Below are 230686 nucleotides of genomic sequence, written 5' to 3' on the forward strand. Positions count from 1 at the left end.
CATAGCTACTCCCCCTGTGGAGCGTCATGCCCTCAATCATCCTCCCCGCCGGCCTTGATGGCCGTTTTTATTCTCTATTTTGCTGATCCATGCCGGCAGCCCCTACCGGTCACAGAAAGCTTCGTGCCTGGCGATAATACATACAAACCAGCGTCGCTTCTCATCAAAATGCGAAGTAAAATCGCTGGAGCCTCATGGAATCCACCAGAGAAACCGCGTTTCGCACCGGATTTCGCGCACGCGGAATTGCATCGGCACGCCTGTGCCGTGCGTCTCGCGAATCCGGTCAGGCCGGAAAGGATCGGCAGATTCGCCCCGAGCGGACGCCAGGTTCAGGCCGGTTTGGCGGCGGGTGCGTGCTTGCGCGGGATCAGGTGCAGCACCGCGACGATCACTCCGCCAACGATCATCCCGACCACCGCCGAGCCGAGCGCACCGACCAGCCATTCTACCAGCCCCTGCGCCACCGGCGACGCATGGCCCACCGCCGCCGCAGCGTCGTGCAGGCCATGGGAGATGACCCCCAGCCCGAATTCCTCCATCCCGTGTACGATAAACCCCCCGCCGACCCAGGCCATGGCGGCGACGCCAAGCGTCGACAGCCCCTCGAGCAGCAGCGGCATCGCCTTGACCAGCCCGCGCCCGATCGCGCGAACGCTCGCATTCCCGCGCTGCGCGAGATGCAGGCCTATATCGTCCATCTTAACGATCAGCCCGACCACGCCGTACACGCCGACGGTGATTGCGATCCCCACTGCCGCCAGCACCACGCCCTGCATCACCACCGAGCTTTCGGGGATGTCGGAGAGCGCGATGACCATGATCTCCGCCGACAGAATGAAATCGGTACGGATCGCGCCGCCGACCTGGCGCCGCTCCAGTTCCTGCGGATCGGTGATCTCGGTCACTTCATCGGCATGGGAGGTGCCGGTGATCGCCTCGAAGATCTTCTCGGTCGCCTCGAAGCACAGATAGGCGCCGCCGATCATCAGCAAAGGGGTAATCGCCCAGGGCGCGAAGCTGCTCAGCAACAGCGCGGCCGGCAGCAGGAACAGCAGCTTGTTGCGCAGCGATCCGACCGCGATCTTCGCGATGATCGGCAATTCGCGATCAGGCGTCAGGCCAGTCACGTAGCGCGGTGTGACCGCGGTATCGTCGATCACCACCCCGGCAGCCTTCACGCCAGCCCGGCCCGCCGCGGCGGCGACATCGTCGACCGATGCCGCGGCCAGCTTCGCGATCATCGCGATATCGTCGAGTAGCGCTACCAGGCCTCCGGGCATTCGATCACTTCCTTGTCGCTTTCAGGCGACCGCTGGTATCGAATTTTCGGCTGAGCGCCAGACTTACCGCGCAGGGTTAACCGGTTCAGCGCCGATAGGCGAGATCCCGGGCGTCGATCGCCGCCTGCCACACGCGCAGCACATTGCCGCCCCACAGCTTGTCGATCTGCTCGGGCGTGTAGCCGCGGCGCTTCAGTTCGGCGGTCAGATTGGCCGTCTCCCCGACATCGGACCAGCCGGTGACCCCGCCGCCATGGTTGAAATCGGAGGACAGCGCGACATGATCGATCCCGATCCGCCTCACTGCATAATCCACCGCATCGGCCAGATCGGACAGGCCCGCTTTCGGCTCGGTGCCCACGATGTCGTGGTAACGCCGGTCATACTCTACCTGGCGCTCCGGCGAGAGCACCGTGCCGCCAGACGGTGACAGGCCGAACGCCGCCTGGAGTTCGGCCACGGCCTGCAGCGTCTTCGGGCTGCGGGCGCGCAGATAGGCGCTGAACGCGTTGATCCCGATCACGCCGCCGCGCGCCTTGAGCTGGTCGAGTTGCGCGTCGGTCAGGTTGCGCGGGCTGTCGACGAGCGTGCGGAGGTCGGAATGGCTGGCGACTACCGGCGCGCGGCTCAGCGCCAGCACCTGATCGAATGCCGCGTCCGACAGTTGCGAGACGTCGATCAGCACGCCGAGATCGTTCAGGCGCTTGACTGCCTGCCGGCCGAGCGGTGAGAGACCCCCACTCTCGGCAGGGCGATCGCCGCGTTGGAGCGACGGCCGGGACGAATCGGCGAACTGGTTGTGCCCGGCATGGACGAACCCGACGATGCTGACGCCGCGCGCCTGCCACTGGTCGAACGCGGCCAGATCAGTGCCGAGCGGCCACGCGTTGAGCAGGCTCTCGACGACCGCGAACCGTCCGCTTGCGACGATCCGGCGGACATCGGCGGGCGATCGGGCGAAGGCAGCCCGATCAGGATTCCGATCCGCAATGGCATGAATCGCCAGATCGCGCGTCGTGAGCTCACGCTGCGCGGCGGCAAGCGATGCCGCATCGCGCTGGCCCTGCGGCACGAACAGCGCGATCGCGGCCGTCGTCAGCCCGCCCGCCCGCGCGCGCTCGAGGTCAAACTGGGAGGCCGGGTCGGCGAGACCCGTCCAGCCCGGCACCGTGGCCGTCGCCGGCAGATCGAGATGGGGATCGAAGGTGATTGTCTGCGCGGCGAGCGGCGTAGCGCTCAGCATCAGGCTTAGGACGAAGATCATGGGTCGCACGGCAAATTCCTTTCAGCGCAGTTCGAACCCAAGCCCGGACAATACCGAGCGCAGGATGTGCCGGCCGGCCATCGAGTCCGGTCCGCGGGTGCGGTCGCCGGCCTGTTCGGTCCAGTCGCGCTCGGTCATGCCCTGCTCGCGCTGGAAACTGCGCAGCCGCTCGTCGTAACGTCGCGCTGCCTCGCGCTGCGCGCTGGTCCAGGCATAGGTCTCGTGGAACAGGATCGATGCCTGGGGCAGGCGCGGCTTGATCGAGGCCGGGCGCGCCGGATCAGGCTTGCCGACGACCAGCCCGAACAGCGGAAACATCCGCGGCGGCAGATCGAGCTCGGCGGCTACCTCGGCGGGCCGGTTGCGAATGCCGCCGACATAGACCGCGCCGAGGCCAAGCGATTCGAGCGCAGTCACCGCGTTCTGCGCGGCGAGCGAGGTATCAACGGCACCGAGCAGGAAGGTCTCCAGATAATCAAGCGCTTCGTCCGGCACGCCGCGGTCATTCGCGAGCTGCGACAGCCGATCGAAATCGATCAGCCACACCAGCAGGAGCGGTGCCTCGACGATATGCCTTTGCGCTCCGGCCAGCGCCGCGAGCCGCGCCTTGCGCTCCGGGTCCTGCACGGCGACCACGCTCCAGACCTGCAGGTTGGAGGATGACGATGCGGATTGCGCCGCGGCGACGAGCGTCTCGATCGTCCCGGCCGGCAAGGCATCTGGCAGATAGGCGCGCACCGAGCGATGGTTGAGCAGCAGCGCGAGCGTCTCGTTCGCTTCGGTCAGGTCGGGACCGTCCGGCGCACGATAACGCGCCCACGCCAGTCCCTGAAGCGAGGCGCCCCAGTCGGTCGGGTCGATCGCGCGCTCCCCGGCCACCGTCACGACAATTCCGCTACGGCGAGCGCTGCGTCGCGGTGGACAAGGCTATTGTCGGGCCGCCTGAGCCCCAAATTCTCCCGCAATGTCCGGCCTTCATAGTCTTCGCGGAACAGGCCGCGGCGCTGCAGCAGCGGCACGACCTGATCGACAAAGTCGTCCAGCCCGGTCGGCAGGACCGGGGGCATGATGTTGAATCCGTCTGCCGCGCCTTGTTCGAACCAGCGCTGGATCAGGTCGGCGATCTGCTCGGGCGTGCCGACCGTGGTCAGATGTCCGCGCGCGGTGGAAACCTGACGGTAGAGCTGGCGCAGGGTGGGCCGCTCGCGCTCGACCAGGTCGGAGACGAGCTTCAGCCGGCTCTTGCTGCCATTGGTATCGCTTGGCAGCGGCGGCGCGATATCGTCGAGCGAATAGCCCGACAGGTCCATGCCCTGATAATGCCGCTTGAGGATGCCCCAGGCGATGGCGGGATGGACCAGCGCCTGTAGTTCCTCGTAGCGCGCCTGCGCCTCGGCTTCGGTCCCGCCGAGCACCGGGAAGATGCCGGGCATTACCAGCAGATCTTCGCGCCGGCGGCCGTACTTGGCGAGCCGTCGCTTCACATCGGCATAGAATTCCTGAGCGTCCTCGATCACGAGATTGGCGGTGAAGATCACCTCGGCCGTGCGCGCGGCGAGTTCCCGGCCGGGCTCCGACGCGCCGGCCTGGACGATGACCGGATAGCCCTGGGGCGGCCGCGCGATGTTGAGCGGGCCGCGCACCTGGAAATGCGGGCCCTCATGCGCCAGCAGGTGGAATTTGTCGGTGTCGAGATACACGCCGGCGGCACGGTCGCGGACGAAGGCGTCGTCTTCGTAGCTGTCCCACAGCCCCTTCACGACATCGATATATTCCTCGGCCCGCTCGTAGCGGCGGGAATGTTCGAGATGCTCGGTCCGGCTGAAATTGGCAGAGACGTCGGCGCCCGTGGTGACGACGTTCCAGCCCGCGCGGCCACCCGAAATCCAGTCGAGCGAGGCGAACTTGCGCGCGGTGGTATAGGGATCCTCATAAGTCGTAGTCGAGGTCGCTACGAAGCCAATCCGCTCGGTGACCTGCGACAAGGCTGCCCAGAGCGTGACCGGCTCGAAATGCGCTGCCTTGGCGTTCTGACGGAACGTTGCCTCGTCAGTGAAATCGGCATAGCCGCCGGGGCTGTCGGCGACGAATACCAGATCGAACTTACCACGTTCGGCGGTGCGGACGACGTGCTGGTAATGTTGCAGGTTATGGCCGGCATCGGCCTGGGCGCCGGGATGCAGCCACGCCGCGACGTGGTGGCCCGTTGCCTGAAGGAATGCGCCGAGGCGCAGTTTGCGGTCGGTCTCGCTCATGCGGGAATCCTTTCGGTCTGGGCGTAGCGGGAGGCGCCGAGATCGGCCTCGACCCCCAGCAGCGCGAGCAGGTCGTGCTGGAGCGCGGCTGCGCGCTCGCGTCGGGCGATGCCATCGGGCGGCAGCGCGACCGCGATATCGGCGACGATGCGGCCCTGTTCGAGCACCACGACACGGTCCGCCAACTCGATCGCTTCGTCGACATCGTGGGTGACGAGCAATACCGCCGGATTGTGCGCCGCAGAGAGCCGGCGTAGCAGCACGTGCATGCGGATCCGGGTCAGCGCGTCGAGCGCGCCGAATGGTTCGTCGGCGAGCAGCAGGGCAGGCCGGCGGACCAGCGATCGCGCCAGTGCGACACGCTGCTGCTCCCCGCCGGAAAGCTCGAAGGGCCAGCTCTGCTCGCGGCCCGCCAGCTCGACCTCGGCCAGCGCTTCCAGCCCGCGCCGGCGCGCGTCCGGGCCGTCCAGGCCGAGCACGACATTATCGAGCACGCGCTTCCACGGCAGAAGCCGCGCATCCTGGAAGACCACTGACAGGCGCTCCGGCACGATCAGCGTGCCTGACCCCTCTGCTTCATGGTCGAGGTCGGCGAGCGCGCGCAGCAGGGTGCTCTTGCCCGAACCGCTACGGCCGAGCAGCGCGACGAACTCGCCCGAGGCGATGTCGAGATCGACGCCGTCAAGCACACCCTTGCGAGTGAAGCGGCGTACCAGACCGCGGACATGGACGACCGCGCTCATGCCGCCAGCGTCCGGCGCCAGACCAGCGCCCGGCTCTGGATCAGCCGCACGACGGCGTCAGATACGAGGCCGAGCACGGCGTAGATCACCAGCCCGACCAGCATCACGTCCGTCTGCGCGTAGTTGCGGGCGAGCGTGATCATGTAGCCGATCCCGCTCGTCGCGTTGAGTTGCTCCACCACCACCAGCGCCAGCCAGGCGGCGGTGACGCCGAAGCGCAGGCCAAGCAGCAGGCCGGGCAGGGCGCCGGGCAGCACGACGTGGCGGATGAAGGCCCAGCGGCCAAGCCCCAGCGTCTCGGCCAGTTCGACCTGCTTGAGATCGATCGCCCGCAGGGCGCTGTGCGTGTGGATGTAGATGGGAGCAAACACCGTGACCGCGATCACCGTCACCTTCATCGCCTCGCCGACCCCGAACCAGAGGATCATGAACGGGATAAGCGCCAGCACCGGAATGCCGCGTTTGAGCTGGACCAGGCCGTCGATGACATAGCCGCCAAGCAGGCTGAGCCCGGAGAGCAGCGCCAGCGAGACCCCGGCCAGCACGCCGAAGCTGAGACCTTGCGCCGCCCGCCAGGCTGAGACCGCGAGATTTTGCTGAAGCCGGCCGTCGCGCACCAGATCGATGCCAGTGGTCAGCGCCGTCCAGGGCGCCGGCAGGATGCGGTTGTCGAGGAAGCCGGTCAGGGACAGCACCGACCAGTAGATCAGCAGGAGGACGGGCCCGATCACCCAGCCCCAGGTGAGCGGGGCCTCAAGTCCCAGACGCCGGCTGCGCCGCTGCGGCGTGGGCGCGGGATCGACCCGGTCGACCAGATGGCCGTTTGCGCCGGTCAGGAAGCCGGCCTCTACCAATTGGGGAAACAGGGCGTTCATCACACCTCCTATCGGCTCACTGCGGGGGCGCTGGTCGTGGCCGCGGCAAAGGCCTGGGCGGCGATCGCCTCGAACCGGCGGTCGAACAGGTCGGCCGCGTCGAAGCGCGGCTTCTTCATCTCGGGAGCCATCAGGTCGATCGCGCCCTGCTGATAGGCAACCGCCTCATCCCACCGGCCCGGCACATCGGTCTGGCCGGCGGCGGCGATGATGAGCCGCGCATCCGCCAGCGACAGACCCTGATGCTCGACATAATAGCCGCGCGCGAGAATCTCGGGATTGGCCGTCTGCCATGCCTGGGCGCGGGCCCATAGCCGGACATAGTGCTTCAGCGCGGCGGCCTTGGCCGGGTCCTGCAGCACCTCGACCGGCACATAGGCGAGCGTGGCGTCGTCGCGGAACGGCGGATGGTTGAGCAGGGTGGCGCCGTCATGGCCGAACTTGCGGACATAGCGCTCGGCGACGATGCCGCTGCCGACCGGGGCGACGTCGACGATGTTGCTGGCGAGCGCGCTGGTATAGACGTCGCCACCGATGCTCGACGGCAGCTCGACCAGCTTCACGTCGCTGATCGACAGGCCGGCCGCCTTCAGTGTCTGCAGCACGATCTGCCCCTGGACCTGGCTCGGGCTGAAGGCGATGCGCTTCCCGCGCAGGTCGGCGATTGTCCTGATGCCGGCCTTGGGCGCGATCGCCAGCACGAGGGCGGGATGGCGCAGCGGATCCTCGCGCTGGCGAAAGGCGATGATCTTGACCGGCAGGCCGACCCACACGGCGTGGATCGGCGGGACGTTCGCCCCGAGCCCGACATCGAGCGCCTTGGCATGAAACGCCTCGGTCACGTCCGGCCCGCCAGTGATCTGGGCCCATTTGATCGTGAAGGGCAGCTGCTTGTCCCAGCCCTGATTCTCGACGACCCATTGAGTCACCGGATCGCCGACCACCAGCACGGTCCCCTCGGGAACCGTATCGGGCAGCGGTGCCGACAGGGCGAGGCCGCCGTCCGCTGCCGCTGCCCGGCGATTGGGCGCGAAGGCGAACAGCAGGGCGATCGAGACCACGACGAACGCGGCGAGCCCGATAAAGCCCCAGGGCCTGGTCCTGGCGGCGCGCGGCATCAGCCGAGCACGTTGAACAGCTCGCCTTCCAGCGGCTGCGAGACGAAGCCGTCGGGACCGCGCGTCAGATCGCCGGCGACGGTGATGCGCCGCACGGCGCGGGGCAGGTCGAACAGCGCATAGTCGATCGGCCCGGCATGGGCGACGGCCTGGTTGTCCCACACCACCAGCGATTTGGGCCGCCAGTGGAAGCGCACCTGATATTCCGGCCGGGTGACCTCGTAGAAGAGCAGATCGAGCAGCGCTTTGCTCTCGGGTTCCTTCAGGCCGACGATATGGCTGATCGTGCCGGGATTGAGGAACAGCAGCTTCTCGCCCGTCTCGGGATGGACCCGCACCAGCGGATGCAGCGAGACGAAGGGGCCGGTCGAGCGCCCGTCGCGGCGCGGTTTGCTGCCGGCACTGTCATAGGCGCTGGTGCGATGCACTGCCTGCAACCCGTCGAGCAACTGGCGGATCGGCGCCGACAGTCCCTGATAGGCAGCGACCAGATTGGCGAAGAGCGTGTCGCCACCATAGGGCGGAATGACCGTGCCGTGCAGGATCGAATAGCGATTGGGATTGGCGACGAAGGTGATGTCGATATGCCACCCCTTATAGTCGCGCAGCGGCTCCCGGCCGGGCGGGGCGGCTTCGTTCCGGCTGCGGCGCGCGCGATATTCCTCGACGCTGCGCTCCCAGATCTCGGGATGGTCATCGAGACCCTCGGCGATCGGATGCGCCGGCGTGAGCGGGCCGAAGGCGCGGCCGAACGCCTTGAGCTCGTCGTTGCTGATGTCCTGGTCGCGGAAGAAGACGACACGCCAGTCGTGCAGCGCCTTCTGGATGTCGGCGGCGGTCTCGGCGTCGATCGGCTGGCGCAGGTCGACGCCGGAGATTTCGGCGCCGATCACCGGGGTGACTGGTTCGACGGTGATGCGGCTATAGGTGAACCGGTCGGCGGGATCGGGGCGAAGCGCGGCTACATTGCTCATGGAAAATCCTTTCGGACGATGACGATCAGGCGGCGACGGGCTCGGGCGGCACCAGCCTGAGGCTCTCGGCGGGATAGCGCGCACCAGTGGTGGCACCGCGCGGGAAGGCGGCTTCCAGCGCGGCGATCGACGCGGCGTCGAGCACCAGCTCATTTGCGGCCCAGTTCGATTCGAGATGCTCGATGTGGCGGGTGCCGGGGATGGGCACGACGTTCTTCGACAGCACCCAGGCGAGGCTGACCTGCGCGACGCTGGCGCCGAGCGTCCCGGCGACTTGCTCGATCGCCGCGCGGCGGCGGCTGTTCGCGGCGATGGCGTCGGGCTGGAAGCGCGGGTGGATGTGCCGACGATCGTCCGGATCGGTGATCTCGGCGCCGGCCAGGAAGCCGCGGCCGAGCGGGCTATAGGCGACGAAGCCGATGCCGAGCTCCCGCACGGTGGGCAGGATCTCGACCTCCACATCGCGGGTCCACAGCGAATATTCGCTTTGCAGGGCGGTGAGGGGGAAGGTCGCATTGGCGCGGCGGATGCCGTCGGCGCTTGCCTCGGACACGCCGACGCCGCCGATCTTGCCCTCGTCGACCAGCCGGCCGAGTTCGCCCACCGACTCCTCGATCGGAATGTCGGGATCGACCCGGTGGAGATAATAGAGATCGATGAAGTTGACGTTGAGCCGTTTCAGGCTGGCCTCGACCGCATCGCGTGGGCTGACCGGCACGACCTCGGCGCCGCCGCCGTTCGGGCGGTGCACGAACTTGCTGGCCAGTACGAGCGGGGCGCGCTTGCGGGCGATGGCCTGGCCGAGCAGCGTCTCGTTGTGGCCGTTGCCATAGCCGGTCGCCGTATCGAAGAAGGTGATGCCCAGATCGATCGCGCGGTGGAGCGTGCGGATCGAGCTCGCGTCGTCGGCCTGTCCATAGGTGTGCGACAGCCCCATCGAGCCGAAGCCCTGGCGGCTGACATGGAGATTTCCGAGTTCGGGCATTCTGTAGCTCCTGACGATCTGGCGATGGCCGGAGACTGCGCCAGTTTCCGTACACGGGAGAACGTAGAAAAACTATCCGGGCAGGTAGAATCCATACTTATCTAGTAGGAATTAGATTGATGGGTCGGTGGAGCCTCGCGCGCGTAGGATCATCAGCTCGGGTGTGCGAAAGGTTCGGTTATTCAGATGGTTGGAGAGCAGATCGCCAGGCGGTTTCGGACGGCCTGTAGAAAATCTATCCGTCCGGCTAGACTTAATTCCCATTGACTCAGTGGGAATTTGGCTGGACCTTTTCCGTGCAGATCAGGGGGTCCGCGCCGCACCGGAAAAAACCGCGCATTTGCTGGTGTTTCGAGAAGGCGGCCGCCCCGTTGGCGGGCGGGCTGGAGAGGGCCGTCCGGCGATCGCACGAGATCATTCGACACAAGGACAGGCCCATGAAGAATCCCCATCGCCGCACGCTGCTCCTGACGACCGTCGCGGGCGCGCTGCTGGCCGCTCAGCCGGCCCTGGCGCACCCGTCCGAGGGAAAGGGGAGCGCGGCCGCGACCGCCGCAGATCCAGCCGACACGGACGATGTCGGGCCGGATGTCACGGTGACCGCGCGGCGCCAGGCCGAGCGCGCGCAGGACGTGCCGATCGCGCTGTCGGTGCTGACCGGCGCCTCGCTCGAGCGCAATGGCGGCTATACGCTGAGCGACGTCCAGTTCCAGACGCCGAGCCTCACCGCCTATAATTCGAACCCGCGCAACTCCTCGATCGGCATTCGCGGGATCGGCGTCTCGTCGGCCTCGGACGGGCTCGATACCTCGGTCGGCGTCTATATCGACAATGTCTATCTCGGGCGCCCGGGCATGGCCTTGTCCGACCTGATCGATGTCGACCGGGTCGAAGTGCTGCGCGGGCCGCAGGGCACCTTGTTCGGGCGCAACAATTCGGCCGGCGTGCTCAACATCACCACGCGCAAGCCCGAATTCACCTTCGGCGCCACCGCCGAGCTCTCGGCCGGCACCTACAGCTACAATCAGGAACGGATCAGCGTGACCGGGCCGCTGATCGACGGCCTGCTGGCCTTCCGCGTCACCGGCTTCAACACCCACCGCGACGGCGTGCTCGACAATATCAAGACCGGGGTGGACGCCAACAGCATCGGCCGCACCGGCGCGCGGCTCCAGTTGCTGGCGACTCCGGCGAGCAACCTGACGCTGCGGCTGTCCGCCGACTATTCGATCGAGGACGATACCTGCTGCGTCAGCGCGACCAAGCTGGTGCTGCCGGCCAATCTGAGCGCGGCGACCGGGCGCACGCTGCAGGCGCTGGCGACGCTCGGCTATGTGCCGGCGCGCAGCCTCGATTATACCCAGAACAACGCGATCCAGAACATGAAGACCGACCAGAAGGGCGTCTCGCTCCAGGCCGACTGGGATCTCGGGTTCGCCACGGTCACGTCGATCTCGGCCTGGCGCTACTGGCATTTCAACCCGCTGCAGGACAGCGACGGCACCCCGCTCGACATCATCCAGGTCAATGTCGCGCAGACCAAGGACGACCAGTTCTCGCAGGAAGTCCGCATCGCCTCGCAGCCCGGGCGCTTCAACTGGCAGGTTGGCGGCTATCTGTTCCACCAGCTGCTCAAGGATCACTTCATCCTCAACCAGTTCGGCTATGACGCGAGCGCCTTCTACACCACTTATGCCCGGCTCGCGAACCCGGCGGCGGCCGCGATCACCATCGCACCGGGATCGCAATATCTCGATGACGTGCGCACCACCGTCGACAGCATCGCGGTGTTCGGCCAGGCGAATTTCTCGGTCACCGACCGGCTGACCGTGACGGGCGGCATCCGCTACACGCACGACAAGCGCTGGGGCCGATCGGATACCTCGACCGTCGGCACGCCCTATGGCCCGACCTCGATCCCGTTCCACTACGATGTCTCGGTGAAGGACAACAACGTCTCGTGGCTGGCCAGCGCTTCGTACAAGCTGGCCGACGATATCCTGGCCTATGCGTCCTACTCGACCGGCTACAAGGGATCGGGCCTGAACCTCAACTCGGCCGTTACGGCGGGCACGCCGCTGGTTTTGTCGCCCGAGAAGGTGAAGAACTGGGAATTGGGCCTGAAGAGCCAGCTGTTCGAGCGGCGCCTGACGCTCAACCTGAGCGCTTTCTCGACCGACCTGTCGGGCCTGCAGGCCAATATCGTGCCGACCAACGGCAACCGCTCCTATCTCGCCAATGTCGGCGACGTCCGTTCGCGCGGCGTGGAGATCGACGCCTCGCTCCGCGCCACCGACACCCTGACGCTCAGCGCGAACGGTTCGTACAATGACGCGACCTATAAGCGGTATAACAATGCCCCGTGCCCGGTCGGGGTGACCGGGGTGTGCGACCTGACCGGAAAGCGGCTGTTCCAGGCGCCGGAATGGGTCGCCAACGGCACGATCGATTATCATATCGAGCTGTCCGGCGGCGTGCGGCCCTATGCGCTGGCGCAGGTCAGCTACCGATCCAGCGTGTTCGGCACGGCCGATGCCGGGCCCTATAGCCGCATCCCGGGCTATGCCCTGGCGAATTTCCGGATCGGCGCGGCGTTCGGGAGCGGCCGGTACGATCTGTCGGCCTGGATCAACAACGCGTTCGACAAGAAATACTTCCAGAACCTGTCGACCAGCGCGATCGTCGGTGCGTCGACCTTCGCTTATGCGGGCCAACTCGGCGCGCCGCGCACGGCCGGGGCGACGCTGCGGGTGACGTTCTGATCGGCGTGGCGAGCGTTACGGGCCGCTACAGGATCTGTTCTACGAACCGCTGGAAGGCCGCCGCCGTCGTGCTGACGCTGTCCGCCGAGACGCAGCGTTCGTCATCATCTGCAACGTGATGATAGCGGTGGGACCCGAAGACGCCCGCCACATTCTGATATCCTGCCGCGATGATCTCGACGAGTTCGCCGGCCGCCAGAGCGTCGCTCGCATAGGGCGCTTCGTAGCCGGGGTGGCCGGCGAACACCCGGCGCGCGAGCGGGAGCAGCGGCCGGCTGAGCGAGAGAAAGCGCTGGGGATCCACGCTGGGCAACGGATTCCAATTGCCCGGCAATTCATGCCAGTCCCGCGCCGCGATGCCGGCGCCCAGATGCAGCCAGAAATGCGTGTCGGCCGGCTTCGGCGCAATCTCCTTGAGGGCCTCCGCCGCGCCGAGATATTCATATTCGTGACCGCTGTTGCAGACGAAGGCGAGGTTGTGATCCCGTACCGCCGCGCTTGCCCAGCGGGCGAGCCACAGCCAGATCGCGACTCCCGGCCCGCGCTCGCCGGCGCAGCCGTACCAACCGGACCGCGGGGTCGAAACGACCAGCCAGCGTGGTTTGCCGCGGTCGATCCGGCCGACCAGATTATAGGCCGGTCGGCGGCCATCGGACCCCTGGAGGACGAAGGTTGCGAGATCATGCCGCAACGCGGCGGCGAGGAATGGCTTTGCGTCGTCCGGCGCCAGCACCGCGACCGGGCCGTCGAACATCGGCTTGCGGCCATCCGCGTTGAGCGCGATGATCTTCCCGGTGGGGCCGTTCGTGATGACGACGACACCCCGGGCGCCGGCCTTGAAGGCAGCGGCGATCGGTTCGCGGATTGGCTTGGCGGTGGCGCTCGACCAGCGCCCATGGGGAAGATCGAGCAGCGCGATCGCGCCGGCCAGCGACGCGTCGGCCTGGCCGAACCGGTCGATCCGCACCAGCGGCCCGGTGACGCCGGAGGGACCGGTCTGCACGACGATCGGCTGCGGCCAGAGCGTGGCCTTGGCGTCGCCGCACGACAGGGTGCACTGCGAGGGTTCGAAAAACGGGGCCGAGAAGCTCTGCCGCTCGACCTTGAACCCCAGCTTTTCGAGTTCGCTGCCCAGCCAGGCGCCGCATTGCATATCGCCGGCACCGCCCGCCTGCTTGTGCCCGAACCCGATATAGGCTTGCAGGTCGGCGGCTACCCTGTCCTCCGGTCGCGTCGGACCGACCGCTGCCGAGACACTTCCGGGCAGGACGGCACTGGCTGCCAGAAAGCCGCGCCGGGTGGTCTTGAGCATCTCTGTTCCTCTCGTCGAATGTGCCGCGGTTTCAGTAAGCCTCGCTATCATAGGCGCCGCGAGGTCTCCCAAGCAGAATGATGCTCAGCAGAGAAACGGCGCAGGCCGCTGCCAGATAGAGGGCGATCGGCGTGCTCGATGCATATCGCGCATACAGCCCCGTCGCGATGATGGGCGCGAAGCCGCCGCCGAACACCGATCCGATCTGATACCCCAGGGAGGCGCCCGAATAGCGCAGATGCCTGGGAAAAAGCTCGGCGAACAACGCCGCCTGTGGGCCGTACATCATGCTGATGAACAGCATCATGACGCAGATCGCGATCAAGATATTGGCCGGCGCTCCGGTTTCGATCAGCGGAAACAGGGCAAAGGCCCATAATCCCGACAAGATCGCGCCGATCATGAAGATGCCCCGTCGGCCAAAGCGATCCGAAAGCGCGCCGCATCCGATCAGCCACGGGATCATCAGGACACTGCTGGCCATGACGGCGAACAGCAGGACCTCTCGTGCGACGCCCACCGTCGCGGTGCCATATGCGATGACGTAGGTGATCGCGATATAGAAACAGACATTGTTGGCAACGAAGGCGCCGCCGGCGAGCAGGATGGTGCGCCAATGGTCACGGATGACGATGAGCAGCGGCGAGAGCGTTCGCGGCGGTGCATCGACGGCCTCGGCGACGATTGGATCCGGCATGTCCGGCTCCTCCACGTGCCAATGCATATAGAGGCCGATGACGATCAGCACGGCGCTCAGCAGGAAGCCGATGCGCCAGCCCCAGATCATGAACTGATCCGCCGTCGTCGCCGCGCTGACCAGCAGGAACACGGCATTGGCGAGGACCACCCCGATCGGCACGCCAACCTGCACAAAGCTGCTGTAGAATCCGCGGCGATGAGCGGGGGCGCTCTCCAGCGCGAGCAGCGCCGCGCCGCCCCATTGCCCGCCCACCGCCATGCCCTGCACGAAGCGCAGGATGACCAGCAGGAGCGGCGCAAAGCTCCCCATCGTCGCATAGGTCGGCAGGAAGCCGATCAGCGTCGTCGAAATGCCCATCATCATGATGGCCAGCACCAGCGCGCGCTTGCGCCCATGCAGATCGCCGAAATGGCCGAATAGGGAGGCGCCGACCGGGCGCGCGATGAAACCGACGCTGAAGGTGCTGAATGCCGCGATCTGCGCCACGAAGGGGGGCAGATCGGCGGGAAAGAACAGTTTCGGAAAGACGAGCGCGGCGGCCGTCCCGTACAGGAAGAAGTCGTACCATTCCACCGCCGCGCTGGCCGAGGCCAGCATGGCGACCCGCATGGTCGGCGGGGACGGTGCTTGCTCGCTCGTCGCCACGTTCAGTCCTTTCCTCGCGTCAGCGGACCGCGTGCTACCACCGATAGGACGCCGTGATGCCGTAGGTCCGCGGCGCATTCCACCGTGCCGAAAGCGGGAAGCCGGATTGCTGGAATTGCAGCACCCGGATGCCCTGATTGGTGAGGTTCTTGACGAAGCCGGCCAGCTGGACGCCGCCGAACTCGACCCCGGCGCGCGCGCCGAGCAGATCGAAATCCTCGAGATCGATCCGCGGGGTGGCAAGGGTGGTCGTGTCCTGCGCCCCACCGCGCTGGCCGGAATAGTTCAAATTGGCAAAGCCCGTCACCCTGACCGTGATGGGCTGACGGAAATCCACCGTCGCCGACATGGTCCAGTCCGGGATCTGCGCGACGTCCGAACGCGGCACGGGGAGGCCGCCGACGCCGGCCGGCACTTTCGCGAAAATGGCCTTTTGAGTCGCGGCGTTCAGATTTAGCGACAGCGTGCCCTCGCCAATCCGGAACCGGCCATCTGCCCCTGCCTCCAGGCCCTTGGCGTGGATCGTTCCGCCGTTGACGTTGAAGGCCTGGGCGGCCGTGCCGCACGCGTTCGTCACAGCGCAGCCGTCACTGATGCTCGTGATCGCGTTGTCCGTTCGCGACTTGTAGGCCGACATGCGCACGAAGATGTTCGACGTGATGTTCGATTTGACGCCGAGTTCGTAACCGATCGTGTCTTCGATGCCATATACCGGCGCGAACGGGTTGGGCGCCGCCGCGTTGAACGTGCCGAGGTTGACGCCGCCGGCGCGATAGCCCGTGCCGACCTTGGCATAGAGCAACGTGCCCGACGCATCCGGCGATTTCCAGGCGGCGGTAAGCGTCCAGGCCGGCTGCGATGCCTTGAACCGGTTCGTCGTCACCGGCCGCGACAACGTCGTGGTGTAGAGGCGATAGGCGGTTTCAGTGGCCGACTTGCGATCGCGGGTGATGCGGCCTTCGCCGGTGAAGGCGAAGTTGCCGAGATCGACCTGCAAGGACGCATAGCCTGCCAGCGAGTTGATCCGCTGCCTGGTCTGGCTCTCGACACCGAACGCAGAGGGGAATGGCGTGGGACAATCCGTCGATGTCGGCAACGGCTTCAGGCAGACCGGCTGAGTGGGAGTGCCGGCGCATACCGCGGCGTTCAGCGTGAACGCGCAGGGTGAGGTGGCGACCGTCCGAACGTAGAAATCCCGCTGCCGCAACGCCTCGCCGCCGACCGTCCAGGTAAACGCGCCCGTTTTTCCCGTCAGGTGCAGATCTTGATACAAGGTGCGATCCGTCACGTCGGTGGTCGTCTGGTTGAAGGGGTAGGCGCCGATCTGCCCGGCCTGCCGCAAGGCAACCAGAGTCGCAAAGTCATTGGTAGCGGCGAATTGCTGCTGCGACCGCCACCGCGTCGCCATGCTGGTCGATTCAAGGCTCGCCCAGCCCAGATCATAGGTGGCGAGGAGCATTGCGCGCACCACATTCTGCTGGAGCCCGTCGCGGCCATCGTGCGGCACGATGAAGCGATCCTGCACCAGGCCGAGCGGGATCTGCGGATTGGTGCCCGGCTGGACCTCGATGCTGTTCACAAAGCTCGGCAGGCGGAGATCCTGCGCATCCAGCAGCAATGTTACGTCAAGGTCGCCGGCACGATGCCGACCCTGGATTCGCCCGAGCCAGCCGCTGGTGTTGTCGTAATAGCGATTGTTGTTGGGATCGTAATAGAAGCCCTTGCTCTGGCCATAGACTTCGCCACCGATCCGGATCGCGTCGTTCTCGCCCAGCGCCTCGTTCACGACCGCCGCAAGACGGCCCTGGCGCAGGCCGAAAGTGTAGGTGCCCCGCGCATAGCCCGAACTTTCGAACCGGGGCTTTGCGAGCACCAGATTGATCGTGCCGAATTCCGAATTTCGCCCGTAAAGCGCGCCTTGCGGGCCCTCCAGCACTTCGACACGATCGATGTCGAAATAGTCGAGCGTCTTGAAATTGCGGCCGCCCAGCGTCTGGCTGCCGACATAGGCGCCGTTGACGAACAGACCGATGCCGGAGTCAGCGCCGGTGGCGCGCTGCGTGCCCGATCCACGGATCGACACTTCGGAAAGATTCTCCGCGCCGACCCCGTTGAAGCGAACGCCAGGCACGCTTTTCAGAAGATCGCCGACGCCCTGGACCGGGCCCTTCGCCTGAAGCTGTTCGTTCGACAGCGCGTTGATCGTCCCCGGAATGTCGCGGATGCTTTCTTCCCGCCGACGCGCAGTCACCACCACTTCGCCGTCGCCCGGTGACGCCTGCGATTCCGCGCCTGCGGTTGGCGCGGACTGGTCAGCCTGAGTCGCCGGCGATCGCGCGAAGCTCGGCGTCGCGACGACGCAGGATAATATGGCGGTAGGGACAAGAAGGTCTCGCATACATCCTCCCATGGCACGCATTTTTGCGGCTCTCAGGGTGGACATCTGAAAATTGACGATCAATGTCAACGTGATTGTACGACAATAATTGCGCATTGGCCGACAATGCTTGTCGTCCCGCGATGGCCTGCTTAAGGTGACAACGCGAGCCACCTTGCGAACAGGGCGGCCGTGGAGGGGCGAGGAATGGAATTTTGAGCGCAACAGCGAACATCGAAGCCTCCGCCGCCACAGCGGTCGATGCGGAGATGGTGGCAAATGACGTACGGACGCGGATTCAACGAAGCGATCTTGCCCCGGGCGAGTGGCTGCGAGAGGCGCGATTGTGCAGCGAGTTCGGCGTTGGCCGATCCATCGTCCGGCGCGCCCTGCGTATTCTCGCTGACGACGGTCTTGTCGAAATCGAGGAAAACCGCGGTGCTCGTGTGATGGGAACGTCGGTGGAAGAAGTGTTCGACCTCTACGAGGTGCGCGCGGCGCTGTACGGGCTGGCGGCACGCTTTGCCTGTCTGCGCGGATCGGACGCCGCCATTCAACAGATCCTGCGCGATATCGATGGCCTGTTCGACGATACGGCTGCCAAAAAGCCGGCGGAACAATTGATTGCCACCAGCGAAGCGATCTTCAGCCAGATGGCTGGATTCGCCAGCGTGGACGCGCAGCGCATGATCGAGGCCATCCGCCGCAAGACCCGGTTCCATTTTTCCTATGCTGCGCTGGCGCTCGACAGTGGGCCGGGGCCTTTTGACCATTGGCGCCGGGTCCGTGAGGCACTCGTCAGGCGAGACGCGAACGAAGCCAGTCAGGCGGCGCGCGACATCCTGTATTACATGCAGGGGGAGGTCGCGCGGATCATGCTGGCGCACGGATCGCGCGTGCGCGAAGACGCATCCCCGCCGGCGGCAAGGCCTGCCCCCGGCAGAACCGCAAATCGCGGGAGGGCATGATGTCCAGATACCGAAGCCTTGTAGCGGCCCTGTGTCTCCTCGCTGGCTACGGCGCGCTCGATGGCGCGCCGGCCGCCGCCGCCGAGACTGCGACGGTTTCCAACGACGCGAAAGGCGCGCTGCTGGAGTATCTGGGCGGCCAGAAAAGCACCGGACTGCTGGTCATCCAGAAGGGCAAGACGCTTGTCGAAAAGTCCTGGCCGGCGCCACAGGACGATCGCCAGTTTCAGCTGTTCGTCTATGGCCCGGCGCCGGATGGGGCGCTGCTGGAAGACGTCGCCTCTCAACAGAAGAGCTTCGTTGCCGTGCTGGTGGCGATCGCGCTCGACAAGGGGCTGATCGATCTGAACAAGCCGGTTTCCGCGTATCTCGGCGCCGGCTGGTCGAAAGCCACGCCGGACCAGGAGGCGAAAATCCGGGTCGACGACGTGCTGCGGATGAGCAGCGGCCTCGACGAAGCGTTCCGTTATACGGCACCGGCCGGATCGGTGTTCTTCTACAACACGCCCGTCTACGCCATTACCAAGCGGGTTCTGGAGGCGGCCGCGGGGATGCCCCTCGATACGCTCACGCGCGACTGGCTGACGGTGCCAGCGGGCATGACCGACACGGCGTGGCGCAAAAGACCCGGCGCTCTGGCGTCGGTCGGCAATCAGACCGGCCTGGTGACGACGCCGCGCGACGTCGCCCGGTTCGGCAGGATCGTGCTTGGTCGCGGCGTCGGGGCCACCGGCAAGCGCGTGGTGTCCGAGAAGAATCTCGACCTTTTGTTCGAACCCGCCCCGACCAATCCCTCCTATGGCCGGCTGTGGTGGCTGAACAACGGCGGTTTTTCGATACGCGCAGGCGGTGCGCGCGCCGAAGGCCCGCTGATCGCTGCCGCGCCGCGCGATACCGTGGCGGCTCTCGGTGCGTTCGACCGGCGGCTATATGTCGTGCCGAGCCGCGGGTTGATCGTCGTTCGGACTGGCGCGGCGGCGCCGGACAAGGACTTCGATCAGCATTTCTGGCTGTTGTTGCTGAAGGTCATTAGCTGAGGGCGGTACGGCCGCTTGCTATCGTTCCCCGGCGAAGGCCCGGGCTCAGTTGGAAAGGTTGCAATAACTACGCGTAACGCCTCTTCATGATCGTCCCCCGACTGGGCCCCGGCCTTCGCCGGGGAGCAGAGAGATGAAGAAGATCAGGATGGTTCAGCCATGCGGGGTCGCGAGATAGTCGCGCTCGCGATAGTCGAACCAGTCGAAATCCGCCGGCAGGCGCCGACCGGAAGTGTCCTGGCAGGCCATGCCAACGAACGCCCCGGTGAAGTTGGGCAGTCCGGGGGCGCTGGCTTCGTCGGAGAGGATGCTGGCGTCGAATTGCTCGCGCAGCAACGTCCAGCCGGCGTCGCCTTCGAGGCGGAAGGCGAAGCGCAGGCGTTCGTAATCGACCTCGGCGCGTAATTCGATCCGGCCCTCGGCCGGGATCGAATGGATCTGTGAAAAGGCGTCGCCCTGCGGGGAATCGGGCAGCGCCGACATGACCTGGATCTGGCGTCCGCCATCCTCGCCCGCGGTGACGAAGAGATAATGATATTTCGAGCCGTTATAATAGCAGATCAGCCCGGCTGCCTGCTGGAAGCTGTCCGGCGCAAATTCCAGTAGAGTCGTCGCCGAATAGCAGAAGGCTTGTTGCCGCCGCGCGACCAGCGCCTGCTCGAACAGGCTGCCCAGCGTCTCGCGGCCATAGAGGCGCAGATGGCCGGGCCGCTCGCTCAGGCTGAACAGACTTTCGGGTTCGGGCGAGCGGAGCCACTGGAAGTCGATCGGTAGCGCGCTATCGTCGAAATCCGCGCGTCCCGGCGTAGTTGGCACCCCCGTTACGGGTTCCAGTCCGGGCATCTCAAGCACCGGGATGCTGTCGCCGCTGGCGGTGTAGAGCCAGCCGTCGTCCGCCCAGCGCATCGGCTGGATCGCGGTTTCGCGGCCCATCACGCAGCGGCCGCGATTGGGCAAAGGCCGGCCGCAGAGATAGACCATCCAGGGCTCGCCCTCCGGCGTCTCGACCAGATCGGCATGGCCGGCGCGCTGCAACGGCGCATCGGGGCGGTCGCGCGCGCTGAGAATGTAGATGTCGGGATGCAGCTCGTAGGGTCCGGTCAGGGTCCGCGAGCGCGCCATCGTCACGGCATGGTTCCAGGCGGTGCCACCCTCCGCCGTGATGAGGTAATAATAGTCGCCGCGCCGGTAGAGATGCGGCGCTTCGGTCAGGCCGAGCGGCGTGCCCGCGAAGATCATGTGCGGCGCGCCGATCAGCGCCCCGGCCTCGGGCGCATATTCCTGCAGCACGATCCCGCCGAAGCGGTTGCGGCCCGGGCGGTGATCCCACAGCATGTTAAGCAGATATTTGCGGCCATCGTCGTCATGGAACAGCGACGGATCGAAGCCGCTGCTGTTGAGATAGACGGGGTCCGACCAGTCCCCATCGATCGTGTCGCTGGTCACAAGATAATTGTGGAAATCGCGCAGCGATGCGCCCGATGCGCCGCCGGTGGTGGTGCGGCCGTAGCGCTTCACATCGGTGTAGATCAGGTGGAAGCGATCACCGTCATGGGTGAGGCAGGGGGCCCAGACGCCGCAGCTGTCCGGATCGCCGCGCATGTCGAGCTGGCTCGCCCGGACCAGTGGGCGGGCGACGAGCGTCCAGTTCGCGAGATCGCGCGAATGGTGGATCTGAACGCCGGGAAACCATTCGAAGGTAGAGGTCGCGATATAATAATCGGCGCCGACGCGGACGATCGACGGATCGGGATTGAAACCGCGCAGGATGGGATTGCGGATCATGCGGGCTCAGGCTCCTTTTCGGGTGCGGGCGCGCGCACCAATATCCACATCACGGCGGCCGCAAACAGATCGAGCACGCCGAGCGCGATGAAGAACGGGCCATAGCCGATCTGCTCGACGAACCGGCCCATCGCCAGCGTGAACAGCAGCACGCCGAGATTGGCCATCGTCCCGGCGATGCCGGCCGCAGTGCCGACTTCGTTGCGCGGGAACAGATCGGACGCCATGGTGATGCAGGTGACCGACAAGGTCTGGTGGGCGAAGCCGCCGAGGCAGAGCAAAGCGACCGCCGCCGCCGCGCTTTCGACCTCGCCGACGAACATCATGCCGGTCATCAGCACGGCGCCAAGCGTATAGGCGCCGCGCCGCGCGTTGATCAGCGTCACGCCGCGTCGTTGCAGCCATAGCACCACCGCCGGCCCGAACAGGCAGCCGAGATCGGCGGCGATGAAGGGCAGGCCGGCGAACATCGCGATCTGCGCCAGATCGAAATGCCGCACCGTCGTCAGATAGAGCGGCATCCACAGGGTGAGCGTGCCCCAGGTCGGATCGGCGAGGAAGCGGGGCAGGGCGATGCCCCACAGGTTGCGGTTGCGCAGCAGCTGGCCGAGCGGCGGCTTGTCCGCCTGAGCGCGGAGATAGGATTCCTGGCCGGACAGGATCTCGGCGCGCTCTTCGGGCGAGACCGTCGGGTGGGTTTCGGGCGAATGATAGAGGCGGCGCCAGCAGGCGGCCCAGATCAGCGCGAAGATTCCGGCCACGATGAACGCGCCGCGCCAGTCCCACACCAGCACTGCCCCGGCGACCAGCAGCGGCGCCAGCACCGAGCCCAGCGACGCCCCGATATTGTAGACGCCGCCGGCAAAGCCGCGCTCGCGCGCCGGAAACCATTCCGAGATGACCTTGAGCGCGCCGGGATGCGCCGTCCCCTCGGCGAAGCCGAGCAGGGCGCGTAGCCCGGCCAGGCTGACCCAGCCGGTCGCCAGCGCATGGCCCATGGTGATGATGCCCCAGGCCGCCGCGAACAGCGCGAGGCCGGTCTTCAGCCCGATCAGATCGAGGATATATCCGGCGACCGGTTGCAGCATGATGCCGAGCTGAAAGCCGCCGGTGATCCAGCTATATTGCTCAGTGCTGATGTGCAGTTCGGTCATCGCGGTCGGTGCCGCGACGCCCATGATGCTGCGGGTGAGATAGTTGAGGATCGTGCCGACCATCACCAGCCCGATGATCCACCAGCGAATCTTCATGCCCCGTCTCAGCCGCATCACTCGTCCTCCCAGCGTCGTGCACCGTTCCCCCCGGCGCGATCGCGTATCATGGTAGCGATAACGATTTGGCCTGCGCTGGCAAGCTCGGCCGGGTCGGCGCGGTTCGCCGTCAGGGTGATAGCGCTAGCACCGTCTCGGCCGACCGGAGCGGTCTTGCCATGGACGGGAAAATCCTGTCGATCGTGGCTCGGGGATCGCTGGAGGGCGGGAACATGATCGACGTTGGCGTAATCGGCTTCGGCCTGGCGGGCGCGAGCTTCCATGCGCCGCTGGTCGCCGCGGTCGACCGGCTGCGGCTCGCGGCCATCGTAACCTCGCGCACCGCGGCCGTCGGGCAGGCGTTTCCGGGCGTCGCGGTGCTGCCCGACGCCGCGGCACTGCTGGCCGATCCGGCGATCGGGCTGGTCGTGATCGCCACCCCGAACGATCTGCACGCGCCGCTCGCCCGGGCGGCGCTCGAAGCGGGCAAGCATGTCGTGGTCGACAAGCCGTTCGCGATCGATCCGGCGGATGGCGCGGCGCTGATCGCCCTGGCCGAGCAGCGCGGGCTGGTCCTGTCGGTGTTCCACAACCGGCGCTGGGATGCCGATTTCACGACGGTGGCGGATGTGCTGGCCGGGGGTGCCCTGGGCGACGTGATGCTCGCCGAATTGCGCTGGGACCGGTTTCGCCCCGCGATCAAGCCCGGCTGGCGCGAGGCGACCGTCGAGCTGGGCGGGGGCATGCTGGCGGATCTCGGGCCGCATCTGATCGACCAGGCGCTCGAACTGTTCGGGCCGCCCGAGGCGATCGCGGCCGATCTGGCGGCGCAGCGCGAGGGCGTGGTGGTCGACGATTATTTCGAGCTGACGCTGTTCTATGGCGCGCGGCGGGTGATCCTGTCGGCCTCCACCCTGATCGTGGCGGCGCGGCCGCGCTTCGCGCTGCACGGCACGGCGGGGAGCTTCGTGAAATATGGCCTCGATCCGCAGGAAGCGATGCTGCGCGCCGGGGCTTCAGCCAACGATCCCGGCTATGGCGAGGAAGCGCCGGGAGCGTTCGGCACCCTCACCGTTGCCGAGCAGCCGCCGGTGCTGGTGCCGTCGCTGCGCGGCGACTGGCGGCGATTCTATGAGGGTATGGCCGATGCGATCCTCACCGGCGCGCTGCCGCCGGTCGATCCGGCCGATGCGCTGCTTGGGCTGCGCCTGATCGCGCTGGCGCGGCAGAGCGCGGCGGAGGGGCGGCGGTTGCCGGTTGGCTGAGCGCGTTTCAGGGCGTGGGTATGTCCGCGCAGGGAGAGTCCGCGCACATCGACCAGCCGCCGCCCATCGCCTGGTAGAGCTGGATCCGGGCCGACAGTGCGTCGGCGCGCAGTTGCACCAGCGCGAGCTCCGCGCCGAGCAGGCCGCGCTGCGCGTCGAGCTGTTCGAGATAGGGCGAATAGCCCTCGCGATAGCGGTTGGTCGCCAGCCTGAGGCCCTCGGCCAGCGCGTCGCGCTGGGCCTGGGCGAAGGCGACCTGCTCGTCGAGGCGCTTCACGGCGGCCAGCGCATCGTCGACTTCGCGAAAGGCGATCAGCGCCGCGCGGCGATAGGCGAAGGCGGCCTGATCGCGCTGCGCGCCGGCCACCTCCGCCTGGCCGGTCAGCCGGCCGCCCTCGAACAGCGGCGCGAGGATGCTGCCGCCGACCGACCAGATCGCGATCGGATCCGCGAGGAGGGTAGAAAAGGCGCTGCCGGCCGCGGCGGTCAGGCGCACCTGCGGCAGGAAGCGCTTGCGCGCCGCCGCCAGATTCTTGTCCGACGCGGCGAGCTGATATTCCGCCTGGGCGACATCTGGCCGGCGCCGCAGCAGATCGGCCGGAAGGCCGGCGGGGATGGCGGGCCGTGCCAGTTGGGCGAGCGCCACGCCGCGCGCGATCGCCCGCGGCGTGGTGCCGGTCAGCTGGCTCAGCGCGTCTTCGGTGCGCGTGATGGCGAGCTCGATCTGCGGGATGATCTGCGCGGTCGCATTATATTCGGCCAGGGATTGTTCGAGCTCGAGCTTGGGCGAATAGCCCTGGCCGAAGCGCGAGCGGGCGATGCGCAGCGACTCCGTGCGCGCCGCCAGCGTCGACCGCGCGACGCCGAGCCGGGCATCGAGGCTGCGCAGCGTGACGTAACCGCTGGCCGTCGCGGCGGCGACCGCGAGACGGGTCGCGTCGCGGGCGGCTTCGCTGGCGAGATAGGCATTGCGGGCGGCCGATTGCTGATCGGCGAGGCGACCGAACAGATCGATCTCATAGCTGGCCTGAAGTTGCGGCTGCGCGAAATTCTGTTCGAGCGGCGTGCCGAAGGCGCTGACCGAGCGCGAGCGGCCGCCGGCGATCCCGGCGTCGAGGGTCGGGAGCAGCTGCGCGCGGGCAAGCGTGAGATTGGCCTGGACCTCGCGCACCCGGCCGGCGGCGATGGCGATGTCGGGATTATGATCGAGCGCCTGCTCGACCAGCTGCGCCATCACCGGATCGCCGAAGGATCGCCACCAGGCGCGGTCGAGCGGGGCGGTCGGCCCGGCATCGGTGCGCCAGGCCGCCGGCGCGGGGAGCGGCGCCACGGTCGCGGTGCGGATCGCGGGGCCGGCGCACCCGGCGAGGAGCAGGCATGCGATCGGGCCGAGACGCTTCATCGCGCCGTCCCGCCATGCGTGTCGATCTTTACCTCGACCGACATGCCCGGCCGCAGCCGCGCGGCGAGCGGCTGGCCCGGCTCGATCGCGATGCGGACCGCGATGCGCTGCGCGACCTTGACGAAATTGCCGGTGGCATTGTCCGATTTCAGCACAGCGAATTCGGAGCCGGCCGCCGGGGACAGGTTCTCGACCCGGCCGTAGAGCGTCGCGCCGCCCAGCGCATCGACGCGGTACTCGGCGCGCTGGCCGATGCGGATGTCGCGCGTCTGCGCTTCCTTGTAATTGGCGATGATCCACACATGATGCGGCACGATCGACAGCAATTGCGTGCCCGCCGTGACATAGGCGCCGTCGCGCACCCCGATCTCCGACAATTGCCCGTCGGTCGGCGCGCGGATGATGGTGTTGTCGAGATCGATCTGCGCGAGGCGAAGCTGCGCCCGGGCCGCCTCGACCGCTGCCTCGAGGCCTTCGCGCCCGACCACCACGGTGCGCACGTCCTGCGTACCGATCGAGCGGCCTGCCCGGGCCTGGCTCACCGCCGCTTCGGCCGCGAGCAGGGTGGCGCGGGTCTGGTCGAACTCGCGGGTCGAGATCGAGCCGTCGGCGACCAGCGCCTTGGCGCGACGCATATCGGCCTGGGCGCGGACCAGCTGCGCCTGGGCATTGGCGATGCCCGCGTCCTGGCTTTCAGTCGCGACTTCGCGCGATCGCTGCGCCTGGCGCGAATTGGCCAGCGCAGCCTGTTGCGCGGCGACGTTGGCGGTCGCCTGCGCCACGCGTGCGCGATAGATGCGGTCGTCGATCGTCGCCAGCACCTGCCCGGCCTTGACCTCGGCAAAGTCCTGCACCGCCACTTTCGTCACATAACCGCTGACCTGCGGGCTGATGATCGTCACCCGCCCGCGCACATAGGCATTGTCGGTCTGCTCGCTCCAGCCGCTGAACGGGGGCAGGCGCCATGCGTAGAGGATGGCGAGGATGGCGACGACGGCCAGCGCCACGATCGCGATCACGGTAAGGCGCGATTTTACCGGCGGCCGCCATCCGCGCGGTGCTTCCTCGACTTCGGGTGCCGCCGGTGGCGCCGGCGTTGCGCTCTCGCTCATCTCATTGCCCCTGCATTTTCTGAAGCCGCTTTTGCAGCTCGATAACCGGCGACACCTCGCCCCGCCGCCAGATCGACCAGCGGATCAGATACCCCCAGATGGCGACCAGCACCGCCAGCACGCCGATCAGCATGAAGACGTCGTTGAACGCCAGGATGTTCGCCTCGCGCGCTACCTGCTGCGCGAGGATGGCCGCCCCTTCGGCGCTGCGCAGCGCCGGATCGCCGAGCACGCCGGATACCGCGCCCGCGCCGGCGCGGAGGCGCGCCGCGACCAGCGGATCGGCCGTCACGATATGTTCGACCAGCTCATGCGAGTGGAATTTCTCGCGCACCACCTGGAAGGTGCCGAGCATCGTCGTCCCGAACAATCCCCCGACGCTCTGGCTGATACTGAACAGCACGACGAAGCTGATGAAGTTGCGCCCGCCGGTCAGCAGCGTGCGCGCGATGCCGATCACCATCGCCTGGGCGAGGAACAGCAGCGACGCGAAGCCGATCAGCGCCTGGCTGATATAGAAATTGCCCGGACGGGTGAGGTTCGTCGCGCTCGAATCCATGAAGGCAGCGATTGCGATCAGGATCACCGCGATCGTGATCGGCCGGGCGAGATTGTCCGGCTTGAAGGTCAGCACCGCGGTGGCGAGGCCGGCGATCGATGCGGCGATGACGATGAGGTTCAGCACCACCAGCTGATCGTTGATCATGCCGACCACGGTCAGCAGCCCGACCGACCCGAAGGCCTGTTCGGACAGCAGGACGCGGACCGAGGCAGCGATGGCCATCAGCCTGATGATCTCGCGCGTGCCGAGCCAGCGCGTGTTGATCAGCGGGTTGGCGCGGTAATGCTCCAGCACCAGCGCGGCCGCGATCAGTCCGATGCTGGCGGCGAGCGCCCAGCCGATCCAGGCCCGCTCCGTCCACCATTCGATCCGGCCCTCCGACAGGACGGCGATCAGCAGCCACAGGCCCGGCGCGAGCAGGATGAAGGTGAAGAAATCGAGCGGCTCGAACACTTTCTCCTTCTCGCTTGGGGGCAAGGGCTGGCTCATCACCGCCGCCAGCGACGCGACCGCCAGCCCCAGCTCGAACCAGTAGAGATTGTGCCAGTCACCCCATTCGAGCAGCGTCGGCGACAGCGCGCGCGCGAGCGGAGTCGCCAGCTGCGGGATGCTGATGCCGATCATCACCCCGGCCAGGCGCTTCTCGGCCGGCAGGGACTGCATGAAATAGAGGATGGTAAGCGTTGTCAGGCCGCTCGCCGCGACGCCGCTGACGGCGCGCACGGCGACCGAGCTCCAGAAATCATGCACGAACAAATGCATCAGCGCGCTGACCGCATAGACCAGCAGCACGTATCGGATGAACGGCTGCAGCCCGAATTGCTGGCGATATTTCACCAGCAACAGGTTCGCCGTGACATTGGTCATGAAGAAGGCGCCGGTCAGCCAGGCGCTTTCATTGGTGTTGAGCCCGAGGGTGCCCTGCGCGAAATTGAGATTGACCGCGACGAGCGCATTGCCGAGCCCGGCGGTGAGCCCGATCAGGCTGCCAATCGCGAAATAGGCGGCGCGGCGCCCGCCGGGGTGCACGGGATTGGCCGGCGATCCCGGTAGCGTCGGGCGTTCATTGGGCTTGAAGACATATTCCGCCATGCGGCTACGCCTCCCGGCATCCGGAAGGCTGATCCGGCTCCGTTCCGATCGGCCGATCGGGGGCTGTCGCACCGTTGTCTGGCATGGCCCAGCTTTCGACCCCGGCCGCCCACCCGTCAAGCCGCCGTGGCGGCCGGCGGGCCTATACCTAAGGGTTAGCGGCCGGCCGGCTGAACCTATTGCCGCGCGGGGGACCAGCCCACCGGCAAGGTCCGGCCGGGGACGGTGATCGACACGGTCTGCGCGATGTCGCGGGACGATGCGCCCAGCAGCACCGCATAGCGGCCGCCGGCGATGCGCCACTGGTGTCCGGCCGCATCCCAGGTGGCGAGCAGGCGCGGATCGACCTGCACCGTCACCTGCCGCGCCGCGCCGGGCGCCAGCGCCACCTTGGTGAAGGCGCCGAGCCGCTTCGGCGCTTCCCAGCCAGTGCCGGCGACATAGATTTGCGGCACGGCCTTGCCCGCTACCCTGCCGGTGTTGCGCACGGTGAAGCGTACGCTCACGCCGGCCGCGGTCGGCGCGGCGCTCAGGCCGCCATAGGAGAAGCTGGTGTAGGAAAGCCCGTGGCCGAACGCGAATTGCGGATCCAGACCCTTGGCATCATACCATTTATAGCCGACCGCCGCGCCTTCGGTGTAGCGCACGTCGCCATCCTTCGGCTCGGCCGGATGCGGGAGCTGAGCGAGGCTGCGCGGGAAGGTCGCAGGCAGGCGGCCCGACGGATTGACCTTGCCGAACAGCAGGTTGGCGATCGCCGCGCCGCCCTGAGTGCCGGGATACCAGGCCGCCAGCGCGCCCGCGACAGTGTCGATCCAAGGCGTGAGGATCGGCCCGCCCGTTTCCATCACCACCACCGTCCTGGGATTGGCCCCGGCGACGGCGGCGACCAGCGCATCCTGATTGTCCGTCAGGGTCAGCGGCACGTCGAACGCTTCGCCGGCCCATTGCGTGACGAAGACGATCACGACGTCGCTGTCGCGGGCCAGCGCCGCCGCGGCGCGCAGATCCTTGCCGTCAGCGAAGCGGACGCGCGCGCCGGGCGCCTGTTTCGCGATCTCGGCCATCGGCGAGGAGGGATAATACATCACCGGGCCGGGCCAGGTCGTCGGCTTGAGACCGGGCACCGCATTGCCGCCTTTGGCATAGACCAGGGACGATCCGCCGCCCGCCAGCACGCCCTTGTCGGCATAGCCGCCGATCACCGCGATCCGCCGGGTAGCGGGCGACAGCGGGAGGATGCTGTCGGCGTTCTTGAGCAGCACCGCGCCTTCCTCGGCATCATGCCGCGTCACCACGGCATGCGCGGCGAAATCGATCGGCGCCGCGCGCACCGGATGATCGAGCAGGCCGTGCGCGATCATCGAGCGAAGGATCCGCGTCACCATCGTATCGAGCGTCGCTTCGCTGACCGCGCCACTCGCCAGCGCCTGTTTCAGCGGTTCGCCGAAATAGGGCTGGTCGTCGAACGGCCAGCCCGATTCCTGATCGAGCCCGGCGTTCGCGGCCTTCACCGTGCTGTGCGTCGCGCCCCAGTCCGACATCACGAAGCCCGGCCATTTCCAGTCCTTGCGCAGCACCTGGTTGAGCAGGAAATCATGCTCGCAGGCGTAGGTCCCGTTGATCTTGTTGTAGGCGCACATCACCGAGCCGGGGTTGGAGCGCTCGATCGCGAACTGGAAGGCGAGCAGATCCGACGTGCGCATCGCGCCTTCGTCGAGGATCGAATTGCCCTTGAAGCGATCGGTCTCCTGATCGTTGACGGCATAATGCTTCACCGTCGAGATGATGTTGTTGGACTGGATACCGGCGATCTGCGCGCCGACCATCGTGCCGGCGAGCAGCGGATCCTCCCCGCCATATTCAAAATTCCGGCCGTTGCGCGGCTCGCGCATCAGATCGACCCCGCCGGCGAGCATCACGTTGAAGCCGGTGTTGCGCGCTTCCTTGCCGATCATCGCGCCGCCGGTGAAGGCGAGGGCGGTGTTCCACGTCGCGGCGGTGGCGAGGCCGGAGGGCAGGGCAGTGCGCTCGCGCTTCACCAGCGCGCCGCCCTGAGTCGCCACGCCGACGCCGGCATCGGTCTGCCATTGCGGCGGGATGCCGAGGCGCGGGATGCCGGGCACATAGCCGGCCGATCCCTGCAGGCTCTCCTTGGGCGCAATGAATTTCTTCTCGACATTGTCAGTGCCGAAATAGCCGAACACGAGGATCAGCTTCTCGTCGCGCGTCATCCGCCTGACCAGCGCGGCGGCGCGGCTGTCGGGCGAGGCGGGCACTGCCCTGGTCGGCTTCGCCTTTTTGGGCGCGGCGGCGATCGGGGCGCCCGCGCCGGCCAGCAGGGCAGCCGTCACGGCCACTGCGAAACTGCGCTTGATCATCGTCTTTCTCCCGTGAAGGCAGCTGGCTCAATTCTTGGGCAGCTTTGCCGGATCGTAATTCTGGCCGAAATCGAGCACGAAGACCGGCCCGAGATCGATGATTTGCTGGTTCGCCGTGCCGTTCGCCCCGATATCACCGCCGCACCGCCGTTGCCGCGAAGGCCTCGGCAAAGGCAGTGCGTAGCGGCTTGGCGTTGAAATCGACGTCATAGGGGCAGGGGCGGCGACGCGCTCCGTCGCCGCGCGGCTCGAACCCTTCGAGCCAGCTGTAGCGATCGCACATGCCCCAGACGAGCACGTCCGACAGCTGGGGATAGGCGAACATCGTGTCGAGATAGGCGCGGCCATAATCCGCCACAGCCCGGTCGCGGATCGCCACATCGGCGGGCAGGCCATTGTCGCGCACATCGAACTCGGTGATCAGCAGGCCATAGCCCATCGCCACCACCTGATCGAGGAAACGGCGCCATTCCGGCTGCTGCGCCGCGACGCTGGCGGCGGTGTCGGTACCCTGGGTGACGAGATGCGATTGCACGCCGAGCGCATCGACCGGGATGCCGCGCGCCTTGAAGCCCTCCAGCAAACGCAGCACGCCGGCGCGGTGAGTCGCGTGGCCCGGCTCCCAGCTCATATAGTCGTTATAGACGAGTTGCGCGTGCGGCGCGGCGGCGCGGGCGGTGTGGAACGCCAGGTCGAGCGTCGCCTGCGCCCCGCCCAGCGCGCGCGACAGGGCCGTTTCGTACAGGCTGCCGTCCGCCGGGTTGACCGCTTCGTTGACCACATCGTGGCTGACGATCTTCGCGCCGTAGCGCAGACAGACGGTCCGGATATGCTCGGTCAGCAGCCGTTCTGCCTCGATCGCCGGATTGGGGCCATAATCATGGCTTTCGGCCCAGGCGGGCATCCATTTCGGCTGATGCCACAGCAGATTGTGGCCGCGCATCGCCAGCCCCTTGCTCTCGGCATAGGCCAGCATTGCATCGAAATGGGCGAAATCGAATTCCATCGCGCTGGGGCGGATGCTTTGCCATTTCAGCTCGTTCTCCGGCACCAGAATGCCGCATTCGCCCTCGAGCAGCGCGGCATAGGACGGATTGGCGAAGGATGCCCGGTCGGCGCCGGGCGGGCCCCATGCGCAGGCCGATCCGAACCGCATCCCCTTCGCGCGGGCGGCTGCATTGAGCGACACGGTCGGTGGGGGTGGAGGAGGAGGGGGCGGAGGGGGCGGGGGTGCGGCCGGTGGCGTTGGTGGTGCGGCTGAGGAAGCGCCGCTGCCGCCACAAGCCGACAGCACCAGTACCGCGGCCAGCGCCAGGCTCTCGCGGCGCGATATACCTCTCATCGACGATCCTCTGCCGCTACCCGGAGTCAGGCTTTTGCATCCTGATACCGTTATCATGATGGCGTTTTGACCTACCTTGTCAATAGCGTGGCGGCGACTTCCCGAACAGCACCGGCACGCCCGTCCGCTCCCTCGTGCAACCTTTTGCGCAGAGATGGTGCGAAACCGTAATAATGCGCTATGAGCTTGGCTCCGAGGAGACCGACGGTACCGTGAACGACAAGAATTCCCGCCGCCGTCGAACGGCGCCGACGATCAAGGATGTGGCCAACATGGCCGGCGTTTCATCGATGACCGTATCGCGCGTCATCAATGGCGAGGCCAATGTCCGCCCCACCACGCGCGATGCGGTCAATACCGCCATCGCCGCGCTCAGCTATTCGCCCAACCCGGCGGCGCGCAGCCTGGCCGGCGCGGCGCAGGTACGGATCGGGCTGCTCTACAGCAATCCCAGCGCGGCCTATCTGAGCGAGTTCCTGGTCGGCAGCCTGGATCAGGCGAGCCGCAGCGACGTGCAACTGATCATCGAGAAATGCGAGCTCGGCGATCACGAGATCGAGGTGGCGAAGCACCTGATCGCTAGCGGCATCGACGGCCTGATCCTGCCCTCGCCGCTGTGCGATTCCCACAAGCTGATCAAGATGATCGCGGACGAAGGCGTGCCCGCGGTGCTGGTGGGCAGCGGCCGTCCGGCCGAGGAATTGCACGCGGTCAGCATCGACGAATATGCCGCGGCCTATGCGATGACGCGCCACATCGTCTCGCTCGGCCATCACCGCATCGGCTTCGTCGTCGGCAATCCCGAGCAGACGGCGAGCGAGGAGCGGCTGCGCGGCTATCGCAACGCGCTGGCCAAGGCGGATATCCCGGCCGACAACGCGCTGATCGCGCGCGGCCTGTTCACCTATCGCTCAGGCCTCGACGCTGCCGAGAAGCTGCTCGACGTGGCCGATCCGCCCACCGCGATCTTCGCCAGCAATGACGACATGGCGGCGGCCTGCGTCGCGGTGGCGCACCGCCGCGGGCTCGACGTGCCGGGCGATCTGACCGTCTGCGGCTTCGACGATACCACGCTGGCAACCGCGATCTGGCCCGAGCTGACCACCATTCACCAGCCGATCGCGGACATGTCGCGCGCGGCGGTCGAGATGCTGGTTTCGGCGATCCGGCGCCCCCGCGCGCGGGACGAGAAGCTGCAGCAGATCGTGCTCGATTTCACCCTGGTGCGCCGCCAGTCCGACGCGGCGCCGCGGCGCCGGCCGCCATCGCGATCGGCCCGTCCGGCCTGACGATCGATAGCGTTAACATCCGCGCCTATCTCCTCGGATCGCTGTCCTCGCGCGGTTGAGGCCGCGGTTGAGGAATGTTGCGCTCGTATTGGCTAACTGCGTGGGTCCGCGCTAACCGAGCGACAATGAACGCGCCGCCAATAAGAATCCTGATCGTGCTTCACGATTTTTCGCTGGGTGGCACGGAACGCGTTGCCGTTCGCCTGGCAAATGCCTGGGCCGATCGCGGATGTACGGTGACGATCTTTGCCGGATCGAGCGCCGGGCCGCTTCGTACTCTTCCAGGCCCGGCAGTTGAGGTGGTTGTGGCGGACCCGCCAATCCAACGGTCGCGCGGCTCGCGGCGGCGCCTCGCACGGGCCGGGGGGGAATTTGCCGGTCGGCGCCGGTTCGACACCGCCTTCATCCCGGGCAATTTCCATTGGTCGGTCGCGGCGGCACTCGCCGGGGCGGGCATCAGCGTGGTGGCGCAGATCAGCGCGGCGCTCGACAAGCCCCAGCGCGGCCGGCTGCGGCAATGGGCGTTCGAGATGCGGATGCGGCACCTGCTCCGTGATGTGGATGCAGTGGTAACCCTGTCCGATATCGCGCGCGATCAGGCGAACAGGATCTTGGGGCGGGCGATCGCCACGACGATCGCATTGCCGGCGCTCGCCGACGACGTGCCGCCGCCGGAACCCATCCCCGACTCGCCGGCCCCGATAGTGCTGGCGGCGGGACGACTGGTTCCCGAGAAGGGCTTTGCGCGCCTCATCGAAGCATTCGCGGCGTTGCCGGGCGACGCGACACTGTTGACGATCGTCGGGGATGGGCCGGAGGCCGGAGCTCTGATGGCCCTAGCCGACAGCCTGAAGGTTTCCGGACGCGTCACTTTCGCAGGATATGTTCCCGAGATCCGGCCATGGCTCGATCGGGCGCGGCTGTTCGTGCTGCCTTCCGATTTCGAGGGCTATCCGGCCGTGATGGTGGAGGCGCTGGCGGCGGGGCGTCCGATCGTCGCGACCGATTGTACGCCGGCGACCCGGCTGCTGGACGCGCCCGGCGCGGGCCGGGTGGTGCCGATCGACGATATCGCCGCCCTGTCGCGCGCCATTGCGGCGATGCTCGCGACGCCGCCGCCTGACCCGGTGGCGCTGGCCGCGTTGGTGGCGCATCACCGGATCGGACCAGTGGCGGCAGCGTATCTCGATCAGTTCGCCGCGGTGCGACCATGATGCGGATCGCCTATGTGATCAATTCGGTCGAGGGCGGCGGCGCAGCATCGCCGGTGCCCGCGATACTCGGCGTGCTGCGCGATGGTGGGGCGGAGGTTGCCGTGTTCGCGCTGACCGCGCGCGACCGGCGCGGCGAAACGGCGATGCGGGCGGCGGGGCTGGACGTGTTTGTCCGGGATGGCGGGGAAACCGATCACGTCGCCGCATTCCGCTGGCTCGACACGGCGCTGCGCGACTGGGCTCCAACCCATCTGTGGACGTCGCTGACGCGCGCCACACTGATTGGACAGATCGTGGGCGCGCGTCGCGGATGGCCCGTCGTCAGCTGGCAGCATGCCGCTTTCCTGAAACCCGCCAATCGCCTGCTGCTGCGCGCCATGCAGCGGCGCTCGCGGCTATGGGTAGGGGATTCCGCCGCGGTCACGCAGATGACGGCCGAGCGACTGCACGTGCCGCCGGAGCGGCTGGTGCAATGGTCGATCTTCCGGGCCGATCCCGCCGCGCCTCAGGCCACGCCGTGGCGATCGGGAGAGCCAGTGCGGATCGGCAGCCTCGGCCGGCTCCACCGCGTCAAGGGCTATGACGTGCTGATCGCGGCGCTCGCGCTGGTCGACACGACGACAGCCTTTGAGGTCGTCATCGCCGGAGACGGTGCGGAGCGGGGCGCGCTGGAAGTGCAGGCGCTGGCGCTGGGAGTGCCGATCCGGTTCGACGGTTATGCAACTGACCCGGCGCTGTTTCTTGCCGGTTGCCATCTTTACGTGCAACCGTCGCGATCGGAGGGGCTGTGCGTCGCTGCGCATGAGGCGATGCAGGCAGGGTTGCCGGTCGTCGCCTCCTCGGTCGGGGAGTTGCCGGGCAGCATCGTCGAGGGCGAGACCGGCGCGCTGGCACCGCCAGACGATCCAGTCGCCCTTGCGGCAGCCTTGTCGCGGCTGCTTGCCCGGCCCGAAGCGCTGGCGGCGATCGGTCAGGCAGCGCGCGCCCGCGTGATCGAGCGGTTCGGGCCCGAGCAGTTCGCTGCGACGGGGCGGGCTATCCTCGACCGGATGCGCGGGTTCTGAACCGGCGACCGAGTTTCTTCATTTCACGCACTGCCTCGATCGACAGACCATGGGCCGACAATTCAGTGCGCTTCATGTCGACGAGCGTGACCGGCCCCGCAGCCGCCAGCGTGTGGAATCCTTCGACGAACGGGGCGGCCGACGCCGGCGCGACGAGCGCCTCGCCGGCGATCGCAGTTAAGCGATCGGGCGTCAGCGTCGTGATCGTCAGCGGGCGGATCGCACCGCCATAGGTGTTGCTGCAATCCTGCACCGGCAGCACGATGCGGCCGTCGAGCAGGATCGGCAGGCCGCCCGGACGTGCGCTCGAGATATCGACGCGCACCGGGTTCATCGGGTGCGGGGTCCATGGCCCCGCCAATCGGTCGGCAAAGGCGATGTGGAGCGCGCTCATCTTGTCCGGTTCGCGATCGGCGGAGGTGTAGAACAGCCACCAGCGCCCCTCATGGAACAAAGGCGTCGCGTCCACCGCGACGTGATCCAGTTCGATGCTGTGTGCCGGCTCCCAACGGGTCGGAAAATCGACCGCGCGGTACAGGGTGAGGCGGTTCGAGCGGTGCGCCTCGGGCAGCATCCAGGTCTCGCCCTGCGCCTCGAACACCAGCGGGTAGGACAGGTGCCACGGTTCGTTCAGGACCGGCTGGCGATCGATCAGGCGGAAGGCGCTGTCATAGACGAGCACCTCGATCGCGCCGATGCGGACGCGGTAGTCGTAGGTTTCGACGAAAACGTACAGCCGATCGCCGCGCCACAGGCCGAACGGATCGGCCAGGAACCGGAAGCTCCCCACCGCCGGCAGCCACTGGATCGGCAGACCATCGATCGAGCCCCGGGCTACGATCTGTTGGGCGGTCGCCATGACGATGGCAGGGCGCCAGATATCCTTGCGGAGAGCCACGATAGTCGATCGATCCCAAAAAAACATGGCGCCGCGCGCGAGGCCTTGTCGCCTCCGATCAGGCGACGCGCAACCCTTCGGCATCGGCCGTGCCGTCGTGTTCGCGGATGAGGGCCGGCATCGGCGTCATATCGCCGAGTATGCTCATCACGGCGCGGGCGGCGCGCACCGCGGAGCGCTCGGCGGTCAGCTCGAAGCTGCGCTGGAACAGCGCGCGCTGGACCGGCCGATAGAGATCGTGCTGCGCCACGGCGCGATCCAGCGCGGCGCCGAGTCCATCGGTGTCGGTGACGACCTCCCCGGCCTGCCAATGCGCATAGTTCGCATCGCCCGCCCAGCGCGTCGCATGCGCATCGAGGAACAGGCATGGCCGGGGACGGTAGAGGAACTCGTATACCTGGCTGCTGACGTCGCCGAGGTAGATGTCGGCGGCGGCGGTGTAGGTCATGTCGGTCGAGGCCGCGCTGCCCAGATCGACGAGGATGTTGGGCGCGTCGCGGAAGCGCTGATCGATGACGCCGGCACGATCGATGCGGAACTTGTCGATCGTCACGACGAAACGGCGGTGGAACAGCATGACGTGCGGCGCGAAGATGAGATTGTAGCGATCGTCGCGCAGGAAATGCTCGAGGACCGCGCGGCCTTGCGCATACCAGGAGGACAGATGCGGCGAGGGGTGCGGATTGTAGAGCACCGTCGGCTTGCCGTTATCCTGAAACGGCAGGCGGGGCGCCGGATCGGGCATCAGATCGAACTTCGGATAGCCGATCAGGCTCATCCGTTCGGGCGCGACGCCGGCCTCGCGGATCAGGCGCTGACGGATCTTGGTGCCCGACACCAGGACATGGTCGAATTGCGCGCTGTGCCTGTTGAAGCCGATCGCACGGTCGCCTGCGCCATGACGGGTGTGGATGATCTTCAGATCGTCCAGCCCGTAGCGGGTTTTCAGGAGCAACGAGGTCTTCTCGGCGACGACGAGCGCGTCGAGCGAGCGGAAGAAATCGAGATTGTCGCGGTAGATGCCGATCTTCGTGACCGGCACGCCCCATTCCAGCGTCGCCGCGAGCGCCTTCGTCAGGGGGCGGCGCAGCCCGAGCTGGACGAGCGGCACGGCGACGTTCAGCCGGTCGCACAGCCGCTTCACCTCGGCGGTCAGAACGTCGTTGGTGGTCGCCACCACGATCTCCGCCTGGGGATAGGCCTGGGTCATCGCCAGCGCGGTGGGGAGGGCGTGCGCGACCTGATGGACCTGGTCGTGATTGAACAGAAAGCCGATCTTCATGTGCGAAAGACGCCGACGAGGGCGTTTTTCCCCACTGAAATTTTCGTCATCTGCCGGGATGCTTAACTTTCCGGTCGTCGCCGCATCGCCGCTGTCCTAATGGCGCTCGGATGCCGCCCTTCTTTCGTCGATCGTCCCTGTCGCAAGATGGAACCGCGCCGGCGCGATCGGGCGTTCGGCTGGTGCTTGCCAATCTCGGCCATCTGCTGGGCGGCAAAGCCGCGGCGGGGATCATCAGCCTCGTCTATCTGGTCCTCGTCACGCATCGCCTGGGCGCGACGGACTATGGCGTGCTGGTGCTGGTCAATGCCTATGCGGTGCTGATCGGCAGCCTGCTGGCCTTTTCGGGTTTTCACGGCGTCGTGCGCTTTGGCGGGATCGCGCTGGAATCGGGCGACCGGGCCGGGTTCGCGCGGATCGTGCGCTTCATGGCGGTGATCGAACTCGGGTGCGGCGCGGTGGCGATCCTCGTCGCGGCGGTGCTCGCCCCGCTCATCGGCCCGCGGCTTGGGTGGTCGGCGGATACGATCAGTATCGCCGTGCCCTACAGCCTGGCCGTGATCGGGACGGTTCGCGCCACGCCGCAGGGCCTGTTGCAGATCGCCGGGCGGTTCGATCTGATTGGCCTGCATCAGGCGGTGTCGCCGCTGATCCGTCTCGTCGGTGCGCTCGGCGTATGGTTTGCGGGTGGCGGCCTGATCGGATTCATCGCCGTCTGGCTCGTCGCCGCGGTGGCGGAGGGGCTGGCGATGTGGGGTTTTGGCCTGGTTGCCTGGCGGCGGCTGGCGGGGAGCGAGCCCTTGCGCGGCCCGTGGCGCGGCGCGGCGCGCGATACCGAAGGGCTGAAGCGCTTCATCCTGATCACCAATCTCGACATCACGGTGCGCGAACTGGCGCCCAATCTCGCCCCGCTGACGGTCGGATGGTTGCTCGGCCCGGCGGCAGCGGGCCTGCTGGCGCTGACTCAGCGCGCAACCTCGCTGCTGGCCCAGCCTACCGTATTGCTCAGCCAGGCGAGCTACGCCGTCCTCGCCGGACAGGTGGCGCGTGGCGAGCTTTCGGCGCTGCGCCATACCGTGTGGCGCAGCGCGGGAATTGCGCTGGCGGTCGCGATTCCGATCATGGGGCTGCTTGCCCTGCTGGGTGACCGGTTGCTGGTGGCGCTCGGCGGCAGCAGTTTCGGTGGAGGGACCTGGCTGCTGATCCTGGTGGCCGGCGCGCGCACGGCCGGACTGGTCAGCGCACCGCTGGCCGCCGGGCTGACTGCATTCGGGCTCCCGCAGCGCTCGATGACCGTTGGGCTCGTAACCGGGCTGGCGCTCTATCCGCTTCTCCCCGCGATGTTGTGGTTGTGGGGCATCGATGGCGCCGGATGGCATGCGCTGCTGCAGAACGGCGTGGCGATCGTGGCGCTGGCGGCGATGTTCCACGGCGATGTGCGGTCGCCCACCCGGATCGCCACATGAGCGAAGGCGGACTCCGCGCCGTCTTCCTGGCCGACCGGGCAATGTTCCTGCGCCTGCTGGTGGCCCGCCTGGGCAATGTCGATGAGGCCGAGGATGCGCTGCAGGATCTCTGGCTGAAGCTGGAGGGCGTGACCGGCGGCCCGATCGCCGACCCAACCGCCTATCTCTATCGCATGGCCAACAATATCGCCGTCGACCGGCGGCGGCGCGCGGTGCGCCGCTCGGATCGCGATACCGGGTGGATGGAGACCCGCCCGACCGCAGAGGAGCACCCAGACGCCGAACGCGCGATGATCGCGCGCGAACGGCTGGCGCGGGTCGAAGCGACCCTTGCCAAGCTGCCCGAGCGGGTTGCGACGGCTTTCCGGCTGTATCGGTTCGAGGAATTGTCGCAAAAGGCGATTGCCGAGCGGATGGGCATCTCGGTGAGTGGTGTCGAGAAGCTGCTGCACCGCGCGTATTTGCGCGTTCATGCGCATCGTGCGTCTTTTGGTGAGGATGGCGATCGGGCGTGGCGTCTTGTCCGTGAGGAGGATCACCGCGATGGTCGATGAGGTGGGCGATGGCTATGCGATGACGGCGGCGACCGCTGCCGTTGCGTGGCATCTGCGCCTGCCGACGGCGGATGCCAGCCAATGGCAGGCGTTCACCGCATGGCTGGAGGCGAATCCGGCGCATGCGGCGGCCTATGACGCTCTGGCGCTGTCCGACGCCGAACTGGACGGCGCGCTCGCGCCGGCAGACTGGTCAGAGGCTGGTGAGCCGGATGAAATTGCAGCGAACGATCGGCAGCCGGTGATGAGTCGGTGGTGGAGCGTCGCTGGGATCAGCGGACTGGCGGCGGCGGGCATCGCGGCGGTGATGCTGCAGGGAGCGCCGAACCCGTCGCTGCGCTTCGTCGAGACGCCGGCCGGCGTGCGCAGCGCGGTGGTGCTGGCGGATGGCACGCAGATCGAGATGAACGGCGGCACCAGGCTTGGCATCGACGATGTTTCGAACCGGCTGGTCACGCTGGAAAAGGGCGAGGCGGTGTTTCGCGTGACGCACGATGTGGCGCACCCGTTCGTGGTCCAGTCGGGTGGGATGCGGTTGGAGGACGTCGGCACCGTCTTCAACGTGTCGCGTGTCGGCCCGCATCTGGGCGTGCAGGTGGCCGAAGGCGCCGTTCTGTTCCAGCCCGAGCGCGAGCGGATCATGCTGACGGCGGGGGCTGCCCTGTCGCATATGGACGGCGAATCGCCGCGCATGTCGGGTGTGGCGGTGGACGATGTGGGAAGCTGGCGGCAGGGGCGGCTGGTGTTTCGCCAGACCCCGGTGCGTCTGGTCGCTGCCGCGCTGGAGCGCAGTACGGGCACCGCCGTCAATGTCGCCGAGGGTCTTCAGGATACGCCTTTTACGGGATCGATCGGGGTGATCGGCGGCGCCGACCGCATGGTCCCGCGCGCCGCCGCAATGATCGGTGCACGCGCGGTGCGCAACGGCAGGGGGTGGACGCTCGTGCGCGGTGTAGATGCCGGTCCGTAACCTTCGCTGCGTCGTCTCGCTGCTCGGTCCCTCGTTGCTTGCCCTCACGCTGCCTTGCCCCGCTCATGCGGCGGACCGCTACGTCGTCAGCATCGGGGTGGTGCCGCTCGACCGGGCGGTCGCTATTCTCGCGCAGCAGACTGGCGTCGACATCGGCACCGCCGAACCGGGCCTCGACCGCATTGTGACCCGCGGCGTAAGGGGGCGGCTGACCGCGGCGGCCGCGCTCGACCAGCTTCTGGCCGGGACGCCACTCGTCGCCCGGCGGCTGGGCCCCGACTGGTTCCGGATCGTGCGCCGGCCGATCGCGCGCAGGGCAGTGCCGCGCCCGTCCGTGCCGGCCCGTGCAGCCGGTGATCAGTCTCCGGTGCCGGACATCGTCGTCATCGCGTCGAAGCGCGATACGTCGCGCCTGCGCTTTCCCGGAGGGCTTACGGTCCTGCGGACCGGCCGCACCCTGAATCTTGGCGATACCGCCGCGAACAGCCTCGACCAGGCGATCGCGGCGACGCCGATCCTCCAGGGCACGGCGCTTGGCGCGGGGCGCAACAAGCTGTTCGTGCGCGGCGTTGCCGACAGCAGCTTCACCGGACCGACCCAGTCGACCGCGAATGTCTATTTCGGCGAAGTGCCGGTGGCGTATAATGGCCCTGACCCGGGGCTGAACCTGTACGACATGGACCGGATCGAGGTGCTGGAGGGACCGCAGGGTACGCTCTACGGCGCGGGTGCGATCGGCGGTATCGTCCGGCTGGTGCCCAATCCGGTCGACCTGTCCCGCATGGCCGGCAACCTGGCCGCGGGAGTCAGCGCCACGCGTTCCGGAGCGTCCGGCGGCAACCTTGCCGGGATGATCAACATGCCGATCGTGCGCGATACGCTTGGCCTGCGCGCGGTCGGCTATCTCGTGCGCGACGGCGGCTATATCGACGACGATTATCGTGGATTGCGCGATATCAATTCCGTCAGGACGATCGGTGGTCGATTCGATCTTCGCGCGGCGCCCGGCAATGGCTGGACCATCGACGCGGGGATCGTCACGCAATCGGTGTCGGCGCCGGACCTGCAATATGCCGAACACGGCCTGCCGGCGTTGTCCCGCGCGTCGGTGCTCGCGCAGCCGTTCGAGCAGCATTATCTGCTCGCGCGGATCGTGCTCGAAAAGAAATGGGATGACGGCCTGCACCTGGTATCGGCGACCGGTATGGTATGGCGCGACGCCGACAGCCGGTTCGATGCCACGCGCGCCAATCGGCCGAATCTCCCGATTGCGTACGATACGGAAGAACGCAGTCGACTGGTGTCGCACGAGACACGTCTGTCGCGTACCGGAGGCGACGGCGCCGGGTGGCTGGTGGGGCTCGCGCTGATCCATGCGCGCGATTCCTATGCGCGGATGTATGGGCCGCCCGATCGGCTGCGGGACATCGTCGGCGTCAGCAACCGGACCCTGGATGCGGCCATATTCGGCGAAGTGAGCGTCGCAGTGCTACCGCGGCTGACGGTGACGGCCGGCGGGCGGGTGACTCATCAGCGTACTGACGGCGAGCCCATCGCCAGTCTGCGCGGCAATACCTTCATCCATGGTCGTAGCGTGACCCGGCTCGATCCGACGCTCGGCGCCTCCTGGCTGCTGGCACCCGATATCGCGGCCTATGCGCGCTACCAATCCGGTTTCCGCAGCGGCGGCATCACCGTGGCGCCGGGAATAGGCCGGGTCGCCGATCTGCGGCGCGATACGATCCGCGTGGCGGAAATCGGGATCCGCAAGGATCGCTCCGGTCCTCTCGGCATTGGCGGTTCGGCCGCGCTGTCGCTGGCGAGCTGGCGTGACATTCAGGCCGATCTGGTCGATTTTCGCGGTTTCCCCTTCACTGCCAACCTGGGCAACAGTCATATCCGCGGCGTGGAGGCCAATCTGAACTGGGTGCCGGCAATCGGATGGCGGATCGATGCTGCGGCCTTCCTCAACGACACACGGATCACCGATCCGGATTCGGCGGTGCCTGGTACGATTGGCAAGCGACTGCCGAACACGCCGCCGTTCGCGCTTTCGGCCAGCATGAGCTATGACTGGAGCATCGGGTCGAAGCACAGCGCAGGCGTCAATGGCGGGTGGCGCTATGTCGGCCGATCGATGGTCGGCAGCCAGGCGCCGCTCGACATATCGCAGGGCGATTATGGCAGTGCGCATCTCGGGGGCACGTGGAGCGACGGCCGGATCCGCCTGACGGCGACGCTCGAAAACCTGTTCGACGTGAAGGGCGATCGCTTCGCGGGCGGGAACCCCTTCGCGCTGGCCGCCCGCAACGAATATACGCCGCTGCGGCCGCGCACCCTCAGGATCGGCGGCTCGCTGTCCTGGTAGGCGGCCGCGTCACCTGACCGGCCTGAACGATCCGCCCTCCAGGTACATCAGCGTGACGGGCACCACGGTCGTCCCGGTTCCGACCCTGACCTGGACCGTCGCGGGATCTGGCTTGCGGGAAAACAGCATGTCGAGCAGCGAGAGACGCGGATTGCCCGACGCGCCGCCGCCGTCGCCCCGGTCGGTCTTGCCGTTTGAATTGATATCGTGGCGGACATCGACGGCGTAGATACCGGGCTGCCGGACGGGCATGCAGATCGCAACCTTTCCCGCACGGGGCGTCGCGATCTCGGTGCGAAGCAATGCCTGTCTCTTGTCGAAATAACTCGACGTGGCGCCGCCGAAGACCCGGACCCGAACATTGCCGGCGCGGTTCTTGAAGCCGGTGATTTCGACCAGAATCGCCGGGCCCGTCGCGCCGGCCATGCACTGGCCGGCATCGGGGCCAAGCGGCACCGAAGCCGGATCCAACGCGGCTGCCAGCGCCGCAACATGTAACCAGATCATCGGCACCCTTCTCGTTCGTCTTCGTAAGCGCAAGTTCGGGCGACCGTTGCCGGATGGCGTGCGGATCCCATGACCGGGTTCGAGATACAGAGTGGAGATCGGCGTTTGAACCCACTTTCATCGTGGCCGCTATGCTGGCGAGATCGCGGCGATCTCAGGCGATCCGCTTGGCAGTCTAATATTGGCCAGCGGTCGGCGGCCAGGGTGACATCGGCGAGGTGATGGTGTTGGGAATCAGGCTCGTCACCGGCGGATCGGGATAATATTGGGTGGTCTGTTGCACGGCCTGGGCAGCGCTGGTCCCGCTCAGCAGCTCGATCAGCTGCAGCGCCTCGTCGATGCCCGATGAGATGCCGCCGCCGGTCAGGCGGTTGCGGTCGAGGGTGAAGCGGGGATGGCCGTCCACTACGGTCACCGCGGGATAATTTTCGAGGACATAGGGGATGAACGCCCAATGCGTGGTCGCGGCATAGCCATCGAGCAATCCGGCGGCGGCGGCGAGCAGCGCGCCTTCGCAGACCGAGCAGACCCAGGTGCTGACCGTCGCCTGTGCCGCCGCGAAATCGAGATAGGTGCGCGCCGGATCGTGGATCAGCCGGCTCAGCTGATTGGGGTTGCCGCCCGGAATCCACAGCGCGTCGCAGGGCAGGGGTGGGCCCAGCGGATCAGGCACGCTGATCGAGAAGCCGTTGTCGAAGGTCACCATGCCCGACACCTCGGCCATGAGATCGACCTGGTAGCCGGCCCAGTGAAACATCTCGGCCGGGCCGCACACGTCGAGCAGGTCGACGCCCTGATAGACGGGGATGACGATTCTCATATCGATCCTTTCCGGTCAGCGCAGTTCGACGGTGAAGGCCGGCGCCACGGCCTTCAGGGCCGTCACCCCCGCCTTGTTCAGGGGCTGGGGCGCCCCGCCGAGCGGGCCATCATGAGTTCGCACCTCGATCCGCAGGGCGCCGTTCGCGGCGTGCTTGCCCGGCACGCGGAAATCCGCGCTGACCTGCAAATGGCCCTGGCAATTGGCGCAGCCCGCGATGTGCCGGTGGCTCAACACTGCCTCATGGCCGATCAGCCGCTTCTCGCCATCGATCTCGGCATAGACCGCGATCAGGAAGGAGCTGCGGATTTTGGCGCGGTCGACCCCGGCGACGTGCAGGGTCTTCGCATCGCCGGCCGCTGCCGCCACCGTCCTGGGCGCCGGCCGGGCGAACTGGTCGAGCGAGCCAGGCCCATAGCCATAACCCAGCTGGGTCTCGATGTTGACGCAGTCGCTGGTGGTGAAGGGGGTGCCGTCCGCCTTCATGAAGGGGTCGAGCGGGGTCTCCATGGTCATAGGCTCGGCGGCGTCGGCGCCGGGATCGTCCGGATCGATGGCGAAGCCCTCGGTCGCGCCGGTCCGTTTCTGCCAGGTCCAGAAAGTGTAGTCGACGAAGCAATGGTGGAAGAAGAAGATCGGATCGAGCCCGGCCGTGTCATTCTCCCCCATGTCGCCATTGGCGCCGTGTATCGAGGCGCGCACATGGCCGTTCAGATCGAACCCGCCGATCGCCAGGTGGATGCTGTTGTGCGGGCTTTCCACCGCCGTCACCAGGGTGGTCGGGTGGGCCGCGTTATAGGCCGTCATCGACGTCGTGTTGGAGAACAGGGTGTAGCTGGGTGCATCCAGGCAGGCGATGAACTTGTCGTAGACATGCCCCTGCGGCGAGCTTTTGGGAAAGGTCAGGGTCGCGTTGAGCCAGTCGACGACATTGCCGTTGAGGAGGGCGACATTGTCCGCATGGTTCGGGAACAGGGCGTTATGGGCCGCGGTCGCTGCCTGGTCGGCCGGGGTGCCGACCAGCCCCGACAGGGGATAACGCACCGTCTCATAGCCGGCGGGCTTGCCGTAGAACTGCTCATCGCCCCCGACCGCATCGACGATCGCCATGGGAAAGACGAAGGACCGCAACGGGTTGGCGATCGTCTTGCCGTCGAGCAGGAAGGTTTCGTCGGTCAGTGCGCTCGGGATGCCCGTCGTGCGCGATGTGGTGCTGCATTCGTCCCAGAAGGGCAGCGTTACGCGCTCGCACCCCGGAATGCTCTGCAGCGCCTTTTCCAGCGTGTAGAGGTAGGCGCGGTGCCAGCTCGGAAAAAGCACCGTACCATGCGGGCAAAAGCCGCCCCACAAGGCCGGATCGATCGCGCCGCCACGGCGAAGCGGCGCGCCGTGGATGCTGCCGAGCATGAAGAAGGAACACGGGTCGGTAGGCGGGAGATCCTTGATGCCCTTCCATGCCCGCATCAGCGTCTCGAGCTCGGCCTTGTTGCCGATATCGTAATCGGCCTGGACATCGGCCAGCGAGCGGCGAACCCGCAGTGCTGCCCTGCTCATGGCGATCGGCGCTCCCCTGGTATGGAGTGGAAGCCGGGCATTTTTGTCCTGCCGGATCATCGAATCAACCGATGATGGAGCCATTTTCGCGCGAATTGACAGATTTTTGGAAAGTATAACCGGATTCGTATCAATTCATCGACTGATCGCTCCGCAGGATTGTGGTTGTTTCACTAGACGTTGATCTGTCTGCGATGCCGATAAAGCCGCAGCGGTAGCTTATTCAACTCTAGGAAAAGGGCATAGCAAACATGCTCTACGGGAAATGGGCCTATCGCATCTATCGCGACGAGGCGGCACCGAGCGCGAGCGATGTGCCGTCGCCCTGGCGCTGATCTTTGTCGCGGTCCGCCAGCCACACGGTCAGCCGCGCCGCCTGGCGCGCGGCTCCATGTTGCCGGCCCGATAGGTGGCGACCGGCGCGACATCGGCCAGGAAGCGATCGAGGATCGGATTGAACATTTCCGGCGCTTCCCAAAACGGCGCGTGGCCCAGCCCCGTCAGCCGCAGGCAGCTGCGCGTCCACAGGTTCGCATAAGCCGGCGTATCGATATAATCGAGTTTGACGAGCCGGTCCGCCGCGCCGTTGACCACTGCCAGTGGAATGCGGCTGGTTTCCACTGCCTGGCGCTGGTCCACCCCGTCGCCGGCGCGTGCAGCCTCGAAGAGCCTCTTGCGGAAGCGCCGGTCGGTCCGCAGCGCCGCCTCGATCAGGAAGGGCTCTGCGCTGGCGCCGAAGATCGTCTCGACGAAAGCGGCCGCTTCCGGGGCAGAGAGCTGCTCCTGGCCTGCGGGCGTCCGATGCGGTGCGGTGACGAACCCCTGGGCCATGCCGCCGCGCGGCACCGGTGGTGTGCCGACGATCATCAGCCCGCGCAGCCCGGGAAAGCGAGTCAGCAACTCGATCCCGATATGCCCGCCGAGCGACCAGCCGAGCACGACTGCCTCGGTCACGCCCAGCCGCTCGAGCACCGCCAATGTCGCGTCCGCCAGCCCCGATCGGTTATAGCTGCGATCCGGATCGGGCGCGTCGCCGGAGCGGCCATGGCCTGGCAGGTCAAAGGCGATAATGCGGCGATCCCGCACGGCATCGCCCTCGATCTGGCGGCGAAAGACGCCGAGGCAGGATGAATTGCCGTGGATCAGCACGAGCGGAATGCCCGCCCCGGCGCGATCCTCCACCACGATCGGTCCATGCGCCGTTGCCATGATATGCTGGTTGATAGTGTTCATGCCGTCTCCCGTTGTGCTGGCCAGCATCGTCGGGACGAGTGTCAGGCCCATGTCGCGGGGACGGTGAGCGGCTACAGCCGTAACGCCGCGGCGGGAAAATCGACCGGCGTGGCCGGCTGGACGGATACAAATCGATCGCGCATCGCTCAACGTCCGTGCCCACACTCGCCCGGGCGTTCTTTCGTGAAAAGGTCAAGCGACGATGCAAGCGACGAAGAAGGCCGCCGACATATTCACCAAGCTCGACCTCAAGCTCATGCCCGATCCGTCGCGAACGGTGATCCGTCCCTTCGGCTTCGCCTATCCGCCCGCCTTCCAGGCCGATCGCCCCCCACGCGCGCAGGCCGTAGCCGACCGCATCCGCGCGCTCGATCCGGCTCTGAGGGCGCGCATGCGGGCGTTGCTGGAAAAGCCGATGCGCGAGCGGCACCGCAATGCCGACCAGGTGTTCTTGCGCCGCTTCACTGAAATGCGCAGCGAGTTCGGCGATCCGGCCCTGGACGAGGACGAGCGCCTGCTCGTCGGCGCCTATTTCAGCCAGGAATATGCCTTCGAATCCGCCGCGCTGTTCAACCCCAGCATCGTGCGGCTGCCCGGCACACCACTCACCGCTGACGGAGGGGTGCGTTTCGCGCTGTCGCTGCGCGGCATCGGCGAGGGGCATATCTCCTCGGTCACGCTGCGCACCGGCGAATGGGGGCCGGGCGACCGGGTGGTGATCGATCCGCCCAGCCCGCACGGCGTGCCGCCCCGGATCGAACGCCACCATGACGACTGGGTCCGCCTGCTGTGCGAGGATAGCCGGGATTTGTCGGAGACGGTGATCTTCCCGGTCCTGCCCAGCCAGCGCCAGGGCGTCGAGGATCTGCGGCTCGTGACCTTCACCGATGATGACGGCGTCGAAAGCGTGATCGGCACCTACACCGCGTTCGATGGCCAGACGGTACGCCAGGAACTGCTGCGCGCGGTCGATCTGCGCACGTTCGAGATGCGCCCGCTGGCCGGCGCAATGGCCGGCTACAAGGGCATGGCGTTGTTTCCGCGGCGGATCGACGGGCAGTTCGTCATGCTCGGCCGACAGGACAGCGAGAATATCTGGCTGCTCCGCTCGGACGATCTGTTCACCTGGGAAAGCGGCACGCCGATCATGGCGCCCAAATATCCCTGGGAATTCGTGCAGCTGGGCAATTGCGGCTCGCCGATCGAGCTCGACGAGGGCTGGCTGGTGTTCACCCACGGCGTCGGCATGGTGCGAAGCTACTGCATCGGCGCCTGCCTGCTCGACAAGGCCGATCCCTCCCGCGTGCTCGCCCGAACTCAGTCCCCCTTGCTTTTCCCCAGCGCCGAACAGCGCGGGGGCTATGTGCCCAACGTGACGTACACCTGCGGCGCCCTGCTGCACGAACGGCGCATCCTGCTGCCTTATGCGATCGGCGACGAATATACCGCCTTCGCGGTCGCCGATGTCGACGATATCCTGGCGGTGATGACTCCGGCCTGAGGCGGTCGATTCAAATCGCGCTGGCGCCGTCCTAGAGGCGCTCCATGGGACGACCGAGCCGCCGCACGCCGGAGATCGAACGCGCCTTGCTCGACGCGATTGCGGGGGGCATTTCGCTGCTGGAGCATTGCCGCCGCGCCGGCATCGGGCGCCAGACCGTCTATGACTGGATGAAGCAGCCCGATTTCGCCGCCCGCATGGCGGACGCCCGGGCGATGGGCTTCGATGCGCTGGCCGACCAGATGCTCGAGATCGCCGACGACGGCCGCAACGACTGGATGGCGCGTGCGGCGGCCGATGGCGGCCCGGGTCAGGTCGTGTGTCACCCCGAATCCGTCGCACGATCCCGCCTGCGCATCTTCACGCGCATTCGCCTGCTCGATCGCTGGTATCCGCGGCGGGCGGGGGCGGGGCTGGGCCGCTTCCGCGGCGCTCCCGATACGGTCGAGGTGCCAGCGTTTGTATCGGACACCGCTCTGGCCGTCCGCCTTGCCGCGATCCTTGCTGCGGCCGATCGCGAGCGCGAGGCCGCGGCCAACGAAGATCTCGATCCGGCGGACTGGTGAAAGAGGCGCCCGCTGCCTAGCCCCGCCCCAGCACCGGATGCGGATAATGCTGCGGGATCGGGCTGCGGTGCGGCCAGGTCCGGCGCTGCTCGGGCAGCAGCTCGTCCGGTCCGAGCGGGTTCTCGGGAAAGGCCGTCACCTGCGGCTGAAGATGCGCGACCGTATTGTGCCAGCCCTTTTCGTAATCCGCCTGCCACTGAACCATGTAATCGAGCCGCGCGATCTTCCACACGCCGTCCTCGCGGACATAATCATTCTCGTACACGCCGGCTTCGTAGAATTGGGCGGGCAGGCCCTCCGGCTGATAGTCCCGGCTCTCGTGCGTGCCCCCGGCGAGCAGCGCGCGGAACCGCCCCCTGGCGCTCTGGCGATCGGGCGCGACGGTTATGATGTCCTGCATCTGGAAATGATCGAGCAGGAAGCCATATTCCGGCCCCGGCTTGCCCTTGGTGAAATATTGCTGGAACCACGTCTTGTAGAGCCGCGCGATGCCGGCATGGCCGCGATAGACGCCGGACAGGAAGACCACTTCGCCGTCGCGTGCGAACAGCTGGACAACCTCATCATACTGGCACAGGTCGATATAATAGCCATAGGCGTAGTGCAGCCGGCGGATCGCGTTGACGTCTTCCAGCTCACCCATGCGCTGTTCGAGCCGGTCGACCCGCTTCAGCAGGGCGGCGACATCCGGTCCTTCGGCCATTCCACTCTCCCATTTGCGCCGTCTTGTCCGATCGGCTTTATTGTATGCTAGACTAACAATAATGCCGGCACTGGCGAGAGGAAAAATGATGGGCTGGAACGGGAAGGTGGCGTTCGTCACTGGCGGCGTATCGGGAATCGGCTTTGGCATCGCGCGGGCCTTCGCTGCCGCCGGCATGCGGCTCGCGCTGAGCTACCGCAACGCCGATCACCGCGATGCGGCCGCCCGCTGGTTCGCCGATGCGGGGCTCGAAGCGCCGTTGTTCGTTGCGCTCGACGTCACCGATCGCGCCCGCTTCGCCGACGTCGCGGCCGAGATCGAGGCGCGGTTCGGGCGGCTCGATATCCTCGTCAACAATGCCGGCGTCAGCGTGTTCGGGCCGACCGACACCGCCAGCCATGCCGATTACGACTGGATCATGGGGGTGAATTTCGGCGGCGTCGTCAACGGCCTGGTCGCGCTGCTGCCGCTGATCAAGCGGGGCGGGGCGGGCGGGCATGTCGTCAACGTCGCCTCCATGGCGGCCTATCTGCCGGGCCCGCAGGCCGGCATCTACACCGCGAGCAAGTTCGCGGTGCGCGGCCTGACGGAATCGCTGCGCTACAATCTCGCGCCGCACGGCATCGGCTGCTCGCTGATGTGCCCGGGGCTGACGCGCACCAATGCGTGGGACAGCGCGCTGCGCCGGCCCGGCGACTTTGCCGACAGCGGCTTCGCCCCGGTGGATCGTGCCGAGCTCGAAAGCTTCGGCACTGCCTTCGATGCCGGGATGGACCCGCTGGAGGTCGGCGAGAAGACCCTGGCCGGCATGGCGGAGAACCGCGCGGTGATCTTCACCCACCCCGAATTCGCCGACGATTTCCGCGAGATCTATGACGCCAGCATCGCCGCATTGCCCAATGAGCCGGTGCCCGAAGGTCGCCAGGCCATCGAACGCCTGCGCCGCGCCGCGCAAAAGGCCGCCGAAGCCGGCCAGACGATCGGGCTTGCCGATCTGGTGTGAGCCTGATGGGTAGCCTTAGCCGGTGCCGAGAATCTTGGCGCGGGCGTTCTGATATTCCTGGTCCGTAACCACGCCTTCGTCGCGCAGCCGGCTCCATTTCGCCAGTTCGTCCGCCGCGGAATAGCCAGCCAGCGCCTCCCGCGCCATGATGTTGGGCGATTTGACGCGGGGTCTCGGCCGGTACGCGAAAAGTGCGCGAAACACATGGAGTTGCCGTTCGACGGGCCTGTACCAGAGCCAGGGGAGCAGGGCGGTGCCCAGCAGGGACAACAGGACACCCGCGATGTACATGGCGCGCCCCAGCTCCAACTGATTGAGCTCCCGGACCCGGTCGCCATAGCTGCGGACTTCGTCCAGATACCGGTAATATAGGGATGTACGTTCGCCCGCATAATCCGTGATCGAATCCACCGGTGTGTACTCCAGCACGTCCTTGTAGGCAGGATTGGCGGACGGCGGCGGGCCCAGGCTTTCCGCCATCGCGACTGCCTTGAAATGCTGGTCCGCAGCGCCGATCGCGAGGCCGATCGCCAGCAGGATTCCGGCCAGCTGAACGATGCGGGTGGTCACCCTGACGGCGCGGCTGCCGCCGACCTTGATCGAAATCGCCAGCCCGATCGCGAGAATGGCGACGGGGATGAGCCCGACCCCGCTCAGGCAGATGAGCAGGAGCCCAAGCGCGGCAATAATCAGCTTGATCGTATCGCCGCGGTTCGACGCGCCGCTTCCCTTCGTGTCAGTCACGCGATCTCGCTCTTCTATGACGCAGCATCGATTTACTTGGCGCGGTCGGTATAGAGCGGGGAAATCATCCGCAATTGCAAACATTGCCGCTGCCGCGGGCAATCGGGCATTTGCCCGTCAGGCGACCAGAATGATCCCGTCGTCCAGCGTATATCGACTGTCGTCCCGCGGCGGCGCGAACGGCGTGCCGATGATCGCGTGCGGCACGGTGACGCCCGGAGCTACACCGCCGCCGGCGATCACGGCGAGGCAGGCCTCTCGCTCTGCCTCGAAATCGCGGTCGAGCCCGATATTGTCCCCGCCGAACCCGTTGAGCTCGCTCCGCGCGCACAATGCGGCGAACAGCGCGACCATCGCTTCGTCGGCGCGATGATCGAGCGGAAAACGCGTCTCGCCGCGCAGATAGCGCGATCCTACCGCCCACAGGAAGATCCAGCCGGCGGTCGCGCGGTCGAGCTCGGGCTGCTCGACCAGCCAGGGCAGGAAGCCGTGCGGATCGCCGCGATGGGCCAGCGCCGCCATCGCTGCCTCATGCCATAGCGCCGGATCGCGCGCCGCCTTCACGCGGGCGACGTCGGCTGCCTCGGCCATGTCGATCTCGTCCATATAATCGGGTTCCCAGAACATGCTGGCGTCTTCCCTGTCGGTTTGGATGATGGCGTGCTGGTGGATGAGGCTGTCCGGCGCGCCGACCGCGGGCACCGCCGGCTCGTGCGGGATCGAACCACGTTCGATCGCCGCCCGCTCGCGAAGCTGTGCCAGCCGGTCGGCCACGGCGCCGGGCGGCGGTTCGCGATAGACGGGAGGGGGTGCTGGCGCGGTCGTCTCGGCCCGCGTGGGCCGGTAGGCGCGCCGCCATGCGAACCAGGCGCATAAAAGGCCGATCCCGTCCAGCAGTATCCCGCCGCCCGCCGGGCCGAACGGGGCAGTGAAGAGGGAGGCTATGATGGCGTCGATGGCCCGCATCGCCCGCTTGGGCTGGCCGAACGCCGTGTCGACGAACCCGGTCGCGGCGTGCAGCGCCAGTGCGGCGAAGAACAGGAATATCAGCAGCGTGCGGGGCAGGGCGCTCAGCACCCTCTGGCCTCCCGCGCGACGTCCTGCACTGGCAGGATTGCCGCGCGTGCGATCCGTTCGTCGTGCAGTCCGATTGAAACTTCGGCCATTTCGCGTCCCCGCTCGTCAGACGGGATGCTAAGGCCAGTTCGTTAATATCGCCTGTCGCACCATGGAGTTACGCGGTCCGCCGTGAGCGGCCCGGACGCGCGCGCCACGGGGCTACCAGCCTTGCGACGCTCCGAAGCAACCGACGTCAGGCGGTTTTCGCTTTGGCCCGCAGCGAGAGGCAATAGGCGAGCGTCACCGCGATCCCTGCCATGACCGCGCCGCACCCGCCGATAGTGGCCACATCGACCGGCGCGAACGTCCATAGTCCGGTATAGACGAGGCCGCTGAGCACCATCGACCAGCCTCCGATCGGCGCGGCCTGGCGCTTGGCACAAAAGCCTTGGGCATTCGGTTGCCGTACCGGCGATCATAAGCCCGTGCTGGAGAACTGCCCTATTGCGCACCGTTCATCATGGCGACGATCCGGGCGAGACTGGGTGTCGGCGCGGCCGTCAGCAGCAATTCTCCGCCGGCGGCCGCCGCTGCGGGGCCGGAATCGCGCAGCAAATGCGTTCGCATCGGTTCGGAGATGAGCGCGTCGTCCTCAATGAATTGCGGCCGCTCCATCAATTCGACCGTATAGGCATCGTCCTGCGCACGATCGCCCGACAGATCGCCGATCCGTTCGAAGACGATCGGATAGGCGGACGGGTTGCGCATCGCATTGCCAGCGGTCAGCAACAATCCGTCCATGACGACCAGCTTGGGCAGGGTGACGATGTTGAGGATGAGAAAGGCGGGAACGTTCCGGACCGAATCGGTGGCGATCGCGAATACCTGGCCGTCGATCGGCAGGATCGTGCCGACATAATGGACATGCGGCCCGCCGAGCATGAACTTCAGCAGTCCGCCCGGCTCGATCCGGATGATGCCATGTTCCTGGAAGAATTTGCCCGGGGCAATCACCGCCGGATGCGTGGCGCGCCAGAACCCCTCATAGGCTTCGCCGCGCATCGTGGTCGTCGCCTGCGCTGCCTCGATCAGCTGAGGCGGCAGGCTGAAACCGGACGGTTCGGCCGCACTCAGGGCATCGGCGGCAAGGCCGAACAGCCCGGCAAAATCGCGCGGCTCGATCTCCCAGTCGAGCATGGTCAATCCCGGCCGCTTCGTTGCCAGGAGATGAGTCAGCCGTTCGAGATTATGGGCTGACGGCCGGACGCTTCCGGAGGCCCAGCGCCCGACCAGCGACTTGTCCACGCCCAGTTCGGAGGCGAGCCGGCCGCGGCTCATCGACAGCGCCTTCAGCGCCAGCGTGAGGCGTTCTCCAAAACCGTCCGCCATCCACGCCCTCCCGTTTCGCCAGCTTCCGCAATCCCCGCGCGAAATGCAACCCGTTGTATTTCAATGCGCTGTTCGACGGCGCGCGCTGCATCTGAGCACCGCGCCGTCCGCGGCCTAGGGGGTTGGCCGCTTCGGCCAGAGCGTCCTTGCGGCGGGATTTCCGTCGGCATTTTCCGGTCGGGGCACCAATCAGGAGGAGTCCATCATGACCATATTCGAAAACGGCGCTGCTGCGCCGCGCGATCGCTATTGCGGCCTGCGCCGCTCCACCTCGCGCCTCGCCTTGCTCGCCGGCACCGTCGGCCTTGCCGCGCTGTCGTCGACGGCACAGGCACAGTGTGTCGAAGGGCCGCCCAACAGCTTCACCTGCTCGGGTCCGACCGACGATCCACAGGTCCTGACCGGGCTCGATCCTGTCGTGGTGACCACGCCCGGCTTCGCGGTCGACACCACGGGCAACGGCAACGGCCTGGCGCTGACGGTTACCGGCGACGGCGCGGTGAGCTACACCGATCTCCAGGCATCGGAACTGCAGGGCGCCGGCGTCGCCTTTCATTCGACCGGGGATAACGGCCTCAGTGAAGGCGGCATCACGGTCTTTTCCGATGGCGCCATCGTGGCCTCGGGCACTCAGGCGCTGCAGCTGGAAAATGCCGGGTCGGGGGACATCAACGTCGTGTGGAACGGCGCGATCACCAACAATGCCGGCGACGGCGTATTCGCCTTTGGAGAGAGCGGCTCGAGCGACATCGCGCTGACGCTGGGCGACGTGCTCGCGCGGGGCGATGCGATCGCCGTGAAGTACCAGGGGTCGGGAACCGCAAGCCTGACCGCCACCGGGACGGTCGCCAGCCTGACCGGTACTGCCGTCGATATCCAGGTTAATACCGGCACGACCGACCTCATGGTGAACCTCGGCCGGGTGATCGGCGGCACGGACGGCATCGTCATCGAAAATCTGGGCACCGGCGCCACCAGCCTGACCGTTACCGGACCGATCTCGTTTGCGCTGGGCGCCGACACTGGTCGGGGTATCGATGTGCTAAACTGGACCAACGCCACTGATCTGACCATTAGCGCCGCCGACGTCCAGGGGGTGGGGACCGCGGTTTATGCCCGCAATGTCGGGACGGGCCATACCCAAATCACCGTCTCCGGGCTTGTCGAGAGCGAGACGGACGACGGCGTCTTCGCTTACAATGATGAAAGCACTGGCACGCTCATCATAACAACGGCCGAGGTTCACGGGGGCGACTCGGGAATCGTTGCGGAACAAGGCGGCACGGGCGACGTCGTCGTCACCGCTAATGGGCTGGTCACCGGAGAAACCGGACACGGCGTTTTCACTTCCTCCGGCCTCACGGCACAGAATCTGATCGTGACCACGCAGGAGGCACGCGGCGGATCCTACGGCATCGAGGTCAATAACGCGGGTCTGGGCGAAACCCTGGTCAACGCGACCGGTGCCGTGTTCGGCGGCGCTCACGACGCTATTAGGGCGACGAACATCAATCAGTCGACCAACCTGACCGTGCTGGCCACCGACACGCAGGGCCGGGAGAACGGCATCAACGTCGAAAACAGCGGCACCGGCTTTACCCGCGTGGTCTCAAGCGGAATGGCGAACGGTGCTGCAGGCGCTGGCATCTTCATCATCAGCGGCGTGCAGAGCAGTTCGATCAGCGTCGATGCCGCAACCGTTGCGGGCGGGACGCAGGGCATTGGCGTGGCCAATCAAGGCAATGGCGCCACGAGCATATCGGCGTCCGGCCCGGTATCCGGCGGCACCAGTTCCGGAATCTCGGTGTTCAACGACGTCAATGCCACCGATCTCACGATCAACGCCGCCGCCGTCAGCGGCGCGTCGGGAATATCCGTTACCAACGTCGGAACCGGGGTGACCCAGCTCACTGCGACGGGGGCCGTGACTGGTGCGGACACTGATGGCATCCGCGCCGGCACCGGAGCCGGCAGCACTGATCTGCTGATCGACGCGGCCAGTGTTTCAGGCGGAACGGACGGTATCGATGTCGATCACAGCGGCAGCGGTTTTCTGCGCATCCGCGCCACCGGCAGCGTCAGCGGCCAGACCTCCAACGGCATCGACATCAATACGGAAACCGGCACGCAAAGCGTCCGGATCGAGGCTGCTGCCGTCACTGGCGGCAATCGCGGCATCCTCGTCGCTCATCGCGGGGCAGGCACGGTCGGCGTGATCGTCGGCGCGGTAACCAGCGGCACAAACGGGATCGACGTTCAGACGGACGTGCTGGGCAGCGATATCCTGATCGACTCGGCCGCCGTCACGGCGGGGGCGACCGGCATCCGTGTCGTCAACGCCGGAACCGGCGCGACCGTCATCAACGCCGCCGGTCCGGTGGTGGGCGACTCGGCCGTCGGCATCAACGCGGTGAACGGCATCGCGGCCAGCGACCTGCGAATCGCAGTATCCGACGTGCGGGGCGCGGATGCCGGCATCGTGGCGTCCAATACCGGCACCGGTGTGGTCAGAGTCACCTCGACCGGCAGCATTATCGCGACCGATGCTGCGGGTGTCGGCATCGCGGCGTTCGCCGGGGCGAATACGAGTGAGGTGACGATCGACGTTACCAATGTGCGCGGCGGTTCGGGGGGCATTTCCACGTTCAACACCGGGCCGGGGGCGACCGTGATCGTCACGCGGGGTGTCGTTCAGGGCGGGACGAACGCGATCAGGGCCGAAACCACTGGCGGCGAATTTATCCAGATCACCAATTCCGGCACGATCCGCAACAGTTCCGGACAATCCCTAGATCGGGCGATCACCGCGATCGGCAGCATGATCGGCATCGGCAATGCCGGCACGCTGACCGGCACGCTCGATGTGTCCGGCACGGAAAGCTTCATCGTCAATGGCGGCACCTGGAACAGCATCGGCGGCAGCAACGTCTTCGCCGGGGCCAGCGACGAACTGACCAACCTGTCCACGGGTGTGATCGTCGGCGGATCGGGTGCCGGTTCCATCGACACGACCAGCTGGCTCGGGCTTGAGCGCTTCACCAATATCGGGCGGATCAATCTGCGCGACGGCGGCGTGGGCGATCGCGTGCAGACATCGGCCAACACCGTGTTCGCGACTGGATCGGTGCTGGCGGTCGATATCGGCGGGGCGAGCGGTGCCGACGTGTTCCGCACCACCGGCAACGTCGCCATCCAGCCGGGCAGCGTGCTCAGCGTCAACATGGTCCAGCCGCTGACGCTCAACGGCAAGCATGTCGTCGTGGATGCCGCGGGCGGCCTCACCGGCCAGTTCGTTTTCGCGGATCAGTTCCTCACGGCCTTTGCCGGCCTGCGCGATGGCTATACGCCGACCACCGCGTTCGTCGAGTTCGCCCAGTTGCGCGATCTCGCCGATGCCGGCCTGACCCCGAACCAGAAGGAGACCGCCGCCGGTGCGGACAGCCTGCCCGACGGCAATGCGGTGAAGGATGCGTTGCTGTTGCTGCCCAGCGACGCAGTGGCGCAGGATGCATTCGATCAATTGTCGGGCGAGATCCACCCGTCGGTGCGGACCGTCCTGGTCGAGGACAGCCGGTTGCCGCGTAACGCCGTGCTTGCCCGGTTGAGCGACGGACAAGCCGGCGGCGCGCTCTGGGGTCAGGCGTTCAGCAACTGGGGCACCAGCGACGGAGATCGCAATGCTGCCAAGGTCCGGCGGGATACCCATGGCTTCCTGATCGGTGCTGACGTCGGGCTCGGCGAGAATGTCATCCTCGGCCTGGCCGGAGGTTATCTCGATACGGATCTCACGGTGCGCGCGCGGAACAGCAGCGGCTCGGCCAAGACCGTTCATGGGCTCGCTTATGTCGGCGGACGTTTTGGCGGTTTCGGGATCAAGGCCGGCGCCGGCTATGCCAGGGCCGATATCGACACCCGCCGCGCCGTCGCCTTTCCCGGTTTCGGCAACACGCTGACCGCGGACTATAAGGGCACGCTGCTGCAGGGCTTTGCCGAGATGGGCTATCAGCTGCCCTTGGGCGGGGGCCATGTCGAACCCTTCGCCAATGTCACGGTGCTGCGCGCCAAAACCGACGCGTTCGTCGAGAGCGGCGGTGCGGCCGCGCTCGCCGGCGCGAGGGCGACGGAGGACAGCACCGTCGTGACGCTGGGTGCCCGCTTCGAAACCGCAAGCGCCGGCGCGTTCTCGATGGGCGGCGTGATCGGCTGGCAGCATGGCTTCGGCCGCCTCGACCCGGTCGGCGTCCACCGCTTTGCGGGCGGCGATCCCTTCACGATCCTTGGCGCGGCGCAGTCGCGCAACGCCGGTATCGCCAATGTCGAGGCCCGCTTCCGCCTGTCGCCGAATGTATCGATCGGCGTCAGCTATGACGGCGTTCTCGGCACCGCCGGGCAGGACCATGCCGTCAAGGGCGCGCTCAGGATAGTTTTCTGAGCGCCCCGCACCGGATGGCTGGGTCTCACTCCTGAACCTGGCCAGCCTTCGGGCGATCCCGTTGGATCGCCCGAAGGCACATTGCCGCTAAAAGCGATACTGCGCGGCACGATATGAAATTGCGCAGGACAGGTTGCGTGCCGGGAACGATCGGGCATGATCGCGCGGAACAGCCAAGGAGCTCCGCGTGCGCCTGCCATTCGCCATTCTCATCCCCGCTCTCCTTGCCGCCGGCGCTGCGCCCGCGCAGCAGCAGCCGAACGCGGCGCCGGTCGATGGGCCAAGCCGCAGGTTCACCGGCGCCGACCTGTTCGGCCTGTCGATCGCCGCCGATCCGCAAATCAGCCCGGACGGCCGGACCATCGTCTATGTCCGGCGCACCGCCGATGTGATGACGGATCGCATGCAATCGTCCCTGTGGCTGATCGACGTCGCCAGCGGCCGCCAGTCGCCGTTCGCCACGCAGGGGGGCAGCCCGCGCTGGTCGCCCGATGGCACCCGCATCGCCTATGTCGCCGGCGATGGCAGCGGCTCCCAACTGTTCGTTCGCTGGCTGGCGACCGGTGCCAGCACGCGCGTGACGAGCTTCCCGGGTGATCCGCAGGCGCTGGCCTGGTCGCCCGACGGCACGCGACTCGCCTATATAGCGACGGTGGCGGGCGAGCCGGCGTCGCTCGGCAAGGCACCGGCCAAGCCTGAGGGCGCGAGCTGGGCCGAGCCGCTTCAGGTGATCGACCGGGTCAATTATCGCAGCGATGGCCCCGGCTACATCAAGCCCGGCCATGATCATTTGTTCGTCGTCGCGGCCGATGGCGGCGCGGCCCGGCAGCTGACCTTTGGCGCGTTCGACGATGGCGGTCCCTTGTCCTGGACGCCCGACGGCCGAGAGATCGTGTTCGCGGCGATCCGCGGACCCGATGCCGACCGGCAGGTGATGAACTCTGATGTGATCGCCGTCGACGTGACGACCGCTACGCTGCGCCAGCTGACGACGCGCGACGGCCCCGACGATCGGGCGCGCGTGTCGCCGGATGGCAGCCGCATCGCCTGGCAAGGCTTCGACGACAAGCGGCGCAGCTACGAGAATGCCGAGCTCTATGTCGGCGACCGCAATGCCGGCGCTCCGCGCTCGCTGACCGCATCGCTGGATCGCGGGATGGAGGATGCGGTGTGGGCGGCGGACGGGCGCAGCCTGTATGCGAGCTATGACGATCGCGGCGCGCGCCGGATCGCGCGCATCGGGCTCGATGGCCGCGTGACCCCGCTGGTGGACAATGTGCAGGGTGGGGGGCTCGACCGGCCCTATACCGGCGGCGACTTTTCCGTCTCGAAGGCCGGGGCGATCGCCTATACCGGCGGCGATGCCGGCGCGCCCGCCGATGTGTGGATATGGACGGGCGGCAAGGCCCGGCGGCTGACTCAGCTGAACGCGGTGATGACCGGTGCGAAGGCGCTCGCCCCGGTGCGCAAGGTCGCCGTCGTCGCGCCCGATGGCCGGCCGATCGACGCATGGCTGGCGACGCCGCCGAACCGCGTCGCGGGCAAGCGCTTGCCGCTGATCCTCGAAATCCATGGCGGCCCCAACAGCGCCTATGGCCCGAGCTTCGCGACCGACGTGCAACTCTACGTCGCTGCCGGCTATGCGGTGTTGTGGACCAACCCGCGTGGATCGACCTCCTACGGCGCCGAATTCGCGAACCTGATCGACAAGAACTATCCCTCCGCCGATTATGACGACCTGATCGCCGCGGTCGATGCAGCGATTGCGGACGGCACGGCCGATCCGGACAATCTGTTCGTCACCGGCGGCTCGGGTGGCGGGGTGCTGACGGCATGGATCGTCGGCAAGACCAACCGGTTCAAGGCAGCGGCGACTCAGAAGCCAGTCATCAACTGGGTGAGCGAGGCGCTGACGATGGACAACACGTTGTTCACGTCGCGCTACTGGTTCACGAAGCTGCCTTGGGAAGATCCGATGAGCTACTGGAACCGCTCGCCGCTCAGCCTCGTCGGCAATGTCCGCACGCCTACTCTGGTGGTGGTCGGCAGTGACGATTATCGCACGCCGGTCAGCGAATCCGAGCAATATTACGCCGCGCTGCAGATCCGCGGCGTGCCGACCGCGCTGGTGAAGGTGCCGGGCGCCAGCCATGGCGGCTTCACCGCGCGCCCGTCGCAGTCGGCGGGCAAGGCCGCCGCTATCCTCGCCTGGTTCGATCGCTATCGTACCCCCGCACCCGCGCCTGCGCCCGCCGGCCAATAAGAAGAAAGTGATGTCGTTGCCCGCCACCCGCCTGTTCGCCGCCGCGCTGCTCCTGCTGGGCGGCACCGCCCATGCTCAGGCACCAGCCGACAAGACCACCACCACTGTCGAGAAGAAGGCGGAGGAGGGGCCCAAGCTGCTGCCGCTGCCCGCCGACAAGTCGATCACTCAGTCGGCGCGGATCGGCGCGCGAACCGTCAGCTACCGCGCGACGGTGGGGACGATCCCGGTGCGCGACGACAAGGGCAAGGAGATCGGGCAGGTTACTTACACCGCCTATACGGTGCCGGGCAGCGATCCCGCCCGCCCGGTCACCTTCGCGTTCAATGGCGGCCCGGGTGCGGCGTCGGTATATCTCAATCTCGGCGCGGTAGGGCCGAAGCGCATCCAGTTCGGGGCGCAGGGCGATGCGCCGTCGGACGCGCCGATCGCCCGCGACAACCCCAACAGCTGGCTCGATTTCACCGATCTCGTCTTCATCGATCCGGTCGGCACCGGCTTCAGCCGCAGCCTCGTAGACGAGGCGGAGACCAAGAAGGCCTTCTACGCCAACGATCCCGATATCAAATATCTCTCGAAGGTCGTGTACGACTGGCTGGTCAAGGAAGGGCGGTTGCGCTCGCCCAAATATCTGATGGGCGAAAGCTATGGCGGATACCGCGCGCCGCGCATCGCCTATGAGCTTCAGTCGCAGATCGGCGTCGGCATCACCGGGCTGATCATGGTGTCGCCCTATCTCGATCCCGCCTCGGGCGATGGCGCGACGGCCCTGTCGCCGCTGCCCTGGATGATCGACCTGCCGTCGATGGCGGCGGCGAACCTCGAGCGGCAGCATCGGCTCACCCCGGCTGCCATGGCCGAAGTGGAAGCCTATACGCGCGGCGATTTCGCGCGGGATCTGCTGCGCGGCCGCTCCGATCCGGAGGCGACGAACCGCGTCGTGGCCCGGGTGACCGATCTCACCGGACTCGATCCGGCGCTCGTCAAGCGGCTCGGCGGCCGCGTCGACAGCCGCACCTATCTGCGCGAGATCCACCGCGCCGACGGCACGATCGGCAGCGTCTATGATTCGAACGTCACTGCGTTCGATCCCTTTCCCTGGTCGGCGCAGCAACAATCGAACGACCCGATCCTCGACGCCCTGATCGCCCCGACGACGAGCGCGATGGTCGATTTCGTCACGCGGGAGGTCGGGTGGAAGACCGACGCGCGCTACAATGCGCTGTCCTATGCGGTGAACAGCGCCTGGGATCGCGGCAAGCCGAATGATTCGCCCGTCACCGATCTGCGCAAGGCGATCGCCAATGATCCGAAGATGCGCGTCCTGATCGTCCATGGCTGGGACGATCTGTCCTGTCCCTTTTTCGCGTCGCGCCTGATCGTCGACCAGATGCCCGCCTTCGGCCAGGCGGAGCGGGTGCAGCTGCGCGTCTATGCCGGCGGTCACATGTTCTACAGCCGAAGCGACAGTGGCGCTGCTTTCAAGGCGGATGCGGAACGCCTCTACAGGCCCTGAGGCGCTAGCGGGGTCGCCTGATCTGGGCGGCGTTGGCACTCTCTTCGGACGTCAGCTTGCGCCAGCGATCGAACCGCTCGGCGGTCAGCGTGCCGTCGGCGATCGCTGCCCGCACGGCGCAGCCCGGCTCAGCCCCATGGGCGCAGTCGGAGAAACGGCAGTCCTGTGCCACGAGGATGAAATCGTCGAACACCTCGGATATGCCGGCGGCCGCGTCGGACAATTGCAGTTCGCGCAGGCCGGGCGTGTCGAGCAACCAGCCGCCGCGATCCAGCCGGTGCATTTCGCGCACCGTGGTCGTGTGGCGGCCTGTGGCGTCGCCAGCGCGGATCGCCTGGGTGGCGATACTGTCCGACCCCCGCAGACTGTTGACCAGCGTCGATTTGCCGACTCCCGAGGAGCCGAGCAGCGCGACGGTCTGGCCCTTGCCGCACCAGTCCGCGAGGCGTGCGACGCTGGCCGGATCGCGGCCGTTGACGGTTTCGACCCGCAGTCCCGGTTCGATCGCGCGGGCATCCGCCGCGAACACCTCCGGGGTGTCGGTCAGGTCGGTCTTGGTGAGCACCACGACCGGGTCCACCCCCACCTCGCGCGCCAGCACCAGATAGCGCTCCAGCCGCGCGACGCTGAAATCCTGATTGCACGAGGCGACGATGAACAAAGTGTCGACATTGGCGGCGATCATCTGTTCCTTGCGCGGATCGCCCGGCGCGCGCCGCTTGAACAGGTTCATCCGCTGGAGGACGCGGACCGGCTCCAGCGTGGCGCGGTGGATCAGCAGCCAGTCGCCGACCGTGGGGTGATCGTCAGAGGGCAGGGCGCCGGGAATATAGGGCGAGATCTCGCGCTGCAGCCCCGCGCCTCTGACCGCGATCTTGCCGCGATGGACGGCCATCACCCGGACGGGCCGGCATTGCTCGGCTTCCTCGCCCGAAACCTGCTCGCTGAAAAAGGGCCTCCAGCCAAGCTCTTCCAAAGTCTCGTTAGGCGATGTCATACGGCTTCAGCAGCGTCTTTCTGTCGGCTCGGGCGGCTTTCCCGCGTCGGCACCATGCCGGGCTCAGCCAAATTGTCGCGCGGCCGCAGGCGAACCTGACGGAAGCGCGTGGCCCGTGGAAATGCCTTTAATTGCCTGAGCGCAAGCCTTTTCGCTCCTTCGGGCTGTCCGGCACGCGCTGTCGCCGACATTAGCGGCATGCTGCCGACACATTCGCGCCCGCGCCGGATGGCAACGTCACGGGCCAGCTCACCCGGTAGGTAACCCGGAAGCCGTCGTGATCGGACAGGCGCGGGCTGTCGGCCGAGCCGTCGAACATAGCCTCCACGCGGATCGGCGAGACTTCAACCGCCGAGCCGCTTTCGAAGAGCTGGAGATCCTGCGTATCCATCCACGGCTCGTCGCCATCCCAGGATATGCGCGTATCGCACTGCAACGGATTGCTGGTGCACCATTCGTGCACGATCCCGAACGGCTCTGTCACATTGCGGAAATGCTCGAACCTGATCGCCGACCCCTTCATGTTGAAGTCGCCGCCGAGGATGGTCGGGATGTCCTGATTGCCGACCGCCGAGATGAAGCTGCCCAGTTCCTCCACCTGAAGACGATGCGCATGGGCGTGGCGCGGGGGTGGCACGCGCGATGAATCCTGTGAATTCAGGTGCGTGTTGAACAGGTTGATCGTGCCCGGGACGCCGGGAATGGCAAGGCTGGCATAGAGCATGCCCTTGTTGCTGAAACAGTCCAGGCCGGCGCACCGGCGGCTTCCGAACGGCTCCGAACGTGTCTCGACGATCGGATAGCGGCTGAGGATCGCCAGCCCCGAGCCGACCAGGTGAAGGCCGATCTCGCCCTTCTTCCATTTGAACGGGCCTGGCATCCGCTCGGCGCCCGTTAGGCGCTTTGCCTGAGTCCGCGATGGTCCGAACACCATGTTGGGATAATCCAGATCCGTCATCGCGCGGACCGCGGTTTTGCTGAACATCTCCTGCACCATGATGACGTCCGGCGCTTCGCCCTTTGCCTCCATCTGCCGAAGCACGGCGTTGATCTGTTTGAGCGCCGGCCCGCGCTTGCCACGTGCGGGCCAGGCGAGCCCTTCGATGTTGAAGGTCAGGACGTCGAAACTGGTGCTGGCCCGCGCGCCATCGGTGGAGACGGTGATGGAGGCCGGGCTCGCCGCACATCGCTGCAGGAGCGGCGCCGGCAGCGAGGCGCACCCGGCCAGGGAACCGAGCAGACCGATTGTAAGCCAGAGGCGCGTGCCGAAGCGACGGGAAGGATATGCCGGGCGATGATGGAGGAAAGACATTCGGCGCCAGTCTCTGCGAACAACCCGGTCGAAACGCAAGTGCGGCAAGTCGGGGGCATGTTGCTCTCGGAGACCGGAACGTCCACCGCCATGGCAATAGGCCGCGTTCGTTTTCGGCCGTCAAAATCACTAGATATCCATATATATCGATGCGATGGCGTCACTGGTTCTTCGCCAGAAACCGTTTATCGGGAGAAACGCGATGTCGCCACGCCGCAAGTCACCAACCAGTCCGCAGCAATCGGCGGCATCGCGTCGAGTTGCGCAGCTCGCGATAGCGGCTTTCCTCATGTCGACATCGCTGCCCACCGCCGCCCAGCCGCAAGCGACCGCCCCCGAAAAGGCCATCAGTTCGATCACTTTCGCGCCCGGCAAGTCCTCAAGCGGGTGGCTGCCGTTCGAGCTTTATGCCGGCACGCGAATCCTGATCCCGGTCGAGGTCAATGACCGTGCCGTGGTGGCAATGCTCGACAGCGGCGCATCCTCGACCGTCGTCGACCGCAGCTTCGCCACGAAGCTCGACCTGAAGCTGACTGGCGATCATGTCGGGGGGGCGGTCGGCGGGAGCGTGGCTTACAGCACGGCCCACGGCATCACGCTGAAAGCCGGGGACCTGGTGTGGCGCGGGGGCGAGGCGGTGGCGATCGACCTCACCGCGGTCGGGCGCCAACTCGGCCGCGAGATCCCGCTATTTCTGGGCGGCGAGATGTTCGCCGATACGGTGGTCGAGATCGACTTCAAGGGCCGCAGGATCGCGTTTCACGATCCGGCGACCTATGTCGCGCCGTCCGATGCCGCCACGGCCCGCCTGACGAACACGGAGGGCGTATTGTCGATCGCGATGACAGTCGAGGGCCGGCCTGCCGAACTGCTGTTCGACATCGGCAATGCCGGTGCGATCAGTCTTACCCCCCGCTTCTGGGGCCAGCCCGGTTTCATGAAGGACCGGGCGACATCGACGACCTTCGTCGGTGGTGCCGGTGGCATGAAAGTCCGCAAAGTCGCCATGCTCGACCGCATCACCGTCGGCTCGACTGAATTGAACGACGTGCCGGTCAGCCTGAGCGAGCGCCAGACAGGGCCGGTCGAGCAGGAGGAGCCGCTGGACGGCAACCTGGGCATCGGCGTGCTCGGGCGGTTCCGGCTCATCGTCGATGTTCGGCGGAACCGCGTGCTGTTCGCCCCGCCGATCGATCGGGCCACGCCGTTTCCCGTCAATCGCGCCGGCCTGACGCTACGGCCCGACCCGAAGGGTGCGGCGATCCTGCATGTCGCGAGCGGATCCCCCGCGGCGTCGGCCGGCCTGATTGCGGGCGACGTCATCGTCGACGTGGACGGCGCGCCCACCGCCGGTCAACCGACCAGCAACTGGCAATTCGGCGCCATCGGCACGATCGTGCGGCTGCGTCTTGTCGATGGCCGGGTGGTTGCGCTGACCCTGCAACGCTATTTCTAGGTCGGCCGTCCTTCACCGGCGCCTTGCGCCGGCTGCCGCCGCGCCTTGGCGAGGTTGGCGATGAGCTCGGGCCGGGTCTGGCGCTCCTGTTTCCAGGCCGGCTGGCCGGGGCGGGTGCGCCAGGATTCGCTGAGCGGGCTGTTGTCGACGGTATCGAAACCGAACTGATCGTAGAGCCGAGTCACGATCGCCACGGCTTCGGGAAAGTCGCTCGACGCGGACAGCGCCAGCCGATCGGCTGACCCGGATGGTCTGCCCCAGATGAGGATCCGCGGCGCCTGGATATGCGTGAACGCCTTGACCACTTTGGATTTGGGGAGCTGCTCCTGGCGCAGTTCATGTTCCGTCTTCTCGCCTGAATCCACGATCGGATAATGCCCGTCGCGCCACGCCATATAATTGTTGGTGTCGATCACCACCTTTCCCGCCAGTGCTGCGACGGGCAGAGTGTTGACCAGCTTTAGCGGGGCGGCAACGACGACGAAGTCGCCGGCGGCAGCCGCTTCCGCCGCCGTCGTCGCGCGTGCGGCGGGGCCCAATTGTTCGATCAGGTCCCGCAACGTCTCGGGCCCGCGCGAATTGGCCAGTACGACCTGATATCCCTGCGCGATGGCCGCCCGCGCGATATGGCTGCCGACTTCGCCGGCGCCGATGATGCCGATCGTCGTCATTGCACCGATGCCGCAAGTGCGGCTTCGAGGCCGACGCCCGACGAAACGCCTGTGTTGAAGAATCGTTTTCCCGAAAGGTCGACGCCGGGAAGAATGTCGACGTCGGGAAGAATCTCGTCGGCGGTGGATCTGGCACCGAAAATATCGGTCATGTCGTTTTCCTTTGTCCGAAGCATGGCCTCGAAAAATTCCCCGGCTACACCGCTCGCGCGACCGCCGGGGAAGGGTGCTCAGATGCCCAGGCCGCCGGCCACGTCGATCACGCTGCCGGTCATGTAGTTTCCGTGCGGACCCGCCAGATGACAGATCAGGGCGGACACTTCCTCGAGCGTCGCGATCCGGCGGATGACGTGCAGGTTCATGAGCGCGTCGGGAACGCCATCGCCCAGTACTTCCGCCGACATATCGGTCGGCATGACTCCAGGCTGCACGACGTTGACCGTGATATTGCGTCCGCCGAGATCGCGCGCGACGCCTTTGGCATAGCCAACGATCGCCGCCTTGCTTCCCGCATAATCGGCCGCGCCGGCGAACGGGACATGCGTGCCGAGCAGCGAGCCGATGAAGATGATCCGCCCGCCATCCGACAGCAATGGCGCCGCCGCCCGCGTGGCCGCCACCGAACCCATGACGTTGATCTGCCACTGGCGATCGAGATTGACCGTGTCGAGACCGGGATCGTCGACCGTTTTCCCCTGCACGGCGATCGCTGCATTGTTGACGAGGATGTCGAGCTTGCCGAAATGTGCTACCACCCGGTCTATCAGCGGCTTGGCCGCAGTCATGTCGGCCTGGTCGCTCCGGATCGCGATCGCCCGCACACCCTTTGCCTGCAGCCTGTCGACCACTGCCTGTGCCTTGTCCGCCGAGGCGACATAGCTGATCGCGACATCCGCTCCCTGGTCGGCCAGCGCCTCGGCCGTGGCAGCACCCAGACCGCGCGAGCCGCCGGTGACCAGCGCGACCTTGCCCTTCAATATATCCGACATCCAATTTTCCTTGGTTCGGCACCGTCGCTGGCCATGGCAAGCGGCGATGCAGCATTACGTAATCATCGTTACGATAATGTCCGTTATGAAAACTGGACACCGGCTGTCAAGCGGTTTAATAATGGCCGTTATGGAAAAGACGGAAACAATCTGATGGGCCGCCATCGCGAATTCGATGTCGAGAAAGTGCTCGATGCGGCGCTCTGCGTCTTCTGGCGCAAGGGCTATGAAGGCGCCTCTTATGCCGACCTGGTCGAGGCGGCCGGCGTAGAACGGCCGGCCCTTTACGCGGCGTTCGGCAACAAGGAAGCGCTCTTCCGCAAGGTACTCGCGCGCTATGACGAGCGCTACCTCGATTATATCCCGGAGGCGCTCGAACTACCCACCGCGCGCGACGTCGCTGCGCATCTCCTGCACAAGGCCGTCGAGCTCAACACGCGCTATCCCGATCGTACCGGATGCCTGGGCATCAACGGCGCGCTGGCGGGCTCGGACGATGCCGAGCCGATCCGGCAGGCACTGGCCGAGTTCCGCGCGGCCGGTCGGGAGCGGCTGCGCGAGCGTTTCGACCGAGCAAGGGCCGAGGGCGACCTTCCCGAGACGGCGAGTGCCGCGGCGCTTGCGGCGTTCGTGATGACGGTCACTCAGGGCATCGCGGTGCAGGCCAAGGCCGGCGTGAGCCGCGAGCTGCTCCAGGCCGTGGCGGAGCAAACGCTGAACACCTGGCCTGCCGGAGATCGCGCTGATCCTGCGGCCGCCTCGACATAAGCGTCTCGTCGCCGGTGGACCAGGCGGGGCAGGGGGCAGCCCGTAACGGTGTTTCGTTTACACTGGCAACGGCGCGCCGGATTGCTCCGCCACCATATATGCGGCGTACCAGTCGGGCCAGTTTTCGTCGTGCTTGCCGCCCATCCGTTTCTCATGCTCGCCGTGCGCGAGCGCCGCACGCCACATCGCGCTCCTCAGATCCGCCACCGAGGCGAAGCTAGTGACGTCGGAGTCGATTCGGCCGGGCAATCTTGTGGTTACTTCCTGCAACAGCCAGCCATTGCCGTCCGGGTCGTGGAACGACGCGAAGGAGCGGTAGCTGCCATGGTCCGGGTCCGGACCGCTCACCCGGAGACTTCCGAACAGATAGGGTTCGTCCGCGCCATTGTGCACGCTGCCGCCGTGGAAAATCTCGCCGACTGCGACGCCGCGCCGAAGCAGATCGTCGCGGGCGGCCGCGATGTCGGAGACGATGAGGTAGAGGCCCTGAGCTGAACCGGGCACCGCGGCGGTAACGTTCTTGCCGAAGATGATGGAGGTCGGGGAGCCTGGCGGGGTGAACTGCATTACCCGAAAATCGTCGCCCTCCGCGAAATCGGCATCGAGCCGCCACCCCATATCTGCATAGAAGCTTTTGGCGCGATCGACGTCGGAAATGGGGATGACGACGATTTCGAGCTTCAGGTCGAGCGATTCAACTTTTGGCGTTTCGATTGCGACTTGGTCAGTTCCCTCAATGGTTGGCATAGCAATATCCTTTGATTTTGGTGCCTTGCATGACCGCGAAATCTTGGACTGCCGCAAAGAGCGGGCGCTATGGTCCCGTTCGCCAGCGCTTGCGACTCAATGATGTCATCGCTGTCGCGTATCTTTACGGCATTTCTGTCGAAGATGTTACCGGCGACCACTTCATCTCGCTTGAGGACCAGATCATGAAACCAGGCATCCGCACCCTATTCGCAACCATTTTGCTGGCCGCCGGAAGCGCCGGGGCTGCGGTGCAATCGCCTGAAGGGGTGACCCGCACCGACCTGCAGCGGCACGATCTTTCCGTGCCCGGACGCGAAACCATCCAGGCGCGCATCGACATCGCACCCGGCGCCACCGCGCCCTGGCACCGTCATCCTGGAGAAGAGGTGATCTACATCATCGAAGGCACGCTCGAATATCAGCTCGAGCATCAGGCCCCGGTCACGCTGAAGGCCGGCCAGGTTCTTTTCGTCCCCGCCGGAATGGCACACAAGGCGCATAATCCCGGCACCACGAACGGCGCTGAACTCGCGACCTATATCGTCGAGAAAGGCAAGCCGCTGCTTGTCCCCGCAAACGATATCGAGCCGCGTTGATCCGTCCGACGGGGATATGCCGCACGTCCAATTGAACGACTGATCCGCGGAGCCCCTCTCGAACATCGCGCCGGCTGCCGACCGGCTGATATCTCCATCCCGACGCCTCGCGCAAATCGTCCGCTGTCATCGCATCGCAACCAAAGAGTCGCGAGATTGGAATTCTCCCCGGGCAGAGCGCGGCCATGCGGCACTGCAGCAACGCCGCGCCAAGGGGGATATCGTGATTCGATCTGCTACCAGCCTGCTCGCGCTTGCCGGCGCGCTTTTCTACGCCAACGCCGCCTTCGCCCAGGCGACCGACGCCGCGGCGAGCGACACAGCCTCCGACGACGCATCGACGATCATCGTCACTGCCAAGTCGACGCGCTCGGCCACTGCGATCCCCCAGAGCGAGATCCAGAAGATCCTGCCGGGCGTCTCGCCGCTGAAGGCGATCCAGACACTGCCGGGCGTGCTCTACATCACTGCCGATCCCTGGGGTTATAACGAGCAGAACGCGCAGCTCTTCATTCACGGCTTCGCCGCCAATCAGCTCGGCTACACCATGGACGGCGTTCCGCTCGGGGATCAGAGCTACGGCAATTACAACGGCCTTTCGCCGCAGCGCGCGGTGATTTCGGAGAATGTCGGGCGTGTCGTCGTGGCGACGGGCGCCGGCGATCTCGCCACGGCATCGAACAGCAATCTCGGCGGCACGGTGGAGACCTTTTCGTCCGACCCGCTGGCCCAGTTCGGCGTCCAGGCAAGCCAGACCGTCGGCAGCTACGATACGTCGCGCACGTTCCTCCGCATCGACAGCGGCACCTTTGGCGGCACGAATTCCGCCTATATCTCCGGTGCCCGCCAGCATGCCCGCGCATGGGACTTCGATGGCGTCCAGGGCGGCTGGCAGGCCAATGCCAAGTTCGTGCACGACGACCATATCGGCAAGCTGACGCTCTATTTCGACTATAACGACATGACTCAGCCGAACGAGGACGCGACCGTCTTCTTCAAGCCTTCGGCCGGCAACACCGCCAGCCCGGTCCAGCTCTACACGCCGTACACCAAGCCGTTCTTCTATCCGGATTTCGGCGCATACCGGTCGTCCTATCTGAACGCGCTCGGCAATTCGCCCACCGCCCAGGGCAGCAATTATCGCAACTATTATTCGGATGCGCAGCGCACCGACTATCTCGCTTACGCGCGGTACGACGCGCATCTGTCGAGCAACATCACCTGGTCGACGACCGGATATTTCCACCACAATGACGGCGCCGGCGTCGTCGCCGGGCCGCTCGGCCAGTCGATCACCACGGCGCAGGCTTATCTCGATCCCAATTACGCCAGCCTTCCGGCCAATTGCCGGTTCACCGCCAACAACAACGGCATTCGCCCGACCGGATCAAACCCCTGCACCGCGCTGACCGACGCCCAGGCTGCGGCGGCCGGTGCCGCGCTGGTTGCTGCGACTGGCGGCTCGGGCCTCATCACCCGCACCACGGAATATCGCATCGATCGCGGCGGGGTGATCTCTGCCTTCAACATCGATCTCGGCGACCACAAGATCGAATTCGGCGGCTGGTACGAGCACAACAGCACCACGCAGTGGCGTCGCTGGTACGGTGTCGACGTCAACAATCCCGGCGCGAGCACCCCCTATATCCGCCCGCTCGAGGTCGCCCAGCCGCTGTTCACGCAATATCAGGGCGAAGCACGGATCAACCAGTTGCAGCTTCATCTGCAGGACACCTGGCAGGTGTTCGACAAGCTGCTCGTCCAGGGCGGTTTCAAGACCAGCGCGCAATGGGCCAATGGCTGGTTCCCGGTGCAGCCAAAGGCCGGCTCCCTGTCGGGCCTCGCCGGCGGCCTGCCGCAGGGCAGGATCAACACGCTGCGCTGGTTCCTGCCGGCGTTTGGCGCGACCTATGATTTCAACGGCCATGAGAACGTCTATTTCAACGTCCAGAAGAACCTGCGGCAATATCAGGCCTATCTGGCCGGCGGTGGCGGCCCATGGTTCACCGGTAGCCAGGCGGCGTTCGACGCCTTTGCCGATCAGGGCAAGCCCGAGAGCAGCTGGACCTACGAAGCAGGCCTGCGCACCCGCCGCAACTTCGGCAACGAGATCGGGCTCGAGGCGCAGGTCAATTACTACCATGTCGTGTTCAACAATCGCCTGCTGGCGATCTCGACCAACCCGGGCGGCATCGCGGGCGGCAGCATCACCGGCGGCACCTCGATCCTCGTCAATGTCGGCGACGTTCATACCGACGGTGTCGACGCGGCCTTCACCTTCCGCGTCGGCCGTACCTTTTCGCTCTATAATGCGACCTCGTACAATCTCTCCAAATATCAGAGCGATTACACGTCCGCCGCGACCGGCATCGGCAACGCGACCGGGAGCTGCATCGGCGGCTATCTCGTCACCAGCGGTGTCGTGCCGACCTGCGGCAAGCAATTGCCCGGCACGCCGAAATGGATGAACAAGACGGTCGCGACGCTGTCGGCCGGTCCGTTCGAGGCGCAGGTGATCGGCGATTTCGTCGGGCGCCGCTTCTCCACCTTCACCAATGACGCCAGCGTGGCCTCCTATTTCCTGACGTCGCTGCGGATCGCCGCCCGCCTTCCGGACGATATCCTGCCGCTACGCAAGGTCGAGCTGGCGCTGAACGTCACTAACCTGACCGACAAGAAGGGTGTATCGACCCTGTCGGTAGGATCGGCGACCAACAGCTATTCGGCCTATCCGATTGCGCCGCGCCAGTGGTTCCTGACCCTGTCGGCCGCCTATTGAGATCGACGCCAACTCAGCCGGCGGGTTCTGAATCCGCCGGCTGCGTTTCGTCTATGCGAGCGAGCCGTCGTTCGAGGTCGCGGCGGCACAGCGCGCATCGAAGCCGCGGCTCAGTTCGGCGAGGCTGACCGCGCCCAGCCGTTCGACCAGCAGCGCCTCGGCGTCGCGCAGGGCATCTCCCACGGCTTCGTTGACCACCTGCTCGACGGCGCAGCCCGGGTTGGAATGTTCGTTGCCGATCGCGAAGATCCTCGGGCCGCCGACCGCGCGGTGGACGTCGAGCAGCGATACCTGCGCCAGGTCGCAGGCGATCATCCAGCCGCCGCCATGCCCCTTGTCCGAACGGACATAGCCCGCGTCGCGCAGCCCGGCCATCGTGCGGCGCACGACGACGGCGTTGGTGCCAAGCATCGCGGCGATCGCCTCCGATGTCATGGGCCCTTCGTGCCGCGCCATATGGAGCAACACGTGGAGCATCCGGGACAGTCGGGTGTCGTTGCGCATCATCCGATCTTTCGCATGCTCTTGCCTGTTGGCAAGCGACCTCATTCACGATACTTATAGAGTTACATGATTCTGGAGTGAATGACATGCGCGAATTCGAGAACCCCGATCACTGGGACATGGCGGCCAGTCATTATCAGCGGACCGCGCATCCCTTCACCGCGCGCTTCGCGGAGGCGGCGCTCGCCCGCGTGGCGCTGACGCCGAAGAGCGAGGTACTCGACGTGGCGACCGGCACCGGCGCTCTCGCGCTGGCGGCGGCGCGCACGGGCGCAAAGGTGCTGGCAACCGACTTTTCGCCCGGCATGGTGGCTTGTGTCGCCGCGGCGGCGCTGCCCAATGTCGAGGCGCGGGTCATGGACGGGCAGGCGCTCGACCTGCCCGATGCGCGCTTCGATGCCGTCTTCTCGATCTTCGGCGTGATCATGTTCCCCGATTGGCGCAAGGGGCTGGCCGAGATGCGGCGGGTCACGCGGCCGGGCGGATACGGCGTGGTCGCCACCTGGCAGGAGCGCGGTGCGGCAACCTTCTTGCTGCTCGGTCAGGTGCGGCAAAAGCTGTTCCCCGGACGCGAGAGCATGGCGATGCCCGAAGCGGTCCAGGCGCTGAGCGATCCGGCGGATTTCGCGCGGGAGCTGATCGCGGCGGGCTATCGCAATCCGCAGATCGAACGCGTGACCGAGGACTATCGCCTCGACGTCACGGCGCTGGGCGAGCCCGATACGCTGTTCGGCATGTCACCGGACTGGACCAGCCTGAACGACGCGGACAAGGCGGCGGTGGTGGCGGAAGTGCGGCACATGGCCGGCGATCGACCGGTTCTGCCAATCCCGTCCACTGCACTGATCGCTGTCGTGGAACGTTGAGCGGCAGGAATGGCGCGATTCACCGCTTGCGCGGATACCCGTAGCGGCTGCTCTCGAACGACACCGTCGCGCCTGCGTTGTCGCCGAGCGGGATGTCCGCCGTGCCGTAGGCACCGCGCGTGCCGTGCGATCCGATCATGACGCCGAACTCACCGTGAATACGCCGGTCGGGACCTTCAGCGCTGACCAGCTCGCCACGGGCCGCCGCGGCCTTTTCCATGGTGTTGTTGTTGAGGATCTCCAGCCGTTCCTCGTCGGACAGGCGAATGACGTCGCCGGTCGAGGGCGGGGTCGCCTCAATCGGCGCTGCGGGTCCCGGTTCGGGCGCCGATTGCGCGCTCGCGGCCGCCGGCCAGAGGGAAACGCCCGCAACCAGCGCAAGCGCGATCGGCAGGGGATGAAAGTTCAGGGGCGTCCGGGTCATCCCGCCTTATAGGCCGGCCTTACCCGACCACAAGCTGAACGGCACAAACCTAAACGCCTGCGGCATAGCCCGCCGCCGCCTGCAGACTTTCGATGTCCTGGCGCGGCGGCGCGCCGAACAGGCGGCGATATTCACGGCTGAACTGCGACGGGCTGTCATAGCCGACCGCAAAGCCGGCCGCGCCCGCGCTGCTGCCCGTCGCGAGCATCAGCCGCCGCGCTTCCTGCAGCCGCAGCTGTTTCTGATATTCGAGCGGCGTCATCCGCGTCACCGCCTTGAAATGCGCGTGCAGCGACGATGCGCTCATGCCCGCGGCCGCGGCGACATCGTCGATGCGCAGCTGTTCGTGGAAGCCGCTGCGGATGCGCGCGATGGCGCGGCTGACCTGGTTGAGATGGCTGTCCGCGGTCGCGATATGGCGCAGCATCGGCCCGTGCGGTCCGGTCAGCAGGCGATAGGCGATCTCCCGCTCGATCAGCGGCGCGAGCGTGGCCACCGTCTCGAGCCGGTCGAGCAGCCGCACCAGCCGGCACGCCGCGTCGATCAGGTCCGGATCGCCCGGATAGACCGCGAGCGCCGGCAGCTCGCTGCGCGGTGGCGTGCTGCCATCGGCGATCAGCAGGTCGGCGAGCATGCCCGGATGGAGATCGATCTTGCAACACAGATAGGGCGCATCCGGGCTCGCCTCGAGCACATGGCCGACCAGCGGCAGATCGACCGACACCAGCAAATAATGCGACGCGTCATAGACGACGCTGTGCTCGCCGAGCGATACGCGCTTTGATCCCTGGGCGATCAGGCAAAGCGACGCTTCATACACCGCGGGCACCGGCACGGACGGAAAATCCGCGCGGATCAGCGACAGCCGGGGCACCGCCGTCGCGGAAATCCCGGATTGTGGCGCGTGTCGCGCGATGAGCTGGGTCAGGTCGGCGATCTGCTGCATGACGCGATGAAACCCGATCCCGCGCCGCGCCGCAAGGCCTGTGCGTCATCATTTGGAGGATCGTGCAAAGTCTCCGGGCGATCGCTCTACCGCTGGCCGCGCATTCCGCCCCATTGGTCCGTCACCACAAGGCAAGAAGGACATGATCATGACCGGCATCGACAAGACCATCCTCATCACCGGCGCATCGAGCGGCATCGGCGAGGCGACCGTGCGCGAGCTGGCCGCGACGGGCGCGCGGCTGTTCATCGGCGCGCGCCGCGGCGATCGGCTTCAGGCGCTTGCCGCCGAGCTCGGCGCCACTGTCGCCTGGCGCACCCTCGACGTCACCGACGCTGCCGACTTCGCTGCCTTCGCCGACGCCGCCGAACGGAAATTCGGGCGGATCGACGTGCTGATCAACAATGCCGGCGTGATGCCGCTCTCGCCGCTCGCCGCGCTGAAGACGGACGAATGGACGCGGATGATCGACGTCAACATCCGCGGCGTGCTCAACGGCATCGCGGCGGTGCTGCCGCGCTTCGTTGCCCAGCACAGCGGGCATGTCGTCAACGTCGCTTCGGTCGGCGCGCATTTCGTCCTCCCGACGGCGGCGGTCTATTGCGCCACCAAATATGCGGTGTGGGCGATCACCGAGGGGCTGCGGCAGGAGCATGACGATATCCGCGCCACCATCATCTCCCCCGGCGTGACCGCGACCGAACTGGGCGACGACATCAGCGATCCGCAGATCGCCGCCGCGCTCAAGGACTGGCGCCAGAAATCGCTGACCCCGGACGCGATCGCCCGCGCGATCCGCTACGCGCTCGAACAGCCCGAGGGCGTCGATATCAACGAAGTGATCGTGCGGCCCACCGCCGCCAACATGTAAGGGCCCGCCCCGGCTTTCGGGCGAGCCCCACGCTCCCCCGAAAGCCCGGCGGCGTTTCGGCGCGATCTCGCCGCAACGCCGCCGTTTCGGCCAGGCGGCCGCTCGCGGCCCGAAACTATCGCTTGATGCGCGGCAGGCCCATGAAATCGCGCTTGCCCAGCTTCACGCCCTCGGCCCGCAGGATCGCATAGGCCGTGGTCGCGTGGAAATAGAAGTTGGGCTGCGAGAAGGAGAGCAGGAAGTTCGCGCCTGTGAAGGGCATGATGGTTTCCCCGAATGCGAACTGGGTATCGCAATCCGCCAGCGCGTCGAACGCATCGCGGTCCAGCGCCTTCAGGCTGGCGACGGCCGTCTGCAGGATGCCGTGCAGGCCGGCGAAGTCGGTCGGCCACGCGGAGCGGTCGGGCGAGAAGCTGCCGGCCTGGACGCCTTCGATCCCGCCGACCGAATGCGCGGCGCAGGATTTCACCTGGTATCCGAACGGCAGCATGTCCGGCGCAAGGCGCGTGTCGATCAGCGCCGCCTCCGTCATGCCTTGTTCGGTGGCGAACGCCGCCGCCTTGTCGAGCAGCGCGTCGACCGCGCCGAGGATCTGAAGGTTGGACGGCACGACGGCATCATAAAGGGAAAAGGACATGGCTTTGGCTCCCGCTTGTTTTGCGGGGCTTATGGGGGCTTGGGGCCGCCCGGTCCATGCGTTCGTTCTTCGGAATCGATATTGGGATCGGTGTCTGGCTTTGGGCCACAGGGCAGGGGAGACTCAGGGCCCGATGGCACCCGCCGTCACGCCCATCCTGCCCCACCGATTGTCGCACGACACACCAGCCGACCGCCAGTATGACCTGTCGCCAACCGGCTGAAACGATTGGGGGCGAGAGATGATTCCGTTGATGATGGCAGCCGTCGTGGCCGCGATGACGACGACACCAGCCCCGGCCCCGCAGCCGGTATCGCGCACCGCCACGCTGCCCCCGGCCGGCGACGCCGATACCACGGCCTGGTGGGCCACTACCGCCGCGCTCTCCGGCGATGCGATGGAGGGGCGTGATTCAGGCTCGCCCGCTTATGATCGCGCCGCCGCTTTGGTGGCGGATCGATTCGCGGCGGTCGGGCTCAAACCGCTCGGTGTCGATGGGTCATGGTTTCAGCGCGTGCCGATGGAACAACTGTCCGTCGACTCCGCGACGCTCGGCGCGGGCGGTCGTCCGCTCGCCTTTCTGCGCGACATCACCGTTCAGCCCGCGCCGGATATGCCAGCGGCGCTGGAAGGGCCGATCGCCTATCGCGGCTATTGCGCGGCGGATGCGCTCGGCGACGTGAAGGGCAGGGTGGTGATCTGCCACGGCACGCACCGTGCCGGCCTGCCCGATGCGGCGGCGCGGCTCGCGGCGGTAAAGGCGGCGGGGGCCACGGCGCTTATCACCATCGCCGATCCCGGCTTCGCGGTGGAGCCGCCGCGCTGGCCCTTCGCTTATGCGCGCGCGGTATGGCTGGCGGGCGAAAAACCGCCGTCCGAACCGATTGCCCGCTTCACGCTCAACGCCGATGCGCTGGGGAAGCTGATCGCGGGCAGCGGGCAGGAAGCCGCCAGGCTCATCGCCGCCGGCAGCAAGGGCGATCCGCTGCCCAATTTCGATGTCGCCGGCCCGTTCCGCGCCCGCTTCACGCTCTCGCGCAGGACCATTGCCTCGCCCAATGTGATCGCCATGCTGCCGGGCGCCGATCCGGCCATGGCGGATCAGGCGATCGTGCTGTCGGCGCATCTCGACGGCTATGGCCCGGGCGAGCCGGTCGATGGCGACGGGTTGTACAACGGCACGCTGGACGATGCCGCCTATGTCGCCCTGCTGATTCAACTGGCGCAAAATCGCCACGGCAAGGGCTTTGCGCGGCCCGTGATCTTCGCTGCCTTCACGGGCGAGGAAAAGGGGCTGCTCGGCTCACGCTGGTTCGTCGCGCATCCCACGCTGCCCCTCAAGAGGATCGCGGCCGACATCAACCTCGATCAGCTTCGCCCGATCTTCCCCCTCGATCTGCTGACCGTTCACGCACTGGACGATACGACGCTCGGCGACGATGTGCGCGCCGTGACGGCGGCGGCGGGAATCGCCACGCAAAAGGATCCGGAGCCCGAGCGCAACCTGCTGCGCCGCGCCGATCAATGGCCCTTCCTGGAGGCCGGCATTCCGGCGACCGCCTTCGTGTTCGGCTATCGCCCCGGCAGCGAGAGCGAGCGCATTTACCGCCGCTGGTACCAGACCGGCTATCACCGCCCGCAGGACGATCTTGCCCAGCCGATCGACTGGAAGGCAGCGGCCGATTTCAACCGCTTCTTCTATGCGCTGGTGACCCGGGTTGCCGACCAGCCGGCGAAGCCTGCGTGGAAGGCGGAGAGCAGGCTGCGGCCGAAGGTGGATTGAGGGGGAGGGTGCTGGGTCCGGTTTCTGTTTCTCGCGCCTACCTACTCGAGTCCGACTAGGGTCCGGACTCATTAGAGCCACCAGATGACGGTAGCGGCGATGGCGATGGTTGCCATGAAGGTTTTGATGTTGCGATCGAAGCGGGTGGCGACCCTTCGCCAGTCTTTGAATCGGCAGAACATGCGCTCGATGACGTTTCGCTGCTTGTAGATTTTCACATCGCAGTCGAGCTGCACCTTACGGTTGCGCTTGGACGGGATGACAGCGGTAGTGCCCCGTTCGGCGAGCCAGGCGCGCAAGTCGTTGCTGTCATAGCCTTTGTCGCCAACCAGTTCGGCTGAAGGCGGCATGGCCGCGATGCAGGCCTTGGCGACCTTCATGTCGTGCACATTCCCCGGCGTGATCATCAAGACGCAGGGGCGGCCCTTTACATCGCAGAGGGCGTGGACCTTGGAGTTTCTGCCGCCACGTGTCTGGCCGATACCATTGGCCAATGCCCCCCTTTTGCGCCGCCCGCCGTGCGGTGGGCCTTGATGCAGGTGCTGTCGATGAACAGTCGGTCGGGTGCGTCCTCGGCGCCGGCCAAAGCACTGAAAATGCCTTCCCATATCCCGCGCTCGGCCCAGCGGACGAAGCGGTTGTAGAGTGTCTTTTTCGGGCCATAGATTTGCTCGGGACAGTCACCCCAGCGACCGCCGCTCTGCAGCGCGTGGACGATCCCGCTCAAAACACGCCGATCATCGACCCGCCGCTTGCCGCGCAGGCCCGTCGGCAACAAAGGCTCGATCCGTCCCCACTGCGCATCCGAAAACCAGAAGAAATCCGCCATCGCCAACGCCTCCTCGAAAAGAGGCTTTGAATCATAATCCGGACCGCACGGGAATCCTGTTATTGGGTCCGGACCCTAGTTCTGGCGCGGTCATCGCGCAGTGACGCACTGGATACATAGGGTACTACGGCTAGATCGTCCGTTCGCTGACTGGCCGCTTTCAGATGCCCATCGTGGAAGCGGCCCTTAATTAAGTTAGGTTTGAGATCGGAAAGACCCATTACCCGCCATTCGCGCTCCTCTGCACTCTCCCCAGCTTCGGACATTCGTTCACATTAGCGAGCCACGCCCTCGACCCGCGGATCAACGGCAGCTTTCAGGTACGGCGGGGATCGTCGGGAACGGCTTGGCCTGGGTGGATTCCTACCAGTCTGCTTTCGGGCGGTGAGCAGCAGAAGCGGTCGTTCATACCCGGAGCGCTGAACGTCATGAGTTGGTCGGTCGCCGACTGGCATTTATCAGGAACATTTCCGAGCGTGCTGCCGTTGCTTTGGGGACCGGCCAGACCCCGATTTCGGACGTTCCCCGGCTGCCGGCCGCTTCCCACGACCGGACACTCGCTCAGGTGCCGCCGCTGCTGTCAGCGGATAAGACCCATATTCCGCCGCGGATGAGCCCGATACCGGCAAAAGCGGCAAGGTGGATCGGTATCGATGCTGTAGGTCATTGACCTACGGCATCGGGACGGAGAGGTGCTAGCGACGCGACTTTTAGGGTTCACTATGATGAAACGATGCGGCGGGCAAACCAACCAGTGCGTGCGCCATCCCGGCGCAACCCCGCCGCAAGCCTGACAAGCCCCGCACGCGTGACCTTTTACCGCCTGCTGATCGTCGACGACCATCCGATCGTGCTCGGGGGACTGCGCCTGCTTCTGGCAGGCAGTTCTGACTTTTGCCTTGTCGGCGAAGCGACGACCGCGGCAGAGGCCCGCGCTTCAGCTGAGCGGCTGCAACCGGATCTGATCATAACCGACCTCGTCATGGGCGGAGCCGACGGCATCGCCCTGGTGGAGGATCTCGTTGCGATCGCGCCTGCGGCAGTGCTCGTCTACTCAAGCCATGATGAACGGCAGTGGGCGCCAAGAGTTCTGCGCGTCGGCGCGCGAGGCTTCGTGTCAAAGGCCGAGCCGCTCGATACGGTCGAAGCCGCCCTCTTCACGCTGATCCAGGGCGAGATCCACATTAGCGCCGAGGTACAGCGCGCGCTCGTCAGCGACTATGCGGGCTGCGGAGCCGGCGCGGATGACATTGCGTCGTTATCCGGGCGGGAATTGCAGGTGCTTACCCTGATGGGCAAGGGACTTGGCTTGCAGGAATTAAGCGCAACGCTAGGGCTCAGCGTCAAGACCGTCGGGACCTATCGCGAACGTCTGAAAGTTAAGCTGGGACTCGAAAGCGTACGGATGCTGGAGCGCGTAGCGCACGATCACAGCAAGGCCCCGCTTCAGCCATGATCGGCCGGATCGTACCGTCCGGGGCCTTGCTGCAACGTTGGGATATCGATGGAGCTGCACACGCGTCGCTGCCGTTCGACCGTGCGCTGGCACTCATCAACCTCAAGCGGATCGAGCTCGCCTGCTGGGTCGGGCTGCTCACCGATCTGCTGAGTATCTGTTTCGGTCGCGCCGAGCCCGCGCTCATCGTCCCGTTACCGCTGATGATCGTCATTGCCATTGCTTCCCGACGCACTTTGCACTGGACCAGCCTCAGGGCACAGCAGACGGTGGTCCTCGCCTTCTTCGTGGCCGCCCTCGCCGAACGGATGGTAGTGAGCTTCGCGCTCACGTACCCGGAACCGCCGACATCCGGCTACGCGATCGGCGCCTTGACCATGACCTTGCTGTTTGTGTTGCGCCCTCTGACGCTGGCCATCATTCAAGGCGCCCTGCTTGTGCCGTTCGCGGCGGCCGCCGCATACCTGCTGAACTCGCCGGCACAGGCCGTGCTGGTGACGGTCAATGCCGCGATCGTGGCCGGCATATCAACTGTCGCGGGCGCCTTGATCCACGGCGCGCGCCATCGAGACTTCACGCAGAAGCGTCTGATCCATTCCCAAAATGCACAGCTGATCGAGCGGAATGAGGAGCTCGATCAGCTGATGGCGATCGCCGCGCACGATCTGCGCAGCCCGCTTTATGGCCTGCGCAATTTGCTCGATCTGGCGACGCGGCGTGCGCCGGAACATCGCGACGTTGCATTGAAGGCCGTACGCGACGGCATCTTCAGCATCGACGCGATGCTGACACTGGTGACGCGCCTGCTCGATGCCCATTCGGCCGAGCACGCGCCGCTTACGGCCCAGGTGCGCGAGGATCTCCGTGGCCAGATCCTGGCTGCAGCCCGGCGGATTTCCCCTGCTGCCGAGGCTGCCGGTTGCAGCATCGCAATCGATGTGCCGAATGCGCCACTGATCGGGCGCTTCGATCGTGGTGCGCTGATCCAGGTTCTGGACAATCTGCTCTCCAATGCGGTGCGATTCGGCCCCGCCGGCGGATGCGTACACCTTACCGGTTCCGTTCACGCCGGCCGCGTTACGATCGAAATCGCCGATCAGGGGCCAGGCCTCGACGCGGATGCGCGCCAGCGGCTCTTCCTCAAGTTCGCCAATGCGGGCCTGAGCCGTAGTAAGGCAGGCGCCGGGATGGGCCTGTTCATCGCTGCCACCTTCACCGATCGCATGGGCGCGACCTTGTCGTTTCGCGACGCAGAGCCAACCGGGGCGATCTTCAAGCTGACGCTCGCGAGCTGAGCCGCAAACGATCGAAATCCTCGAACCGTACCTCCGCTTCGCATCTTGCTCCGCCGACTCCTCACCCCAGCCATTCGGCTTTCTTGTAACCAGCGATGCAGTCACATGGCCGTCTGGTGATTTTCCGCCTTGTAGGTCATCGACCTACGCCGCCAGGAACGTATTCGCATAAACGGTGGTGGCGACAGCGCGTTGCGGTGGGTCGACCTTGGGGGCTTTGTGATGAGCGTAATGATGAATCGCGCGCGGTTGGCGCGGGCAGTGGCGATCGGTGTCTGCCTGGCCGCGCTCGCCCCGACGGCAGGTTCGGCCGCGATATACGATGTCACCTGGAAGGATAGCTTCTGGCCCGGCTACAACGGGCCGAGTTTTACCTGGCAGATCGACTCGGCTAATCCGGAGACCGTATTCCCCGGCGTCTTCGTTCAATACTCTCAATACCGCGAGGGATACGGTACACCTTATACAATTCAATTCACGAATACTACTAATGATCCAAATATCAATTTACACGTATCTTTTGCGAATTCTTCTTTTAATTACTACTATGTCGGCCCTCAGCTTTACTCTGGATCGGAGGCTTCTCCCGTTTTCACGCCAGGGACTTATGGATTTTCTAGAAGTAGCTCCGGCGCTTTCGCCAACGCGTCGAGCGGATACGGCTCCCTCGTGATTTCCAAGGTCGACGCCCCCGGCGGTGCGGCCCCCGAGGTCGGCGTCGGCCTTCTCTCGATGCTCGCCGCCGCCGCCGCGCTGGCGCTGACCCGCATGCGCAGGCCCTGGCTAGGGCTGGGGTTCGCGGCCGCCTGATGGACAGCAGGATTTTCGGCCCGCCGATCCTGGAGGATGGGCGGCGCCTCCTTGCGGATCCAAGGTCGCGGCGCGTCCGGCTGCTCAAGCGTGTGCCTTGGCTGATTATCCTGCGCTGGTGGCATCTCTGCTTGTTGCTGATCCTGGCCGCAGCAGGGGTAGCGGCCTGGCTCGCGCTGGCGCCGAGTCCGGCTCCAGCTGGCACCGTGCTGGCGACGGTCGATGGCATCGCGGTTACCAATTTTGACCTGGCGGCGGAGGCCGCGACTAAGGGGCTCACCGCCGAACAGATCGACGACCCCATGCAAAAGGCGCTGCTGGCGCAGATCATCGACCGCAAGCTGCTCGCCGCAGCGGCGCGCAACCGCGGTGTCGGGTCCGATCCATTGTACCGCGCCAGCGTGGCGCGCGCCGGCGAAATGGTGGCTGCCAAATCCACCGCGCAGGAATTCACCGGCCCTCCCCAACCCGCAGGCGATGCGGAGTCGAAGCGCTTTATGGCGGCCAACCCGCTGATGTTTCAACAGCGCCAGATACTGACGATCGATGGTGTGATGGTCGATCCGCGCAACGCGTACAATGACCGCATTAATGCCGCCAACACGCTCGACGAGGTCATCGCGCTGATGCGCATGCTGGGCATTTCATTCGAGCGCGTCCAGCAACGCCTTGATACCGCCGCGATACCGCGGGCCGTGGCGATGAGGCTGCTGCAGGCCAAGCCGGGCGACCTGTTCCGGCTTCCGGCCGGCGAAAAATCCTTGATCGGCGCGGTGATCGCGCGTCAGCCGCTGGCCGTGCCCGAACGGGATCAGCTTGCTGCGGCGCGCAGTGCCGCCGGCCAGCAGCAGCAGCAAAGGCGATTGGGCGACGCGCTCGCCGCCCTGCGCGCCAAGGCGCAGATCCGCTACAAGTGACCTACTTTCGCACCGTGACCGCGACTTTCGTGGAGGACCACAAGGCTGGGAAAGCCACCACCGTCTCGACGCGGGAATTGCTCTGCTGGGTGGTGGCGTTCTTCGCGACGGCGACAATCTGCATAATCCTCCGCAAGGCGCTGGACGGCACCCCGCTTGCTAGGCTGGCCTTCAACGCTGTTGATATCATAGCGTGGGGCTCGGCATTGATATTGATCCTGCGCCACGGCACCGCTCGCGTCGCGACAACGTGCCAGATTTACGCGGTGCTGGCGACATTCGCCTGCGCCATGTTCCTGCCTGGACGGTTCGTCATGCTGGCGCTCCTGCCTATCGGCTTGATGCTGACGATCGCGTCGGGCTGGTCCCAGGGACAGCGCAGGGCTGGCGCGGTGTTCGTCGCGATCGGCCTGCAACCCTTGATAGGGAGAGTCATCCCCGTCCTGTTCGGCGACATCATCCTCAAGCTGGATACAGCCGCCGCCGGCATCGTGATGCAATTCTTTCTGCCGGGGTCGAGTTGGTACCAGGACCTGCTGAAGCCGCCGCAGGGCGTCGGTGTGACGGTCATGATGGGCTGCTCGTCCTTTGCCAACCTTTCCTACGTCATGCTGTGCTTCACGAGTCTTTACTTGCTGGACGGCGGCCGCCCGTCGTGGCGAGGGGCGGCCGCGCTGCTCGGCGTGTCGCTTGTAGTATTCGCCGCGAACACGGCGCGCCTGATAGGTATCGCCACATCACTCGAATCCTACCAATATTGGCATGACGGCAGCGGCGCTCAGATTTTTGCGATTGTCGTAACCGCGCTTACGATCGGACTTTGCAGCATTCTGTCGCGCTGGGCGTCGGCGTGACGCCGGGACGGCTTGGCCAGCGCGCGCTGCTGCTCAGCCTCCTGCTCGGTGCGGGCGCTTTACAGTTGAGCGACAATCTCACTCCCTCGGCAACCGAGACTGCCGATGCGGTCCGCGCACTGCTTACCCAATCCGGCTTCCGGACCGAAACCTCAAGGAGATCCTGGGCAAACGACCAAATCAAGGGGCTGTCTTTTTTGGTTGGTCGGCATCCTCTTTGCCGGGAACCCATTACAATCAAGCTGGCCCATATTTACGACAGGTTTTCGCTTGGTGGTGATGGCCGCCCAATCTACATTTACGACGACTGGCAGGGCGCGCCCCCATCGCGCTTCGGGGTATTGATGCGCGCGTTTAGGCTCGAAGCGCGCTCGATCCTGTCATTCGGACGCTTGCCCAAGCCGCCCCGCACGATTCTGGCCATACGCGACCCGTCGGCTTGCCTTGCGTTAACGGCACCGAATTGGCGCACGCTATGGGAATAGAGCGATCAGGCGCCCAGGGCTTGAGCGGTCGCCGACCCCTACATTTAACAAATGGAAGCGGGGCGACATCGCCTATTGGCCCCTGAGCCCACTCGGTGCCACCTTGACGAAGTTCCGCGCGCGCCGGATTCTCGCTCAAAATCGGCCATTCCGCTTTCCACCATTCGTATCGACCGCCCGAGCTGAACGAATTTCGGCTTCACGATCAGCTTGGGGCAGCCGAACGACCGGGATAGGGCGCACGATCGTACCACCGAACTGAAATTCTCGGAGGAATATCAGGCCTATTATCATCGCCAGACGCTCGCCATGGCGACGAAGATTCCGAATCTCGTCGGCATGTCCATGGATTCTCACGGACTTCCGTTCGCCGCGCCGCCAGCATCCGCTTTTTCAGCGGCTGGAACCGAAAGGGGCTGATATCGGAGACAGGGCAGCATAAACAGGCGTTCGACGTGCTCGCGAACTGGTATCGTGATCGCGCCGCCGACGCCTTAATGCCCCCTTCAGTCGACAGGAGTTTCCCGGTGCCTTACCCCATGCCCTACACTGCCGATCCCGCCCGCTATGACGGCCGCATGCCTTATCGCCGGTGCGGCCGGAGCGGGCTTGATCTGCCGGCGATCTCGCTTGGCCTGTGGCAGAATTTCGGTGGCGCCGACGTGTTAGAGACTGGCCGGGCGATCCTGCGTCGCGCCTTTGATCGCGGCGTGACTCATTTCGATCTCGCGAACAATTACGGACCGCCTTACGGATCGGCCGAGGAGAATTTCGGCCGCGTGCTCGCGGCCGATCTGGCTACGCATCGCGACGAACTGGTTATCTCGACCAAGGCCGGCTGGGACATGTGGGCTGGTCCTTACGGCGATGTCGGCGGATCGCGCAAATATCTGATCGCGAGCTGCGACCAGAGCCTGAAACGCATGGGGCTCGATTATGTCGACATCTTCTATTCGCACCGGGTCGACCCGAAAACCCCGCTAGAAGAGACGATGGGCGCGCTTGCGCACCTCCATCGGCAGGGCAAGGCGCTCTATGTAGGCATCTCCTCCTATTCGCCCGAACTGACCCGGAAGGCAGCTGCGATCCTGCGGGAAGAGCGCGTACCATTGCTGATCCATCAGCCGAGCTATTCGATGCTCAACCGCTGGATCGAGGACAGCCTGCTCGACACGCTGGAGGAACTTGGCACTGGCTGCATCGCCTTCTCGCCGCTGGCGCAGGGGTTGCTGTCCAGCAAATATCTGAACGGGGTGCCGGCAGATGCGCGGGCGTCAAAGGGTGGATCGCTCCAGCAGACCATGTTGTCCGACGACAATATTGGGCGGATTCGCGGGTTGAACGCGATCGCTGCGCGGCGGGGCCAGTCTCTGGCCCAGATGGCGATTGCCTGGGTCCTGCGCGATCCCCGAGTCACTGCCGCGCTGATCGGCGCACGTACTGTGCAGCAGCTCGATGACTCGCTGGATGCTGTCCGTCGCCTGGATTTCGCCGACGCTGAATTACGCGAGATCGATCAATATGCCGGCGAGGGCAATATCGATCTGTGGAAGATCTCGTCGACACTCGGCGCGGAAGAACAGCCGAGCTGATTGATCACCGATGGGGCGCCCAAACGAAAAGGGCGCCCCCGAAGGGACGCCCTCTCGCATCGGCTGACCGGGCCGAAGCCCGATCGATCCGATTACTGGTTCGCCGTGACGTTGTCGGCGGCGTCATGCAGGTTGTCTGCAACGTTCTCGAGCGAGTCGGCAACAACTTCGTTCGTCGTGTTGTCTGCAATCGCGTCGATGTTGTCGGCTGCTGCGTCGAGGTTGTCCGCCACTGCTTCGGCGTTGTTTTCAGCAGGGGTAGGCTTCGTGCAGGCGGCAAGCGACATCAGGCCGGCGGCGACGAGAACAAGGGCGATCTTCTTCATGCGGATGCTCCCAAGCATAGCAAAACTTCGCGGCCAGCCCGATTGCTACCACGAGCGGCTTTTCATAACGAAAGGTGCAGGTGCGTCAATCGCAATTCATCTGCCAGACAGGTTCGGTCACGGCTTTCCGTCATTTCGTGACCGATACGGCCCCAATTTCCTCCGGCGCATCAGCGACCACGGCCAGCATGGCGGTCCACGCGGCGACATTTTGGCGAAGCTGGGCGGGGTCGATCAGGTCGAGCGTATCCTCGGGCGTATGATGATAATCGAAATAACGTAGGCCGTCCTGATTGAGGTCGATTCCCGCTACGCCGGTTTTCAGCACAGGCTCCACATCGGTGCCGCCATTCGCCACGCCGCTACCGCGGACCACGCCAATCGGGGTCAGCGCCGCAGCCAGTCGGTCGGCGATCGGTTTGGCGCTGTCGGGCAGGTTGGTCTCGAATCGCCAGACCCGATCAGCGCCGAAATCGGATTCGGTCGCGATGGCGTGACGTTCGCCGGCATGCGCCCTGGCATAGGCCTCTCCGCCGAACCCGCCCGTTTCCTCGTCACCGAACCAGACGACGCGGATGGTGCGGCGATGCTTGCCCGAATCGAGCAGCAATTTGGCCGCGGCCGTAGTGATCCCCAGTCCGGAGGCGTCGTCGATCGCGCCGGTGCCGAGATCCCAGCTGTCGAGATGGCCACCGATCAGGACCACGCCGGCGGCCGGATCGGTCCCCGGTACTTCCGCGACCACATTGCCGGAATCACGCATACCCACGCGCCGGGGGGTCAACAGCAGGTGCAGCGTGATGGGTTTGCCGCGTTTCACCATACGTTCGAGATTGGCGGCATCCGCCACTGACAGCGCGGCGGCTGGAATTGGCGCGACACCGGCCTCGAAGGTGGTGACGCCGGCATGCGGCCCGCGGCCGTGATCGGTGCCGATCGAGCGGATGACGATCGCGCTTGCGCCCTTTTTCGCCGCGATGCTTGGCCCCTGGCGTCGAGCGGCGCCCTGGCTGCCGTAGCTCGAGCCATCCATCGTGCGCTGCATCGTGTTCGAGACGAACGCGATCTTGCCCTTCAGGCTGCCGTCCGGTGCAGCGCGCAGTTCATCGATGCCTGGGAAGAAAGCGACCGGCAGCGTCAGCCCTTCTGGTGGCGTCGCACCGGAATTGCCGAGCGCGGTGAGGCGCAACGGTTGCGGAAAAGGCGAGACGACCGCGCCGCTCTCCAGTCCGCGTTCCCAGGTATCGAGCTGATACGGTTCGATGCGGACGTTTTTGAAGCCGAGCGCCTTGAGCTTGGCGACGCCCCATTCGCGGGCCTTGCCCTGTTGCGCGGAGCCGTCGGGGCGCGGCCCGATCTCGGTGGTGATTCCTTCGACGATATCCCAGGCGACATCGTCCTTCAGCGCCGCATCGCGGAGCCTGGCGACCGCCGGATCGAGCGTTACTGCCTGCTGCGCGAGCGCGGGAAAGGCGAGGACGGAGGCGGTAAGCGCCGCGAAGAGGGAAACGTTGCGAGTCATCATGTCCTCCGTTTGCCCGACGCGCGCGCCCAAGCCTGTCGATGCGCGACTTAGAGGTAACGGCAGGGTTTCGACAAGCGCCGGACGCCGGATCGCGGCCCGATCCGGTTTGCCATTCGGCCTCGTACGCACTACATGCGCCACCGAAATTCCCCGCATTCAATGACGGAGCCAATCGGCGATGGCCGTGCAGTACAGCTATGTGATGAAGGGTCTGACCAAGACCTTCCCCGGTGCCGCGAAGCCGGTGCTCAACAATATCCATCTCCAGTTCCTGGGTGATGCGAAGATCGCGATCATCGGCCCGAACGGATCGGGCAAATCGACCCTGATGAAGATCATGGCCGGCATCGATCCCGATTTCGTCGGCGAAGCCTGGGCCGCCGAAGGCATCAAGGTCGGGTATCTCGCGCAGGAACCGCAGCTCGATCCGACCAAGAACGTGATCGACAACGTCAAGGACGGCGTCCGCCCCGTCGCCGACCTGGTCGATCGCTTCAACGCGATCTCGGCGGAGATGGGCGATCCCAAGGACGATACCGATTTCGATGCGCTGATGGAGGAGATGGGCGATCTCCAGGGCAAGATCGATGCGGTCGACGGCTGGAGCCTCGACAACCAGCTCGAGATCGCCATGGAGGCCCTGCGCTGCCCGCCCGGCGATTCGCCCGTCACTAACCTCTCCGGCGGCGAGAAACGCCGCGTGGCGTTGTGCAAACTGCTGCTGGAGAAGCCGCAGATCCTGCTGCTCGATGAGCCGACCAACCATCTCGACGCCGAAAGCGTCCAGTGGCTCGAAAACTATCTCAAGGAATATACCGGCAACGTCATCCTGGTGACGCATGACCGCTATTTCCTCGACAATGTCGTGAACTGGGTGCTCGAGCTCGATCGCGGCCGCTATTACACCTACGAGTCCAATTACTCCGGCTATCTTGAAAAGAAGGTCAAGCGGATCGAGCAGGAGGAACGCGAGGACCAGGGCAAGGCCAAGGCGATCGCCGACGAGCTCGCCTGGATGCGACAGACCCCCAAGGCCCGCCAGACCAAGTCCAAGGCGCGTATCCGTGCGTTCGACGAGCTGATGGAGAAGCAGGAGAATCGCTCGGTCGGCAAGGCGCAAATCCTGATCCAGCTGCCCGAGCGGCTCGGCGGCAAGGTGATCGAGGCCAAGGGCCTGACCAAGGCATATGGCGACAAGCTGCTGTTCGAGAATCTCGATTTCGTGCTGCCGCCGGGCGGCATCGTCGGGGTGATCGGGCCGAACGGCGCGGGTAAATCGACTCTGTTCAAGCTGATCACCGGCCAGGAGCTGCCCGATGGCGGCACCATCGAGGTCGGCCAGACCGTCAAGCTCGGCTATGTCGACCAGAGCCGCGACGATCTCAACCCGAACAACAATGTGTGGGAAGAGATTTCCGACAAGCTCGAGGTGTTCCGCTTCGGCAAGCAGGAACTGGGCACGCGGGCCTATGTCGGCGCGTTCAACTTCAAGGGCCAAGACCAGCAGAAGAAGGTCGGCCAGCTATCAGGTGGTGAGCGCAACCGCGTCCATCTCGCCAAGATGCTGAAGGAGGGCGGCAACGTCTTGCTGCTCGACGAGCCGACCAACGATCTCGACGTCGAGACGCTGCGGGCGCTCGAAGAGGCGCTCGAGAGCTTTGCCGGCTGCGCGGTGGTGATCAGCCATGATCGCTTCTTCCTCGATCGGCTTGCGACCCACATCCTCGCGTTCGAGGGCGACAGCCATGTCGAGTGGTTCGAGGGCAATTTCGAGAGCTATGAGGCGGACAAGCGCCGCCGTCTGGGCGATGCGGCCGACCGGCCGACGCGCCTGGCCTACAAGAAGCTCACACGCTAGCGGGGGCGGTTCGGGCGAGGGCTCGGACCGCTGGGCCGTTATGTCAGAGCCTGGCGGTTTCGACCGTCAGGTTCGGCAGGCTTGCCGCGCTGATCGGGTGGCCGAAGGCGATGGTCCGACGGTCGGCGTAGCTGTCGCCGTCCGGCGACCATAGCTGCTGAATCACCCTGCCGTTGACGTCGACGACCCAATATTCCGGGATGCCTGCACTGGCATAGACGCGCGCCTTTTCGTTGAGGTCGAACAGCAGCGTGGTGTCGGAAACCTCGACGATCAACCGTACCGATACGAGCGGGATGAGGCCTTCACCGTCGGCCTCGCTGGTCAGGACGATATCCGGTTCGGGCGCGTTGTTCGGAGGAATTTCGATTGATCCCTCGACCACTGCCTCCATACCCATATCTGAACCCGTCAGTGCGGCGGCCAGAAGGACGTGAAGCCGCGACTTGATGCGCGCATGCGGCCGATGCTGGGCGTTCATGAAATACACGTCCCCCTCGATCAGCTCGGTCTTGCGGTAGGCATCGAACGCGCCCGACCCGTCGAGCAGCAGATAGTCCGCAACCCGCAGTTTTACCGGCAGGGGCGAGGTATTGAGGGGCAGGAGCTCCGTCACGAGAGAAGGATATCACGGAAGACGTGATTTTCCACCATTGCGTCCGCTCTCGACCAGACGACCCCGCATCGATACGTCTCCTGCAGGCAATCATGGCGAGAAGCGATGACCGATCCCAACACACCCTTCGTCACCCGTTGTTTCGAACTCGCCGCCCAGGGCGCTTCCGAAGGCGGATTGCCGATCGGTTCGGTGCTGGTGAGCGAAGGGCGGATTATCGGAGAGGGATATAACCGCCGCGTCCAGCAGGGCGATCCGATCGCGCATGGCGAGATGGATTGCCTGCGCAGTGCCGGCCGCCGGCCGCACTATCGCGACACGATCCTCTATACGTCGCTCAGCCCATGCATGATGTGCGCGGGCACGATCGTGCAATTCGGTATCCCGCATGTCGTGATCGCGGAGAATCGCAATTTCGGTGGCAACGAGGATTTCCTGCGCGAGCGCGGGGTTCGCGTCGAGATCGTTGACGATCCGCGCTGCACAAGACTGATGGCACGCTTCATCGCCGAGCATCCAGCCCTGTGGAACGAGGATATCGCGGTCGGCTGACCCTATGCCTGAATGCCCAGACGCTTGTTGAAGCCCTTGAGGCGAATCTGCCCGACTGCCTCCACCTCGATGTCGTCGACCCGGGCGAGCATCGGGCCCTGGCGGCAAGCCTCTACCATCGCGTCGAGCGCCTTGTCGTCGCCCGATGCCATGATTTCCACACGGCCGTCCTGCACGTTGCGGACCCAGCCCGTGACGCCGAGCGCATTCGCCGTCCAGATCGTCCAGTTGCGATATCCCACACCCTGAACCTTGCCGCTCACGATCATTCTCTGTGTCGCGTTCATTTTTTGTTTCTCGCTCTACACGACCGTGCGACCCCCGCTCGGCCAGTGAGAACCCTATCAGCGGCCGTTCCGGCCAAAAGCCGGCAGTACGCTGTTTCACCGCGATTTCGGCAGCTTCCGCCGTGAGATGACTTGTTTTCGAGACGGTTAGCGGGCGGGCTAAGCGGGGACAGCGCGCTCCGCCGGGTCTGCGCGCCTTCGCTCAGGTTTTGTTGCGAGCGGCGTCAGCACTCCAGACACCGCCGCCTGCAGCCGCGAGATACAGGAAGATGAAGCAATAGAGCATCGCCGCTTCACCGCCATTCGCTGCGGGGAAGAAACCCTGCGGGAAATGCGCGATGAAGTAGGCGGCGGCACTCATGCCCGAAAGGATGAAGGCGACGGGGCGGGTAAAAAGGCCGAGAACGATCAGCGTGCCGCCGACCAGTTCGAGCACCCCCGCGGTGGTCAGCAAGGGATTGAGCGGCATGGGGAAGGGCGGGACCCCGAAGAATTTCGAGACGCCGTGCTGCAGGAAGCCCAGACCAGTGACGATGCGCAGAATGCTAAGCAGTTGGGAAGACCATGTGGCGGGAATCGGCACGGCGTTTTCCTCTCAGTCGTTTTTCGCGTCGCGCGATGGTTTCACGCATGGCGAGCGGCGTCAATCGAAGCCGCCGAACCCGTCAGGGTGACGGGTAGGTGATCGCCATCACCTCATAGTCGCGCTCTCCCGCTGGCAGGATCACGCGCCGGACGTCGCGCACGCCCGCGCCGCGCAGCGCGCGGGCGAGCGGCGCGTGCCAGCCGATCCGCCCGGCAGCGGCATCGGTCTCGTCGTCGCCGACCAGGGTGAGCACGCGCTCGACATCATCCTCATCGGCAATGGTGACGGTAGCACCGAACCAGACGCGCGAACGATCGGGCTGGGCTGCGGGATCGATCACTACCGCTGCCTTCATGCGCTTTGCCAGCCAGCCGAGCCGACGGTCGATCTCGCGCAACCGCTTGCGGCCGTAGATGTAGTCGCCATTCTCGGACCGGTCGCCATTGCCGGCGGCCCAGGAGATCACGTCGACCAGCTTGGGCCGCTCGTCGCCGAGCAGGGCGCGATATTCAGTGCTGAGGGCGCCGTAGCCGGCCGGAGTGATGTAGTTGGGGCGGTCCATGATCTTCCGTCACGCCAGCTGGGCAGCACTTTATGTCGGGAATACGTTACGAGGGACGAGTCCCGTTCAACCCGCGCTGTTCTTGCCCAGATACCAGCTGATCCGCCGGGTGCCACTGGAACGTGCCCGTGTCGGGTTCATCAGGTCATAGACCACGGCGTTCTCGAGCACGCGCTGAACATAATTCTTGGTTTCATAGATCGGGATCGCCTCGATCCAGTCGACCATGTCGACACCCGGCATCCGAGGATCGCCATTCGCCCTGAGCCATTTGTTTACGTTGCCCGGGCCGGCATTATAGGCCGCCACGGCGAGCGGATAGCTGTTGTAGATCGCATAGACGCGCCGGAAGTAGCTCGAGCCGAGCATGATGTTATAGTCCGTGTCGGTCGTCAGCGAGCCGGCATCATAGGACAGGCCAAGCTTACCGGCCGTCTCGCGGGCCGTGCCGGGCATCAGCTGCATCAGCCCGCGCGCGCCCGCATGGCTGACGGCCGCGCGATTAAACTGGCTTTCCTGGCGCGCGATGGCGTGGATCATCGTCCAGCTGTCCTGGCTGGCGGCCGGCACCCGGACATTGGGGAAGCCGACCGTGCTATATTCGCTCAGGCCGTTCTGCAGCGCGCTGCGCCCCACCATCACGCCGAGATCGGGCCGACCAAGCGTGCGCGACAGCTCTGTTGCGAGCACATGATCACTGTCCGACTTGGCGTCGTTCGCGATCTGGCGGACAAAGGCGGTCTGATCTTCCCAAGCACCGGCGGTGCCGAGATATTGCGCCGCGCGCACAGTCTCGCGCGCGTAAAAGGCGGCGCGAACCTGCGGGTCGACTGGCTTCATCAACGGATCGCCCGGCGGCGCCAGCGCAAGGCCGAGCCGCTCGGTAGCGAGCTGGCCGTAGAACATATCGCGGAACCCGGCGGCTCGCGCATAATAGCCGTTCGCCTCTTCGCGCCGGCCTGCCGCCTCGGCGGCCCGCCCGGCCCAGTACAGGCCCTTCGACTGGGTTGTCGGCGTCTTCGACCCGCCGGCGTAACGCGCGAACATGCCGATTGCATCGGCCGGTCGGCCTAGCTGCTTCAGTGCGGTCTGGCCTGCGAGCCAGGTCAGGCTGGTATAGTCGTCACGCTCGCCCAGCGGACGGTCGCTGACGTCGGTTCCGACCGGATAGGCGTCGTCGACCCGCCGCGCGATATCGAAGGCAGTGGCATATTGCGAATCCGCCGCAGCGCCGCGCGCATTGGTCAGCAAGGCCTCGAACCATTTCTCGACATCGCCGGGTCGCGTAGAAAGCGCTGATCGCCGCGCCAGGACGCTACGCGCGCTCGGTGAGGCATTGTTGGTGCGGAACCAGGCTGCACGATCGGCAAGATAGCCGGGGTCGCTCGCACCGATCACAGCTGCACTCGCGGCCAGATCGGCGGCGTTCGCTGCGTTGGTACGAAAGGCCAGCCGGGCCTCGAACAATGCGCGTTTGTACGGGCTGACCAGCCCGAGCTGACGCTGCGCTGACTGGAGCGATCCCTGCCACAGCAGCATGTCCATGCGCGTGTCGTGATCAGCCGGCGTGAGGGCGCTGGAAAAGCCGCCGATCAGCCGGGCCTCATCGACCGCCGAGAGCGAGCCAGAAGTCCAGGCCTTGGCGGCGGCGCGGTTCGCTTCGTCCCGCGCGCCGTTTGCCGACAGCGCTTCCGCGAAACGGACTTTTCCGGCCCCGGTGAGCGGCGGGAACCGGCGGAAAAAGGTGACGATCGTGCCGGACGATCCGCTGCCAGCGCCAAGCGCATTCTCGGCGCTGCGCCGCATGCCCGCCTCGCCAGGCCAGCCGGGATGAGCGAGCAGGAAGCGCGCGTACGTCTCGAAAGGATAAGTCGCGCTGTTCTGAAGCGATTTCCATTCAGCGATGGTCGTAGAAAGCGCGCTGTTTGCGGCAACCGATCCTTGCAGCGCTTGTTGGGCTCGCCCCCAGCCAAGCTGGTCCTGTGCGAAGCCCGAGGTTACTGCCACGCCGGAAACACCGGCGATCAGCAATCCCGACTTGATCAGTGACGCTATCATGTGGACAGGATATGCGCGCGAACCTTATTTGTCGCTGAACAATTTACGAAAATGCGACGGAAACCGCGTCGCTCAGGAGCATATCAGCATGTTTTCGGGATCGATCCCGGCGCTTGTCACGCCGTTCGAGCAAGACGGCGCATTCGCCGAGACCATTTATCGCGATTTCGTCGAGTGGCAGATCACCGAGGGATCGGCTGCGCTTGTGCCTTGCGGCACGACCGGCGAAGCCGCGACGTTGAGCGCTACGGAGCATTTCCACGTCGTGCGCGTGTGCGTCGAGCAGGCTGCGGGCCGGGTACCCGTCATCGCCGGCGCGGGATCGAACGACACGCGCGTAGCGATCGAGAACATCAAGGCCGCGAAGGACGCGGGCGCCGATGCCGCCCTGATGGTCCCGCCTTATTACAATCGCCCCAACCAGGACGGCATCTTCCGCCATTTCGAGGCGGTGGCGAACAGCTGCGACCTGCCGATCGTGCTCTATAATGTGCCGGGGCGAACGGTGACGGATATTGCCGTCGAGACGATGGGCCGCCTTGCCGCGGCGTTTCCGAGCATCGTCGGCGTGAAAGATGCGACCGGCGTGATCCAGCGCGTCTCGGCCCAGCGCGCGGCCTGCGGCGAGGATTTCTGCCAGATCTCCGGCAATGACGATATGGCGCTGGCGTTCAATGCGATGGGGGGCAGGGGCTGCATCTCCGTCACGGCCAATGTCGCGCCCCGGTTGTGCGCCGAATTCCAGGCCGCGTGCCAGTCCGGCGATTACGCGACGGCGCTGGAATATCAGGACCGGCTGTTTGCGCTGCATGTGTCATTGTTCACCGACGCGTCGCCCGGCCCGATCAAATATGCACTGAGCCGTGTGCGCAGCGACTTCCCGAAGACGCTCCGCCTGCCGATGACCTGGCCAAGCGAAGCGAGCCAGCGGGCGGTCGATGCAGGCTTGGCGCAGGCCAAGTTACGATAGAGCGGGCCGGCTCCGCCCTATCGTTGAAAAGTTCCAAATCAGCGCGAAAAGATTCTCGTTCATCGAGCGGAAACATTTGGCTGCAGCGCGCATTTTTACTGCAAGTTCAACGAGCGCGAAGTGACCAGGCCATGAAATCCGTCGTTCCGATCTTCCTCGCCCTGATCCCGTTGGTCGCAGTGGTAGGGGCGTGTGTCGCGGCGCCGTGACGCAAGCGAGCAGAGTGCCAAACGAAAAGTAAGGGCCGTGCGGGAAAACCGCGCGGCCCTTTTTATTACGGTGTCGTATCGATCGCCCGGACGCAATCGCCCAACGCAGCGAGAATTCTTCCTGCATCGGGAATTTCGAGATCCTCGTCGAAACCGATATCGGGGATCCGCAGCCAGAAATGCTTCGATCGCGCCAGATTTGTGAGGAAGTCGGACCGGATCCCCGTTGCGAGCACACGACTCAGCTTGCCGCCTCGGGCAAGATTTAGCGGGATCATCGTAGTGGAGGTTTCCGTTTTCCACCCGTCCCACGAATAGCGCGCCGCATATCTGGTATTTTCAAGCCTTGGCCCGGTGCTGAAGAAGGCGAGATTGCCGTTTCCCGCCCGATCCGCGGCAATGCTGATCACATTGTCGCCGAACGAACCCAGCATATGACAGCGTTGTTCGCCTTCAGGGGCCACGGTCCAGTCGCCAACTTCGACGCTGGGCGGGCTTGGCGCCTCCTGTGCAGGTGCGACCGCCGCAATAACGGCCCAAAAAATCGACAGGATCATATCCACCCCCCAACATCGTCATTTCCGCGGATATTAGGGGCCAGGGTGCCAAACGCAAAGGCCGGGCGGACTTACGAAAAAGGCCGCCCGGATCGCTCCGGACGGCCTTTTTTCATACGAACTTCGGGGTCGATCAGCCTTCGGCCGACTCGTCCGTTTCGTTCGCCGCTTCGGCCTGGACCTCGGCGGTCGCGCCCGGTTCGGCATTGGGGTCATAGGCCTCGACAAAGCCCGCTTCGTCCTTTTCGAACATCGCGGTCATCACGTCGACGCCCTTTGCCTGCATCTCGGCCTCTTCAGGCGAGCGCGCGACATTGACCTTGATCGTCACCGCGACCTCTGGGTGCAGCGTGACCTTCACGTCATAGACGCCGATTGCCTTGATCGGCTTGTTGAGCACGATCGCCGACTTCGGCACCTTGTGGCCTTCGGCCTCCAGCAGTTCGAGCAGATCGCGCACAGCGACCGAACCGTAGAGCTGGCCGGTGTTGGACGACTGGCGGATCAGCGTCAGCGTGATGCCGTCGATCGTCTTGGCTTCGTTCTCGGCTTCGCCGCGGCGCGCGGCGTTGTCGGCCACGATGCGCTCGCGGCTGTTCTCGAACACCTTTCGGTTGGCTTCGTTCGAACGAAGCGCCTTCTTGTTCGGCAGCAGGAAGTTACGGGCGAAACCGTCCTTAACCTTCACCACGTCGCCGATGTTGCCGAGCTTCTCGACTCGTTCCAGCAGGATCACATCCATGAGTCCGGCTCCTTACTTAACGATGTAGGGCAGCAGGCCCAGATGACGGGCGCGCTTGATCGCCTGGGCGAGTTCGCGCTGCTTCTTGCCGCTCACCGAAGTGATACGGCTCGGGACGATCTTGCCACGCTCGGACACGAAGCCCTGCAGCAACCGGACGTCCTTATAGTCGATCCGGGGGGCATCCTTGGCGGAGAACGGGCAGCTCTTGCGACGGCGGAAAAATGGGCGTGCCATTGTCTATATGCTCCTTATTCGCCGTCGAAGTCGCGACGCGGGCGCTCGGGCCGGTCACCACGGTCCGGACGGTCGCCACGGCCCTCACGGTCGCCACGGCGCTCACGGTCACGATCGCTCTTGCGCATCATCACCGACGGACCCTCTTCGAGGCCGTCGACCTTGACGGTCATGTAGCGGATGATGTCTTCGTTGATCTGGGTCTGGCGCTCCAGCTCGGCGACAACGCCAGCCGGCGCGTCGATTTCGAGCATCACATAATGCGCCTTGCGGTTCTTCGCGATCTTGTACGCGAGGCTGCGCAAGCCCCAGGACTCGGTCTTCACGACCTTGCCCTTGTTGTCTTCGATGATCTTGGTGGCGGTTTCCGCCAGCGTATCCACCTGCGCCTGTGCCAGATCCTGGCGCGCAAGGAACACGTGCTCGTATAGAGCCATGCTGCTTTCTCTTCTCTTGGCCGATCGCTGACGTACGCACCATGCGCAACGCCCCTCCGGCTATCGTCTCTCAATGCAACCGGGGCGGAAAGCTGGCGCTTCCCACCCCGATGGCGGTCCCTTAGCGGAAATCGGGCGAAAGGCAAGCCTTCCGCCCGATCCCGGAGGGTTTAGTCGAACCCTGTACCGGTTAGCGCAGCGCACCGGTCAGGATGGCGGCGATCAAGCCGCTCGAGATGCCGACCAGCAGCGCGTCATTGCCCGACTGGACATAGCGGTAACCGCGGGGCGGGGCCTTCAGGTGACGGCCGCGATAATCGTTCACGACGCGGTAGTTGCGGGCCTGGCGATAATCGAAGCGCTCGCCCTTGCGCCAGGTGCTGCGATAATTGTTGCGGTTGCCATTCTGGTACTGCGACCGGCTGTTGCGGACGTCGCGCTGGACGACGACGGTCTTGCCCGGCTGATGACGGACGACCGTCTCGTGGCGCTGCTGCGGCTGATACTGGCCCGCCGATGCGGCAGTGGCGGCCAGCGGGCTTGCAACCATCGAAGCGGCAATCGCGGTCAGGATGAACTTCTTCATGATACTCACTCCTTGGTGTCGTTCTGCGGCGCCTCGTTCGGCGTCCTCATCTATCTAGGAGCCGGTTGTCGCAGGCTCGTGCCGAAGAAGGGGCGAAATGGTCGCCAATTGTCGCGGCTTGCCTAAGTCCGTTCAGCTTTCTAGTCCGGCGCGCCTGATCTCAAGGAGCCAGCCACATGCGCGCATTCATCTTCCCCGGGCAGGGCAGCCAGGCCGTCGGCATGGGCCGCGCCCTCGCCGAAGCCAGCGCAGTCGCCCGAGCGGTGTTCGAGGAAGTCGACGAGGCACTTGGCCAGCATCTCTTCAAGCTGATGAGCGAAGGCCCGGAGGACGAGTTGCAGCTGACCGAGAATGCCCAGCCGGCAATCATGGCCAACGCCATCGCAACGTTGCGCGTGCTGGAGAAGGAAGGCGGCATCCGCCTGGCCGACAAGGCCGATTATGTCGCCGGCCATTCGCTCGGCGAATATAGCGCCCTGTGCGCAGCGGGCGCGCTCGATCTTGCGACGACCGCGCTGCTGCTCAAGCATCGCGGGCTCGCCATGCAGGCAGCGGTGCCGGTGGGCGAGGGCGCGATGGCGGCCTTGCTCGGCGCCGATGTCGAAAAGGCGCGGATCATCGCGAATGCGGCGGCCGAGGGCGAGGTGTGTACCGTCGCGAACGACAATGATCCTTCGCAGGTGGTGATCTCAGGCCATCGCGGTGCGATCGAACGCGCGGTCGCCATCGCCAAGGAATATGGCGCCAAGCGCGCGATCCTGTTGCCGGTCTCGGCGCCCTTTCATTGCCCGCTGATGCAACCCGCCGCCGACGCGATGGAAAAGGCGCTGGCCGAGGCGCGGATCGATTCGCCGCTGGTGCCGGTGTTCGCCAACGTCACCGCGACCGCGGTTGGCGACGTCGACACGATCCGCCGCCTGCTGGTCGAGCAGGTGACGGGCATGGTGCGCTGGCGGGAATCGGTGCTCGCGATGGCTGACACTGGCGTGGAGCGCTTCGTCGAGTTCGGCGGCAAGGTGCTCGCCCCGATGGTCAAGCGCATCGCGCCCGATGTCGAGGCGACGAGCGTGATCACGATGGACGATATCGAGGCTTTGGCAAAAGCACTGTAATTCTCCCTCTCCCCTTGTGGGAGAGGGAAGGGGCCCATCGCTTTAGCGATGGGAAGGGTGAGGCGGACCGGGTTGTGGTCCCGAACCTCACTCCCCTTCATCCGGCGCTACGCGCCACCTTCTCCCACAAGGGGAGAAGGATAAGAGGAGACAAGAATGTTCGACCTGACTGGCATGACCGCGCTGGTGACTGGCGCTTCGGGAGGAATCGGTTCGGCGATCGCGCAGGCGCTTGCTGCGCAGGGTGCGCGACTCGCGATTTCCGGATCTAACGCGGCGAAGCTGGACGCGTTCGCGGCGAGTCTGGGCGGCGATCATGTCGCCTTGCCCTGCGACCTGTCCGATGCGACGGCAGTCGATGCGCTCGTGCCGCGGGCGGTCGAGGCGCTCGGCAAGCTCGATATCGTGGTCAACAACGCAGGCGTCACCCGCGACAATCTCGTCATGCGGATGAAGGACGAGGAATGGGATCAGGTGATCCGGGTCAATCTGGAGGCTGCCTTTAGGCTCGCCCGCGCCGCTGCGCGGCCGATGATGAAGGCGCGCTTCGGGCGGATCATCTCGATCACGTCGGTGGTCGGCACGACGGGCAACCCCGGCCAGGCCAATTATGCCGCCTCCAAGGCGGGCCTGGTCGGCATGTCGAAGGCGCTGGCGCAGGAACTGGCCAGCCGCGGCATCACCGTGAACTGCGTCGCGCCAGGCTTCATCGCGTCGCCGATGACCGACGCGTTGCCGGATGCGCAGAAGGAAGCGCTCAACGCGCGCATTCCGGCGGGGCATATGGGGGAGGGCGCCGATATCGGTGCTGCTGTGGTCTATCTCTCCAGCCGCGAGGCAAGCTATGTCACCGGCCAGACGCTTCACGTAAACGGCGGCATGGCAATGATCTGATCGCCGGACCCGATCCGCTAACGGATCGTCTACCATGCGGGTCCCTGAGCCCGCGCCCTCTTGCAAGGGCACCAACCGCGTTCTACGTGCGTTCAGGAAATGAAACCCCCAGCGATAGAGGGACGATAACAATGAGCGAGACCGCAGACCGCGTTAAGAAAATCGTCGTCGAGCATCTCGGCGTCGAAGCCGACAAGGTCACCGAGGACGCGAGCTTCATCGACGATCTGGGCGCGGACAGCCTCGATATCGTCGAGCTGGTCATGGCCTTCGAAGAGGAATTCGAAGTCGAGATCCCCGATGATGCCGCCGAGAAGATCACGACCGTCAAGGACGCGATCACTTTCATCGACGAGCACAAGGACTGATCTGGCGGATGGCGCCCCGGCGCCCCGCCCGGCCCGTTTGGGGCAGGAATGCATGAACGGCTCCCCGTCCCAGGGCAATTAACCGGGGCGGGGGGCCGTTCCTATTTGACGACCCAATTTTGACGAACGAAGAACGGAGATGGCCATGCGCCGTGTTGTCGTAACCGGGCTCGGGCTCGTGACGCCGCTGGGCGCCGATGTGGAAACCGCATGGGCGAACATCATCGCGGCCAAATCGGGCGCGGCGACCATCACCCGCTTCGATGCGACCGACTATGCCTGCCGCATCGCGTGCGAGGTAAAGCCGGCGGATCACCCCTATGGTTTCGATCCCGGCCTGCGCGTCGATCACAAGGTGCAGCGCCAGGTCGATCCCTTCATCATTTACGGCATCGATGCCGCCGGCCAGGCGCTCGAGGATGCCGGCCTGACAAACATGACCGAGGAAGAGCGCTTCCGCGCCGGCTGTTCGATCGGATCGGGCATTGGCGGCCTGCCGGGAATCGCCAGCGAATCGATCGTACTGCATGAAAAGGGGCCGCGCCGCGTATCCCCGCATTTCGTGCATGGCCGCCTGATCAACCTGATCACCGGCCAGGTGCAGATCAAATACGGCTTGATGGGCCCGAACCATGCCGTCGTCACTGCCTGCTCGACCGGCGCCCATTCGATCGGCGACGCCGCGCGGATGATCGCGATGGACGATGCCGACGTGATGCTCGCCGGTGGCGCCGAGGGCGCGATCTGCCCGCTTGGTATCGCGGGCTTTGCCCAGGCACGCGCGCTTTCGACCAATTTCAACGATACGCCTGAACGGGGCAGCCGCCCTTATGACAAGGATCGCGACGGCTTCGTGATGGGCGAGGGCGCTGGTGTGGTGTGCCTCGAGGAATATGAGCGGGCCAAGGCGCGCGGCGCGAAAATCTATGCCGAGGTGATCGGCTATGGGTTGTCCGGCGACGCCTATCACGTAACCGCGCCGCATCCGGAAGGATCGGGCGCGTTTCGCTCAATGGAAATGGCGATGCGAAAGTCGGGCCTGTCCCTGTCCGACATCGACTATATCAACGCGCACGGTACCTCGACCCCGCTCGGCGACGAGCTCGAGCTGAACGCGGTGCGGCGCCTGTTCGGCAACAATATCGACACCTTGTCGATGAGCTCGACCAAGTCGGCGATCGGACATTTGCTCGGTGGTGCCGGCGCGGTGGAGAGCATTTTCTGCATCCTCGCGCTGCGCGACCAGATCGTGCCGCCGACACTCAACCTCGACAATCCGAGCGACAATTGTGCCGGTGTCGATCTCGTGCCGCATGTCGCCAAGCAGCGGTCGGTCAAGGCAGTGCTCAACAACAGCTTCGGCTTTGGCGGCACCAATGCCAGCCTCGTCATGCGGGCCGTCTAGGAAGCAGTGCGCAAGCTTGGATGTCTCGGGCTGCTGCTCGTCCTGGCCGCGGCCATCGCGGCGTTTGTCGGGCTGCAGCAATGGGGCGGAAAAGGACCCCTCGCGCGCACCGTCACGGTGCGAATCGCTCCCGGCACCAGTCTTGCGCGCGCGGCGACGCAGCTGGAGGAGGCCGGCGCGATCCGTTCGGCCGGCCGGTTCCGGTTGTTCGCGCGGCTCCGCGGCTCCGGGGCGGGGATCAAGGCCGGCGAATACCGGCTGCCGGCCCATGTTAGCGAAGCGCGGATCCTCGCAGTCCTGGAGAGCGGCAGAACGCTGCAGCGGCTGGTCACGGTGCCGGAAGGCTGGCCGTCAGTGCTGGTGAAGGATGCGCTGGACAAGACGCAGGGACTTAAGGGCAGCGTTGCCGTGCCCGGCGAGGGCACGATCATGCCGGACAGCTACAGCTTCGAGCTGGGCGACACACGGCAGTTCATGCTCGATCGCATGCAGCGCGCGATGACGCGCTACCTTGCGGCTGCCTGGGCGAAGCGCAAGCCGGGCATTGCGGTGAAGACTCCGCAAGAGGCATTGATTCTCGCTTCGATCGTGGAGAAGGAAACCGGCAAGGCAAGCGAAAGGCGGACGGTAGCTGCGGTCTATTCCAACCGGCTGAAGCGAGGGATGATGTTGCAAGCCGACCCGACCATCATCTACCCGTTGACGAAGGGGCGCCCGCTCGGTCGTCGTATCCTCGCTTCGGAAGTCCGGGCGGTAAATGCCTATAACACCTATGCGATGACTGGCCTGCCGGCCGGGCCGATCTGCAACCCGGGACGCGCCTCGATCGACGCGGTGCTCGATCCGGCACCCTCCAACGCCCTGTATTTCGTCGCTGACGGGACGGGCGGGCACGTCTTCGCCGATACGCTCGACCAGCATAATGCCAACGTCCAGAAATGGTACGCGATCCGGCGCTCGCGTGGTGAGATGTGATGGCCCCGCACATCATCGACCCGCACGGCATGTCGGCCCCAGCCTGAGGCTCGGGACCGACACCACCGAAACTGTCCGGCGCTCCGCTTACCGAGCAAGCGCCGTCGGGCCGAACAGGCTGCGCATCTGCGCCAGATAGGTCGCTTCCGAACTGATCTCGCGCAGCGTGTAGAGACTTTCGCTGTCCTGGCCGGCCGGGAAGCGCAGGCGCTCGCCCGGATCCGTCGCCGCAGCGAAGACGCCTTCTGCAACCTGGCGCTCCGTCGCATAGGCAAAAGGATAGTCGCTCAGGTGTGCGAACAGCTGCTCGCCATAGGCGCGATAGGGTTCGGACAGCAGGCCGCTCATTCGCTCCGCACCATTGGCAGCGAAGCTTGTCGTCGGCGCCATCCCCGGCTCAACCAGCCGCGCGCGTACGCCGACGCTGGCCAGTTCATAGTGGAGCGATTCGGTAAACGCCTCGATCGCGGCCTTGCTGGCGCAATAGGGGGCGACCAGCGGCATCGGCGCGATGGCGGCGGATGAGGTGACGTTCACGATCGTGCCCGAACCACGCGCCCGCATATAGGGAATGATCGCCTGGCACACGGCCATCACACCAAAACTGTTGGTCTCGAAAAGTTCGCGGACGGTTGCCATCGGGGTCACTTCGAACGCCGAGAACAGGCCGATCCCTGCATTGTTCACCACCACGTCGATCGCGCCGAATGCGGCGATCGCCGCGTCAATCGCACCGTCGATGCTGGCCGGATTGGTCACGTCGAGCTGCACTACGTGCAGCCTGTCCCCGGCACCCTCGAACAGATCGGTCCGGGGCGTGCGCATCGTCGCGACGACATTCCAGCCCTGCTCGAGGAACAGTTCGGCGCTGGCCTTGCCGTAACCCGATGAGCAGCCGGTAATCATGATGGTTTTGGTCATTGTTCGTCTCCTTCTGTCGGAAACGTCTAACCAAGACGGTCCAGTCGATCGATAATGAAACGTCCATAATTCATCATCGATCGTCCAAAAGGATCCGTTGTGGAAATTGCGATCGATCGCAGTGTCGTATGATTTCCCGGCTGCAGGTGGGCAATTGCCTAGCGGGGGAGCGCCGCCGCGGCCCGCGCTTTGGCCTCGATCTCGGCCAGGGTTCCTCCGGTTACCCAGCTACCACCAACGCACAGCACCGGCGCGAAGGCGAGCCAGTCCGATGCGCTTGCTTCCGTGATGCCGCCGGTCGGGCAGAAGGAGCATTGGTAGAATGGAGCGGCGAGCGCCTTCAGCGCCTTGAGACCGCCCGAAGTCTCCGCCGGGAAGAATTTGAAATGGGTCAGGCCGAGATCCAGCCCCCGCATGATGTCACCCGCCGTCGCGATGCCCGGCAGATAGGGCACGCCGCTCGCCACGATCGGCTGCGCCAGTCGTTCGGTCAGGCCGGGCGAGACGATGAATTCGGCGCCGGCTTCCATCACCTGCTCGAACTGCTCGGTCGAGACGACGGTGCCAGCACCGACGATCGCGCCCGGCACCTGCTTCATCTCGCGGATCGCATCCAGCGCCGCCGCGGTGCGCATCGTCACTTCGAGCACCTTCAGCCCTCCAGCGACGAGCGCTTCGGCCAGGGGGCGGGCAGTGGCCGCGTCCTCGATCACCAGCACGGGGATAACCGGGCTGGTCCGCATGATCGTTTCGATACCGCTCATCGGGCATGCTCCTGGGCAAAGGCGGCCGCGGCGCCGAACAGGCCGGGCTGGGGATGGGTAATGAGCTTCACCGGTATCGCTTCAAGCATCGTTCGGAAACGCCCCTTTGCCGCAAATCGTTCGGCAAAACCCGAGCGGGCGAGATGATCCTTGAGCCGCAGGCCCAGCCCGCCGGCGATGACCACGCCCTTCGCACCCTGCGCGAGAGCGAGGTCCCCGGCGACTGCACCCAGACTGAGGCAGAACCGGTCGAGCGCGGCGAGCGCCAGGCTATCCTCGCCCTCCAGCGCCTCGCGCCAGATTTCCTTGTCATCGAGCCGCTGGACCGCCCGACCTTCGATCCCGGCCAGGGTCTCGTAAATGGTGACGATGCCCGGGCCGGCGACGATCCGCTCGGTCGATACGCGGTTATAGGTGCGCCGCAATCGCTTCAGCATCGCATCCTCGATCTCGTCGAGCGGCGCAAAATCGACATGCCCGCCCTCGGTTTCGATCACGTGATAGCCATGCGGGGTACGCAGCACCTGCGCGACGCCCAGGCCGGTGCCAGGGCCGCACACCGTCAGCACGCCGTGCGCGGCAAAGGGTTCGTCGGGGCCGCCGAGATGCAGGAAGCAATCTTCGGGCATCTGCGCCGTCGCATGGCCGACCGCGCCGAAATCATTGATCAGGACATAGTCGTCCACCTCGAGCCGCTCGCGCACCAATGCAGGACGGATGATCCAGGGATTGTTGGTCAGCTTGATCAGCTCACCACCGACCGGAGAGGCGACTGCGATGGCGGCAGCGCGGGGCAGGGGGCTATCGAGCGACGCGCCGAACGCCTGCCATGCCGTCTGCAGGCTGGCATATTCTGCGGTCTTCAACGTTGCCGGCTCGCCCAGTGAGACGACCCTGCCATCCGCGACCTTGGCGATGGCGAACCGGACATGCGTTCCGCCGATATCGACTGCGACGACATCCATACTCACCAGCCCATCGCCGCGAGCACGGCCGATGCGCCCTTTTCCGCTTCGTTCGCAGTGCCGCGGAACAGGCTGAACAATTCGCGTCCCATGCCCTGCGCCGGCGGCGGGGCGACCGCGCAAGGGCGGGCGAACCATTCATCGGCATCGACCAGCGCGACGAGTTCACCGCTATCGGCCGACATACGGATCACGTCGCCGTCGCGCAGTCTGGCCAAAGGGCCGTCGCCCAGCGCTTCGGGGGAGCAATGGATCGCACAGGGCACCTTGCCGCTTGCCCCGGACATGCGCCCGTCAGTGACGAGCGCGACGCGGAAACCCCTATTCTGCAGCACACCGAGCGGTGGTGTGAGCTTGTGCAATTCCGGCATCCCATTGGCGCGAGGCCCCTGGAAGCGCACCACCACCACGACATCGCGGTCTAGCTCGCCCGCCTTGAACGCTGCCTGCACCTCGAGCTGGTCTGAAAAGACCCGGCAGGGCGCCTCGATCGTCCAGCGATCGCGCTCGACGGCGCTCACCTTGATACAAGCCCGGCCGAGATTGCCCACCAGGATGCGGAAGCCCCCTTCAGGCGCGAAGGGCGTGGCCGCCGGGCGCAGGATCGTATCGTCACCACTTGCCCCGACATCCCCCCATGTAAGCGCCTCGTCCGCAATGGCGGGGCGTTTGGCATACGTTGTCATGTCATCCCCGGCGACCGTCTTCAAGTCCCGGTGGAGTAGCCCGGCGTCGAGCAGTTCGCGGATGACATAGGGCATGCCGCCCGCGTCCTCGAAGCCGTTCACATCGGCCGAGCCATTGGGATAGACCCGGGCGATCAGCGGTATGGCTCGCGAAAGACGGTCGAAATCGTCCCAGTCGATCACGATTCCGGCCGCGGCGGCGATCGCAGGCAGATGGATCAGGTGATTGGTGGATCCTCCGGTCGCGAGCAGCCCGATCGCGGCGTTGACGATCGCCTTCTCATCGACGCATTCGCCGAGCGGACGGTAGCTATCCCCATTCCAGCCGATCTCGGCGAGCCGGTGGACGGCGGCGCGCGTCAGTTCCTGGCGCAGCTTGGTACCGGGATTCGCGAAGGCGGCGCCGGGCATGTGCAGGCCCATCACCTCCATCATCATCTGGTTCGAATTGGCCGTGCCGTAAAAGGTGCAGGTGCCCTTCGAATGATAGGCGGCTATCTCGGCTTCGAGCAGGTCTTCGCGGCTTGCCTTGCCCTCGGCGAATTGTTCGCGGACCGCAGCCTTGGCCTTGTTGGCGAGGCCCGATCGCATCGGCCCGCCGGGGATCAGGATCATCGGGAGGTGGCCGAAGCGCAGCGCGCCCATCAGCAGGCCCGGCACGATCTTGTCGCAGATGCCGAGCAGCGCCGCGCCCTCGAACATGCCGTGGCTCAGCGCGACCGCCGTGCTGAGCGCAATGGTATCGCGGCTGAACAGCGACAGTTCCATGCCGGGATAGCCCTGAGTCACGCCGTCACACATTGCCGGCACGCCGCCGGCGACCTGCGCCGTTGCGCCGGCCTCACGCGCCCAGACCTTCATCTGCTCGGGGTAGCGATAATAGGTCGCATGGGCCGAGAGCAGATCATTATACGCCGTGACGATGCCGATGTTCATGCCGCCCCCGGCCTTCATCGTGTCGCGGTCCTCCTCCGTGCCGGCATAGCCGTGCGCGAGGTTGGCGCAGCCAAGCGCGGGCCGGTCGACATGCAGGTCGCGTTCGCGCCGGATCAGCGCCAGATAGGCGTCGCGGGTCGGCCGCGACCGGGCGATGATCCGGTCGGTGACCGCACTCACATCGGCGTGAAGCGTCATGCGGGGCTCCAGTGGATGTCCACCGGCAGCTCGGCGTCAGCCAGGACGCGGCCGATCGGATAGTTCGACGAGGGACCCTGCTTGATCGCCGCTTCGATCACCTGGCGCTTCTTGTCGCCGGTGACGGCGATCATCAGCGCCTTGGCGGAAACGATCGCGGCACGGCTGAGCGTGATGCGCGCAACGGGAGCGTCCGCCGGCATCGGATCCGGCATCACGCCGAGCGCACGGCGTTCGCGCGGGCCGTTGATAGCTTCCTCGAAATCGGGGCCGGGAAAGATCGAAGCGGTATGCCCGTCTTCGCCGACGCCGAGCAGGCAGAGATCGAGCGGCCAGTGATGGTCGGCGAGCCGCGCATCGGCTGCCTTGCCGGCGGCGCGATAATCCTTGGCCGCTTCGCTGACGATCGGGATTACGCGCGCGCCCTTGGACAGGAAGGTCTTGCCGATGGCCGTGATGTTGGACAGCGGATCGCCCAGCGGCACGATGCGCTCGTCGGTCGGGATGATCGTCACGCGCTTCCAGTCGAGCTTCGTCGCGGCGAGCTTCTCGTAGATCGGCAGCGGGGTCTTGCCGCCGGCGAGGGCAATGACGCAGCCGCCGCGCGCGTCGATCGCGCTTTCGATGACGAAAGCGATATCGCCCGCGACCGCCGCCGCCATCTCGGCCGCGTCGTCATAATCCCACCATTCGATTTCTTCGCTCATACATCACCTTATCGTGTTTCACTGCGAGCGGCGGGCGCCGCTGCGCGTATCAGTCGTCCTGCCAGGTCACGCCGTCCCGCTCGGTCAGCGCGATCGCCGCCGATGGGCCCCAGGTACCCGATCCGTAGCTTTTCGGCTTCACGTCATTCGCCACCCAGCCGGCGCGGATCGCGTCGATCCATTCCCATTGCGCCTCCACCTCGTCGCGGCGCACGAACAGGGTGGGATCGCCCTCGATCAGGTCGAGCAGCAACCGCTCATAGGCGATGCGCCGGCGCGTGCCGGCGAATTCGGAATCGAGGCTGAGGTTGAGCGGCACTTCGCGCAGGCGGATGCCGTCGCGATCGAGGCCAGGTTCCTTGGCCATCACCAGCAGCTGGACATATTCTTCGGGCTGCAGGCGGATGATCAACATGTTCGGCTGGAGCAGCCCGCCGCGGCTGGCAAACATGGAATGCGGCACTGCCTTGAACTGGATCGCGATTTCCGAATGCCGGTTCGGCATGCGCTTGCCGGTGCGCAGGTAGAACGGCACACCCTGCCAGCGCCAATTATCGACATGGGCCTTGATCGCCACGAAGGTCTCGGTGGTCGAGGGCTTGCCCAACTCGTCGATATACCCCTTCACGATCTCGCCGTTGACCGCACCCTGGGTATATTGGCCCGTCACCGTGACCTGAGGTGCTTCCTCCGGCTTGATCTTGCGCAGCGAACGGAAAACCTTCGCCTTCTCGTCACGGATCGCGGTGCCGTCGAAGCGGGCAGGGGGCTCCATCGCGATCAGCGCGAGCAGCTGGAGCATGTGGTTGGCGACCATGTCGCGCAGCGCACCCGCCGTATCGTAATAGCCCGCGCGATCCTCGAGTCCGACGGTTTCGGAGATGGTGATCTGGATGTTGTCGATGCCCTGTGCGTTCCACACCGGTTCGAAGAAGCTGTTGCCGAACCGAAGCGCGAGGATGTTCTGGACCGTTTCCTTGCCGAGATAATGATCAATCCGGAAAGTCCGGTTCTCGGGAAAGGCGCTCGCGACCGTATCGTTGATCTCGCGACTCGACGCCAGATCGTAGCCGAGCGGTTTCTCCAGCCCGATGCGGACGGTCTCACCGGCCAGCCCGGCCGCTTCAAGCCCGCGGATCACCGGCTCGAACAGCGATGGCGCGGTCGAGAGGAAGATAGAGAGGCCACCGCCGACGTCGCCGACCTTCTTCGCCAGGAGATTGTAATGCGCGAGATCCGTCGCATCGAGCGCCTGATAGCCGAGCCGTTCGAGAAAGCTCTTGATCGCCTTCTCGTCCTTGCGATCCTCGGGCAGGAACTCGTCCAGCGCGTGCTTGGCGAATTTGCGATAGCTCGCATCGTCATGCTCGGACCGCGCCGTGCCGGTGATGGTCAACCCTTCGGGCAGCAGCCCGTCGGCGTGGAGGCCGTAAAGCGACGGCAGCAACATGCGTTGCGCGAGGTCGCCCGTCGCACCGAACAGCAGCAGCTTGCCTACCGGATCGCGCATAATGTCTCCTGGATGGGCCGTATCGCCGTGCGCCTAACAGACGCGGACGTGCCGGAATAGGGAGTCGGGATGGCGGATTAAAGCGTCAACCCGGCCACGGGATCGAATCCGGCCATGATGTTGAGGTTCTGCACGGCTGCACCCGCCGCGCCCTTGCCGAGATTGTCGAGCGTAGCGATCAGCCGGGCCTGGCCGGTTTCGGCATTGCCGCAGACGCGCAGGGTCAGCCGGTCGGTTCCCGCATCCTCCTCTATCGCGACGGTATCGCCCGTAACGTCGGCGACCCGAACGATCGGCGAATCGCGATATGCTTCGCGCAGCGCCGTTTCGCACGCGATCAGGGTGGGCCGGCGCACGAACATATGCAGCGGCAGCGGCACCTCGACGATCATCCCGCGATAGGTATTGGCGACCGCCGCCGCGAAGATCGGCGGATGCTCGAGCCGGGCATGCTTCTGCATTTCCGGCACATGCTTATGGGCGAGGCCGAGTGCATAAGCGCGCGCAGCAGGGGCAAGCGCGGTGCTCTCGAATTCTGCGATCATCGCTTTGCCGCCTCCGGAATAGCCGGAGATCGCGTTGACCGTGATTGGCCAGTCGGCCGGAACCAGCCCCGCGCGGACCAGCGGTCGCACGAGTGCGAGAAACCCGGTCGGATAGCAGCCCGGATTGGAAACGCGCATTGCCTCGGCGATCGCTGCCGCCTGGCCCGGTTCGAGCTCAGGGAAACCATAGCTCCAGCCGTCGCCCGTGCGATGCGCGGTCGACGCATCGATCACTCGGGTGCGGTCGTTCTCGATCAGCGCAACTGCCTCACGGGCGGCATCGTCCGGCAGGCAGAGGATGACGAAGTCGGCATCGTTCAGCAGTTTCGCGCGCGCCTTGGCGTCTTTGCGCCGCGATTCGCTCAGCGACAGCAATTCGATGTCGTCCCGGCCCGAGAGCCGCTCGCGAATCTCGAGGCCCGTGGTGCCGGCCGCGCCGTCGATAAAGACCGTGACCGTCATTGCGCCGACTCCAGGGCAGCTACGTCGATATAACCGACCAGATTTTGGCCTACAGCAATGCCCCACGCCTTGCCGCCGGCAAGATCGAGCACTTCGAAGATGTCGCCAGCCTTTACCGTGGTCAGCATCGGCGCGTCGGCGCTATCCGCCCCATATAAAACGACTTCTGCCACGATACGGCGAGGCATTGGGGCGGCATAATGCGGCGCGAACACGCGATCGGCCAGGCGAATGTCGGCGACATCGCGACGGACAGCGTCATGCAATGGATTGAGGACGGCCGATGGGCCCAGCAGCGCAAAGCTCCTACGCGGTGGCCCGCCGTGAGACTTGCTGGTCGGCTTCACCGATAAACTGGCCAAACTCTTCAAGAAATTCTGCCCCTTCAGACGTGCGCGCGACGAAGATGTTGCGCTTGTCGGTTTCGTCACGCTGTCGGCGCAGATAGCCGAGCGAACCGAGCCTGTTCAAGGCGCGCGTCACAACCGGCTTGGAAACGTTGAGAACACGGGCAAGCCCGCGCACCGTATGTGGCCCGGGATTGAGGTATACGACCAGCAGCAGCGCCATCTGCCGGTTGGTGAGATCGGGCTCGCCCGACCGTACATAATCCACCAGCGTCTGCATCCATCCGCTCAGCGATCGATCAGGAATTGTGGCCACGAAAAAAATTCCACAGTTGCGCCGGCCCCGCACGTTGGGGCTCCGGACACATAACGTTCATAATCGCTGCTGGTTTCAGTGCGGAAACGAAATGTCCTCGCGGCTCGCTGTCCGGTGGCGGTTGATCGCGAGCCCCGGCTCGCCTATGTGCCCGCCTTCCCAAGCCACAGGTTGCGCTCACCCATGTTCAAGTTCCTTCTCGTCCTCCACGCGATCATCGCCGCCAGCCTGGTGACCGTGATCCTGATGCAGCGCTCGGAAGGCGGCGGGCTTGGCATGGGCGGCAGCCCCTCGGGCCTGATGTCGGCTCGTGGCGCGGCTGATTTCCTGACGCGCGCAACCTCTGTGCTGGCGACGCTGTTCGTCGGCCTCGCCATCTTCCTCGCGGTGCTGGCTTCGATGGGCCACAACACGGCCAAGATCGATCCGACCCTGGCGCGCACGCCCCCGGCCGCCGGCACATTGCCGCCGCCCACCCCGGCGCAGCCGACGACGACCGCGCCCGCACCGGGCGCCCCTGCCGGTAACAGCGCAGTCCCGCTCGCTCAATAAGCGGGCGCACTTCGCCACTTTTTTGTAATGGACGTGGAGTCGCGCGCTTGTCGTGCGGCCCCCGATGACGCTAGGCCTTTTCTCCCATGGCGCGGTTTATCTTTATCACCGGCGGCGTGGTCTCCTCGCTCGGCAAGGGTTTGATGGCGGCGAGCCTCGCGGCCCTCCTCCAGGCACGCGGATATCGCGTGCGTATCCGCAAGTTCGATCCCTATCTCAACGTCGATCCCGGCACGATGTCGCCCTATCAGCACGGCGAAGTCTATGTGACGGACGACGGGGCGGAGACTGACCTCGATCTCGGCCATTACGAACGCTTCACCGGCGTCGCGTCGCGCCAGTCGGACAATGTCACCTCAGGCCGCATCTATCAGCAGATCATCACGCGGGAACGCCGCGGCGATTATCTCGGCGCGACCGTGCAGGTGATCCCGCACGTGACTGACGCGATCAAGGAATTCGCACAAAACCAGACCGAAGATCTCGATTTCGTGCTGTGCGAGATCGGTGGCACGGTCGGCGACATCGAATCGCTCCCGTTCATCGAGGCGATCCGACAACTCCGCAACGATCTCGGCCGTGGCCAGTCGGTCAGCATCCATGTCACGCTGGTGCCGTATATCGCGGCTGCCGGCGAGCTGAAGACCAAGCCGACTCAGCATTCGGTGCGCGAACTCGCGGCGCTGGGTGTCCAGCCGGACGTGCTGGTCTGCCGCTGCGAGCAACCGCTGCCGGAGAGCGACCGCGCCAAGATCGCGCTGTTCTGCAACGTCCGCAAGGAAGCCGTGATCCCGGCGCTCGATGCGAAGAGCATCTACGCCGTGCCGATGCAGTATCATGCCGAGGGTCTGGACGCCGAAGTGCTGCGCGCCTTCGACATCGAACCAGGCCCCGCGCCGGATCTGTCGCGCTGGGCCGATATCGTCGACCGCCTGACCAATCCCGAGGGTGAAGTAACGGTCGGCGTGGTCGGCAAATATGTCGGCCTGCAGGATGCGTACAAGTCGCTCAACGAGGCGCTGGTGCACGGCGGCATCGCCAACAAGGTCAAGGTCAACATCGAGTGGATCGACGCTGAGCTCTTCGAGGGCGCCGATAGCGACATCGCGACCAAGCTCGAGCCGCTGCACGCGATCCTGGTACCCGGCGCGTTCGGCGAACGCGGTGCGGAGGGCAAGATCGCCAGCGTCCGCTTCGCCCGCGAACGCGAAATTCCCTATTTCGGCATCTGCTTCGGCATGCAGATGGCGTGTATCGAAGGCGCGCGCGATCTCGCTGGTATCGAGAATGCCAGCTCGACCGAATTCGGCCCGACCGACGAGCCGGTGGTGGGCATGATCACTGAATGGATGACGGGCGCGGGCATCGAAAAGCGCGAGGCGGGTGGCGATCTGGGCGGCACGATGCGGCTCGGCGCCTATGAGGCGAAGCTTACCGGCAACAGCGTTGTCGCCTCGATCTATGGCGGCACCGATATTTCGGAGCGGCACCGGCATCGCTATGAGGTCAATACCGGGTATCGCGATGCGCTCGAAAAGGGCGGGCTGGTGTTTTCGGGCATGTCGCCGGATGGCATGCTACCCGAGATCGTCGAGCGGCCGGATCATCCCTGGTTCGTCGGCGTGCAGTTCCATCCGGAGCTGAAGTCGAAGCCGTTCGATCCGCACCCCTTGTTCGCCAGCTTCATTGAAGCGGCCGTCCGGCAGAGCCGACTGGTCTGATGCGCGCCGGGCCGAGGTCCTCGGTCCGGGTAAATGGCGGCTGCGCAGTTCGGGTCAGTGCGGGGTGGCGATCAGGTCTGCCTGTGCGTCATATTCGACGGCCATCCTGGTGAGCGCTTCGAACGCACGACGATCGTCGATCCCCGTGGCCAACCGGCGGCACCGCGCTGCCTGCGCGCGCAGCGTATCGATCTGGCGCTCTTCGGTCACGTCGAGCAGCAGGTTGATCGCACCCGCCAGACTGCCGTCGGCGTTAAAATAGGGGGTCGGAAAGGGCATCAGCTGAATCCGCGTGCCGTCGGGACGTTCGGCGATTGCTTCGACCTGGCGGATCGAGCGCTGTTCACGCAGCGCGACCGCCATCGGGCATTCGGCATGAGGCAAGGGTGCGCCGGCAGAAGTGTAGAGGCGCCAGGTCACGCACCAGCGATCATGCTTGAGGTCGGGCGTGCGCCCGGCAAGAGCAATACAGGCACGATTATAATGCGTGATTGCCCCGCGGGGATCCGTTACGTAAATCGCAACGGGAAGGGCGTCGAGCGCTTCGCTCAGCTGATCGCTGTCGCATGTGAGCGCTACCAGTGCTTTATCTACCAGTGACTCTGCAAATTCGACCCGCACGCTCATCGAAATCCCCCGGGCTAAACAAGCCCTATGGCGCGGTTAACGTTAATCTGGATCAATGGTTCCATCGCGTTCATAAAAGAGGCGTCCGGGCCACTGGCCCGGACGCCTCTTTTAATTAACGCGCGAACGATGCGGTGTCAGGCCGCCTCGCTCTCCTTGCCGCCTTCGATCGCGGCGAGGGGAGCGCCGGTCTTGATGGCGATGGTTTTTGGCTTCATTGCCTCGGGCACTTCGCGGACCAGCTCGATGGTCAGCAAGCCGTCATTGAGCCGCGCATCGTCCACGCGGACGAAATCGGCGAGCTCGAAACGACGCTCGAAGCTGCGATTGGCGATGCCGAGATGCAGGAACGCACCGGAGGCGCCTTCCTTTTCGGCCTTGTTGCCCTTCACCTGCAGCAGATTCTGCTGCGCGGTGATCTCGATCTCGTCGCGGCCGAAACCGGCAACCGCCAGCGTGATGCGATAGCGGTCTTCGGCGATGCGCTCGAGGTTGAAGGGCGGGTAATTGTCCGCAGCCGACTGGCGCGCGCTGGCTTCGAGCATGTCGAACAGCCGGTCGAAGCCGATGGTCGAGCGGCGGAAGGGGGTCAAATCGAACTGACGCATGTGATGTCTCCTCAATGCAAAGCGAGATGGTCGTCATGAGCGTCCGCCAGAGCGCGACACCCGGTTTCACGCGGCCCGAATGGCGCCGCGTGCTCCAAATCTGGGATGTCCCGTGACCGGTTCAAGAGGGGAATCGGCGCATTTTCTGATGCGGGATCGCGATGTCGAGGACGGACTAGGCCGTGGCCGTTGGTAAGATCGGATTGTTTTCAAAGTGGGAAAAGCAAACGCCCGGACCGTTTCCAGCCCGGGCGCCTGCGTGACGATCGCTCGTCAGCCCCCTTGTCCCGCTTTCGCTGCCGTGCCTTGACAGGCGGCGCTGAAAGCATTCCCCGAACCACGGCCTTTTGCCTGTGTGTCAGTGATGAGACGCTAGGTGTGGTGCCCGGCTTTGTCACCGGGAATGTGGCGAGCCCGAACGGATTGCGGCGCCCCTGTGGCGATTGCGCAACAGGCAGCCTTGGTTGCCAGCGGCGCACGGCTTCCCTAGATCAGCCTGACCACTTCACGAACGGGCTGCCCCCACCATCATGATCCTGTCGCGCTACGAACGCATGATCGCCCGCCGCTATCTGCTGCCGGGCAAGGGCGAGGCGTTCATTCTGCTCGTCGCCGGCTTCAGCCTGGGCGCGGTGATGCTCGGCGTCGCTGCCCTGGTGATCGTGATGAGCGTCATGAACGGGTTCCGGGCTGAGCTGTTCGACAAGATCGTGGGGCTGAACGGCCATGCCGTGGTCCAGGGCATCGGCGGGCAGCTGCCTGACTGGCGCCGTGTGGTCGACCAGGCCCGCGCGACCCCGGGCGTGACGAGCGCCACGCCGCTGATCGAGCAGCCGCTGATGACCAGCTATAATGGCCGGGTCGAGGCAGTGCTGGTGCGCGGCATGCGAGTCGAGGATATCCGGCGCAATCCGATCATCAGCTCGAAGGTGGTGATGGGTTCGCTCACCAGCCTCACCGACGGCAGCAGCGAGATCGCGATCGGCTCGCGCCTGGCCGAGGCGTTGGGCGCGCAGGTCGGCAGCGAAATCTCCCTTATCAGCCCGCAAGGCCAGACCACGCCGTTCGGCACGGTGCCGCGCATTGTCTCCTACAAGGTCGGCGCGATCTTCGAGATCGGCGTCTATGATTACGACAAGGCTTATGTCGTCATGCCGATGCAGGACGCACAGACGTTGCTGATGATGGGCGATTCGGTCGGCATGATCGAACTGCAGACGGTTGATGCCGATCGCGTCGGGCAAATCCTCGCGCCGCTCGGCGAGAAGGTCGGGGGCAGGGCGGTCATCGCCGACTGGCGGCAGATGAACGCGCAATTGTTCGAGGCGCTGGCGATCGAGCGGGTGGTGATGTTCTGCGTGCTGTGCATCATCATCCTGGTCGCCGCGTTCAACATCGCGTCCTCGCTGATCATGCTGGTGCGCGCAAAGACGCGCGATATCGCTATCCTGCGCACCATGGGTGCCAGCCGGGTCGGCATGATCCGCATCTTCATGACCGTGGGCACGACGATCGGCACCCTGGGAATCCTCGCGGGACTGGTACTCGGTTTCACCTTCCTGGTCTTCCGCCAGGACGTGGTCGATTTCGTCCAGTGGGTCAGCGGCCAGAATTTGTGGGATCCGACGATCCGCTATTTGACGATCCTGCCGTCCCAGCCCGATCCGTTCGAGATTATCGCGATCACGCTGATCGCGTTCCTGCTGACTTTCCTCGCGACGCTCTATCCCGCCTTCAAGGCGGCGAGCACCGATCCAGTGCAGGTGTTGCGCTATGAATAATCCCGTTCTCGACGTTTCCGGCCTGACCCGCAGCTTCGTCCAGGGCGATGTGACGATCGAGGTCCTGCGCGGCGTCGATCTGACAGTTGGGGAGGGGGAGATCGTCGCGCTGCTCGGGCCGTCCGGCTCGGGCAAGTCGACCCTGCTCCAGGCGGTCGGGCTGCTCGAAGGCGGGTTCGGCGGATCGATCCGCATCGCCGGCGAGGAAGCCGCTCGGCTCGACGCGCACGGCCGCACGATGGTGCGTCGCGACTATCTCGGCTTCGTCTATCAGTTCCATCACCTGCTGCCCGATTTCAACGCAACCGAGAATGTCGTGCTGCCCCAGCTGATCCGCGACCGCAGCCGCGCCGAAGCCGATGAGCGCGCTCAGTCGCTGCTGACTGCACTCGGCCTGGGCCACCGGCTCACGCACCGCCCCAGCCAGCTTTCGGGCGGCGAGCAGCAGCGCGTTGCGGTGGCGCGCGCGCTGGCCAACAAGCCGGCGCTGGTGCTGGCTGACGAACCGACCGGCAATCTCGACGAGGCGACCGCCGACGTGGTGCTGGCGGAGTTCCTCCGCCTCGTCCGCGACGAGGGCTCGGCCGCGCTGGTCGCGACTCATAACGAGCGGATGGCGCTCAAGATGGATCGGGTCGTTCGACTGCACGAGGGCAAGCTGGCCTAGCCACCGGGTCGTTTCGAGATAGGTGAAATGAGGAGTAGGACATGACGGCAATCACCGAACTGAGCGTGAAGACAGCCGACGGCACGCCCGTCGATCTCTCGGCTTATGCCGGCCAGGTGCTTCTGATCGTCAATACCGCGTCCAAATGCGGCTTTACCCCGCAATATGAAGGGCTTGAGGCGCTGCATCGCAAATACAAGGATCGCGGTTTCGAGGTGCTGGGCTTCCCGTGCAACCAGTTCGGTGCGCAGGAACCCGGCGACGCTGCCGAGATCGCCAATTTCTGCACGCTCACCTATGACGTGACCTTCCCGGTTTTCGCCAAGGTCGACGTCAACGGATCAGCTGCCGATCCTCTGTTCGAGCAGTTGAAGAAGGAAGCGCCGGGCTTGCTCGGCTCGACTTCGATCAAATGGAATTTCACCAAATTCCTCGTCGATCGCAGTGGCAAGACGGTCGAGCGCTATGCGCCGACGACCAAACCCGAGGATATCGAGGCCGATATCGAGAAACTTCTCGGGTAGGCACTTCCTTTCGACGCTATTATCGCGCGCCGATATCCCGCCGTAGCCATACCGGTTCAGGTGCTATTCCCGCCCGGTCAAGCAGCTTGGCCAGCGTCATCTTGTACTGGCGCAGCTCCGAAAAACTGAGCGAGCCGTACCAGGCGCGCTCATGCGCATTGGCTTCGGCATCGAGTAGCGGCACCAGCGCTTCGCCTTCGTCCGTCAGGAGCAGTCGCACGGAGCGCGCATCGGTCGGATCCGGCTTTCGCGCTATCAGCCCTTTGACTTGCAAACGATCGGCGAGCCGGGTCACCGCCGCGCCATCGAGCCGCAGGAGCGTTGCGAGACCGCGCACGGTGTCGGCATCACGCCGCGCCAGTGCCGCAAGCAAGCGGAATTGAGCTGCGCTGGCGCCCCGGGCGGCCATTCTCCGCTCGAGATCGGCCTCCAGCACTTGCGAAAGCCGCAAATGCCAGGGCGCCACTCGATCACCCTCTTTGTGGATGGTTAATGTCATGACAATGATTTACATTGTCGTGACAATGAACGCAAGCATTCTTACGGTTTAGCGCTTTATCTGGCTGATGCGGTGCGATGCCCTTCGACGTGCCGGTGCTCGGTCATCGCCACATTCACCCTGATAACATCAAGTAATACGACGATATCGAGGCGGGGACTCGATCAGGAGATATGGGACAATGCAGTGTCCCATATCTCTCGTTTGCGCGCCGGGCTGGCTTGACCGTCAGTCTGATTCAGCGCCTGCGGGCTTGCTGCTGCGCCCGTTTTGTTTAACGCGGGCGCTTCCCAAAATCGCCCAAGAGACCCATAGTCACCCCATGCCGCATTCCGCGTTCGTGCCCCTGCGTATCTTTTCGTCCTATACGATGCTCGATGGCGCGATCGAGCCCAAGGCGATCGCGAAGCGAGCCCAGGAGCTGGGTTTTCCCGCCGCTGCGCTCACAGACCGCAACGGCCTCTACGCGGCCATGGCCTATTCCGATGCGTGCAAGTCGGCCGGCGTGCAGCCGATCATCGGCGCCATGCTCGGGCTTGCCCGGCCGGACATGCCGGACGGCGTTGAGGCGCCGCTCGACTGGCTCGCTCTCTATGCCCAGGACGAGACCGGCTATCAGAATCTCTGCCATCTGGTGTCGCGCGCGCATCTCGATCGGCCGCTCGAATTGCTGCCGCATGTCGATTTCGCGGCGCTTGAAGGCAGGACCGACGGGCTGATCGCGCTGACCGCTGGCGGGGAGGGCGGCCTGACCCGGCTGCTCGCCGAGGGGCAGACCGAACGCGCCATGGCTTATGCCGACCGGCTGCAGTCGCTGTTTCGCGACCGGCTCTACATCGAGCTGGTCCGCCGGCTCGACGAAACCGAGGGCAAGGCCGAGGCCGGGCTGCTCGATCTCGCTTATGCCCGCGATCTGCCGATCGTCGCGACCAATCCCTGCTGCTACGCCGATGAGGATTTCGGCGATGCGCATGATGCGATGCTGTGCATCGCCCATTCGACCTATATCGCCAGCACCGATCGTACGCGCAGCTCGCCCGACGCCTGGATGAAGCCGGCCAAGGACATGCGCCTGCTGTTCGCCGACCTGCCCGAGGCGATCACCAACACCCTGGTGGTGGCGCAGCGCTGCGCGGTGATGGCGCCGTACCGCAAGCCGATCCTGCCTAGCCTGGCCGGTGATCCGACTGCCGAGGCCGAGGCGCTGCGCGTCGATGCCCGGGCCGGGCTGGAAAAGCGGCTAAAGCGGATCGAGGAATTGTCGGCGTCTTCCACGCCGCTTCCGCGTGCGAGCGACCCTGCTCAGTCGGGTCGGGATGGAGACAAGGAGGCAGACTGGCGCCAGGCCTATCGCGACCGGCTCGAATTCGAGCTCGACGTCATCATCCAGATGGGCTTTCCCGGCTATTTCCTGATCGTCGCCGATTTCATCAAATGGGCGAAGGATCACGACATCCCGGTCGGCCCGGGCCGCGGATCGGGCGCCGGCTCGGTGGTCGCCTGGTCGCTGACCATCACTGATCTCGATCCGATGAAGCTCGGCCTGCTGTTCGAACGCTTCCTCAATCCGGAACGCGTGTCGATGCCGGATTTCGACATCGATTTCTGCGAAACCCGCCGCGGCGAGGTGATCCGCTACGTCCAGGAGAAATATGGCCGCGACCAGGTCGCGCAGATCATTACCTTTGGAAAGCTGAAGGCACGCGCGGTGCTCAAGGACACCGGCCGCGTGCTGCAGATGAGCTATGGCCAGGTCGATCGCCTCGCCAAGCTGATCCCTAACCACCCGACCGATCCCTGGACGCTCGAGCGCGCGATGAACGGCGTATCGGAGCTGCGTGCCGAATATAAGGGCGATAGCGGGGTCAGACATCTGCTCGATCTCGCGATGAAGCTGGAAGGCCTGCCGCGGCACAGCTCCACGCACGCCGCTGGCGTGGTGATCGGCGATCGCCCGCTGGCCGAGCTGGTCCCGCTCTATCGCGATCCCCGCTCCGATATGCCGGTTACGCAATTCGACATGAAATATGTCGAGGGCGCCGGCCTGGTTAAGTTCGATTTTCTCGGCCTGAAGACACTTTCCGTTCTGAAGAAGGCGGTTCAGCTGCTCGCGAACAGGAATATCATCGTCGATCTCGATGCGCTCGAATGGGAAGATGAGGGCGTCTATAAACTGCTCCAGAAGGGTGACACGGTCGGCGTGTTCCAGCTGGAATCGGAGGGCATGCGGCGCACGCTGTCGGCGGTGCGCCCGTCCAATTTCGGCGACATTATCGCGCTCGTCTCGCTCTATCGGCCAGGCCCGATGGACAATATCCCGAGCTTCGGGGCGCGCAAGAACGGGCGCGAGGACATCACCTATCCGCACCCGCTGCTGGAAGGCATCCTGTCCGAAACCTATGGGATCTTCGTCTATCAGGAACAGGTGATGCAGGCCGCTCAGATCCTGGCCGGCTACAGCCTGGGCCAGGCCGATCTGCTGCGCCGCGCGATGGGCAAGAAGATCAAGAAGGAGATGGACGACCAGCGCGCGGGCTTCGTCGAGGGCTGCCTGGCAGTCAACAAGATCCCGGCGGCCAAGGCGAACGAACTGTTCGATTTGATCGACAAGTTCGCCGGCTATGGCTTCAACAAGTCGCACGCTGCGGCCTATGCGCTGCTCGCCTATCAGACGGCCTGGCTCAAGGCGCATTACGCCGAGGAATTCTACGCGGCCTCGATGTGTTTCGACATGACGCTGACCGACAAGCTCGGCATCTTTGCCGACGATATGCGCCGGATGGGCGTCGCCTGCCTGGCGCCCGATATCAACGCCAGCGAAGCCGAATTCTCGGTCGAAAGCACGCCGGACGGCCTTGCCGTGCGCTATGCGCTCGCTGCGCTGAAGAGCGTCGGCGAAGGGGCGATGGAGAAGCTCGTTGCCGAGCGCGAGGAAAACGGTCCTTTCGATACGCTCGACGATCTTGCCCGCCGCGTCGATCCGCGCCTCCTCAACAAACGCCAGCTGGAGACGCTGGCGGCGGCGGGCGCGTTCGATTCGATCGACCAGAACCGCGCCGGAATCTTCGCCACTGCCGAGACGATCCTGGCCACCGCCGCCCGCGTGCACGATATGCGCGCCAGCGGGCAGGGCGGGCTGTTCGGCACCGCCGATGCCGTCGAACCGCCGATCAAGCTCCCGCTCTCGGCGCGCTGGACGCTCGCGCAGCGCATGGAGCAGGAAAAAGAGGCGTTCGGCTTCTATTTCTCGGCCCATCCGGTCGATCGCCATTCACATCTGGCGAAAATGCACGGTGCGCGCAGCTTTGCGGCCCTTGGCGAACTGGCGATCCCCGACGATGGCACGCGCTCCGGCGCGATGATGGCGGCGCTGGTCGAGGATGCGCGTTGGCGGACATCGGCCCGGGGCAAGCGCTATCTGATGGCGACTCTGTCCGATCCGTCGGGCCAGTTTTTCGCCACCTGCTTCGACGACATGGTCGCCGCCGATCTGGAAGAGGCCGCGCGCAACGGCGGCTGCGGCCTGGTGACCGTCGAGCTCGATCGGCGGCCGGGCGAGGACAGCCCGCGCGTAACCGTAAAGCGGATCCAGCCATTCGAGACGCTCGCCAATACGGCGAGGTTCGTGCTTGAGCTGGGCGTGTCCACGCCGGCCGGGATGGCCGCGCTCGGCACATTGCTGGCCGAGGCGCGCGGCGCGCGCGGCGAAGTGTGGGTCAACGCGGCACTGCCAGCCGGCGGTTCCGCCCGTGTGCTGCTCGGTCGGGACTTCCTGCTCGACGGCGAACTTGCCGCCCGGATCGAGAACCTGCAGGATGTCAGCGACGTGACGCTCAAGACCTCCGAGACGAGGCTGGCGCTCGTCGGTTGAACCGGAGAGTGACGATGCTGGGCGGAATGCAGGATTTCGAGCTACGGGTTCCGCGGCTCCTTGAGCATGCCGAACGAGAGCATGGCGGGCGAGAGATCGTCAGCGTCTGGGCTGACGGGCGCGAGACGCGGACGACCTGGGCAGGCGTCGCGCGCGATGCCAGGAAACTCGCTCAAGCCCTTGAAAAAATGGACTGCAAGCCCGGCGAGCGGATCGCGACGCTCGGCATGAACCACAGCCGCCATCTGGTAGCCTGGTATGGTGCGATCGGCATGGGCGGAGTGATCCACACGATCAATCCGCGCCTGTTCGACGAGCAACTGGTCTATATCGCCAACCATGCCGAAGATCGCGTGCTGTTCTACGACAAGGCTTTCCAGCCGATCGTCGACCGGCTGAAGCCGCAATGGACCAGCATCCGTCATTCTGTCATGTTCGACGATGACGGCCCGGATGGGTTCGAGGCGCTGATCGCCCCGGAAGACGGCGATTACAGCTGGGTCGAGGGGCCGGAACGCGAGCCGTGCATGCTCTGCTACACCAGCGGCACGACCGGACATCCCAAGGGCGTGCTCTACGAGCACCGTTCCACCCTGATCCATGCGATGGCCGAGGTTGCGCCGGCGGTATTCAACCTGTCGTCGCGCTCGGTGGTGTTGCCGGTCGTGCCGATGTTCCACGCTGCCGCCTGGGGCTTGCCGTTCGCCGGCGCGCTGGCGGGCGCGAAATTCGTCTATTCGGCCGTCAACGATCCGGCGGTCCTGTGCCGCCTGATGAACGCGGAGAAAGTGACGCATTCGGCCGGCGTTCCGACGGTCTGGCTCGCGATGTTCCAGCACATGGACACGACCGGGGAAGTGCCGCGGCACCTCCAGCAGGTGACGATCGGAGGATCCGCGGCACCGCGGGCAATGATCGAGCGGATCATGAACATGGGCGTCACGGTCAAGCACCTCTGGGGCATGACCGAGACCTCGCCCATCGGCACCGCCGGCGCCCCGCCCGCGCATTGGGATGAACTGAGCCTTGGCGAGCAGCTCGATCATGTCTCGAAACAGGGCCAGATCCCGTTCGGGGTCGAGCTGCGGGTAGTCGACGATAATGATGTGGTCCTGCCCCGTGACGGGCTCAGCTCGGGCCGTCTCCAGATCCGCGGTCCCTGGGTCATCAAGCGCTATTTCAAGGCCGATGCCGATGCGGTGGATGCCGAGAACTGGTTCGATACTGGCGACGTCGCCGTGCTCCATCCCGACGGCACGATGCAGATCACCGATCGCGCGAAGGATGTGATCAAGTCCGGCGGTGAGTGGATCAGCTCGGTCGACCTGGAAAATGCGGCCGTTGGTTGCCCCGGTGTAGCGGAGGCGGCTGCGATCGGCATCTATCACCCCAAATGGGACGAACGGCCGCTGTTGCTGGTCGTGCGCAAGCCCGACAGCCCGGTGACGCCAGACGAGATCACCGCGCACCTGGCCAATCACGTCGCGAAATGGTGGCTGCCCGACGAGATTCTGTTCGTCGACGATCTGCCCCATACCGCGACCGGCAAGCTGTTGAAGACCGCGCTGCGCGCTCGGTTCAAGGATCACAAGCTCGCCGCGGCGTGACCCGGATTGGGTCGGCTGGTCGGCGCTCGGGCCGGCCACGGGTTGCGGGTGCCACCCGACTGGTTCAGGTTGCGAGGCTTGGTTCATGGAGTTGATGCGTGGCTGACGAGGGGGAAGCGGTTCGGGTCGGAAGTGCGGCGGATGCGGTAACGCTGCCGGCGCGGCCCGAGGCGCTACGCCTCTCCCCGCGCGAAACCGCGGTCGTCGTGATCGACATGCAGAATGCCTATGCTTCGCCCGGCGGCTATGTCGATCAGGCCGGGTTCGACATTTCGGGTGCTACCGGGACGATCGGCAAGATCGCGACCGTGCTCGATACCGCGCGGCGCGCCGGTGTGCAGGTGATCTATCTGCAGAATGGATGGGATCAGGATTATGTCGAGGCGGGTGGGCCGGGATCGCCCAACTGGCACAAGTCCAATGCGCTGAAGACGATGCGCAAGCGCCCGGAACTGGCCGGCACGCTGCTCGCGCGCGGAAGTTGGGATTATGAGCTGGTCGACGGCCTGAAACCGCAGCCGGGCGACATCAGCCTGCACAAGACGCGCTATTCGGCCTTCTTCAACTCACAGCTCGATAGCACGCTGCGCGCGCGCGGCATCCGAACCATTGTCTTCGTCGGCATCGCGACCAATGTCTGCGTCGAATCCACGCTGCGCGACGGTTTCCACCTCGAATATTTCGGTGTGATGCTTGAGGACGCGACTCACCATCTCGGCGCCGATTCGATGCAGCAGGCGACCGTCTACAATGTCGAGAAATTCTTCGGCTGGGTTTCCACCGTCGCTGATTTCTGCGGCAGCTTCGGCCAGAGCCCCAGGGAGTAGCATAATGCCGTTCGAACCGATCAATCCGCCGCAATTCCCGACCCCGATCGCACCTTATTCGGCCGGCGCCAGGGCAGGAAACACCGTTTACGTCTCCGGCGTGCTGGCGCTGGGCGAGGGTGGTGCCGTGCTCCATGTCGGGGATGCCGCGGCGCAGACGCGCCATGTGCTAGACGTCATCCGGATCACGCTCGAGGCGGCCGGGGCGACGCTGGCGGACGTCGCGATGAACCACATCTTCCTGAAGGACCTCGCCGATTACGCCGCGTTCAACGGGGTCTATGCCGAATATTTTCCGGGTGCCAAACCGGCACGCTATTGCGTGAGATGCGATCTGGTGAAGCCCGACTGCCTGGTTGAGATCGCCAGCGTGGCGCATATCGGTTGATGCCCAAGGCAGCCGGGCTCTGGTATGAATGGCATGGACCCGATGATGGCGAGGTCGTCATTCTGTCGCCCGGCATGGGCGGCTTGGCTGGCTATTGGGCGCCCAATCTTCCCGCACTAAGCGCCGATCATAGGGTCCTGCTCTACGATCATCGCGGGACCGGCCGCAGCGATGGCCTGCCGCCCGGTGCGGTAACGATCCGGACGATGGCTGAAGACGTGTTGGCCTTGCTCGAAGAGCTAGGCATTGCGCAGGCCCATTTCATTGGCCACGCGCTTGGCGGGCTGATCGGTCTGGACCTGGCCCAGGCATCGTCCGTGATCGACAAGCTCGTCGTCGTCAACGGCTGGGCTACGCTCGACCCACATTTCGCGCGGTGCTTCGAGACGCGCCTCGCGTTGCTCCACGGCAGCGGGGCAGCTGCCTATGTCCGCGCCCAGCCGATCTTCCTCTATCCCGCCAACTGGATTTCGCAGAACAGCGCTCTGCTGGATGCCGAGGGAGCGCACCAGCTCGCGCACTTCCCTTCCAAGGAAACCCTCGAAAAGCGGATCGGTGCAGCCAGGGTCTTCGAACTGTCTGGCGAAGTGAGGGCAGATATTCTCCTGCTCGCGTCGGAAGACGACATGCTGGTGCCGTCCAACTGCTCGAAGCAACTCGCCGAGCGCCTGCCCGGCGCTAGCCTCGCGACAATGCAATGGGGCGGGCACGCCTGCAACGTCACGGATCCGGTGACCTTCAATCACCTCGTGCTCGATTTTCTGGGGAGCTAAGCACATGCAAGTCGGCGTTTTCGTGCCCATCAACAATAATGGCTGGCTGATCTCGGAGAATGCCCCGCAGTACAAGCCGAGCTTCGATCTCAACAAGGAGATCGCGCTGAGCGCCGAAAAATACGGCCTCGATTTCCTGCTCTCGATGATCAAGCTGCGCGGCTTCGGCGGAAAGACCGAGTTTTGGGAATACGGGCTTGAGAGCTTCACGCTGATGGCCGGCCTCGCTGCGGTGACGAGCAAGATCAAGATCTACGCGACCTGCCCGACGCTCGTCATCCCGCCCGCCTTCGCCGCACGCATGTGCAACACGATCGATTCGATCAGCCATGGGCGGTTCGGGCTGAACCTGATCACCGGCTGGCAACGGCCCGAATATAGCCAGATGGGCCTGTGGCCCGGCGACGAGCATTTCCGCAATCGTTACCAAATGTTGGACGAATATGCTGGCATCCTGCGCGAGCTCTGGGGGACCGGCGTATCGGACTTCAAGGGCGATTATTACCAGATGGACGATTGCCGCGTGCGACCGACGCCGACCGGCGACATGAAGATCATCTGCGCCGGCTCGTCGGACGAGGGGCTCGCCTTCTCGGCCAAATGGGCGGACTATGCCTTTTGCCTCGGCAAGGGCGTCAACACGCCCAAGGCCTTCTCTTCCAACAATGATCGCCTCGCCGCCGCGACCGCAAAGACGGGCAGGGACGTGTCGGTCTTCGTCCTCATCATGATCATCGCCGCCGAGACCGACGAGGAGGCGATGGCCAAATGGAAATCCTATAATGACGGCGTCGATCTTGAGGCGATCGCCTGGCTCGCCGATCAGGGCGCGGCGGACAAGCACAACGCCACCACCAATGTCCGCCAGCTCGCCGCGCCCGAAGGCGCGGTGAATATCAATATGGGCACGTTGGTCGGCAGCTATGAGAGCGTCGCACGCATGCTCGACGAGATGGCCGAGGTGCCCAACACCGGCGGCGTGCTGCTGACCTTCGACGACTTCATCGAGGGCGTCGAGAAGTTCGGCACCCGCATCCAGCCGTTGATGAAGTGCCGCGTCGGCAAGGTGTGACGGTCCGGGCTCTGCTGGCCGTCGCCTTGCTGGCGACGACGCCGGCCAGTGCATCCGCGGATCGACCGGCGCGGATTCCGGTCTATGTGGGCGGGCGAGTCGAGGCCCGGAGCGACGGATCGATGCGGTTCGGCTGGCCGGGCGTGTACTTCGAGGGGCGCTTCAGGGGCACCGGCCTGAAGGTCGCCCTTCTGAATGGGTCGGATCGCCTGCGCCTGCTGATCGACGGCGTGGAGGAGCGGCGATTCGAGCGCGCCGGTCGGATCGATGCCGTGATCACTGGCCTGGCGAATGGCGAACATCGCTTCAGGCTCGAAAAACTGACGGAAACACAGGCCGGCAGCAGCATTTTGCTTGGTTTCTACCCACTGACCGGCGGCCAGCCGCTGCCGCCCGGTCGCGTGACCGGCCGGCAGATCGAGTTCATCGGCGATTCCTACACGGTGGGCTATGGCAACAGTGCGCCCGGCCGCACCTGCACTCAGGCCGAAATCCATGCCACCACCGATACGCAACGGGCCTTCGGCCCGGTCGTCGCGCGGCACTTTGGCGCCGAATATCGCATCAACGCCTATTCGGGCTTCGGGATCGTCCGCAACTATGGCGGCACGCGTCCCGGCGAGAGCATGCCGGGTCTGTATCCCCGCCTGATTCCCAGCGACCCGGTGCCGGTGGAGGTGGCGCGAGGCAAATGGCGCCCGCGGATCATCGTCATCAATCTCGGCACGAACGATTTTTCCACGCCGCTTCACGCTGGCGAGCACTGGCCCGATCAGGCGGCGCTCCACGCCGATTACCGGACGCGCTATATCGCCTTCGCGCGCGGCCTGATGGCGCAGCAGCCCCAGGCGCGACTGATCCTGATGGCGTCGGACGGGTTCTTCGCTGACGTCGCGCAAGTCGAGGCCGCGCTGAACCGTACGGCCCCTCGGGTCTCCACCGTTCATTACGGCGGTCTCGACCGTCTCGGTTGCGACTCGCACCCCTCCCTCAAGGACCACGAGCGTCTCGCCCGCCTGCTCCAGCCAGAGATCGAGCCCATCCGCTGGTAGGAGCGGGTCCGGACCAATGGACTCCCTGAGCGACCGCGTCAGCCGAACAGGTCGCCCTGGCGGCCCGGCGGCGGCCGGAAAAGGTCGGTGCGCAGTGGTTTCCACTCCCGGATCAGGTTGTGCTTGCGGCAGGCGATCTTGAAGCGGGTCCTGAGCAATTCCGCCCAGGGCCCGCTGCCACGCATGCGACTGTGGAACTGCGGGTCATTGTCGCGCCCGCCGCGGATCGACTGGATCGTCGCCATCACTTTGCCCGCACGATCGGGGAAATGCGCGTCGAGCCAGGCCCTGAACAAGGGCGCGACTTCATAGGGCAGGCGCACGGGCAGGAAGGTCACGCCGTGCGCGCCGGCCTCGGCCGCCCGCTCGACCAGATGCTCGAGCTCGTGATCGGTGATGGCCGGAATGACTGGCGCGATCGAGACATAGGTCGGGATACCCGCCGCGACGAGCTTGCGCACCGCAGCAAGTCGGCGTTCTGGTGCAGGCGCGCGGGGCTCCACTGTCATGGCGATGCGCGGTTCCAGCGACGTTATCGAAACAGCGACCGCCGCAAGCCCCTTAGCCGCCATCGGCGCGAGCAGATCGATGTCACGCGTCACCCGATCGGACTTGGTCGTGATGGTCAGCGGATGGCCGGTTTCGGCCAGCACTTCGATACATTGCCGGGTGATCCGCCAGTCCGCTTCGATCGGTTGGTAGGGATCGGTGTTGGTGCCGAACGCGATCGGCCGCACGACATAGCCGCGTTTCGCCAGCTCGGTGCGGAGCAGCGCCGCTGCATCGGGCTTGGCGAACAGCCGGCTTTCGAAATCCAGACCCGGCGACAGATCGTGGAAAGCATGGGTCGGCCGCGCGAAGCAATAGATGCAGCCATGCTCGCACCCGCGATAGGGATTGATCGATCGATCGAAGCCGATATCGGGCGACGTGTTTCGCGTGATGATCGTGCGGGGCCGCTCAACCGTGACGGTAGTGCGCAATGGCGGGGGCCCTTCGTCGACCACATCGCGATCGTCCAGCCAGTCGCCATCGGCCGCACGCTCCGGAAGATTGAACCTCGCGCTCTCCTGGTTCAGCGTCGCGCCGCGGACGGGGCGGGATTTTGTCCCGGATTTTATCATTGACTCGATGTAGCGGAACGAAGAGAACATAGCAAGAACATCAATGATCGTGGAGTCTTCCTATGGCCCGCTTCAACTATCTCGAACTGCCGGTGCGCGATGTCCCGGTCGCCAAGGCATTCTATGCAGCGGCCTTTGGCTGGACCTTTACCGATTTCGGGCCGGACTATGCCTCGACGATGACCGGCGACACCGATCTGGGCCTCAATGGCGATGCGGAGCAGTCAACGGCGCAGTTGTTGCCGGTGATCGAGGTTGACGATCTCGAAGCCGCCGAACAGGCTGTGCGCGACGCCGGCGGCGAGATCACGCTGCCGATCTTTGGCTTCCCGGGCGGGCGGCGCTTCCACTTTCGCGATCCGGCCGGCCATGAACTCGCCGCGATGAAGTCGGACGCCCAAGCCTAGATGCGGGAGGACGTCACAGCGCGATGCTGGTGCCGCTCTCTTCCGCGATGAACGCCAGCAGCGCCTTTTCCAGCGGATCGAGTGTGGCGTCGGCGTCGATCTTTTCCTTGAGCCATGCCAGTTCATCGGGGGCGATGGCCCGATCCAGGGCGACGGCAGCGTCATGATCTTCCGGGGCCGTCGTCGCGCCGAACAGGTTGCGGAACCCCTCGGAGAGGCCTGCCCGGCCCATCCGACCGAAAAAGCCGCCGACTCCGATTTGCGTATCGTTCATGAAGGCGTCCAGCCTGGCGGCCTGTTCGCGGGCGAGGGGGCGATAGTCGTTATGGGCCATCAGATGATTGCCGACAGCCTGCACGAACAGGGTCTGCCATTCGGGCGCGTTGGTATTGGAAAGGGTGGCGTCCTTGACGCGGAACAGCATGTCGGCCTCGGCGCGGCTGATTGCGGCCGGGCCATCACTTGCCTGGGCGAACAGCAGTCGGCGCAGCAGCTTTACTTCCGTGGCGTTGATCGAGCCCGCGTCGAGCGAGCCGCCGTCGCGGGTCGGGCCGGTGCCGGACAGGACGATCGTCTCGATCTGACGCAGCGCGTAACTCTTGAGCGAGTCCGGCACATTGGTCGCGTCCTCGAGAATCTTCACCAACACTTCCAGCTCGCCGAGCGAATCTACCCGGCCGTCAAGATCGATCCTGCTCATCAGCCAGGCGGCCTTGGCATCGTCGACATAACCAAGCGGAGCCTGTTGGCGGACGACATAGGTGCTGATCGCTTCGACGAAGAAATCGACCCACTCGCGCGATGTGTTTCTCACATTGGTGTTGAGATCGAAGATCGCATCGGCCTCCGCCGCATCGATCCTGCCGTCGGGCCAGGCGATACGGCGCATGGTGAGCGTGTCCTGGGCGTCTATCGTCGCCTTGGCTTTCAGCGTGGCAGTGAGAGCGGAGATCGGCGCGGTCATCGAAAAATGCCCCTTGATGGAAAGGGCACGATAACCGCGGACATTTAACAGCCGCTTACGTTAACGAGTAGTCATTGTGGCAGACGCTAGGCGCGGCCTAGGTTGAACATCCTGAAACGGGGAGAGTTACCATGTGGATCCGGGCATTGGCCGCCGTCGCGGCTGTTTCGATGGCGAGTGCCGGCACGGCCGCCGACAGAGTCGTCGACGTCACGAGCGTTGCCGGCGTCGCAGCGCTCCTGCGGGAAGCCGGGTACAAGGCGGAGATCAAGAAGGATAAGCAGGGCGAAGGTTATATCGAGAGCGGCGCCAATGGCGGTGTATTCCAGGTGATATTCTACGGGTGCACCAACGATAAGGGATGCAACTCCTTCGAATTCTACAGCTGGTACAAGAAGGAACCTTATTTCTCGACTGACATGGCCAACGAGTGGAACTTGCAGAAGCGCTTCCTCAAGATCGCGATCGACAAGGACGGGGACGTGTCCGAATATCTGTACGTCTCCGCGCTCGGCGGCATGACCTATGAGAATTTCAAGGACTATATCGAGTGGTATAGCTCGATGGACGCGGCACTCGGCAAGTTCCTGGACGAGAAGCGTGTGGCGGCGGAAGGTGGCAAGTCCACCGGCCCCACGACATAGGCTGTTGGCGCTGGCAGTTACCCTGAGGCCTTAACGTTCCATCAGCCGCGGCATCAGCTCGACGAAGTTGCAGGGCCGGTGCCGGCTGTCGAGCTGGTCCTTCAATATGCCGTCCCAGCCATCCTTCACCGCGCCGGTCGATCCGGGAAGGGCGAAGATGTAGGTCCCCTGCGTCACGCAGGCGCAGGCGCGCGACTGGATCGTCGACGTGCCGATCGTCCGATAGCTGAGCCAGCGGAACAGCTCGCCGAAACCCGGGATCGGCTTGTCCTGCACCTGCTCGATAGCCTCGGGCGTAACGTCGCGGCCGGTCACCCCAGTGCCCCCGGTGGTGATGATGCAATCCACCAGCGGATCTTGGATCCAGGCGCGCAGGCGGCTGACGATCGTCGGAACGTCGTCGGCGACAAGCGCGCGGTCGGCCAGGATATGGCCTGCCGCGCTCAGGCGGTCGACCAGCGTGTCGCCGGACCGGTCGTCGGCCAGCGTGCGGGTGTCGGAAACCGTGAGCACCGCGATCCTGACCGGCAGGAACGCGGCATTGTCGTCAATTGGCACTGGCGACCGATGTCGGGATCGATACCGAGCTCAGCGCATTGGGATTGAGCGCGCTTGAGCTGAGCCGCACTGCGCTCGCGCCCGGCATGCCGGGGAAGCGGGGCCACATGCCCTGCGACAAAGCGGATCGGCTGGGCGAACCCGCCCGGCCGTTCTGCGCCTCATATACCCAATAGTTACGCAGGACCGTGGTGACATAGCCGCGCGTCTCCCAGAAGGGGATCGATTCGATGTAGAGCAGCGGATCGCCGCCGTCGCGCGCCTGCAGGTTCCACGCCTGCACCGGAACCGGGCCGGCATTATAAGCGGCGATCACCTTGGGCAGCAGCCCGCCGGTGCTCGGCTGATCGCGCAGCTGCTCGAGATAGCTTTGCCCGACCTCCATATTGGTGCCGGGATTGGACAGGGCGCTACGATCGAAGATCCGGCCCTGCTTGCGCGCGATGTCGGTCGCGGCACCGGGACGGACCTGCATCAGGCCGTAAGCGCCCGCTGAACTGACGACGTCGGTACGGAAGCGCGATTCCTGCAGGGTGTGGGCGAAGACCAGGGCCTTGTCCACGCGCCATCCGCCATCCGGCGTCCAGTTCGGCGAGGGGAAGCGCGCCTCGACTGGCGGCGTCGCACCGACCGGCCCGTTATGCGACAGCCAGACCAAGGTGCTGGGCAGGTTGAGCGCGCCTGCGAGCCGGACGAGCGAGGAGAAGTCCGCCGTGTCGCCGATCCGAGCCTGCTGGCGGATCACCTCGTCAGCAAGGCCGTTCTCGCCGATCTCGACCAACGCCGCGGCCACGCGGATATTGGGGCGGCGGGCCAGCGCCTGCCAGTCGCTCGCGAGAACCTTCTCGGTCGGATGGGTGGCCGGATCGCGGATGCCGAGGGTTTGCCGCGCGAGCAGGCCGTAGAAGGTCTCGCGATACTGCGCGGCGTTCTTCAGCCGGGCCTCGACCAGATCGGGACGGCCGCACTGCATGTCCGCACGCGATGCCCAGTATAGCCCGGCCGACCGCATATCGACGTCGCTCGCCCGGGCGGCGACCGACTGGAAATCGCGGCCGGCAGCGGCGCAGTCGCGCTGGCGCCACGCGGCAAGCGCGCCGACCCAGCTTGCCTGGACCGCCCAGTCGCCCGAACCGCGCGCGGCCTTGGCCGCCATGGTCCGGGCATTGTCGTCGTCGCCCGAGAGGAAATAGATCCAGGCTACCTTCTGCGTCCATTCGGTCAGCGCTTCGGGTGACAAGCCGTAGGTCGAATCGAGCAATGCCTGGGCGCTCGGCCCGTCATCCGCCTTGACGAAGGGCTGCATCTTGATCGCAAGTTCCGCCGCCGACATGTCGCTGCGAATGCTCTTGGCGCGCAGCCGTGCCGGGGCACCGTCGATCCAGGTGAGCCGGCGCGCCTCTGGCAGCGGTGGCAGGCCGACCGCGCCGCGCGAGCTGGCCATGGTGGCGATCTGCTGTGCCTGGGGCAGCTCCGGCGCTTCGCTGAGCAGCTTCATCAGCGGATCGAGCTCAGCCTTGGGCGAGCCCTTGGCCGTCAGCAGTTCGGCGCGCGCGATCGCGTGGAGCGGGCCCGGCTTCATCGAATCGAGCTGGATCTGCGCATCGAGCCATTTCTGGTCGCGGATGCTCCGGAACACCGCACGATAGCCAGCGCGCTGCTCGGCATCGAGCTGGTCTGGAACGATGCGTCCGGCAGATGTCGGGCCGACACGCTGCGCATCGGCGGCGTGCGCAGCGCCGAGCGGAATTAGCGCCAGGCTGCAGGCGAGAATGAATTTCGTGGTCACGTCACCGGATCCCCGATCAACATCTGCAAATCTTTCCAGGCTTCCGCCTTTTGCGCCGGCCGTTCGATCAGGAAGCGCGGATGGAAGCTTGCTACCGCCTGTACCTCGATATCCGGGCCGATTCCAGTTACTTGTCCTCGACCCAGGCTAACAGTGTGTAAACGGCCGCGGGCGCGTGTCGCATCGGCGCCGAGCAGCGCCCGGGTCGGCGCGTTGCCAAGCAGGAGCACGCGCCGGGGTTCGGCGAGCATCACATGATGGCGCGTAACCTCGTTCAGCCTGTCCTCGATCTCGGGCGCGATCCGCCCTGCCACCGGGCGCGAGGCGCAGACCGGCACGAGATAGACCGAATCCCGATCCCGCCCGATCGCCGCCAGCATCCGGTCGAACAGCCGTCCGGCCGGGCCGCTCATCAGGATGCCGCTATCGGCATCCTCGCGCTCGGGCAGGTCGATCAAAATCATGATGTCGGAAGAGGCAGGCCCTTGCGCCGTGATCGGGCGCCCCGGCCAGCCCGCTTCGGGGGCCTCGGGCCCGGTGCGCCACGCTTCGAACGCGGAAAGCGTCGCCGGCAGCGGGGCGACGACAGGCGCCGCTGCCGCTACGGCTTGCCCGCGCGCGGGCGGTTTTGGCGGTTCTACAGCGGCCAGCCAGTCCCGCGGGGCCTCGTCGATCGACGCATCCACGCCGGCCTCGCGCCACCACTCAAGCGCGCTTGCCGCCGCCGTCCGCCAATCGATATGCTGGTCTGCCCCCATGATGTTCCTATAGAGTCGTGTGTTGACGGCGCGGTCAATTCGCTGGCACCGCTGATTGGACAGGACGTTGCTGTGGCGCGACGAGAGCGCCCACTTCGCCCCTATTGGAGACGATCATGAGCGAACGCGAGTCCATGCCCTATGACGTCGTGATCGTCGGCGCGGGCCCCGCAGGCCTGTCGGCGGCGATCCGGCTGAAGCAAATGGCGGCCGAAAAAGGCAGCGAAATCTCGGTCTGCGTGCTCGAAAAGGGCTCGGAGGTCGGGGCGCATATCCTGTCCGGTGCCGTGGTCGATCCCAAGGGGCTCGACGAACTGATCCCGGACTGGCGCGACAAGGGCTGCCCGCTGGCCGAAGTGCCCGTCACGGACAACCAGCACTGGATCCTGACGAAAAAGAAGAAGTTCGGCCTGCCGCATTTCCTCACGCCGCCCTTCATGCACAACAAGGGCACCTACACCGGCTCGCTCGGCAATCTCTGCCGCTGGCTCGCTGGCCAGGCCGAAGAGCTTGGCGTCGAGATATTCCCGGGCTTTGCTGCGGCGGAAGTGCTGTTCAACGAGGATGGATCGGTCAAGGGCGTCGCCACCGGCGACATGGGCGTGGCGCGCGACGGCACGCACAAGCCCGATTACACGCCGGGGCTCGAGCTCCACGCGAAATACACCTTCCTGGGCGAAGGCGTGCGCGGGCACCTGACCAAGGAACTGATCCGCACCTTCGATCTGGCGAAAGACGCGCAACCGCAGGTCTACGGCCTCGGCGTCAAGGAATTGTGGGACATCAAGCCCGAGCATCATGTGCCGGGCCAGGTCATTCACACCCAGGGCTGGCCGTTGACCGAAGGGGCGAGCGGCGGCGGTTTCTTCTATCACCAGGCGAACGGGCAGGTCGCGATCGGTTTCGTCACCTGGCTCAACTACACCAACCCCTATCTTTCGCCCTTCCAGGAAATGCAGCGCTGGAAGACTCATCCAGCGATCGCCGCCATGCTGGAAGGCGGCAAGCGTGTCTCCTACGGTGCCCGCGCGATCAGCGACGGCGGGCTGCAATCGGTCCCGAAGCTGGTGTTCCCTGGTGGCGCGCTGATTGGGGATTCGGCCGGCTTCCTCAACGTGCCCCGGATCAAGGGCAGCCATACCGCCGTGAAGAGCGGCATGATGGCGGCCGACGCAGCATTCGACGCGATCCAGGCGGGCCGCGCGAGCGACGAGTTGACCGCCTATCCGGAGGCGTTCGAGCGGAGCTGGGTGCGCAAGGAACTGTCCGTCGTCCGCAACGTCGTGCCGCTGGTGAAGACCTTCGGCGATTTCATCGGCTCCGGCCTTGCCGGGATCACCATGTGGCTCGAGCATTTCGGCGTGAAGCTGCCGTTCACGCTCAAACATCATCCCGATAACGAGAGCCTGTGGCGCAAGGATCAGGTCCAGAAGATCGATTATCCCAAGCCCGACGGCGTGCTGACCTTCGACCGGCTTTCGTCGGTGTTCCTGTCGAACACCAATCACGAGGAGGACCAGCCGGTCCATCTGACGCTCAAGGACGCTACCATCCCGGTCGCCTATGATCTGCCGATGTATGACGAGCCGGCGCAGCGTTACTGCCCGGCCGGCGTGTACGAGATCGTCGGCGAGGATACCGGCGATCCGAAGTTCGTGATCAACGCGCAGAATTGCGTCCACTGCAAGACGTGCGACATCAAGGATCCCACCCAGAACATCAACTGGGTCGTGCCCGAGGGTGGCGGGGGGCCGAACTATCCGAACATGTGATCGCCTCCTGCTAATCGCACTGGCGCTTGGCAGCGCGACGCCGGCCTGGGCGGATCGTGGTTCGGACGATCTCGCTGCCTATGCGCGGGCGCGTGCCGCGGACGGGGACGGCCGGGTCGAACAGGCCGCGGCCGGCTATGCCGCGGCGCTGACGAGCGCGCCCGGCAATCTCGATATTGCCCGGCGCGCCTATCGCGAGGCGCTCGAGGCTGGCGACGATGCGCTCGCCGACCGGGCCATCGTCACGCTGGATGCCGCGCGTGCCGCGCCGCCCGATGCATTGCTGTTCAGCTACGCGCGGGCGCTGCGTGCCGGCGACACGGCGGCTGCCGCCAAAATCCTGGCGCGTATCGGGGGCGGGCCGTTCGATTTCGTCGCGAACCTGCTTGGGGCCTGGTCCGCGCTCGACGCTGGCGGCGATCCCGTCGCGAAGCTCAGCGCGGCCAGGGCCGATCCCGTCGCACGCCGCTACGCCGCGGAAAACCGCGCGCTGCTGCTCATCGCCACCGGCAGGATCGCTGAGGGCGTGATCGCGCTCCAGGCGCTGCTCGGTGCCGACCGGGCCAGCCTCGATCTGCGGCTCAACGCGGCACAATTGCTCGCCGGGAAGGGCAGGGCCGATATCGCTGTTGCCCTGCTGACCGGAAACGACGCCACCGTAGTCGCGCTGCGTCGGACGATCGGCGAAGGCGTGCCGCCATCGAGCGCCTTCGGGGTGTCACGCCTGTTCGAGCGCCTTGCAGCCGATCTTTCCGATGGCGATCCGTCGCCGATTGTCACCGCGCTGCTGCGGGCGTCGCTGCGGCTCGATCCGGCCAATGATCGTGCGCGAATCCGGCTTGCTCAGGCGCTGGCGCGCGGCGGCGCGAGCGAGCGCGCCCTGGCGGTGCTCGGCGACGTCCAGCCCGCCAGCCCCTTCCATGAATCTGCGCTGCAGGCACGTGTGGCGGTGCTAAGCGGCGCCGGCGAGGCATCGGGCGCCCTGGCGGCGGCGACGATGTTGTCCGATCGCCAGGACGCCACGAGCGCGGATGCCGCCCGCGTCGGCGACCTGCTGATAACCGCGGGCCGGTTCGACGAGGCAGGACGCGCTTATCGGCTGGCGATCAAGCGTGCGGGCGGTGATCCTCCCTGGACGCTGTATCTGCAGCTCGGCAGCGCGCTGGACCAGGCGGGGCGCTGGCCAGAGGCGCGCAAGGCGCTCGAACGCGCCGTCGCGCTGGGCCCCGAGGAGCCGGTCGCGCTCAATTATCTCGGCTATGCCCGGCTCGAACATGGCGAGGATGTCGCGACCTCGATTGCGTTGCTGGAAAAGGCCAACGCCCTCCAGCCGGGAGACGCATCGATCATCGATTCGCTTGCCTGGGCCTATTTCAGGCGCGGCGATGCGCAGCGGGCGATGCCGATGCTCGAACTCGCCGCACGCGGCCAGCCCGCCAATGCGACGATCGCCGAGCATCTCGGCGACGTCTATTGGTCGATCGGTCGCCGCTACGAGGCACGCTATGCCTGGCGGGCCGCGGCGATCGTCGCCGATACGGCTGATGGTACGCGCCTTGCCGCCAAGATCGCCAACGGGCTACGCGGCACACCGTGATCGTCGAACAGGCTCCGGCCAAGATCAATCTGGCGCTGCACGTCCGCTCGCGACGAGACGACGGCTATCATGAGATCGAGACGCTGTTCGCCTTCCTGCGCGATGGCGACGAGATCCGGCTCGCCCCCGGCGCAGCCGCTTTCGCCATCGAGGGCCCGTTTGCCGGGGCACTGGCCGGCGAAGGCGATAATCTCGTCACTCGCGCCGCCGCAGCCTATACCGCCGCTTTCTCCATCCCGGCCGACGGCAGCATCACGCTCGTGAAGCGGTTGCCGGTGGCATCCGGCATCGGTGGCGGATCTGCGGATGCGGCTGCGGTCCTGCGCGCGCTGGCGCGGCGGGACGGCATCGCGCTGGATGATCCGCGCCTGTTCGCCATCGCCGATGCGCTCGGCTCCGACGTGCCCGCCTGTCTGTTCGGCCGCAGCGCGGTCGGGCGGGGCAGGGGTGAACGGCTCGAGCCGCTCGACGGGCTGGCCGGCACGCCGGTACTGCTCGTCAATCCAGGTGTCGCGGTATCGACCGCGGCAGTCTTCGCCGCCTGGGATCGCACGGATCGGGGGGCGATCGGGCAGGGGCCGCTGCTCGACCGTGCCCTGAACGGGCGTAACGATCTCGAAGCGCCGGCCCGCGCCATCGCGCCGGTGATCGGCGAAGCGCTCGCTTTCCTTCGGGAAGGCCGTCCGGCAACGCTGGTTCGCATGTCTGGGTCCGGCGCGACCTGCTTCGCCCTGTACGATCGCGAGGCCGACCGCGCCGCTGCGGCGCAGGCGATCCGCACTGCTCGCCCCGGCTGGTGGTGCCTCGAATCTACGCTCGCATGACGATATGTCGCCGCGCGCTGGGGCTGCACCGGACTGACATTCTCACGCTCATCCTGGTCGAAATCAGCAATAGTCTTGCGCAAAAGGCCTCTCTCGCGACATAGGCGCCGCCATGACTCAGCAATTCGACAAATCGAAGCTCCCCAGCCGCCACGTCTCTGTCGGCCCGGAGCGCGCGCCGCACCGCAGCTATTATTATGCCATGGGCATTTCCGAAGAGGATATCGCCAAGCCGTTCGTGGCGCTCGCCAGCGCCGGCAACGACAGCGCGCCGTGCAACACCACGCTCGATGCCCAGGCCGATGCCGCCCGCGCCGGCGTGATCCAGGGCGGGGGCATGCCGCGGCGATTCAACACCATCACCGTCACGGACGGCATCGCGATGGGCCATCAGGGCATGAAGGCCTCGCTGGTCAGCCGCGAGGTGATTGCCGACTCGGTCGAGCTCAGCGTGCGCGGCCATTGCTATGACGCGCTGGTCGGCTTTGCCGGTTGCGACAAGTCGCTGCCGGGCATGATGATGGCGATGCTCCGCCTCAACGTGCCGAGCATCTTCGTTTACGGCGGATCGATCCTGCCCGGCCGCTATCACGATCGTGACGTCACCGTGGTGGACGTATTCGAGGCTGTCGGCCAGCACGCCGCCGGCAATTGCCCGCTCTCGGACCTGACCGAGCTGGAAAAGGTTGCCTGCCCGGGTCACGGCGCATGCGGAGGCCAGTACACCGCCAACACCATGGCGTGCGTCGGCGAGGCGATCGGTCTGTCGCTGCCCAATTCGAACATGGTCCCGGCGCCCTACACGACGCGCGAGCAGATCGCGGTCGCGGCCGGCGCGCAGGTGATGGAATTGCTCGCCGCCAATATCCGCCCCCGCGACATCTGCACGCGCGAAGCCTTCATCAATGCGGCGCGTATCGTCGCAGCGACCGGGGGCTCCACCAACGGTGCGCTGCACTTGCCGGCAATGGCACATGAGGCGGGCATTGATTTTGATTTGTTCGATGTGGCGGAGATATTCAAATCAACGCCTTACATCGCTGATCTCAAGCCCGGTGGTAAGTATGTCGCCAAGGACATGTACGAGGCCGGCGGCGTCTACATGCTGATGAAGACGATGCTGGCGAATGGCCTGCTTTTTGGCGATTGCCTTACCGTCACCGGCAAAACGCTTGGCGAGAATATCGATCGGGTGACGTGGAATCCCGACCAGAAGGTCATCTATGACGTCAGGACGCCGATTTCGCCGACCGGCGGGGTCGTCGGGCTGCGCGGCAGCCTCGCGCCCAATGGCGCGATCGTGAAGGTCGCCGGCATGCACCGGCTGCAGTTCAGCGGGCCGGCGCGCGTGTTCGATTGCGAGGAAGATACGTTTGCTGCCGTCGAGGCGCGGGAGATCAACGAGGGCGAAGTCATCGTTATCCGCTATGAGGGGCCCAAGGGCGGGCCCGGCATGCGCGAGATGCTGTCGACCACCGCCGCGCTCTACGGCCTCGGCCTGGGCGAGAAGGTCGCGCTGATCACGGATGGTCGCTTCTCCGGTGCGACGCGGGGTTTCTGCATCGGCCATGTCGGCCCCGAGGCGGCCGATGGCGGCCCGATCGCGCTGATCGAGAATGGCGACATCATTAGCATCGACGCCGAAGCGGGCACGATCGACCTCGACGTGGCTGAGGACGTGCTCGCTGCACGCCGCGCAAACTGGGTGCCGCGGGCGCATGACTATCAATCCGGCGCGCTGTGGCGCTATGCGGCCAATGTCGGCCCGGCCTATAAGGGCGCGGTCACGCACCCTGGAGCCAGCGCCGAAACCCATGTCTACGCGGATATCTGACGCGCTCCTGGCCGTCGCCAGCGGCACCGTACCGACGTCATGAAGTCACTTGCGGGAATGCCTGTGGTGACTGCGGCGGAAATGCGCACGGCCGAAGCCGAGGCGATCGCCCGGGGCGAAACCGTGACGAGCCTGATGGACCGCGCCGGCCGTGAGGTCGCCGCCATGGTGCAGCGCCTGGCCTCGGGAAACGAGGTTCTGGTCCTGTGCGGCCCCGGCAACAATGGCGGTGACGGCTATGTCGCGGCGACGGCGCTGCACGCGGCCGGCGTGTCGGTGCGCGTTGCCTCGTGCGGGGCGTCCGTTAGCGACGCAGCGAAGCAGGCGCGCGCTGGCTGGACTGGCCCGGTCGAGCCGCTCGACGCCGCCGCGCCGGCGCCGATCCTGGTCGATGCCCTGTTCGGCACCGGCCTCTCCCGGCCGCTCGACGCGCCGATCGCCGTAAATCTCGCTCGACTACGCGAACGAGCCCGGCTGGCGATCGCGGTCGACTTGCCCAGCGGCGTCAAGACCGATGACGGCGCCGTGCTGAACGACATCCCGATATTCGATCTGACGCTGGCGCTGGGCGCCGCCAAGCCATCCCATCTGCTTTTTCCGGCCGCGACGCATTGTGGCACCGTGGGGGTACTCGATATCGGCGTGGCGGTCGCCAGCCCGGCAGCCGTCATAGATCGGCCCCGGCTTCCCATGCCGGGGCCCGATTCTCACAAATATACGCGCGGAATGGTCGCGGTGGTCGGCGGCGAGATGCCCGGCGCGGCCGAACTTGCCGCACTTGCGGCGATGCGGGCAGGGGCAGGCTATGTCCTGCTCCTCGCCGACGGCAAGGCGGAGCGACCCCATGCGATCGTTCGTCGGGTGTTTGCCCGCGATGCGTTGGCGGACAAGCGCATCGGTGCGCTCGTCATCGGGCCGGGGCTCGGCCGTGGCGTCATGGCGTCGGAACGGCTGGATCAGGCGCTGGCATCATCCTGTCCGCTCGTTATCGACGGCGACGCGCTCCATTTGCTCGATGAGGAACGGCTCGCCCGAGTGCGCACTCACGCGGCGCCCGTGATCCTGACGCCGCATGCGGGCGAGTTCGACTCGCTGTTCGGGAACAGCGGAGACAGCAAGATCGACCGGGCACGCGCCGCCGCCATGACGGCAGGTGCGATCGTCGTGTTCAAGGGTGCCGACACGGTCATCGCATCGCCGGACGGGCATGTGCGGATCGCACAGGGCGCTAGCCGGTGGCTCTCGACCGCCGGCACCGGCGACGTGCTGGCGGGAACGATCGGCGCGATGCTGGCTTCCGGGGTCGAACCCTCTCTCGACGCGGCCGCCGCCGGCGTCTGGCTTCATGGTGAGGCCGCACGGCGCCTTGGCGCTGCCTTCATCGCCGACGATCTCGCCGACGCCCTCAGCGCCGTCCGGGCGACCGCATGAACGACATGATCGTCCGGGTCGCCGCGCGAGGCGAGGGGATCACCGCAAATGGCCGGCACGCTGCCCTGGCAGCGCCCGGGGACACGCTGACGCCGGAGGGGTTGATTATCGCCGGCCCGCACCATCAGATGCCGCCATGCCGTCATTTTCCGACCTGTGGCGGTTGCCAACTCCAGCATCTCGACGACGAGAGCTATGCCCGCTTCGTCACGGATCGGATCGCGGGCGCGCTCGAAGCGCAAGGGCTGAGCACCGAGATTCGCCCGCCCGCGCTCTCTCCGCCCCGCACGCGGCGACGTGCAGCCCTGCAAGCGGAGTCGAAGAACGGACGTATCCGCATCGGTTTCAGCGAAGGATCGAGCCATGCACTGGTCGATCTCCAGGAATGCTGGATCCTCACGCCGATGTTGTTCGCGCTGGTGGCGCCGCTCCGCGGGCTGCTCGCCCGCTTCCTGAAGGGCAACCGCCGCGCGCGTCTTCACCTCACCGAGGCCGACCAGGGTATCGACCTGCTGATCGAGGGAATCGAGGCGGAGGGATTGATCGCCGCCGAGGCGATCACTGCCTTCTGCCAGCGTCATGGCGTCGCCCGCCTGTCGATCGACAGCGGCCTGGGACCGGAAACCCGTTGGGAGCCGGAGCCGGTCACCATCACGCTGGCCGGGGTACCGGTGCCGATGCCGTACGGCGCCTTCCTCCAGGCGACGCGCGAAGGCGAGGCTGCGTTGGTTGACTCCGTCCGTGAGGCGGTCAGCAATGCCGGCACGATCGCCGATCTGTTCGCTGGCCTCGGCACCTTCGCTTTGGCGCTGACGGGCCGGGTCTATGCGGCGGAGGCAGCGCGTGACGCCATAATGTCGCTCAAGAGCGCCGGTGCCCGTGCCGGGCGCCAGCTCTTCACTGATCACCGCGATCTGTTCCGCCGGCCTTTGGTGACAGCGGAATGCGACCGGTTCGATGCCATCATCCTGGATCCGCCCCGCGCCGGCGCGCGCGAGCAGGTCCTGCAGCTTGCCGCGGCCAAAACGCCGATCCTTTCTTATGTTTCCTGCAATCCCAGCAGCTTCGCGCGAGATACCGAGATTCTGTGCAAGGGCGGCTATACGCTCGAATGGATCCAGCCGGTCGGGCAATTCCGCTGGTCGACTCATGTCGAACTGGCCGCGCGCTTCACCCGCTGACGTCATGCCACTCGGTCAGGGATAGTCCGCGCGTAGGAAATACAGGCCATCGGGTGGCGCGTTCAGCCCCAGCTTCGCCCTGTCGCGTGCATCCAGCGCAGCCTGCAAATCATCGGCTGACCATTTGCCCTGTCCGACCAGCGCCAGGCACCCGACCATCGATCGCACCTGATGATGCAGGAACGAACGCGCCGAGGCGAAGACGCTGATCCGGGCGCCGTCCTGCATGACGTCAAGCCGGTCGAGCGTTCGCACCGGACTATCGGCCTGGCAATGCGCCGACCGGAAGGTGGTGAAGTCATGACGTCCCACCAGCCGTGCCGCGCCCGCGGCCATCGCTTCGGCGTCGAGCGGCGTGGGCACGCGCCACGCCAAGCCATGGTCGAAGGTGAGCGGCGCGCGGCGGGTGATGATGCGATACTCATAATGCCGCGCGAGGCAGGAGAAGCGGGCGTGCCAGTCCGCCGGCACGATCTCGCAGGCCAGGATGGCGACTGGCGCGGGCCGCAATCGCGCGTTCAGTCCTTCCATCAGCCGGAACGGTGTTATCGGCCGGTCGATGTCGAGATGCGCGCGCATGCCCCTCGCGTGGACCCCTGCATCGGTGCGGCCCGCAGCGTGCACGGCGACGGTCTCTCCGGTGATCTCCAGCGCCGCCGTCTCGATCGCGGCCTGAACGCTTGGGCCGTGCGCCTGGCGCTGCCAGCCCATGAACGGGTGTCCGTCATATTCCACGGTCAGCGCGAAGCGCGTCATGTCAGCTGCGTACCCGCGAGAATGGAAAAGCCGCGCAGCACCTCTGATGACGTCATGACGCCGCGCCCGGCGCGTTGCAGAAGGACAGGGCGGATCGCGCCGTCGGCGCACGCCACGGTGAGCTGATCGTCCAGGACGGTACCGGGTGCGCCGCCGGCAGTGGGTAACACCTCGGCCGCAAGCAACCGGACGCGTTCGTTACCCATCTCGAAAAAGGCGCCCGGCACTGGATTGAACGCGCGGATCTGCCGTTCCACGTCGCTGGCGGGCCGGCTCCAGTCGATCCGCGCTTCGGCCTTGTCGACCTTGGGCGCATAGGTGACGCCGGTTTCGGGCTGGGGCACCGCCGAATAGGCCGGGATATCGGCCAGCACCTCCACCATCAACCGTGCGCCCATCGCGCTCAGTTCAGTCGTCAGCTCGCCTGCGGTCTTGCCGTCAACGGACGTTCGTCCTTCCAGCCGCACCGGGCCGGTATCGAGCCCGACCTCCATTTGCATGATGCCGACGCCGGTCTCGGCATCGCCGGCCAGGATCGCGCGCTGGATCGGCGCCGCGCCGCGCCAGCGGGGCAGCAGCGAGGCATGGACGTTGAGGCAACCGTGTGAGGGGGCCTCAAGCACTACCCGCGGCAGGATCAGGCCATAGGCGGCCACCACTGCGACATCGGCGTTCAGCGCGGCGAAATCGGCCTGCGCATCTGCATCGCGCAGGCTCACCGGGGTCCGGACGAGGATGTCCAGCGCTTCGGCGCGGGCCTGAACCGGAGAGGGAGTCAGCGCTTTTCCGCGACCGGCCCGGCGCGGCGGCTGGCTGTATGCCGCCGCGACGTCATGGCCAGCATCCACCAGCGCCTGAAGCACCGGCACCGAGAATTCGGGCGTTCCCATGAAGACGATCCGCATGCGCACGCTCTGGCCGCTTGGCAGAGGGCCACGCAACCCCCTATCTGTTCCGCATGTCCTCTCCCGAGATCGAAGCGCTGACTCAAGCCCTGTCCCGGCTCCCCGGCCTTGGGCCTCGCTCTGCGCGGCGCGCCGTGCTGCATCTGCTCAAGAAGCGCGAGACGGCACTTGGGCCATTGCTCGCCGCTCTAACCCAGGTTGATGATCGTCTGGCAACATGCTCTGTTTGCGGCAATATCGATACGATCGATCCCTGTGCCGTGTGCGCCGATCCCCGCCGGGACGCGCGCGCGCTCTGCGTCGTCGAGGAAGTTTCGGATCTCTGGGCGCTCGATCGTTCGAGACTTTTCCCGGGACGCTTCCATGTTCTGGGCGGCCGGCTGTCGGCGCTTGAGGGCATTCGCCCGGAAGACCTCAGAATCGATTCGTTGGTGCGTCGGATCGAAGCGGGCGGCATCGACGAGGTTGTCCTAGCCATGAATGCCACGCTCGAGGGTCAGACCACCGCGCATTATATCGCCGAGCGAATCGAACGCTTCCCGGTCCGCGTCACGCAGCTGGCGCATGGCCTGCCGGTGGGCGGCGAACTGGACTATCTCGACGAGGGCACGCTCGCTCAGGCCCTCCGCGCGCGGCGCCCGGTTGCCTGACGGGGGCGACCTGTCGCTTGACGGCAGCCCCGCGCTTTCCTAGCTCGCGCTCATGTCCGTTCTCGAAATCCTTGAAGTGCCCCATCCGGGCCTGCGCGCCGTCGCAAAGCCCGTCGCTGCAGTTGACGATGCCGTCCGCGCGATCGTCGCCGATATGTTCGATACCATGTACGACGCGCGGGGCATTGGCCTGGCCGCGACTCAGGTCGGGATCGAACAACGCATCGTCGTCATCGACCTGCAGGAGCCGGAGAGCGACGAAGAGGATGCGAAGCCGGTGCGCACGCCGCTGGTCTATATCAATCCCGAGCTGGTCTCCGTCAGCGAGGAAACCGCGCTCTACAATGAAGGCTGCCTGTCGATCCCAGAGCAATATGCCGAGGTTGAACGGCCGGCGCGCTGCCGGGTGAAGTGGCTCGACGCTGACGGCGCGAGCCATGAGGATGATTTCGACGGGTTGCTCGCGACCTGCCTCCAGCACGAGATCGATCATCTCAACGGCGTATTGTTCATCGATCACATCTCGCGCCTGAAGCGCGACATGGTGCTGAAGAAGCTGGCCAAGGCGCGCAAGGCGGCCTGATCCTCCGTTCTCAGCCGCACGGCGCGGCTGGGCGGATATCCGATCGTCCCACGGGGCGTACCTGCGACCGCGACAGGCGCCCGGCCAGCCGCAAGCCGCATTGCCAAAACGGCAATCCAGGCTAAAAGTTCGCGCAATGTTCCAATGAGGCCTTGCATGAACGGTTTGACGATTTCCCTGGCGATGATCGCCGTCCTGCTGGTGGGCCTTGGCCTTGGCTGGCTGCTTGGCAGTCGCGGCGTCGCGGAAGCGCAGGCCGATCGCGATGCCCGTACGGAGGAGTTCAAGCGCGCGATCGTCGACCTCGCCGGTGCGGAGGAGCGCGCACGGGTCGCGGTGCAACTGCGCGAGGAACTCGATACCATTCGCGACGAACGCGACGGTTTCCGTACCGAGAACGCCACGCTGCGTGCGCATGCCGAAGCGTTCGAAGCGCGCCTCGAGGAATTCAAGAATTCGCGTGAGGCGATGACGGGCCATTTCAACGAAACCGCCAGCAAGCTGCTCAACGACGCGCAAAGGCAGTTCCTCGAACGTGCCGAGGCCCGGTTCAAGCAATCGGAGGCGACGGCCGGCCAGAATCTCAAATCGATGCTCCAGCCGGTCAGCGACCGCCTGATGCGCTACGAGGAAGCCGTCACCAAGGTCGAGACGGAGCGGAAAGGGGCCTTCAGCGAGTTGAAGGGCCAGATCGAGCAGATGCGGATCGGCCAGGAAAAGGTCAGCAGCGAGGCGGCGAAGCTCGTCAATTCCTTGCGCAACGCCCCCAAGTCCCGCGGCCGCTGGGGTGAACAGCAGCTCAAGAACGTGCTCGAAACCTGTGGGTTATCGGAACATACTGACTTTCAGACTGAAGTGAGCGTGGCTGGCGGCGACGAAGGCGGGCGCCTGCGCCCCGACGCCATCATTCGCGTACCGGGTGGGCGCGCTCTGGTCATTGACGCCAAGGTGTCGCTTAATGCCTATCAGGATGCGTTCGGTGCCGTCGACGAGGCGCAGCGCCTGGTTGGACTCGCCGCGCACGCCGCCTCGATGCGCGCCCACGTCAACGGGCTCGGCAACAAGGCTTATTGGAGCCAGTTCGCCGACGCGCCCGATTACGTCATCATGTTCGTGCCCGGGGAGCATTTCCTGTCCGCCGCACTCGAGCATGATCCGACGCTCTGGGATTTCGCCTTCGAAAAGCGCGTGCTGCTTGCCACGCCGACCAATCTGATCGCCATAGCGCGGACGGTTTCGGCGGTCTGGCGTCAGGAGCGGCTGGCCAAGGAGGCGCGCCAGATCGGCGAGCTCGGCAAGGAACTGTACGACCGGTTGGCGAAGGCCGCGGGGGATCTGCGCAAGGTCGGTGGCGGACTGACGTCAGCGGTCAACAACTACAACACGTTCGTCAGTAGTTTCGAAAGCCGGACGCTGGTGACGGCACGCAAGCTGCGCGACCTCAACATCGAACCCGGCGCGCGCGAGATCGACTCGGTCGAACCAGTCGAGGCGCTTGCCCGCTATGGCGACACGCCGATCCTGCTCGACGGATCGATCGACGAGGCGGCGGAATAAGGCTTACCGGTCCAGCATCTCGCGCACCTTGTTGCTCAGCGCGGTGATGGTGAAGGGCTTGGTGATCACCTCCATCCCGGCATCGAGCAGGCCATTGCCGACCGCGGCATTCTCCGCATAGCCGGTGATGAACAGCACTTTCAGGTCGGGCCGGGTCACGCGAGCGGCATCGGCGACCTGGCGGCCATTGAGTCCGCCCGGCAACCCGACATCGGTAACCAGCAGGTCGATGCGTGCGGCTGACTGGATCGTCTTGAGGCCGGCGGGGCCGTCGACTGCCTCCAGGACCGCATAGCCGGCATCGCGCAGGATCTCGGTCGCCAGATCACGGACGATCGCTTCGTCGTCGATCACCAGCACGGTCTCGCCGTGCCCGGGGTCGGCCAGGTGCGTTTCGCCCTCGTCGCCCACATTATCGAGCCCTCCAAAATAACGCGGCAAATACAAACACATAGTCGTACCCTTGCCAATTTCAGAGTATATTCTCACCTGCCCTCCGGACTGGCGGACAAAGCCGTGAATCATCGACAATCCAAGGCCGGTGCCCTGGCCGATCGGCTTGGTCGTGAAAAACGGATCGAACGCCTTGGCGACGACGTCCGGCGTCATGCCGGTGCCGCTGTCCGTCACGCACAGCGAGAGATATTGTCCGGGCGGCAGCTCCCGGTCGCGCGCTGCGCGGTCGTCGAGCCATTTGTTCGCGGTCTCGATGGTGATCCGCCCGCCGCTACCGGCCATCGCGTCCCGCGCGTTGATCGTCAGGTTGAGCAGGGCGTTTTCCAGCTGCGAGGGGTCGACCCGCGTCAGCCACAGCCCGCCCGCGCCCACCACTTCGACCTCGATCGCGGGGCCGACCGTGCGTCGAATCAGATCCTCCATGCCGGCGATGAGCCGGTTGATGTCGGTCGGTTTCGGGTCGAGCGTCTGCCGTCGGGAGAAGGCGAGCAGGCGCTGGGTCAGCGATGCCGCCCGCCGCGTCGCGTCTTGCGCACCGCCGATATACCGGTCGAGGCCGGCGGTCCGTCCCTGGCCGAGGCGCAGTTCCAGCAGCTCAAGGTTGCCACCGATGCCCGCCAGCAGATTGTTGAAGTCATGGGCGATGCCGCCGGTCAGCTGGCCCACCGCTTCCATCTTCTGCGATTGACGGAGCGCCTCCTGCGCTTGGGTGAGTTCGAGCTCGCGCGCCTTGTCTTCCGACAGGTCCCGCCCCACCGCAATGAAATGCACCCCGTCTGGCTCAGGCGAAACGGTCCATCCGATCGGCTTCCATTCGCCGTTCGCCGTCAGGATGCGGTTCTCGAACCGGGTAGGCTGCCCGGTACGGCTCATCTCCTCGAGCGCCGCAGCAACCCCAGGCACATTGTCGGGGTGGATGATATCGGCATAGGGGTTGGTCAGCAGTTCGCGCTCCGACCATCCCAGTACCTTGGTCCATGCCGGGTTCACCGCCGACATCGCGCCATCATAATCGGCGCGCGCCAGCATGTCCTCGGATAGCGTCCAGAGCCGGTCGCGTTCGGCCTCAGCCGCCTTTTCCTCCGTGATGTCGCGCCCGCTGCAGTAGACCATGCCGTCTTCCGGAATGCCGACCCAGCTGATCCAGCGATAGCTGCCGTCCTTGCAGCGATAGCGGTTGGGAAAGCGGATCGCCGGCTCTCCCTGCTGAGTCAGCTGGAATCCGCCACGGGTGCGCTCGACATCGTCGGGGTGAAGCAATTCGAAGATCGACATGCTCGCAACCTCCCGCTCGCTCCAGCCGAGCAGGGATTTCCACGCCGGATTCGATGTTTCGAAATAGCCTTCAGAATTGAGCGCCCCGAGGAGATCGGGGCTGAGTTGCCATGTCAGGCCTCGCGCCTGGGTGCGCTCGATCACCTGGCGCTCGAGATCTGCATTCAGTGCCCGCAGCGCCGCCTCGCTGCGGACCTGGTCGGTGACGTCGTGGCCCTCGGCGAAAATACCACTGATCGAGCCGTCACTCTCGATGATCGGCTGATAGACCAGATTGAGGAAGCGCTGCTCCAACGGGCTGGAGGGGGCGCGTCGGATATCGACGGCCATGTTGTTTCCGACGAAAGACTGGCCGGTGCGATACACCTGGTCGAGCAGATCGAAGAAGCCCTGACCTTCGATTTCGGGCAGCCCGTCGCGCACGGTCATGCCGATGACCTCACGGTACCCGATCAGCTGAAGATACGCCTCGTTCGTGAACTCGAAGACATGGTCGGGGCCGCGTAGCACGCACATGAACCCGGGCGCTCGTTGGAAGAGGGCGCGCAGACGATCGCGCTCGCCGGTGCGGGCCGCCACTTCGGAAGCAAGCCGGTCATTGACTTCGCGCAGCGCCCCGGCGGCCTGCTCCCGCAACTGGGCGGCTTCGGCGAGTGCCTCTGCGCGCCGCCGCTCGCTCTCATAAGCTTCCGCGCTGGCCAGGCCCGACGAAATCTGGCCGGCCAGCAGATCGAGATAGCCGAGATAATCGGTATCCGGCTGCCGATGCGGATTGAGCCCGACGACGATCGCCCCCACGGGAGCGTCGCTGCCGCGCCGCTGCAGGGGCAGGATGATGGCGCGCTCTGGCGGTTTCTGCCAGGCACCCCGCGGCAAATCGGCGATGTCGACGAGCGGCACGATCGCCTGTCTCCCGGTCAGCGGCCATGGCGAACGATCGTCGAGCGGAATCGATTCGGGAGCTATCAGGTGAGGGCCAGCGAAGCCGGTTGTGCCGACGAGCCGGGCGACACCATCTTCGAACAGGTACAGCAGGGCGAAAGGAAGGTCGCGCGGGTTGCTTTCCAGGCATTCCGTCGTGGCCGCCACCACCGATTCCGTGGTCTTCGCCGCCGTCAGGTCCGAGGCGAGCACCCGTAAAGTATCCATCCGGCGCGCGGTGATGACGCGCTCCGTCTCCTCGACCACCGCGCAGAGCAGTCCACCGACGGCGCCGCTATCGTCGAACACCGGGCTGTAGGAAAAGGTGTGATAGGTTTCTTCGCTATAGCCGTTGCGTTCGAGCAGAAGCAGCAACGCTTCGCTCCAGGTCGCCTCGCCATCTTCATAGACGCGGCGGATCAGCGGCTCGATGTCAGGCCAGATCTCCGCCCACAATTCCCTGGTGGGGGCGGCAAGGCTGTCGGGATGCTTCTGGCCGAGCGTCGGCCGATAGGCGTCATTGTAGAGGAAGGCGACGTCCGGCCCCCAGCCCAGCCACATGTCGAACTTGCTGGTCAGGAGAATCCGGACGGCTACCTTCAATGCTTCAGGCCAACCGTCAACCGACCCCAAGCTGCTATTCGACCAGTCCTTGGCGCGCATCAGCGCCGTCATCTCACCAGTGCCGACGAACACGTCCGGACCGGGCTTCACTGAAAGACCGCCTTCATGCCGGCCGGGCGCAACCGGGCGCTTCCGAAAAGGGTTTGAAAACCGTTCCTTCGCCATAGTTGATTGTCATCGCGCCCCCTCCCGTCATTGTGACGCAGCTAACGATGACTACCCTCTACCGGTTCCGTCGTGCCAAGAACGTCGCTCAGTACCGCTCGGGTACGGCCTTTACCAGCACGAGGGTCTGCAAGTCGGATGCGCTCAGCACGAGCTTGCCCGCGCGATTCGTGCTGGCGCTGAGCCGCTGGCTGAGCAAGCGCATCAGGGCCTGTTCCTGCGCCATTGCGGGGCCCGGGCAGGCCATCTTGGTCGATATCAGGGGACCCGCGATCAGACGCCCACGGTCGAAGCGAAACGATCCGCCAAAGCCGTTGCAGCCGCTATGGCCACTGATCCGGTTGCCGTTGAACGCGATCGTCGCCGGACGCGGACCGCGCACCGGACGCCCCTCGATCGATTCGATGCGCCAATTGCCTTCGATCACTGGCGCGCGAGACGGCGCGACGATCGGATCGCCGCCGCAACCGCGCACGGTCTTTCGGCCGACCGTCACCATCACGCGCTCGGGATAGCGGCGGTCGCTCATGCCGTCGCTGCATTCGGCGCGGGTGATGTCGATCGTGATCCGCGGCGTCACGTAGCGTCGTCCGTTGAAGCTCGGGCGTGGCATCGGCGCGGTCGTCGTGACGCGCGTCTTGCCATAATCGCCGAGATATCGGATCAGGCCGTTCTCGATGGTCAGGGCCCAGCCGGGCTCGGTACCGACCGCCCGATACGGCGCCTCGCGTGGCGCGGCGACGGCGGTACCGGCGATCAGCAGGGCAGGGCAAAGGGCAAGCGCGAATTTCATGTGGGGTCTCCTCGTCCGCCGGATAGGCAAGCCCGCCTGAACCGATCGTTACGTGGCCGTTCAGCGAGGCGAAGGCTTGGTCCGTGCCAGCACTTCATACGCCATCACCGCCGTCGCCACGGCAGCATTCAGACTATCCGCCTTGCCCAGCATGGGAATCTTTACGAGCAGATCGCATTCGGCCGCATAGTCGGACGGCATGCCTTGCGCTTCGTTCCCGGTCAGCAGGAAGGTCGGCACGGTATAGGTCGCTGCGCGATAATCCTGATCGGTATCGAGGCTTAGCCCGACCAGCTGGCCCGGACCCGCACGGAGCCAGGGCACGAAATCCGTCCATTCGGCCTGGACGATCGGCACGGTGAACAGCGCGCCCATGCTCGCGCGCACTGCCTCCACCGAAAAGGGATCGACGCATTCTCCGATCAGGATGAGTCCGCCGGCGCCGACCGCATCGCCGGTGCGCAGGATCGTGCCCAGATTGCCGGGATCGCGCAGTCTTTCCGCGACCAGCCAGATATTGGAGCGGCTTCGATCGAGCGCGGCGAGGGTGGTCGCGAACTCGGGGAACACACCGACCACCGCTTGCGGGTTATCCTTGCCCGAAAGCTTGGAGAGGATATCGGGCACCGTCTCGATCGCTTCGCCGCCGGCTGCCTCGACCTCGGCGATGAGCGCGCGGACGAGCGAATGGTTGGCGCTATCGCGGGCGAAGAACAGATATTCGGGGAGCCGCCCGCTTTCGCGCGCCTCCGTCAGGATGCGCAGTCCCTCCGCCAGGAACAGGCCTTCCTCGCGCCGGTGCCGCTTCTCGCGCAGCGATCGGACACGCTTGATGAGCGGATTGGAGTAAGCCGTGATTTCGCGGGGCATTAACTTCCCTTCCTTTCGTGGAAGGGGTTGGGAGAGGGCCTGTCGGTAAACACGCCGGTCACATGCCCTCCCCGGACCCGTCCCGCAAGCGGGTCGGGAGGGGTTAGTCTTCGCCGAATTTCGCTTCCACGAGCTCGCACAACGCCCCGACCGCCTGTTCCGCGCCGTCGCCTTCAGCACTGATGATGATCGAATCGCCCATCGCGGCACCCAGCATCATCAGGCCCATGATCGACGTACCGGTTACGCTGCCGGCACCGTCCTTCTCCACCGCGACTTCGACCGGTTGGGTTGATGCCAGGGTGACAAACTTAGCGCTGGCCCGGGCGTGCAGACCCCGCTTGTTGGTGATGAGCACCGTACGACTGACAGCCATCAAGCAGCAGCCTCGCCCAGGACCTCGGAGGCGACCGAAATATATTTGCGGCCAGCTTCTCGCGCGGCGGCGACTGCGTCGACGACCTTCATCGATTTGCGCGCCGATTCGAGGCGGATCAGCATCGGCAGGTTGATGCCGGCGATCACCTCGATCCGGCCACGCTCCATCAGCGAAATGGCGAGGTTGGAGGGCGTGCCGCCGAACAGGTCGGTCAGCACGATGACCCCGCGCCCGGTATCGACCTCGGCAATTGCCGTGGCGATGTCGGCCCGGCGGGCCTCCATGTCGTCATCGGGACCGATCGCGATCGTCGCGATCCGTTCCTGCTTGCCGACGACATGCTCCATCGCGGTCACGAACTCCTCGGCGAGGCGTCCGTGCGTCACCAGAACCAGGCCGATCATAGCCCCGACTCTTTCATGGCAGTTTCATTCACAGAAAGACCGTCCCCTTGGGCGCTCCCGGCCACACCCTCCAGCGAGTCCTGGGGCGCGGCAGCGAGATCGCGGTGCGCGACCGTGGGCGAAAATCCTTCGTCGCGCAACCGTGCCGCAACACGCTCTGCCACGTGCACGGAACGGTGCCGCCCGCCGGTGCACCCGAAAGCGATCGTGACATAGGATTTCCCCTCCGCCCGGTAGCGTGGCAGCAGGACCAGCAGCAGCGATTCGATCTGCGACATGGCCATGTCATAGGCCGGGTCGTCCGCGACATAAGCGCTGACGTCCGGGTCCAGCCCTGTTCCCGGGCGCAGGTCCGCCCGCCAGTGGGGATTGCGCAGGAAGCGCATGTCGAAGACCAGATCGGCGTTGCGGGGTAGTCCGCGCGCGAAACCGAAGGACATCACTGAAACGGTCGGCTCGCCCAATCCTTCGCCGGAAAAGGTCGATCGGACCTGCTGCGCCAGTTCGTTGGCCGACAGGTTGGTCGTGTCGATCAGCCGGTTCGCCCAGCGCCTGAGGGGGGCGAGCAACTCGCGCTCGCGGGCGATGCCGTCGGACGCAGGACGATCCATTGCCAACGGATGGCGGCGGCGCGTCTCCGAGTAGCGCCGCTCCAGCTCCGCGCCCGAGCAGTCCAGGAACAGGGTGCCGATGTCATGACCATGTTCCTCACGGAGCTTCTTGATGCGCTCGACGATTCGTTCCGGATCGAAATCGCGCGTGCGTGCGCCGATGCCGAGCGCCAGCGGCTGGGACGATCGTTCCGCGCCCTCGGGCAGGGGCGCGCTGAGTAGCCGGTCGAGCAGCAACAGCGGCAGATTGTCGACGACCTCCCAGCCGAGGTCCTCGAGCGTCCGCAGTACGGTCGACTTGCCCGCCCCCGACATGCCGGTGACGAGCAATATATCCTTGGGGTCCCGCTTCATGCCGTGTGCCCTAGCAGGTGCCTGAGGGCCAATTCCACCTTGATCGGTGCCGAGGCCTCGTGCGGATCGAGCGCGATCGCCGGAACAGGCACGCCTTCGAAACAGCGCGACTCGGCTTCGGGCAGGCGCTCCACCCGATCGGCGAGGCGGACCAGCAAGGCGACCGGCACCGGCGCGGCATGAGCCATTGAAACGATGCCGATGCCCCGGACCTCCATCTGGCCGGCGATCGTGGCGGGTGGGCTGGCGAGCAATATATCCTGCGACGCGCTCAGCACCGTATAGTCATCGCTCACCAGCACCGCGCCGCGATCGATCAGCCGCAGCGCGAGGTCGGACTTGCCCGCACCCGAGGGTCCCTCGATCAGCACCGCATGGCCGCCGATGGCTATGGTCGAGGCGTGAATCGTCTCGCTCATCGCCGATCCGCCAGCGGCAGCCGTACCACGAAGCGCGCGCCGCTCAGCCGGTCGTCGCGGGATTCGACGGCGATCATGCCCTGATGGCCCTCGACGATGGTCCGCGCGATGGCGAGGCCTAGCCCGCTATGTTTGCCGAACGCCTCGCCATCGGGGCGGAGTGACTGGAAGCGGCTGAACACCTGTTCCCGCGCCTCTTCCGGCACACCGGGGCCCTCATCCTCGATCCATATGATCAAATCCTCGCCGTCCTGCGTCGCCGTCACCACGATCAGCCCTCCATCGGGAGAAAAGGAAACGGCATTGTCGATCAGATTCTCGAACACGCGTTCGAGCCGGGCGCCTTCACCCATCGCGACCAGGCGCTGATCGACACGGTGATCGAAACGGATCTGGATGTCCCGCTCGATCCCGCGCGCGGCGCGCTGGTCTAGCAGGGCGCCGATCATCGCGCCGACATCGACCTCCTCGAACTTGGCGCGGCTGAGCTGCGCATCGAGCCGCGAGGCTTCCGAAATGTCGGTGATCAGCCGGTCGAGCCGATGAACGTCATCGCGCACGATCGCCAGCAGGCGCTCCTGCAGTTCGGGATCGCGCACCGTCGCCAACCCCTCCACTGCCGAACGCAGCGAGGCGAGGGGGTTCTTCATTTCATGCGTTACATCGGCGGCGAACGCCTCGGTCGCGTCGATCCGGGCCCTGAGCGCGAGGCTCATGTCGGAGAGCGCGCGGGCGAGCATCCCCACCTCGTCGCGGCGCGAGGGCAGGCGAGGCACCACCACCTCGCGCGCCCGACCTAGCCGCACGCGCACCGCGGCGCGGGCAAGGCGCCGCAACGGGCGCACAATGGTCCGCGCGAGGAAAAGCGAGAGCAGTACCGATACGATCGACACGATGGCGAGCACGACGCTCAGCCGGAAGCGCTCGACCCGAACGGTCTGAGTGATGTCGCGCGCGTTGAGCGTAGTCATCACCACGCCGCCGGTAGGCAATGCCGCTGCCGCCGTGATCACCGGCGTGCGATCGGGCGCGCGCCACACCGTCGCCGGTGCGCTTTGGGTGCTGCGTGCGGTACGGACGTCGGGCCATTCCAGCCAGCCGCTCCGTTCGCGGTACAGCGGGGCCCGGGGTGCGCCGACCACGGTATCGATCACAGCATCGAGGAATCTTGCGCTGCTCTGCTGCCAATCCTGCTTGTCGGGATCCTGAAGCACGAAATTGCGTAGTCCCAGCGCCCGCGTGTCGGTGACCAGCGCGCCCTGCACATCGTACAGCCGGATGCGGGCGCCGGTGTCGCGCGCGAGCCGGAGCGCCAGGATATTATGGCGTTCGGGCGGCACCGCGCCCATCGCCTCGGCGATCAGGCGGGCCTCGCGACTCGCCTGTGCCACGCGGCTGTCGACCAGCCGGCTGCGATAGCTGTCGAGATAGAAGAACCCGCCCGCTAGCAACGCCAGCGCGATGATGTTCACGGCCAGGATACGCGGCGTAAGCGATACCTGGCCGGACCAGCGAAGCGTCAGCTCGCGGTCGTCATTCCTCGGAGAATCGGTAACCCGCGCCATATAGCGTCTCTATGGCATCGAATTCCGGGTCGATCTGCCTGAACTTGCGACGCACGCGCTTGATATGGCTGTCGATGGTGCGATCGTCGACATAGATGTCGTCGTGATAGGCTGCGTCCATCAACTGGTTGCGCGTCTTCACGATGCCGGGGCGCTGCGCCAGCGTTTCCAGGATGAGGAATTCGGTGACGGTCAGCGTCACGCTGGCGCCGTTCCACGTCACGCGGTGCCGCGCCGTATCCATTGCCAGCCGCCCGCGTACAAGGGTTCCGCCGGGATTCTCGTCCTCGCCCGCCGCGCCTGTGACGGCGAGTTCCGACCGGCGCAGGATCGCGCGAATGCGCGCGATCAGCAGTCGGTGGGAGAAGGGCTTGGCGATATAATCGTCGGCGCCCATCGCCAGGCCGAGCGCTTCGTCAAGTTCGTCGTCCTTCGACGTGAGGAAGATCACCGGCGTCATGCTCTTCTCGCGCAGCCGGCGCAGCAGTTCGAGGCCGTCCATCCGCGGCATCTTGATATCGAAGATGGCAAGATCGGGGGGATTGTCGATCAGTGCCTTCAGCGCCGTCTCGCCATCGGAATAGACCCGGGTGACGAATCCCTCTGTCTGGAGGGCAATCGACACTGAAGTCAGGATGTTGCGGTCGTCATCGACGAGCGCGATCGAAGCCGTCATCGGCATGCAACCTTGTATTGTTGGGCAGGAGAGGTAGTCCAAACCGTCAGCGCGCTCAACTCAACGCGCAGTTCTCTTGTCTCGACTGGACATTTACCTGTCCATGGCGATATGCGCGAATCGCATCCGGCACCTAGTGCGGCATGGTCCGCACGCCGAAATTTCAGGAGAGCAACGACCGTGAGCGATCGTATTCCAGACGCAGGCCTCGAAGCGCAAGGCATTGAAACACGCGCTACCCTGCATTGGAACCTGGTCACGGCCCGCCTGATCGAGGCCGCGGTCGCGCGCGGCGAGGGCAAGCTCTCCGCAGAAGGTCCGCTCGTCGTCGAGACCGGCCAGCACACTGGTCGCTCCGCGCAGGACAAGTTCATCGTCCGCGACGCCGAGACCGAGGATACGGTCTGGTGGGGCAAGAGCAACAAGGCGATGACACCGGAGCATTTCGCCGCGCTGAAGACCGATTTCCTGGCGGAACTGAAGGACAAGGAAGACCTGTTCATCCAGGACCTGTTCGGCGGATCGCAGCCCGAGCACCGTGTCCGCGTTCGCGTCGTGACCGAGCTGGCGTGGCACAACAGCTTCATCCGTACCATGCTGGTTCGCCCGGAAGAGAGCGAACTGCGCGGCTTCGAGGCCGACTACACCATCATCGATCTGCCTACCTTCCGCGCTGATCCCGCGCGTCATGGCTGCCGCAGCGAGACGATCATTGCGGTCAACTTCACGGACAAGCTGATCCTGATCGGTGGCACGCGCTACGCCGGCGAGATGAAGAAATCGGTGTTCAGCCTGCTCAACTACCTCCTGCCGCCGACCGGCGTCATGCCGATGCATTGCTCGGCGAATATCGGTTCCAAGGGTGACACTGCAGTGTTTTTCGGCCTGTCCGGCACGGGCAAGACCACCTTGTCGGCCGATGCCAGCCGTACGCTGATCGGTGACGACGAACATGGCTGGTCCGACACCGCGGTCTTCAATTTCGAGGGTGGCTGCTACGCCAAGATGATCCGCCTCTCGGCCGAGGCCGAGCCGGAGATCTTCGCGGTCACCAAGCGTTTCGGCACGGTGCTCGAGAATGTCGTGATGGACAATGTCACGCGCCAGCTCGATCTCGATGACGCCAGCCTCGCCGAGAACAGCCGCGGTGCTTATCCGATCGACTTCATTCCGAATGCGTCGGAAGAGAATATGGGGCCGGTGCCGCACAACATCGTGATGCTGACGGCCGACGCGTACGGCGTGCTGCCCCCGATCTCGAAGCTGACGCCCGAACAGGCGATGTACCATTTCCTCTCGGGCTATACCGCGCGCGTCGCCGGTACCGAGATCGGCGTGACCGAGCCGGATGCGACCTTCTCGACCTGTTTCGGCGCGCCGTTCATGGCCCGTCATCCGTCGGTGTACGGCAATCTGCTCAAGAGCCGGATCGCCAAGGGCGGGGTGGATTGCTGGCTGGTCAATACCGGCTGGACCGGCGGCAAATACGGCATCGGTCGGCGCATGCCAATCAAGGCGACCCGTGCGCTGCTCAACGCGGCGCTCGACGGCAGCCTGAACAACGCCGAGTTCCGCACCGATCCGAATTTCGGCTTCAAGGTGCCGGTCAGCGTGCCGGGCGTCGACAGCGCAATCCTCGATCCGCGCGAAACCTGGCCGAACAAGGCCGATTACGACGCGACAGCGGCCAGGTTGGTCGATCTGTTCGTCGAGAATTTCGCGCAATTCGCGGAGCATGTCGACGAGGGCGTGCGCCAAGCAGCACCCCGGACCGCTGAACCAGCCTGAAACGCCCGGTCATCGATCGGGCAAGGAAAGCCCGATCGATGACTGACCTGCCATACCGCCCCTTTCCAGACGCCGTCTCGATCCGCCGGATCGGGGAGGGCCTTCTTGCGTGCACGCTTCCCAAGACAGACTGGACTCATGAAGCGCATCTGGCCGCGACTTTGTGGCTGATCCGTGACCGGCGCGACATCGATGTCGATGCCCGGATCGCGGGAATCATCAGGCGCTACAATGAGAGTGTCGGTGGGGTTAACGATGACCATCAGGGTTATCACGACACCATTACCCATGTGTTCGTGGCGGGAATACGGCTTCACCTCGTGGGACGCGCCCGGGACGAGGCGCTGATGGACTCGGTCAACGCGCTGCTGGCGAGTCCGATGGGTCAGCGCGACTGGCCGCTCCGCTTCTACAGCCGTGATCTGCTGTTCTGCCCGGCTGCCCGCCGCGCCTTCGTGCTGCCCGACCTCGCGCCGCTGCCGGCCCCGTGATAGACCGCGCCATCAGTCGCACGGCCGGAGGACCATATCATGGGAATACTCGACGGATTGCTCGGACAGGTGACCCAGAATGTCGACATCAAGAACCTCGCGGAAAAAGTGGGCTTGAGCCCCGCGCAGGTCGAGAGCGCAGTGGTGGCACTGGGCCAGGCGCATAGCGCGCCGACCGATACGGTCGACACTGCGGCCGCCACCACCGGGCTTCCAACGGACGTGCTTCAGCAGATCGTCGGTCATATCGGCGGGGAAGGGGCGCTCGGCCAGTTTGCCGGCCTGCTGCAAGGCTCCGGCATGCTCGGCAAGGTTGGCGGCCTGATCGATCAGGATGGCGACGGCAACCCGATGGATGAGATCGCCGGCTTCGCCAAGGGCCTGTTCGGCAAGAATTGAATCAGGCGGTCCGTGGAGATCGTCTTCGCTAAATCGAAGCGAAGACCTTATGCGGGCTCGACCAGCAACACACTGCCCGATGCACCAACGATGCGGACGACCGAGCCCGTGCGCGCGTCCGGGCCGCGCGCTTTCCAGGCGCCGTCGCCGACCTTCACCCGGCCTTCGCCGCCGCTGATCGCATCGCATACCTCTGCGGTGGTCCCGATCAGGCGGGCGACCCGGTCGTTCAGCAACGGGTCCTCGGTCGGCACTTCGCTACGCTGGTACCAGCGCCGGCCGAGGCCGACCGCCGCCGCCGTGAACAATGCGAAAAGGAGTGCCTGGACGAGCACCGGCAGCCCCGGCACGAACAGGATCGCGAAGCCGGTAATTCCGGCGCCGGCCGCGAGGAAGATCAGGAAAAAGCCGGGCGCGATCAGCTCGGCAATGGCCAGGCCCAGCGCCGCCGCAAGCCAGATCGCCCCGTGGCTCCAGAAAAAGCCGAGAAACGTCATGCCGCGCCTCCCTCGAATGGTCCGCGCGGCCGGGCTGGCGGGAGAGGCGTTGCCGGACTGGTGCCGCCGGAGCCGCCGATGGCTTCACGCGCGAGCTCCCCGATCCCACCCAGCGTGCCCATCAGCTGAGTCGCTTCGACCGGGAACAGGATCGTCTTGGCATTGGGCGAGGTCGCGAACATGCCGATCGCCTCGACATATTTTTGCGCGATGAAATAGTTGATCGCCTGGGTGCTGCCCCCAGCGATTGCGTCCGACACCATCTTGGTTGCGGCCGCCTCGGCCTCGGCTGAGCGCTCGCGCGCTTCGGCGTCACGGAATGCAGCTTCCTTGCGGCCCTCGGCCTCGAGAATCTGCGCTTGCTTCAGGCCTTCGGCCCGGTTGATCTCGTTCTGTCGTGCAGCCTCGGATTCCAGGATCGTCGCCCGTTTCTCGCGTTCCGCCTTCATCTGGCGGGTCATCGCATTCACGATATCGGCGGGCGGGCGGATGTCCTTCAATTCGACACGCGTGATCTTCACGCCCCAGGCTTCGGTCGCCTGATCGACCACCTGGAGCAGACGGGTGTTGATCTCGTCGCGCTTGGACAGGGTTTCGTCCAGATCCATCGAGCCCATCACGGTCCGCAAATTGGTCGTCGAGAGCTGCATGATCGCGAGATAGAGGTCGCTCACCTCATAGGCTGCCTTGGCCGCGTCGAGCACCTGGAAGAACACGACGCCGTCGACCGCGACCATCGCATTGTCCTTGGTGATGATTTCCTGCCCCGGAATGTCGAGCACCTGCTCCATCATGTTCACGCGCCGACCGACCCGGTAGAAAAAGGCTGGATAGAAGTTGAGGCCTGGCCGCGCGACAGTAGTGAAGCGTCCGAAATGCTCGATCGTGTATTGATAGCCCTGGCGGACTACCTTGATACTCATCATGAAATAGAAAATGACGACAAGCAGAACCAGCCCGGCAAGCGTGAGAGTCATGGTGTAAAACCCCCGACAGGAGCCGCGAAGGGTGCGGCCGATGCGGATAGATTAGCAGATTGGCGGAGCCGTTATAGCGAAATGCGACACCGTCGGCGCGCACCCTAGCGCGGCGAGGGCCCTTTGGTTACATGGACCGCCACGACTCGCCCCCCGCAGGAAGCTGGCATCCCATGGACATTCGCCTCGGTCTCACCTTTGACGACGTACTGCTGTATCCGGCGGAATCCGACGTCGTGCCGAGCCAGACGAACACCGCGACCTATCTCACCCGAGACATCGCGTTGAATATCCCGGTGATCTCGGCCGCGATGGATACCGTGACCGAGGCCGACATGGCCATTGTCATGGCACAGCTGGGCGGTATCGGCGTGCTCCATCGGAACATGACGGTCGACGAGCAGGTCGCCGCCGTCCGTGCGGTGAAGCGCTACGAATCGGGCATGGTGGTCAACCCGATCACCATCACGCCGGACGCGACGCTCGCCGAGGCCCAGGCGCTGATGGCGCACCACCGGATCAGCGGTATCCCGGTCACCGAAAAGGGCGGCAAGCTGGTCGGTATCCTCACCAACCGCGACGTCCGCTTCGCCGGCAATCCGCTCCAGCCGGTCGCCGAGTTGATGACGCACGAGAATCTCGCGACCGTTTCGCCGGGCGTGAACCAGGAAGAGGCGCGCCGCCTGCTCCATCAGCGCCGGATCGAAAAGCTGCTGGTGGTCGACGAGGCCTATCGCTGCATCGGCCTGATCACCGTCAAGGATATCGAGAAGGCGGTGATGTATCCCAATGCCACCAAGGATGCGACGGGCCGGCTGCGCGTCGCTGCCGCATCGACGGTCGGGGACAAGGGTTTCGAGCGGACCGCGGCGCTGGTCGATGCCGAGCTCGACCTGATCGTGATCGATACCGCACACGGACATAATATCGACGTCGCCCGCGCGGTCGAGCGGGTCAAGCGGCTGTCCAATTCGGTCCAGGTGATCGCCGGCAACGTCGCGACCGCGGCAGCGACGCGCGCGCTGATCGATGCCGGCGCGGACGGCATCAAGGTCGGCATCGGACCGGGATCGATCTGCACCACCCGTGTGGTTGCCGGCGTCGGCGTGCCGCAGCTCACCGCCGTGATGGATTGTGCCGAGGAAGGCGCGAAATCCGGCATCCCGGTGATCGCCGATGGCGGTATCCGCACCTCGGGCGACATGGCCAAGGCAATTGCCGCCGGAGCCTCGACCGTGATGATCGGATCGCTGCTTGCCGGCACCGAAGAAGCGCCGGGCGAAACCTTCCTCTACCAGGGGCGCTCCTACAAATCCTATCGCGGCATGGGTTCGGTCGGCGCGATGGCGCGCGGCTCGGCCGATCGCTATTTCCAGCAGGACATCAAGGATCAGCTCAAGCTCGTTCCTGAAGGGATCGAGGGTCAAGTGGCGTATAAGGGCCCGGCGCGCGACGTGATCCACCAGCTGGTCGGCGGTGTGCGGGCAGCAATGGGCTATACCGGTTCGGCGACCATCGAGGAATTACAGAAGCGGGCGCGGTTCATCCAGATCACCGGCGCGGGCCTGCGCGAGAGCCATGTCCATGACGTGACGATCACGCGCGAAGCGCCCAACTACCCGACGCAATAAGCGGCGCCGCGCCGCGGCTTAGCCGACCCTGGTCAGCCCGGCCGCATAAGCCTTGCCCTTGTCGACATAATGCTGGGCGGACGCCTTCAGCATCGTCGCTGCCTGCTCGTCCAGCGTGCGGATCGCCTTGGCCGGGCTGCCGACGATCAGGCTGTTCGGCTCGAAGACCTTGCCCTCGGTAACGAGCGCACCGGCGCCGACGATGCAGCCGTTGCCGATTACGGCGCGGTTGAGGATGATCGCGCCCATCCCGATCAGCACATTGTCGCCGATCGTGCAGCCATGGAGGATCGCATGGTGGCCGATCGTGCAATCGGCACCGATCGTCAGCGGCGCACCCGGATCGGAGTGGCACATCGCACTTTCCTGGATATTGCTGCGCGCGCCGACTATTATCGGCGTATTGTCCGCCCGGATCACTGCGCCGAACCACACGCTGGATTCGTCCGCGAGATGCGTATCGCCAATCACGTCAGCGCTGGGGGCGACCCACACATTGATGCCAAGCACAGGCTGTTTTCCGTAGATGGCGTAAAGCGGCATGAAATCCCTCCTGATTTTGTCCCGCTTAACGCGGCGCCGAGAAAAGGGGGAGAGACTCTCCGCTTCCGCGAGCCGACGGGCTGGCACTCATCGAAAATGCGCGTATATCATATAGGATGATGGCGCCAGAGCGCGCCACGACGAGGGGACGCCATGAAATTTCCGTTGTCGAACGCCGGTCGCTGCCTCGCGTTGCTATCCTTGTGTGCGATCATCGCGACGGCGCCGGCCATCTCGCAAAAGGCTGGGACAACGGCCTTAACGGCGGAGCAAGACCATCGGAACATGCTGGACCAGCTGGGTATCCTGAAATTGCGACCGGGGCCCAGCGGCAACAACAACGCCCCCAACCCGGCCAATTATGATCCGGCCAAAGCCAACCCCTATCCGGACTGGCCCGAGCTGCTGACCCTGAACAATGGCCGGAAGGTGACGACCGCCGAGGGCTGGTGGAAGCAGCGCCGGCCCGAAATCGTCGAGGCATTCGAGCGAGAAGTGGTCGGGCGCGTGCCCGCCAACGCTCCCCGGATCGACTGGTCGGTCGTCAGCACGGACAATGAGGTGATCGGCGGCAAACGGGTGGTGGCGCGTCAGCTGATCGGACGCGCCGACAACAGTGCCTACCCCGCGATCGATGTGGGCATCAGGGTAACATTGGTGCTGCCGGCTGATGGCACCACGCCAGTGCCGGTGCTCATGATGTTCGGCCCCGCCCGCTATCCTGCGCCGAGCCAGCCCAGCCCGGAAGAAGCCGCTAGGATCGATTCGGCGCTCAAAGCAGCATTAATCGCGCGCGATCCTTCGCTTGTGGCCGTTTTCCAGGCGCATCCGGGATTCGAATTCGCCAAGCCGCCGCCCTTCTTCCCGGCGCCGCCGAGCGACGAACGGATCAGCGCGTTGGTCGGTGCCGGCTGGGGCGTGGCCCTGGTCGATACCGCCACCATCCAGGCGGACAATGGCGCAGGATTGACCCGCGGCATCATCGGGCTGGTCAACAAGGGCCAGCCGCGCAAGCCGGACGATTGGGGAGCGCTCCGCGCCTGGGGCTGGGGCGCCAGCCGCGCGCTCGACTATCTCGAAACAGTTCCCGGGGTCGATGCGAAGCATGTCGGGATCGAAGGTGTATCGCGCTGGGGCAAGGCGGCTCTGGTCACCATGGCGTTCGACCAGCGCTTCGCGATGGTGCTCGTCGGGTCGTCGGGGGAGGGCGGGGCCAAGCCGCATCGCCGCAATTTCGGCGAGCAGGTCGAGAATCTGACCGGCACCGGGGGCTATCACTGGATGGCCGGCAACTTCCTGAAATATGGCGCCGCGGAGGCGCGGTTCGGGCCGAAGACCGCCAACGACATCCCGGTCGATGCCCATCAGCTAATCGCGCTCTGCGCGCCGCGGCTGACCTTCATCAGCTACGGCGTCCCCGAAAAGGGCGACGCCAACTGGCTGGATCAGCAGGGCAGCTACATGGCGACGGTCGCGGCGGGGCAGGTCTGGACGCTATTGGGGGCGAAGGATCTGGGCGTCGGCAACGATTATCGCACCGCGCGGATGCCGCCGGTCAACACCGACATGCTCGATGGTCAGCTGGCCTGGCGGCAGCATGATGGCGGGCATACCGACGCGCCCAACATCAAGCACTTCATCGCATGGGCGGATAGGGAAATGGGCCGCGCGGCGAGATAGTCCCTCCGGACAGTTTCGCACCGTCGCTGGTCAGGCCTCCAGCTGGTTCGTCTCCGGCCGGATCATCGCCCGCAGCATGATCCGGATCGATCGCACCGCGACTCGCATCGCGCCGGCAAGATCCGGTCGGAACTGATCGGTTGCGGGCACGGCTTCGTTTCCCTCGAGCAGATCGATCAGCCGATGCTCGTCGCCGGTGATTCGGTCATCGGATGGATTGCCGGCCTGAAAGGGGCGCCGGAAACCCGCCTCGAACAGGGTCAGCAGCCCGTCGACTACCGGCGCCAGCAGTCCACAGCCGGCCGCCTCGAGGCGGGCGTAGAGCGCCGGCTGGATCGACCGGCCGGTATCGCGTGCGATGCGCCAGCTGCGCGCAGCCTCAACAATCGCCCAGGTTGCTGCAGAAACCGAAGGCGCGGGCGGTGCGAAAGCGAAGCTCATGGTACGTCCTTCCTGGATCCCCTTCTCACGATTCTCGCTTTCTGCGACTTATTCGCAACTGATAGGCCGCTCCTGTTACGCCATCAAGACAGTCGCACCGGTTTCGGCTGCATTCGGGCGCTTTTCACCGTCCGCTGAGAGCGGGGCGAGACGGGCCGTGCGGTGACGAATGGCAATACCGAAACGGCGTGATGCCAGACACGAGAGGGAGCTTAAGCTCTGTTCGCTGAAAGGAATGGTGGACGCACTTGGGCTCGAACCAAGGACCCGCTGATTAAGAGTCAGCTGCTCTACCAACTGAGCTATGCGTCCATACCGGGCAGCGAAAGTGGCGCGTTGGAGAGCGCCGCCGCATCGGGGAGGGCGCCGGTTAGCACCGGTCGCCGGAGATGCAAACCCTTTTTTTGCCCGCGCCCTACCAGCGCGTCGTTTGGCGGTTCTGGCGATCGATCGACATGAGGATTCCGATGCACAGCATGATCGTCATCTGGGACGATCCGCCGAAGCTGATCAGGGGCAGGGGGACGCCCACGACCGGCGCCAGGCCCATTACCATGGCCATGTTGATCGCCACATAGAAGAAGATCGTCGTGGCGATGCCGGCCGCGGTCAGGCGGGCGAAGCGGGTCTGCGCGCGGAGCGCCACCGTGATGCCCCACTGGATGATGATGAAGAAGGCGATGATCAGCAGGATGCCACCGACCAGACCCCATTCCTCCATCATCGTCGCCAGCGCGAAATCGGTATGGCCCTCGGGAAGGTAATCGAGATGGCTCTGGGTACCGTTGAGGAAGCCCTTGCCGAAGATGCCGCCCGATCCGATCGCGATCTTCGACTGGCTGATATGATAGCCGATGCCGAGCGGATCGCTTTCCGGATCGAGGAAGACGAGGATGCGGTTGCGTTGATAGCCATGCAGCACGAAGTTCACCGCAAGCGGGATCGCGGCGCCCAGCGCGAGTGCGCCGCCGATGAACAGCCTGAGCGGCACGCCGGCCAGGAACATCACCGTGATGCCACCCACCGTGATCATCGTCGCCGTGCCGAGATCGGGCTGAGTCAGCACCAGGCCGGCGGGAACCAGGATCAGCACGCAGGCCGGCCAGATCGCGGAGAAGCGCCGCGTCTCGTTGGGCGGCAGGGCATGGTAGAACCGCGCAGTCGCGAGGACGATGAAGACCTTCATCAGTTCGGACGGCTGCAACCGGATTATGCCGAGATCGAGCCAGCGCTGTCCGCCGCCGCGCACCGCGCCGATCAGCTCGACGAGGACGAGCATGATCACCAGCGCGACATAGGCGGGGATGGCCAACGCCTGCCACATCGATTCACGGACCCGCGAGAGCACGACCGCGCCGGCCAGGAAGACGAAAAAGCGGATGCCCTGGATCATCGCCCAGGGCCGCAGGCTGCCACCCGCCGCCGAATAGAGCACCAGCAACCCGAAACAGCCGATCGCCAGCACCAGCAGGATGATCTTCCACGGCAGTTGCGCGAGCGGCTCGGGGACAAAGTTCAGGCCGCTCACTGTTCGCGCTCCGTCGAGCCGGTTTCGGCGACGCCGGCGCCGGCGGCGGTGGCGTTGGCCAGCGCTTCGGCGCTGGCGTCGGCGGCGCTGGTCGCTGCTTCGACCGCCGGAGCATCCGTGGCCGCGGTGGCGTTGAGTTCGGTTGCCGCGCCCACCGTCGGCGGCGGCGCATTCGCGGCGGCGCGATAGGCCGTGGCCTGGGCGGTCATCCGCGTAGGGATATCGCCGCCCCACGTCGGCTCGACCTCCGCAAGCGACTTCAGCGCGCGTTCGCGATCGAGCAGATAAGTCAGGATATCGCGCCCGATCATCGGCGTGTCGAGGTTGCGGATGAGATGGGCGTTGTGCTCGAGCACGATCGCTGCGGCATAGCGTGGCTTGTCCGACGGCGCGAAGCAGATGAACAGCGCGTGGTCACGCATCTTGAAGGGCAATTGCGCATTGTTGAGCACGCCGCTGCGCCGCTCCGCCATCGTAATGCGTCGGACCTGCGCGGTCCCGGTCTTGCCGGAAATAGCCATGCCCGGGATCTGCAGCCGCGACGCGCCGCCGGTGCCGCCGTCGTTGACCACGGCGAACATCGCGTCGCGCACGATGTCGAGATGTTCGGGGGCCACATCGAGCGCGGCCGCGGGATGGACCTTGTCGATCAGGATGCTCGGCTGAAGCGCGCGGCCCGACGCGATGCGCGCCGCCATCACCGCAAGCTGCAGCGGGTTGGCGAGGACATAGCCCTGGCCGATCGACGCGTTGAGCGAATCCGCGACCGTCCAGTCCTGCTTGTACCGCTTGAGCTTCCAGGTGGGATCGGGGACCGTGCCGTACCGCTGCGATCCGAAGGGCAGATCATATTTTTCGCCCAGGCCGACCTTTCGGGCGACCGGCGCGATGCGGTCGTATCCGATGTCGCGCGCCATCTGATAGAAATAGATGTCGCAGCTTTGCGCCACGGCGCGGCGCATGTTGACGCCGCCATGCCCGCCGCGTTTCCAGCAATGGAAGGTGCCGTTGCCGACCCTGAGCGCGCCGGAGCAATTCACCGACTGATCCGGATGAACCCCGGCCTCGAGCAGGGCGAGGGCGTTCATCGGCTTGACGGTGGAGCCGGGCGGATACAGGCCCTGCAGCACCTTGTTCATCAACGGCACGTGATCGTCGTCGGACAGCATCTTCCATTCGAGATGGCTGATCCCGTCGGAAAAGCTGTTGGGGTCATAGGCCGGCATGGACACCATCGCGAGCAGTTCGCCGGTGTGGCAATCCATCACCACCGCAGATCCCGAATTGGTGCCGAGGCGCCGCGCGGCATATTCCTGCAGCCCGGCGTCGATCGTCAGCCGAGCGGTCTTGCCGGGCGCGTCGGGCCGGGTCGCGAGTTCGCGGACCAGCTTGCCGCGCGCGGTAACCTCCACGCGCTTCGCCCCGGGGGCGCCGCGCAGTTCCTTCTCGAGCGTCTTTTCGAGGCCGTCCTTGCCCAGCTTGAAGCCGGGGGTGACCATCAGCGGATCCTTGGTCTTCTGATATTGTTCGGCCGAGGCCGCGCCGACATAGCCGGTCAGATGGGCGACGGCGGCGCCGCCCGGATAGCTCCGCGCGAAACCGCGTGAAGGCGCTACGCCGGGTAGCTCGGGGAGGCGCACGCTGACCGCAGCAAAACGTTCCAGGTCGAGGTTTTCAGCGACCTGGACCGGCTGGAATCCCGCCGCATGCTTCAGGTCGGTCAGGATGCGGTTCATCTCTTCGGGCGGCAGGCCGAGGATCTCGCGCAGCAGGGCGAGCGTGCGATCCTTGTCCTCGAGCCGGTCGGGGATGATGTCGACGCGGAAATCGGTGCGGTTGTTGGCGATCGGCACGCCGTTGCGGTCGACGATCCAGCCGCGCCGGGGCGGCACCAGCGTCATGTTCACGCGGTTGCTCTCGGAGAGCAGGCTATAATGCTCGTTCTCGGCCACCGCGAGCCAGGTCATGCGCCCGGCGAGCAACAGGCCGACCGCGGCCTGGCCGGCGCCAAGCACCAGCGCGCGGCGCGAGAAGCTGTAGGCCTGGCTGGCCTCGGTAACCATGCGGGTCGACGGGTTCAGGCGCGGACCCTCTTTCATGCGCCCTGTCGCTTGCGATCGAGCCACGCACAGAGCCGGGCAACCAAGGGGAAGAGCATCGCTGAAATCACGATCTGGAGTAATAGCACGGTATCGACATGCGCGCCGAGCGGCGCCGCGATGAGTCGCCCGGCAATGAGACAGAACCCGATCGAGCCGGTCGCGATCAGCCAGTCCTGCCAGAAATCGCGGAACACCAGTCGCTGGTCGATCAGGTCGATCATGAAGAAGCACAAGGTCCAGAGCAGCATCGCGTTGCCGAGCGGCTGGCCGCTCACCAGATCGTCGAAGAGGCCGAGCGGCAGTGGCGCCCAGATCGCGAAGACGTCGGCCCGGCTGAGCCGCCAGGCGAGCAACATCATCAGGCCGAGCGGGGGCAGGAAGGGGAAGCTCGCGATGAACGGCCAGGTCGTCACCAGCGACGCGAGCACGACCGAAACGGCTGGCAGCAGCCGCACCGCGACGCGCGGGGGCGCGGCATCGAAGGGGCCGCGGGTCGGCTCCCTCATGGCGCCGGGGTGGCCGGGGTGGCCACATCCGGCATGAAGGCCTGCTGGACGAGCGCGAAATCGAGCGTGTCGGGTTGCGCGAAGGTGCGGGCCAGTGCGGTATCGCGGGCGCGCTTGAGCACGCGCGCAACCGGGATGTTGGGCGCATAAATGCCGCCGATGCCCGAGGTCACGAAGACGTCGCCCGGCTCGAATCCGACATTGGCGAGCGATGCCGAGCGGATGTCGAGCAACCCGTCGCCGCGCCCGGCGGCGAGCGCGGGCAGGCCATCGCGGGTGCGGCGCACCGGCACGATGCTCTCAGGATCGGACAGCAGCAGCACCCGGGCGGTGTTCGGCCCGGTTTCGAGGATGCGGCCGATCAGGCCGTCCGGTCCACGCACCGGCTGCCCCGGCTTCACGCCGTGCCAGGAGCCGGCATTGAGCACGGCGAAGCGCCGCGTGCTCGACGCCGACGAACTGACCAGCCGCGCCGCGATCACCGGTGTGGCCGTGCGCTCGCGGATTCGCAGCAGTGCCTGCAGGCGGCGATTGTCGTAGGACAGGGTGCGCGCGCGCATCAGCATCGCCCGATTGGCGGCCAGTTCCTTGCGGAGCGCGGCGTTCTCCTGGCGGACCGCGAAGTGATCGGAGATCGAGGCGGGGATCGCGGCGACGCCGCGGCCGATCGCGGCGATGCCGGAGGAGACGGGGGTGGTCACCACGGCCACGGTCGACCGCAGCGCCGCGAAGGCCGGCGGATCGAGCGTCGCGAGGGCGAGCAGGACCGCGCCGATCAGCGCGCCCGCTACAGCCAACACATATGCCAGGAATTGGCTGTACTGCGCCCGCCGTGAAAAGCCCGGACGCCGATTTCGAGACGGCGCCATATTCCCCCTCAAAGAAGAATCGGTGCCGGCCGGCGGCACCGCAGCTTCGACAAACGATCAGGCGCTGTGCAGGACACCGCGGAACATCGGATCCTCGAGCGCACGGCCGGTGCCGAGCGCAACGCAGGTCAGCGGATCGTCGGCGATCGTGACGGGCAGGCCGGTCTCGTCGCGCAGGACCTCGTCGATGCCCTTCAGCAGAGCGCCGCCGCCGGTGAGCACGATGCCCTGGTCGACGATGTCGGCCGCCAGTTCCGGCGCCGTGTTCTCGAGCGCGATGCGCACGCCTTCGACGATCTGGCCAACCGGTTCCGAGAGTGCCTCGGCGATCTGGCCCTGGTTGATCTGGATCTCCTTCGGCACGCCGTTGACCAGATCGCGGCCCTTGACGTGGATGGTCAGGCCGATGCCGTCTGGTGGCGGCTTCGCCACGCCGACTTCCTGCTTGATGCGCTCAGCGGTCGAATCGCCGATCAGCAGGTTGTGGTTGCGGCGGACGTACGAGACGATCGCCTCGTCCATCTTGTCGCCGCCGACGCGGACCGAAGTGGTGTAGGCTAGGCCGCGCAGCGAGAGCACGGCGACTTCCGTCGTGCCGCCACCGATATCGACGACCATCGAGCCGATCGGCTCGGTCACGGGCATGTCGGCGCCGATCGCGGCCGCCATCGGCTCCTCGATCAGCCAGACCTGCGAGGCACCGGCGTTGGACGCGGCATCGCGGATCGCGCGGCGCTCGACCGAGGTCGAGCCCGACGGCACGCAGATCACGATCTGCGGCCAGCGCATGAAGCGCCGCTGCCCGCCATGGACCTTGTGGATGAAGTGCTTGATCATCTGCTCGGCGACGTCGATGTCGGCGATGACGCCGTCGCGCAGCGGGCGGATCGCCTGGATGCTGTCGGGGGTCTTGCCCATCATCAGCTTCGCGTCGTCGCCGACGGCCTTGACGCGCTTGACGCCGTTGATCGTTTCCACCGCGACGACCGAGGGTTCGTTGAGGACGATGCCGCGTCCGCGCAGGTAGACGACCGTGTTCGCGGTCCCGAGGTCGATCGCCATATCGTGCGACATGAGTCTGAAGAAACGCGAGAAGAAGGCCATTTATCGTTCCGTTCCAGGCCGGCTGCTTTACGCTCCGGCAGTTCGCACCGCCCCAACCCTTCATCAAAGACTGCCCCGGCCAGAGCTGGAAATTCCACGCTCTGGTTGCCGAGTAGATGCGGGTCGCGGGATGCCGTCGCTTGGGCTAGAGCATCATTCATGTCAATACGCCGCCTTCCTGAACATCTCGTCAATCGCATCGCTGCCGGTGAAGTGGTGGAACGCCCCGCCAGCGCGTTGAAGGAACTGGTAGAAAACGCGATCGACGCTGGCGCCGGACGCATCGCGATTCGCCTCGTCGGGGGTGGCACCGACCTGATCGAAGTGACGGATGACGGGTGCGGGATGAGCCCCGCCGACATGGCGCTCGCGCTCGAAAGGCACGCCACCTCCAAGCTGCCCGATGAAGCGATCGAGAACGTCGTCACGTTGGGATTTCGCGGCGAGGCGTTGCCCTCGATCGCGAGCGTCGCGCGCCTGACGCTGGAAAGCCGGGTGCGCGGAAGCGAAGGCTGGGCGCGCACCGTCGATAACGGTGCCATAGTATCGGAAGGCCCCGCCGCGATCCCGCCCGGCACGCGGGTGCGCGTCGAGGCGCTGTTCGAGCGGGTGCCGGCGCGGCGCAAGTTCCTGCGCTCGGCCCGGTCGGAATATGCCGCCAGCCTCGACGTGGTCCGCCGGCTGGCGATGGCGCGGCCCGACATCGCTTTCAACCTGGAGCATGACGGCCGGCGTTCGCTGTCGGTATCGGCGGGGGAGAGCCTGCCCGACCGGGTCGCGGCGCTGACCGACCGGGCGCTGATAGACAATGGCGTGCCGATCGACCTGGAGCGCGAAGGGCTGCGGCTCGGCGGCATTGCCGGGCTGCCGACCTTCAATCGCGGCGTGGCCGACCACCAATATCTGTTCGTCAACGGCCGACCGGTGAAGGACCGGCTGCTCGTCGGCGCGGTGCGCGGCGCCTATGCCGAACTGCTCGCGCGCGACCGGCATGCCGTGGTCGCTTTGTTCCTCGACGTGCCGGCCGACATGGTCGACGTGAACGTGCACCCGGCCAAGACCGAGGTTCGCTTTCGCGAGCCAGCGATGGTGCGCGGCATGATCGTCAGCGGGTTGAAGCGCGCGCTCGACGAAGCGGGTCATCGCAGCGTGCAGCGCCCGAGCGAAAGCGCGCTGGCTGCGTGGCAGCAGGAGCCGGCCGCGCCGCCCACGCCCAACCTTTGGGGCGAAGGGCAATGGGAGGCCCCGCGGCCCGAGAGCCGGCACGCGGTGTTCGACCGTCGCGAGCACTTCATCGCGCCGCCGATGGCGCGGGCCGAAGCCGCCTACGCGCCGCCGCCCGATACCATCGCCTTCCCGCTGGGCGTGGCGCGCGGCCAGGTGGCCAAGACCTATATCGTCGCCGAGGCCGAGGACGGGCTGGTGCTGGTCGACCAGCATGCCGCGCATGAGCGGCTGGTGCTCGAACGGATGCGCAAGGCGATGGCCAATGGCGGCGTCGCGTCGCAGGCGCTGCTGCTGCCCGAGGTGGTCGAACTCGACGAGCCGGCGTGCGACCGGCTCGAGGCGCGCGCTGCCGAGCTGACCGAGTTCGGGCTCGATCTCGAACGCTTCGGCCCGCGCGCGATGCTGGTGCGTGCGGTGCCGGCGATGCTGGGGCAGGGGGACGTCACCGGGCTGGTGACCGACCTCGGCGACGAACTCGCCGCGTTCGACGAAGCGCTGAGCCTGAAGGAGCGGCTCGATCATGTCGCGGCGACCATGGCGTGCCACGGATCGGTCCGCGCCGGCCGCATCCTCTCGGTTACCGAGATGAACGCATTGCTGCGCGAGATGGAGATCACGCCCCATTCGGGCCAGTGCAACCATGGCCGACCGACCTGGGTGAAGCTGGCGCATGGCGATATCGAGAAGCTGTTCGGGCGCCGGTGAGGCGAGGCACCGCGCTTAGGCGGCCGGGAGGCGAGGGCGGCGCAGATCCCCAACCGAAGAAGAACGAAGTAAAACGCGATCGCCTGTCGGAAAACTCACCAGTAAAGAATCCATTTTGTGAGGCCACGTCGACCCGTTTTTTGCGATGTGCCCATCCGAAGCCGCAAGCAAGACGACAGAAAATCCGATTTCCGTGTGGCTGGCACGGGAAATCCGGCAATCTCCGTGGCGCAGATCGGAGCACAGGTATTTTGTACATAGTTGCCGATTTATGAGAAAGCATCGCACTGACTCGCGCCGTTCTGTCGCGATGCGACGGTGCCTGATCGAATACGTCGCGCGTCTTTGGAACGGGGTCGTGCCGGGGCGATATCGCAGTGTGGGAGCGGTGCTGGCCGGCGGCGGCTGACGCTTTACGCGACGCATTTTCGGAGTCCTTCGGGTTCTTCATGATGGTTTCTTCGCGCGAGAGAGGGCGGTGCCTGGGTGAGCCGGGAATCCTGGGAGTTCAGCACGAAACGAGGCCGGATTGAATCGGCGGGCCCGTTGCTCGCGGAACGCCGCAGGTCCAGGATTGTGCGGCTCTGCCCGATCATGCCCTCGTCGCGACGGTGGGGCGGTATGACGCGTTCGTCTCCGGAGCCGTGAACGGAGATAGACGGATGGAAGGCGGACATTTCGCGGAGGGTGGTCGCGCGGCGTCCATGCGTTCCTCGCCCCTATGATGGGACACGCTGGTTTCACGGTCGGCATTGACGGTAAAAAAAGATAGCGCCGAAGCCCGATGCAATTCAACCATTCAAAGCAACAATGTTTTACCGATACCTTTAAATCCGGTTACAAGTATTTTCCCATATTCCCGCCGCTATCAATCGGATAGCATTGCGATTAAGATTATAAAATCTCCGATAATTGATCAAAGCCCTCAAAACATTAATATTAGTAAATATTGACTCCAAAATATCGGCAATATTATTCTGGAGAAAAGTTGAGGAGCGAGCCATGATCAGAAACGGCAAGGATATCGCCGACGGCACCGTCGTGTCGACCGAGGTGTGCATCGTCGGATCCGGCCCAGCTGGAATCACGGCGGCCTGGCACCTCCAACAGGCCGGCGTGAAGGTCACTCTGATCGAAGGAAGCCGCGATTATCGCACCGCCGGGATGAAGGCGAGCTGGCCGGACAAGACCCTGCTCTACCAGGGAGTGGCCGACGGCCTGTTCTCGACCAACGAACCCGAATTCCTGATCCAGCCCTATTTCGGGCAGAGCAACAGCGCCTGGGAGCGTGAGCGAATTTATGGCGGTACGTCGGCGCATTGGGGCGGCCAGTCCCGGCCGCTCGATCCGATCGACTTCGAGAAGCGTCCTGGTTTCCCCGGCTGGCCGATCAGCCGCGCTGACCTCGATCCCTATTATGCGGAGGCGGCGGCCTTCTGCAAACTGCACGGCGCGGATTTCACGGCCAATTATTGGGCGAAAGTCCTGGGGGCCGATGTTCCCCTGCTCGCCGGTTTCGATACCGATATATACCAGTTCATCGGCGCGAATTACCTGAATTTCGCGACAAGGACGTTCGACGGAATCACCATCGGAGAGAGCCCGGTCGACGTGATCCTCAACGCCAGCCTGCTCGACATCGACCACGCGCAAGGCAGCGTCAACGCGTTGAGCGTCGCCAGCATGGACGATCAGGTACCGCCGCAAAAGGCGACTCATTTCACTATCAAGGCCGATGTCTTCGTGCTGGCGTGCGGTGCGGTCGACAATGCCCGCCGGCTGCTGCTTTCCAATGCCGGCAACGAGCATGATCAGGTCGGCCGCTATTTCCTCTGCCATCCGCTGTCGGCCAACAGCGTCATCTCCGTCACCAAACCCTATCTGACCGAAGCCCAGACGAGGCTGATGAACGGCGATACGCTTTCCGGTGCCCGCCCGATCCGGTGGCAGGACGAGAATGGCGTGACGGTCACTGGGCGATTTTCGCCCAGCGCGGACGAACAGCGCGCACGGGGAATCGGGAGTTGCTGGTTCTGGGCCGGCGGCAGCCGCTATTATTTCGAAATGGCGCCGAATCCCGACAGTCGGGTCACGCTGGCCAACACGGTCGACCCGGTCTTCGGCCAGCAGCAGACTCATATCACCTGGCTGCTCAGCGACACGGACGAGGCGACCTACACCCAGTCGACCCAGATGTTCAAAGCCGCCGTCAACAGCCTTAACGGCGATGTCCGTTTCCCTTCATGGCAAAGCGTGAAGGACCAGCTGATCGTCAACGGGCACCATATCGGCACGACACGCATGTCGTCCGACCCGACCCAGGGTGTGGTCGATGCCAATCTCAAGGTGCATTCGCTCGACAATCTGTATGTCGCCGGGTCATCGGTGTTCGCATCGTCCGGAATCTCCAATCCCACCTTCTCGATCATTACCTTTTCGATCCGCCTGGCCGAGCATTTGGGCGGCGTGTTGGGCAAATAGGAACGCGCGGCGCGTGTGCGCCGGGTGTGGAGTCGCGATCATCCAACCGCGAGGATATGGCGCGCGTGCAAGGTTTGCCGCCAGTTCAGGCCCGGTCTGGCGTTCCCGCTTCCAGGCAGGCTGGCGCTGGAGGCATCCGCCAAAGCTTTCTGGCTCAGGCCAGCGGCCGTGCGGCGGGCGGGGCGTTAAACGCTACATGCTGGCTTGAAAGCTGATCAGGTACGGACAGGGGGTGGAACGCCCGGCACCGTAAGCGCGGCGTCAGCGCCCCGCCATCGCATTGGTCGCGGTCTCGAAAATATTGACGAGGCTGAGCCCGAGCGCCTGGAACGCCATGATGCAGGCGACCGCGATCAGCGCGGCAATGAGGCCGTATTCGATGGCGGTGGCGGCGGTTTCGTCCCGGAGCAGATGGTTGCGACGCATGTACGATTCCCCTTGTTCCGCCTTAGTCGGCCAGCTTGTGTTGCGGCGAGGTTAAGGGTGCTTCAGGATTGGCTGCCCCGCAGGCGATCGTAGAGTTCAAAAGCGCTTCTCTCGACCCAGCATTCGGCGAGACGCCCGTCTGCCACGCGCCAGATGGCAATGCCGGAGAATTCGACGGCTTCCCCTCGCGCGGGCAGGCCGAACATTCCTTCATTATATCCGCGCGTCACCCAGCGCGAGACGACCCGATCGCCAGCGCCGTTGGTGAATATCTCGAGATGTTCATTGGTCGCGTCTTTGACCAGCCGTTGCATCGCGGCGACCCACGCCTTGAAGGCGTCACGCCCTTCCACGACGTTCCCTGCCGCGGTGATGCGGTAGTCCTCCGTCATCAGTTCATCGATGGCGCTCAGATCATGGGGCGGGCTCCAGACCCGACGGAAGAACTCGCGCGCAAGATGCTCGGCGTCGTGCATTGTCTTCGTGTTTCCGTGCCAAGTTTCCCGGTCGGGAGGCGGAGCCTGCCTATACCAGCGCTTCGCCGGGGTCGCCAGCGAGCCGGTTTTTCGCAAGGGCCTTCCAGGCGAACAAGATCTAAGCTGCGACAGCGCTGGAATGGCTTCAGGTCGAGGCGACCGGACCCGGTTGCCGCTGGATGCGGTAGCGCAAGCTGCGTAGGAAGAGATGCATCGCATGACGTGCCGCCGTTTAAGGCTGCGGAGACTGACGAAATAATGGACGTATTTTTAGGTATTATCGGCGGTTTGTTGCCGCTGACTCTCATTGGTGCGATCGGTTACGCCGTCTACCGATCAGCGCGGGTGCGATATGCGCGCGCTGGCCGCGGCGTGATCGACCTTGCCGCGGACGGCGGCAGGGCGATCCCTGTGATCGCCGCATTCATCGGTATTCGCGGGTTGCCCTGGTGGTTCGCCGTGGCGAGCAACAACGCAGCGCCGTCGCTCGTCATCCTCCCGTCGGGCGTGAGATATCGGGTGATCAAGCTGCGCGAACGCCCGTTTTCCGACATCGAGCGGATCGATGTGCGCACTGCCTGGGCCACGGTGAACATCGAGATGCGGTTCCGCGGCGAAGCGCTGACGCTGATGGCCAATGTCGGGACCCAAAAGCTGGCCAGAGCGACTCTGGAGCTTCTGCCGAAGAGCATTGCGTTGACGTCGCGGGCAAAGGCCATTCTCGCCGACGGCGAGCCGCGAGATGCCGCCCCATCGACGAAGTGACGGAAATGCGACGCGACCAGCGCGAAGCCCGCTTTCGTTCTGCGCGCGGAGCGCCTACATCGCCCGTCCGATGTCCCGCCCAAAGCCCCCGACCTTCGAGAAAACCAAGATCGTTGCCGAGAACCGGCGCGCGCGGTTCGATTATGCGATCGACACGGTGTACGAGGCGGGGATCGCGCTGACCGGCACCGAGGTGAAGTCGCTGCGCAGCGGCACCGGATCGATCGCCGAGAGCTATGCCGAGGTGAAGGACGGGCAGGTCTGGCTGATCAATTCGAACGTGCCCGAATTCAGCCATGGCAACCGCTTCAACCATGAGCCGAAGCGGGCGCGCAAATTGCTGCTGCACGAGCGCGAGATCAACAAGATGCATGGTGCCGTGGCGCGCGAGGGCATGACCCTGGTGCCACTGATGATCTACTTCAACTCGAAGGGCCGGGCCAAGGTCGAGCTGGCCCTGGCCAAGGGCAAGAAGGATCACGACAAGCGCGCAACGATCAAGGAGCGCGACTGGAAGCGCGAGCAGGGAAGGATCATGCGTGATCGTGGCTGAAAAGCCGGGCCTCCTGCAGCGCGTCACCGACTGGTGGCGGCGCACTATGCCGACGCGCGAGAGCATGGAGCAGAACCGTCTGCTCCGGCCGGTCGCGCACCGCGTGCTGGCGCCCGAATTGTGGCGCTTTACCCGCCGATCCGTGCCGCGCGGCGTGGCGCTGGGCATGGTGACGGGCATCTTGTTCCCGGTCGCGCAGATCGCTTTTTCGGCGCTGCTCGCGCTGCCGATCCGGGCGAACATCCCGACCGCGGCGGCAATGACGTTCATCACCAACCCGTTCACGACGCCGCCCTTGTGGGTCGCGGCGTACTGGATCGGCAAGTGGACGCTGCATCTCGATTCGCACGTGCCGGGCGCGCCGCTCGCCACGCAGGTCGCGGCCAATTCCGGCTGGCTGCACTGGCTGCTCTCGACGGCGGGGCCGGCGACGGTGGTCGGCCTGTTCATCATCACGCTGACGCTGTCGGTCGTCGGCTATTTCGCCGCGGCGCTCGGCTGGCGTTGGTGGATCGCGCGCAAATGGCGGGCACGGAAGCACGGGCGGCCGAAATGACCGGCTGCCGCCACGGACATTGACGGCCCAAAATTGACGGGGCGTGTTATCGGATTAGAACACGGCGCTTAACCGGTTTTCGGAAAGACGCGTCATGCCCAAATCCCCCCTTGCCCTGCTGCTGCTATCGGCGACGATGCTCGCCAGCTGTTCCACCACCGCGCCGCCGCCACCAGCCGAGCCACCGGTTGCGGCCGTGCCGGCGCCGCCGGCGCCCAAGCCGACCTTTGGCGATTACGGAGTCGATATAGCGGGCATGGACCGCAGCATCCTGCCCGGGAACGATTTCTACAGCTACGTCAACGGGACCTGGGCGCGGAACACGCCGATCCCGCCGGACAAAGCCAATAGCGGCGCGTTCGACGTGCTGCAGGACCTGTCGCGCGAGCGGACCCGTACGATCCTGGAGGGCGAGCAGGCCCGGCCGGAATCGAAGATCGGCGCGGCCTATGCCGCCTATCTCGATACGGCGGCGATCGAGGCGAAGGGCCTGGCGCCGATCAAGCCGTGGCTCGACCGGATCAAGGGCGTGACCAGCCGGGCGGGCTATGCGGCGCTGGTCGCCGAGGCCGATGTCAACGGACTGAACGTGCCGTTCGGCGCCGGGGTCGGGCAGGATTCCAAGGATCCGGAGCGCTATGCGCTGCAGATGGGCCAGGCCGGGCTGGGGTTGCCCGACCGCGATTTCTATCTGTCGCCCGAGGATGCCAAGCTGGCCGCGGCCAAGGCGGCCTATCAGGCGCATATCGCCAGAATGTTCACTTTGGCGGGCGAGCCCGATGCAGCGGCGCGGGCACAGGCGATCGTGGCGTTCGAGACCGCCATCGCCAAGGTGAGCTGGACCCGCACGCAAAGCCGCGACGCCGACAAGACCTATAACAAGATGGCCGTTACCGAATTTGCGCGGATTGCGCCGGGATTCGATTTCGCGACCTATTTCAAGGGCATTGGCATCCCATCCGACCAGGTGATCGTCGGCCAGCCGAGTGCGATCACCGGCATCGCCGCGCTGATCCGCAAGACGCCGATCGGCGTGCTGCGCGACCAGTTGCTGCTGCGTTCGCTCGACAGCTTCGCGCCGGTGTTGCCGGCGGCGTTCGATACCGAGCGCTTCGCGATGTACAGCACGGTGCTGTCCGGCACGCCCGAGCAGCCGGAGCGGTGGAAGCGGGGCGTGGATTACACCAGCGGCATCCTGACCGACGAAGTCAGCAAGCTCTACGTCGCGCGCTATTTCCCGCCCGAGACCAAGGCGGCCGCCGACGCGCTGGTGAAGAACGTGATCGATGCGATGAACGCGCGCATCGACAAGCTCGACTGGATGACGCCCGAAACCAAGATCAAGGCGCATGCAAAGCTCGCTGCCTTCACGCCGCGCATCGGCTATCCCGATCAGTGGCGCGATTATGGTTCGCTGCAGATCGTGCCGGGCGATGCGTTCGGCAACACGCTGCGCGCCAATCAATGGTCGCATCGCTACAATGCCGGGAAGCTCGGCCAGCCGATCTACCGCTGGGAATGGGGCATGGCGCCGATGACGGTGAACGCCCAGGCCAATTTCGGGCTGGTCGCTATCACTTTCCCGGCGGCGATCCTGCAGCCGCCATTCTTCGATCCCAATGCCGATCCGGCGGTGAATTATGGCGGCATCGGCGCGGTGATCGGACATGAGATGAGCCATCATTTCGACGACCAGGGCGCGAAATTCGACCTGAAGGGACGGCTCGTCACCTGGTGGACGCCGCAGGACGTCAGCAATTTCAATGCGCTGACCGGCAAACTTGTCGCACAATATAATGCCTACGAGCCGTTGCCCGGTCGCAAGCTCAACGGTGAGCTGACCTTGGGCGAGAACACTGCCGATCTCGCCGGGCTGAACGCCGCTTATGATGCCTATCACGCTTCGCTCGGCGGCAAGCCGGCGCCGGTGATCGACGGCACGACGGGCGACCAGCGCTTCTATCTCGGCTGGGCGCAGGTGTGGCGGCGCAGCTATCGCGAAGCCGACATGATCCAGCGCCTGAAGACCGATCCGCACGCTCCGTCGCAGCAACGCGCCTGGATCGTGCGCAATCTCGATCCCTGGTACGACGCCTTCAAGCCGGCGGAAGGGGAGACGCTGTACCTGGCGCCGGCGCAGCGCGTGCGCATCTGGTAGCGTCCTGGGGCAGGCAGATCGCGCCGGAAAGCGTGAAAAACCTGCCCTTTGACCCTTGACGGCCCGCGCGTGGGGCCCAAGACGATCGTTAATGGCGAGCTTTCCCGTTTCCTCCGCGTCGACGCTGTCGCCCGTGCGCGGCGCGGCGCTGATTGCGATCGCATGCGGGGCGGCGGCGGCGCTGCTGATCCTCGGCGTGCTGGGCGATCTGACGCTGGCGGCCGCCTTTTTCGCCACCGCGCTGGTCATCGCGGGTGCTCTGATCCTGTTCCGCCGGCTGTTCCCGCCGGGCCGGGCCGAGAGCGCCGAGCCGGACTGGAGCGTCGCGCGCACGCTGGCGGCGAACAGCTCGGAAGCGATCGCGATCACCGATCGCGCCGGGCGGCTGATATGCGCCAATGACCGCTACGAAACCTTGTTCGCCGGGTTCCCGACGCCCCCCGGTCTGCCGGTCGACGAAGCGGGCAAGGCCGACCTGAGCGCCGCGGGCCGGACCGCGTGGCGCGACGGCGCCGCCGCAGTCGCGAGGCTGGTCGCGCGCGGCACGCCGCTCGAGGCCGAGATCGAGCGGGCAGGGGCCGATGACGACCTGCTGGTGTGGCGCTTCCGCGGCGCCGAGGCGCTCGACCTGGCGGCCACGGTCGAGGCGGTGATCGGCGGACCGACCGGCGACCGGCTGGCCGCGGCGGGAATCATGGTCGCGCTGATCAACCCGGACGGGCGCATCCGCGTCGCCAACCGCGTGCTGCGCGCCCGCGCCATGGGCTATGACGACAGCGCAGTGGCCGGCCGCGATTTTGCGCGTTTCCTGATCACCGACAGCCGCGGTCTGGTCCGGTTCGAGCGCGAGGGGCTGACCGGCAATGCCTTGCGGGTGCTGCAGATTCCGTTCCTCGACGGCGAGGATGCGCCGATGCTGGTCGCTTTGCTCGACGAGGAGGGCGGGGCGAGCGAACCGGCGATCGGCGTGAGCGCCAGCGCGCATGTCCGCAGCCTGGTGTCGCTGATGCCGTTCGGCATCGCATTGGTCGATCGCGACGGCCGCTTCCTGCAGATGAACGACGCCTTCGCCCGCGCGGCGCAGGTCGATCCGGTCGCGCCGCCGCTGTACCCGGGCGACCTGCTGGTGCGCGAGGACAAGGGCGTGGTGGCCGACGCCATCCGCCGCTTCGCCAATGGCGCCACGCATTCCACTGACCTGGCGGTGCGGCTGAAGGATCATCCCGACGAGCCGGTCGCGCTTTCGATCGCCGGCGGGCGCGGGCTGGGCGATGCCGCGGTGCTGCTCAGCCTGAAGGACAATAGCGAGGAGACCCGGCTGAAGCGGGAGGTCGCGCAGGCGACCAAGATGCAGGCGGTCGGCCAGCTCGCCGGCGGCGTGGCGCATGATTTCAACAATATCCTGACCGCGATCATCGGGCATTGCGACCTGATGCTGATGCGCCATTCGCCCGGCGACAGCGATTATGACGACATCCAGCAGATCCGCGCCAATTCCAACCGCGCGGCGAGCCTGACTCGCCAGCTGCTCGCCTTTTCGCGCCAGCAGACCCTGGTGCCGCAGGTGCTGCAGCTGCCCGACGTGATCTCCGAGGTGTCGAACCTGCTCAAGCGGCTGCTCGGCGAGACGGTGACGCTGACCGTCAAGCATGGCCGCAACCTGGGGCCGGTGCGCGCCGATCCGGGGCAGCTCGAGCAGGTCGTCGTCAACCTCGCGGTGAATGCGCGCGATGCGATGCTGGCGAAGGACCCGCGCGGGGGCGGGGAGCTTTCCATTCAGACCATGGCGGTATCGGCGGCGGACGTGCGCCGCATGGGATCCGACATCCTGCCCGTCGCCGATTATATCGCGCTCGAGGTGGCCGATACCGGCGGCGGCATCTCGCCCGAGATATTGCCCAAGATCTTCGAGCCCTTTTTCACCACCAAGGATATCGGCAAGGGCACCGGGCTGGGCCTGTCGACCGTGTACGGCATCGTCAAGCAATCGGGCGGCTATATCTTCGCCGACAATCGCGGGCTGGGCGCGGTGTTCACTCTCTATCTTCCGGTCCACACCGCATCGCAGCCGCCCAAACCGGCGCCGGTGAAGCTGAAGGACAAGCCGAGCGACCTGTGGGGCACCGGCACGATCCTGCTGGTCGAGGACGAGGACATGGTGCGCGCCGTGGCCGAGCGCGCGCTGGCGCGCCAAGGATACCGCGTGCTGACCGCCGAGAATGGCGAGGTCGCACTCGACGTGCTGGCCAAGAGCGAGCGGCCCGACCTGCTGATCTCCGACGTGGTCATGCCGGTGATGGACGGGCCGACCATGGTCCGGCAGGTGCGCGCGCGCTATCCGGACCTGCCGATCCTGTTCATGTCGGGCTATGCCGAGGAGCAGCTGCGCCGATCGATCGACCTCGACAATGTTTCGTTCCTTGCCAAACCCTTTTCGGTCCAGCAGCTCGCCGAGGCGGCGCGGGACGTGCTGGCTGCGAAATGACTTGGCGGTGATGCCCCGACGCGATTATGGGGCGATGATGACCGTGCCGACCAACATCCTCATCGTCGAAGACGAGCCGCTGATCGCGATGATGCTCGAGGATTTCCTCGACGTGCTCGGCAAGACGCTGGCCGGCTCGGCCGACAACGTCGCCGAGGCGCTCGCGCTGGTCGAGGCGGGGGGCATCGACGCCGCGATCCTGGATGTGAACCTGCGTGGCGGCGAGAAGAGCTGGCCGATCGCCGCGGCGCTGGCGGCGAAGAATATTCCCTTCATCCTGGCGACCGGCGGATCGAGCGACAGCCTGGCCGAAGCCTATCGCGACCGGCCGACTTTGCCCAAGCCGTTCACCATGGATGCGGTATCGAAGGCGCTGGATTCGCTGAAGTAGTCCGCCCTGCCGATGGGAAGGGCTTTCGCTTAAGCGATGCGCTCCGGCACTGCGGCGGCGTCGTCGGCCAGCGACTCGGCCGGGGCGACGGCTTCCCACGGAAACACGAACCAGTCCTTGGTCACCGTCCGGTCGATCGTGCGCGCGCAATATTCCACGCGCTCGGCCGAGCTGAGATTGTCGATCAGCGTGGCGAAGCGGATGCTGCCCGGCACTGCCTCAGCTGCCCGCAGCGCGCCACGCAGATGCGCGATGGTGCGGCCAGAATCGTTGATGTCGTCGAGGAACAGCAGCCGCTCGCCGGCGCGGCTGCGGCCGGCGAGCTTGACCAGCGGCTCGTCGGCGAAATCCTTCACCTGACTGGAATAATCGACCGACAGCATCGGCAGGCCGGTCGCGTGGCTGAGATAGACTGCCGGGGCGAGCCCGCCGCGGCCGATGCCGATGATGAAATCGGGCTTCCAGACATCGTCCGCCAGTTGCTGCGCGAGTGCATGGACCGCGGCGACGAACGCGTCGTGCGGGATATCGGTGAACACGGTCATCGGCTGGCCTCCACATAGGCGTCGAGCCGGGCGAGATGCGCCGCCACCACATCGTCCGGCAGGAAGGAGCCGAGGAAGCTGTTGCGCGCGAGCAGCGCCAGATCGTCGCGGTCGAGCGAGCGGCCGGCCGCGGCAGCGCGGTAATTGTCGGCGATATATCCGCCGAAATAGGCCGGGTCGTCGGAATTGATCGTGGCGCGCAAGCCCACCTTGAGCATCCGGTCGATCGGGTGATTGGCCATGTCGTCGACCACGCATAATTTGGTGTTGGATAGCGGGCAGACGGTCAGCGTCATGCCGGTGCGGGCCAGCCGCGCGGTGAGGATCGGGTCCTCCAGGCTGCGGTTGCCGTGATCGAGCCGGTCGACGCCCAGGATGTCGAGCGCCTGATAGACATAATCGGGCGGCCCTTCCTCGCCGGCATGGGCGACGAGGCGCAGGCCCCGCGCCCGCGCTTCGGCGAACACACGGGCGAACTTTTCTGGCGGATGGCCGAGCTCCGACGAATCGAGGCCTACGCCGGCGATCCGGTCGAGCCACGGTTCGGCCGCCCTGAGCGTGGCGAAGGCGGCATCCTCGTCGAGATGGCGCAGGAAGCACAGAATGAGCTTGGCGGTGAGGCCGTGCTTCGCCTCTGCGTCAGCCATGCCAGCGAGCAGGCCCTCGATTACCGTGCCGATGGCGATGCCGCGATCGGTGTGAGTCTGCGGATCGAAGAAGATCTCGGCATGGACGACGCCGTCGGCCGCCGCGCGATCGAAATAGGCCGTGGCGAGATCGCGGAAATCCTGCTCGGTCTGCAGCACCGCGGCGCCGGCATAATAGATGTCGAGGAAATCCTGCAGCCGCGAGAAATTATAGGCCGCGCGGACTTCCTCGACGCTGGCATAGGGGATGATCACATCGTTGCGCTTCGCGAGCGCGAACATCAGCTCGGGCTCGAGGCTGCCCTCGATATGGAGGTGGAGTTCGGCCTTGGGCAGGCCGGCGATGAAGTCCTTGGTCATGCCGCTTCATTGCGCGGGGCGGGCGGCGCGGCAAGGGAAGTTTGGCGGGTTACTGGGTATCGTGGCGAGCGGCATAGGCATCGGCCGCGCGCTCATAACCGCTCGATTCCGCCATCGAATCCATATGGGCGAAGAAGATATCGTCCAGGCTCTCGAACACATTGGAGGTCCATGTATCAAGCATCTCCCGCCTTTTCCGGTATTCCCGCGGGTAGAGGGGCCCGAACGCGCTTGCCGCCTGGCCAAGCACGTCGGCAAGGACATCGAGCTTCAGCGCGCGAAATCCCACTATGGCTTCGGGAACGAGCACGCCGGTATCATTCCAGAAGAGCTGGTGCATGCCCCCGTTGCAGATCTCGCTCTGGGCGAAATGCGATGCGTAGAGATGACCGATGGATTCCGGCACCAGCGCGAACTGGGCCAGGAATTGGGCGGGCCCGTCATAGATGCTGATCCTGTCCCAATATGGCTCGACCTGCGTCCAATAATCCATGGGTCGAGTCCTCCAGCAGTTCCGCAGCGCTTCTGTCACGGAAGCGGCATTTTCGCCAGCACCCCAATCTGGAGCAGGACTGTCAAAAAAATTTCTGTTCCACTCTTGTTCTATGAGAACAAACCATATACGAAGCTCCCAACACGCATTGAATGCACGGCGTGAACGGTCTAGCGACGGAGGCTCCCAATGGCGGTATCTTTGAAGGTCATCGACAGCAAAATGGCAGCATCCACAGACAAGGCGACTGAAAAGGCATCCGGCGAGCGCGCCAAGGCGCTCGAGGCGGCCCTGGCGCAGATCGATCGCGCCTTCGGCAAGGGCAGCGCGATGCGGCTCGGCTCGAAGGAGACCATGCAGGTCGAATCCATCTCCACCGGCTCGCTCGGGCTCGACATCGCGCTCGGCGTCGGCGGACTGCCGCGCGGCCGCGTAATCGAGATCTACGGGCCGGAAAGCTCGGGCAAGACGACGCTCGCGCTCCACGTCATCGCCGAGGCGCAGCGCGGCGGCGGCACCGCCGCCTTCGTCGACGCCGAGCATGCGCTCGACCCGGTCTATGCCAAGAAGCTGGGCGTCAATATCGACGAGCTGATCGTCTCGCAGCCCGATACCGGCGAGCAGGCGCTCGAGATCGTCGATACGCTCGTCCGCTCCAACGCGATCGACGTGCTGGTGGTCGATTCGGTCGCGGCCCTGGTGCCGCGCGCCGAAATCGAGGGCGAGATGGGCGACAGCCATGTCGGCCTGCAGGCACGACTGATGTCGCAGTCGCTGCGTAAGCTGACCGGATCGATCAGCCGTTCGCGCTGCATGGTGATCTTCATCAACCAGCTGCGCATGAAGATCGGCGTGATGTACGGCAACCCGGAGACGACGACGGGCGGCAATGCACTGAAATTCTACGCCTCGGTCCGCCTCGACATCCGCCGCACCGGCCAGATCAAGGACCGCGAGGAGATCATCGGCAACACCACCCGGGTGAAGGTCGTCAAGAACAAGGTCGCCCCGCCGTTCAAGCAGGTCGAGTTCGACATCATGTACGGCCAGGGCATCTCCAAGATCGGCGAGATCCTCGATCTCGGCGTGAAGGCCGGGCTGGTCGAGAAATCGGGCGCGTGGTTCAGCTACGACAGCGTCCGCATCGGCCAGGGCCGCGAGAATTCGAAGACGTTCCTAAAGGAAAATCCGGAAATGTCCGATCGCCTGGAAAAGGCGATCCGGGCCCGCACCGACAAGGTCGCCGAAGAGATGATGGCCGGCCCGGAGCCCGAGGACGACACCGACGAGCTCTGAGACGACCTCTTTCGATCTCCCATTTCGCGCGGCGTTCCCCGTCGCAAAACCCGGAAAGGCCCGCCCGCGACGGCGGGCCTTTCATATTGCGGGGAGCGTCTCGTTCCGGTTCTGGTCTCACGTCACAGCGACGCCTAGGGATGAGTCCTTCTTCTCGCGCCGGAGACAGCAGATGACCACCGCATTCGACTGGACCGGCCCGATCGGCGATGTCTGGGCCGACGAATGGCGCCGCACCGACCGGAGCCTTGCCGGGCTCGCCGGCCCGCTCGACGCGGCGATCCTCGCCGCCGCGACCGATGCCGGGACTGGGGCGGGGCCGATCGTCGATATCGGCTGCGGGGCCGGTACCACCAGCCTGGCGATCGCCGCGGCGTTGCCCGAGCGGCAGGTGCGCGGCATCGACATTTCGCCGGCGCTGATCGGGATCGCCACGGAACGCGGGCAGGGGCTGCCGAACCTGTCCTTCGTGGCGGGAGCGGCGGAAAAACAGGTCGCGGCGGCCGCGCCGGTCGACCTGCTGATCTCGCGCCACGGCGTGATGTTCTTCCCCGATCCGGTCATTGCCTTTGCCGCGCTGCGGCGCGCGGCAGCGCCGGGCGGGCGCCTGGTCTTTTCCTGCTTCCGCGCGATGGCGCTCAATTCGTTCGCGACCGAGCCGGTGCTCGCCGCCGATGGCGCGCTGCCGGCGGTTCCGTCCGGCTATGAGCCGGGGCCCTTCGCCTTCGCCGATCCGGTGCTGGTGCGCAGCCTGCTGACCGAAGCCGGTTGGTCGGGAATCGACTTCACGCCAGTCGACTTCGCGTATCGGGTCGGGGAGGGGAGCGATCCGGTGGCCGACGCGTTGGGCTTCCTCCAGCGGATCGGGCCGGCGGCGCGGGCTCTCCGGGTGGCGTCGCCCGGAGAACGGACAGCGATGGTCGAGCGCGTCACCGCAGTGCTCGAACAGCGTCGTTCCGGCGATACGGTGGATTTCCCGGCGGCGGCATGGCTATGCTCCGCCCATAATATGGCCTGAGAGGATTTCCTTCGATGACGATCATCGTCCACCATCTCGAGAATTCGCGGTCGCAGCGTATCCTGTGGATGCTCGAGGAACTCGGCCTGCCTTATGTCGTCAAGCGCTATGAGCGGAACAAGGAGACGATGCTCGCACCGCCCGAGCTGAAAAAGGTCCACCCGCTCGGCAAGTCGCCGGTGATCGAGGACACGGAGGACGCCACGGTCGTCGCAGAGACTGGCGCGATCATCGACTATCTGGTCGAGAAGGCCGACGGCCGGCTCGGCCCGCTGGCGCACCGCGATTCAGTGCTGCGCTACCGGCAATTCCTTCATTATGCCGAAGGGTCGCTGATGCCGCCCCTGCTCGTGCTGCTCGTCGTCAATCGCATCCCGCTGCTCGGCGGCAAGGCCGCGAAGCGCGTCCAGCCGATGATCGACGTGCATCTCGACTATGTCGAGGCCGAGCTGGCCGGACGCCCCTGGTTCGCCGGCGAAGAAATGACCGCTGCCGACATCATGATGAGCTTCCCGCTCGAGGCAGCGCGTGGCCGTGCCGGGCTCAACGTCTCACGGCCGCACACCATTGCATGGCTCGCCAAGATTCATGCCCGCCCTGCCTATCAGGCAGCGTTGGCAAAGGGCGGGCCATACGCCTATGCGTGAGGGCTGAGCCCATGGCTCGGCGCGTGCGGCGGCTCGACATCGGGCGGCTCGACGGGATCGAGATCGCCTTCCCATTTCGCGACCACGCTTGCCGCGATCGCGTTGCCGACGACATTGGTGGCTGAGCGCCCCATGTCGAGGAAATGATCGACTGCCAGGATCAGTAACAGGCCGGCCTCCGGAATCTTGAACAATGCCAGGGTCGCCGCGATCACCACCAGGCTGGCGCGCGGCACCCCGGCAATGCCCTTCGACGTGACCATCAGCACCAGCAGCATGGTGACCTGCTCACCGAACGACAGGTGGATGCCATAGGCCTGGGCGATGAACAGGGACGCAAACGTCATGTACATCATCGAGCCGTCGAGGTTGAACGAATAGCCGAGCGGTAGCACGAAACTGCCGATCTTGGGCGGCACGCCGAACCGGTCGAGCGCCTCCAGCGTGCGGGGATAGGCGGCCTCGGACGACGCGGTCGAGAAGGCGAGGATCAGCGGATCGCGGATATAGCGGACGAGCAGCGCGGTACGCTTGCCGATGAACAGGAAGCCGATCCCGATCAGCAGCAGCCAGAGCAGCACCAGCCCGATATAGAAGGTCAGGATAAAATAGCCGAGATCGGCGAGCACGCCCGGGCCGCGCTCGGCCAGCGTGCTGGCGACCGCCGCGAACACAGCGAGCGGCGCGAAACGCATGACGTAGTTGGTGATCTGCAGCATTACCGCGACCAGCCCCTCGAGCGCGCGGACCAGCGGCGCGGCCTTCTCGCCAACCGCTGTGATCGCCACGCCGACGAACACCGAGAAGACGACGATCTGGATGATCTCGTTGGTCGACATCGCCTCGATCATCGAGGACGGCACGACGTGGGTGACGAAATCCTTGAGGTTGAACGCCGTCTTCACGATGCCCGCGTCCGCCGTCGCGGGCGGGATCGCCAGACCGAGCCCGACGCCCGGCTGCAGCAGGTTGACGAGGATCATGCCGAGCGTGAGCGACAACAGGCTGGCGCAGATGAACCAGGCCAGCGAGCGCAGCCCGACCCGGCCGAGCGCACCGGTATCGCCCATATGCGCGATGCCGACGACCAGGGTCGAGAAGACCAGGGGCGCGATGATCATCTTGATCAGGCGCAGGAACAGAGTGGTGATGATCGAGAAATAGCCGGCGATGCCCTCCAGCTGCGCAGCCGAGGCCGGGGTGCCGTCGTCGATCGCGAGATGCAGCCCCCAGCCGACGGCCAGGCCGAGCACCAGGCCGATCAGGATGTAAAGCGTGAGGCGCTTGGCCATGTGGATGTCCCTGGAGATTTGCGCGGCAGGGAAGGGGATTGCGGCGGCGCGGTCAAGCGCCTTATCTCGCCGCGCAACATTCGAAAAGGGCGTGGCATGCTGGTGACGAAACGTGGGTTGCTCGGCGGGGCTGTAACGGGTCTTTCGTTGCTCGCGCTGCCGTCCATACTGCGCGCGGCCGAGCCCGATCTCTCCGCGCTGAGCGATCTGACCACCGGCATCATACCGATCGGCCCGGACGAGCGCCGCGTGCGAACCGCCCGGGCGCAGGCGCTGATGAAGGCCAATGGCATCGGCGCGGTGCTGATCGAGCCGGGATCGTCGCTGACCTATTTCACCGGCGTGCGCTGGGGCCGCAGCGAGCGGCTGACAGCGGCGGTGCTGCCGGTCGAGGGCGATCCGTGCATTGTCACGCCATTCTTCGAGGAACCGTCCGTGCGCCAGACGCTCGGCGTGCCAGCGGAAGTGCGGGTGTGGCAGGAGGACGAGGATCCGCTGGCGCTGGTCGCCGGGTTCCTGCGGGATCGCAAGCTGGCCGGCCGGCCGATCGGAATCGAGGAGACGGTCCGCTATTTTGCGGTGAACGGGCTAGCTCGCGCCTTGCCGGGGGTGAAGCTTGTATCGGCCAATCCGGTGGTGCGCGGGTGCCGGATGATCAAGACGGCGCCCGAGATCGCGCTGATGCAGGCAGCGACGGACGTTACCATCGCTGCCTATCGCTGGACCCATCCGCGGATCGAGAAGGGCATGAAGCCGGCCGATATCTCTGCGCTGATGAACGCAGCGACCGAAAAACTGGGCGGCGAGCCGGAATTCGCGTTGATTCTGATCGGCGAGGCGGCCGCCTATCCCCATGGCAGCCGCGCGCCACAGATCGTGGCGGACGGGCAGATCGTGCTGATGGATTGCGGATGCACAGTGCAGGGCTATCAGTCCGACGTGTCGCGCACCTTCGTGTTCGGCACCGCGAGCGCCGAGCAGCGCAGGGTGTGGGAGCATGTGCGCGATGGCCAGGCGACCGCCTTTGCCGCGGCCAAGCTCGGGGTGCCGGCGGGAAGCGTGGATGATGCCGTGCGGCGGCATTATGAGAGCCTTGGCTATGGCCCGCGGTACCAGCTGCCGGGCCTGTCGCACCGCACCGGCCACGGCATCGGGCTGGACGGGCACGAGCCAGTCAATCTTGTACATGGCGAAACCACGCCGCTGGCGCCGGGGATGTGTTTCTCGAACGAGCCTGGGCTGTATCTGCCGGGCAAGTTCGGCGTGCGTCTGGAGGATTGTTTCCACATGACCGAGCGCGGACCGAAATGGTTCAGCACGCCGCCGCTTTCGATCGATACACCGTTCGGTTGAGGTCCCGACCTTCTTCGCCGACGCTCAGGCCAGTTTCGCGGCGAGCCCCGCCTTGTCGCCGTGCCACCCTTGTTCGGCGAGAGCGCGGCTCCCGGCGGCTGCTTCCACCTGGCCGAGGGCCGTTTGGGCCTCCGCCCGTAGCGATAGCGTGACCGGGTCGTTCGGTCGGCGCACCAGCGCCAGCTCGGCCTGGGCCAGCGCTTCCTTCGGCTTACCCGCCAGCAACAGCGCCGCGGCGACGCTGCGGCGGGGCGGGTACCACCAGGCGGGAGGATCGCTCAGGCCGCGCATCAGCGGTGATTCGTCGAGTTTCGCTGCCTTTTCGAACCATCTCGCGGCAACCAGCGGCTTGCCGTCGATCATCGCGGCGCGTCCCTCCAGTACCAGGCGGGCAATGCGCATGAGCCGAGTCGCGTGCGCAGTCATGTCCTTCTCGTTGGCCCGGCCGATGCTGTCGGGGATCCGGGCAAGCTCGGCGCGCACGCCGGCAGCATTGCCGAGCCGCGCCTGCGCCTCGCCCCGGGCATAATGCCAATAGGCGCGGGCGAAGCCGAGCTTCGCGCCGGGATCGGGCAAGGCAAGCACCCGCTGCGGATCGGCAAACCGCCCCTGGGCGGCATAGGCAGTGCCCATCGCCATCTGCACGAACGGATTGCTGGCCTCGGCCTGATGCGGCGCGGCAGCGAGCAGCGGTCCGCTGAGCGCGAGCGCCTGTTTCGCATCGCCAGACAGCAAGGCGCCACCAACACCGAACTGAACATTATGGCCGTGATAGGGAAGCAGCCACTCGCCGCCGGGCTGCGGCAGACCCTGTTGTTTGGCATTGGCGATGCCCACCGCCACCGCAGCGACATTGGCATCGGCCGCATCCTGATAGCGCCCGATCCAGTAGAAAGTATGGGACGGCATGTGCACCAGATGGCTGGCGCGGGGGGCGAGGCGGGGTAGGCGGTCCGCATAGGGCTCGGCCCGGGCAGGAAAGCCATTCATTTCCGTCGCGTGGATATAGAAGTGGATAGCCGGTGTGTAGTCCGGCCGACGCTTCAGCACGCCCTCAAGCAACGCGACCGCGCGTGGAAGGTTGGTGGTCAAGCTGCTCAGCGACGCCGGCACCATCCAGGCATCCGCCGCGATAGTCGCGATCGAGTCATCCTCCGGATAGCGCTCGGCGAGCGCTGCCATGGCTGCCGCGAAACCGGCATCGCCGGCACCGGTGCCGCCACCCTTAAGGTACCGCAGCTTCAATGCCGCGATCAGCTCGCGCTCCCGGGCGGGAGACGCCGGCGTCAGCAGCTTCTCCGCCGCCGCGACCTTGCCGGCCGCCTTCGTCATGGCAGCGGCATCGATCGGATAGTTGATCGTCGGCCCGTCGCTCCACGCGGCGCCCCATTGGCACATCGCACAGGCCGGATCGCGCCGGACCGCCTCGGCGAAAGCCGCGCTCGCTGCCTTGTGGGCGAAGGCATGGGCGAGTTGCATGCCATTGTCGAAAAAGGCCTGCGCATCGGGTTTCGTCGTCACGATCGGGAAGCCGCCATCGCCATATCCCGGCATCAGCTCGGTCTTCGTGACGACCGGACTGGCATCTTCGCCGCAGATCGGGACGCCCGCGAGCAGCACCGACAAGGGCGGCGTAACCGCGCCGTCGCCCACCGTTGCCGGCAGCAGCGCCATCAGCGGCAACAGCATCAACGCGCGCATCGGCTTTCCCCCGTTCCGGTCGGTGCGGGAAGCATAAAGGATTGCGCCCGACCAAGCCACCGCGATCCGCCTGAGCAGAACGAAGGCCCGGCGTCCGCGCCGCCGCTGAAAATGTCATGCAGGTAATGACATTTACGCGCCGTATAAAAACTGAGTATTATATAATAATATCAATAGTTTATTTTGAAGCCACGCTCATCGGCCAACTGACATTGTCGGATGCCGGGCCGCAGGTCGCGATGGAGAGACATCGCGCCTTCCTTGCTCCTGTCCCCACATGCCAAAATCCGAGCGGTCAGAACCGTTGCGGGAACGGAGGATGGGCCTTAAGTCGCCAGCATGACCTCGACCAACGACATCCGCCGATCCTTTCTCGACTATTTCGAAGCCGAGGGGCATGCCCGCGTGCCATCAGCACCACTGGTGCCGCACAACGACCCGACGCTGATGTTCGTGAATGCGGGCATGGTGCCGTTCAAGAATGTGTTCACCGGCCTGGAATCGCGGCCATATTCGACCGCGACCTCGTCCCAGAAATGCGTTCGCGCCGGCGGCAAGCATAATGATCTCGACAATGTCGGCTATACCGCGCGGCACCATACCTTCTTTGAAATGCTCGGGAATTTCTCGTTCGGCGATTATTTCAAGGAACGGGCGATCACGCTCGCCTGGAATTTGATCACGCGCGAATGGGGCATCTCCCCCGACCGGCTGACCGTGACCGTCTATCACACCGATGACGAGGCGTTCGACCTGTGGCGCCGGATTGCCGGCCTGCCGGAGAGCCGCATCATCCGCATCGCGACCTCCGACAATTTCTGGTCAATGGGCGATACCGGGCCGTGCGGGCCATGTTCCGAAATCTTCTACGATCATGGCGACCATATCTTCGGTGGCCCGCCGGGCAGCCCGGACGAGGATGGGGACCGCTTCGTCGAGATCTGGAATCTCGTCTTCATGCAGTTCGAGCAGGGGGCCGACGGCATTCGGACCAATCTGCCGCGTCCGTCGATCGACACCGGCATGGGGCTGGAGCGAGTCGCGGCGGTGCTGCAGGGCGTGCACGACAATTACGATACCGATACGTTCAAGGCGCTGATCGCCGAATCGAGCGCGCTGACGCGCACGCCGAGCACGGGCGACACTCAGGCAAGCCACCGCGTGATCGCCGACCACCTCCGCGCGTCGGGCTTCCTCGTCGCTGACGGCGTGCTGCCGGCGAATGAGGGCCGCGGCTATGTGCTGCGCCGGATCATGCGCCGCGCGATGCGCCACGCGCATCTGCTCGGCGCCAAGGAGCCGTTGATGCACCGGCTGGTGCCGTCGCTGGTGACCGAGATGGGATCCGCCTATCCGGAGCTGTTGCGCGCCCAGGCCTCGATCGAGGCGACGTTGCTTCAGGAGGAGACCCAGTTCCGCCGCACGCTGACCAACGGTCTGCGTCTGCTCGACGAGGCGACCGCGACCATGGCGCCGGGCGCGACCCTGGCGGGCGAGACTGCCTTCAAGCTCTACGACACGTTCGGCTTCCCGTACGACCTGACCGAGGATGCGTTGCGGGCGCAGGGCTTTAGCGTCGACCGCGCCGGCTTCGACACGGCGATGGCCGAGCAGAAGCGCGCCGCGCGCGCCGCGTGGAAGGGATCCGGCGACCGCGCCTCGGACGATATCTGGTTCGACATTGCCGAGGAAACCGGCGGCACCGAGTTTCTCGGCTATTCGGCCGAGGATGGCGAGGGCCAGGTTCTCGCGCTGATCAAGGACGGCCAGCGCGTCGACCGTGCGGGTCCGGGCGACACGGTCGATCTCGTCGTCAACCAAACGCCCTTCTACGGCGAGAGTGGCGGCCAGGTCGGCGATGCCGGTTCCGTTTCCAGCGAGAAGGGCCTTCGCGGATCGATCCAGGATACGCAGAAGCATCTCGGTCGGCTCTGGGCGCACCGCCTTTATGTCGAGGCCGGGGATATTGCGGTCGGCGATGCCGTTCGGCTGACCGTCGACCATGGCCGTCGCGGTGCGATCCGCGCCAACCATTCGGCGACTCACCTGCTGCACGAGGCGCTGCGCCAGCGCCTTGGCCTGCATGTCGCGCAGAAGGGGAGCCTGGTCGCGCCCGACCGGCTGCGCTTCGATTTTTCGCAGCCGACGGCGATCGAGCCAGTGCGCATCGCCGAGGTGGAGGCCGATGTGAACCGTCATATCCGCGCCAATGGTGAGGTCTCGACCAGGCTGATGACGCCGGAAGAGGCCATCAACGAAGGCGCGATGGCGCTGTTCGGCGAGAAGTACGGCGACGAAGTCCGCGTCGTCTCGATGGGCCGCGAGGGCGACAAGACCTATTCGCTTGAGCTGTGCGGCGGCACCCATGTGAAACAGCTCGGCGATATCGGGCTGTTCAAGGTCGTTGGCGAAAGCGCGATCCAGAGCGGCGTTCGCCGAATCGAAGCGCTGACCGGGGAAGCTGCGCGGCAATGGTTCACCGCACGGGACGAGAAGCTGCGTGAGGCGGCGGCAACGTTGAAGGCGTCGCCCGACGAGGTGCCGGCGCGCGTCGCCGCCCTGGTCGAGGACCGGCGTCGGCTCGAACGCGAACTGGCCGAGGCGAAAAAGGCGCTAGCGCTCGGCGGCGGCGGTACCGCTCAGGCCGGGCCGGAGCAGGTCGGCGGGATCAATTTCGTCGGCCAGGTGATCGAGGATTTCGACGCCAAGGGCCTGCGCGGCGCGGTCGACGAGACCAAGCAGCGGATCGGTTCCGGCGTTGCGGCTATGGTCGCGGTCAATGACGGCCGCGCGTCGATCGCGGTCGGCGTGACCGACGATCTGGTCGGCAGCCACAATGCGGTCGATCTGCTGCGCCGCGCGGTTGCCGTGCTGGGCGGGCAGGGCGGCGGCGGCCGGCCCGACATGGCGCAGGGCGGCGGGCCTGATGGATCTAAGGGCGTCGAAGCGATCGCGGCGATCCGGGAAGCGCTGGCCGAGCAACCCGCCACGGCCTGAACCGCCGGGTTATGCGGGCCAGACGAAGTCCAGGCTGGTCCGGCCCGTCTCGCCGCCGTCCGGCGCGAAGCGGCGTTCCATGATGCTGCCCCGACCCAGCCGGTCGATCGCCACCACAGTGCTGCACCGCGTGCCATAGACCGGGTTGCGGATGAAGATGGGCGACAGCAGCGGTTCCTGCGGCACATCGGAAGGCGTGCGCGGTTGAAGGCCGATTGCAGGCAGGACCTGTTCGTGTAACGCGTCGAACAGCAGTTCCGGATCGCTCGCCTCGCCGGTGATCCAGTCGAGCAGGCAGGATTTCAGTCGCATCGTCTTCGGCCAGGGCTCGTCGAACCCACCATTGGACAGGCCATACAGGCCGGCGGCGAGGGCGCTTCGCGTGATCTCCGGCCGGTTCGACAGAAAATGGGCGCCGTGCCGGTCAGCCACGATCAGGTTGACCGGGTTGAAGGCCGACAGATCGGCGGCAAGCGGATCGGCATAGATACCGCTTCCCGCCAGGTAATCCGTCACCAGTGCCCCGCGGGAGGCCAGGCCCGGTTGCGGCGCGCCGAAGCCGCGCAAATTGGTGACCACCGCGCATCGACCCTGTTCCGACACGCCGAGCCAGGTCCCGCCCGACTGGAGATCGCGCCCGGCGAGCAGATGGTCCGGGCTGGTCCATCGCTCCAGCGGCTGCGCCGGCCGCCCATGGAGTTCGTCGCGGTTGCCGGCCAGCAGAAGCCGCCAGCGGGGATGCGCTTGCCACGCAAAGGCCAGGACACACATGCGACTATCTTAGGACGGCGCGCGCGGTTTTGACATCGTCTCGACAGGGTATGCGCGGTGGCGCATGACGTGGGTCGAGAGCGTCGGCGCCCAGCGACCGCGCCCGCAGGGGGGATGGATATGCACGATCAGCAGCAGGGTTCGGCCGAGCTCGATCCATTCCCGGTGGTCCGCCGCTGGCCCGGCTGGATATTGGCGGCGATCGGCCTGGCGATGATCCTGGGCGGCGCGCTGCTCGCCAGTGCGATCCAGACTTCTGGGGGCACCCGGGTGAGTGATATCCGCTTCAGGGGCGCCGACGGCACTGAGATGAGCGCGCTGCTCTATGTGCCGGCCAACGCAAGCCAGGCGACGCCGGCGCCCGGCATCCTCGCCGTGCACGGCTATATCAATTCGCGCGAGATGCAGGACGGCTTCGCGATCGAGTTCGCGCGGCGCGGCTATGTCGTGCTGGCGATGGACCAGACCGGCCATGGTTATAGCGGGGGCAAGGCGTTTTCGAACGGTTTTGGCGGGCCCGACGGGCTTGCCTATCTCCGTTCCCTGCCGTTCGTCGACAAGGACCAGATCGGGCTGGAGGGGCACAGCATGGGGGGCTGGACGGTCCTGGCCGCGGCGGCGGCAATGCCCGACGCCTATCGCGCGATCGTGCTGGAAGGATCGTCCACCGGCGCGCCCTATGCAAAGGAAGGCACGCCGGCGTGGCCGCGGAATCTGGGGCTGGTCTATAGCCGTTATGACGAATTCTCGCAGCTGATGTGGGGCACCAGCCGGGCGCTGGATGTCGGGCAAAGCGCCAAGCTGAAGCAGCTGTTCGGTACGGCCGATACGGTCCAGGCCGGAAAACTCTACGGATCGATCCCCGCAGGAACGGCACGTTATCTGGTGCAACCATCGACGACTCATCCGGGCGATCATTTCTCCACGGCGGCGATCGGGGCCGCGACCGACTGGTTCGCGCGCACGCTTTCCGGCGGCAATCCGCGCCCGGCCGGGGACCAAATCTGGTACTGGAAGGAGATTGGTACCGGGATCGGGCTGCTCGGCTTCGTGCCGCTGGTGCTCGGGCTGTTCGATCTGTTGCTGGCGTTGCCGTTCTTCGCATCGTTGCAGGGCAATGCCGTCGCCGCGATACCGGCCCGGGACGCGCGGTGGTGGCGCCGGGCGGTGATCGCAGCCGGCGTGCCGGCGCTGACCTTCTTTCCGGTCTTCATCGCGATCTTCCTGCTTTTGCCCGCGACAACCTTCCTGCCGCAGACGGTGACGACTCAGGTGGCGGCGTGGGCGCTGGTGGGGGCAGGAATCACCTGGCTGTTCGGGCGGCGAAGCCTTGTCGCGCGAGGCCCGCAGGCGGACTGGCTGAAGACGATCCTGATCGCGCTCGCGGTGACGGCGATCGCCTATCTGGTTCTTGCGGTGGTGCAGCGCGTGCTGGTGACCGACCTGCGCTTCTGGGTCGTGGCGATCAAGCCGCCGAGCGCCCGGCAATGGCTGATCGCGTTGATCTACGTCGTCCCGATCACGCTCGCCTTTCTGGTGACGGGACGGGTGCTGCGTTCGCTGACCGTGGCGGGCGACCGGGCGGTGGCGCGCTATGCCTCCGCCATGCTGGTGCTGAGCGGCGGGTTCGCCGTGCTGCTTGGCCTCGTCTACGGTATTTTCTTTGCGACAGATATGCTGGTGACGGGTTTCGATCCGCTGACGACCGTCATCGCGATCCAGTTCGTGCCGGTGCTCGCCACGGTGGCGGCGGTGATGACCTTCGCCTGGAGCCGCACCGGCAGCCATCGCTCCGGCTCGGTGCTCGCGGGAATGCTGGTCACGCTGTATGTCGTAGCAGGGACGGCGACTCAGGGCTGATCACGGGGCGATCAGATTTCGACGGGAATTTCGACGGGCGGCTTGCGCGTGCGCCGCAGGCGCGGCTCGTGTTTCATGTCGGCCGCTTCCTTAATCTCCTTGCGCAGCTCATCGCGCTTCTCGTGGATCGAGGCGATCACCGGCCCGACCGCGATGCCGAGATCGACCAGCAGTGCCTCGGATAGCTGGAGCGAACTTTCGAGCGTCTCGGGCACGGCATCCGTCACGCCGGCGCGGTAAAGCTCGGCCGCATGGGCCGTATCGCGCGCGCGGGCGACGATCGTGAGATGCGGCACCCAGCCGCGCACACGGCGCGTGAGCTGAACCGACAGCACGGGATCGTCCATCGTCAGGATCAACGCCTTGGCCCGGCCAAGATTGAGCCGATCGACCAGTTCTGTCCGTGCGACGTCCCCGAAAATGACGGGATAGCCCTGCGCCCGCGCTGCCTTTACCGCATCGATATCGGCCTCGACCGCAACAAAGGGCTGACCATGCACCTTGAGCATGTCGGCCACCATATGCCCGACCCGACCGAAGCCGATCACGACAGTTCCGGGCCCCTCGATCGAGATATCAGCTCCGAGATCGTCGCCGCCGCCGCCGCGTAATTCGATTCGGCGCGCGGTCTGTTGGCCGAGCCAGGCGAGCAAGGGCGTGATGGTCAGACCGATCGCGGTAACGGTCTGCCAGAAGCTCGCCGTCGCCGGAGCGATCAAGCCGGCGGCCGCCGCGGTGCCGAGCACGATCAGCGTGGTTTCGGATGGGCTGCCCATCAGCAGGCCGGTTTCCGCCGCGACGCCGGTGCGGATACCGGCGAATTTGAGCAGGCCGAAGGTAACGAGCGCCTTGACCGCCACGACCGCGACGATCGCCGCACCGAGCGCCGGCCAGTTTTCGAGGATCGAGCCGACGTCGAGGCTCATCCCGACGGTGATCAGGAACACGCCGAGCGCGAGGCCCTTGAACGGCGCGGTCATCACTTCGACTTCGCTGTGATAATCGGTCTCGGCGATCAGCACGCCGGCCAGCAACGCGCCGACGATCGGCGACAGGCCGACCGCCGAGGTGGCGAGGCTGGCAACGATGACCACGAGCAGCGAGGCGGCGAGGAACAGTTCCGGGCTCTTCGTGCGGGCAGCCTGGGCGAAAAGCCGCGGCAGGATCACGCGGCCGCCGACGAACATCGCCGCGATGGTCAGCACGCCGCCGCCGACCACCCGGACGACCGGAGCCCAGCCATCGCCCGCACCGGGGCCCAGCGCTGCCAGCACGAAGATGATCGGGACGAGCGCCAGATCCTCGAACAACAGCATGGCGAAGGCCGAGCGCCCTACCGGACTGGTCGTACCGGCAATGGGCAGGACGAGCGCGGTGGAGGACAAGGCCAGCGCTAGACCAAGGCCGATCGCGCCGGGCCAGCCCTGGCCGGTCAAATGGATCGCGATGCCGATGATCAGGCCTGAGCCGAGCAATTCGGCGGCGCCGGTGCCGAACACCAGCGTGCGCATCGACCAGAGGCGCTTGAGCGACAGTTCGAGCCCGATCGAGAAGAGCAGCAGGATGATGCCGAATTCAGCGAACGGCTCGATCGAGTGTGCGTCCGAAATCGTGATGTAATAGAGCCAGGGATATTGCTTATCGAGCGCGCCGAGCCCCGACGGCCCGACGAGCAGGCCGACGAGGATGAACCCGATGACCGGGCTGATCCTCAGTCGGGCGAATGCCGGGATGACAAGCCCCGCGGCCCCCAGGATGACGAGCGCGTCGCTGAAGCCCTTATTGTCCAATCCCATTGCCATGGGGGCATTTAGTCACGGCAAAAGCGGTTTGTCAGCCAGCGACTGACTCGGAGGGGCCGATTGTCGGCCGCCGGCCTGCAAGGATGATCCGGGCCTGCGGCTTGGGTCCGCCGTCAGGAAACCCATGGCACTGAAAAGTGTGGTGATTTCCCGTGGCAGTTTCGGGAAATGCTCGTGCTGCAGCGATTGCTGCCCGGCTTATATTCGCTCGCTCGATGCCGCTGCGAGGGCGCAGGGCCGGCCCGGGTGATTCGTTAACCATCCCCTGTCGGCGGTGACTGGCATCGATGCCGCGATCAACGCGTCTTCCTCAGGCGGAACAGCAGGCCTGGCGACCATGGGAGGCGAGCCGGCGGAAATGAAGATCGCCGCCGCGATGCCTGATGGGCGCCGCGGCGGCGATCTTCGTCTAAGTGGGGCGACGGAGCCTTATCCTGCGCTGCTCATCGCCGTTTCGAGGTTGATGCGGACCTGCTCGAAGAACTGCTCGGTCGTCATCCAGGGCTGATCAGGGCCGATCAGGATCGCGAGATCCTTGGTCATATGGCCGCTCTCAACCGTATCGACGCAGACCTTTTCGAGCAGCTCGGCAAATTCGGTCACCTCGGGGGTGCCGTCGAACTTGCCGCGATATTTCAGGCCGCCGGTCCAGGCGAAGATCGAGGCGATCGGGTTGGTCGAGGTCGCCTTGCCCTGCTCGTGCATGCGGAAATGGCGCGTGACGGTGCCGTGCGCCGCCTCTGCCTCAACCGTCTTGCCGTCCGGGGTGAGCAGCACCGAGGTCATCAGGCCAAGCGAGCCGAAGCCCTGCGCGACCTGATCCGACTGGACGTCGCCATCGTAGTTCTTGCAGGCCCAGACGAATTCGCCATGCCATTTCAGCGCCGATGCGACCATGTCGTCGATCAGGCGATGCTCGTAGACGATGCCAGCTTCCTTGAACTTATCCTTGAATTCGCTTTCGAAAACCTCAGCGAAGAGGTCCTTGAAGCGGCCGTCATAGGCCTTCAGGATGGTGTTCTTGGTCGAGAGATAGACCGGCCAGCCGAGATTGAGGCCGTAGTGCATCGAGGCGCGGGCGAAATCGCGGATCGAATCGTCGAGATTGTACATCGCCATGGCGACGCCCGACGACGGGAACTGGAATACCTCTTCGTCGATCACGGTGCCGTCGTCGCCTTCGAACACCAGGCGCAGCTTGCCGGGGCCGGGGACGCGATAGTCGGTCGCGCGATACTGGTCGCCGAACGCGTGACGGCCGACGACGATCGGGTGAGTCCAGCCTGGGATCAGGCGGGGAACGTTCTTCATCACGATCGGCTCGCGGAAGACGACGCCGCCCAGGATGTTGCGGATCGTGCCGTTGGGCGACTTCCACATTTTCTTGAGGCCGAATTCCTCGACGCGGGCCTCGTCCGGCGTGATCGTGGCGCACTTCACGCCGACGCCGTATTTCTGGATCGCCTTGGCGGCGTCGACCGTGATCTTGTCGTCGGTCTCGTCGCGCTTCTGGATGCTCAGATCGTAATATTCGAGATCGATATCCAGATAGGGGAGGATCAGGCGTTCACGAATCCATTGCCAGATGATCCGTGTCATCTCGTCGCCGTCGATCTCCACGACGGGCGTCTTCACCTTGATCTTCGCCATCGATTGCTCGCTTGTCCTTTAGGGAGGTTCGGGGAGGCGTCTAGGGGCAAGGCTCGCAGGGATCAACATCGTCGTGACCATGCAGTGACATTGTCTTGCCGGCGTCCAGGGGATAGACCGCGTCGATGGATTCACTCGACACGCCGCCGGTGGGAAACCCCGCGATCAAATGGCGCTTTCCCGACATGCACCCAGAGGGGCGCAAATACGTCCTCATTGCTGGTGCCGCCACGCTGCTCGCCTTGTGGTGGTTCGGCTGGTTCGTCGCCTGGCCGATGGTCGGCCTGACCGTCTGGGTCGCTGCCTTCTTCCGCGATCCGGTGCGCGTCACGCCGCAGGGGGAGGGGCTGATCATCGCGCCCGCCGACGGCCTGATCACGATGATCCAGCGCGTGCCGGTACCGCGCGAGCTCGCCGGGGAGAATGGCCTGGGCGACGCGCCGCTGGTGCGAGTCTCGATCTTCATGTCGGTGTTCGACGTCCACATCAACCGCACGCCGATCGCCGGGACGATCCGCCAGGTCGTCTATATTTCGGGCAAGTTCCTCAACGCAGATCTCGACAAGGCGAGCGAAGAGAATGAACGCCAGCATATCGTGGTCGAAGGCCGCGACGGCCGGCGGATCGGCTTTACCCAGATCGCCGGGCTCGTAGCGCGACGCATCCTCGGCTTCGTCAAGCCGGGCGATATGGTTGCAGCCGGCCAGCGAATCGGGTTGATTCGTTTCGGCAGCCGGGTCGACGTCTATCTGCCCGACGATATCCAGCCCCAGGTCGCGCTCGGCCAGCGCAGCGTCGCGGGCGAGACGGTTCTCGGCCGACCCGGCGTGAGCGCGGCCACCGGCATCGCACAATGACCGGCCCGGCGAGCATGACTCGATGAGACGACCGTTGCCCCGCCGCGCCCAGCGCGGCCTCCCGCTGCGTGCGGTCGCGCCTAACGCCGTGACGGCGCTGGCCCTTTGCTTCGGCCTGACCGGGATTCGCTTCGCCATTTCCGGCCAGTGGGAAACGGCGGTGACGATGATCATGATCGCCGGCGTGCTCGATGGACTGGACGGCAGCGTCGCCCGGCTGGTGCGGGGCGAGAGCCGGTTCGGCGCCGAACTCGATTCGCTGTCCGACGCGATCTCGTTCGGCGTATCGCCGGCCCTGATCGTTTATCTATGGGCTTTGCGGGACGTTCCGCGGATCGGCTGGCTCGTCGCGCTGGTCTTCGCGGTGTTCTGCGCGCTGCGGCTTGCCCGCTTCAACGCCAATATCGACGTAACCGAGCAACCTCATAAATCGGCCGGCTTCCTGACCGGCATCCCTGCGCCGGCGGGCGCAGGCCTGGCGATGCTGCCGCTCTATCTGTTTTTCTGGAGCGGGCAGCCTATCCTGCAATCGCCCTATCTGATCGTGCCGTGGATGGCGTTTATCGCCTCGCTGATGGTGTCGAGCATCGCGACCTATAGCTGGTCGTCGCTCAAGCTCAGGAACAATATCCGCTTCGAGGCCATCGCCGTCGTCGTGCTGCTCGGCGCGGCGCTGATCTCCGCGCCCTGGCATACCCTGTCGGTGGTCTGCATCGCCTATCTCGCGTCGATACCGTTCAGCGTTGTTGCCTATCGCCGGGTCAGGCGGCTGCGCGGAACGGTTGCGACCGAGCCGACGGTGCTGCTGGCGTCACCGGACGAACGCGAGAACGGGGTCGACGATCGCTGAGGATCAGCATCGGTTCGGCGAGGTATGCCGGATCGGCCTCCCCGCGCAGTAGCGCGGCGATCCGCGGGAGTGCCGGGACGAGGGTGAACGCGAACACCGACATCGCCGCAGCCAAGGCGCCGGCGAAAACCACGATTCCAAGAACAGCCATCATCGCCCAACTCCCAGGTTCCACGGGCAAAAACCGAAGCAGCGGCCAATAACGGCCGAGAATGCGTCGCGCCCCTGATACGGACACTGTATGTTCCATATTCGTTCTGTCTGTCAAGCGGCGAAGGCGATTTTGTTGCCATGGTGTTCTTGCCGGAAGGATCGGGATTACCCATTTACCGCTGGTGCAGGTCCTGTCGGATCATCGGAGACCACGCGAACCGGGCTGAAATCGCTGCGCAGGCGGTCAATTCGACTCGCTTGAACTCCACCGCGACATCCGTTAGAGGGCCCGCCTTCACACCGCATGGGAAGCACACATAGCCGGTGTCCGGGGCAACCTGGATTACTCGCTTCCCAGAGGCACAACCGGAAAGGAACTATCTTATGGCGGCTCCAGTCGTCACCATGCATCAATTGCTCGAAACGGGCGCGCATTTCGGCCACCAGACCCACCGCTGGAACCCGAAGATGAAGCCTTACATCTTTGGCGACCGCAACGGCGTCCACATCCTCGATCTGTCGCAGACCGTGCCGCTGTTCGCGCGCGCTCTCGAATTCGTCAACGCTTCGGTCGCGGCCGGCGGCAAGGTGCTGTTCGTCGGCACCAAGCGCCAGGCGCAGGAGCCCGTCGCTGACGCAGCGCGTCGTTCGGGACAGCATTTCGTCAACCATCGCTGGCTGGGCGGCATGCTCACCAACTGGAAGACCATTTCCAACTCGATCAAGCGCCTCAAGACGCTCGAAGAGCAGCTTTCGGGCGACACGCACGGCCTGACCAAGAAGGAAGTGCTGCAGCTCACCCGCGAGAAGGACAAGCTCGAGCTTTCGCTCGGCGGCATCCGCGACATGGGCGGCATTCCCGACGTGATGTTCGTGATCGACGCGAACAAGGAAGAGCTGGCGATCAAGGAAGCCAACACGCTCGGTATTCCGGTCGTCGCGATCCTCGATTCGAACGTGTCGCCGGACGGCATCGCTTTCCCGGTGCCGGCCAATGACGACGCCAGCCGCGCCATTCGCCTGTATTGCGAAGCGATCGCGATCGCCGCGACCCGTGGCGGCAACGAGCAGGTCGCTCGTCGCGGCGTCGATGTCGGCGCAATGGACGCGCCGCCAGTCGAGGAAGCGCTGACCGTCGAGCCGGCGCCAGCCGCTGCCGAGCCGGTCGAAGCGATCGACTTCACGCCGGCCCCGGCACCGGTTGCTGAGGCTGCTGCTCCAGCCGTCGACGATGTCGTCGCTCCCGAAGCGGCCGCCGAGGAAGAGCGTCAGCTCGACGCCTGAGCGTCGCTGAACTGAAATACGGGCGGGGTAGGGCGCAAGCCTTCCCCCGTCCGCAACCATATCCAGAGCACAAGAGGACTAGAGACATGGCCGAGATCACGGCAGCAGCGGTGAAGGACCTGCGCGAGCAGAGCGGCGCCGGCATGATGGACTGCAAGAAGGCGCTGACCGAAACCGGCGGGGACATGACCGCGGCAATCGATTGGCTGCGCACCAAGGGCCTGGCCGCCGCCGCCAAGAAGTCCAGCCGCACCGCGGCCGAGGGCCTGGTCGGCATCGAGGTTTCCGGTACCCGCGGCGCCGCGGTCGAAGTCAATTCCGAGACCGATTTCGTTGCGAAGAACGTGCAGTTCCAGACCTTCGTTCGTGACGTGACCTCGGTCGCGCTCGAGCTGGGCGATTCGATCGACACGATCAAGGCAGCTCAGCTCGGCGGCAAGACCGTCGAGGAAGTGCTGACCAATAATATCGCGACGATCGGTGAGAACCAGACGATCCGCCGCGCCAAGCGCCTCGAAGTGACCTCGGGCGCGATCGTGCCTTATGTCCACAACGCGGCTGCTCCGGGCCTCGGCAAGATCGGCGTGCTCGTCGCGCTGGAGAGCGATGCCGGCGCCGACGTGCTCGAGCCGCTGGGCAAGCAGATCGCGATGCACATCGCCGCAGCTTTCCCGCTGGCGCTCAATGAAGATGGCCTCGACCCCGAGATCGTCGCCCGCGAGCGCGCGATCGCGACCGAGAAGGCTGCCGAATCCGGCAAGCCTGCCGACATCGTCGCCAAGATGGTCGATGGTGCCATCGCCAAATACCGCAAGGAAAATGCGCTGGTCAGCCAGCTGCTGGTGATGGACGGCAAGACCAAGATCTCGGACGTCGTCGCCAATGCCGCCAAGGCAGCCGGCAAGACGATCGTGCTGAAGGACTATGTCCGCTTCCAGCTCGGCGAAGGCATCGAGAAGGAAGTCAGCGATTTTGCTGCCGAAGTCGCGGCCGCCGCGGGCGTCTGATCGCGCTCGATGCATGACAGAAGGGGCGGGGTTCGGCGACGCCGGCCTCGCCCTTCTTGTGTCTGCCGCCTAAATACCTGCGATGAAACGCTTTAATGCGATTTGTGCATCGGTAATGCACAATTCGTCACTGGTATCATCGCTTGGCATCGCGCTGGCGCGCTACTAAGGTCCGCGCCGCCCCTGACCCTCAGCATGTTGGAATTTGTGACCATTACGCGCTTCAAACGCATCCTGCTGAAATTGTCCGGCGAGGTTCTGATGGGGCCCGACGGCCTGTCCATCGATCCCACCGTCACCGCGCGTGTTGCCGGCGAGATCGCCGACGCCAAGGCGCAGGGCTATGAGCTCTGCGTGGTGGTCGGTGGCGGCAATATCTTTCGCGGTATCGCCGGCGCCGCACGCGGCATGGACCGCGCCACCGGCGACTATATGGGCATGCTCGCCACCGTGATGAACGCGCTGGCGGTGCAGAATTCGCTCGAGCAGATCGGCATCGATACGCGCGTCCAGTCGGCGATCCCGATGTCCTCCGTGTGCGAGCCGTTCATCCGGCGACGGGCCGAGCGGCATCTGGAAAAGGGGCGGGTGGTGATCTTCGCCGCCGGCGTTGGCAGCCCCTATTTCACGACCGACAGCGGCGCTGCCCTGCGCGCTGCGGAGATGAAGTGCGATGCCCTGTTCAAGGGCACCTCGGTCGACGGCGTCTATGATGCCGACCCGAAGATCGTGGCGAGTGCGAAGCGTTATGGGACAGTCAGTTACGATACGGTGCTGGCACGCAATCTCAAGGTGATGGACGCAAGCGCCATCGCGCTGTGCCGTGACAACAATATCCCGATCGTCGTGTTCAATATCCGCCAGCCGGGCAATCTTGCCGCGGTGCTGCGCGGCGAGGGCATATCGACGATCGTCCAAAGTGAGGGAGAATCCTGATGGCTGCCTATGACAAGGCCGATCTCGAACGCCGCATGGCCGGCAGCGTCGAGGCATTGAAGCACGATCTGGGCGGCTTGCGCACCGGTCGTGCCTCCACCTCGCTGCTCGATCCGGTGACGGTCGAGGTCTATGGTGCGCACATGCCGCTCAACCAGATCGCGACCGTCTCGGCGCCCGAGCCGCGCATGCTGTCCGTGCAGGTATGGGACAAGTCGAATGTCGGCCCGGCCGACAAGGCGATCCGTTCCGCCGGGCTCGGCCTGAACCCGATCGTCGACGGCACCACGCTGCGCCTGCCGATCCCCGATCTGACCGAGGAGCGCCGCAAGGAGCTCGCCAAGCTTGCCGGGCAATATGCCGAAAAGGCGCGCATCGCCGCGCGCAACGTGCGCCGCGACGGCAATGACAGCCTCAAGACCGATGAGAAGAAGGGCGTCATCTCCGAGGACGAGCGCAAGCGCCACGAAACCGAGGTGCAGAAGCTGACCGACAGCACGATCGCCGAGATCGACGCCGCCGCGACCGCCAAGGAAAAGGAAATCCTGGGCAAGTGAGCGCATCGCCCGCCATGGCACCCATCGCGGCTGGCGGCGCCGGATCATTGCCGCGCCATGTCGCGATCATCATGGACGGCAATGGGCGCTGGGCGAAGAAGCGGCATCTGCCGCGCATCGCCGGGCATCGCCAGGGCGTCGAAGCCGTCCGCCGGGTCTCGCGCGCGGCCCGCGCGATGGGGATCGAGGCGCTGACGCTCTACGCCTTCTCGTCCGAGAACTGGCGCCGGCCGGAGGATGAGGTCAGCGACCTGATGGGGCTGCTGCGGTTGTTCATCCGCACCGATCTCGACGAGATGGCGCGGGAGAACGTCCGGCTGCGCGTTATCGGAGACTATCGTCGCTTCTCCGCCGATACCGTCAAGCTGGTCGAGGATGCGATCGCGCGGACGTCGACCAACACCGGGCCGATCCTGGTGATCGCGCTAAACTATGGGGCGCAGGCGGAAATCGCCACCGCCGCCCGCCGGCTTGCCGAACAGGTGCGCGACGGCACGCTCGACCCGTCAGCGATCGACGAAGCGGCGATCGAGGGGCAGCTCGACACCAGCGAGCTGCCGCCGCTCGACCTGCTGATCCGTACCTCGGGCGAGATCAGGCTGTCGAATTTCCTGCTGTGGCAGGCAGCCTATGCCGAATTGCTGTTCGTCGACACGCTGTGGCCCGATTTCGACGCGGCGACCCTCGCCGACGCGGTCGCGGCATTCGGCAATCGCCAGCGTCGCTTCGGCGGCCTGTGACCACGTCTCCGCCGCCAAGGCGCTCTTCGGACCTCGCCCTGCGTTCGGTCGTCGGCATCGTGATGGTCGCGGTAGCGATGGCGGCATTGTGGTGGGGCGGGATCGTCTTCTGGCTGCTCTGCGTGGTCCTGGGCCTGATCATGATGGCCGAATGGGCCGATCTCGACGGCGTTCCAAAGACGACAAGGCGGCTGGCGCAATATGCGCTGGCGGTTCCCCTGGCGCTGATGGCGCCCACGCTCGCGGCCGGACCCGGCTTCCTGACGCTCGGCGCGACGATGGGCGCGGCCTTCTTCATCGTCATCGTAACGCGCCGCCCGAGCCTCGCATTCGGCGCAATCTATGCGGGGTTGCCGATCCTCGCCCTGTTGCTGATTCGCGAGCAGGCAGACGGGGTTCTGTTCACCCTCTGGGCGCTCGCGCTGGTGTGGATGTGCGACATCGGCGCCTATTTCAGCGGCCGCGCCATCGGTGGGCCAAAACTGGCGCCGGCGATCAGCCCGAACAAGACCTGGGCCGGCCTTGCCGGCGGCGTCCTGCTGGCGAGCGCCTTTGCCGTGGTGCTGCACCTGTATTTTGGCCTACCCTTGCGCCTGACCGTGGCCACGCCCGTGCTTGCGGTGCTGGCGCAGGGCGGGGACCTGTTCGAAAGCTGGCTCAAGCGCCGCGCCGGCGTTAAGGACAGCGGCGATATCCTGCCGGGCCATGGCGGCGTGCTCGATCGACTCGACGGGCTGGTGCCGGTCGCGCCGGTCGCCGCGTTCCTCATCATTCTGCCGGTATTCTACGCATGAAGACGGTCACCATTCTCGGCGCGACCGGTTCGGTCGGCAGTTCGACCCTCGATCTGATCGAGCGCGAGCCGGAGCGGTTTCAGGTGCTGGCGCTCACCGCCAACACCGATGTCGAAAAGCTTGCCAAGGCAGCGATCCGCACCAATGCGCGGCGCGCGGTGGTGGCTGACGAAACCTGCCTTCCCGCGCTGCGTGGCGCCCTGGCGGGAACCGGCATCGAAACCGCGGGCGGCGCACAGGCGATCGGTGAGACCGCCGCGATGGGCGCTGACTGGACCATGGCCGCGATCGTCGGGTGCGCCGGGCTCGAGCCGGTGATGGCGGCGGTGGAGCAGGGCGGCACGGTGGTGCTCGCCAACAAGGAGCCGCTGGTTTCCGCCGGCGAGGTGATCCTCCGCGCGGCCGCATGCCATGGCGCGACTCTGCTGCCGGCCGATTCCGAGCATAATGCGATCTTCCAATGCTTCGACTTCGAACGGGCCGAGCGCGTCCGCCGGATCATCCTGACCGCCAGTGGCGGGCCGTTCCGCGACTGGCCGATCGAACGGATGCGGCAGGTCACGCCCGAGCAAGCGGTGGCGCATCCCAACTGGTCGATGGGCGCCAAGATTTCGGTCGATTCGGCCACGATGATGAACAAGGGGCTCGAACTGATCGAGGCTGCCCGCCTGTTCCCGGTGCCGGCCGAGCGGATCGAGATCATCCTGCACCGGCAATCGGTGATCCATTCGCTCGTCGAATATGTCGATGGATCGACTCTGGCGCAACTCGGACCGCCCGACATGCGCACGCCGATCGCCCATTGCCTGGCCTGGCCGGACCGGATGCACACGCCGATGGCGCCGCTCGACCTGGTGGCGATCGGCCGGCTCGATTTCGAGGCGCCGGACCCGATACGCTTCCCGGCGCTCGCGCTCGCGCGCCGCGCGCTCGATGCGGGCGGGGCACGGCCGGCGATCCTCAATGCAGCCAATGAGATTGCGGTCGCCGCGTTCCTGGCGCGCCGGATCGGCTTCCTCGAAATTGCCGCAATCGTCTCCGATACCCTCGATGGCTACGATCCGCCCGCTCCCGATACGCTCGATGATGTCCTGATGGTGGACGCCGAAGCGCGAAGGCTGGCGGGCGAGCGTGTAAAGGATTGTGTCGTTTGATCACCAGCCCCGGCCTTTTGCTGACCGTTCTTGCGTTCGTGCTCGTCATCGGGCCGCTCGTGTTCCTGCACGAGATGGGCCATTATCTCGCCGGGCGCCTGTTCGGCGTGAAGGTAGAGGCATTCTCGATCGGCTTCGGCCAAGAGGTCTTCGGCGTCACCGACAAACGCGGCACGCGCTGGAAGTTCGGCTGGCTGCCGCTTGGCGGCTATGTACGCTTCGCCGGCGACATGAACCCGGCGAGCGTGCCCGACGCCGACTGGCTGATGCTGCCGCCCGAGGAGCGGGCCAGGACCTTCCCATCCAAGCCGGTGTGGCAGCGCGCGATCATCGTCGCCGCTGGACCCGTCACCAATTTCCTCATCGCCCTCCTGATCCTTGCAGGGTTCGCCTTCGCTTATGGCGACAGTCGCACGCCAACGGTGGCGGGTAATATCACTGCCAACGGTGCCGCAGCGAAAGCAGGTCTGCAGCCTGGCGATCGGATCGTCGCATTAAGCGGTCGCACCGTCGAAACCTTCGGCGACATGGTTCGCTACATTCAGATCAGAGCCGGCGAGCGGGTTACCGTCGATTTTGTCCGTGGTGACACGCCGATGTCGCGCGATGCTGTTATCGGAACGGAGCTCCAGCGCGACCGGTTTGGTAACGAGTATCGTGTCGGTCGACTGGGCATCGAGAATTCGAGGCCCGTGGTGGTGCCGGTCAGCTTGATTGAAGCGCCGGGCGTAGCCGTCCGCCAGACCGGCGAAATCGTGACCATGATGGTCGAGACGCTGGGTCAGGTGATCAGCGGGCGACGCTCGGTCAAGGAACTCGGCGGTCCGCTCAGCATCGCGAAGGTGTCCGGCGAACAGCTGAGTCTTGGCGTTCAGGCCTTCGTCTTTTTTATCGCGATGGTTTCGATTAATCTTGGATTCATCAATTTGTTGCCAGTCCCGATGCTGGATGGTGGCCATTTGTTGTTCTACGCGATCGAGGCGGTGCGTCGTAAGCCCGTCGAGCCCCAGGTGCAGGAGTGGGCGTTCCGCGGCGGCCTCGCTGCGCTGCTGGCGCTGATGCTGCTCGTGACGTTCAATGACCTCGGATCGTTCGGCTTGTGGAACAATCTGGCCGGGTTGATCGGCTGACGTGGTTGAGGCAGGGCAGGCAGCTATGTGCTGCCCGCGCAAATTTTTCCGACTGGGGTGGATTTAAGTGACAGCGATCAAGGTTTCAACACTCGGCGCCCGCGCCACCGTCCTGCTTCTTGCGGGCACGATGCTGTCGGGCGTGCCGTTGGCCGCGAGCGCCCAGACGGCGCCGGCGGCGGGGCCAGCTGCGCCTGCCACCGCACCGGCACCGCAGGAGGCCGCGCCCGTTGCCCCCGCGGTGACGCGTCCGATCAAGTCGCTGCGGGTCGAGGGTTCGCAGCGGATCGAGGCGGAAACGGTTCTGTCCTACACCAAGCTGCGGGTCGGCACGCCGTTCAACAACGAGACGCTCGATCAGGCGATCAAGGATCTCTACGCAAGCGATCTGTTCGCGGATGTTTCGATCAGCGGTGCTGAATCGGGCGACATCGTGCTGCGCATCCGCGAGAATCCGGTGATCAACCGCGTGCTGCTGGAGGGCAACAAGCGGCTGAAGGAAGACAAGATCAAGAAGGAGATCAAGCTCGCGCCGCGGCAGATCTTCACGCGCACCGCGGTCCGCCAGGATGTCGGGCGGATCATCGAGCTGTATCGCCGCCAGGGCCGTTTCGCCGCGGTGGTCGAGCCCAAGATGGTCGCGCTCGACCAGAACCGCGTCGATGTTGTGTTCGAGATCACCGAGGGGCCCAAGTCGAAGGTCCGCCAGATCAACATCCTTGGTAACGAGGTGTTCTCCGACGGCAAGCTGCGCGGCGAGATGGCCACCAAGCAGGCGCGCCTGACCACGCTGCTGAGCTCGAATACGAGCTATGACCAGGACCGCATGGCCTATGACCAGCAGAAGATGCGGCAATTCTACCTGACCAACGGCTATGCCGATTTCCGGGTGACCTCGGCCGTCGCCGAGCTGACGCCGGACAAGAAGGACTTCATCATCACCTATGTGGTGGAGGAAGGCCCGCGCTATAAGTTCGGCGACGTGACGGTCGACAGCGACATCCGCGATTTCGACGACAAGCGGCTCGCGGCCACGCTGCCGATGCACAAGGGCGAGTGGTACAATGCCAAGCAGGTCGAGGATTCGGTCGACTCCCTGAGCGAATCGACTGGCCTGTTCGGCTATGCCTTCACTGAGGTGAACCCGGAGTTCCAGCGCGACCGCGAGACGCTGACGATGGGGATCAATTTCCACATCGCCGCCGCCCAGCGCAGCTATGTCGAGCGGATCGAGATCAACGGCAACACCCAGACCCAGGACAAGGTGATCCGCCGCGAGATCCGCCTGTCCGAAGGCGATGCGTTCAACAGCTTCCAGCTCAAGCGCTCGCAGGACCGGATCAACTCGCTCGGCTTCTTCCAGGAGAAGTTCGAGATCAAGAAGACGCAGGGCTCCGCCCCCGACCGCGTCGTGCTCGAGGCGAATGTCGAAGAGAAGTCGACCGGCGAGCTGTCGCTGTCCGCGGGCTATTCGAGCCTGGAGCGCTTCATCATCCAGGCATCGGTTCGCCAGCGCAATTTCCGCGGCAAGGGCCAGGAACTGCGCGCCAGCGTCAATTATTCCAGCTATTCCAAGTCGGTCGAGGTTGGTTTCACTGAACCCTATCTGTTCGACAAGAACATTGCGGTCGGCGGCGACATCTTCCGCCGCGATTATAACGCGTTCAACTATGTCGGCGACGATCGCCAGACGACCTACACTCAGGTGTCGACCGGCTTCCAGATCCGCGCCGGCCTGCCGCTGACTGAATATTGGTCGCTGTCGGGCCGATATGGCCTGTCCTATGATGAGGTCGGGCTCGACGAGAGCACCTATTTCACGGGCGGCAAGTGCGATAATTTGAAGGCCGGACGGTATCTCTGCGATGCGATCGGCAACCGTGTGACCTCGTCGGTCGGCTTCTCGCTGATCAACGACAGCCTGAACAGTCGCCTGCGACCGAGCGCCGGCAAGCGCCTCGTGCTGAGCGCCGATTTCGCTGGTCTCGGCGGCGATGTGAAATATGCCCGCGCCCGCTTCGAGGGCTCCAAATATTGGGGTCTCGGCAGCGGCTTCATCCTCTCGGCCAACGCCGAGGGCGGGTATATCCACTCGCTCGAGAAGAGCCGCGGCGAGGGCATCGACAAGGTCCGCATCACCGACCGCTTCTATCTGGGCGAGCCAGATTTCCGCGGCTTCGACATTCGCGGCATCGGCCCGCGCGTGCAGCGCATCGGCTACACCACGGTCGACGGCAATCAGGTGCTGAACACCGATCGCAGCCAGTTCATCGACGATGCGCTCGGCGGCCGGGCCTATTATCTGGGCCGGCTCGAAATGGAGATCCCGCTCGGCGCTGGCGCCCGCGAGATGGGCCTGCGGCCGTCGATCTATATCCAGGCGGGTGCCCTGTTCGGCATCACCCGGCCGCCGCCCACCGCGACCTTCCCGGTCTATACCGATCCGTTCACGGGCAAGCAGACGGTTCTGCCGCTCGTTTCGCAGGCGTTCGACAGCGCCGGCCGGCCGCTGTTCCTGGTGCCACAAAGCGATGCGACCGCTCCGCAGAGCTTCACAACCTGTCCGGTGGGCTTCTCGTCCACCTTTGGCGGCGCATGTACTGGCACCTCGGTCAACACGCCGGCTACGAACAGCACGGCACCATTCTTCGAGCGCTTCGGCGGCGATTCCGCCAAACCGCGCCTGTCGGTCGGTGCCGGCGTCAACTGGAATTCGCCGTTCGGGCCGCTTCGCATCGACGTAGCTTATGCCCTGCTCAAGGACCCGAGCGACGATACGAAACTCATCACATTCAACGTAGGGACACAGTTCTAATGAAGACGTACAAGAAGGTTCTGCTCGCCACCGCCCTCGCGGTGCCCGGCACGCTGGCCCTCGCGACCGGCGCCCAGGCGCAGAGCGTCGCTATCGCCGATCCCCAGGCAGCAGTCGGCAATTCCAAGGCATTTGCCGCCGCGAACACGCAGATTCGGGCGCAGTACAAGGCACAGCTCGATCAGGCAGCAACCCGCCGCGCCGCGATCCAGAAGGAGATCAATCCGATCGCCCTGCAGATGGACACCAATCGCGACGGCACCGTGAACGAGGAAGAGCTCCAGGCGGCAGCCCAGGCCAAGACGCCGGCCTTCACCAGCTGGCAGCAGAAGCAGCAGGCAGCGACGGCCGAACTCAATGCACTCGAAGGCCCGGCCGAGCGCGCCCAGGCTTATGCGGTCGAGCAGATCAGCGCCAAATTGCCGGCAGCGATTCAGAGCGCGATCGCCAAGCGCGGCGTCACGGTGCTGCTGCGCCCGCAGGCAGTGATGTTCGTGCAGCCGACGTCCGATCTGACACCGGTCATCACGACCGAGCTGGATGCCGCCGTGCCGACCGTGAGCATCACCCCGCCGGCCAATTGGCAGCCGGGCCAGCAGCAGGCCGCTCCCGCGGCGCCGGCTCCTGCAGCTGCTCGTCCCGCCACGCCGACGCCGAAGCCCACCGGCCGGTGAGCGACACGGTGACGACCGGGGCGCTTGGCCCGCTCGATATCGGGCGGGTCATGGCGGCGCTCCCGCATCGTTACCCGATGCTGTTGGTCGACCGTGTCGAGGAGTTGATCCTCGACCGGTCGATCGCGGCGATCAAGGCGGTGACGATCAACGAGAATTTCTTCCAGGGGCATTTCCCCGGCCGCCCGATCATGCCCGGCGTGCTCATCGTCGAGGCGATGGCACAGGCAGCCGGCATTCTCGCGGTCGAATCGCTCGGGCTGGCTGGCTCGGGCAAGCTGGTTTATTTCATGGCGATCGACGGCGCGAAATTTCGCAAGCCAGTCGAGCCCGGTGTCCTGCTCCGGCTTGAGGTCGAGTTCGTCCAGAAGCGCTCGAGCGTCTGCAAATTCGCCGGCCGCGCGACGATCGACGGGCAGCTCGCCGCCGAGGCGAATTTCACCGCGATGATCGCGGATCCGCCCAAGGCCTGACACCCGCGCAGGTTGCACTCACTGGCCGGCTCTGTTAGGGGCCGCGCCTTCGCTGCTGGTCGGAAACCAGCGGCTTTCCGGAGATTTGGCACGTGAAGAAAGATATCCATCCCGATTATCACACCATCAAGGTGCAGATGACCGACGGTACCCAGTTCGAGACCCGCTCGACCTGGGGCAAGGAAGGCGATTTGATGACGCTCGACATCGATCCGCTCGCGCATCCGGCCTGGACCGGCGGCCGCGGCCAGATGCTCGATTCGGGCGGCCAGGTCGCGCGCTTCAACAAGCGCTTCGGCGGGCTTACCCTCAAGAAGTAATGGCCAGCGCCGTTCGCGGCGCGGCAGTATCGAAAGCCACGCTTCTCCTCGCTCATGGGTGAGGGGATGCGTGGTTTTTCGTGTCAGCCATTGCCTTGGCGGCGGCGGGTCTCCCAGCCTTTCCGCGCCGCTGCCGAGCGATCGGCCGCGCTCCGGCCGGCGGCAGCGCCACCCTTGCGACCGCCCTTGCGCGACGAGACCTGGGTGTCGGGCTTGCCGCGGCCCGATCCGGACTTGTTGCCGCCGCCCGATTCCTTGTTGACCGTCGCCCAGGCGCGCCGCTCGGCTTCTTCGGTAGCGACGCCGCGCTCCTCATAGCTTTCCTCGATATGCTCGGCCTTGCGCTTCTGCTTGTCGGTGTAGCTGCTCTTGTCGCCGCGCGGCATTGATCGTCTCCTTCCCGTTGCAGGAAAAACGATCGAGGCGCATTCCGGTTCAGCGCGACTTGAGGCCGGTTGCCTCCTGACTTCGATCAAACGAACATCGCCGCTACCATTGCATGTCATGGCATGGAGGCACGATGGACAGACGCAGCTTGATGATCGGCGCCGGCAGCACGCTCCTGCTGGGCGGAGCCGGCGCCGCGGCATGGCGATCTTCGGTCGGATCGATGGCCGATTATGCGCGCTATGCGGGCCGCCTACGGGCAGCCCTGCCGGCGGACCCCACGCTCGCCGAGCTCGTCCGTTATGCGACGCTGGCCCCCAACAGCCACAATACGCAGCCCTGGCGCTTTCGCATCGAGGAGGGCGCCGTCACCATCCTGCCCGATCCGTCGCGGGCAACCCCGGCGGTCGATCCCGACAATCATCATCTCTTCGTGAGCCTGGGATGTGCAGCGGAGACGCTCTCCATCGCGGCAGGTGCGGCGGGCCGTCCTGGCGAACTGGAGACCGATGCCGACGCAGGCGGGGTGCGCTACCGCTTCACGCACGGGCGGCACCGGCCGGAACCGCTGCTGAAGGCGATTGCGGCCCGCCAGTCCACCCGGGCCGAATTCGACGGACGTCCGGTGCCGGCGGACACGATCGAGCGCCTGCGCCGGGCCGCAGCCATGCCCGGCGTCCGCCTCGCGCTGCTGACCGAGCGCGGGCCGATCGATCGGGTGCGTGAGCTAGTCGTGGCCGGCAATAGCGCGCAAATGGCTGATCCGGCTTTCATGCGCGAACTCAAGCAGTGGCTGCGGTTCAATCCCGACAGCGCGATGCGCTCCGGCGATGGCCTGTTCTCGGCGACGAGCGGCAATCCCGTATTGCCGACCGCGCTTGGCTCGCTGGCCTTCGATCGGTTTTTCACCGCCGCCGCTGAAAACGACAAATATGCCCGCCAGATCCGATCTTCGGCAGGCATCGCGGTCTTCGTCGCCGACCGCGCCGACCCGGCGCACTGGATCGCGATCGGCCGCGCATGCCAGCGCTTTGCGCTGACCGCGACCGTACTCGGCCTGAAGCACGCCTTCATCAACCAGCCGGTCGAGGTCGCTGCCCTGCGCCAGGACCTTGCCGGCCTGGTCGGGGAGAGCGGGAAGCGGCCGGATATCGTGATGCGGTTCGGCCATGGCCCGGCGGTGCCCTTCTCGCCGCGGCGCCCGGTTGGGCTCGTCACGATATGTCGGTCAGGTCGGGCGGGGCAGCAATTGGCGGAGAGGGTGGGATTCGAACCCACGGTGAGCGTGAACCCACGGCGGTTTTCAAGACCGCTGCCTTAAACCACTCGGCCACCTCTCCGCGCTGATGCCGCTTAGTGCGTGCACGCCGTTTTGTGCAAGGCCTGCGACTATAAGGGGTTCATGTAGGCCGGGGGCTGTGGCAAAGTCCGGCGATGCTGGCATTTCCCAAAAGATTGAGCAGGATGGCGGCTACGACGCTCGCCACGATATTGTGCGTGGCGGTCGGCGGATCGGCCGGTGCGCAGGACGAGGCAGGGTTTCAGTCCTATCTCGGGACCTTGCGGAGCCAGGCTGAGGCACGCGGGGTGAGTCGCGCCACGCTCGACGCCGTGATGCCGGGCCTGACGCTCAACACCCGGGTGATCGAGCTCGACCGGGCGCAGCCGGGAAGCAATTCCAACGCGGCCATTCCCAATTTCGCGCCGTACAAGGCGCAGCACGTCGATACCGCGCGGATCAACCGCGGGCGCCAGGCCTATCTTGCCCAGCGCAGCCGGCTTGAACGAATCGAGCGCGAAACCGGCGTGCCGGAATCGATCATGGTCGCGATCTGGGGGCATGAAACCAATTATGGCGCGGTGATGGGCGGCTTCGATCTGCCGCGCGCGCTTGCGTCGCTTGCCTATGAAGGCCGCCGCCGGGACCTGTTCGCCGATGAATTCATTGCCTCTTTGCTGATGGTCGATCGCGGCGTGCCAATCTCCCGGCTGAAGGGCAGCTGGGCGGGGGCGACCGGCGGGCCGCAATTCCTGCCATCGATCTATCTGCGGCTGGCGCGCGATGGCGACGGCGACGGCCAGGCGAACATCTGGACCAGCGAGGCGGACACGCTTGCCTCGATCGGCAATTATTTCGCCAATGCCGGCTGGCGCCCTGGCCAGCCCTGGGGGCTGGCGGTCAACGTACCGACGAGCTTCGATCGCAACCAGGTGGTCAATCGCACGGTTTCGCCACGCTGCCCGCGCGTGTTCGCGCGGCACAGCGGCTGGAAGACCATGGCTGAATGGCGTGCGCTGGGGCTGGTGCCGCAGGATCGCGGCTGGCCGGGCGACAGCGTGCTGGCGACGTTGATCGAACCGGATGGCGTGGGACGGACCGCCTATCTGCTGACCGGCAATTACCGGGTTATCCTCGATTATAATTGCTCGAACTTCTACGCGCTGTCCGTCGGATTGCTGGCCGATGCCGTCGAGCGGTAGCGGCAGGCCTGGAGTCTGGCCCGGTGCGAAGCCGGTAGGTGACGAGGCCCCACGGCGCGGCTATGCCGATGGTCGAATCCTGCATTTCGAGTAAAACCCCCAAGCGTACGGACCCGTTGTCATGAAGAAACTGCTCGCCGCCTCCGCCCTCGCGATCGTGATGGCATGCCCCAGTGTCGCCGCCGCGCCCGATTTTCAGACGCCCGCGCCCGTCGCCTTCCTGACCGACCTCTCGACCGGCGCGATCCTCTATTCCAAGGATGCGGACCGGCGGATGCCGCCGGCGTCGATGGCCAAGATGATGACCGTCTATGTTGCCTTCGATCTGATCAAGTCGGGCGAGCTGAAGCTCGATCAGCAGTTCGAGGTCCGGCCCGAGACGTGGAAGCAGTGGCACGGCCCGGCCGCGGGATCGACGATGTTCCTGTCGACCGGCGAGAAGGTGAGCGTCGAGAATCTGTTGAAGGGGATCGTGACGCTTTCCGGCAACGATGCCTGCGTCGTGCTGGCCGAGGGCATTTCCGGCACTGAGGCAGCCTTTGCCAACCTGATGAACCAGCGCGCGAAGAAGCTCGGCCTGACCAACAGCCATTTCGGCAATTCCAATGGCTGGCCGGATAATGGCGTGACCTATGTCACCGCGCGCGATCTGGCCAAGCTGGCCACGGCGACGATCCAGGATCACCGGGCGCTGTACAAGCGCTTCTATTCGCTGCCCAGCTTCACCTGGGGCAAGACGCTCGGTGCCGGCTCCGACATCACCCAGGCGAACCGCGATCCATTGCTTGGCCGCGTCGCGGGCGCCGATGGCCTGAAGACGGGTCATACCGAGGAAGCCGGCTATGGCTTCACCGGCTCGGCCGAGCAGAATGGCCGCCGGCTGGTGATGGTGATGGCGGGGCTGACCAGCTCGAATCAGCGCATCTCGGAATCGGTCAAGTTCATGGACTGGGGTTTCCGCGCCTGGCAGGCCAAGCCGATCGTGGCCAAGGGTCGCAAGGTCGAGACGGCCGAGGTTCAGCTGGGCGACGCCAGCAGCGTCGGGCTGGTAGCCCCGGAGAATCTGACCGCGACGATGCCCGCCGGCGTCGCGCCCGACATCCAGCTGCGCGTCGTCTATGACGGTCCGATCAAGGCGCCGATCAAGGCCGGTCAGCACATCGCCGATCTGGTGGTGACGACCCCCGACATGCCGCCGCAGCGCCTGCCGCTCGTCGCCGAGAGCGATGTCGGCGAGGCCGGCTTTTTCGGGCGCGCCTGGTCAGGCCTCAAGGGGCTGTTCGGCGGGTGACTGGACGCTTCATCTCGCTCGAGGGCGGGGAAGGGGCCGGGAAATCGACTCAGGTGAAGCGGCTTGCCGAAGCACTGGGCGCGCGGGGCATCGAGACGGTGGTAACGCGCGAGCCGGGTGGTAGCGAAGGGGCAGAGGCGATCCGCGCCCTGCTGATGCAAGGAGCCGTCACGCGCTGGAGCCCGCATAGCGAGGCGTTGTTGTTCGCGGCGGCGCGCGCCGACCATGTCGAAAAGCAGATCCGGCCGGCGTTGGGTGCTGGCATTTGGGTGATCTGTGACCGCTTCATTGACAGCTCGCGTGCCTATCAGGGTGTTGCCGGCGGGATCGACGACGCCGCCGTGCTGGCGCTCCACGCGTTCGGATCGCGCGGCCTGCTGCCCGACCGGACCTTCGTGCTCGAAGTGCCGTCCGAACAGGGCCGCGCCCGGGCCGAGATACGCGACGGTGCCGCGGCTGATCGCTTCGCCGCGCGGGGCGACGATTTCCATGCCGACGTGGCGGCCGCATTTCGGCGGTTCGCCGCGCATGAGCCCGATCGTGTGCGCCTGATCGACGCATCCGGCTCTCCGGAGATGGTGACAGGCGTATTGATCGCCGAGTTGGGCGATCTGCTGCCGTGACCTTGCCGGTCGGCAACGAGGCGGCACATGCGGCATTCGCATCGGCGATGGCAAGCGGCGCCCTGCACCATGCCTGGCTGTTCGCCGGGCCGGAGGGCGTCGGCAAGGCCAGCTTCGCCCGGGCGGCCGCATTGCGGCTGCTGGCTGAAGGGGCATCGCGCGGCACCTTGCCGCCAGTCGACGGGGTCGGGGGTTTCGAAGTGCCCGAGGGCGATCGGACGCGATCGCTGATCGCCGCCGGATCGCATCCCGATTACCGGGAACTGGTGCGCCAGCCCAAGGATGCGGACAAGCCGGGGCAGGATCTCGCACGGAGCATCCCGATCGCCCAGGTTCGCGCGCTTCAGCCGATGTTCGCGACGACTCCGTCCATGTCGTCGCGCCGGGTCGTGCTGATCGACGCAATCGACGATCTCGAGCGGGGCGGCGCCAACGCGCTGCTCAAGAATCTCGAGGAGCCGCCGGCCGGCACGATCTTTCTGCTGATCAGCCATGCGCCAGGCCGCCTGCTGCCGACGATCCGGTCGCGCTGCCGGTTGCTGCGCTTCGATCCGCTCGACGATCTTGCAATGGCGGACGTGCTGCGCGCCGCGCTGCCGCAGTGCGACGCAGCCGAGATCGCCGCGCTGGTAAAGGCGGGGCAGGGCGCGCCCGGCCGGGCGCTGGGCTTTGCGGGGCTGGAACTGGCCAAGCTCGATGACGCGATGGCGGCGATCGCCCGTGACGGCGATCCCGGCAATGGGCGGCGGACGAAGCTTGCCAAGCTGCTCGCGCCCAAGGCGGCACAACCTCGCTATGAGGCGTTTCTCGATCGCGCGCCGGCCTTTATCGCGGCGGCTGCGCCAGCTCGCACCGGCCGCCGTCTCCAGGTCGCGCTCGACAGCTATGACGCGGCGCGCGCGCTGGCCGCGAGCGCTCGCGGGCTTTCGCTCGATTCGCAGGCGACGGTCTATGAAATGGCCGGGCTGGTTGCGACGCTCGGCGCCGATTGAACAGGTGATCGCCCTTCAATTGAGCGAACCGATGTTCTAGGAGGCCCGGCATGGGCGAGCCTTATTATATCACCACCGCGATCAGCTATCCGAACGGACGCCCGCATATCGGCCATGCCTATGAGGCGATCGCGGCCGATGCCATCGCGCGCTATCAGCGCCAGGCCGGGCGGGACGTGCGGTTCCAGACCGGCACTGACGAACACGGCCTGAAAATGGTCCAGACGGCGCGCGACCGGGGCGTCGAGACGCGCGCGCTCGCTGATGAAATGTCATCCTATTTCAAGGAAATGGATGATCGTCTGAATATTTCCTATGATCGTTTCATCCGGACCGTGGAGCCTGTGCATCACGCGGCCAGCGCGGCGATCTGGCAGGCGATGGAAGCGTCCGGCGACCTGTATATGGACCGGTACCAGGGCTGGTATTCGGTGCGCGACGAGGCGTTCTACGACGAGAAGGAACTGACCGACGGGGAAGGGGGCAAGCTGTCGCCCCAGGGCACGCCGGTCGAGTGGACGGTCGAGGAGACCTGGTTCTTCCGCCTCTCGAAATATCAGCAGCCATTGCTCGATCTGTACGAATCCAGCCCCGATTTCATCCGCCCCGACACGCGGCGCAACGAAGTGATGCGCTTCGTCGAGGGCGGGCTTTCCGACCTGTCGGTATCGCGCACCAGTTTTGACTGGGGCGTCAAGGTGCCGGGCAGTCCGGGGCATGTGATGTATGTCTGGGTCGATGCGCTGACCAATTACCTGACGGGCGCGGGCTATCCCGACAATCAGGAGGATCTGGCGCGCTACTGGCCCGCCGATCTCCACGTGATCGGCAAGGATATCGTGCGATTCCATGCCGTTTACTGGCCGGCATTCCTGATGAGTGCGAAGCTCGCGCTGCCGAAACAGGTATTCGGACACGGCTTCCTGCTCAACAAGGGCGAGAAGATGTCGAAGTCGGTCGGCAACGTCACCGATCCGATGGAGCTGGTCGAGCGGTTTGGCGTCGATGCGCTGCGCTATTTCCTGCTGCGCGAAGTTAGCTTCGGCCAGGACGGAAGTTATTCGGAAGAAGCGATCGTCACCCGGTGCAATGCCGATCTCGCCAATAATCTCGGCAATCTGGCGCAACGGTGTCTTTCGATCGTCGCGAAGAACTGCGCCGGGCAAGTGCCGCCGGCGGGTGAGCAGACGGACGCCGACACAGCCTTGCTCGCCAGCGTGACCGCGGCGGAGGCGGGCATGCACGAGGCAATGCGGGATCTGGCGATCCATAACGCGCTGGAGGCGATCTGGTCGGCCGCGCGCGACGCCAACCAGTATTTCGCCGATGCCGCGCCGTGGAGCGTGCGCAAGACCGATCCGGAACGCGCCGACACAATCCTGCACCTGACGATCGAGGCGATCCGCCGCATCGCCATCATGGCGCGATGGGCGATTCCCGACGGCGCCGACCGGCTGCTCGACCTGCTGGGCCAGGACACGGCGGCGCGCAGCTTCGCGGCTTTGGCCGAGCCAGTCGTCGCCGGCACCGTGCTGCCGCCACCGACCGGCGTGTTTCCTAGGCTGGAGCTGGCGGAGGCCGAATGATGTTCGCCGACAGCCATTGCCACCTCAATTACAAGGGCCTGGCCGAGCAGCAGCCCGAGATCCTGGCCCGGGCTCGTGCACGCGGCGTTTCGGCGATGCTCAACATCGCCACGCGTGAAAGCGAATGGGACGCAGTGCTCGGCACGGCCGAGCGCGAGCCCGATGTGTGGGCGACCGTCGGCATCCACCCGCACGAAGCCGACCAGCATCCCGATATCGGCACCGCACGGCTGGTCGAGCGGGCAGCGCATCCGCGTGTCGTCGGCATCGGCGAAAGCGGGCTCGATTATTATTACGACCATAGCGACCGCGATCGCCAGCGGGCGAGCTTCCGCGCCCATATCGCCGCGGCACGCGAAACCGGCCTGCCGATCGTCGTGCACACGCGCGACGCCGAGGAAGATACGGCGGCAATCCTGCGCGATGAAATGGGGAAGGGGGCCTTTCCCGGCGTGATCCACTGTTTCACCGCGAGCGGAGCTTTCGCCGATATCGCGTTGGAATTGGGCTTCTATATCTCGATTTCCGGGATAGTGACGTTCAAAAATGCCAAGGACCTGCAGGAAACCGCGGCGCGCCTGCCGATCAAGCGGCTGCTGATCGAAACCGACGCGCCGTTCCTCGCGCCGGTGCCGCACCGGGGCAAGACTGGCGAACCCGCCTTTGTCGCTGACACGGCCGCCTTCCTGGCCGCGTTGCGCGGCGAGGAGCTCGCTGTCCTGGCCGAGCATACGGCCGCGAATTTCCACGCATTGTTCGCCAAGACCAAGGCGTGAAGGTCCGGATCCTCGGTTCGGGCACCTCGTCCGGCGTGCCGCGGATCGGCAATGACTGGGGCGATTGCGATCCGGGCGAACCGCGCAACCGCCGCACCCGGGTCTCGATCCTGGTCGAGACCGAAACGACGCGCATCCTGGTCGATACCAGCCCCGATATGCGCGAGCAGCTGCTGGCGGCGGACGTCGCGACGCTCGACGCGGTGATCTGGACTCACGACCATGCCGATCACTGCCACGGCGTCGACGATCTGCGGCAGGTCTATCACGCGATGGGCCATCCGGTTCGCGGCCTGGCGCGGCCGGCGACGCGGGACGCGCTGGTGGAGCGCTTCGCTTATGCCTTTCTGGGGCGTGACGGCTATCCGTCGACTGTGGCGCTCGAGACTTTGCCGGATGCGACGGTCATCGGCGATATCGCGGTGCGTGTGGTCGATCAGCCGCACGGCAATATCCTGTCGGCCGGGCTGCGCTTCGATACGGCGGCTGGCTCGATCGGATATGCCACTGATTTCAATATCCTGACGGACGATATGCGCGCGCTGTACCAGGACCTGGATTTCTGGATCGTCGATGCGCTGCGCTATCGGCCGCATCCGACTCATCCCGATGTCCCGACCGTGCTGAGCTGGATCGAGGAGCTGAGGCCGCGGCGCTCGGCGCTCATCCATATGGATCAGTCGATGGACTATGCCACGCTGCGCCGCGTGCTTCCGGCCGGGGTCGAACCCGGATATGATGGCATGGAGGTGATGCCGTGACCGACCAGCCAATCGATTTCGTCTATTATCTGCTGCTGCTGATCCTGCCGCTGTCGGCACTGATGGCGCGGCGGCTGCCGATCAGGGACACGCTCAAGATGGCGCTGGCCTGGGCCGCGATCTTCGGCGTCGCCTTCATCCTGGTCTATCTGTGGCAACAGGCGACCGGCACCGGGGCCGCGCTGGGTGGGCTGTTTGGCTGACACGCCTCGATTACGCCTCTCTCAAACCTGTCTGGATTTAACATAATGTGTATTATCAATCTTGCCGATATGCACGGACTTCCTCGCTGGTGAGCGGCCCCTCCAATATCGAACGCCTCGTCGCGATCATGCGGCAGCTGCGCGATCCCGAGCATGGTTGCGACTGGGACGTCGCGCAAGATTTCGGAACGATCGCGCCCTACACGATCGAGGAAGCCTATGAGGTTGCCGACGCGATCGCGCGCGGCGATATGGCGGACCTCAAGGACGAGCTCGGCGACCTGCTGTTCCAGGTCATATTCCACAGCCGCATGGCCGAGGAAGCCGGCCTGTTCGCGCTCCCCGACGTCGTCGCCTCCATCAGCGACAAGATGGAGCGTCGGCATCCGCATGTCTTCGGCGACAGCTCTGGCGGCCATGAGCAGCATTGGGAACGGCTGAAGGCGGTCGAACGCGCGGCCAAGGGCGAAGCAGGCGCGCTCGACGGTGTCGCCGTCGGCCTGCCCGCCCTGTTGCGCGCGGAAAAGCTGCAGAAGCGCGCCGCGCGGACCGGGTTCGACTGGCCCGATCCGTCGGGCGCAAGAGCGAAGATCGACGAGGAGATCGCCGAGATCGAGGCAGCCACTCCCGCCGAGCGCGCGGAAGAAGTCGGCGACCTGCTGTTCGCGGTGGTGAACTGGGCGCGGCATCTCGGTGTCGATCCCGAGGCTGCCCTACGCCTGGCGAACGCCAAGTTCGAGCGTCGTTTCAAGACGATGGAGGCCGAGGCCGGCGATGCATTCGCTGGGCTGGCGCTCGAGGCCAAGGAAGAGCTTTGGCTGTCCGCAAAGCGCGCCGAGAAATCCTGAGCGGCGCCAGTGATGAGGTCGTTCGCCTGGCGGAATTGGAAGCGTTGAAAGAACGATGGCTCCAACGTTGATACGTTGGGATGCCCAAGCCCCACTCAGTCGTTCCGCTGGTTGAACCGCTCGAAATCGCGTTCGGCCATGCGAACCTCATAGACCGCCCTGTCGTCTTCGATTTCCTGCGAGATCACTTCGCCGTGCTGGTGCAACCAAGCGGCGCCCGCCCCGTCGGATGCTGCGAGTTCGATGCGGTAGCGGCGATGAGCCTGAGTCAGCAGCGCCGCCACCGTCTCGATCAGGGTAGCGACCCCTTCCCCGCTCAGCGCCGAGATCGCGACGACATCAGGACGGCGCTCTGCCTCCCCTACCCGTTCTGCACGATCATCGTCATCGAGCAGATCGAGCTTGTTCCAGGCCTCCAGCCGCGGGGTAGTCGGCGCGACGCCGATCTCGGCCAGCACCGCCTCCACATCGGCACGCTGCGCCGCGCTGTCGGGATGCGCGATATCGCGGACATGGATCAGCAGATCGGCCGAGATCACTTCTTCCAGCGTGGCCTTGAACGCGGCGACCAACTGGGTCGGCAATTCCGAAACGAAGCCGACCGTGTCCGACAGGATCGCCTTGTCGATCCCGGGCAACGAAATCTGGCGCAGCGTGGGATCGAGCGTGGCGAACAGCAGGTCTTCCGCCATCACGTCGGCACCGGTCAATCTGTTGAACAACGTTGATTTTCCGGCATTGGTATAGCCGACCAGCGCGATCACCGGCCAGGGCGCGCGCTGGCGCCGGTCGCGGTGCAGGCCACGCGTTCGGGTAACCTGCTCCAGCTCGCGCTTTAGCCGCGCCATGCGGTCGCGGATCAGGCGCCTGTCGGCCTCGATCTGCGTTTCGCCCGGTCCGCCAAGGAAACCGAAGCCGCCGCGCTGACGCTCGAGATGGGTCCAACTGCGCACGAGCCGACCAGCCTGGTAATCGAGATGCGCTAGCTCGACCTGAAGCCGCCCCTCGGCCGTCGCCGCGCGTTCGCCGAAAATCTCCAGGATCAGCCCGGTGCGGTCGATAACCTTCGCTTCGAGCGCGGTCTCGAGGTTGCGTTGTTGCACCGGGGTCAGCGGCGCATCGAACACGACGAGCCCGGCTTCCTCCATCCGCACCGTTGCGGCGAGCGCCTCGACCTGGCCGCTGCCGATCAATGTTGCAGGCTTGGCCTGGCGGACACGGATCGCGACCTTTTCGACAACGACCACGCCGATCGCTTCGGCGAGGCCGGCCGTTTCGCTCAGGCGCGCGTCCGCGTCGCGCGAGGACACGCCCTGTTCGGGATAGACCACGACGGCCCGCGCACCCCGCGCGAACTCGTCGCGATCACGTTCGAAACCTGTGGTCAATCCTCGTCCGAACCTGCTGTTTCATCGGCCAGATTGAGCGGATGGGCCGGCTGGATCGTCGACACGGCGTGCTTATAAACGAGTTGCGACATGCCGTCGCGCTGAAGCAACATGCAGAACAGATCGAAAGCGGCGATCTGGCCCTGCAGCATCACGCCGTTGACCAGGAACATCGTGACATTGTCGTCCGACTTGCGCACTGCATTCAGGAAGATTTCCTGCAGCAGGGGCTGCTTCTTCTGCGCTTCCCCCACGGCATTGATGATGGCCGCAACGTCGACCGTCGCCGAGGGCATGATCGTCGAGATCGCGTGCTTGTAGATCAGCTGCGACTGGCCGTCGCGGCGGAGCAGCACCGAGAAATTGTCGAACCAGGTCACGATACCCTGGAGCTTCACACCCTTGACGAGGAACATCGTCACCGGCGTCTTGGAGCGCCGCAGGGCATTGAGGAACAGGTCTTGCAGTGAAGTGGGCTTGTCGGCCATCGGTCGATCCTTTGTTCTTGGCGGGTGGTTTCCCGCGGTGCGCCGGGTTCCCGGCGTCGGATGCGCGCTTCGTAGCGCGGTGGGATCAATCTAGGCGCGCAAGCCCCTTTCGTCCACTATTCGTCGCGGGTTTCGGTGATTCCAAGCAGCTTTAGTTTGCGGTGAAGTGCCGAGCGCTCCATCCCGATGAAGCTCGCGGTGCGCGAAATGTTGCCGGAGAAGCGCCGGATCTGGATCCGCAGATATTCGCGCTCGAAGGTTTCGCGCGCTTCGCGCAGCGGCGATCCCATGATCGCATTGGTGCTGCCCCCCATCTCACCGGGATCGCCGAGCACCTCGGCCGGCAGCAGATCGAGATCGATCCGCCCGATCCGATCGCCCGGCGCCATGATGACGGTGCGCTCGACGACGTTACGCAGCTGGCGGACATTGCCCGGCCATTCATAGCTTTGCAGCGCGACCATCGCGTCCGGTGCGATCTCGGGCGTCGGCACGCGGCGTTCCGAAGCGTAATGCGCGATGAAATGGCCAACCAGCGCAGGAATGTCCTCGCGCCGCTCGGCGAGGCCGGGAATCAGCACGGGGACGACGTTGAGGCGATAATAAAGATCCTCGCGAAAACGGCCTTCGGCAATCTCGTGAGTCAGGTCACGCGCGGTGGCGGAAACGACTCGGACATCGACCTTCACGACTCGCTGGCCGCCGACGCGGGTAAAGCTCTGATCGGTCAGGACGCGCAGGATGCGCGCCTGGGTGGCGATCGGCATGTCGGCGATCTCGTCCAGGAACAGCGTGCCGCCATGCGCCTGTTCGAGCAGGCCGGAGCGGACGAGTTGCCCCCCCTCCTCGACGCCGAACAACTCCTCTTCCACACGCTCGGGCGTCATCCTGGCGGCGTTGACCACCACAAACGGTGCATCGGCCCGCTGGCTCCAGCCATGGAGCAGGCGCGCGGCGATTTCCTTGCCGACACCGGCCGCGCCCATCACGAGCACCCGGCTGCCGGTCGAGGCCACGCGCTTCAGCGTCGCGCGCACGCCGTTGATCGCCGCCGAGCTGCCGGTGAGATCGTTATTGCTGCCCACCGAAGCACGTAGCGACGCCACTTCGCGCCGCAGCCGCTCGGTCTCGGTCGCGCGGGCGACCATCAGCAACAGACGCTCGGCCTCGAACGGTTTTTCGATGAAATCGGCCGCGCCGCGACGGATCGCTGCGACGGCCGTGTCGAGATTGCCGTGGCCGGAAATGACCAGCACCGGAATCGACGGATCGCGCCGCTTCAGCTCGTCGAGCAGTTCGAGCCCGTCGAGCCGCGACCCCTGCAGCCACACGTCGAGCAGCACAAGCGAGGGGCGCCGAGCCGAAATCGCCTCCAGCGCCGCATCGCTGTCGGCAGCGCCGCGCGTCTGATAGCCTTCGTCCTCCAGTACGCCCGCGACGAGTTCGCGGATGTCGTGCTCGTCGTCGACGATCAGGATGTCGAGTGCCATGGTTCAGGTCCGATTTCGTGTGAGTTCAGGGGTCCGGCGGTCTTCCCCCTCGATCGTGTCGTGGTCGCCGGTCTCGATCGCCGCGAGTGCAGCCGTATCGAACGTCATCGTCACCATCGTGCCGCCCCCTTCCCGATCGGCAAAGCTGATGGTGCCGCAATGTTCCTCGACGATCTTCTTCACGATCGCGAGGCCGAGGCCGGTGCCCCGCGCTCGTGTGGTGACATAGGGCTCGACCAGGCGATCGCGCGCGGCCGGCAGGCCGATGCCGTTATCGGCGACGCAGACCGTCACAAGATGGCCCCGCTCGACCAGGGTCATCTCGATCCGGCCATTGCCGCCGTCGCCACGCTCCTCGATCGCCTCGACGGCATTCTTGACGATGTTGGTGAGCGCCTGGCCAATCTGCCGACGGTCGCACACCAGTTCGGGGCCGGGATCGTCATGGACAAGCTCGAAGGCGATGAGCGGATGCGCGACCTCGTGCAGGAACAATGCTTGCCGCGCGATATCGAGCAGCGATTCCTCGCGGAACACCGGCTTGGGCATGCGCGCGAAGGAGGAGAATTCGTCGACCATGCGGCGGAGATCGCCGACCTGGCGAACGATCGTCTCGGTCAGACGGGTAAAGGTGCCATCGTCATTCGGCAGCTGCTTCGCATAGCGGCGCTGGAGCCGTTCGGCGGCGAGCTGAATCGGCGTGAGCGGATTCTTGATCTCGTGCGCGATGCGTCGGGCCACATCGGCCCAGGCGGCGCGGCGCTGGTCGAGCAGCTGGCCGGTGATATCGTCGAAGGTCAGGATCGGGCCCTCGTCGGCGCGCGCGATCTTTACCGCCAGCGTCCTGGCTTCGCCGCCCACCTCCACCTCAACGATCGCCTCGCGCGTATCGCCGCGGATCAGGGCGGCGAGCTCGGGCGAAATCTCGCCGAGCTGTCGGCCAATCAGATTTTCGTCCCCGGTATGAAGCAGCATCGCGGCCGAGCGATTGATCAGCCTGATCCCGCCATCGGCCGCGATGGAGATCACGCCAGCGCTGACGCCCGACATCACTGCCTCGATCAGCGCGCGCCGGCTTTCCAGCGCGCCGGTCTGTTGCTCGAGGCGGTCTGTCATCTGGTTGAACGCAGTGCCCAGCGTACCAACCTCGTCGTCGGTCTTGGGCGTGGGCACCCGGGCAGTGAGATCGCCGGTTGCCACGCGGTGCGCCGCATCCACGAGCTCACCCACCGGCCGCACAAGGCGATCGGCGACCTCGAGCGCAATCCACACTGCGATTGCGACGATCAACAACGAAATGACCAGCAAAGCG

211 protein-coding genes, 2 tRNA genes and 1 pseudogene (1 of these 214 running past the window's edge) are annotated in these 230686 nt (G+C 65.6%); 107 read left to right on the top strand and 107 right to left on the bottom strand.

Annotated elements, in window-relative coordinates:
* Positions 1–332: 332 nt before the first annotated feature.
* From U1769_RS16505 to U1769_RS16545, 9 genes are all read right to left on the bottom strand, one after another.
* Positions 333–1283, bottom strand: a complete 951-nt coding sequence (locus U1769_RS16505; protein ID WP_332718142.1) for a DUF808 domain-containing protein — start codon at positions 1281–1283, stop codon at positions 333–335.
* 85 nt (positions 1284–1368) lie between these two features.
* A complete protein-coding gene (locus tag U1769_RS16510; protein ID WP_332718740.1) occupies positions 1369–2547 on the bottom strand; it encodes a dipeptidase in 1179 nt (392 codons plus the stop codon).
* 21 nt (positions 2548–2568) lie between these two features.
* Positions 2569–3432, bottom strand: a complete 864-nt coding sequence (locus U1769_RS16515) for an NADPH-dependent oxidoreductase (RefSeq protein WP_332718144.1) — start codon at positions 3430–3432, stop codon at positions 2569–2571.
* Positions 3429–4802: an LLM class flavin-dependent oxidoreductase gene (locus tag U1769_RS16520; protein WP_332718146.1), complete on the bottom strand. Its 1374-nt coding sequence runs from the start codon at positions 4800–4802 to the stop codon at positions 3429–3431. Before U1769_RS16520 ends, U1769_RS16515 begins: the two co-directional genes overlap by 4 nt.
* Positions 4799–5545 carry an ABC transporter ATP-binding protein gene (locus tag U1769_RS16525; protein WP_332718147.1) on the bottom strand — a complete coding sequence of 249 codons (747 nt, stop codon included), beginning with the start codon at positions 5543–5545 and terminating at the stop codon, positions 4799–4801. Before U1769_RS16525 ends, U1769_RS16520 begins: the two co-directional genes overlap by 4 nt.
* Positions 5542–6420: an ABC transporter permease gene (locus tag U1769_RS16530; RefSeq protein ID WP_332718149.1), complete on the bottom strand. Its 879-nt coding sequence runs from the start codon at positions 6418–6420 to the stop codon at positions 5542–5544. The genes U1769_RS16525 and U1769_RS16530 overlap by 4 nt, the downstream gene beginning before the upstream one ends.
* An 8-nt stretch (positions 6421–6428) precedes the next feature.
* Entirely contained in the window at positions 6429–7538 is a 1110-nt protein-coding gene (locus tag U1769_RS16535) for an ABC transporter substrate-binding protein (RefSeq protein ID WP_332718151.1), read from the bottom strand.
* Complete coding sequence (locus tag U1769_RS16540) at positions 7538–8512, bottom strand: TauD/TfdA dioxygenase family protein (RefSeq protein ID WP_332718153.1); 975 nt, start codon at positions 8510–8512, stop codon at positions 7538–7540. Before U1769_RS16540 ends, U1769_RS16535 begins: the two co-directional genes overlap by 1 nt.
* A gap of 25 nt (positions 8513–8537) precedes the next feature.
* Positions 8538–9497, bottom strand: coding sequence for an aldo/keto reductase (locus U1769_RS16545; protein ID WP_332718155.1), 960 nt, complete (start codon positions 9495–9497; stop codon positions 8538–8540).
* Between the two features lie 437 nt (positions 9498–9934).
* Between U1769_RS16545 and U1769_RS16550 the strand changes: the two genes are divergently transcribed.
* Positions 9935–12259 carry a TonB-dependent receptor gene (locus U1769_RS16550; protein WP_332718157.1) on the top strand — a complete coding sequence of 775 codons (2325 nt, stop codon included), beginning with the start codon at positions 9935–9937 and terminating at the stop codon, positions 12257–12259.
* Positions 12260–12284: 25 nt separating this feature from the next.
* Here U1769_RS16550 and U1769_RS16555 read toward each other — a convergent pair whose 3' ends face one another.
* Genes U1769_RS16555 through U1769_RS16565 form a run of 3 tightly spaced genes read right to left on the bottom strand, consistent with a single transcriptional unit; the run spans position 12285 to position 17314 of the window.
* Positions 12285–13571: a hypothetical protein gene (locus U1769_RS16555; RefSeq protein ID WP_332718158.1), complete on the bottom strand. Its 1287-nt coding sequence runs from the start codon at positions 13569–13571 to the stop codon at positions 12285–12287.
* A gap of 31 nt (positions 13572–13602) precedes the next feature.
* Entirely contained in the window at positions 13603–14916 is a 1314-nt protein-coding gene (locus U1769_RS16560; protein ID WP_332718159.1) for an MFS transporter, read from the bottom strand.
* A 34-nt stretch (positions 14917–14950) separates the two neighbouring features.
* Positions 14951–17314, bottom strand: coding sequence for a TonB-dependent receptor (locus U1769_RS16565; protein ID WP_332718160.1), 2364 nt, complete (start codon positions 17312–17314; stop codon positions 14951–14953).
* 194 nt (positions 17315–17508) lie between these two features.
* Here U1769_RS16565 and U1769_RS16570 point away from each other — a divergent pair, with 194 nt between their 5' ends.
* Both U1769_RS16570 and U1769_RS16575 read left to right on the top strand, forming a co-directional pair.
* On the top strand, positions 17509–18261 hold the full coding sequence (locus U1769_RS16570) for a GntR family transcriptional regulator (RefSeq protein ID WP_332718161.1): 753 nt from the start codon (positions 17509–17511) through the stop codon (positions 18259–18261).
* The gene (locus U1769_RS16575) at positions 18261–19298 is read left to right on the top strand and encodes a serine hydrolase domain-containing protein (RefSeq protein WP_332718163.1); all 1038 of its coding nucleotides are present in this window, start codon (positions 18261–18263) and stop codon (positions 19296–19298) included. Before U1769_RS16570 ends, U1769_RS16575 begins: the two co-directional genes overlap by 1 nt.
* Before the next feature lie 153 nt (positions 19299–19451).
* Here U1769_RS16575 and U1769_RS16580 read toward each other — a convergent pair whose 3' ends face one another.
* Together U1769_RS16580 and U1769_RS16585 are read right to left on the bottom strand one after the other, a co-directional pair.
* Positions 19452–21083: a glycoside hydrolase family 43 protein gene (locus tag U1769_RS16580; RefSeq protein WP_332718165.1), complete on the bottom strand. Its 1632-nt coding sequence runs from the start codon at positions 21081–21083 to the stop codon at positions 19452–19454.
* Positions 21080–22351 carry an MFS transporter gene (locus U1769_RS16585; RefSeq protein ID WP_332718167.1) on the bottom strand — a complete coding sequence of 424 codons (1272 nt, stop codon included), beginning with the start codon at positions 22349–22351 and terminating at the stop codon, positions 21080–21082. Before U1769_RS16585 ends, U1769_RS16580 begins: the two co-directional genes overlap by 4 nt.
* Before the next feature lie 161 nt (positions 22352–22512).
* Between U1769_RS16585 and U1769_RS16590 the strand changes: the two genes are divergently transcribed.
* Positions 22513–23598, top strand: a complete 1086-nt coding sequence (locus U1769_RS16590; RefSeq protein ID WP_332718169.1) for an oxidoreductase — start codon at positions 22513–22515, stop codon at positions 23596–23598.
* A gap of 7 nt (positions 23599–23605) precedes the next feature.
* On the opposite strand, the gene U1769_RS16595 is transcribed toward U1769_RS16590, so the two are convergent.
* From U1769_RS16595 to U1769_RS16615, 5 genes are all read right to left on the bottom strand, one after another.
* Positions 23606–25000, bottom strand: a complete 1395-nt coding sequence (locus tag U1769_RS16595; RefSeq protein ID WP_332718171.1) for an efflux transporter outer membrane subunit — start codon at positions 24998–25000, stop codon at positions 23606–23608.
* Entirely contained in the window at positions 24997–26112 is a 1116-nt protein-coding gene (locus U1769_RS16600; RefSeq protein ID WP_332718173.1) for an HlyD family secretion protein, read from the bottom strand. The genes U1769_RS16595 and U1769_RS16600 overlap by 4 nt, the downstream gene beginning before the upstream one ends.
* 1 nt (position 26113) lies before the next feature.
* Positions 26114–27766, bottom strand: a complete 1653-nt coding sequence (locus U1769_RS16605; RefSeq protein ID WP_332718175.1) for an MFS transporter — start codon at positions 27764–27766, stop codon at positions 26114–26116.
* A gap of 176 nt (positions 27767–27942) precedes the next feature.
* A complete protein-coding gene (locus U1769_RS16610) occupies positions 27943–30147 on the bottom strand; it encodes a beta-glucosidase (protein WP_332718178.1) in 2205 nt (734 codons plus the stop codon).
* Between the two features lie 133 nt (positions 30148–30280).
* On the bottom strand, positions 30281–31489 hold the full coding sequence (locus U1769_RS16615) for an endo-1,4-beta-xylanase (RefSeq protein ID WP_332718180.1): 1209 nt from the start codon (positions 31487–31489) through the stop codon (positions 30281–30283).
* A gap of 173 nt (positions 31490–31662) precedes the next feature.
* On the opposite strand from U1769_RS16615, the gene U1769_RS16620 reads away from it, so the two are divergent.
* The 3 genes from U1769_RS16620 to U1769_RS16630 all read left to right on the top strand — a co-directional run bounded on the left by U1769_RS16620 (position 31663) and on the right by U1769_RS16630 (position 35056).
* Positions 31663–32778 carry a LacI family DNA-binding transcriptional regulator gene (locus U1769_RS16620; RefSeq protein ID WP_332718182.1) on the top strand — a complete coding sequence of 372 codons (1116 nt, stop codon included), beginning with the start codon at positions 31663–31665 and terminating at the stop codon, positions 32776–32778.
* Between the two features lie 125 nt (positions 32779–32903).
* The gene (locus tag U1769_RS16625) at positions 32904–33992 is read left to right on the top strand and encodes a glycosyltransferase (RefSeq protein ID WP_332718184.1); all 1089 of its coding nucleotides are present in this window, start codon (positions 32904–32906) and stop codon (positions 33990–33992) included.
* The gene (locus U1769_RS16630) at positions 33989–35056 is read left to right on the top strand and encodes a glycosyltransferase (protein ID WP_443030382.1); all 1068 of its coding nucleotides are present in this window, start codon (positions 33989–33991) and stop codon (positions 35054–35056) included. The genes U1769_RS16625 and U1769_RS16630 overlap by 4 nt, the downstream gene beginning before the upstream one ends.
* On the opposite strand, the gene U1769_RS16635 is transcribed toward U1769_RS16630, so the two are convergent.
* Positions 35028–35954, bottom strand: coding sequence for a glucosamine inositolphosphorylceramide transferase family protein (locus U1769_RS16635; RefSeq protein ID WP_332718185.1), 927 nt, complete (start codon positions 35952–35954; stop codon positions 35028–35030). The two genes, U1769_RS16630 and U1769_RS16635, sit on opposite strands and share 29 nt — an antisense overlap.
* Before the next feature lie 58 nt (positions 35955–36012).
* Positions 36013–37236, bottom strand: coding sequence for a CDP-glycerol glycerophosphotransferase family protein (locus tag U1769_RS16640; RefSeq protein WP_332718186.1), 1224 nt, complete (start codon positions 37234–37236; stop codon positions 36013–36015).
* A gap of 110 nt (positions 37237–37346) precedes the next feature.
* Here U1769_RS16640 and U1769_RS16645 point away from each other — a divergent pair, with 110 nt between their 5' ends.
* The 4 genes from U1769_RS16645 to U1769_RS16660 are packed head-to-tail and all read left to right on the top strand — an operon-like array spanning position 37347 to position 42594.
* Entirely contained in the window at positions 37347–38702 is a 1356-nt protein-coding gene (locus U1769_RS16645) for a lipopolysaccharide biosynthesis protein (RefSeq protein ID WP_332718187.1), read from the top strand.
* Positions 38699–39256 (top strand): RNA polymerase sigma factor, encoded by a 558-nt coding sequence (locus U1769_RS16650; protein WP_332718189.1) that lies wholly within the window; start codon positions 38699–38701, stop codon positions 39254–39256. Before U1769_RS16645 ends, U1769_RS16650 begins: the two co-directional genes overlap by 4 nt.
* Positions 39246–40226, top strand: coding sequence for a FecR family protein (locus tag U1769_RS16655; protein WP_332718191.1), 981 nt, complete (start codon positions 39246–39248; stop codon positions 40224–40226). The genes U1769_RS16650 and U1769_RS16655 overlap by 11 nt, the downstream gene beginning before the upstream one ends.
* Complete coding sequence (locus U1769_RS16660) at positions 40213–42594, top strand: TonB-dependent receptor (protein ID WP_332718193.1); 2382 nt, start codon at positions 40213–40215, stop codon at positions 42592–42594. Before U1769_RS16655 ends, U1769_RS16660 begins: the two co-directional genes overlap by 14 nt.
* 9 nt (positions 42595–42603) lie before the next feature.
* On the opposite strand, the gene U1769_RS16665 is transcribed toward U1769_RS16660, so the two are convergent.
* The 4 genes from U1769_RS16665 to U1769_RS16680 all read right to left on the bottom strand — a co-directional run bounded on the left by U1769_RS16665 (position 42604) and on the right by U1769_RS16680 (position 46708).
* Positions 42604–43101 carry a DUF2141 domain-containing protein gene (locus U1769_RS16665; protein ID WP_332718195.1) on the bottom strand — a complete coding sequence of 166 codons (498 nt, stop codon included), beginning with the start codon at positions 43099–43101 and terminating at the stop codon, positions 42604–42606.
* Between the two features lie 175 nt (positions 43102–43276).
* A complete protein-coding gene (locus U1769_RS16670) occupies positions 43277–43921 on the bottom strand; it encodes a DJ-1/PfpI family protein (RefSeq protein ID WP_332718197.1) in 645 nt (214 codons plus the stop codon).
* Positions 43922–43936: 15 nt separating this feature from the next.
* Positions 43937–45475 (bottom strand): tyrosinase family protein, encoded by a 1539-nt coding sequence (locus U1769_RS16675; RefSeq protein WP_332718199.1) that lies wholly within the window; start codon positions 45473–45475, stop codon positions 43937–43939.
* A 363-nt stretch (positions 45476–45838) separates the two neighbouring features.
* A complete protein-coding gene (locus tag U1769_RS16680; RefSeq protein ID WP_332718201.1) occupies positions 45839–46708 on the bottom strand; it encodes an alpha/beta fold hydrolase in 870 nt (289 codons plus the stop codon).
* 202 nt (positions 46709–46910) lie between these two features.
* Here U1769_RS16680 and U1769_RS16685 point away from each other — a divergent pair, with 202 nt between their 5' ends.
* Both U1769_RS16685 and U1769_RS16690 read left to right on the top strand, forming a co-directional pair.
* A complete protein-coding gene (locus tag U1769_RS16685; protein WP_332718203.1) occupies positions 46911–48209 on the top strand; it encodes a glycoside hydrolase family 130 protein in 1299 nt (432 codons plus the stop codon).
* A gap of 44 nt (positions 48210–48253) precedes the next feature.
* Positions 48254–48775 (top strand): terminase small subunit-like protein, encoded by a 522-nt coding sequence (locus tag U1769_RS16690; protein WP_332718205.1) that lies wholly within the window; start codon positions 48254–48256, stop codon positions 48773–48775.
* 16 nt (positions 48776–48791) lie between these two features.
* Here U1769_RS16690 and U1769_RS16695 read toward each other — a convergent pair whose 3' ends face one another.
* Positions 48792–49478: a nuclear transport factor 2 family protein gene (locus U1769_RS16695; protein WP_332718206.1), complete on the bottom strand. Its 687-nt coding sequence runs from the start codon at positions 49476–49478 to the stop codon at positions 48792–48794.
* An 88-nt stretch (positions 49479–49566) separates the two neighbouring features.
* Between U1769_RS16695 and U1769_RS16700 the strand changes: the two genes are divergently transcribed.
* A complete protein-coding gene (locus U1769_RS16700) occupies positions 49567–50481 on the top strand; it encodes an SDR family NAD(P)-dependent oxidoreductase (RefSeq protein WP_332718208.1) in 915 nt (304 codons plus the stop codon).
* A 15-nt stretch (positions 50482–50496) separates the two neighbouring features.
* On the opposite strand, the gene U1769_RS16705 is transcribed toward U1769_RS16700, so the two are convergent.
* From U1769_RS16705 to U1769_RS16720, 4 genes are all read right to left on the bottom strand, one after another.
* On the bottom strand, positions 50497–51225 hold the full coding sequence (locus tag U1769_RS16705) for an SHOCT domain-containing protein (protein ID WP_332718210.1): 729 nt from the start codon (positions 51223–51225) through the stop codon (positions 50497–50499).
* A gap of 117 nt (positions 51226–51342) precedes the next feature.
* Positions 51343–52302, bottom strand: coding sequence for a hypothetical protein (locus U1769_RS16710; protein ID WP_332718212.1), 960 nt, complete (start codon positions 52300–52302; stop codon positions 51343–51345).
* A gap of 235 nt (positions 52303–52537) precedes the next feature.
* Positions 52538–52687 (bottom strand): hypothetical protein, encoded by a 150-nt coding sequence (locus U1769_RS16715; protein WP_332718214.1) that lies wholly within the window; start codon positions 52685–52687, stop codon positions 52538–52540.
* A gap of 98 nt (positions 52688–52785) precedes the next feature.
* Positions 52786–53673, bottom strand: coding sequence for a helix-turn-helix domain-containing protein (locus U1769_RS16720; RefSeq protein ID WP_332718216.1), 888 nt, complete (start codon positions 53671–53673; stop codon positions 52786–52788).
* Between the two features lie 205 nt (positions 53674–53878).
* Here U1769_RS16720 and U1769_RS16725 point away from each other — a divergent pair, with 205 nt between their 5' ends.
* From U1769_RS16725 to U1769_RS16735, 3 genes are all read left to right on the top strand, one after another.
* A complete protein-coding gene (locus tag U1769_RS16725; RefSeq protein WP_332718218.1) occupies positions 53879–58105 on the top strand; it encodes an autotransporter domain-containing protein in 4227 nt (1408 codons plus the stop codon).
* 187 nt (positions 58106–58292) lie between these two features.
* Positions 58293–60368 (top strand): prolyl oligopeptidase family serine peptidase, encoded by a 2076-nt coding sequence (locus U1769_RS16730; protein WP_332718220.1) that lies wholly within the window; start codon positions 58293–58295, stop codon positions 60366–60368.
* Between the two features lie 10 nt (positions 60369–60378).
* On the top strand, positions 60379–61884 hold the full coding sequence (locus U1769_RS16735; protein WP_332718222.1) for a S10 family peptidase: 1506 nt from the start codon (positions 60379–60381) through the stop codon (positions 61882–61884).
* A gap of 4 nt (positions 61885–61888) precedes the next feature.
* On the opposite strand, the gene rsgA is transcribed toward U1769_RS16735, so the two are convergent.
* Positions 61889–62881 (bottom strand): ribosome small subunit-dependent GTPase A, encoded by a 993-nt coding sequence (rsgA, locus tag U1769_RS16740; RefSeq protein ID WP_332718225.1) that lies wholly within the window; start codon positions 62879–62881, stop codon positions 61889–61891.
* Between the two features lie 190 nt (positions 62882–63071).
* A complete protein-coding gene (locus U1769_RS16745) occupies positions 63072–64193 on the bottom strand; it encodes an endonuclease/exonuclease/phosphatase family protein (protein ID WP_332718227.1) in 1122 nt (373 codons plus the stop codon).
* Between the two features lie 289 nt (positions 64194–64482).
* On the opposite strand from U1769_RS16745, the gene U1769_RS16750 reads away from it, so the two are divergent.
* Positions 64483–65649 (top strand): aspartyl protease family protein, encoded by a 1167-nt coding sequence (locus U1769_RS16750; protein WP_332718229.1) that lies wholly within the window; start codon positions 64483–64485, stop codon positions 65647–65649.
* Here U1769_RS16750 and U1769_RS16755 read toward each other — a convergent pair.
* The 3 genes from U1769_RS16755 to U1769_RS16765 form a co-directional block, all read right to left on the bottom strand.
* Complete coding sequence (locus U1769_RS16755) at positions 65646–66320, bottom strand: NADPH-dependent F420 reductase (protein ID WP_332718231.1); 675 nt, start codon at positions 66318–66320, stop codon at positions 65646–65648. The genes U1769_RS16750 and U1769_RS16755 overlap by 4 nt on opposite strands.
* Positions 66317–66472 (bottom strand): hypothetical protein, encoded by a 156-nt coding sequence (locus U1769_RS16760; RefSeq protein WP_332718233.1) that lies wholly within the window; start codon positions 66470–66472, stop codon positions 66317–66319. The genes U1769_RS16755 and U1769_RS16760 overlap by 4 nt, the downstream gene beginning before the upstream one ends.
* A 78-nt stretch (positions 66473–66550) precedes the next feature.
* Positions 66551–67309 (bottom strand): SDR family NAD(P)-dependent oxidoreductase, encoded by a 759-nt coding sequence (locus tag U1769_RS16765; RefSeq protein ID WP_332718235.1) that lies wholly within the window; start codon positions 67307–67309, stop codon positions 66551–66553.
* 153 nt (positions 67310–67462) lie between these two features.
* Between U1769_RS16765 and U1769_RS16770 the strand changes: the two genes are divergently transcribed.
* Positions 67463–68077: a TetR/AcrR family transcriptional regulator gene (locus U1769_RS16770; RefSeq protein WP_332718237.1), complete on the top strand. Its 615-nt coding sequence runs from the start codon at positions 67463–67465 to the stop codon at positions 68075–68077.
* A 57-nt stretch (positions 68078–68134) separates the two neighbouring features.
* Here the strand turns inward: U1769_RS16770 and U1769_RS16775 are convergent, their stop codons facing one another.
* Positions 68135–68881, bottom strand: a complete 747-nt coding sequence (locus U1769_RS16775) for a VOC family protein (protein WP_332718240.1) — start codon at positions 68879–68881, stop codon at positions 68135–68137.
* A gap of 32 nt (positions 68882–68913) precedes the next feature.
* Here U1769_RS16775 and U1769_RS16780 point away from each other — a divergent pair, with 32 nt between their 5' ends.
* Entirely contained in the window at positions 68914–69423 is a 510-nt protein-coding gene (locus U1769_RS16780) for a cupin domain-containing protein (protein ID WP_332718242.1), read from the top strand.
* 223 nt (positions 69424–69646) lie between these two features.
* A complete protein-coding gene (locus U1769_RS16785; protein ID WP_332718244.1) occupies positions 69647–72202 on the top strand; it encodes a TonB-dependent receptor in 2556 nt (851 codons plus the stop codon).
* A 51-nt stretch (positions 72203–72253) separates the two neighbouring features.
* Here the strand turns inward: U1769_RS16785 and U1769_RS16790 are convergent, their stop codons facing one another.
* The gene (locus U1769_RS16790) at positions 72254–72706 is read right to left on the bottom strand and encodes an Rrf2 family transcriptional regulator (protein WP_332718248.1); all 453 of its coding nucleotides are present in this window, start codon (positions 72704–72706) and stop codon (positions 72254–72256) included.
* Positions 72707–72792: 86 nt separating this feature from the next.
* Between U1769_RS16790 and U1769_RS16795 the strand changes: the two genes are divergently transcribed.
* Positions 72793–73572, top strand: coding sequence for a class I SAM-dependent methyltransferase (locus tag U1769_RS16795; RefSeq protein WP_332718250.1), 780 nt, complete (start codon positions 72793–72795; stop codon positions 73570–73572).
* 19 nt (positions 73573–73591) lie between these two features.
* On the opposite strand, the gene U1769_RS16800 is transcribed toward U1769_RS16795, so the two are convergent.
* Both U1769_RS16800 and U1769_RS16805 read right to left on the bottom strand, forming a co-directional pair.
* A complete protein-coding gene (locus U1769_RS16800; RefSeq protein ID WP_332718252.1) occupies positions 73592–73996 on the bottom strand; it encodes a hypothetical protein in 405 nt (134 codons plus the stop codon).
* Positions 73997–74045: 49 nt separating this feature from the next.
* Complete coding sequence (locus U1769_RS16805) at positions 74046–74942, bottom strand: AraC family transcriptional regulator (protein WP_332718254.1); 897 nt, start codon at positions 74940–74942, stop codon at positions 74046–74048.
* A 148-nt stretch (positions 74943–75090) separates the two neighbouring features.
* Here U1769_RS16805 and U1769_RS16810 point away from each other — a divergent pair, with 148 nt between their 5' ends.
* The gene (locus U1769_RS16810) at positions 75091–75813 is read left to right on the top strand and encodes an SDR family oxidoreductase (protein WP_332718256.1); all 723 of its coding nucleotides are present in this window, start codon (positions 75091–75093) and stop codon (positions 75811–75813) included.
* A gap of 115 nt (positions 75814–75928) precedes the next feature.
* Here U1769_RS16810 and U1769_RS16815 read toward each other — a convergent pair whose 3' ends face one another.
* Positions 75929–76450 carry a DUF1993 domain-containing protein gene (locus U1769_RS16815; RefSeq protein WP_332718258.1) on the bottom strand — a complete coding sequence of 174 codons (522 nt, stop codon included), beginning with the start codon at positions 76448–76450 and terminating at the stop codon, positions 75929–75931.
* A 253-nt stretch (positions 76451–76703) separates the two neighbouring features.
* Between U1769_RS16815 and U1769_RS16820 the strand changes: the two genes are divergently transcribed.
* On the top strand, positions 76704–78233 hold the full coding sequence (locus U1769_RS16820) for a M28 family peptidase (protein WP_332718260.1): 1530 nt from the start codon (positions 76704–76706) through the stop codon (positions 78231–78233).
* Positions 78234–78304: 71 nt separating this feature from the next.
* Here the strand turns inward: U1769_RS16820 and U1769_RS16825 are convergent.
* A protein-coding gene (locus tag U1769_RS16825) for an IS5 family transposase (RefSeq protein WP_332718262.1) occupies positions 78305–79062 on the bottom strand; the annotation gives its coding sequence in 2 pieces (ribosomal slippage) (positions 78305–78726 and positions 78726–79062; 759 coding nt in all).
* 808 nt (positions 79063–79870) lie between these two features.
* Here U1769_RS16825 and U1769_RS16830 point away from each other — a divergent pair.
* The 8 genes from U1769_RS16830 to mgrA all read left to right on the top strand — a co-directional run bounded on the left by U1769_RS16830 (position 79871) and on the right by mgrA (position 86471).
* On the top strand, positions 79871–80518 hold the full coding sequence (locus U1769_RS16830) for a response regulator (RefSeq protein ID WP_332718264.1): 648 nt from the start codon (positions 79871–79873) through the stop codon (positions 80516–80518).
* Positions 80515–81813 (top strand): sensor histidine kinase, encoded by a 1299-nt coding sequence (locus U1769_RS16835; protein WP_332718266.1) that lies wholly within the window; start codon positions 80515–80517, stop codon positions 81811–81813. Before U1769_RS16830 ends, U1769_RS16835 begins: the two co-directional genes overlap by 4 nt.
* A gap of 222 nt (positions 81814–82035) precedes the next feature.
* Positions 82036–82623 (top strand): hypothetical protein, encoded by a 588-nt coding sequence (locus U1769_RS16840; RefSeq protein WP_332718268.1) that lies wholly within the window; start codon positions 82036–82038, stop codon positions 82621–82623.
* 134 nt (positions 82624–82757) lie between these two features.
* Positions 82758–83540: a hypothetical protein gene (locus U1769_RS16845; protein ID WP_332718270.1), complete on the top strand. Its 783-nt coding sequence runs from the start codon at positions 82758–82760 to the stop codon at positions 83538–83540.
* Positions 83537–84394: a hypothetical protein gene (locus tag U1769_RS16850; RefSeq protein WP_332718272.1), complete on the top strand. Its 858-nt coding sequence runs from the start codon at positions 83537–83539 to the stop codon at positions 84392–84394. Before U1769_RS16845 ends, U1769_RS16850 begins: the two co-directional genes overlap by 4 nt.
* On the top strand, positions 84361–84879 hold the full coding sequence (locus U1769_RS16855; protein WP_332718274.1) for a hypothetical protein: 519 nt from the start codon (positions 84361–84363) through the stop codon (positions 84877–84879). Before U1769_RS16850 ends, U1769_RS16855 begins: the two co-directional genes overlap by 34 nt.
* Before the next feature lie 210 nt (positions 84880–85089).
* Positions 85090–85299 (top strand): hypothetical protein, encoded by a 210-nt coding sequence (locus U1769_RS16860; protein WP_332718276.1) that lies wholly within the window; start codon positions 85090–85092, stop codon positions 85297–85299.
* A 107-nt stretch (positions 85300–85406) separates the two neighbouring features.
* A complete protein-coding gene (mgrA, locus tag U1769_RS16865) occupies positions 85407–86471 on the top strand; it encodes an L-glyceraldehyde 3-phosphate reductase (RefSeq protein ID WP_332718278.1) in 1065 nt (354 codons plus the stop codon).
* A gap of 92 nt (positions 86472–86563) precedes the next feature.
* On the opposite strand, the gene U1769_RS16870 is transcribed toward mgrA, so the two are convergent.
* Together U1769_RS16870 and U1769_RS16875 are read right to left on the bottom strand one after the other, a co-directional pair.
* Positions 86564–86797, bottom strand: coding sequence for a hypothetical protein (locus tag U1769_RS16870; RefSeq protein ID WP_332718281.1), 234 nt, complete (start codon positions 86795–86797; stop codon positions 86564–86566).
* Between the two features lie 130 nt (positions 86798–86927).
* Positions 86928–88319 (bottom strand): M28 family peptidase, encoded by a 1392-nt coding sequence (locus U1769_RS16875; protein WP_332718283.1) that lies wholly within the window; start codon positions 88317–88319, stop codon positions 86928–86930.
* A gap of 181 nt (positions 88320–88500) precedes the next feature.
* Here U1769_RS16875 and ettA point away from each other — a divergent pair, with 181 nt between their 5' ends.
* Complete coding sequence (ettA, locus tag U1769_RS16880) at positions 88501–90180, top strand: energy-dependent translational throttle protein EttA (protein ID WP_332718285.1); 1680 nt, start codon at positions 88501–88503, stop codon at positions 90178–90180.
* Between the two features lie 43 nt (positions 90181–90223).
* Here ettA and U1769_RS16885 read toward each other — a convergent pair whose 3' ends face one another.
* The gene (locus U1769_RS16885) at positions 90224–90796 is read right to left on the bottom strand and encodes a Uma2 family endonuclease (protein WP_332718287.1); all 573 of its coding nucleotides are present in this window, start codon (positions 90794–90796) and stop codon (positions 90224–90226) included.
* 105 nt (positions 90797–90901) lie between these two features.
* Here U1769_RS16885 and U1769_RS16890 point away from each other — a divergent pair, with 105 nt between their 5' ends.
* Positions 90902–91348 carry a nucleoside deaminase gene (locus U1769_RS16890; RefSeq protein WP_332718289.1) on the top strand — a complete coding sequence of 149 codons (447 nt, stop codon included), beginning with the start codon at positions 90902–90904 and terminating at the stop codon, positions 91346–91348.
* A 2-nt stretch (positions 91349–91350) separates the two neighbouring features.
* On the opposite strand, the gene U1769_RS16895 is transcribed toward U1769_RS16890, so the two are convergent.
* Positions 91351–91617: an acylphosphatase gene (locus U1769_RS16895; protein ID WP_332718745.1), complete on the bottom strand. Its 267-nt coding sequence runs from the start codon at positions 91615–91617 to the stop codon at positions 91351–91353.
* Between U1769_RS16895 and U1769_RS25680 the strand changes: the two genes are divergently transcribed.
* Positions 91601–91684: an Rv3103c transmembrane domain-containing protein gene (locus U1769_RS25680; protein ID WP_503644152.1), complete on the top strand. Its 84-nt coding sequence runs from the start codon at positions 91601–91603 to the stop codon at positions 91682–91684. The genes U1769_RS16895 and U1769_RS25680 overlap by 17 nt on opposite strands.
* Before the next feature lie 153 nt (positions 91685–91837).
* On the opposite strand, the gene U1769_RS16900 is transcribed toward U1769_RS25680, so the two are convergent.
* The 3 genes from U1769_RS16900 to U1769_RS16910 all read right to left on the bottom strand — a co-directional run bounded on the left by U1769_RS16900 (position 91838) and on the right by U1769_RS16910 (position 94841).
* Positions 91838–92218, bottom strand: a complete 381-nt coding sequence (locus U1769_RS16900) for a DoxX family protein (RefSeq protein ID WP_332718291.1) — start codon at positions 92216–92218, stop codon at positions 91838–91840.
* A gap of 82 nt (positions 92219–92300) precedes the next feature.
* A complete protein-coding gene (locus tag U1769_RS16905) occupies positions 92301–92783 on the bottom strand; it encodes a GreA/GreB family elongation factor (protein ID WP_332718293.1) in 483 nt (160 codons plus the stop codon).
* A 66-nt stretch (positions 92784–92849) separates the two neighbouring features.
* Positions 92850–94841, bottom strand: a complete 1992-nt coding sequence (locus U1769_RS16910; protein ID WP_332718295.1) for a lytic transglycosylase domain-containing protein — start codon at positions 94839–94841, stop codon at positions 92850–92852.
* Between the two features lie 88 nt (positions 94842–94929).
* On the opposite strand from U1769_RS16910, the gene dapA reads away from it, so the two are divergent.
* A complete protein-coding gene (gene dapA, locus U1769_RS16915) occupies positions 94930–95811 on the top strand; it encodes a 4-hydroxy-tetrahydrodipicolinate synthase (protein ID WP_332718298.1) in 882 nt (293 codons plus the stop codon).
* Positions 95812–96085: 274 nt separating this feature from the next.
* On the opposite strand, the gene U1769_RS16920 is transcribed toward dapA, so the two are convergent.
* From U1769_RS16920 to U1769_RS16940, 5 genes are all read right to left on the bottom strand, one after another.
* A complete protein-coding gene (locus U1769_RS16920) occupies positions 96086–96583 on the bottom strand; it encodes a hypothetical protein (protein ID WP_332718300.1) in 498 nt (165 codons plus the stop codon).
* A 127-nt stretch (positions 96584–96710) separates the two neighbouring features.
* Entirely contained in the window at positions 96711–97319 is a 609-nt protein-coding gene (rplI, locus tag U1769_RS16925) for a 50S ribosomal protein L9 (RefSeq protein ID WP_332718302.1), read from the bottom strand.
* A 12-nt stretch (positions 97320–97331) separates the two neighbouring features.
* Positions 97332–97556 (bottom strand): 30S ribosomal protein S18, encoded by a 225-nt coding sequence (rpsR, locus tag U1769_RS16930; protein WP_034158365.1) that lies wholly within the window; start codon positions 97554–97556, stop codon positions 97332–97334.
* A gap of 14 nt (positions 97557–97570) precedes the next feature.
* A complete protein-coding gene (gene rpsF / locus U1769_RS16935) occupies positions 97571–97993 on the bottom strand; it encodes a 30S ribosomal protein S6 (RefSeq protein ID WP_332718304.1) in 423 nt (140 codons plus the stop codon).
* Positions 97994–98183: 190 nt separating this feature from the next.
* A complete protein-coding gene (locus U1769_RS16940) occupies positions 98184–98579 on the bottom strand; it encodes an RcnB family protein (protein WP_332718306.1) in 396 nt (131 codons plus the stop codon).
* A 176-nt stretch (positions 98580–98755) separates the two neighbouring features.
* On the opposite strand from U1769_RS16940, the gene fabD reads away from it, so the two are divergent.
* The 5 genes from fabD to mltG all read left to right on the top strand — a co-directional run bounded on the left by fabD (position 98756) and on the right by mltG (position 103333).
* Positions 98756–99691: an ACP S-malonyltransferase gene (gene fabD, locus U1769_RS16945; RefSeq protein WP_332718308.1), complete on the top strand. Its 936-nt coding sequence runs from the start codon at positions 98756–98758 to the stop codon at positions 99689–99691.
* 156 nt (positions 99692–99847) lie between these two features.
* Positions 99848–100585 carry a 3-oxoacyl-[acyl-carrier-protein] reductase gene (fabG, locus tag U1769_RS16950; RefSeq protein WP_332718310.1) on the top strand — a complete coding sequence of 246 codons (738 nt, stop codon included), beginning with the start codon at positions 99848–99850 and terminating at the stop codon, positions 100583–100585.
* A 131-nt stretch (positions 100586–100716) separates the two neighbouring features.
* A complete protein-coding gene (locus tag U1769_RS16955) occupies positions 100717–100953 on the top strand; it encodes an acyl carrier protein (RefSeq protein WP_272627031.1) in 237 nt (78 codons plus the stop codon).
* A gap of 145 nt (positions 100954–101098) precedes the next feature.
* Positions 101099–102358: a beta-ketoacyl-ACP synthase II gene (gene fabF, locus U1769_RS16960; RefSeq protein ID WP_332718316.1), complete on the top strand. Its 1260-nt coding sequence runs from the start codon at positions 101099–101101 to the stop codon at positions 102356–102358.
* A gap of 6 nt (positions 102359–102364) precedes the next feature.
* Positions 102365–103333 carry an endolytic transglycosylase MltG gene (gene mltG / locus U1769_RS16965; RefSeq protein ID WP_332718318.1) on the top strand — a complete coding sequence of 323 codons (969 nt, stop codon included), beginning with the start codon at positions 102365–102367 and terminating at the stop codon, positions 103331–103333.
* An 87-nt stretch (positions 103334–103420) separates the two neighbouring features.
* Here mltG and U1769_RS16970 read toward each other — a convergent pair whose 3' ends face one another.
* The 9 genes from U1769_RS16970 to U1769_RS17010 form a co-directional block, all read right to left on the bottom strand.
* Positions 103421–104254 (bottom strand): SDR family oxidoreductase, encoded by an 834-nt coding sequence (locus U1769_RS16970; RefSeq protein WP_332718320.1) that lies wholly within the window; start codon positions 104252–104254, stop codon positions 103421–103423.
* Between the two features lie 158 nt (positions 104255–104412).
* Positions 104413–105018 (bottom strand): bifunctional 4-hydroxy-2-oxoglutarate aldolase/2-dehydro-3-deoxy-phosphogluconate aldolase, encoded by a 606-nt coding sequence (gene eda / locus U1769_RS16975; protein WP_332718322.1) that lies wholly within the window; start codon positions 105016–105018, stop codon positions 104413–104415.
* Complete coding sequence (gene glk / locus U1769_RS16980; RefSeq protein ID WP_332718747.1) at positions 105015–105983, bottom strand: glucokinase; 969 nt, start codon at positions 105981–105983, stop codon at positions 105015–105017. The genes eda and glk overlap by 4 nt, the downstream gene beginning before the upstream one ends.
* 2 nt (positions 105984–105985) lie before the next feature.
* Entirely contained in the window at positions 105986–107803 is a 1818-nt protein-coding gene (edd, locus tag U1769_RS16985; protein WP_332718324.1) for a phosphogluconate dehydratase, read from the bottom strand.
* A complete protein-coding gene (gene pgl / locus U1769_RS16990) occupies positions 107800–108510 on the bottom strand; it encodes a 6-phosphogluconolactonase (RefSeq protein ID WP_332718326.1) in 711 nt (236 codons plus the stop codon). Before pgl ends, edd begins: the two co-directional genes overlap by 4 nt.
* Positions 108511–108559: 49 nt before the next feature.
* Positions 108560–110020 carry a glucose-6-phosphate dehydrogenase gene (gene zwf, locus U1769_RS16995; RefSeq protein ID WP_332718328.1) on the bottom strand — a complete coding sequence of 487 codons (1461 nt, stop codon included), beginning with the start codon at positions 110018–110020 and terminating at the stop codon, positions 108560–108562.
* Positions 110021–110097: 77 nt separating this feature from the next.
* A complete protein-coding gene (gene argC, locus U1769_RS17000; RefSeq protein WP_332718330.1) occupies positions 110098–111027 on the bottom strand; it encodes an N-acetyl-gamma-glutamyl-phosphate reductase in 930 nt (309 codons plus the stop codon).
* Positions 111024–111398, bottom strand: coding sequence for an SH3 domain-containing protein (locus U1769_RS17005; RefSeq protein WP_332718332.1), 375 nt, complete (start codon positions 111396–111398; stop codon positions 111024–111026). The genes argC and U1769_RS17005 overlap by 4 nt, the downstream gene beginning before the upstream one ends.
* A complete protein-coding gene (locus tag U1769_RS17010) occupies positions 111334–111654 on the bottom strand; it encodes a MarR family transcriptional regulator (RefSeq protein ID WP_332718334.1) in 321 nt (106 codons plus the stop codon). Before U1769_RS17010 ends, U1769_RS17005 begins: the two co-directional genes overlap by 65 nt.
* A gap of 219 nt (positions 111655–111873) precedes the next feature.
* Here U1769_RS17010 and secG point away from each other — a divergent pair, with 219 nt between their 5' ends.
* Positions 111874–112242: a preprotein translocase subunit SecG gene (secG, locus tag U1769_RS17015; protein ID WP_332718336.1), complete on the top strand. Its 369-nt coding sequence runs from the start codon at positions 111874–111876 to the stop codon at positions 112240–112242.
* Positions 112243–112328: 86 nt separating this feature from the next.
* Positions 112329–113963 (top strand): CTP synthase, encoded by a 1635-nt coding sequence (gene pyrG, locus U1769_RS17020; protein ID WP_332718338.1) that lies wholly within the window; start codon positions 112329–112331, stop codon positions 113961–113963.
* A 54-nt stretch (positions 113964–114017) separates the two neighbouring features.
* On the opposite strand, the gene U1769_RS17025 is transcribed toward pyrG, so the two are convergent.
* Both U1769_RS17025 and U1769_RS17030 read right to left on the bottom strand, forming a co-directional pair.
* Positions 114018–114590: a PAS domain-containing protein gene (locus U1769_RS17025; protein WP_332718340.1), complete on the bottom strand. Its 573-nt coding sequence runs from the start codon at positions 114588–114590 to the stop codon at positions 114018–114020.
* A 137-nt stretch (positions 114591–114727) separates the two neighbouring features.
* Positions 114728–115198 (bottom strand): Hsp20 family protein, encoded by a 471-nt coding sequence (locus U1769_RS17030; RefSeq protein ID WP_332718342.1) that lies wholly within the window; start codon positions 115196–115198, stop codon positions 114728–114730.
* Positions 115199–115728: 530 nt separating this feature from the next.
* Here U1769_RS17030 and U1769_RS17035 point away from each other — a divergent pair.
* The 3 genes from U1769_RS17035 to U1769_RS17045 are packed head-to-tail and all read left to right on the top strand — an operon-like array spanning position 115729 to position 118170.
* Positions 115729–116979, top strand: coding sequence for a lipoprotein-releasing ABC transporter permease subunit (locus U1769_RS17035; protein WP_332718344.1), 1251 nt, complete (start codon positions 115729–115731; stop codon positions 116977–116979).
* Positions 116972–117646 (top strand): ABC transporter ATP-binding protein, encoded by a 675-nt coding sequence (locus tag U1769_RS17040; protein WP_332718346.1) that lies wholly within the window; start codon positions 116972–116974, stop codon positions 117644–117646. Before U1769_RS17035 ends, U1769_RS17040 begins: the two co-directional genes overlap by 8 nt.
* A gap of 41 nt (positions 117647–117687) precedes the next feature.
* Positions 117688–118170 (top strand): glutathione peroxidase, encoded by a 483-nt coding sequence (locus U1769_RS17045; protein ID WP_332718348.1) that lies wholly within the window; start codon positions 117688–117690, stop codon positions 118168–118170.
* Between the two features lie 19 nt (positions 118171–118189).
* Here the strand turns inward: U1769_RS17045 and U1769_RS17050 are convergent, their stop codons facing one another.
* A complete protein-coding gene (locus U1769_RS17050) occupies positions 118190–118669 on the bottom strand; it encodes a MarR family winged helix-turn-helix transcriptional regulator (RefSeq protein ID WP_332718350.1) in 480 nt (159 codons plus the stop codon).
* Positions 118670–118991: 322 nt separating this feature from the next.
* Here U1769_RS17050 and dnaE point away from each other — a divergent pair, with 322 nt between their 5' ends.
* The 7 genes from dnaE (at position 118992) to U1769_RS17085 (ending at position 128259) form a co-directional block, all read left to right on the top strand.
* Entirely contained in the window at positions 118992–122540 is a 3549-nt protein-coding gene (gene dnaE, locus U1769_RS17055; protein WP_332718353.1) for a DNA polymerase III subunit alpha, read from the top strand.
* Between the two features lie 14 nt (positions 122541–122554).
* Positions 122555–124147, top strand: coding sequence for a long-chain fatty acid--CoA ligase (locus tag U1769_RS17060; RefSeq protein ID WP_332718355.1), 1593 nt, complete (start codon positions 122555–122557; stop codon positions 124145–124147).
* A 98-nt stretch (positions 124148–124245) separates the two neighbouring features.
* Positions 124246–124974, top strand: coding sequence for a pyrimidine utilization protein B (rutB, locus tag U1769_RS17065; protein ID WP_332718357.1), 729 nt, complete (start codon positions 124246–124248; stop codon positions 124972–124974).
* Between the two features lie 4 nt (positions 124975–124978).
* Entirely contained in the window at positions 124979–125362 is a 384-nt protein-coding gene (gene rutC / locus U1769_RS17070) for a pyrimidine utilization protein C (protein ID WP_332718359.1), read from the top strand.
* Entirely contained in the window at positions 125362–126135 is a 774-nt protein-coding gene (gene rutD / locus U1769_RS17075) for a pyrimidine utilization protein D (protein ID WP_332718361.1), read from the top strand. Before rutC ends, rutD begins: the two co-directional genes overlap by 1 nt.
* 4 nt (positions 126136–126139) lie before the next feature.
* Positions 126140–127207 (top strand): pyrimidine utilization protein A, encoded by a 1068-nt coding sequence (rutA, locus tag U1769_RS17080; protein WP_332718363.1) that lies wholly within the window; start codon positions 126140–126142, stop codon positions 127205–127207.
* Positions 127204–128259, top strand: coding sequence for an SGNH/GDSL hydrolase family protein (locus tag U1769_RS17085; protein WP_332718365.1), 1056 nt, complete (start codon positions 127204–127206; stop codon positions 128257–128259). Before rutA ends, U1769_RS17085 begins: the two co-directional genes overlap by 4 nt.
* Before the next feature lie 38 nt (positions 128260–128297).
* On the opposite strand, the gene U1769_RS17090 is transcribed toward U1769_RS17085, so the two are convergent.
* The gene (locus U1769_RS17090; protein WP_332718367.1) at positions 128298–129383 is read right to left on the bottom strand and encodes a PA0069 family radical SAM protein; all 1086 of its coding nucleotides are present in this window, start codon (positions 129381–129383) and stop codon (positions 128298–128300) included.
* A gap of 62 nt (positions 129384–129445) precedes the next feature.
* On the opposite strand from U1769_RS17090, the gene U1769_RS17095 reads away from it, so the two are divergent.
* Positions 129446–129790: a VOC family protein gene (locus tag U1769_RS17095; RefSeq protein WP_332718369.1), complete on the top strand. Its 345-nt coding sequence runs from the start codon at positions 129446–129448 to the stop codon at positions 129788–129790.
* A gap of 13 nt (positions 129791–129803) precedes the next feature.
* Here U1769_RS17095 and U1769_RS17100 read toward each other — a convergent pair whose 3' ends face one another.
* A complete protein-coding gene (locus tag U1769_RS17100) occupies positions 129804–130754 on the bottom strand; it encodes a hypothetical protein (protein WP_332718372.1) in 951 nt (316 codons plus the stop codon).
* Between the two features lie 131 nt (positions 130755–130885).
* Between U1769_RS17100 and U1769_RS17105 the strand changes: the two genes are divergently transcribed.
* Positions 130886–131398: a YbjN domain-containing protein gene (locus U1769_RS17105; protein ID WP_332718374.1), complete on the top strand. Its 513-nt coding sequence runs from the start codon at positions 130886–130888 to the stop codon at positions 131396–131398.
* Between the two features lie 30 nt (positions 131399–131428).
* Here the strand turns inward: U1769_RS17105 and moaB are convergent, their stop codons facing one another.
* From moaB to U1769_RS17120, 3 genes are read right to left on the bottom strand one after another with little or no spacing between them, the layout of a single operon-like run.
* The gene (moaB, locus tag U1769_RS17110) at positions 131429–131956 is read right to left on the bottom strand and encodes a molybdenum cofactor biosynthesis protein B (RefSeq protein WP_332718376.1); all 528 of its coding nucleotides are present in this window, start codon (positions 131954–131956) and stop codon (positions 131429–131431) included.
* Positions 131946–133745 carry a lytic transglycosylase domain-containing protein gene (locus U1769_RS17115; protein ID WP_332718378.1) on the bottom strand — a complete coding sequence of 600 codons (1800 nt, stop codon included), beginning with the start codon at positions 133743–133745 and terminating at the stop codon, positions 131946–131948. The genes moaB and U1769_RS17115 overlap by 11 nt, the downstream gene beginning before the upstream one ends.
* The gene (locus U1769_RS17120; RefSeq protein ID WP_332718380.1) at positions 133742–134503 is read right to left on the bottom strand and encodes a uracil-DNA glycosylase; all 762 of its coding nucleotides are present in this window, start codon (positions 134501–134503) and stop codon (positions 133742–133744) included. The genes U1769_RS17115 and U1769_RS17120 overlap by 4 nt, the downstream gene beginning before the upstream one ends.
* 116 nt (positions 134504–134619) lie before the next feature.
* On the opposite strand from U1769_RS17120, the gene U1769_RS17125 reads away from it, so the two are divergent.
* From U1769_RS17125 to U1769_RS17150, 6 genes are all read left to right on the top strand, one after another.
* Positions 134620–136275 carry an electron transfer flavoprotein-ubiquinone oxidoreductase gene (locus tag U1769_RS17125; RefSeq protein WP_332718383.1) on the top strand — a complete coding sequence of 552 codons (1656 nt, stop codon included), beginning with the start codon at positions 134620–134622 and terminating at the stop codon, positions 136273–136275.
* Positions 136244–137872 (top strand): tetratricopeptide repeat protein, encoded by a 1629-nt coding sequence (locus U1769_RS17130; RefSeq protein WP_332718385.1) that lies wholly within the window; start codon positions 136244–136246, stop codon positions 137870–137872. The genes U1769_RS17125 and U1769_RS17130 overlap by 32 nt, the downstream gene beginning before the upstream one ends.
* On the top strand, positions 137869–138696 hold the full coding sequence (locus tag U1769_RS17135) for a 4-(cytidine 5'-diphospho)-2-C-methyl-D-erythritol kinase (protein ID WP_332718387.1): 828 nt from the start codon (positions 137869–137871) through the stop codon (positions 138694–138696). Before U1769_RS17130 ends, U1769_RS17135 begins: the two co-directional genes overlap by 4 nt.
* Positions 138697–138808: 112 nt before the next feature.
* The gene (ilvD, locus tag U1769_RS17140; protein WP_332718390.1) at positions 138809–140530 is read left to right on the top strand and encodes a dihydroxy-acid dehydratase; all 1722 of its coding nucleotides are present in this window, start codon (positions 138809–138811) and stop codon (positions 140528–140530) included.
* 39 nt (positions 140531–140569) lie between these two features.
* Positions 140570–141961, top strand: a complete 1392-nt coding sequence (locus U1769_RS17145) for an NAD(P)H-hydrate dehydratase (RefSeq protein WP_332718393.1) — start codon at positions 140570–140572, stop codon at positions 141959–141961.
* The gene (locus tag U1769_RS17150) at positions 141958–143142 is read left to right on the top strand and encodes a class I SAM-dependent RNA methyltransferase (protein ID WP_332718395.1); all 1185 of its coding nucleotides are present in this window, start codon (positions 141958–141960) and stop codon (positions 143140–143142) included. The genes U1769_RS17145 and U1769_RS17150 overlap by 4 nt, the downstream gene beginning before the upstream one ends.
* Before the next feature lie 15 nt (positions 143143–143157).
* On the opposite strand, the gene truA is transcribed toward U1769_RS17150, so the two are convergent.
* Both truA and fmt read right to left on the bottom strand, forming a co-directional pair.
* Positions 143158–143898, bottom strand: a complete 741-nt coding sequence (gene truA / locus U1769_RS17155; protein ID WP_332718398.1) for a tRNA pseudouridine(38-40) synthase TruA — start codon at positions 143896–143898, stop codon at positions 143158–143160.
* A complete protein-coding gene (fmt, locus tag U1769_RS17160) occupies positions 143895–144803 on the bottom strand; it encodes a methionyl-tRNA formyltransferase (RefSeq protein ID WP_332718400.1) in 909 nt (302 codons plus the stop codon). Before fmt ends, truA begins: the two co-directional genes overlap by 4 nt.
* Positions 144804–144856: 53 nt before the next feature.
* Here fmt and recR point away from each other — a divergent pair, with 53 nt between their 5' ends.
* The 3 genes from recR to U1769_RS17175 all read left to right on the top strand — a co-directional run bounded on the left by recR (position 144857) and on the right by U1769_RS17175 (position 147593).
* Positions 144857–145453, top strand: a complete 597-nt coding sequence (recR, locus tag U1769_RS17165; RefSeq protein WP_332718403.1) for a recombination mediator RecR — start codon at positions 144857–144859, stop codon at positions 145451–145453.
* Positions 145454–145505: 52 nt separating this feature from the next.
* Entirely contained in the window at positions 145506–146036 is a 531-nt protein-coding gene (gene def / locus U1769_RS17170; RefSeq protein WP_332718405.1) for a peptide deformylase, read from the top strand.
* Between the two features lie 156 nt (positions 146037–146192).
* The gene (locus U1769_RS17175) at positions 146193–147593 is read left to right on the top strand and encodes a DNA recombination protein RmuC (RefSeq protein WP_332718408.1); all 1401 of its coding nucleotides are present in this window, start codon (positions 146193–146195) and stop codon (positions 147591–147593) included.
* A gap of 3 nt (positions 147594–147596) precedes the next feature.
* Here the strand turns inward: U1769_RS17175 and U1769_RS17180 are convergent, their stop codons facing one another.
* The 9 genes from U1769_RS17180 to U1769_RS17220 form a co-directional block, all read right to left on the bottom strand.
* The gene (locus U1769_RS17180) at positions 147597–150959 is read right to left on the bottom strand and encodes a PAS domain S-box protein (RefSeq protein ID WP_332718410.1); all 3363 of its coding nucleotides are present in this window, start codon (positions 150957–150959) and stop codon (positions 147597–147599) included.
* 163 nt (positions 150960–151122) lie between these two features.
* Positions 151123–151827 (bottom strand): META domain-containing protein, encoded by a 705-nt coding sequence (locus U1769_RS17185; protein WP_332718412.1) that lies wholly within the window; start codon positions 151825–151827, stop codon positions 151123–151125.
* 60 nt (positions 151828–151887) lie between these two features.
* Positions 151888–152697, bottom strand: coding sequence for a TrmH family RNA methyltransferase (locus U1769_RS17190; RefSeq protein ID WP_332718414.1), 810 nt, complete (start codon positions 152695–152697; stop codon positions 151888–151890).
* A 103-nt stretch (positions 152698–152800) separates the two neighbouring features.
* Positions 152801–153073 (bottom strand): HPr family phosphocarrier protein, encoded by a 273-nt coding sequence (locus tag U1769_RS17195; protein ID WP_332718416.1) that lies wholly within the window; start codon positions 153071–153073, stop codon positions 152801–152803.
* A complete protein-coding gene (locus tag U1769_RS17200) occupies positions 153073–153480 on the bottom strand; it encodes a PTS sugar transporter subunit IIA (RefSeq protein ID WP_332718418.1) in 408 nt (135 codons plus the stop codon). Before U1769_RS17200 ends, U1769_RS17195 begins: the two co-directional genes overlap by 1 nt.
* Positions 153477–154445 carry an RNase adapter RapZ gene (rapZ, locus tag U1769_RS17205; protein WP_332718420.1) on the bottom strand — a complete coding sequence of 323 codons (969 nt, stop codon included), beginning with the start codon at positions 154443–154445 and terminating at the stop codon, positions 153477–153479. Before rapZ ends, U1769_RS17200 begins: the two co-directional genes overlap by 4 nt.
* A complete protein-coding gene (locus U1769_RS17210) occupies positions 154442–154864 on the bottom strand; it encodes an HPr kinase/phosphorylase (protein WP_332718422.1) in 423 nt (140 codons plus the stop codon). Before U1769_RS17210 ends, rapZ begins: the two co-directional genes overlap by 4 nt.
* Positions 154861–156429: a sensor histidine kinase gene (locus tag U1769_RS17215; protein ID WP_332718424.1), complete on the bottom strand. Its 1569-nt coding sequence runs from the start codon at positions 156427–156429 to the stop codon at positions 154861–154863. Before U1769_RS17215 ends, U1769_RS17210 begins: the two co-directional genes overlap by 4 nt.
* Positions 156398–157105 (bottom strand): response regulator, encoded by a 708-nt coding sequence (locus tag U1769_RS17220; protein WP_332718426.1) that lies wholly within the window; start codon positions 157103–157105, stop codon positions 156398–156400. Before U1769_RS17220 ends, U1769_RS17215 begins: the two co-directional genes overlap by 32 nt.
* Before the next feature lie 180 nt (positions 157106–157285).
* On the opposite strand from U1769_RS17220, the gene U1769_RS17225 reads away from it, so the two are divergent.
* The 3 genes from U1769_RS17225 to U1769_RS17235 are packed head-to-tail and all read left to right on the top strand — an operon-like array spanning position 157286 to position 159783.
* Positions 157286–158893, top strand: a complete 1608-nt coding sequence (locus U1769_RS17225) for a phosphoenolpyruvate carboxykinase (RefSeq protein ID WP_332718429.1) — start codon at positions 157286–157288, stop codon at positions 158891–158893.
* Positions 158894–158931: 38 nt separating this feature from the next.
* A complete protein-coding gene (locus tag U1769_RS17230; protein ID WP_332718432.1) occupies positions 158932–159384 on the top strand; it encodes a hypothetical protein in 453 nt (150 codons plus the stop codon).
* 39 nt (positions 159385–159423) lie between these two features.
* The gene (locus U1769_RS17235; RefSeq protein WP_332718435.1) at positions 159424–159783 is read left to right on the top strand and encodes a hypothetical protein; all 360 of its coding nucleotides are present in this window, start codon (positions 159424–159426) and stop codon (positions 159781–159783) included.
* Positions 159784–159830: 47 nt separating this feature from the next.
* On the opposite strand, the gene U1769_RS17240 is transcribed toward U1769_RS17235, so the two are convergent.
* Together U1769_RS17240 and U1769_RS17245 are read right to left on the bottom strand one after the other, a co-directional pair.
* On the bottom strand, positions 159831–160280 hold the full coding sequence (locus tag U1769_RS17240) for an NfeD family protein (RefSeq protein WP_332718437.1): 450 nt from the start codon (positions 160278–160280) through the stop codon (positions 159831–159833).
* A complete protein-coding gene (locus tag U1769_RS17245; RefSeq protein WP_332718440.1) occupies positions 160277–161257 on the bottom strand; it encodes an SPFH domain-containing protein in 981 nt (326 codons plus the stop codon). The genes U1769_RS17240 and U1769_RS17245 overlap by 4 nt, the downstream gene beginning before the upstream one ends.
* Before the next feature lie 173 nt (positions 161258–161430).
* Here U1769_RS17245 and guaB point away from each other — a divergent pair, with 173 nt between their 5' ends.
* Positions 161431–162888 (top strand): IMP dehydrogenase, encoded by a 1458-nt coding sequence (gene guaB / locus U1769_RS17250; RefSeq protein ID WP_332718442.1) that lies wholly within the window; start codon positions 161431–161433, stop codon positions 162886–162888.
* A gap of 18 nt (positions 162889–162906) precedes the next feature.
* On the opposite strand, the gene U1769_RS17255 is transcribed toward guaB, so the two are convergent.
* On the bottom strand, positions 162907–163431 hold the full coding sequence (locus U1769_RS17255) for a gamma carbonic anhydrase family protein (protein ID WP_332718444.1): 525 nt from the start codon (positions 163429–163431) through the stop codon (positions 162907–162909).
* A gap of 285 nt (positions 163432–163716) precedes the next feature.
* Here U1769_RS17255 and U1769_RS17260 point away from each other — a divergent pair, with 285 nt between their 5' ends.
* Positions 163717–165111, top strand: coding sequence for a glucuronyl esterase domain-containing protein (locus U1769_RS17260; protein ID WP_332718447.1), 1395 nt, complete (start codon positions 163717–163719; stop codon positions 165109–165111).
* A gap of 30 nt (positions 165112–165141) precedes the next feature.
* On the opposite strand, the gene U1769_RS17265 is transcribed toward U1769_RS17260, so the two are convergent.
* The 7 genes from U1769_RS17265 to U1769_RS17295 form a co-directional block, all read right to left on the bottom strand.
* Positions 165142–165552, bottom strand: a complete 411-nt coding sequence (locus U1769_RS17265) for a hypothetical protein (protein ID WP_332718450.1) — start codon at positions 165550–165552, stop codon at positions 165142–165144.
* A gap of 236 nt (positions 165553–165788) precedes the next feature.
* Positions 165789–165864 (bottom strand) — tRNA-Lys (locus tag U1769_RS17270).
* Between the two features lie 103 nt (positions 165865–165967).
* Positions 165968–167080 carry a rod shape-determining protein RodA gene (gene rodA, locus U1769_RS17275; protein ID WP_332718452.1) on the bottom strand — a complete coding sequence of 371 codons (1113 nt, stop codon included), beginning with the start codon at positions 167078–167080 and terminating at the stop codon, positions 165968–165970.
* Positions 167077–169179 (bottom strand): penicillin-binding protein 2, encoded by a 2103-nt coding sequence (gene mrdA, locus U1769_RS17280; protein ID WP_332718454.1) that lies wholly within the window; start codon positions 169177–169179, stop codon positions 167077–167079. Before mrdA ends, rodA begins: the two co-directional genes overlap by 4 nt.
* Positions 169176–169688, bottom strand: coding sequence for a rod shape-determining protein MreD (gene mreD, locus U1769_RS17285; RefSeq protein WP_332718456.1), 513 nt, complete (start codon positions 169686–169688; stop codon positions 169176–169178). Before mreD ends, mrdA begins: the two co-directional genes overlap by 4 nt.
* Entirely contained in the window at positions 169685–170488 is an 804-nt protein-coding gene (gene mreC, locus U1769_RS17290; protein ID WP_443030390.1) for a rod shape-determining protein MreC, read from the bottom strand. Before mreC ends, mreD begins: the two co-directional genes overlap by 4 nt.
* A 126-nt stretch (positions 170489–170614) precedes the next feature.
* Positions 170615–171661 (bottom strand): rod shape-determining protein, encoded by a 1047-nt coding sequence (locus tag U1769_RS17295; RefSeq protein ID WP_332718460.1) that lies wholly within the window; start codon positions 171659–171661, stop codon positions 170615–170617.
* A 159-nt stretch (positions 171662–171820) separates the two neighbouring features.
* Between U1769_RS17295 and mutL the strand changes: the two genes are divergently transcribed.
* Both mutL and U1769_RS17305 read left to right on the top strand, forming a co-directional pair.
* On the top strand, positions 171821–173593 hold the full coding sequence (gene mutL / locus U1769_RS17300) for a DNA mismatch repair endonuclease MutL (RefSeq protein WP_332718462.1): 1773 nt from the start codon (positions 171821–171823) through the stop codon (positions 173591–173593).
* Positions 173594–174595: 1002 nt separating this feature from the next.
* Positions 174596–176074 (top strand): FAD-dependent oxidoreductase, encoded by a 1479-nt coding sequence (locus U1769_RS17305; RefSeq protein WP_332718464.1) that lies wholly within the window; start codon positions 174596–174598, stop codon positions 176072–176074.
* Between the two features lie 261 nt (positions 176075–176335).
* Here U1769_RS17305 and U1769_RS17310 read toward each other — a convergent pair whose 3' ends face one another.
* Both U1769_RS17310 and U1769_RS17315 read right to left on the bottom strand, forming a co-directional pair.
* Positions 176336–176500, bottom strand: a complete 165-nt coding sequence (locus U1769_RS17310; RefSeq protein WP_332718466.1) for a Flp family type IVb pilin — start codon at positions 176498–176500, stop codon at positions 176336–176338.
* A gap of 62 nt (positions 176501–176562) precedes the next feature.
* Complete coding sequence (locus U1769_RS17315; protein ID WP_332718468.1) at positions 176563–176976, bottom strand: ester cyclase; 414 nt, start codon at positions 176974–176976, stop codon at positions 176563–176565.
* A gap of 222 nt (positions 176977–177198) precedes the next feature.
* Here U1769_RS17315 and U1769_RS17320 point away from each other — a divergent pair, with 222 nt between their 5' ends.
* The 6 genes from U1769_RS17320 to U1769_RS17345 all read left to right on the top strand — a co-directional run bounded on the left by U1769_RS17320 (position 177199) and on the right by U1769_RS17345 (position 183884).
* Complete coding sequence (locus U1769_RS17320; protein WP_332718470.1) at positions 177199–177741, top strand: hypothetical protein; 543 nt, start codon at positions 177199–177201, stop codon at positions 177739–177741.
* Between the two features lie 70 nt (positions 177742–177811).
* On the top strand, positions 177812–178294 hold the full coding sequence (gene smpB / locus U1769_RS17325) for an SsrA-binding protein SmpB (RefSeq protein WP_332718473.1): 483 nt from the start codon (positions 177812–177814) through the stop codon (positions 178292–178294).
* Between the two features lie 46 nt (positions 178295–178340).
* Positions 178341–178850, top strand: coding sequence for a DUF2062 domain-containing protein (locus U1769_RS17330; protein ID WP_332718749.1), 510 nt, complete (start codon positions 178341–178343; stop codon positions 178848–178850).
* A gap of 94 nt (positions 178851–178944) precedes the next feature.
* Positions 178945–181008 (top strand): M13 family metallopeptidase, encoded by a 2064-nt coding sequence (locus U1769_RS17335; RefSeq protein ID WP_332718475.1) that lies wholly within the window; start codon positions 178945–178947, stop codon positions 181006–181008.
* 91 nt (positions 181009–181099) lie between these two features.
* Positions 181100–183493, top strand: coding sequence for a hybrid sensor histidine kinase/response regulator (locus U1769_RS17340; RefSeq protein WP_332718477.1), 2394 nt, complete (start codon positions 181100–181102; stop codon positions 183491–183493).
* 37 nt (positions 183494–183530) lie between these two features.
* Positions 183531–183884 carry a response regulator gene (locus U1769_RS17345; protein ID WP_332718751.1) on the top strand — a complete coding sequence of 118 codons (354 nt, stop codon included), beginning with the start codon at positions 183531–183533 and terminating at the stop codon, positions 183882–183884.
* Positions 183885–183913: 29 nt separating this feature from the next.
* On the opposite strand, the gene U1769_RS17350 is transcribed toward U1769_RS17345, so the two are convergent.
* From U1769_RS17350 to U1769_RS17360, 3 genes are read right to left on the bottom strand one after another with little or no spacing between them, the layout of a single operon-like run.
* Entirely contained in the window at positions 183914–184429 is a 516-nt protein-coding gene (locus U1769_RS17350) for a phosphoribosyltransferase (RefSeq protein ID WP_332718479.1), read from the bottom strand.
* Positions 184426–185436, bottom strand: coding sequence for an adenosine deaminase (locus U1769_RS17355; protein WP_332718481.1), 1011 nt, complete (start codon positions 185434–185436; stop codon positions 184426–184428). Before U1769_RS17355 ends, U1769_RS17350 begins: the two co-directional genes overlap by 4 nt.
* A 49-nt stretch (positions 185437–185485) precedes the next feature.
* Positions 185486–185929: a DMP19 family protein gene (locus U1769_RS17360; RefSeq protein WP_332718484.1), complete on the bottom strand. Its 444-nt coding sequence runs from the start codon at positions 185927–185929 to the stop codon at positions 185486–185488.
* A 222-nt stretch (positions 185930–186151) separates the two neighbouring features.
* Here U1769_RS17360 and recA point away from each other — a divergent pair, with 222 nt between their 5' ends.
* The 3 genes from recA to U1769_RS17375 all read left to right on the top strand — a co-directional run bounded on the left by recA (position 186152) and on the right by U1769_RS17375 (position 188890).
* A complete protein-coding gene (recA, locus tag U1769_RS17365) occupies positions 186152–187225 on the top strand; it encodes a recombinase RecA (RefSeq protein WP_332718486.1) in 1074 nt (357 codons plus the stop codon).
* 172 nt (positions 187226–187397) lie between these two features.
* A complete protein-coding gene (locus U1769_RS17370) occupies positions 187398–188243 on the top strand; it encodes a class I SAM-dependent methyltransferase (RefSeq protein WP_332718487.1) in 846 nt (281 codons plus the stop codon).
* Between the two features lie 14 nt (positions 188244–188257).
* Positions 188258–188890, top strand: a complete 633-nt coding sequence (locus U1769_RS17375; RefSeq protein WP_332718489.1) for a glutathione S-transferase family protein — start codon at positions 188258–188260, stop codon at positions 188888–188890.
* On the opposite strand, the gene U1769_RS17380 is transcribed toward U1769_RS17375, so the two are convergent.
* Positions 188881–190182: a dicarboxylate/amino acid:cation symporter gene (locus U1769_RS17380; protein WP_332718491.1), complete on the bottom strand. Its 1302-nt coding sequence runs from the start codon at positions 190180–190182 to the stop codon at positions 188881–188883. The genes U1769_RS17375 and U1769_RS17380 overlap by 10 nt on opposite strands.
* Before the next feature lie 96 nt (positions 190183–190278).
* Between U1769_RS17380 and U1769_RS17385 the strand changes: the two genes are divergently transcribed.
* Positions 190279–191535 (top strand): M24 family metallopeptidase, encoded by a 1257-nt coding sequence (locus U1769_RS17385; protein ID WP_332718494.1) that lies wholly within the window; start codon positions 190279–190281, stop codon positions 191533–191535.
* A gap of 24 nt (positions 191536–191559) precedes the next feature.
* On the opposite strand, the gene U1769_RS17390 is transcribed toward U1769_RS17385, so the two are convergent.
* Positions 191560–193236, bottom strand: coding sequence for a tetratricopeptide repeat protein (locus tag U1769_RS17390; protein ID WP_332718496.1), 1677 nt, complete (start codon positions 193234–193236; stop codon positions 191560–191562).
* Positions 193237–193575: 339 nt separating this feature from the next.
* On the opposite strand from U1769_RS17390, the gene alaS reads away from it, so the two are divergent.
* Positions 193576–196233: an alanine--tRNA ligase gene (gene alaS, locus U1769_RS17395; RefSeq protein WP_332718498.1), complete on the top strand. Its 2658-nt coding sequence runs from the start codon at positions 193576–193578 to the stop codon at positions 196231–196233.
* 9 nt (positions 196234–196242) lie between these two features.
* Here the strand turns inward: alaS and U1769_RS17400 are convergent, their stop codons facing one another.
* Entirely contained in the window at positions 196243–197004 is a 762-nt protein-coding gene (locus U1769_RS17400) for an NRDE family protein (protein WP_332718500.1), read from the bottom strand.
* A gap of 120 nt (positions 197005–197124) precedes the next feature.
* Here U1769_RS17400 and U1769_RS17405 point away from each other — a divergent pair, with 120 nt between their 5' ends.
* Positions 197125–198864 (top strand): alpha/beta hydrolase family protein, encoded by a 1740-nt coding sequence (locus U1769_RS17405; protein ID WP_332718502.1) that lies wholly within the window; start codon positions 197125–197127, stop codon positions 198862–198864.
* A gap of 11 nt (positions 198865–198875) precedes the next feature.
* On the opposite strand, the gene U1769_RS17410 is transcribed toward U1769_RS17405, so the two are convergent.
* Both U1769_RS17410 and U1769_RS17415 read right to left on the bottom strand, forming a co-directional pair.
* On the bottom strand, positions 198876–200666 hold the full coding sequence (locus tag U1769_RS17410; protein ID WP_332718504.1) for a cation:proton antiporter domain-containing protein: 1791 nt from the start codon (positions 200664–200666) through the stop codon (positions 198876–198878).
* 429 nt (positions 200667–201095) lie between these two features.
* Positions 201096–202316, bottom strand: coding sequence for an NADP-dependent isocitrate dehydrogenase (locus U1769_RS17415; RefSeq protein ID WP_332718506.1), 1221 nt, complete (start codon positions 202314–202316; stop codon positions 201096–201098).
* Between the two features lie 125 nt (positions 202317–202441).
* Between U1769_RS17415 and U1769_RS17420 the strand changes: the two genes are divergently transcribed.
* The 14 genes from U1769_RS17420 (at position 202442) to rpmE (ending at position 216060) form a co-directional block, all read left to right on the top strand.
* Positions 202442–203173 (top strand): phosphatidylserine decarboxylase, encoded by a 732-nt coding sequence (locus tag U1769_RS17420; protein ID WP_332718508.1) that lies wholly within the window; start codon positions 202442–202444, stop codon positions 203171–203173.
* A 22-nt stretch (positions 203174–203195) separates the two neighbouring features.
* Complete coding sequence (gene pssA / locus U1769_RS17425; RefSeq protein WP_332718510.1) at positions 203196–204023, top strand: CDP-diacylglycerol--serine O-phosphatidyltransferase; 828 nt, start codon at positions 203196–203198, stop codon at positions 204021–204023.
* A gap of 537 nt (positions 204024–204560) precedes the next feature.
* Entirely contained in the window at positions 204561–205460 is a 900-nt protein-coding gene (gene rpsB / locus U1769_RS17430; RefSeq protein WP_332718512.1) for a 30S ribosomal protein S2, read from the top strand.
* 86 nt (positions 205461–205546) lie between these two features.
* On the top strand, positions 205547–206467 hold the full coding sequence (gene tsf, locus U1769_RS17435) for a translation elongation factor Ts (RefSeq protein ID WP_332718514.1): 921 nt from the start codon (positions 205547–205549) through the stop codon (positions 206465–206467).
* A 195-nt stretch (positions 206468–206662) separates the two neighbouring features.
* Entirely contained in the window at positions 206663–207403 is a 741-nt protein-coding gene (gene pyrH, locus U1769_RS17440; protein WP_332718516.1) for a UMP kinase, read from the top strand.
* On the top strand, positions 207403–207960 hold the full coding sequence (gene frr, locus U1769_RS17445) for a ribosome recycling factor (protein WP_332718518.1): 558 nt from the start codon (positions 207403–207405) through the stop codon (positions 207958–207960). Before pyrH ends, frr begins: the two co-directional genes overlap by 1 nt.
* Before the next feature lie 14 nt (positions 207961–207974).
* Positions 207975–208700 carry an isoprenyl transferase gene (locus U1769_RS17450; protein ID WP_332718753.1) on the top strand — a complete coding sequence of 242 codons (726 nt, stop codon included), beginning with the start codon at positions 207975–207977 and terminating at the stop codon, positions 208698–208700.
* Positions 208697–209494, top strand: coding sequence for a phosphatidate cytidylyltransferase (locus tag U1769_RS17455; RefSeq protein ID WP_332718521.1), 798 nt, complete (start codon positions 208697–208699; stop codon positions 209492–209494). The genes U1769_RS17450 and U1769_RS17455 overlap by 4 nt, the downstream gene beginning before the upstream one ends.
* Positions 209491–210648 (top strand): 1-deoxy-D-xylulose-5-phosphate reductoisomerase, encoded by a 1158-nt coding sequence (locus tag U1769_RS17460; protein WP_332718524.1) that lies wholly within the window; start codon positions 209491–209493, stop codon positions 210646–210648. The genes U1769_RS17455 and U1769_RS17460 overlap by 4 nt, the downstream gene beginning before the upstream one ends.
* On the top strand, positions 210645–211778 hold the full coding sequence (rseP, locus tag U1769_RS17465) for an RIP metalloprotease RseP (RefSeq protein ID WP_332718526.1): 1134 nt from the start codon (positions 210645–210647) through the stop codon (positions 211776–211778). The genes U1769_RS17460 and rseP overlap by 4 nt, the downstream gene beginning before the upstream one ends.
* Before the next feature lie 67 nt (positions 211779–211845).
* A complete protein-coding gene (gene bamA, locus U1769_RS17470; RefSeq protein ID WP_332718528.1) occupies positions 211846–214593 on the top strand; it encodes an outer membrane protein assembly factor BamA in 2748 nt (915 codons plus the stop codon).
* On the top strand, positions 214593–215267 hold the full coding sequence (locus tag U1769_RS17475) for an OmpH/Skp family outer membrane protein (protein WP_332718530.1): 675 nt from the start codon (positions 214593–214595) through the stop codon (positions 215265–215267). The genes bamA and U1769_RS17475 overlap by 1 nt, the downstream gene beginning before the upstream one ends.
* Positions 215264–215740, top strand: coding sequence for a 3-hydroxyacyl-ACP dehydratase FabZ (gene fabZ, locus U1769_RS17480; protein WP_332718534.1), 477 nt, complete (start codon positions 215264–215266; stop codon positions 215738–215740). Before U1769_RS17475 ends, fabZ begins: the two co-directional genes overlap by 4 nt.
* 92 nt (positions 215741–215832) lie before the next feature.
* Positions 215833–216060 carry a 50S ribosomal protein L31 gene (gene rpmE / locus U1769_RS17485; RefSeq protein ID WP_332718536.1) on the top strand — a complete coding sequence of 76 codons (228 nt, stop codon included), beginning with the start codon at positions 215833–215835 and terminating at the stop codon, positions 216058–216060.
* An 83-nt stretch (positions 216061–216143) separates the two neighbouring features.
* Here the strand turns inward: rpmE and U1769_RS17490 are convergent, their stop codons facing one another.
* On the bottom strand, positions 216144–216446 hold the full coding sequence (locus U1769_RS17490; protein ID WP_332718538.1) for a plasmid stabilization protein: 303 nt from the start codon (positions 216444–216446) through the stop codon (positions 216144–216146).
* Between the two features lie 224 nt (positions 216447–216670).
* Here U1769_RS17490 and U1769_RS17495 point away from each other — a divergent pair.
* Positions 216671–217597, top strand: a pseudogene (locus U1769_RS17495) (Acg family FMN-binding oxidoreductase); the annotation flags it as partial.
* A gap of 100 nt (positions 217598–217697) precedes the next feature.
* Here the strand turns inward: U1769_RS17495 and U1769_RS17500 are convergent.
* Positions 217698–217787 (bottom strand) — tRNA-Ser (locus tag U1769_RS17500).
* A gap of 124 nt (positions 217788–217911) precedes the next feature.
* Here U1769_RS17500 and U1769_RS17505 point away from each other — a divergent pair.
* The 9 genes from U1769_RS17505 (at position 217912) to mazG (ending at position 226008) form a co-directional block, all read left to right on the top strand.
* A complete protein-coding gene (locus U1769_RS17505; protein ID WP_332718540.1) occupies positions 217912–218928 on the top strand; it encodes a lytic murein transglycosylase in 1017 nt (338 codons plus the stop codon).
* A 121-nt stretch (positions 218929–219049) separates the two neighbouring features.
* A complete protein-coding gene (locus U1769_RS17510; RefSeq protein ID WP_332718541.1) occupies positions 219050–220219 on the top strand; it encodes a D-alanyl-D-alanine carboxypeptidase family protein in 1170 nt (389 codons plus the stop codon).
* Positions 220216–220842: a dTMP kinase gene (gene tmk, locus U1769_RS17515; RefSeq protein ID WP_332718543.1), complete on the top strand. Its 627-nt coding sequence runs from the start codon at positions 220216–220218 to the stop codon at positions 220840–220842. Before U1769_RS17510 ends, tmk begins: the two co-directional genes overlap by 4 nt.
* Positions 220839–221834: a DNA polymerase III delta subunit-related protein gene (locus U1769_RS17520; protein WP_332718546.1), complete on the top strand. Its 996-nt coding sequence runs from the start codon at positions 220839–220841 to the stop codon at positions 221832–221834. The genes tmk and U1769_RS17520 overlap by 4 nt, the downstream gene beginning before the upstream one ends.
* 50 nt (positions 221835–221884) lie before the next feature.
* A complete protein-coding gene (gene metG, locus U1769_RS17525; protein ID WP_332718549.1) occupies positions 221885–223420 on the top strand; it encodes a methionine--tRNA ligase in 1536 nt (511 codons plus the stop codon).
* Positions 223420–224196, top strand: a complete 777-nt coding sequence (locus U1769_RS17530; protein WP_332718756.1) for a TatD family hydrolase — start codon at positions 223420–223422, stop codon at positions 224194–224196. Before metG ends, U1769_RS17530 begins: the two co-directional genes overlap by 1 nt.
* Positions 224193–224957, top strand: a complete 765-nt coding sequence (locus U1769_RS17535) for an MBL fold metallo-hydrolase (protein ID WP_332718551.1) — start codon at positions 224193–224195, stop codon at positions 224955–224957. The genes U1769_RS17530 and U1769_RS17535 overlap by 4 nt, the downstream gene beginning before the upstream one ends.
* Entirely contained in the window at positions 224954–225160 is a 207-nt protein-coding gene (locus U1769_RS17540; protein ID WP_332718553.1) for a hypothetical protein, read from the top strand. Before U1769_RS17535 ends, U1769_RS17540 begins: the two co-directional genes overlap by 4 nt.
* 89 nt (positions 225161–225249) lie before the next feature.
* Positions 225250–226008, top strand: coding sequence for a nucleoside triphosphate pyrophosphohydrolase (gene mazG, locus U1769_RS17545; protein WP_332718556.1), 759 nt, complete (start codon positions 225250–225252; stop codon positions 226006–226008).
* Positions 226009–226103: 95 nt separating this feature from the next.
* On the opposite strand, the gene hflX is transcribed toward mazG, so the two are convergent.
* The 4 genes in view from hflX to U1769_RS17565 are tightly spaced (at most 26 nt apart) and all read right to left on the bottom strand, a layout consistent with a single transcriptional unit that may run on beyond the window.
* Positions 226104–227396: a GTPase HflX gene (hflX, locus tag U1769_RS17550; RefSeq protein WP_332718558.1), complete on the bottom strand. Its 1293-nt coding sequence runs from the start codon at positions 227394–227396 to the stop codon at positions 226104–226106.
* Positions 227393–227974, bottom strand: coding sequence for an RNA chaperone Hfq (gene hfq, locus U1769_RS17555; protein ID WP_332718758.1), 582 nt, complete (start codon positions 227972–227974; stop codon positions 227393–227395). Before hfq ends, hflX begins: the two co-directional genes overlap by 4 nt.
* A 26-nt stretch (positions 227975–228000) precedes the next feature.
* Positions 228001–229374: a nitrogen assimilation response regulator NtrX gene (gene ntrX / locus U1769_RS17560; RefSeq protein ID WP_332718560.1), complete on the bottom strand. Its 1374-nt coding sequence runs from the start codon at positions 229372–229374 to the stop codon at positions 228001–228003.
* A 3-nt stretch (positions 229375–229377) separates the two neighbouring features.
* Positions 229378–230686: the 3' portion of a sensor histidine kinase gene (locus U1769_RS17565; protein ID WP_332718562.1), read on the bottom strand. The gene runs 878 nt beyond the window's last position; the window shows 1309 of its 2187 coding nt (coding positions 879–2187); the start codon falls outside the window, past its right edge — the gene reads right to left on this strand; the stop codon is at positions 229378–229380.

The organism is Parasphingomonas zepuensis (assembly GCF_036663735.1).
Taxonomy (GTDB): Bacteria; Pseudomonadota; Alphaproteobacteria; order Sphingomonadales; family Sphingomonadaceae; genus Sphingomonas.

Coding starts and splice junctions, on each gene's coding strand:
- U1769_RS16505 (WP_332718142.1), bottom strand. CDS start 1,283: ATGCCCGGAGGCCTGGTAGCGCTACTCGACGATATCGCGATGATCGCG.
- U1769_RS16510 (WP_332718740.1), bottom strand. CDS start 2,547: ATGATCTTCGTCCTAAGCCTGATGCTGAGCGCTACGCCGCTCGCCGCG.
- U1769_RS16520 (WP_332718146.1), bottom strand. CDS start 4,802: ATGAGCGAGACCGACCGCAAACTGCGCCTCGGCGCATTCCTTCAGGCA.
- U1769_RS16525 (WP_332718147.1), bottom strand. CDS start 5,545: ATGAGCGCGGTCGTCCATGTCCGCGGTCTGGTACGCCGCTTCACTCGC.
- U1769_RS16530 (WP_332718149.1), bottom strand. CDS start 6,420: ATGAACGCCCTGTTTCCCCAATTGGTAGAGGCCGGCTTCCTGACCGGC.
- U1769_RS16535 (WP_332718151.1), bottom strand. CDS start 7,538: ATGCCGCGCGCCGCCAGGACCAGGCCCTGGGGCTTTATCGGGCTCGCC.
- U1769_RS16540 (WP_332718153.1), bottom strand. CDS start 8,512: ATGAGCAATGTAGCCGCGCTTCGCCCCGATCCCGCCGACCGGTTCACC.
- U1769_RS16545 (WP_332718155.1), bottom strand. CDS start 9,497: ATGCCCGAACTCGGAAATCTCCATGTCAGCCGCCAGGGCTTCGGCTCG.
- U1769_RS16550 (WP_332718157.1), top strand. CDS start 9,935: ATGAAGAATCCCCATCGCCGCACGCTGCTCCTGACGACCGTCGCGGGC.
- U1769_RS16555 (WP_332718158.1), bottom strand. CDS start 13,571: ATGCTCAAGACCACCCGGCGCGGCTTTCTGGCAGCCAGTGCCGTCCTG.
- U1769_RS16565 (WP_332718160.1), bottom strand. CDS start 17,314: ATGCGAGACCTTCTTGTCCCTACCGCCATATTATCCTGCGTCGTCGCG.
- U1769_RS16575 (WP_332718163.1), top strand. CDS start 18,261: ATGTCCAGATACCGAAGCCTTGTAGCGGCCCTGTGTCTCCTCGCTGGC.
- U1769_RS16580 (WP_332718165.1), bottom strand. CDS start 21,083: ATGATCCGCAATCCCATCCTGCGCGGTTTCAATCCCGATCCGTCGATC.
- U1769_RS16585 (WP_332718167.1), bottom strand. CDS start 22,351: ATGCGGCTGAGACGGGGCATGAAGATTCGCTGGTGGATCATCGGGCTG.
- U1769_RS16590 (WP_332718169.1), top strand. CDS start 22,513: ATGGACGGGAAAATCCTGTCGATCGTGGCTCGGGGATCGCTGGAGGGC.
- U1769_RS16595 (WP_332718171.1), bottom strand. CDS start 25,000: ATGAAGCGTCTCGGCCCGATCGCATGCCTGCTCCTCGCCGGGTGCGCC.
- U1769_RS16600 (WP_332718173.1), bottom strand. CDS start 26,112: ATGAGCGAGAGCGCAACGCCGGCGCCACCGGCGGCACCCGAAGTCGAG.
- U1769_RS16605 (WP_332718175.1), bottom strand. CDS start 27,766: ATGGCGGAATATGTCTTCAAGCCCAATGAACGCCCGACGCTACCGGGA.
- U1769_RS16610 (WP_332718178.1), bottom strand. CDS start 30,147: ATGATCAAGCGCAGTTTCGCAGTGGCCGTGACGGCTGCCCTGCTGGCC.
- U1769_RS16615 (WP_332718180.1), bottom strand. CDS start 31,489: ATGAGAGGTATATCGCGCCGCGAGAGCCTGGCGCTGGCCGCGGTACTG.
- U1769_RS16620 (WP_332718182.1), top strand. CDS start 31,663: ATGCGCTATGAGCTTGGCTCCGAGGAGACCGACGGTACCGTGAACGAC.
- U1769_RS16625 (WP_332718184.1), top strand. CDS start 32,904: ATGAACGCGCCGCCAATAAGAATCCTGATCGTGCTTCACGATTTTTCG.
- U1769_RS16630 (WP_443030382.1), top strand. CDS start 33,989: ATGATGCGGATCGCCTATGTGATCAATTCGGTCGAGGGCGGCGGCGCA.
- U1769_RS16640 (WP_332718186.1), bottom strand. CDS start 37,236: ATGAAGATCGGCTTTCTGTTCAATCACGACCAGGTCCATCAGGTCGCG.
- U1769_RS16645 (WP_332718187.1), top strand. CDS start 37,347: ATGCCGCCCTTCTTTCGTCGATCGTCCCTGTCGCAAGATGGAACCGCG.
- U1769_RS16650 (WP_332718189.1), top strand. CDS start 38,699: ATGAGCGAAGGCGGACTCCGCGCCGTCTTCCTGGCCGACCGGGCAATG.
- U1769_RS16655 (WP_332718191.1), top strand. CDS start 39,246: ATGGTCGATGAGGTGGGCGATGGCTATGCGATGACGGCGGCGACCGCT.
- U1769_RS16660 (WP_332718193.1), top strand. CDS start 40,213: ATGCCGGTCCGTAACCTTCGCTGCGTCGTCTCGCTGCTCGGTCCCTCG.
- U1769_RS16665 (WP_332718195.1), bottom strand. CDS start 43,101: ATGATCTGGTTACATGTTGCGGCGCTGGCAGCCGCGTTGGATCCGGCT.
- U1769_RS16670 (WP_332718197.1), bottom strand. CDS start 43,921: ATGAGAATCGTCATCCCCGTCTATCAGGGCGTCGACCTGCTCGACGTG.
- U1769_RS16675 (WP_332718199.1), bottom strand. CDS start 45,475: ATGAGCAGGGCAGCACTGCGGGTTCGCCGCTCGCTGGCCGATGTCCAG.
- U1769_RS16680 (WP_332718201.1), bottom strand. CDS start 46,708: ATGAACACTATCAACCAGCATATCATGGCAACGGCGCATGGACCGATC.
- U1769_RS16685 (WP_332718203.1), top strand. CDS start 46,911: ATGCAAGCGACGAAGAAGGCCGCCGACATATTCACCAAGCTCGACCTC.
- U1769_RS16690 (WP_332718205.1), top strand. CDS start 48,254: ATGGGACGACCGAGCCGCCGCACGCCGGAGATCGAACGCGCCTTGCTC.
- U1769_RS16695 (WP_332718206.1), bottom strand. CDS start 49,478: ATGGCCGAAGGACCGGATGTCGCCGCCCTGCTGAAGCGGGTCGACCGG.
- U1769_RS16700 (WP_332718208.1), top strand. CDS start 49,567: ATGGGCTGGAACGGGAAGGTGGCGTTCGTCACTGGCGGCGTATCGGGA.
- U1769_RS16715 (WP_332718214.1), bottom strand. CDS start 52,687: ATGGTGCTCAGCGGCCTCGTCTATACCGGACTATGGACGTTCGCGCCG.
- U1769_RS16720 (WP_332718216.1), bottom strand. CDS start 53,673: ATGGCGGACGGTTTTGGAGAACGCCTCACGCTGGCGCTGAAGGCGCTG.
- U1769_RS16725 (WP_332718218.1), top strand. CDS start 53,879: ATGACCATATTCGAAAACGGCGCTGCTGCGCCGCGCGATCGCTATTGC.
- U1769_RS16735 (WP_332718222.1), top strand. CDS start 60,379: ATGTCGTTGCCCGCCACCCGCCTGTTCGCCGCCGCGCTGCTCCTGCTG.
- rsgA (WP_332718225.1), bottom strand. CDS start 62,881: ATGACATCGCCTAACGAGACTTTGGAAGAGCTTGGCTGGAGGCCCTTT.
- U1769_RS16745 (WP_332718227.1), bottom strand. CDS start 64,193: ATGTCTTTCCTCCATCATCGCCCGGCATATCCTTCCCGTCGCTTCGGC.
- U1769_RS16750 (WP_332718229.1), top strand. CDS start 64,483: ATGTCGACATCGCTGCCCACCGCCGCCCAGCCGCAAGCGACCGCCCCC.
- U1769_RS16755 (WP_332718231.1), bottom strand. CDS start 66,320: ATGACGACGATCGGCATCATCGGCGCCGGCGAAGTCGGCAGCCATATC.
- U1769_RS16760 (WP_332718233.1), bottom strand. CDS start 66,472: ATGACCGATATTTTCGGTGCCAGATCCACCGCCGACGAGATTCTTCCC.
- U1769_RS16765 (WP_332718235.1), bottom strand. CDS start 67,309: ATGTCGGATATATTGAAGGGCAAGGTCGCGCTGGTCACCGGCGGCTCG.
- U1769_RS16770 (WP_332718237.1), top strand. CDS start 67,463: ATGGGCCGCCATCGCGAATTCGATGTCGAGAAAGTGCTCGATGCGGCG.
- U1769_RS16790 (WP_332718248.1), bottom strand. CDS start 72,706: ATGCGCAACGACACCCGACTGTCCCGGATGCTCCACGTGTTGCTCCAT.
- U1769_RS16795 (WP_332718250.1), top strand. CDS start 72,793: ATGCGCGAATTCGAGAACCCCGATCACTGGGACATGGCGGCCAGTCAT.
- U1769_RS16800 (WP_332718252.1), bottom strand. CDS start 73,996: ATGACCCGGACGCCCCTGAACTTTCATCCCCTGCCGATCGCGCTTGCG.
- U1769_RS16805 (WP_332718254.1), bottom strand. CDS start 74,942: ATGCAGCAGATCGCCGACCTGACCCAGCTCATCGCGCGACACGCGCCA.
- U1769_RS16810 (WP_332718256.1), top strand. CDS start 75,091: ATGACCGGCATCGACAAGACCATCCTCATCACCGGCGCATCGAGCGGC.
- U1769_RS16815 (WP_332718258.1), bottom strand. CDS start 76,450: ATGTCCTTTTCCCTTTATGATGCCGTCGTGCCGTCCAACCTTCAGATC.
- U1769_RS16820 (WP_332718260.1), top strand. CDS start 76,704: ATGATGGCAGCCGTCGTGGCCGCGATGACGACGACACCAGCCCCGGCC.
- U1769_RS16835 (WP_332718266.1), top strand. CDS start 80,515: ATGATCGGCCGGATCGTACCGTCCGGGGCCTTGCTGCAACGTTGGGAT.
- U1769_RS16840 (WP_332718268.1), top strand. CDS start 82,036: ATGAGCGTAATGATGAATCGCGCGCGGTTGGCGCGGGCAGTGGCGATC.
- U1769_RS16870 (WP_332718281.1), bottom strand. CDS start 86,797: ATGAAGAAGATCGCCCTTGTTCTCGTCGCCGCCGGCCTGATGTCGCTT.
- U1769_RS16875 (WP_332718283.1), bottom strand. CDS start 88,319: ATGACTCGCAACGTTTCCCTCTTCGCGGCGCTTACCGCCTCCGTCCTC.
- ettA (WP_332718285.1), top strand. CDS start 88,501: ATGGCCGTGCAGTACAGCTATGTGATGAAGGGTCTGACCAAGACCTTC.
- U1769_RS16890 (WP_332718289.1), top strand. CDS start 90,902: ATGACCGATCCCAACACACCCTTCGTCACCCGTTGTTTCGAACTCGCC.
- U1769_RS16895 (WP_332718745.1), bottom strand. CDS start 91,617: ATGATCGTGAGCGGCAAGGTTCAGGGTGTGGGATATCGCAACTGGACG.
- U1769_RS16905 (WP_332718293.1), bottom strand. CDS start 92,783: ATGGACCGCCCCAACTACATCACTCCGGCCGGCTACGGCGCCCTCAGC.
- U1769_RS16910 (WP_332718295.1), bottom strand. CDS start 94,841: ATGATAGCGTCACTGATCAAGTCGGGATTGCTGATCGCCGGTGTTTCC.
- dapA (WP_332718298.1), top strand. CDS start 94,930: ATGTTTTCGGGATCGATCCCGGCGCTTGTCACGCCGTTCGAGCAAGAC.
- rplI (WP_332718302.1), bottom strand. CDS start 97,319: ATGGATGTGATCCTGCTGGAACGAGTCGAGAAGCTCGGCAACATCGGC.
- rpsR (WP_034158365.1), bottom strand. CDS start 97,556: ATGGCACGCCCATTTTTCCGCCGTCGCAAGAGCTGCCCGTTCTCCGCC.
- rpsF (WP_332718304.1), bottom strand. CDS start 97,993: ATGGCTCTATACGAGCACGTGTTCCTTGCGCGCCAGGATCTGGCACAG.
- U1769_RS16940 (WP_332718306.1), bottom strand. CDS start 98,579: ATGAAGAAGTTCATCCTGACCGCGATTGCCGCTTCGATGGTTGCAAGC.
- fabD (WP_332718308.1), top strand. CDS start 98,756: ATGCGCGCATTCATCTTCCCCGGGCAGGGCAGCCAGGCCGTCGGCATG.
- fabG (WP_332718310.1), top strand. CDS start 99,848: ATGTTCGACCTGACTGGCATGACCGCGCTGGTGACTGGCGCTTCGGGA.
- U1769_RS16955 (WP_272627031.1), top strand. CDS start 100,717: ATGAGCGAGACCGCAGACCGCGTTAAGAAAATCGTCGTCGAGCATCTC.
- fabF (WP_332718316.1), top strand. CDS start 101,099: ATGCGCCGTGTTGTCGTAACCGGGCTCGGGCTCGTGACGCCGCTGGGC.
- U1769_RS16970 (WP_332718320.1), bottom strand. CDS start 104,254: ATGACCAAAACCATCATGATTACCGGCTGCTCATCGGGTTACGGCAAG.
- eda (WP_332718322.1), bottom strand. CDS start 105,018: ATGAGCGGTATCGAAACGATCATGCGGACCAGCCCGGTTATCCCCGTG.
- glk (WP_332718747.1), bottom strand. CDS start 105,983: ATGGATGTCGTCGCAGTCGATATCGGCGGAACGCATGTCCGGTTCGCC.
- edd (WP_332718324.1), bottom strand. CDS start 107,803: ATGACGCTTCACGCCGATGTGAGTGCGGTCACCGACCGGATCATCGCC.
- pgl (WP_332718326.1), bottom strand. CDS start 108,510: ATGAGCGAAGAAATCGAATGGTGGGATTATGACGACGCGGCCGAGATG.
- zwf (WP_332718328.1), bottom strand. CDS start 110,020: ATGCGCGATCCGGTAGGCAAGCTGCTGCTGTTCGGTGCGACGGGCGAC.
- argC (WP_332718330.1), bottom strand. CDS start 111,027: ATGACGGTCACGGTCTTTATCGACGGCGCGGCCGGCACCACGGGCCTC.
- U1769_RS17010 (WP_332718334.1), bottom strand. CDS start 111,654: ATGCAGACGCTGGTGGATTATGTACGGTCGGGCGAGCCCGATCTCACC.
- secG (WP_332718336.1), top strand. CDS start 111,874: ATGTTCAAGTTCCTTCTCGTCCTCCACGCGATCATCGCCGCCAGCCTG.
- pyrG (WP_332718338.1), top strand. CDS start 112,329: ATGGCGCGGTTTATCTTTATCACCGGCGGCGTGGTCTCCTCGCTCGGC.
- U1769_RS17025 (WP_332718340.1), bottom strand. CDS start 114,590: ATGAGCGTGCGGGTCGAATTTGCAGAGTCACTGGTAGATAAAGCACTG.
- U1769_RS17030 (WP_332718342.1), bottom strand. CDS start 115,198: ATGCGTCAGTTCGATTTGACCCCCTTCCGCCGCTCGACCATCGGCTTC.
- U1769_RS17035 (WP_332718344.1), top strand. CDS start 115,729: ATGATCCTGTCGCGCTACGAACGCATGATCGCCCGCCGCTATCTGCTG.
- U1769_RS17040 (WP_332718346.1), top strand. CDS start 116,972: ATGAATAATCCCGTTCTCGACGTTTCCGGCCTGACCCGCAGCTTCGTC.
- U1769_RS17045 (WP_332718348.1), top strand. CDS start 117,688: ATGACGGCAATCACCGAACTGAGCGTGAAGACAGCCGACGGCACGCCC.
- U1769_RS17050 (WP_332718350.1), bottom strand. CDS start 118,669: ATGACATTAACCATCCACAAAGAGGGTGATCGAGTGGCGCCCTGGCAT.
- dnaE (WP_332718353.1), top strand. CDS start 118,992: ATGCCGCATTCCGCGTTCGTGCCCCTGCGTATCTTTTCGTCCTATACG.
- U1769_RS17060 (WP_332718355.1), top strand. CDS start 122,555: ATGCTGGGCGGAATGCAGGATTTCGAGCTACGGGTTCCGCGGCTCCTT.
- rutC (WP_332718359.1), top strand. CDS start 124,979: ATGCCGTTCGAACCGATCAATCCGCCGCAATTCCCGACCCCGATCGCA.
- rutD (WP_332718361.1), top strand. CDS start 125,362: ATGCCCAAGGCAGCCGGGCTCTGGTATGAATGGCATGGACCCGATGAT.
- rutA (WP_332718363.1), top strand. CDS start 126,140: ATGCAAGTCGGCGTTTTCGTGCCCATCAACAATAATGGCTGGCTGATC.
- U1769_RS17090 (WP_332718367.1), bottom strand. CDS start 129,383: ATGATAAAATCCGGGACAAAATCCCGCCCCGTCCGCGGCGCGACGCTG.
- U1769_RS17095 (WP_332718369.1), top strand. CDS start 129,446: ATGGCCCGCTTCAACTATCTCGAACTGCCGGTGCGCGATGTCCCGGTC.
- U1769_RS17100 (WP_332718372.1), bottom strand. CDS start 130,754: ATGACCGCGCCGATCTCCGCTCTCACTGCCACGCTGAAAGCCAAGGCG.
- U1769_RS17105 (WP_332718374.1), top strand. CDS start 130,886: ATGTGGATCCGGGCATTGGCCGCCGTCGCGGCTGTTTCGATGGCGAGT.
- U1769_RS17120 (WP_332718380.1), bottom strand. CDS start 134,503: ATGGGGGCAGACCAGCATATCGATTGGCGGACGGCGGCGGCAAGCGCG.
- U1769_RS17125 (WP_332718383.1), top strand. CDS start 134,620: ATGAGCGAACGCGAGTCCATGCCCTATGACGTCGTGATCGTCGGCGCG.
- ilvD (WP_332718390.1), top strand. CDS start 138,809: ATGACTCAGCAATTCGACAAATCGAAGCTCCCCAGCCGCCACGTCTCT.
- U1769_RS17145 (WP_332718393.1), top strand. CDS start 140,570: ATGAAGTCACTTGCGGGAATGCCTGTGGTGACTGCGGCGGAAATGCGC.
- U1769_RS17150 (WP_332718395.1), top strand. CDS start 141,958: ATGAACGACATGATCGTCCGGGTCGCCGCGCGAGGCGAGGGGATCACC.
- truA (WP_332718398.1), bottom strand. CDS start 143,898: ATGACGCGCTTCGCGCTGACCGTGGAATATGACGGACACCCGTTCATG.
- fmt (WP_332718400.1), bottom strand. CDS start 144,803: ATGCGGATCGTCTTCATGGGAACGCCCGAATTCTCGGTGCCGGTGCTT.
- recR (WP_332718403.1), top strand. CDS start 144,857: ATGTCCTCTCCCGAGATCGAAGCGCTGACTCAAGCCCTGTCCCGGCTC.
- def (WP_332718405.1), top strand. CDS start 145,506: ATGTCCGTTCTCGAAATCCTTGAAGTGCCCCATCCGGGCCTGCGCGCC.
- U1769_RS17175 (WP_332718408.1), top strand. CDS start 146,193: ATGAACGGTTTGACGATTTCCCTGGCGATGATCGCCGTCCTGCTGGTG.
- U1769_RS17185 (WP_332718412.1), bottom strand. CDS start 151,827: ATGAAATTCGCGCTTGCCCTTTGCCCTGCCCTGCTGATCGCCGGTACC.
- U1769_RS17190 (WP_332718414.1), bottom strand. CDS start 152,697: ATGCCCCGCGAAATCACGGCTTACTCCAATCCGCTCATCAAGCGTGTC.
- U1769_RS17195 (WP_332718416.1), bottom strand. CDS start 153,073: ATGGCTGTCAGTCGTACGGTGCTCATCACCAACAAGCGGGGTCTGCAC.
- U1769_RS17200 (WP_332718418.1), bottom strand. CDS start 153,480: ATGATCGGCCTGGTTCTGGTGACGCACGGACGCCTCGCCGAGGAGTTC.
- rapZ (WP_332718420.1), bottom strand. CDS start 154,445: ATGAAGCGGGACCCCAAGGATATATTGCTCGTCACCGGCATGTCGGGG.
- U1769_RS17210 (WP_332718422.1), bottom strand. CDS start 154,864: ATGAGCGAGACGATTCACGCCTCGACCATAGCCATCGGCGGCCATGCG.
- U1769_RS17215 (WP_332718424.1), bottom strand. CDS start 156,429: ATGGCGCGGGTTACCGATTCTCCGAGGAATGACGACCGCGAGCTGACG.
- U1769_RS17220 (WP_332718426.1), bottom strand. CDS start 157,105: ATGACGGCTTCGATCGCGCTCGTCGATGACGACCGCAACATCCTGACT.
- U1769_RS17230 (WP_332718432.1), top strand. CDS start 158,932: ATGACTGACCTGCCATACCGCCCCTTTCCAGACGCCGTCTCGATCCGC.
- U1769_RS17235 (WP_332718435.1), top strand. CDS start 159,424: ATGGGAATACTCGACGGATTGCTCGGACAGGTGACCCAGAATGTCGAC.
- U1769_RS17240 (WP_332718437.1), bottom strand. CDS start 160,280: ATGACGTTTCTCGGCTTTTTCTGGAGCCACGGGGCGATCTGGCTTGCG.
- U1769_RS17245 (WP_332718440.1), bottom strand. CDS start 161,257: ATGACTCTCACGCTTGCCGGGCTGGTTCTGCTTGTCGTCATTTTCTAT.
- guaB (WP_332718442.1), top strand. CDS start 161,431: ATGGACATTCGCCTCGGTCTCACCTTTGACGACGTACTGCTGTATCCG.
- U1769_RS17255 (WP_332718444.1), bottom strand. CDS start 163,431: ATGCCGCTTTACGCCATCTACGGAAAACAGCCTGTGCTTGGCATCAAT.
- U1769_RS17260 (WP_332718447.1), top strand. CDS start 163,717: ATGCTGGACCAGCTGGGTATCCTGAAATTGCGACCGGGGCCCAGCGGC.
- U1769_RS17265 (WP_332718450.1), bottom strand. CDS start 165,552: ATGAGCTTCGCTTTCGCACCGCCCGCGCCTTCGGTTTCTGCAGCAACC.
- mrdA (WP_332718454.1), bottom strand. CDS start 169,179: ATGAAAGAGGGTCCGCGCCTGAACCCGTCGACCCGCATGGTTACCGAG.
- mreD (WP_332718456.1), bottom strand. CDS start 169,688: ATGAGGGAGCCGACCCGCGGCCCCTTCGATGCCGCGCCCCCGCGCGTC.
- U1769_RS17295 (WP_332718460.1), bottom strand. CDS start 171,661: ATGGCCTTCTTCTCGCGTTTCTTCAGACTCATGTCGCACGATATGGCG.
- mutL (WP_332718462.1), top strand. CDS start 171,821: ATGTCAATACGCCGCCTTCCTGAACATCTCGTCAATCGCATCGCTGCC.
- U1769_RS17305 (WP_332718464.1), top strand. CDS start 174,596: ATGATCAGAAACGGCAAGGATATCGCCGACGGCACCGTCGTGTCGACC.
- U1769_RS17310 (WP_332718466.1), bottom strand. CDS start 176,500: ATGCGTCGCAACCATCTGCTCCGGGACGAAACCGCCGCCACCGCCATC.
- U1769_RS17315 (WP_332718468.1), bottom strand. CDS start 176,976: ATGCACGACGCCGAGCATCTTGCGCGCGAGTTCTTCCGTCGGGTCTGG.
- smpB (WP_332718473.1), top strand. CDS start 177,812: ATGTCCCGCCCAAAGCCCCCGACCTTCGAGAAAACCAAGATCGTTGCC.
- U1769_RS17330 (WP_332718749.1), top strand. CDS start 178,341: ATGCCGACGCGCGAGAGCATGGAGCAGAACCGTCTGCTCCGGCCGGTC.
- U1769_RS17335 (WP_332718475.1), top strand. CDS start 178,945: ATGCCCAAATCCCCCCTTGCCCTGCTGCTGCTATCGGCGACGATGCTC.
- U1769_RS17340 (WP_332718477.1), top strand. CDS start 181,100: ATGGCGAGCTTTCCCGTTTCCTCCGCGTCGACGCTGTCGCCCGTGCGC.
- U1769_RS17345 (WP_332718751.1), top strand. CDS start 183,531: ATGACCGTGCCGACCAACATCCTCATCGTCGAAGACGAGCCGCTGATC.
- U1769_RS17350 (WP_332718479.1), bottom strand. CDS start 184,429: ATGACCGTGTTCACCGATATCCCGCACGACGCGTTCGTCGCCGCGGTC.
- U1769_RS17355 (WP_332718481.1), bottom strand. CDS start 185,436: ATGACCAAGGACTTCATCGCCGGCCTGCCCAAGGCCGAACTCCACCTC.
- U1769_RS17360 (WP_332718484.1), bottom strand. CDS start 185,929: ATGGATTATTGGACGCAGGTCGAGCCATATTGGGACAGGATCAGCATC.
- recA (WP_332718486.1), top strand. CDS start 186,152: ATGGCAGCATCCACAGACAAGGCGACTGAAAAGGCATCCGGCGAGCGC.
- U1769_RS17370 (WP_332718487.1), top strand. CDS start 187,398: ATGACCACCGCATTCGACTGGACCGGCCCGATCGGCGATGTCTGGGCC.
- U1769_RS17375 (WP_332718489.1), top strand. CDS start 188,258: ATGACGATCATCGTCCACCATCTCGAGAATTCGCGGTCGCAGCGTATC.
- U1769_RS17380 (WP_332718491.1), bottom strand. CDS start 190,182: ATGGCCAAGCGCCTCACGCTTTACATCCTGATCGGCCTGGTGCTCGGC.
- U1769_RS17385 (WP_332718494.1), top strand. CDS start 190,279: ATGCTGGTGACGAAACGTGGGTTGCTCGGCGGGGCTGTAACGGGTCTT.
- U1769_RS17390 (WP_332718496.1), bottom strand. CDS start 193,236: ATGCGCGCGTTGATGCTGTTGCCGCTGATGGCGCTGCTGCCGGCAACG.
- alaS (WP_332718498.1), top strand. CDS start 193,576: ATGACCTCGACCAACGACATCCGCCGATCCTTTCTCGACTATTTCGAA.
- U1769_RS17400 (WP_332718500.1), bottom strand. CDS start 197,004: ATGTGTGTCCTGGCCTTTGCGTGGCAAGCGCATCCCCGCTGGCGGCTT.
- U1769_RS17405 (WP_332718502.1), top strand. CDS start 197,125: ATGCACGATCAGCAGCAGGGTTCGGCCGAGCTCGATCCATTCCCGGTG.
- U1769_RS17410 (WP_332718504.1), bottom strand. CDS start 200,666: ATGGCAATGGGATTGGACAATAAGGGCTTCAGCGACGCGCTCGTCATC.
- U1769_RS17415 (WP_332718506.1), bottom strand. CDS start 202,316: ATGGCGAAGATCAAGGTGAAGACGCCCGTCGTGGAGATCGACGGCGAC.
- U1769_RS17420 (WP_332718508.1), top strand. CDS start 202,442: ATGGATTCACTCGACACGCCGCCGGTGGGAAACCCCGCGATCAAATGG.
- pssA (WP_332718510.1), top strand. CDS start 203,196: ATGAGACGACCGTTGCCCCGCCGCGCCCAGCGCGGCCTCCCGCTGCGT.
- rpsB (WP_332718512.1), top strand. CDS start 204,561: ATGGCGGCTCCAGTCGTCACCATGCATCAATTGCTCGAAACGGGCGCG.
- tsf (WP_332718514.1), top strand. CDS start 205,547: ATGGCCGAGATCACGGCAGCAGCGGTGAAGGACCTGCGCGAGCAGAGC.
- pyrH (WP_332718516.1), top strand. CDS start 206,663: ATGTTGGAATTTGTGACCATTACGCGCTTCAAACGCATCCTGCTGAAA.
- frr (WP_332718518.1), top strand. CDS start 207,403: ATGGCTGCCTATGACAAGGCCGATCTCGAACGCCGCATGGCCGGCAGC.
- U1769_RS17450 (WP_332718753.1), top strand. CDS start 207,975: ATGGCACCCATCGCGGCTGGCGGCGCCGGATCATTGCCGCGCCATGTC.
- U1769_RS17460 (WP_332718524.1), top strand. CDS start 209,491: ATGAAGACGGTCACCATTCTCGGCGCGACCGGTTCGGTCGGCAGTTCG.
- U1769_RS17475 (WP_332718530.1), top strand. CDS start 214,593: ATGAAGACGTACAAGAAGGTTCTGCTCGCCACCGCCCTCGCGGTGCCC.
- U1769_RS17490 (WP_332718538.1), bottom strand. CDS start 216,446: ATGCCGCGCGGCGACAAGAGCAGCTACACCGACAAGCAGAAGCGCAAG.
- U1769_RS17505 (WP_332718540.1), top strand. CDS start 217,912: ATGGCGGCTACGACGCTCGCCACGATATTGTGCGTGGCGGTCGGCGGA.
- U1769_RS17510 (WP_332718541.1), top strand. CDS start 219,050: ATGAAGAAACTGCTCGCCGCCTCCGCCCTCGCGATCGTGATGGCATGC.
- metG (WP_332718549.1), top strand. CDS start 221,885: ATGGGCGAGCCTTATTATATCACCACCGCGATCAGCTATCCGAACGGA.
- U1769_RS17530 (WP_332718756.1), top strand. CDS start 223,420: ATGTTCGCCGACAGCCATTGCCACCTCAATTACAAGGGCCTGGCCGAG.
- ntrX (WP_332718560.1), bottom strand. CDS start 229,374: ATGGCACTCGACATCCTGATCGTCGACGACGAGCACGACATCCGCGAA.